206 protein-coding genes and 1 pseudogene (1 of these 207 cut by a window edge) are annotated in these 230,686 nt (G+C 45.4%); 45 read left to right on the forward strand and 162 right to left on the reverse strand.

What is annotated here, in order from left to right; genetic code table 11:
* Window positions 1–88: 88 nt before the first annotated feature.
* The 13 genes from AC3WTJ_RS05595 to AC3WTJ_RS05655 all read right to left on the reverse strand — a co-directional run bounded on the left by AC3WTJ_RS05595 (window position 89) and on the right by AC3WTJ_RS05655 (window position 14,992).
* Window positions 89–436, reverse strand: coding sequence for a VOC family protein (locus AC3WTJ_RS05595; RefSeq protein WP_492520989.1), 348 nt, complete (start codon window positions 434–436; stop codon window positions 89–91).
* 33 nt (window positions 437–469) lie between these two features.
* Window positions 470–1,480 carry an aminoglycoside phosphotransferase family protein gene (locus tag AC3WTJ_RS05600; RefSeq protein ID WP_492520990.1) on the reverse strand — a complete coding sequence of 337 codons (1,011 nt, stop codon included), beginning with the start codon at window positions 1,478–1,480 and terminating at the stop codon, window positions 470–472.
* Window positions 1,481–1,524: 44 nt separating this feature from the next.
* Window positions 1,525–3,309, reverse strand: a complete 1,785-nt coding sequence (locus AC3WTJ_RS05605) for a cache domain-containing sensor histidine kinase (protein WP_492520991.1) — start codon at window positions 3,307–3,309, stop codon at window positions 1,525–1,527.
* A 14-nt stretch (window positions 3,310–3,323) separates the two neighbouring features.
* Window positions 3,324–4,928, reverse strand: a complete 1,605-nt coding sequence (locus AC3WTJ_RS05610) for a response regulator transcription factor (protein ID WP_492520992.1) — start codon at window positions 4,926–4,928, stop codon at window positions 3,324–3,326.
* 108 nt (window positions 4,929–5,036) lie between these two features.
* Window positions 5,037–6,356: an ABC transporter substrate-binding protein gene (locus AC3WTJ_RS05615; protein WP_492520993.1), complete on the reverse strand. Its 1,320-nt coding sequence runs from the start codon at window positions 6,354–6,356 to the stop codon at window positions 5,037–5,039.
* 123 nt (window positions 6,357–6,479) lie between these two features.
* Window positions 6,480–7,328, reverse strand: a complete 849-nt coding sequence (locus AC3WTJ_RS05620) for a carbohydrate ABC transporter permease (RefSeq protein WP_157326371.1) — start codon at window positions 7,326–7,328, stop codon at window positions 6,480–6,482.
* Window positions 7,325–8,266, reverse strand: coding sequence for a carbohydrate ABC transporter permease (locus AC3WTJ_RS05625; protein WP_157326372.1), 942 nt, complete (start codon window positions 8,264–8,266; stop codon window positions 7,325–7,327). The genes AC3WTJ_RS05620 and AC3WTJ_RS05625 overlap by 4 nt, the downstream gene beginning before the upstream one ends.
* A 128-nt stretch (window positions 8,267–8,394) precedes the next feature.
* Window positions 8,395–9,333 (reverse strand): YbjN domain-containing protein, encoded by a 939-nt coding sequence (locus tag AC3WTJ_RS05630; RefSeq protein ID WP_492520994.1) that lies wholly within the window; start codon window positions 9,331–9,333, stop codon window positions 8,395–8,397.
* Between the two features lie 42 nt (window positions 9,334–9,375).
* Window positions 9,376–12,567, reverse strand: coding sequence for a hypothetical protein (locus tag AC3WTJ_RS05635; RefSeq protein ID WP_492520995.1), 3,192 nt, complete (start codon window positions 12,565–12,567; stop codon window positions 9,376–9,378).
* 238 nt (window positions 12,568–12,805) lie between these two features.
* Window positions 12,806–13,510, reverse strand: a complete 705-nt coding sequence (locus tag AC3WTJ_RS05640; RefSeq protein WP_492520996.1) for a metal-dependent hydrolase — start codon at window positions 13,508–13,510, stop codon at window positions 12,806–12,808.
* Between the two features lie 222 nt (window positions 13,511–13,732).
* Window positions 13,733–14,047, reverse strand: a complete 315-nt coding sequence (locus AC3WTJ_RS05645) for a DMT family transporter (protein ID WP_492520997.1) — start codon at window positions 14,045–14,047, stop codon at window positions 13,733–13,735.
* Window positions 14,047–14,388, reverse strand: a complete 342-nt coding sequence (locus AC3WTJ_RS05650; RefSeq protein ID WP_492520998.1) for a DMT family transporter — start codon at window positions 14,386–14,388, stop codon at window positions 14,047–14,049. The genes AC3WTJ_RS05645 and AC3WTJ_RS05650 overlap by 1 nt, the downstream gene beginning before the upstream one ends.
* A gap of 25 nt (window positions 14,389–14,413) precedes the next feature.
* A complete protein-coding gene (locus AC3WTJ_RS05655; protein WP_492520999.1) occupies window positions 14,414–14,992 on the reverse strand; it encodes a TetR/AcrR family transcriptional regulator in 579 nt (192 codons plus the stop codon).
* Between the two features lie 144 nt (window positions 14,993–15,136).
* Here AC3WTJ_RS05655 and AC3WTJ_RS05660 point away from each other — a divergent pair, with 144 nt between their 5' ends.
* The 6 genes from AC3WTJ_RS05660 to AC3WTJ_RS05685 all read left to right on the forward strand — a co-directional run bounded on the left by AC3WTJ_RS05660 (window position 15,137) and on the right by AC3WTJ_RS05685 (window position 22,862).
* Entirely contained in the window at window positions 15,137–15,520 is a 384-nt protein-coding gene (locus AC3WTJ_RS05660; RefSeq protein WP_492521000.1) for a winged helix-turn-helix transcriptional regulator, read from the forward strand.
* Between the two features lie 54 nt (window positions 15,521–15,574).
* Window positions 15,575–16,123 (forward strand): DUF3231 family protein, encoded by a 549-nt coding sequence (locus tag AC3WTJ_RS05665; RefSeq protein ID WP_492521001.1) that lies wholly within the window; start codon window positions 15,575–15,577, stop codon window positions 16,121–16,123.
* 321 nt (window positions 16,124–16,444) lie between these two features.
* Window positions 16,445–16,972, forward strand: coding sequence for a C40 family peptidase (locus tag AC3WTJ_RS05670; RefSeq protein WP_492521002.1), 528 nt, complete (start codon window positions 16,445–16,447; stop codon window positions 16,970–16,972).
* Window positions 16,973–17,097: 125 nt separating this feature from the next.
* On the forward strand, window positions 17,098–17,277 hold the full coding sequence (locus tag AC3WTJ_RS05675; protein WP_492521003.1) for an H-type small acid-soluble spore protein: 180 nt from the start codon (window positions 17,098–17,100) through the stop codon (window positions 17,275–17,277).
* A 287-nt stretch (window positions 17,278–17,564) separates the two neighbouring features.
* Entirely contained in the window at window positions 17,565–22,259 is a 4,695-nt protein-coding gene (locus AC3WTJ_RS05680; RefSeq protein WP_492521004.1) for a X2-like carbohydrate binding domain-containing protein, read from the forward strand.
* Between the two features lie 189 nt (window positions 22,260–22,448).
* Window positions 22,449–22,862 (forward strand): DoxX family protein, encoded by a 414-nt coding sequence (locus AC3WTJ_RS05685; RefSeq protein ID WP_492521005.1) that lies wholly within the window; start codon window positions 22,449–22,451, stop codon window positions 22,860–22,862.
* Window positions 22,863–22,919: 57 nt separating this feature from the next.
* Here AC3WTJ_RS05685 and AC3WTJ_RS05690 read toward each other — a convergent pair whose 3' ends face one another.
* From AC3WTJ_RS05690 to AC3WTJ_RS05725, 8 genes are all read right to left on the reverse strand, one after another.
* A complete protein-coding gene (locus AC3WTJ_RS05690) occupies window positions 22,920–23,687 on the reverse strand; it encodes a sugar phosphate isomerase/epimerase family protein (RefSeq protein ID WP_492521006.1) in 768 nt (255 codons plus the stop codon).
* A 154-nt stretch (window positions 23,688–23,841) separates the two neighbouring features.
* Window positions 23,842–25,320 (reverse strand): Lsa family ABC-F type ribosomal protection protein, encoded by a 1,479-nt coding sequence (locus AC3WTJ_RS05695; RefSeq protein ID WP_492521007.1) that lies wholly within the window; start codon window positions 25,318–25,320, stop codon window positions 23,842–23,844.
* Window positions 25,321–25,716: 396 nt separating this feature from the next.
* Window positions 25,717–26,523, reverse strand: a complete 807-nt coding sequence (locus tag AC3WTJ_RS05700; protein ID WP_492521008.1) for a response regulator transcription factor — start codon at window positions 26,521–26,523, stop codon at window positions 25,717–25,719.
* The gene (locus tag AC3WTJ_RS05705) at window positions 26,516–28,375 is read right to left on the reverse strand and encodes a cache domain-containing sensor histidine kinase (RefSeq protein ID WP_492521009.1); all 1,860 of its coding nucleotides are present in this window, start codon (window positions 28,373–28,375) and stop codon (window positions 26,516–26,518) included. Before AC3WTJ_RS05705 ends, AC3WTJ_RS05700 begins: the two co-directional genes overlap by 8 nt.
* A gap of 150 nt (window positions 28,376–28,525) precedes the next feature.
* On the reverse strand, window positions 28,526–30,160 hold the full coding sequence (locus AC3WTJ_RS05710) for an extracellular solute-binding protein (protein ID WP_492521010.1): 1,635 nt from the start codon (window positions 30,158–30,160) through the stop codon (window positions 28,526–28,528).
* A gap of 39 nt (window positions 30,161–30,199) precedes the next feature.
* Window positions 30,200–31,075, reverse strand: a complete 876-nt coding sequence (locus AC3WTJ_RS05715; RefSeq protein ID WP_492521011.1) for a carbohydrate ABC transporter permease — start codon at window positions 31,073–31,075, stop codon at window positions 30,200–30,202.
* Window positions 31,076–31,094: 19 nt separating this feature from the next.
* The gene (locus AC3WTJ_RS05720; protein WP_492521012.1) at window positions 31,095–32,045 is read right to left on the reverse strand and encodes an ABC transporter permease; all 951 of its coding nucleotides are present in this window, start codon (window positions 32,043–32,045) and stop codon (window positions 31,095–31,097) included.
* 193 nt (window positions 32,046–32,238) lie between these two features.
* On the reverse strand, window positions 32,239–32,442 hold the full coding sequence (locus AC3WTJ_RS05725) for a DUF1801 domain-containing protein (protein WP_492521647.1): 204 nt from the start codon (window positions 32,440–32,442) through the stop codon (window positions 32,239–32,241).
* 362 nt (window positions 32,443–32,804) lie between these two features.
* Between AC3WTJ_RS05725 and hflX the strand changes: the two genes are divergently transcribed.
* The gene (gene hflX, locus AC3WTJ_RS05730; RefSeq protein ID WP_492521013.1) at window positions 32,805–34,079 is read left to right on the forward strand and encodes a GTPase HflX; all 1,275 of its coding nucleotides are present in this window, start codon (window positions 32,805–32,807) and stop codon (window positions 34,077–34,079) included.
* A gap of 77 nt (window positions 34,080–34,156) precedes the next feature.
* On the opposite strand, the gene AC3WTJ_RS05735 is transcribed toward hflX, so the two are convergent.
* From AC3WTJ_RS05735 to cdaS, 8 genes are all read right to left on the reverse strand, one after another.
* The gene (locus AC3WTJ_RS05735; protein WP_157326390.1) at window positions 34,157–34,792 is read right to left on the reverse strand and encodes an FMN-dependent NADH-azoreductase; all 636 of its coding nucleotides are present in this window, start codon (window positions 34,790–34,792) and stop codon (window positions 34,157–34,159) included.
* A 167-nt stretch (window positions 34,793–34,959) separates the two neighbouring features.
* Window positions 34,960–35,598 (reverse strand): cell wall hydrolase, encoded by a 639-nt coding sequence (locus AC3WTJ_RS05740; protein ID WP_492521014.1) that lies wholly within the window; start codon window positions 35,596–35,598, stop codon window positions 34,960–34,962.
* A 244-nt stretch (window positions 35,599–35,842) separates the two neighbouring features.
* The gene (locus AC3WTJ_RS05745; RefSeq protein WP_492521015.1) at window positions 35,843–37,123 is read right to left on the reverse strand and encodes an L-cysteine desulfidase family protein; all 1,281 of its coding nucleotides are present in this window, start codon (window positions 37,121–37,123) and stop codon (window positions 35,843–35,845) included.
* 113 nt (window positions 37,124–37,236) lie between these two features.
* Window positions 37,237–38,463, reverse strand: coding sequence for an MFS transporter (locus tag AC3WTJ_RS05750; RefSeq protein WP_492521016.1), 1,227 nt, complete (start codon window positions 38,461–38,463; stop codon window positions 37,237–37,239).
* Between the two features lie 18 nt (window positions 38,464–38,481).
* The gene (locus AC3WTJ_RS05755; protein WP_492521017.1) at window positions 38,482–38,946 is read right to left on the reverse strand and encodes a GNAT family N-acetyltransferase; all 465 of its coding nucleotides are present in this window, start codon (window positions 38,944–38,946) and stop codon (window positions 38,482–38,484) included.
* A 12-nt stretch (window positions 38,947–38,958) separates the two neighbouring features.
* Complete coding sequence (locus AC3WTJ_RS05760) at window positions 38,959–40,068, reverse strand: DNA alkylation repair protein (RefSeq protein WP_492521018.1); 1,110 nt, start codon at window positions 40,066–40,068, stop codon at window positions 38,959–38,961.
* Window positions 40,069–40,354: 286 nt separating this feature from the next.
* Window positions 40,355–42,097: a methyl-accepting chemotaxis protein gene (locus tag AC3WTJ_RS05765; protein WP_492521019.1), complete on the reverse strand. Its 1,743-nt coding sequence runs from the start codon at window positions 42,095–42,097 to the stop codon at window positions 40,355–40,357.
* A gap of 226 nt (window positions 42,098–42,323) precedes the next feature.
* Window positions 42,324–42,947, reverse strand: a complete 624-nt coding sequence (gene cdaS / locus AC3WTJ_RS05770; RefSeq protein WP_492521020.1) for a sporulation-specific diadenylate cyclase CdaS — start codon at window positions 42,945–42,947, stop codon at window positions 42,324–42,326.
* 164 nt (window positions 42,948–43,111) lie between these two features.
* Between cdaS and AC3WTJ_RS05775 the strand changes: the two genes are divergently transcribed.
* Window positions 43,112–44,368 carry a glycosyl hydrolase family 18 protein gene (locus AC3WTJ_RS05775; protein WP_492521021.1) on the forward strand — a complete coding sequence of 419 codons (1,257 nt, stop codon included), beginning with the start codon at window positions 43,112–43,114 and terminating at the stop codon, window positions 44,366–44,368.
* Here the strand turns inward: AC3WTJ_RS05775 and AC3WTJ_RS05780 are convergent.
* The 5 genes from AC3WTJ_RS05780 to AC3WTJ_RS05800 form a co-directional block, all read right to left on the reverse strand.
* On the reverse strand, window positions 44,365–44,565 hold the full coding sequence (locus tag AC3WTJ_RS05780; protein ID WP_492521022.1) for a zinc-binding dehydrogenase: 201 nt from the start codon (window positions 44,563–44,565) through the stop codon (window positions 44,365–44,367). The genes AC3WTJ_RS05775 and AC3WTJ_RS05780 overlap by 4 nt on opposite strands.
* A gap of 135 nt (window positions 44,566–44,700) precedes the next feature.
* Window positions 44,701–44,961 (reverse strand): alcohol dehydrogenase catalytic domain-containing protein, encoded by a 261-nt coding sequence (locus AC3WTJ_RS05785; protein ID WP_492521023.1) that lies wholly within the window; start codon window positions 44,959–44,961, stop codon window positions 44,701–44,703.
* A 129-nt stretch (window positions 44,962–45,090) separates the two neighbouring features.
* On the reverse strand, window positions 45,091–45,933 hold the full coding sequence (locus AC3WTJ_RS05790; RefSeq protein WP_492521024.1) for an RMD1 family protein: 843 nt from the start codon (window positions 45,931–45,933) through the stop codon (window positions 45,091–45,093).
* Between the two features lie 93 nt (window positions 45,934–46,026).
* Window positions 46,027–47,115, reverse strand: coding sequence for an AbrB family transcriptional regulator (locus AC3WTJ_RS05795; protein ID WP_492521025.1), 1,089 nt, complete (start codon window positions 47,113–47,115; stop codon window positions 46,027–46,029).
* Window positions 47,112–47,840: an MBL fold metallo-hydrolase gene (locus AC3WTJ_RS05800; RefSeq protein WP_492521026.1), complete on the reverse strand. Its 729-nt coding sequence runs from the start codon at window positions 47,838–47,840 to the stop codon at window positions 47,112–47,114. Before AC3WTJ_RS05800 ends, AC3WTJ_RS05795 begins: the two co-directional genes overlap by 4 nt.
* Window positions 47,841–48,010: 170 nt before the next feature.
* On the opposite strand from AC3WTJ_RS05800, the gene AC3WTJ_RS05805 reads away from it, so the two are divergent.
* From AC3WTJ_RS05805 to AC3WTJ_RS05820, 4 genes are all read left to right on the forward strand, one after another.
* A complete protein-coding gene (locus tag AC3WTJ_RS05805) occupies window positions 48,011–48,895 on the forward strand; it encodes a TetR/AcrR family transcriptional regulator (protein ID WP_492521027.1) in 885 nt (294 codons plus the stop codon).
* A gap of 209 nt (window positions 48,896–49,104) precedes the next feature.
* On the forward strand, window positions 49,105–49,326 hold the full coding sequence (locus tag AC3WTJ_RS05810; RefSeq protein ID WP_492521028.1) for a PspC domain-containing protein: 222 nt from the start codon (window positions 49,105–49,107) through the stop codon (window positions 49,324–49,326).
* A 173-nt stretch (window positions 49,327–49,499) separates the two neighbouring features.
* Complete coding sequence (shc, locus tag AC3WTJ_RS05815; RefSeq protein WP_492521029.1) at window positions 49,500–51,383, forward strand: squalene--hopene cyclase; 1,884 nt, start codon at window positions 49,500–49,502, stop codon at window positions 51,381–51,383.
* A gap of 66 nt (window positions 51,384–51,449) precedes the next feature.
* Window positions 51,450–51,920, forward strand: coding sequence for a hypothetical protein (locus tag AC3WTJ_RS05820; RefSeq protein ID WP_492521030.1), 471 nt, complete (start codon window positions 51,450–51,452; stop codon window positions 51,918–51,920).
* Here AC3WTJ_RS05820 and AC3WTJ_RS05825 read toward each other — a convergent pair.
* Window positions 51,917–52,414: a hypothetical protein gene (locus AC3WTJ_RS05825; protein ID WP_492521031.1), complete on the reverse strand. Its 498-nt coding sequence runs from the start codon at window positions 52,412–52,414 to the stop codon at window positions 51,917–51,919. The two genes, AC3WTJ_RS05820 and AC3WTJ_RS05825, sit on opposite strands and share 4 nt — an antisense overlap.
* Before the next feature lie 58 nt (window positions 52,415–52,472).
* Here AC3WTJ_RS05825 and AC3WTJ_RS05830 point away from each other — a divergent pair, with 58 nt between their 5' ends.
* Window positions 52,473–53,099 (forward strand): hypothetical protein, encoded by a 627-nt coding sequence (locus AC3WTJ_RS05830; protein WP_492521032.1) that lies wholly within the window; start codon window positions 52,473–52,475, stop codon window positions 53,097–53,099.
* Between the two features lie 39 nt (window positions 53,100–53,138).
* On the opposite strand, the gene AC3WTJ_RS05835 is transcribed toward AC3WTJ_RS05830, so the two are convergent.
* The 8 genes from AC3WTJ_RS05835 to AC3WTJ_RS05870 all read right to left on the reverse strand — a co-directional run bounded on the left by AC3WTJ_RS05835 (window position 53,139) and on the right by AC3WTJ_RS05870 (window position 62,458).
* Window positions 53,139–53,909, reverse strand: coding sequence for a sugar phosphate isomerase/epimerase family protein (locus AC3WTJ_RS05835; protein ID WP_492521033.1), 771 nt, complete (start codon window positions 53,907–53,909; stop codon window positions 53,139–53,141).
* Window positions 53,910–54,032: 123 nt separating this feature from the next.
* Window positions 54,033–55,046, reverse strand: a complete 1,014-nt coding sequence (locus AC3WTJ_RS05840; RefSeq protein ID WP_492521034.1) for an alpha/beta hydrolase family protein — start codon at window positions 55,044–55,046, stop codon at window positions 54,033–54,035.
* A gap of 51 nt (window positions 55,047–55,097) precedes the next feature.
* The gene (locus AC3WTJ_RS05845) at window positions 55,098–55,910 is read right to left on the reverse strand and encodes an aminoglycoside phosphotransferase family protein (RefSeq protein ID WP_492521035.1); all 813 of its coding nucleotides are present in this window, start codon (window positions 55,908–55,910) and stop codon (window positions 55,098–55,100) included.
* Window positions 55,911–56,033: 123 nt separating this feature from the next.
* Window positions 56,034–59,075: a family 43 glycosylhydrolase gene (locus tag AC3WTJ_RS05850; RefSeq protein ID WP_492521036.1), complete on the reverse strand. Its 3,042-nt coding sequence runs from the start codon at window positions 59,073–59,075 to the stop codon at window positions 56,034–56,036.
* Between the two features lie 305 nt (window positions 59,076–59,380).
* Entirely contained in the window at window positions 59,381–60,034 is a 654-nt protein-coding gene (locus AC3WTJ_RS05855) for a M48 family metallopeptidase (RefSeq protein WP_492521648.1), read from the reverse strand.
* A gap of 98 nt (window positions 60,035–60,132) precedes the next feature.
* Window positions 60,133–60,312 carry a twin-arginine translocase TatA/TatE family subunit gene (locus AC3WTJ_RS05860; protein ID WP_157326409.1) on the reverse strand — a complete coding sequence of 60 codons (180 nt, stop codon included), beginning with the start codon at window positions 60,310–60,312 and terminating at the stop codon, window positions 60,133–60,135.
* 30 nt (window positions 60,313–60,342) lie between these two features.
* A complete protein-coding gene (locus tag AC3WTJ_RS05865; RefSeq protein WP_492521037.1) occupies window positions 60,343–61,551 on the reverse strand; it encodes a ZIP family metal transporter in 1,209 nt (402 codons plus the stop codon).
* 19 nt (window positions 61,552–61,570) lie between these two features.
* Window positions 61,571–62,458, reverse strand: a complete 888-nt coding sequence (locus AC3WTJ_RS05870; protein WP_492521649.1) for a multicopper oxidase domain-containing protein — start codon at window positions 62,456–62,458, stop codon at window positions 61,571–61,573.
* 451 nt (window positions 62,459–62,909) lie between these two features.
* On the opposite strand from AC3WTJ_RS05870, the gene AC3WTJ_RS05875 reads away from it, so the two are divergent.
* A complete protein-coding gene (locus AC3WTJ_RS05875) occupies window positions 62,910–63,557 on the forward strand; it encodes a DUF1796 family putative cysteine peptidase (protein WP_492521038.1) in 648 nt (215 codons plus the stop codon).
* Between the two features lie 60 nt (window positions 63,558–63,617).
* Here AC3WTJ_RS05875 and AC3WTJ_RS05880 read toward each other — a convergent pair whose 3' ends face one another.
* From AC3WTJ_RS05880 to AC3WTJ_RS05890, 3 genes are all read right to left on the reverse strand, one after another.
* Window positions 63,618–65,321, reverse strand: a complete 1,704-nt coding sequence (locus tag AC3WTJ_RS05880; RefSeq protein ID WP_492521039.1) for an ABC transporter substrate-binding protein — start codon at window positions 65,319–65,321, stop codon at window positions 63,618–63,620.
* Between the two features lie 99 nt (window positions 65,322–65,420).
* Complete coding sequence (locus AC3WTJ_RS05885) at window positions 65,421–66,356, reverse strand: carbohydrate ABC transporter permease (RefSeq protein ID WP_492521040.1); 936 nt, start codon at window positions 66,354–66,356, stop codon at window positions 65,421–65,423.
* Between the two features lie 12 nt (window positions 66,357–66,368).
* Window positions 66,369–67,274 carry an ABC transporter permease gene (locus AC3WTJ_RS05890; RefSeq protein ID WP_127454217.1) on the reverse strand — a complete coding sequence of 302 codons (906 nt, stop codon included), beginning with the start codon at window positions 67,272–67,274 and terminating at the stop codon, window positions 66,369–66,371.
* 205 nt (window positions 67,275–67,479) lie between these two features.
* On the opposite strand from AC3WTJ_RS05890, the gene AC3WTJ_RS05895 reads away from it, so the two are divergent.
* Window positions 67,480–69,189, forward strand: coding sequence for a sensor histidine kinase (locus AC3WTJ_RS05895; RefSeq protein WP_492521041.1), 1,710 nt, complete (start codon window positions 67,480–67,482; stop codon window positions 69,187–69,189).
* On the forward strand, window positions 69,186–70,628 hold the full coding sequence (locus AC3WTJ_RS05900) for a response regulator (RefSeq protein WP_492521042.1): 1,443 nt from the start codon (window positions 69,186–69,188) through the stop codon (window positions 70,626–70,628). Before AC3WTJ_RS05895 ends, AC3WTJ_RS05900 begins: the two co-directional genes overlap by 4 nt.
* Before the next feature lie 49 nt (window positions 70,629–70,677).
* On the opposite strand, the gene AC3WTJ_RS05905 is transcribed toward AC3WTJ_RS05900, so the two are convergent.
* From AC3WTJ_RS05905 to AC3WTJ_RS05915, 3 genes are all read right to left on the reverse strand, one after another.
* A complete protein-coding gene (locus AC3WTJ_RS05905; protein ID WP_492521043.1) occupies window positions 70,678–71,754 on the reverse strand; it encodes an NAD(P)H-dependent flavin oxidoreductase in 1,077 nt (358 codons plus the stop codon).
* 25 nt (window positions 71,755–71,779) lie between these two features.
* Window positions 71,780–72,697 (reverse strand): phosphotransferase, encoded by a 918-nt coding sequence (locus AC3WTJ_RS05910; RefSeq protein ID WP_492521044.1) that lies wholly within the window; start codon window positions 72,695–72,697, stop codon window positions 71,780–71,782.
* A gap of 108 nt (window positions 72,698–72,805) precedes the next feature.
* Window positions 72,806–73,369 carry a TetR/AcrR family transcriptional regulator gene (locus AC3WTJ_RS05915; RefSeq protein WP_492521045.1) on the reverse strand — a complete coding sequence of 188 codons (564 nt, stop codon included), beginning with the start codon at window positions 73,367–73,369 and terminating at the stop codon, window positions 72,806–72,808.
* 236 nt (window positions 73,370–73,605) lie between these two features.
* On the opposite strand from AC3WTJ_RS05915, the gene AC3WTJ_RS05920 reads away from it, so the two are divergent.
* Complete coding sequence (locus AC3WTJ_RS05920; protein ID WP_492521046.1) at window positions 73,606–75,093, forward strand: MFS transporter; 1,488 nt, start codon at window positions 73,606–73,608, stop codon at window positions 75,091–75,093.
* 65 nt (window positions 75,094–75,158) lie between these two features.
* Here AC3WTJ_RS05920 and AC3WTJ_RS05925 read toward each other — a convergent pair whose 3' ends face one another.
* Window positions 75,159–75,668, reverse strand: coding sequence for a DUF402 domain-containing protein (locus AC3WTJ_RS05925; RefSeq protein WP_492521047.1), 510 nt, complete (start codon window positions 75,666–75,668; stop codon window positions 75,159–75,161).
* 30 nt (window positions 75,669–75,698) lie between these two features.
* On the reverse strand, window positions 75,699–77,492 hold the full coding sequence (locus AC3WTJ_RS05930; protein ID WP_492521048.1) for a protein adenylyltransferase SelO family protein: 1,794 nt from the start codon (window positions 77,490–77,492) through the stop codon (window positions 75,699–75,701).
* A gap of 164 nt (window positions 77,493–77,656) precedes the next feature.
* Between AC3WTJ_RS05930 and AC3WTJ_RS05935 the strand changes: the two genes are divergently transcribed.
* A complete protein-coding gene (locus AC3WTJ_RS05935; RefSeq protein ID WP_492521049.1) occupies window positions 77,657–78,142 on the forward strand; it encodes a hypothetical protein in 486 nt (161 codons plus the stop codon).
* 58 nt (window positions 78,143–78,200) lie between these two features.
* Here AC3WTJ_RS05935 and AC3WTJ_RS05940 read toward each other — a convergent pair whose 3' ends face one another.
* Window positions 78,201–80,657, reverse strand: a complete 2,457-nt coding sequence (locus AC3WTJ_RS05940) for a S9 family peptidase (protein WP_492521050.1) — start codon at window positions 80,655–80,657, stop codon at window positions 78,201–78,203.
* Between the two features lie 220 nt (window positions 80,658–80,877).
* Between AC3WTJ_RS05940 and AC3WTJ_RS05945 the strand changes: the two genes are divergently transcribed.
* Complete coding sequence (locus AC3WTJ_RS05945) at window positions 80,878–82,104, forward strand: MFS transporter (RefSeq protein ID WP_492521051.1); 1,227 nt, start codon at window positions 80,878–80,880, stop codon at window positions 82,102–82,104.
* Between the two features lie 12 nt (window positions 82,105–82,116).
* On the opposite strand, the pseudogene AC3WTJ_RS05950 reads toward AC3WTJ_RS05945, so the two are convergent.
* The 5 genes and pseudogenes from AC3WTJ_RS05950 to AC3WTJ_RS05970 form a co-directional block, all read right to left on the reverse strand.
* A pseudogene (locus AC3WTJ_RS05950) lies at window positions 82,117–82,572 on the reverse strand (VanZ family protein); the annotation flags it as partial.
* A 34-nt stretch (window positions 82,573–82,606) separates the two neighbouring features.
* Entirely contained in the window at window positions 82,607–83,470 is an 864-nt protein-coding gene (locus AC3WTJ_RS05955) for a M15 family metallopeptidase (RefSeq protein ID WP_492521052.1), read from the reverse strand.
* 97 nt (window positions 83,471–83,567) lie between these two features.
* Entirely contained in the window at window positions 83,568–84,653 is a 1,086-nt protein-coding gene (locus tag AC3WTJ_RS05960) for a sensor histidine kinase (RefSeq protein ID WP_492521053.1), read from the reverse strand.
* Window positions 84,646–85,341: a response regulator transcription factor gene (locus AC3WTJ_RS05965; protein WP_492521054.1), complete on the reverse strand. Its 696-nt coding sequence runs from the start codon at window positions 85,339–85,341 to the stop codon at window positions 84,646–84,648. The genes AC3WTJ_RS05960 and AC3WTJ_RS05965 overlap by 8 nt, the downstream gene beginning before the upstream one ends.
* A gap of 48 nt (window positions 85,342–85,389) precedes the next feature.
* Window positions 85,390–86,562 carry an FAD-dependent oxidoreductase gene (locus AC3WTJ_RS05970; protein ID WP_492521055.1) on the reverse strand — a complete coding sequence of 391 codons (1,173 nt, stop codon included), beginning with the start codon at window positions 86,560–86,562 and terminating at the stop codon, window positions 85,390–85,392.
* Window positions 86,563–86,763: 201 nt separating this feature from the next.
* Here AC3WTJ_RS05970 and AC3WTJ_RS05975 point away from each other — a divergent pair, with 201 nt between their 5' ends.
* Window positions 86,764–86,958: a hypothetical protein gene (locus AC3WTJ_RS05975; protein WP_492521056.1), complete on the forward strand. Its 195-nt coding sequence runs from the start codon at window positions 86,764–86,766 to the stop codon at window positions 86,956–86,958.
* A 101-nt stretch (window positions 86,959–87,059) separates the two neighbouring features.
* Here AC3WTJ_RS05975 and AC3WTJ_RS05980 read toward each other — a convergent pair whose 3' ends face one another.
* The 7 genes from AC3WTJ_RS05980 to AC3WTJ_RS06010 form a co-directional block, all read right to left on the reverse strand.
* Window positions 87,060–87,842, reverse strand: coding sequence for a phytanoyl-CoA dioxygenase family protein (locus tag AC3WTJ_RS05980; protein WP_492521057.1), 783 nt, complete (start codon window positions 87,840–87,842; stop codon window positions 87,060–87,062).
* Window positions 87,843–87,872: 30 nt separating this feature from the next.
* Window positions 87,873–89,075, reverse strand: coding sequence for a GntR family transcriptional regulator (locus tag AC3WTJ_RS05985; protein WP_492521058.1), 1,203 nt, complete (start codon window positions 89,073–89,075; stop codon window positions 87,873–87,875).
* A complete protein-coding gene (locus AC3WTJ_RS05990) occupies window positions 89,041–90,258 on the reverse strand; it encodes a trans-sulfuration enzyme family protein (RefSeq protein ID WP_492521059.1) in 1,218 nt (405 codons plus the stop codon). Before AC3WTJ_RS05990 ends, AC3WTJ_RS05985 begins: the two co-directional genes overlap by 35 nt.
* On the reverse strand, window positions 90,258–91,088 hold the full coding sequence (locus AC3WTJ_RS05995; RefSeq protein ID WP_407872589.1) for a carbohydrate ABC transporter permease: 831 nt from the start codon (window positions 91,086–91,088) through the stop codon (window positions 90,258–90,260). The genes AC3WTJ_RS05990 and AC3WTJ_RS05995 overlap by 1 nt, the downstream gene beginning before the upstream one ends.
* Window positions 91,088–91,969, reverse strand: a complete 882-nt coding sequence (locus tag AC3WTJ_RS06000) for a carbohydrate ABC transporter permease (RefSeq protein WP_492521060.1) — start codon at window positions 91,967–91,969, stop codon at window positions 91,088–91,090. The genes AC3WTJ_RS05995 and AC3WTJ_RS06000 overlap by 1 nt, the downstream gene beginning before the upstream one ends.
* A gap of 67 nt (window positions 91,970–92,036) precedes the next feature.
* Window positions 92,037–93,407 (reverse strand): ABC transporter substrate-binding protein, encoded by a 1,371-nt coding sequence (locus AC3WTJ_RS06005; protein ID WP_492521061.1) that lies wholly within the window; start codon window positions 93,405–93,407, stop codon window positions 92,037–92,039.
* A 138-nt stretch (window positions 93,408–93,545) separates the two neighbouring features.
* Window positions 93,546–94,583, reverse strand: coding sequence for a glycoside hydrolase family protein (locus AC3WTJ_RS06010; RefSeq protein ID WP_492521062.1), 1,038 nt, complete (start codon window positions 94,581–94,583; stop codon window positions 93,546–93,548).
* A 126-nt stretch (window positions 94,584–94,709) separates the two neighbouring features.
* Here AC3WTJ_RS06010 and AC3WTJ_RS06015 point away from each other — a divergent pair, with 126 nt between their 5' ends.
* Entirely contained in the window at window positions 94,710–95,597 is an 888-nt protein-coding gene (locus AC3WTJ_RS06015) for an AraC family transcriptional regulator (protein WP_492521063.1), read from the forward strand.
* A 20-nt stretch (window positions 95,598–95,617) separates the two neighbouring features.
* Here AC3WTJ_RS06015 and AC3WTJ_RS06020 read toward each other — a convergent pair whose 3' ends face one another.
* Window positions 95,618–97,486, reverse strand: a complete 1,869-nt coding sequence (locus AC3WTJ_RS06020) for an alpha-L-fucosidase (protein WP_492521064.1) — start codon at window positions 97,484–97,486, stop codon at window positions 95,618–95,620.
* Between the two features lie 227 nt (window positions 97,487–97,713).
* Here AC3WTJ_RS06020 and AC3WTJ_RS06025 point away from each other — a divergent pair, with 227 nt between their 5' ends.
* Entirely contained in the window at window positions 97,714–98,139 is a 426-nt protein-coding gene (locus AC3WTJ_RS06025; protein ID WP_492521065.1) for a hypothetical protein, read from the forward strand.
* A gap of 92 nt (window positions 98,140–98,231) precedes the next feature.
* On the opposite strand, the gene AC3WTJ_RS06030 is transcribed toward AC3WTJ_RS06025, so the two are convergent.
* From AC3WTJ_RS06030 to AC3WTJ_RS06055, 6 genes are all read right to left on the reverse strand, one after another.
* Window positions 98,232–100,154, reverse strand: coding sequence for a glucosidase family protein (locus AC3WTJ_RS06030; RefSeq protein WP_492521066.1), 1,923 nt, complete (start codon window positions 100,152–100,154; stop codon window positions 98,232–98,234).
* A 207-nt stretch (window positions 100,155–100,361) separates the two neighbouring features.
* Complete coding sequence (locus AC3WTJ_RS06035; RefSeq protein WP_315949964.1) at window positions 100,362–101,072, reverse strand: YebC/PmpR family DNA-binding transcriptional regulator; 711 nt, start codon at window positions 101,070–101,072, stop codon at window positions 100,362–100,364.
* An 81-nt stretch (window positions 101,073–101,153) separates the two neighbouring features.
* The gene (locus tag AC3WTJ_RS06040) at window positions 101,154–103,193 is read right to left on the reverse strand and encodes a Na+/H+ antiporter (protein ID WP_492521067.1); all 2,040 of its coding nucleotides are present in this window, start codon (window positions 103,191–103,193) and stop codon (window positions 101,154–101,156) included.
* A 171-nt stretch (window positions 103,194–103,364) separates the two neighbouring features.
* The gene (locus AC3WTJ_RS06045; RefSeq protein ID WP_492521068.1) at window positions 103,365–104,345 is read right to left on the reverse strand and encodes an ABC transporter substrate-binding protein; all 981 of its coding nucleotides are present in this window, start codon (window positions 104,343–104,345) and stop codon (window positions 103,365–103,367) included.
* Entirely contained in the window at window positions 104,342–104,950 is a 609-nt protein-coding gene (locus AC3WTJ_RS06050) for a nitroreductase family protein (RefSeq protein ID WP_492521069.1), read from the reverse strand. The genes AC3WTJ_RS06045 and AC3WTJ_RS06050 overlap by 4 nt, the downstream gene beginning before the upstream one ends.
* Window positions 104,951–105,154: 204 nt before the next feature.
* Window positions 105,155–106,678, reverse strand: a complete 1,524-nt coding sequence (locus AC3WTJ_RS06055; RefSeq protein WP_492521070.1) for a helix-turn-helix domain-containing protein — start codon at window positions 106,676–106,678, stop codon at window positions 105,155–105,157.
* Between the two features lie 301 nt (window positions 106,679–106,979).
* Between AC3WTJ_RS06055 and AC3WTJ_RS06060 the strand changes: the two genes are divergently transcribed.
* Window positions 106,980–107,411, forward strand: a complete 432-nt coding sequence (locus AC3WTJ_RS06060; RefSeq protein ID WP_127454156.1) for a helical membrane plugin domain-containing protein — start codon at window positions 106,980–106,982, stop codon at window positions 107,409–107,411.
* A 21-nt stretch (window positions 107,412–107,432) separates the two neighbouring features.
* Window positions 107,433–108,614: an NAD(P)/FAD-dependent oxidoreductase gene (locus AC3WTJ_RS06065; RefSeq protein WP_492521071.1), complete on the forward strand. Its 1,182-nt coding sequence runs from the start codon at window positions 107,433–107,435 to the stop codon at window positions 108,612–108,614.
* Between the two features lie 79 nt (window positions 108,615–108,693).
* On the opposite strand, the gene AC3WTJ_RS06070 is transcribed toward AC3WTJ_RS06065, so the two are convergent.
* Window positions 108,694–109,149 carry a CBS domain-containing protein gene (locus tag AC3WTJ_RS06070; protein ID WP_492521072.1) on the reverse strand — a complete coding sequence of 152 codons (456 nt, stop codon included), beginning with the start codon at window positions 109,147–109,149 and terminating at the stop codon, window positions 108,694–108,696.
* Between the two features lie 191 nt (window positions 109,150–109,340).
* Between AC3WTJ_RS06070 and AC3WTJ_RS06075 the strand changes: the two genes are divergently transcribed.
* From AC3WTJ_RS06075 to AC3WTJ_RS06090, 4 genes are all read left to right on the forward strand, one after another.
* Window positions 109,341–109,772: a MarR family winged helix-turn-helix transcriptional regulator gene (locus AC3WTJ_RS06075; protein WP_127454151.1), complete on the forward strand. Its 432-nt coding sequence runs from the start codon at window positions 109,341–109,343 to the stop codon at window positions 109,770–109,772.
* 460 nt (window positions 109,773–110,232) lie between these two features.
* A complete protein-coding gene (locus AC3WTJ_RS06080; RefSeq protein ID WP_492521073.1) occupies window positions 110,233–112,122 on the forward strand; it encodes an S-layer homology domain-containing protein in 1,890 nt (629 codons plus the stop codon).
* A 28-nt stretch (window positions 112,123–112,150) separates the two neighbouring features.
* Window positions 112,151–116,686 (forward strand): Ig-like domain-containing protein, encoded by a 4,536-nt coding sequence (locus tag AC3WTJ_RS06085; RefSeq protein WP_492521074.1) that lies wholly within the window; start codon window positions 112,151–112,153, stop codon window positions 116,684–116,686.
* Between the two features lie 530 nt (window positions 116,687–117,216).
* The gene (locus AC3WTJ_RS06090; RefSeq protein WP_492521075.1) at window positions 117,217–117,858 is read left to right on the forward strand and encodes an FMN-dependent NADH-azoreductase; all 642 of its coding nucleotides are present in this window, start codon (window positions 117,217–117,219) and stop codon (window positions 117,856–117,858) included.
* A gap of 138 nt (window positions 117,859–117,996) precedes the next feature.
* On the opposite strand, the gene AC3WTJ_RS06095 is transcribed toward AC3WTJ_RS06090, so the two are convergent.
* From AC3WTJ_RS06095 to kdgD, 17 genes are all read right to left on the reverse strand, one after another.
* Window positions 117,997–118,911 (reverse strand): NAD(P)/FAD-dependent oxidoreductase, encoded by a 915-nt coding sequence (locus AC3WTJ_RS06095; protein WP_492521076.1) that lies wholly within the window; start codon window positions 118,909–118,911, stop codon window positions 117,997–117,999.
* Between the two features lie 71 nt (window positions 118,912–118,982).
* Window positions 118,983–119,459 carry an RrF2 family transcriptional regulator gene (locus AC3WTJ_RS06100; protein ID WP_407872569.1) on the reverse strand — a complete coding sequence of 159 codons (477 nt, stop codon included), beginning with the start codon at window positions 119,457–119,459 and terminating at the stop codon, window positions 118,983–118,985.
* A gap of 107 nt (window positions 119,460–119,566) precedes the next feature.
* A complete protein-coding gene (locus AC3WTJ_RS06105) occupies window positions 119,567–120,895 on the reverse strand; it encodes an MFS transporter (RefSeq protein ID WP_492521077.1) in 1,329 nt (442 codons plus the stop codon).
* Window positions 120,896–121,047: 152 nt separating this feature from the next.
* The gene (locus AC3WTJ_RS06110; protein WP_492521078.1) at window positions 121,048–122,214 is read right to left on the reverse strand and encodes a hypothetical protein; all 1,167 of its coding nucleotides are present in this window, start codon (window positions 122,212–122,214) and stop codon (window positions 121,048–121,050) included.
* A gap of 152 nt (window positions 122,215–122,366) precedes the next feature.
* Window positions 122,367–123,236 (reverse strand): sugar phosphate isomerase/epimerase family protein, encoded by an 870-nt coding sequence (locus AC3WTJ_RS06115; RefSeq protein WP_492521079.1) that lies wholly within the window; start codon window positions 123,234–123,236, stop codon window positions 122,367–122,369.
* Window positions 123,237–123,265: 29 nt separating this feature from the next.
* Window positions 123,266–124,228, reverse strand: coding sequence for a Gfo/Idh/MocA family protein (locus tag AC3WTJ_RS06120; protein ID WP_492521080.1), 963 nt, complete (start codon window positions 124,226–124,228; stop codon window positions 123,266–123,268).
* Window positions 124,229–124,242: 14 nt separating this feature from the next.
* A complete protein-coding gene (locus tag AC3WTJ_RS06125; RefSeq protein WP_127454137.1) occupies window positions 124,243–125,076 on the reverse strand; it encodes a carbohydrate ABC transporter permease in 834 nt (277 codons plus the stop codon).
* Window positions 125,077–125,091: 15 nt separating this feature from the next.
* A complete protein-coding gene (locus AC3WTJ_RS06130; RefSeq protein WP_492521081.1) occupies window positions 125,092–126,051 on the reverse strand; it encodes a carbohydrate ABC transporter permease in 960 nt (319 codons plus the stop codon).
* 71 nt (window positions 126,052–126,122) lie between these two features.
* Window positions 126,123–127,529 carry an ABC transporter substrate-binding protein gene (locus AC3WTJ_RS06135; RefSeq protein WP_492521082.1) on the reverse strand — a complete coding sequence of 469 codons (1,407 nt, stop codon included), beginning with the start codon at window positions 127,527–127,529 and terminating at the stop codon, window positions 126,123–126,125.
* Window positions 127,530–127,655: 126 nt separating this feature from the next.
* Window positions 127,656–129,437, reverse strand: a complete 1,782-nt coding sequence (locus AC3WTJ_RS06140) for a cache domain-containing sensor histidine kinase (RefSeq protein WP_492521083.1) — start codon at window positions 129,435–129,437, stop codon at window positions 127,656–127,658.
* Between the two features lie 26 nt (window positions 129,438–129,463).
* Window positions 129,464–131,068, reverse strand: a complete 1,605-nt coding sequence (locus AC3WTJ_RS06145) for a response regulator (protein ID WP_492521084.1) — start codon at window positions 131,066–131,068, stop codon at window positions 129,464–129,466.
* A 176-nt stretch (window positions 131,069–131,244) separates the two neighbouring features.
* Entirely contained in the window at window positions 131,245–131,439 is a 195-nt protein-coding gene (locus AC3WTJ_RS06150) for a hypothetical protein (RefSeq protein ID WP_492521085.1), read from the reverse strand.
* An 845-nt stretch (window positions 131,440–132,284) separates the two neighbouring features.
* Window positions 132,285–133,373 carry a toxic anion resistance protein gene (locus AC3WTJ_RS06155; protein ID WP_407872560.1) on the reverse strand — a complete coding sequence of 363 codons (1,089 nt, stop codon included), beginning with the start codon at window positions 133,371–133,373 and terminating at the stop codon, window positions 132,285–132,287.
* Window positions 133,374–133,387: 14 nt separating this feature from the next.
* A complete protein-coding gene (locus AC3WTJ_RS06160; protein WP_492521086.1) occupies window positions 133,388–134,062 on the reverse strand; it encodes a hypothetical protein in 675 nt (224 codons plus the stop codon).
* Between the two features lie 196 nt (window positions 134,063–134,258).
* A complete protein-coding gene (gene gucD / locus AC3WTJ_RS06165; RefSeq protein WP_492521087.1) occupies window positions 134,259–135,716 on the reverse strand; it encodes an alpha-ketoglutaric semialdehyde dehydrogenase GucD in 1,458 nt (485 codons plus the stop codon).
* Between the two features lie 3 nt (window positions 135,717–135,719).
* A complete protein-coding gene (locus tag AC3WTJ_RS06170; protein WP_492521088.1) occupies window positions 135,720–136,721 on the reverse strand; it encodes a mannonate dehydratase in 1,002 nt (333 codons plus the stop codon).
* Between the two features lie 13 nt (window positions 136,722–136,734).
* Window positions 136,735–137,661 carry a 5-dehydro-4-deoxyglucarate dehydratase gene (gene kdgD, locus AC3WTJ_RS06175; RefSeq protein WP_492521089.1) on the reverse strand — a complete coding sequence of 309 codons (927 nt, stop codon included), beginning with the start codon at window positions 137,659–137,661 and terminating at the stop codon, window positions 136,735–136,737.
* Window positions 137,662–137,800: 139 nt separating this feature from the next.
* On the opposite strand from kdgD, the gene AC3WTJ_RS06180 reads away from it, so the two are divergent.
* Together AC3WTJ_RS06180 and AC3WTJ_RS06185 are read left to right on the forward strand one after the other, a co-directional pair.
* Window positions 137,801–138,808, forward strand: coding sequence for an AraC family transcriptional regulator (locus tag AC3WTJ_RS06180; RefSeq protein ID WP_492521090.1), 1,008 nt, complete (start codon window positions 137,801–137,803; stop codon window positions 138,806–138,808).
* A 5-nt stretch (window positions 138,809–138,813) separates the two neighbouring features.
* The gene (locus AC3WTJ_RS06185; RefSeq protein ID WP_492521650.1) at window positions 138,814–139,656 is read left to right on the forward strand and encodes an EcsC family protein; all 843 of its coding nucleotides are present in this window, start codon (window positions 138,814–138,816) and stop codon (window positions 139,654–139,656) included.
* Window positions 139,657–139,966: 310 nt separating this feature from the next.
* Here the strand turns inward: AC3WTJ_RS06185 and AC3WTJ_RS06190 are convergent, their stop codons facing one another.
* From AC3WTJ_RS06190 to AC3WTJ_RS06220, 7 genes are all read right to left on the reverse strand, one after another.
* Complete coding sequence (locus AC3WTJ_RS06190) at window positions 139,967–140,773, reverse strand: serine/threonine protein kinase (RefSeq protein WP_492521091.1); 807 nt, start codon at window positions 140,771–140,773, stop codon at window positions 139,967–139,969.
* Window positions 140,774–140,792: 19 nt separating this feature from the next.
* Window positions 140,793–141,359 (reverse strand): DUF2812 domain-containing protein, encoded by a 567-nt coding sequence (locus AC3WTJ_RS06195; protein ID WP_492521092.1) that lies wholly within the window; start codon window positions 141,357–141,359, stop codon window positions 140,793–140,795.
* A 15-nt stretch (window positions 141,360–141,374) separates the two neighbouring features.
* On the reverse strand, window positions 141,375–141,713 hold the full coding sequence (locus AC3WTJ_RS06200) for a PadR family transcriptional regulator (protein ID WP_492521093.1): 339 nt from the start codon (window positions 141,711–141,713) through the stop codon (window positions 141,375–141,377).
* A 170-nt stretch (window positions 141,714–141,883) separates the two neighbouring features.
* Window positions 141,884–142,993, reverse strand: a complete 1,110-nt coding sequence (locus tag AC3WTJ_RS06205) for a GerAB/ArcD/ProY family transporter (RefSeq protein WP_492521094.1) — start codon at window positions 142,991–142,993, stop codon at window positions 141,884–141,886.
* Window positions 142,986–144,158: a Ger(x)C family spore germination protein gene (locus tag AC3WTJ_RS06210; protein ID WP_492521095.1), complete on the reverse strand. Its 1,173-nt coding sequence runs from the start codon at window positions 144,156–144,158 to the stop codon at window positions 142,986–142,988. Before AC3WTJ_RS06210 ends, AC3WTJ_RS06205 begins: the two co-directional genes overlap by 8 nt.
* A gap of 29 nt (window positions 144,159–144,187) precedes the next feature.
* Complete coding sequence (locus AC3WTJ_RS06215) at window positions 144,188–145,702, reverse strand: spore germination protein (RefSeq protein WP_492521096.1); 1,515 nt, start codon at window positions 145,700–145,702, stop codon at window positions 144,188–144,190.
* A gap of 144 nt (window positions 145,703–145,846) precedes the next feature.
* Complete coding sequence (locus AC3WTJ_RS06220) at window positions 145,847–146,653, reverse strand: class I SAM-dependent methyltransferase (protein WP_492521097.1); 807 nt, start codon at window positions 146,651–146,653, stop codon at window positions 145,847–145,849.
* A gap of 80 nt (window positions 146,654–146,733) precedes the next feature.
* Between AC3WTJ_RS06220 and AC3WTJ_RS06225 the strand changes: the two genes are divergently transcribed.
* Window positions 146,734–147,204 (forward strand): GNAT family N-acetyltransferase, encoded by a 471-nt coding sequence (locus tag AC3WTJ_RS06225; protein ID WP_492521651.1) that lies wholly within the window; start codon window positions 146,734–146,736, stop codon window positions 147,202–147,204.
* Between the two features lie 123 nt (window positions 147,205–147,327).
* Here the strand turns inward: AC3WTJ_RS06225 and AC3WTJ_RS06230 are convergent, their stop codons facing one another.
* Window positions 147,328–147,948, reverse strand: coding sequence for a DUF2238 domain-containing protein (locus AC3WTJ_RS06230; protein WP_492521098.1), 621 nt, complete (start codon window positions 147,946–147,948; stop codon window positions 147,328–147,330).
* A gap of 196 nt (window positions 147,949–148,144) precedes the next feature.
* On the opposite strand from AC3WTJ_RS06230, the gene AC3WTJ_RS06235 reads away from it, so the two are divergent.
* Window positions 148,145–149,017 carry a pentapeptide repeat-containing protein gene (locus AC3WTJ_RS06235; protein ID WP_492521099.1) on the forward strand — a complete coding sequence of 291 codons (873 nt, stop codon included), beginning with the start codon at window positions 148,145–148,147 and terminating at the stop codon, window positions 149,015–149,017.
* Window positions 149,018–149,081: 64 nt separating this feature from the next.
* Here the strand turns inward: AC3WTJ_RS06235 and AC3WTJ_RS06240 are convergent, their stop codons facing one another.
* From AC3WTJ_RS06240 to AC3WTJ_RS06250, 3 genes are all read right to left on the reverse strand, one after another.
* On the reverse strand, window positions 149,082–150,662 hold the full coding sequence (locus AC3WTJ_RS06240; protein ID WP_492521100.1) for an extracellular solute-binding protein: 1,581 nt from the start codon (window positions 150,660–150,662) through the stop codon (window positions 149,082–149,084).
* Window positions 150,663–150,944: 282 nt separating this feature from the next.
* On the reverse strand, window positions 150,945–152,570 hold the full coding sequence (locus tag AC3WTJ_RS06245; protein WP_492521101.1) for a glycosyl hydrolase family 18 protein: 1,626 nt from the start codon (window positions 152,568–152,570) through the stop codon (window positions 150,945–150,947).
* Between the two features lie 64 nt (window positions 152,571–152,634).
* Window positions 152,635–153,036, reverse strand: coding sequence for an NUDIX hydrolase (locus AC3WTJ_RS06250; RefSeq protein ID WP_492521102.1), 402 nt, complete (start codon window positions 153,034–153,036; stop codon window positions 152,635–152,637).
* 106 nt (window positions 153,037–153,142) lie between these two features.
* Between AC3WTJ_RS06250 and AC3WTJ_RS06255 the strand changes: the two genes are divergently transcribed.
* Entirely contained in the window at window positions 153,143–153,580 is a 438-nt protein-coding gene (locus AC3WTJ_RS06255; protein WP_492521103.1) for a DUF6376 family protein, read from the forward strand.
* Window positions 153,581–153,642: 62 nt separating this feature from the next.
* Here the strand turns inward: AC3WTJ_RS06255 and AC3WTJ_RS06260 are convergent, their stop codons facing one another.
* The 11 genes from AC3WTJ_RS06260 to AC3WTJ_RS06310 all read right to left on the reverse strand — a co-directional run bounded on the left by AC3WTJ_RS06260 (window position 153,643) and on the right by AC3WTJ_RS06310 (window position 166,711).
* Window positions 153,643–154,215 (reverse strand): dihydrofolate reductase family protein, encoded by a 573-nt coding sequence (locus AC3WTJ_RS06260; protein WP_492521104.1) that lies wholly within the window; start codon window positions 154,213–154,215, stop codon window positions 153,643–153,645.
* A 101-nt stretch (window positions 154,216–154,316) separates the two neighbouring features.
* Window positions 154,317–155,507, reverse strand: coding sequence for an oxalate decarboxylase family bicupin (locus AC3WTJ_RS06265; RefSeq protein WP_492521105.1), 1,191 nt, complete (start codon window positions 155,505–155,507; stop codon window positions 154,317–154,319).
* A 180-nt stretch (window positions 155,508–155,687) separates the two neighbouring features.
* Window positions 155,688–156,506: a class I SAM-dependent methyltransferase gene (locus tag AC3WTJ_RS06270; protein ID WP_407872537.1), complete on the reverse strand. Its 819-nt coding sequence runs from the start codon at window positions 156,504–156,506 to the stop codon at window positions 155,688–155,690.
* 126 nt (window positions 156,507–156,632) lie between these two features.
* Complete coding sequence (locus AC3WTJ_RS06275) at window positions 156,633–157,136, reverse strand: hypothetical protein (protein WP_492521106.1); 504 nt, start codon at window positions 157,134–157,136, stop codon at window positions 156,633–156,635.
* A gap of 98 nt (window positions 157,137–157,234) precedes the next feature.
* Complete coding sequence (locus AC3WTJ_RS06280; protein WP_492521107.1) at window positions 157,235–157,918, reverse strand: DUF7002 family protein; 684 nt, start codon at window positions 157,916–157,918, stop codon at window positions 157,235–157,237.
* 123 nt (window positions 157,919–158,041) lie between these two features.
* On the reverse strand, window positions 158,042–159,760 hold the full coding sequence (gene cysI / locus AC3WTJ_RS06285; RefSeq protein WP_492521108.1) for an assimilatory sulfite reductase (NADPH) hemoprotein subunit: 1,719 nt from the start codon (window positions 159,758–159,760) through the stop codon (window positions 158,042–158,044).
* A gap of 35 nt (window positions 159,761–159,795) precedes the next feature.
* The gene (locus tag AC3WTJ_RS06290; protein WP_492521109.1) at window positions 159,796–161,634 is read right to left on the reverse strand and encodes an assimilatory sulfite reductase (NADPH) flavoprotein subunit; all 1,839 of its coding nucleotides are present in this window, start codon (window positions 161,632–161,634) and stop codon (window positions 159,796–159,798) included.
* Window positions 161,635–161,832: 198 nt separating this feature from the next.
* Window positions 161,833–162,117: a hypothetical protein gene (locus AC3WTJ_RS06295; RefSeq protein ID WP_492521110.1), complete on the reverse strand. Its 285-nt coding sequence runs from the start codon at window positions 162,115–162,117 to the stop codon at window positions 161,833–161,835.
* Window positions 162,118–162,151: 34 nt separating this feature from the next.
* Window positions 162,152–163,981 (reverse strand): cache domain-containing sensor histidine kinase, encoded by a 1,830-nt coding sequence (locus AC3WTJ_RS06300; protein WP_492521111.1) that lies wholly within the window; start codon window positions 163,979–163,981, stop codon window positions 162,152–162,154.
* Window positions 163,982–164,006: 25 nt separating this feature from the next.
* Window positions 164,007–165,536 (reverse strand): extracellular solute-binding protein, encoded by a 1,530-nt coding sequence (locus AC3WTJ_RS06305; protein ID WP_492521112.1) that lies wholly within the window; start codon window positions 165,534–165,536, stop codon window positions 164,007–164,009.
* 23 nt (window positions 165,537–165,559) lie between these two features.
* Window positions 165,560–166,711, reverse strand: a complete 1,152-nt coding sequence (locus tag AC3WTJ_RS06310) for an SGNH/GDSL hydrolase family protein (protein ID WP_492521113.1) — start codon at window positions 166,709–166,711, stop codon at window positions 165,560–165,562.
* Between the two features lie 162 nt (window positions 166,712–166,873).
* On the opposite strand from AC3WTJ_RS06310, the gene AC3WTJ_RS06315 reads away from it, so the two are divergent.
* A complete protein-coding gene (locus AC3WTJ_RS06315; RefSeq protein WP_492521652.1) occupies window positions 166,874–168,448 on the forward strand; it encodes an FAD-dependent oxidoreductase in 1,575 nt (524 codons plus the stop codon).
* Window positions 168,449–168,486: 38 nt separating this feature from the next.
* Window positions 168,487–169,545, forward strand: coding sequence for a Gfo/Idh/MocA family protein (locus AC3WTJ_RS06320; protein WP_492521114.1), 1,059 nt, complete (start codon window positions 168,487–168,489; stop codon window positions 169,543–169,545).
* A 365-nt stretch (window positions 169,546–169,910) separates the two neighbouring features.
* Here AC3WTJ_RS06320 and AC3WTJ_RS06325 read toward each other — a convergent pair whose 3' ends face one another.
* From AC3WTJ_RS06325 to AC3WTJ_RS06380, 12 genes are all read right to left on the reverse strand, one after another.
* Complete coding sequence (locus AC3WTJ_RS06325) at window positions 169,911–170,750, reverse strand: Gfo/Idh/MocA family oxidoreductase (RefSeq protein ID WP_492521115.1); 840 nt, start codon at window positions 170,748–170,750, stop codon at window positions 169,911–169,913.
* A gap of 61 nt (window positions 170,751–170,811) precedes the next feature.
* Window positions 170,812–172,344 carry an extracellular solute-binding protein gene (locus AC3WTJ_RS06330; protein ID WP_492521116.1) on the reverse strand — a complete coding sequence of 511 codons (1,533 nt, stop codon included), beginning with the start codon at window positions 172,342–172,344 and terminating at the stop codon, window positions 170,812–170,814.
* Between the two features lie 90 nt (window positions 172,345–172,434).
* Entirely contained in the window at window positions 172,435–173,355 is a 921-nt protein-coding gene (locus tag AC3WTJ_RS06335; RefSeq protein WP_492521117.1) for a carbohydrate ABC transporter permease, read from the reverse strand.
* A gap of 21 nt (window positions 173,356–173,376) precedes the next feature.
* A complete protein-coding gene (locus tag AC3WTJ_RS06340) occupies window positions 173,377–174,315 on the reverse strand; it encodes an ABC transporter permease (protein ID WP_492521653.1) in 939 nt (312 codons plus the stop codon).
* A 219-nt stretch (window positions 174,316–174,534) separates the two neighbouring features.
* Window positions 174,535–176,133 (reverse strand): response regulator, encoded by a 1,599-nt coding sequence (locus tag AC3WTJ_RS06345; RefSeq protein WP_492521118.1) that lies wholly within the window; start codon window positions 176,131–176,133, stop codon window positions 174,535–174,537.
* 137 nt (window positions 176,134–176,270) lie between these two features.
* Entirely contained in the window at window positions 176,271–176,630 is a 360-nt protein-coding gene (locus AC3WTJ_RS06350) for a Rieske (2Fe-2S) protein (RefSeq protein WP_492521119.1), read from the reverse strand.
* Between the two features lie 15 nt (window positions 176,631–176,645).
* Window positions 176,646–177,701 carry an amidohydrolase family protein gene (locus tag AC3WTJ_RS06355; RefSeq protein WP_492521120.1) on the reverse strand — a complete coding sequence of 352 codons (1,056 nt, stop codon included), beginning with the start codon at window positions 177,699–177,701 and terminating at the stop codon, window positions 176,646–176,648.
* 63 nt (window positions 177,702–177,764) lie between these two features.
* The gene (locus AC3WTJ_RS06360; protein ID WP_492521121.1) at window positions 177,765–179,330 is read right to left on the reverse strand and encodes an extracellular solute-binding protein; all 1,566 of its coding nucleotides are present in this window, start codon (window positions 179,328–179,330) and stop codon (window positions 177,765–177,767) included.
* 77 nt (window positions 179,331–179,407) lie between these two features.
* Entirely contained in the window at window positions 179,408–180,268 is an 861-nt protein-coding gene (locus AC3WTJ_RS06365) for a carbohydrate ABC transporter permease (RefSeq protein ID WP_492521122.1), read from the reverse strand.
* Window positions 180,269–180,281: 13 nt separating this feature from the next.
* A complete protein-coding gene (locus tag AC3WTJ_RS06370) occupies window positions 180,282–181,202 on the reverse strand; it encodes an ABC transporter permease (RefSeq protein ID WP_492521123.1) in 921 nt (306 codons plus the stop codon).
* A gap of 198 nt (window positions 181,203–181,400) precedes the next feature.
* Window positions 181,401–183,578, reverse strand: coding sequence for a helix-turn-helix domain-containing protein (locus tag AC3WTJ_RS06375; protein WP_492521124.1), 2,178 nt, complete (start codon window positions 183,576–183,578; stop codon window positions 181,401–181,403).
* A 210-nt stretch (window positions 183,579–183,788) separates the two neighbouring features.
* Entirely contained in the window at window positions 183,789–184,208 is a 420-nt protein-coding gene (locus AC3WTJ_RS06380) for a GTP pyrophosphokinase (protein WP_492521125.1), read from the reverse strand.
* Window positions 184,209–184,426: 218 nt separating this feature from the next.
* On the opposite strand from AC3WTJ_RS06380, the gene AC3WTJ_RS06385 reads away from it, so the two are divergent.
* A complete protein-coding gene (locus AC3WTJ_RS06385) occupies window positions 184,427–185,407 on the forward strand; it encodes an aldo/keto reductase (protein WP_492521126.1) in 981 nt (326 codons plus the stop codon).
* 65 nt (window positions 185,408–185,472) lie between these two features.
* On the opposite strand, the gene AC3WTJ_RS06390 is transcribed toward AC3WTJ_RS06385, so the two are convergent.
* The 10 genes from AC3WTJ_RS06390 to AC3WTJ_RS06435 all read right to left on the reverse strand — a co-directional run bounded on the left by AC3WTJ_RS06390 (window position 185,473) and on the right by AC3WTJ_RS06435 (window position 196,440).
* The gene (locus tag AC3WTJ_RS06390) at window positions 185,473–186,474 is read right to left on the reverse strand and encodes a phosphotransferase (protein ID WP_492521127.1); all 1,002 of its coding nucleotides are present in this window, start codon (window positions 186,472–186,474) and stop codon (window positions 185,473–185,475) included.
* A gap of 9 nt (window positions 186,475–186,483) precedes the next feature.
* Window positions 186,484–187,335, reverse strand: coding sequence for an AraC family transcriptional regulator (locus AC3WTJ_RS06395; protein WP_492521128.1), 852 nt, complete (start codon window positions 187,333–187,335; stop codon window positions 186,484–186,486).
* A gap of 56 nt (window positions 187,336–187,391) precedes the next feature.
* A complete protein-coding gene (locus tag AC3WTJ_RS06400) occupies window positions 187,392–188,174 on the reverse strand; it encodes a phytanoyl-CoA dioxygenase family protein (protein ID WP_492521129.1) in 783 nt (260 codons plus the stop codon).
* A gap of 107 nt (window positions 188,175–188,281) precedes the next feature.
* Complete coding sequence (locus tag AC3WTJ_RS06405; protein ID WP_492521130.1) at window positions 188,282–189,406, reverse strand: serine hydrolase domain-containing protein; 1,125 nt, start codon at window positions 189,404–189,406, stop codon at window positions 188,282–188,284.
* A 124-nt stretch (window positions 189,407–189,530) separates the two neighbouring features.
* Window positions 189,531–190,025, reverse strand: a complete 495-nt coding sequence (locus tag AC3WTJ_RS06410) for a DinB family protein (RefSeq protein ID WP_492521131.1) — start codon at window positions 190,023–190,025, stop codon at window positions 189,531–189,533.
* A gap of 49 nt (window positions 190,026–190,074) precedes the next feature.
* Entirely contained in the window at window positions 190,075–190,584 is a 510-nt protein-coding gene (locus AC3WTJ_RS06415) for a P-loop nucleotide/nucleoside kinase family protein (protein WP_492521132.1), read from the reverse strand.
* Between the two features lie 380 nt (window positions 190,585–190,964).
* Window positions 190,965–191,438: a (2Fe-2S)-binding protein gene (locus tag AC3WTJ_RS06420; protein WP_492521133.1), complete on the reverse strand. Its 474-nt coding sequence runs from the start codon at window positions 191,436–191,438 to the stop codon at window positions 190,965–190,967.
* A gap of 2 nt (window positions 191,439–191,440) precedes the next feature.
* Window positions 191,441–192,280 carry an FAD binding domain-containing protein gene (locus AC3WTJ_RS06425; RefSeq protein WP_492521134.1) on the reverse strand — a complete coding sequence of 280 codons (840 nt, stop codon included), beginning with the start codon at window positions 192,278–192,280 and terminating at the stop codon, window positions 191,441–191,443.
* Window positions 192,277–194,598: a xanthine dehydrogenase family protein molybdopterin-binding subunit gene (locus tag AC3WTJ_RS06430; RefSeq protein WP_492521135.1), complete on the reverse strand. Its 2,322-nt coding sequence runs from the start codon at window positions 194,596–194,598 to the stop codon at window positions 192,277–192,279. The genes AC3WTJ_RS06425 and AC3WTJ_RS06430 overlap by 4 nt, the downstream gene beginning before the upstream one ends.
* Window positions 194,599–194,802: 204 nt before the next feature.
* Window positions 194,803–196,440 (reverse strand): PAS domain-containing sensor histidine kinase, encoded by a 1,638-nt coding sequence (locus AC3WTJ_RS06435; RefSeq protein WP_492521136.1) that lies wholly within the window; start codon window positions 196,438–196,440, stop codon window positions 194,803–194,805.
* A gap of 183 nt (window positions 196,441–196,623) precedes the next feature.
* Between AC3WTJ_RS06435 and AC3WTJ_RS06440 the strand changes: the two genes are divergently transcribed.
* The gene (locus AC3WTJ_RS06440) at window positions 196,624–196,875 is read left to right on the forward strand and encodes a hypothetical protein (protein WP_326059502.1); all 252 of its coding nucleotides are present in this window, start codon (window positions 196,624–196,626) and stop codon (window positions 196,873–196,875) included.
* A 97-nt stretch (window positions 196,876–196,972) separates the two neighbouring features.
* Window positions 196,973–197,401, forward strand: coding sequence for a cupin domain-containing protein (locus tag AC3WTJ_RS06445; protein WP_492521137.1), 429 nt, complete (start codon window positions 196,973–196,975; stop codon window positions 197,399–197,401).
* 53 nt (window positions 197,402–197,454) lie between these two features.
* On the opposite strand, the gene AC3WTJ_RS06450 is transcribed toward AC3WTJ_RS06445, so the two are convergent.
* Genes AC3WTJ_RS06450 through AC3WTJ_RS06460 form a run of 3 tightly spaced genes read right to left on the reverse strand, consistent with a single transcriptional unit; the run spans window position 197,455 to window position 199,468 of the window.
* On the reverse strand, window positions 197,455–198,624 hold the full coding sequence (locus AC3WTJ_RS06450; RefSeq protein ID WP_492521138.1) for an alanyl-tRNA editing protein: 1,170 nt from the start codon (window positions 198,622–198,624) through the stop codon (window positions 197,455–197,457).
* Entirely contained in the window at window positions 198,617–199,069 is a 453-nt protein-coding gene (locus tag AC3WTJ_RS06455) for a GNAT family N-acetyltransferase (protein ID WP_492521139.1), read from the reverse strand. The genes AC3WTJ_RS06450 and AC3WTJ_RS06455 overlap by 8 nt, the downstream gene beginning before the upstream one ends.
* 21 nt (window positions 199,070–199,090) lie before the next feature.
* On the reverse strand, window positions 199,091–199,468 hold the full coding sequence (locus tag AC3WTJ_RS06460) for a ribosomal maturation YjgA family protein (RefSeq protein WP_492521140.1): 378 nt from the start codon (window positions 199,466–199,468) through the stop codon (window positions 199,091–199,093).
* 123 nt (window positions 199,469–199,591) lie between these two features.
* On the opposite strand from AC3WTJ_RS06460, the gene AC3WTJ_RS06465 reads away from it, so the two are divergent.
* Window positions 199,592–201,088 (forward strand): peptide MFS transporter, encoded by a 1,497-nt coding sequence (locus AC3WTJ_RS06465; RefSeq protein WP_492521141.1) that lies wholly within the window; start codon window positions 199,592–199,594, stop codon window positions 201,086–201,088.
* 218 nt (window positions 201,089–201,306) lie between these two features.
* Here AC3WTJ_RS06465 and AC3WTJ_RS06470 read toward each other — a convergent pair whose 3' ends face one another.
* The gene (locus AC3WTJ_RS06470) at window positions 201,307–201,513 is read right to left on the reverse strand and encodes a hypothetical protein (RefSeq protein WP_492521142.1); all 207 of its coding nucleotides are present in this window, start codon (window positions 201,511–201,513) and stop codon (window positions 201,307–201,309) included.
* Between the two features lie 140 nt (window positions 201,514–201,653).
* Between AC3WTJ_RS06470 and AC3WTJ_RS06475 the strand changes: the two genes are divergently transcribed.
* Window positions 201,654–201,818, forward strand: a complete 165-nt coding sequence (locus tag AC3WTJ_RS06475; protein WP_157326507.1) for a hypothetical protein — start codon at window positions 201,654–201,656, stop codon at window positions 201,816–201,818.
* Between the two features lie 346 nt (window positions 201,819–202,164).
* Here the strand turns inward: AC3WTJ_RS06475 and AC3WTJ_RS06480 are convergent, their stop codons facing one another.
* Both AC3WTJ_RS06480 and AC3WTJ_RS06485 read right to left on the reverse strand, forming a co-directional pair.
* Window positions 202,165–202,644, reverse strand: coding sequence for a GNAT family N-acetyltransferase (locus AC3WTJ_RS06480; RefSeq protein WP_492521143.1), 480 nt, complete (start codon window positions 202,642–202,644; stop codon window positions 202,165–202,167).
* A 22-nt stretch (window positions 202,645–202,666) separates the two neighbouring features.
* Window positions 202,667–203,503 carry a helix-turn-helix transcriptional regulator gene (locus AC3WTJ_RS06485; protein WP_492521144.1) on the reverse strand — a complete coding sequence of 279 codons (837 nt, stop codon included), beginning with the start codon at window positions 203,501–203,503 and terminating at the stop codon, window positions 202,667–202,669.
* Between the two features lie 141 nt (window positions 203,504–203,644).
* Here AC3WTJ_RS06485 and fabF point away from each other — a divergent pair, with 141 nt between their 5' ends.
* Window positions 203,645–204,883: a beta-ketoacyl-ACP synthase II gene (fabF, locus tag AC3WTJ_RS06490; protein WP_492521145.1), complete on the forward strand. Its 1,239-nt coding sequence runs from the start codon at window positions 203,645–203,647 to the stop codon at window positions 204,881–204,883.
* Between the two features lie 60 nt (window positions 204,884–204,943).
* Here the strand turns inward: fabF and AC3WTJ_RS06495 are convergent, their stop codons facing one another.
* On the reverse strand, window positions 204,944–205,186 hold the full coding sequence (locus tag AC3WTJ_RS06495) for a PQQ-dependent sugar dehydrogenase (RefSeq protein WP_492521654.1): 243 nt from the start codon (window positions 205,184–205,186) through the stop codon (window positions 204,944–204,946).
* A 117-nt stretch (window positions 205,187–205,303) separates the two neighbouring features.
* On the opposite strand from AC3WTJ_RS06495, the gene AC3WTJ_RS06500 reads away from it, so the two are divergent.
* The 3 genes from AC3WTJ_RS06500 to AC3WTJ_RS06510 all read left to right on the forward strand — a co-directional run bounded on the left by AC3WTJ_RS06500 (window position 205,304) and on the right by AC3WTJ_RS06510 (window position 207,084).
* A complete protein-coding gene (locus AC3WTJ_RS06500; RefSeq protein ID WP_492521146.1) occupies window positions 205,304–205,468 on the forward strand; it encodes a hypothetical protein in 165 nt (54 codons plus the stop codon).
* A gap of 396 nt (window positions 205,469–205,864) precedes the next feature.
* Window positions 205,865–206,320 carry a hypothetical protein gene (locus AC3WTJ_RS06505; protein WP_492521147.1) on the forward strand — a complete coding sequence of 152 codons (456 nt, stop codon included), beginning with the start codon at window positions 205,865–205,867 and terminating at the stop codon, window positions 206,318–206,320.
* Between the two features lie 74 nt (window positions 206,321–206,394).
* The gene (locus tag AC3WTJ_RS06510; protein ID WP_492521148.1) at window positions 206,395–207,084 is read left to right on the forward strand and encodes a hypothetical protein; all 690 of its coding nucleotides are present in this window, start codon (window positions 206,395–206,397) and stop codon (window positions 207,082–207,084) included.
* Window positions 207,085–207,268: 184 nt separating this feature from the next.
* On the opposite strand, the gene AC3WTJ_RS06515 is transcribed toward AC3WTJ_RS06510, so the two are convergent.
* From AC3WTJ_RS06515 to tdh, 4 genes are all read right to left on the reverse strand, one after another.
* Window positions 207,269–207,577 (reverse strand): hypothetical protein, encoded by a 309-nt coding sequence (locus AC3WTJ_RS06515; RefSeq protein WP_492521149.1) that lies wholly within the window; start codon window positions 207,575–207,577, stop codon window positions 207,269–207,271.
* A gap of 171 nt (window positions 207,578–207,748) precedes the next feature.
* Window positions 207,749–208,306, reverse strand: coding sequence for an Hcp family type VI secretion system effector (locus tag AC3WTJ_RS06520; RefSeq protein WP_492521150.1), 558 nt, complete (start codon window positions 208,304–208,306; stop codon window positions 207,749–207,751).
* 129 nt (window positions 208,307–208,435) lie between these two features.
* Window positions 208,436–209,611, reverse strand: coding sequence for a glycine C-acetyltransferase (locus AC3WTJ_RS06525; RefSeq protein ID WP_492521151.1), 1,176 nt, complete (start codon window positions 209,609–209,611; stop codon window positions 208,436–208,438).
* Between the two features lie 22 nt (window positions 209,612–209,633).
* Window positions 209,634–210,674: an L-threonine 3-dehydrogenase gene (gene tdh, locus AC3WTJ_RS06530; protein ID WP_492521655.1), complete on the reverse strand. Its 1,041-nt coding sequence runs from the start codon at window positions 210,672–210,674 to the stop codon at window positions 209,634–209,636.
* Window positions 210,675–210,816: 142 nt separating this feature from the next.
* Between tdh and AC3WTJ_RS06535 the strand changes: the two genes are divergently transcribed.
* Window positions 210,817–211,377, forward strand: coding sequence for a helix-turn-helix domain-containing protein (locus tag AC3WTJ_RS06535; protein ID WP_492521152.1), 561 nt, complete (start codon window positions 210,817–210,819; stop codon window positions 211,375–211,377).
* Window positions 211,378–211,419: 42 nt separating this feature from the next.
* Here AC3WTJ_RS06535 and AC3WTJ_RS06540 read toward each other — a convergent pair whose 3' ends face one another.
* From AC3WTJ_RS06540 to AC3WTJ_RS06625, 18 genes are all read right to left on the reverse strand, one after another.
* Window positions 211,420–212,682 (reverse strand): Gfo/Idh/MocA family protein, encoded by a 1,263-nt coding sequence (locus AC3WTJ_RS06540; RefSeq protein WP_492521153.1) that lies wholly within the window; start codon window positions 212,680–212,682, stop codon window positions 211,420–211,422.
* A gap of 68 nt (window positions 212,683–212,750) precedes the next feature.
* Entirely contained in the window at window positions 212,751–213,590 is an 840-nt protein-coding gene (locus AC3WTJ_RS06545) for a carbohydrate ABC transporter permease (RefSeq protein WP_492521154.1), read from the reverse strand.
* Between the two features lie 13 nt (window positions 213,591–213,603).
* On the reverse strand, window positions 213,604–214,488 hold the full coding sequence (locus tag AC3WTJ_RS06550; protein WP_157326515.1) for a carbohydrate ABC transporter permease: 885 nt from the start codon (window positions 214,486–214,488) through the stop codon (window positions 213,604–213,606).
* A 75-nt stretch (window positions 214,489–214,563) separates the two neighbouring features.
* A complete protein-coding gene (locus AC3WTJ_RS06555; protein WP_492521155.1) occupies window positions 214,564–215,877 on the reverse strand; it encodes an ABC transporter substrate-binding protein in 1,314 nt (437 codons plus the stop codon).
* 145 nt (window positions 215,878–216,022) lie between these two features.
* Window positions 216,023–217,069: a LacI family DNA-binding transcriptional regulator gene (locus AC3WTJ_RS06560; protein WP_157326517.1), complete on the reverse strand. Its 1,047-nt coding sequence runs from the start codon at window positions 217,067–217,069 to the stop codon at window positions 216,023–216,025.
* Between the two features lie 538 nt (window positions 217,070–217,607).
* Complete coding sequence (locus AC3WTJ_RS06565; RefSeq protein WP_492521156.1) at window positions 217,608–218,486, reverse strand: methyltransferase domain-containing protein; 879 nt, start codon at window positions 218,484–218,486, stop codon at window positions 217,608–217,610.
* Between the two features lie 514 nt (window positions 218,487–219,000).
* Window positions 219,001–219,348 carry a hypothetical protein gene (locus AC3WTJ_RS06570; RefSeq protein ID WP_492521157.1) on the reverse strand — a complete coding sequence of 116 codons (348 nt, stop codon included), beginning with the start codon at window positions 219,346–219,348 and terminating at the stop codon, window positions 219,001–219,003.
* A gap of 99 nt (window positions 219,349–219,447) precedes the next feature.
* Entirely contained in the window at window positions 219,448–220,323 is an 876-nt protein-coding gene (locus AC3WTJ_RS06575) for a GNAT family N-acetyltransferase (protein WP_492521158.1), read from the reverse strand.
* Window positions 220,324–220,347: 24 nt separating this feature from the next.
* Entirely contained in the window at window positions 220,348–220,956 is a 609-nt protein-coding gene (locus tag AC3WTJ_RS06580; RefSeq protein WP_492521159.1) for a TetR/AcrR family transcriptional regulator, read from the reverse strand.
* A gap of 18 nt (window positions 220,957–220,974) precedes the next feature.
* Window positions 220,975–222,207: an aminopeptidase gene (locus tag AC3WTJ_RS06585; protein WP_492521160.1), complete on the reverse strand. Its 1,233-nt coding sequence runs from the start codon at window positions 222,205–222,207 to the stop codon at window positions 220,975–220,977.
* A 101-nt stretch (window positions 222,208–222,308) separates the two neighbouring features.
* A complete protein-coding gene (locus AC3WTJ_RS06590; RefSeq protein WP_492521161.1) occupies window positions 222,309–223,217 on the reverse strand; it encodes an alpha/beta hydrolase fold domain-containing protein in 909 nt (302 codons plus the stop codon).
* A gap of 117 nt (window positions 223,218–223,334) precedes the next feature.
* Complete coding sequence (locus AC3WTJ_RS06595) at window positions 223,335–224,603, reverse strand: ATP-binding protein (protein ID WP_492521162.1); 1,269 nt, start codon at window positions 224,601–224,603, stop codon at window positions 223,335–223,337.
* 14 nt (window positions 224,604–224,617) lie between these two features.
* Window positions 224,618–225,601, reverse strand: a complete 984-nt coding sequence (locus tag AC3WTJ_RS06600; protein ID WP_492521163.1) for an aldo/keto reductase — start codon at window positions 225,599–225,601, stop codon at window positions 224,618–224,620.
* A gap of 116 nt (window positions 225,602–225,717) precedes the next feature.
* On the reverse strand, window positions 225,718–225,918 hold the full coding sequence (locus AC3WTJ_RS06605) for a CLC_0170 family protein (protein WP_492521164.1): 201 nt from the start codon (window positions 225,916–225,918) through the stop codon (window positions 225,718–225,720).
* Window positions 225,919–225,933: 15 nt separating this feature from the next.
* A complete protein-coding gene (locus AC3WTJ_RS06610; RefSeq protein ID WP_492521165.1) occupies window positions 225,934–227,148 on the reverse strand; it encodes a Ger(x)C family spore germination protein in 1,215 nt (404 codons plus the stop codon).
* Entirely contained in the window at window positions 227,129–228,244 is a 1,116-nt protein-coding gene (locus AC3WTJ_RS06615; RefSeq protein WP_492521166.1) for a GerAB/ArcD/ProY family transporter, read from the reverse strand. Before AC3WTJ_RS06615 ends, AC3WTJ_RS06610 begins: the two co-directional genes overlap by 20 nt.
* The gene (locus AC3WTJ_RS06620; protein WP_492521167.1) at window positions 228,192–229,907 is read right to left on the reverse strand and encodes a spore germination protein; all 1,716 of its coding nucleotides are present in this window, start codon (window positions 229,905–229,907) and stop codon (window positions 228,192–228,194) included. Before AC3WTJ_RS06620 ends, AC3WTJ_RS06615 begins: the two co-directional genes overlap by 53 nt.
* Before the next feature lie 162 nt (window positions 229,908–230,069).
* Window positions 230,070–230,686, reverse strand: partial view of a glycoside hydrolase family 43 protein gene (locus AC3WTJ_RS06625; RefSeq protein WP_157326530.1) — the 3' portion only. 364 nt of this gene lie beyond the right edge of the window; only the last 617 of its 981 coding nucleotides appear in the window; its start codon lies off the right edge, out of view; its stop codon occupies window positions 230,070–230,072.

The following is a 230,686-nucleotide window of genomic DNA, read 5'->3' on the forward strand; positions in this document are numbered from 1 at the left end:
GAACGGTTTCTTTTTGTTTTACAGAATTTAAAAGGAGGGTGCCCCTTGCCATTTTCATGGCTTATGGGACACCCTCTTAGTTCAAGCACTACTTGCAAATCATTAAGACATTACCATCAGGGTCCTTAAAATTAAACCAGTGATTATTCTCGATTTCAGTTAATAATTGAACATTTTTAGCTTTCATAAATTCAAAGGCTTGAACGATATCATCGGTGCGAAATTGAAAGGCTGGCACTTTATATACGTGATCTGGGGCATATATCTTGCTGTCCAACACAAGACCAGGCCCTTCCATCGGCAAAACATAAATATGCCCGAACAAAACTTCTCCATCCGTCGGTAAGCCTAAAATATCACAATACCAGTCCCGAGCCTGTTCGATATTGCTGACTGGAAGAAAGACGCCACCGATTTTATTCTGAATAGGATTCATACCCACCCTCCAACGTATTTTATAAGAGAACAATTACTGACCTTTAAGCGGTGATAATTTAGGCGGTTGAGGCAGCCCTAGTAGACTGCATGTCCATCGTAACGCAGGTCCCAGCTGTAACCACTGTATATATCGAAGCCGCGGGAGCTGAGGGATTGGCGGTTTTCCTGTTCTTGTAGCAAAAAATCCTGCTACACAAACAGCAACAGATCGTTCGGCAAATTCGGGGAATGTAATGCCATGAGCAGCCATTTCCTTTTTGTAAATGGGCATTAATCGCTCTGCGGTCGGCCCTCCTTCCCCTTCCAGGCTAGGAAAGAAAAAACCAATATCAAATAGCAAGGGGCCTTTACAAGCCAATGCCCAATCGAATAACACTAACTTCCCATCTCTGAAACGAAGATTATCCGAACGTATGTCTTTATGGATCAAACCCCATGGTTGGTCTTGACGCATAAGATCCGTTTCAAGAGGAATCACAACATCAAGTACCGCATCCAGCCAAGCTTCTGCTTCTTCCCTATTCTCGTGAAACAAGTCAAGAAAATAATTTCGCTCTTCGCGGCTCTGTTTCATGGAAAGCCAGTTCTCCGTTACACCTCGGGCAGACATCGCTTCCACCTTATCAGCCTCGGCGATTCCCTGCACGTGAAATTGGGCTAGATCGCGCATCGCCTGAATCGCTAAGGCTTCGGTCCAAGACGGCACTTTCTTACTGCCCTTTAAATCCTCCAGTAATAATAGATGCCATCCTTGAGTACTGACTGACCCATAATAACGTGGTGAAATCGGCGAAATCGCACGAATCTCACGATACACGGCTTCTTCTAACGGAAGCACCCGCCAATTCTCTGGTAGTGATCCCTGTCCTGCTCCCTTGGCAAACAGCGTTCTACCATCTTCTAAAAAAATACGAAACGTTGCCGTCGGTCCATATCCTCCGAACACACGAGTTGCCCTTCGAATCGAGCTTGCCATCTGCTCTTCCACTTGCTTCCTCAAGTTAAGGGGTACATCACGCCAATAAGGCTTAGGCTCGCGCATCTTCTTTCACCTCTCCTCTGTAGGTTTCGCCAATCCCAAGATGATTATGGGATACTTGCTCCTAGGCTGACGCTCATCTCTTCTTGCTTGTATTTTAGCACTGGGAATTGAACCGTTACCCTCGTACCGCTGGCTTGCGAATTATTTTCAATATCAACTCGATAACGGGTCCCGAAAAAAGCTTCGAAACGCTCTTTTACATTCCGTATCCCATAACCGCCCGTATTTCCTTCCCGATGGGCATTCCAGTTTTTTTTCAGCCCGACTCCGTCATCCGTGATTTGAATAATCACGTCTCCTTGGTCTTCTTTGGCGCTAATGGTAATATTTCCGGTTAATCGTTCATTAAATCCATGCATAATCGCATTTTCAATGAACGGTTGTAACGTCATTTTTGGGATATACCAATCCTGTAAATGCTCTGACAGATCGATGGATACGGTCAACCCCTCCTCCCAGCGCAGCTGCTGGATTTGCACATAACACAGTGCGTGGGTAAACTCTTCGCGAATCGTGATAAGGCTTTCGCCATTGGACAGTCCGATTCGAAACATTTTCCCCATCAGCTCAAGAATCTGACTTAATTTATCATGCCCGGCTGTCAGTGCCATCCAATTTAATTGATCTAACGTGTTGTACAGAAAATGTGGGTTTATCATCGCTTGCAGCGCTTTAATTTCTGCTTTCTTTTGCTCCTTATATTGATTCTCCAATGAATCATATAGCGACTTGATGCGATCCATTAATTTGCGATAACCGGAGAATAACACACCGAATTCATTCTGATAATCTTCCGGCAGATTCACTTTATTTGTGTTAGCTGTGTATCTCCCCATTTCGTGGAGCAGCTGACGTATAGGTGTAATGAATAGATTCGAAAAATATAAGGTAAACAATAAGGCAATCAGAATTGCCGAAACACCTACAAGAGATAAAACAACGGAGATGTGAACACTGCCTTTTGTAATTTGATTCAAAGGTGTGAGCTGAACGAGCATACAACTGGAATTATAATGCATAGCCCATACCATTAAAGTATTCTTCTGGGAGCTGGCCGAGTCGTTGCTTCCAGGAAGCCCGACTTTCATATAACCGCTTTCATTATTCATGTCCAACAGATAGGACTTAATTTTCGTCGGTAAGGAGGGATCACCGATGTACGTTATCACTCTGCCCCCTGAATCTAGCAGGATACGGTTGGAATCCGGGATTTCACCGCTGATCTGATTTTGAATTGATGACGCTTTCAAGTTCAGCATCATGAACCCTTGGTATTTGCCGCTATTCGAATATATTTTTCGAGCGAAGCTGATGACTTCTATTCGACCTTGATTGGAAGTAATGGTATGTTGGCCAATCCATGCGAAGTCTGCATTCTCAACAGCTTCATACCAGACTTGATCTTTGGCTTGATTCATGTCAATAAATGAAACAAGACTTTGTGATTTCGATGGAAACGCATTCCCCGTATATAATTCAATGGACTGAATAATTGGCGTAGAATATGCGATATTACTCAAAAATGTTTCTAGCTCTTCACGTTTCTGATAATTGACGTAGGAATCATTAGTCATGTCCGGATATTCCGTTGTCACAATGTTCCTGGTCGCAGCTAGAGAAATTTGCTCAATTGCGCGCATTTGAATTTCAATTTTGTTATATAATTCATTCAAATTCTCTTTTTGATAATAGGTTGTTACCCGCACAAGTTCTTTTGTTGAAAGTGTGTAGGTTAGCAAAATGACAATCGTGAGCAAGATGAGGACAAAACTTGTTAAGCCTCCAAAAAGCAGATAATCGATCCGGTATCTCTTAAACATCTTTTTCATTCGCCATTCCGCCCTTATGTGAGTAATTCCGCTGGTGTAATTCCAAAGTGCTTTCTGAAAGTGGTACTAAAATAAGGGATATTATTGTAGCCAACTTTATTTGCGACCTCATAGATTCTATATTTTCTTTCTAAAATAAGCCGTTTAGCCTCTTCCATTTTTACACTGATAATATAGTTGTTGATTGTTTCTCCTGTTGCGTTCTTGAAGATTTGACTTAAATAATTACGAGAGATATACACTTTATCGGCAAGTTCCGCAATCGTGATATCGTTGGCATAATTCTCACGGATATATTGTTTAATAAAATCAATGGCAATCTTATGCTTAAAGCTTTCTTGCCAAGGCTGATTCGCACAAATTCGCTGAATAATGCTGTGCAGCCATGTTTCATACTGGTCAAACGTATATATTTTGTTCAATTCGCTTTCCATACTGTAATCCTGAAAAATCTCCGTCAGCCGGATATCCTCGTCCGCTAACGCAAAACTGAAAATAGCCCAAAATTGCGCGCCAAGTAAGCTGAATGGAGGAGGGGTTGCGCTTACCCTTAAGGTAGCCATATAACCTTCAATCATCTTCTCGGCATTCTTGCCTTGTGTTGTTTTGATATCCTCAATAATTTGCTGATAAAATTTAATCGGTTTGGCCGTCGTCTGGATGTGACTGGCAGGGAAACGCTCCGTATTCACATATTCAAACACGCCGGTTGATTGAAGCACTCTGGCATCCGGAACTAGTGGTTGAAAAGCCTCTTCCAACGAATCCGATAGATTGGACCAATTCTCGGTGAATCTGCCGATACCAATCCGAATTGTAATATCGAGATAGGCTTGTACACATTCTATGATTTTCTTCGCAATAGTTCTTATATGATCGATATGCTCCGAATACACCGCGTTCTTTTCAAAATGAAGAATTAAAGCGGCATGATAGCCATGCAATTCTACATAATCATAAGACCTCTTCTCGGCTTGGAGAATTTCTTTCATAATGTTTTTGATGGCAAACCGAAATAACAATCGATCTTGCGTCCGGACATCGGAAATTCTCGATGTTCTTAGAATTTCTAATCCAAGGACGATATGACTTTGGTCCTCTCTCATGTTGCATAAAAGTGTCATTTCATTCCAATTGCTAGCTGTCCCCGTCACGACTGTCTTTAACTGTTCTTTCCGTACGAAAGGTTCATATTCATCAATTTGGTCTCGCAGTTTCTCCTGCTCAATCTTTGATTGATTTTCAAGTTCGATGGACGAAATGGTTCGCAGCAGCACCTCCGTGATTGTGTTTCTAGAGACTGGCTTTGATAAGTAATCCTCAACTTGAAGTCTTAGCGCTTGACGAGCCACTTCAAAATCGGCGTAACCGCTATGAATAAGAATTTTACCTTCAAAACTCTCATTGCGTAATGTTTCTATCATTTTCATTCCACCCATAACAGGCATATAAATGTCCGTTATGACGATATCGGGCTTTTTCTCCCGTATCAGCTCTAATCCGCGCTCTCCATTCAGACCCTCTCCTACTAACTCGGCTCCGATTTCTTCCCAAGGAATCACTTGTTTCATTCCTTTGAGTACTTGCCGATCATCATCAATGATTGCAACCTTCCACATCTCGTTGCCTCCTATAAAAACGGGTGTCATGTCAAAGCACCCCTTAATTATAACATCAGAATAACCTAATTAGGGTTTCTATGTTAACTAAGGGGTGCTTTCAACTACTTATTTTTCATATTCAGCCGATTTTTTCTTCAGCTCGTCAAATCCTTGCTCAATCTTCATTTTTCCGAACATAATCGATTCTGTAATCGCTTTGTAATCCTTCGTATCGAAATTGTTCCAACCTTTGGCACCTGGATTAAATTGTTGAGCTCCTTGTGTTGCCATGTTGATCATATCGATCGTCAATTTATCGGCGCTACTGAATTTCGGTTGTAATTGGGCGAGAATTTTACTTGAAACAGGTACACCGCGTGTTGTTCCCGAAATTTCTCCGGCTTCCGGATTGTTAATGAACCAGTCAATGAACTTTTTGGCTTCTTCTTTATGCTGAGAATCTTGGCTGACGCTGAAGAAGAAGGTTGCCTTCAACCAACTTCCGCCCTGCTTGTCCTTCGGCATCGCATAAACTCCAATGCTGCCAGGTTTCAAGCTATCCCAGGAAGAAGCTTGTGCCGCATGCGCTGCTTTAAAGATAATTTTGCCAGTCAGCATCAAATCTTGCTTCGGATCCAAATCAACATCGCTAACCGATACATCAGCTGGTGGAATAATACCTGCATTGCGGAAATCTTCGGCCATCTTCATCCATTCCAACCATGTGTCCTTATCAAAATTAAACTTTCCATCCGGTGTGACGGGGTATCCTTTTCCTTTACTTAATTGATAGGACGTATACATATCACGATTTCTCGCAAAATCCCCAATGACGTAATGATCCTTGTCCAACTTGGATTTAATGTCTTTTGCTAGGCTGAAAAATGCATCCCAGGTAATCCCTTCTGCCGGAAGCTTAATCCCGAGTTTATCTAATGAACCTTTATCATAAATGAGACCCCAAGCATTTCCCCCAAGTGGAACTGCCGTTTGCTTGTCTTTGTATTTCCCGGCTTCAACCAGTTTTGGATCTACATCCTTTTCATTGATACTGCTGATATCCGCCAACTGGCCTCTAGCGTTCCAATCTGCCAGCCACGCTGCGTCCATCTGGATAATATCCGGAGCATTCTTCGCTGCGGCTTGTGTAGTCAGTTTATCGATATATCCGTCAAACCCTGAGTACTCCGGCTCGAACGTGACATTCGGATTATTTTTCGTATAAAGCTCCAACATTTTTAATGTCGCATCATGACGTGGCTGAGATCCCCACCACATAATGCGCAGCTTAACTGGTTTATTGCTTGTTGTAGCATTCGTTGTACTTCCTGGGCTCTTGCTTTCAGCTGCTTTAGGCGACGATTCTGCCGCACCGCATCCTACTAACGATAATCCGATTGCTGTTGTTAACATGGCGATTGTCAGTCTTTTTCTCATTGTAGCCATTCGTCATAACCCCTTCGTCATATAGTAGTTTGAATTTTCTATCTTTACTAACTATAGCTCTATCAAATCATCATGCCTATGATAGTACCCAACGATTTGTTTCAAAATTCTCCTAAGATTCGCTCAACCTTTAATCCCTGTTGTGGCGATTCCTTCCACGAAATATTTTTGTGCAAATGTAAAAATGATCACCGACGGGATGATGGAAACAAGCCCCATCGCCAATAGTTGTCCCCACTGCTGAGCGGACTGCGAATCATTGAGCATTCTTAAGGCCAATCCTACGGTATACTTATCGACCGAATTGATGTAGAGCAGATGACCAAAAAAGTCGTCCCAATTCCATAAAAAACAATAGATAATAACGGTTAGAAGAGCAGGTTTCGTAAGTGGCATTACGATGCGCCAATAGATTCCGAACCAGCTGCAGCCATCCATTTTCGCCGATTCATCCAGTTCTCTAGGAATCCCGCGAATGAATTGGACAAGCAAGAATACGAAGAAGGTTCCTCCTGCTCCCCCAGCCAAAGAGTGAGGTACAATGAACGGTAAATAGGTATTGACCCAGCCGAGATGATGGAACAACGAATATTGTGGAATGATCGTTACTTGACCTGGCAGCATCAAGGTAAGCATTAAGATTGCAAACCAGAAATTTCGCAGCCGAAACTGCAATCTAGCAAACCCAAAAGCAACCAAGCTGCAAGAAATGACCGTCGTAAACAGAAGTCCAATGATGAGTTCAAAGTTATTGATGTAAAAATCAGTAAACGAATGGCCGGGAATGGCGTTCCAACCTTTCGAGAAATTGCTCCATAGCGGATGTGCCGGGAACAGACCGGGCATACTCAGCTCTTGATTGGATTTTAAGGAAGCTCCGACCCACCACAGGACTGGATAGATCATGGCTACGCTCAAGCATATTAGAATGACGTGAGTGAATATATGTCTACGTTGTAAAGAAGTACTCATTTCTGTTCCTCCTTTTCAGATTCATAGAAAACCCAATACTTGGATGAAAGAAAGATGACGGAAGTCGAAAGTGCAATAATGATCAACATAATCCAAGCAAGGCTGGAGGCATATCCCATTTGCAGTTGACTGAAAGCGCGCTCATATAAGTATAGAGCGTATACATACGTAGAATTCATAGGTCCACCCTGTGTGATGATCATGGCAGGCGTGAACATTTGGAAGGCGCCGATGATACCCATAATGATATTGAAATAGATCGTTGGGGAAAGCATCGGTAAGGTGATGTTAAAAAACTGTCTAACCTTCCCTGCCCCATCCGCAGAGGAAGCTTCATACAGGTCTTGTGGGATTTGTTTCAATCCCGCCAGAAAGATAACCATCGCGGAACCGAATTGCCAAACGACGAGCAGAACCAATGTGCTCAAAGCGGTGTCTGGATTGTTGATCCAGCCTATTCCTTGGATACCGAATAAACCAAGAACTTCGTTGATATACCCGTCTCTGCCAAAAATATTTTTCCATAATAACGATACGGCAATGCTTCCTCCAATTAACGAAGGGAAGTAAATCATTGTACGATAAGCCGATATTCCTCTAAGGCTCTTGGCAAGGAGCATAGCAATGAATAAGGCGGCAATCAGTCTCAAAGGAACGGAACCAAGTACATAGAGGAAAGTTACTTTGACAGATTGATAGAATCTAGTGTCTACCGTGAATATTTTCTCGTAATTCCTGACCCCTACCCAATTCGCCTCTTCAAGTAACGAAAAATCGGTAAATGAATAATAAAGGGATTGAATCATCGGATAAAGCGTTAACAATAAGAATCCGATTAACCAAGGCGAGATAAACAAATGCCCGGTAATAAAGGAATCCCATCGTTTTACTTTTGTAGACCGACGTTTGGTTGTTGAGGTTACAATTGTTGTTTCCATCTAGCTCACCTCGTTGTGTTTTTAATTTATTATAGAAACAAACGATAGGCATTACTATAATAGTAAACTCCAATTTCTTTCAATTTACTCAGAAAAAAAAGCCCGCTTATTAGCGGACTTTGTTGAAACTATTCGTTCTGAATGATGTCATCAATCACATGGTAGTAATGATCCATAATCACGACATTGGTAGTAAAAAGCTGGTTGAAAAGCTCCATCGTCAATCGGTCGTTCTCTACATCGATGCTTGTTCGATACCGCAGCTCCCCATCGGTTGCATCCATCTCGAAGTTGCCGATCACCAAATCATAATTTTCTTCGAAAAGGAATTTCGCCACTTCCGTCCGCTGTTCTTCGGGGACCAAAGTCGGGTAAATGGAAAATACAATACAAATTTGCTTCACTTCATCTGTACGAACCAACACGATCCATTCGCCATTCTCCCCTGAGAAAGATAAGCGGGCAATGGTTTCATCCACCCATTCAAATGGCAATTCCATCCGTTTCAGATAGTCGTCCACGACCTCATTTAAAGTAGATTTAACGATAGTGGACGCTGCCTTTGAGACCGCAGGCTCGGCCCATTGGGTACGGTAGCCAACCCTCAAAGTACCCCCATCTAGTCCATCCGGCAAACTCATTTGCTGCTTCACTTCTGTGATCAGCCAGCTTTCGCTTTGGCGCAGAGGTCGCGATTCTTCGGAGTCCTCGACGAAGGATTGCAGAACATTTTCGATCTCTGAACCTTTGCGAAGTGCAGTTTTCATAAGGCTTTGTTTTAAAATGACTTGAAGTTCGACAGGCCGATTCTCATCAAATTTTACTTCTAAATCTCGATTGCTTCCTTGTGCGTACAGCCCCATCCATTCGCCAGCTAACAATTGCTGGTATACACTCCATTCCACTTCAAGATTAAGCGTACAATGCGACTTCTCCTCAGATTCAGTAAGGGTTAATCGCTTCGTATTAGCCTTCAATGCGTCACCCACGAGGGTCTGAAATGCGATGTCCATGTCAAAATCCAAAATTGACTTCTCTTCGTCGCCATTAGCTCTCAGATCAACCATCTACAAACCTCCTTTACATCTTATTATTTCTACGCATCTATGTTATGGCGTGACCACCGGCACTTGACTAGCTGTAGTCGTTGTACTAGGCGCTGGAGTTTGAACCGGTGCTGATTGCGTACTCGACGTACTTGCTGTACTTCCCGTATTTGTCGCTCCTGTCGATCCCGTTGCACCTGTCGTTCCTGCCGTGGCGGTGCTTGCAGATGGCGCCGGCGCCGGACGGTCTTGGCCGCCGCCCTCAAAACCGATAAACTCATACTTCATCGTTTTATCATTCCGGAATTCTAATTGCCCTAATCGCTTGGACTTCTCTACAGCAACCTTAACAATTTCTGCGTCAACTTCCAGCGATTTTACTTGAGAAGCTGAAATTGTGATGACCCAAGGTGAGGTTGGTACGCTTCTTCCATCATATTCCCTTTGGAAACCGATTTCCAGTTTAAGCGCATTGGATAATCCAATTTTATCAACCGTTTCAATATCGGATGCCTCTGAATCTTGGCCAGGCAGCCAAGATCGCATGGTATCGTTAACCGTTTCATCGCCTCGGATTTTACTTGCAAAGCTTGCTCCAATATCATCGAAGTAATTTCCCGTGTATAACGCATCGGTTCCAGCATCAACTAAAGAACCAGTCACTTGTTTTGCTTTATCTGCCTTGGAAGCCATCCCTTTCCTGAACAGTGCAGTAAGGTTTTTACCTCCGCCAATCGCAGCAGTGACAATTTTGGATGCATACTTGGTGAAATCTCCACCCTCTTCTCCGAATTGCGAAGGGATACTTGCCGATAGCTGCAGATTCAATTCTTTGAGCTTGGTTTCGTCCCCATTTAAGAAGGTAGCAGCGCCTTCAAGACCAAAAGCAACCTTATCTTTACCGAATTCGATTTCTATTTCAGTTCCCGCTTCTACGGTAGTATTGACTTCGCCTTTGCCAATGCCATTACCGGTCTTCTCAGCCGTTAAGCGTTCTGCCGCAGACATCACATTACCAGCTGCATCCTTGCCCTTCGCTTCAATAATCTCTTTGTTATATTTACTGAGGCGTTTAAATGCCAGCTCAGCAGAAAATGATGCGACACCTACATTAGCTTCCATTGCCAATTTCGTAAGGAAACCAACATTAACCTCGGCTTCGTCATCACCCATATGCATTTCCTCGATCATCATGGCCCACTTCTCAGCCTCAATCAAGCTTGACTCGCCGGATTTACCGCCTTTGCCCCAGAAGTAAGCTTGTGCGCTTTCCGGCATCTGTCTGTATAACCCATAGGAAAGTAAATTCATGACCGTATCTGTATCTTTACCTTTTCCTTCAAGGAATAGCCCAAAACGTGCGTTTGCATCAAAACCAAAGGTCGTAAATCCTGCACCAAAAGTCAGTTGGGAATTCACACTTAATTCATCCGCTTCACGTTCCGCCTCCCCAGCGAATCCGAAAAGGAAGTAGGCATTACCGCCGCCTGCTGCGGAGGCAACTGGAATTTTCAGCTCTAATTCCAATGAACTTGAATCCCCTGGATTAGGTGTTGAAATATCGATTAAATGGCCGACTTTCGTTAAACCGGAAGATAAATCGCTTGCTTCTACGGACCTGACAATCGTTTTGGCAAGTTTCTTCGTTTTTTCATCATTTTGAACCGCATCTTTAATTTGCGTGGTTTTAGCTGCATCCGGCAATGTCGCTGCCGTAGTGCCTTCCGCTTTTGTTCCTTTTGTGAGCTTTCTAGCTTCAAGTACAGCTTTATCTTTGTTCAGCTTCAGTAATTTAGCTGCATGTTCTTCTGCTGCCTTGACGCTTGCGGCACGAATCTTATCCGCCTGTGCTGCAGGCAATCTAGCCACTTCATAAGCTGAGCTTTTTGCTACTTTTGTCATTTCTTCAATGGTAAGGGCTTTAGGAATGACCCTTTCCAGAATGAGATTAGCTTCATCCCTCATCACATCGTCTACTAGGACTTTGGATTCCTTGTAGGCAACAGCCTTCGTAGCCGTTTTCAGATATTCTTTTTGCATTGGCCCCGGCGTCGGAGTACTTGTTGAAGACTGGGTTGCGCCAGTCGGTGTCCCACTTGTCGGAGTAGTTCCTGTAGGAGCAGAGTTTGTTGGGGTTGAAGAACTTGATGGATTATCAATCTCGTTATTAATCTGCGCGTTAACTTTGGTTCGCGCTGCTTTTTTAAGATCTTCACGATACGCATTCAACTCCGCCGATCTTCTGAACGCCCTTCGGCCTACACCTAATTTGGATAAAACCGCTGATTTCATAGGAGCGAAAAGGATGTTTAGATAAATTTCTTCCATATCTTTAATGTCTCTAGTCGTCCCGTCAACAGTTTCTTGCCTCACAACGTCTAAGTCGACCAATTGACTTTCAAGACCAATTCGCTTGGTTAACTCATCCGTTCCAGCCCTTCCAACACTGATGGAATCAAAACCAGAGGTACCTCCGGCTGCAGTTGGGGGCGCGAACTTCAAAGCAATAGCTCTTTTGGAAGCCGCAACCGAATTAGTGAATAAGGTTTTGGAATATGTATCCAGCTTTTTCTTTGCATCCCCAGCTGCTTTTGTTTTCTGTTTTTCAAATGTTGCATTGTTTAGATTTGGCGTAATCAGATAGGCTTTGTTCGCTTCATCTTTCATGGCTGTTTTTTTGCTGACGGCAAACTCGCTATCCGCTACTTCAATGGCATATTCTTTAAGTTTGGTTATCATAATGCCATCTGCTTTTGCTTGTGCGAACTTATAGGCATCTTCTCTCTGTTCTGCTGTACCCGTTGACCCCATGCTTGCTCGAATTTCTGATTTCACTTTTTCTTTCACATTTTTTCGAATCGGATCTGCTTGGGAATCCGAAGTCAAGTATGTATCGATCGTTCGCTTCAGTTTCTCGCTAATTTCCGTATAAGAACTATCTACAAGTGTCGTAACTTTCGCGTCACGCGCCGTTACCAGATCAGCATTTCGCTGCTGCTGCTCTTGAGATATGGCAGGAGCTGGGGTTGCACTCGCACCTCCCGCTCTTTGAATAACGGGATGCGTATTCCCCATCCTTTGAACCATACCCTGAACCGCCCTGTTCCCCAGCGTTCTCTGCATTTGCATAATACTTGCAGGTGTCATTTGACGAGTATCCAATGTGCTTGGAACTTCCGTCTCGGACCTGACCGGCTGAGCTTGAGCCGTTGTTTGGCTGCTAGTTGTCCGACTTGCGGATGTATGTTCACTCACAACTAAGCCCCCCCTTTAGCTACAATAAATCCACGCCATTCTCATTTTTGAAAAAATACGCTCATGTTGTCGAATAATAGTTCGATTATACCATGACTACCACTACAAATTGTGAAATATTTTATCAATAAAAAAACGAAAAACCGCGGAGCATATGACCCTCGCGGTTTTTCAAAATATTAGAAGTCTCACTTATGCTTTCGACAAAATCATCAACATATCCTACCTTAGACCCATCTTAGCGACTCGCTATCTCAATCTCATCGCCAGGGGCCATGACCTTGCCTTTCAACCCTCGTGCTTCAAGCTGTTTCACGAAATTCTCCGCGTCTTGCTTGATACCTGGGAATGTACTGTGGTGAATCGGCACGGTCAGTTTCGCGTTGTACCATTCCGCGGCTTGAAGGGCATCTTCCGGTCCCATGGTGTAGAAGTCTCCAATCGGCAAGAAAACGACGTCGAGCGGATGGCGCTCGCCAATCATTTTCATATCGCTGAATAAGGAGGTGTCTCCCGCGTGCAAGATCGTCAAGCCTTCTGCAAACACAAGGAACCCAGCAGGCATGCCCGCGTACAGTATTTGTTTCGTTTCTTCAATCACGATGCCTGAACTATGGAACGCTTGAACCATTTTCGCTTTAGCGAAGCCCAAATCGCATGTGCCTCCCATGTTCATGCCGACGGTATTTTTTACACCCTGCCAAGACATATAAGACGCAAGCTCGACAATAGAAACAACCGGTGCGTCGTTATTAGCGCTCGCAATAGGCGCTGCGTCGAGAATATGGTCCATATGAGCATGCGTTAGCAGCACGGCATCCACCTTAATGTCCTCTGGCTTAATTATGGCCGTAGGATTACCGCTTAAGAAAGGATCGATAATGAGAGATTTATCCCCCGTTTGAATTTGAATACAGGCATGACCATGATAATTGATTTTCATTGAAGATGTACTCCTTTACCTCTTACTTTTTTAGTGGATAAGAAAGTATAATTTTTTTTACTTTTGCTTCGCTCTACCTTGACAAACACGTTCGTCCTAAAGGACGACGAAGTCGTTTATCCTTGTGTTTATTATTACATAGGATTAATTTTTAGGAAACGGTTCTTCACGAACGATAGCGTCTTATTCATGCAATTTTTTTGTAAATTGATATCTATGTGGTTATGCAATTAATTTCAAACCAACGGCCGCAGCCAATACCATCGCAATGAACATCAAACGTTTCCAATCCCTGGACTCACCATAAAAAAGCATACCGACGATGGCGCCGCCAACTGTACCGATCCCTGTCCAGACGGCATAAGAAGTGCCCATCGGCAAACTTTTCATTGCCAAGCTTAAAAGCGAGAAGCTCATAACAATACCAACGATGAAAAGACTAAACGAGCGAATATTTTTCGCCTTATTAATTTGGTTCATGCCCACAACGCCTACGACCTCGAAAATACCGGCAAACATCAGATAAATCCAACCCATTAGACGGCAGCTCCTTTCTTATCATTCTCCTTCGTGACAAATTTCAGTCCGAATACCCCGGATAAAAGCAGGAGAATGAGAAATACTTTGAGAAACCTGAACGGTTCTCCAAACACCAGCATTTCTACCAAAACTGTGCCTGCAGTCCCCATTCCCGTAAAGACCGCATAGACGGTACCCACCGGCAGTTTCGTAGATGCGTTAATAACCAGATGAAACGAGATATACATCGCAATGATTGTGCCTATCCACATCATCGTTGTATGCGAATGTTTTAAACCTGTGACCCATAAAACTTCAAAAAAGGCCCCTATAAAAATATAAATCCAATTACGGTTCATGGTGTGTGAACCTCCTCTTGTTGATTTACTTCTTGATGCCGCGCCAATAGACAAACCAAGAAGCTTCTATTCTTTTCATTGATCTTTCGACTCCGCCAAACAGCAATTCTACGAACATGCCATCCAGCACAGCTAAAAAAGCAACGGTCGCCGCGCTACTGCTGACCTCTCTGCTAATGGTTCCATTTGCAATTGCCTGCTCAAATAGCGGGATTAACATCGTGTCCAAGGTATCTAAATAGTGATAACCCTTTTTGACAATGACCTCATAGAGATGAGTCGGCGGGAAAAAGGCTACACGCAAAAAAAACTTCGTATTATCATCCTTTTCATAGCAATCCTGATATTGAATAAGGAAACCATAAAGCAGTTGATCAACGGCAAGATCTTTATGTCTTTCTAGATAATCAAGAACAAACGCCAATTCCCGGGCCAGCACATCGTCTAGCAGCGAAAGGAAAAGTTCATCCTTCCCTTTGAAGTGTGTGTATATCGATTGTTTCTTGATCCCTACATCCGTTGCAATATCCGCGAGTGAGGCACCTTCATATCCGTTACTGGCAAAATGTTTGAGGGCAATCTCTTTAATTCGATCAGCAGTCATCGTACCGCTCCCTTCCGAACGTTCGTCAGGACATTGTATCACGTTGTTACACTTATGGCAACTCACAACGCTGCAGCACAAAAAAAGCCACCTTATTCGGCCGCCTTGTTCTGGTTTTTAATTTAGAATCATCTATTAACATATATGGCAAATGAAATTGGCGTTATAAAAGGAGGACATCAATTGCCTGATGGTTCTAGTGTCGAAGCTGCTTTTGAAATTCTGGTCGGCAAGTGGAAACCCGTAATTCTCTTACAGCTTTTCAAGCATGAAACGATGAGATTTGGTGAACTTCATAAAGCAATCCCGGATATAACGAAAAAAATGCTGACCGCGCAATTAAGAGAGTTAGCATTTCATGATATCGTGCACCGTGAAATCATTCTTCACATCCCTCCAAAAGTTGAATACTCCTTAACCGAATATGGCAAAAAAATGATACTTCTTTTACAAGCAATAAACGATTGGGGAATGTCTCATGCAGCGCATATAAATGAGTTATATGGAATAGAAAAAAAGCAAATTTGAATAATTGTTGAAATTGTAAACAAACTAACGAATAAAACAAAGGATGGTGCAAGCTTGACAAGTATACTTGAAGCCGTAGTTGATGTGATGAAAACACTCGTTGATGACGAACCAAAACCACCTTTACATATAGGAGAAGCCATGACTTGTTGGACGTACTTAACCATGCTGGAAGAAGAAATAGCAAGTGTACAAATTGGACTGAATACGACAACAGATAGTGAATTATTAGATGCGCTTCATGCTTCTATGGAAATTGCAATTGAACAATCAAGTATAATTAGGGACTTTATGCTCCGAGAAGGCGTAATGCTCCCTCCGGTATCCGAGAAAAAACCACAGTCAGACCCACTAACCGTGCCCATGGGTGTTAAATTGACGGATGATGAGATTGCCAATGCACTCTCCATTAAAGTTGTCGCCAATTACATGATGTGTGCGACCGGTGCCGTTCAATCCGTGCGTAATGACGTAGGGTTCATGTTTGCCGGTTTTCAGGCAGAGAAATTGAAGTTCGGTGCTTCCTTAAAAATTTTAATGCGGAAGCGCGGCTGGATCAAAATTCCTCCGTATTATGTTCCAAATGGCTTGCCTACACAATGATTAAACTCATAACAAAGAGCAATTTAAACTAGAACATAGTTTAAACTGCTCTTTGTTTTTTTATGAACAAAAGGACCGATTCTGAGTAGAAAATTCATTGTTTTGTATGGAAAAACTGTTGATCTATCAGGCTTTCTTGATGAATCAAGCTCGTCAAGAATAATTTTTTTAGAAGATTCTCATGGTTTTCTAATAAAGTAGGCTTGACCCTTGCCAGCCCACGGTTTTCCCCTCTCCTAGCAAATTATAGGAGACTTCCAGTCTGCTATACTAGGCTCAGCTAAGAAATTAGCGCTCACAACAAAGAGGAGGACAACAACTATGAAATTACATCATAAATGGAGCAAGCGATTGGCTATTTTGACAATTGGAGCGACCGTTGCTATCTCAGGAGGGGTAATTAGTAGTCCACAGCCTACTCAAGCTGCTACGAATAATGATACTGCTACTATTGACGCTACAATTACAGGAACGTCGAAAGCAGATAGCATTATTTCACTAGGTAAAAGATATCTGGGAACACCTTATAAGTTCGGTGCAGCAGTTGGACAAACGCGTAACTTTGACTGCTCGACATTGACGAAATACATTTTCGGTAAATACGGCATCACGTTGCCGCGGACGGCTGCTCAGCAATCCAAAGTAGGTAGTTACGTGTCAAAAAGCAATTGGAAAAAAGGCGACCTGCTATTCTTCTCCGTCCCTGGCAGATCAGGAGTCGGTCATGTAGGCGTTTACCTTGGAAACAACAAAATGCTTAACACTTACGGTGCGGGCGGCGTGAAAATCAGTACGATTAACTCCTATTGGAATTCTCACTACATGACAGCACGACGTGTAATTAAATAGTCGATTGAATGAGGAGTTAAGCAGCTTACAGGTGCTTAGCTTCTTTTTATATGCTCTCAAATAATTAGGCGCTAGAGAGGAAACAATATGTTCGTGTTTATCCTACCTGAAGGAGATTAATTGACGTGAACAAACTACGTGCCTCACAAATCGCTGCTTCTCCGGTTATGGCTAACGTTTCTTGCAACGGCGTTCCTATCTATATTCAAAATGTCGATGAAGCGAATGAAACGGCAAGAATTTATCCGTTAGATCAACCTGATCAGGAACAAGAAGTACCTCTTCACAGTTTGATCGAACATTAAAATTTAATGCAACACATCCAAGAGGCTGCCTCTGTAGTTAAAGCTACTAGGGGGACAGCTTCTTTTTTTATTTCCTCTCCGAGAGGTTCCGTGGTATGGTCTGCCCAACGGTTCGTAGAGTGCAATAAGGAATGGCGCGTTTTATATATAAAAAGGGCAATTGGTACGGTTTCGGGCAGAAGTGTACCTATCCGCATTCAGAAATGATCTTATATAATCGGACATGTGCAAGTGCGGTAGCGCTTACATAAATGAAGTTATTTCAACGACAAAGGAGACAAGTGAAGATGAAAAGCAGATTGCAACGCCGAAGGAAGGTATGGCTGGGATTGCTGCTCGCTATCGTTGTTATTGCGCAGATCGGCTACATCCCTTCCGGAGAAGGCACGGTCAAAGCCGCAGACAATGGCTTGGCACAGAAGCCGTATATGGGCTGGAGCAGCTACAGCATGCAGGTCTACGATGGTCCGTCCGGCAACTGGATTTCCGAAGCCAAGATCAAGAAGATGTCGGACGCCATGCATAAGAAATTGCAGGCTCATGGATACAACTACATCAATATCGATGCAGGCTGGAACGGCAGCATGGACGAATACGGCAGACCGGTGCCAAGTACTGTGCTTTATCCGGGAGGTTTTCAAAATCTCGTTGATTACATCCACGGTAACGGCCAAAAAGTCGGCCTTTATTTAATTCCCGGTGTTTCGCCTGAAGCGGTCACTCAGAACTTACCTATTTATAATGCTCCTGGCTGTAACATCGGTGATATCGTCGTAAAACCTTACAAATACGCGGATTATTGGAACATCGGATATAAAATTGATTTCAACAACCCTTGCGCGCAAAAATATATCGATTCCGTCGCGGATGCCATCGCTTCTTGGGGCGTGGATTTCGTCAAATTTGATAGCGTTACGCCAGGTTCCGGGCATAATGATGTCAGCATCGATGCACGTGACGATGTTAAAGCCTGGTCGACGGCGCTTAGCAGACACAATATTTGGTTTGAGTTATCTTGGGCTCTCGACCACAATTACGTGGACTATTGGAAAAAATACGCGAACGGTTGGCGGGTCGATTGGGACGTGGAGTCCTATGACCGCGAGGTCGGCATGACGCAATGGGCTAACATTGCGCGTTTGTTCCCTGACGCAGCCCTTTGGTGGCGGGATGCCGGACCGGGAGGTTGGAATGATTTCGACTCCTTGAATGTCGGCAATGGCGCAACCTCCGGTTTGACCAAAGACGAAAGGCAAACTGCAGCTACGCTGTGGGCCGCCTCGGCCGCGCAGTTATATACAGGCGACGACCTGTCCAACCTCGACGCTTATGGTCTTGACTTGCTGACGAATGACGAAGTTATCGCGGTTAATCAGGCTGGACGGCCCGTTCATCCGGTTTCAACATCAACCAATCAGCAAGTTTGGTATGCGAATAACGGTGACGGTACGTACACGGTTGCGCTTTTCAATCTGGGCAACAAAGCAGCGCCTGTCACTGTTAACTGGAACGACATCGGCCTGAATGGTCCTGCTTCCGTTCGCGACCTGTGGAGCCACACCGAACTTGGCACTTACACTTCAAGCTATGGCCCAGTTTCCTTGGAACCTCACGCTTCCCGTCTATTTAAAGTAACGGCGCAAAGCGGTACTTCTTTCGTCAATGACGACGACACAGGCGTGCGATACACCGGCACTTGGACACGTAACGGCGGCAAAGAATTGGCTCGCGATGCACAGGATTTGTCCATTGCGATTACGGACTCCTCTCCCTCTCCTGCTAGTCAAATCGAAACTCATGCATTGCAGCCATTAAATTCATTGGGCTCTACAGTCTCTCATTCGGTCTATATTAACGATACGGATCCACTCATTCAGTATTCGAACAAGTGGGGTCACAGCGGCGGAAGACCTTTCGGGGACTATCTGGATGATGTTCATTACGGTGAGCCGGACAACGGGACGCAGCCGGAATTCAGCTACACGTTCACGGGCACTGGCATTGAACTGTTCTCTGAGCAGGGCGCATCCAATGGACGGATGGACGTTTATATCGATGGACAACTGAAAGGCACTGTCGATGCCGAAGGTCCTCAACAATCCGGCTTATACTCGGTCTATCGTATCGCCGATCTTCCGCAAGGTCAGCACACGCTTAGAGCGCTAAGAAACGGCACCGGCCAATACTATTTCATCCTGGATGCTTTAAAGGTAACGGCTGAAACGCTGCTTGGCCAACCTTCTACAAACAGTTTTGACAAAGATCAACCAACAGACATCACGACGAATCTCCTCCTTGGCGCAAACTCGCTGACAGGCATCAATAATGGCGCAGTTTCCCTGCAGCCAAATACGGACTACACGATAAGCGGAGGCAATCTTGTAACGATCAAGAAAGAATTCCTCCTTCAGCAGCCATCGGGGCAACCTGTCCAACTAGCGTTCACTTTTGCCGGTGGTGACTCACAATCCCTGTCTATCGCGATCACTGGAACGTCCCTCAATCCTGTAACTGCTGCTTTTGACAAAAAAACATCCGCACAAGCGGACGTGTTTACAACGCTTACACTCGGAAGCACTAACAGCCTGACAGGCATTATGAATGGCACAGACAGCTTAACCCTTGGACAGGACTACACCGTTACGAACGATGTTGTGAAAATCTCAAAATCCTACTTGAATCAACAGCCTGTTGGTCTTACGAATTTGACCTTCACTTTCCAGTCAGGCAGTCCAAGAACGTTCGCCATTACCATTAGCAACTCTGCTGCTCCCGGAAGGTTCACCTACATCAATGACGACAACTCGGAAATCCACTACACCGGGGCTTGGAACCGCAGCACGAACCGGCCTTTTAACGACTATGGCAAGGACGTTCATTATGTCGAGCAAAACAACGATTTTTTCACCTACACCTTTAATGGCACAGGCATTACTTATATAACAGAAGTCGATCAAGGCCAAGGCGATGTGGACATCTATATCGACGGTCAACTACATGGAACAGCTCATACGTTCGGAGCGAATTCGCATAACGTAGCTCAGCAAGAAGTCTATACAGTCAGTCATTTGACACCTGGAGTTCATACATTGAAAGCAGTCAAAAAGTCAGGACAGTTCATGCTGATCGATGCGCTTAAAGTCCAGCAGCCCGACCTAATGGATATCTCTGCCGCTGATTTTAATAAAACGACGGCTGCAGATGTGAGCGTTAACCTTCTGGGCAACCCGGACAGCCTGCAAAGTATTTCGAACGGCGCAAGCAAGCTCGTGAATCCTGCCGATTATGTCATGAATGGCCAGCAAGTGACCATTAAAAAAGAATATCTCTCTGCTCAACCTGTCGGCAGTTTGAAGCTTACTTTTTCTTTCGCAGGTGACTATGCAGACGATATCCATGCAACTTCCATGAATGGCGACTCCTACCTCTACTCTTTCACAGGAACCGGAATCGAGCTCCTCGCACCAACCGGTCCGGAGCTGGGTGAAATGGACATCTATATCGACGGGGAGTTGAAGACAACGATTAATGCCTATTCAGCCATTCGAAATGCTGGTCAAAGTCTTTACCACATCTCGTCACTTTCGAAAGGCACTCATACATTGAAAGCCGTCAAAAAATCAGGCAACTACATGCTTGTAGACGCGATCAAATATGAAATTGCGGCGAATAGCGGCACGCCTTCCACTCCTCAGACGGGTGGCGGCGGCTATGGAGGCCCGATTGTGAACACTAACGCATGGAATGTCGTGCGTACTACTCAAACTGACGGAACAAGCAAAGAGGAGGTCAAAATCACAGGTGATAATGCGAAAACGTTGATTCAGAAGTCCAAGACTGCTGACGTCAATTCGGTTATTATCTCCTTGCCGGATGCCAAAGATGACGTATCCATGACAACTGTGCAATTGAGTAAAGAGTCGCTCAGCTTGCTTGGCGACAGCGGTCTTGATCTTATTCTCGATACGGCTAACATTAAAGTCCTGATTGCTAACCATTCACTTAAAAACTTGAAAGATGAAAGTTATTTCAATCTTGTTCCGGTGAAAGCTTCGGCTGCAGGCCAGGACTTGGAACGTCGCGCGAACACGGCGACAGTTGTACTAGGCGTTACCGGAGGCGCAAAAACCTCGTTGATTGGCCGTCCAGTAGACATTACGACGAACCTGCATGATCAAGAGGTTACCCTGGTTCTTCCGCTTCCCGATGATTTGAGTGATACGGAGTTGCAACAAATCGGTGTCTATATCGAGCACAGCGACGGGACTACGGAGTTTAAAAAAGGCACTGTGACCACGCTCCAAGGCGGCCGCGGGATTCAATTCACGACGAACAAATTTAGTGCATTCGCCCTTTTGAAAGCTGAGGGCCGGACATTGTCCTTCTCGCATGAGCCGTACATACAAGGCTACGAGAACAACTTGTTCCGTCCGGACAATCGCATTACCCGCGCAGAAATGGCAATGATTCTCTCGCGTATTGCGGCCAAACCGGCACTAGCCAGCGGCAGTGAATACATTGACGTGAAGCCGGTTCTTTGGTCTTATGATGCGATAGCCCAAGTGTCACGCATGGGTCTGATGCAAGGTTACGCAGACGGCACCTTCAGACCGGACCAGCCGATCACCAGGGCGGAAATGGCAGCTCTTGCCGCCCGGTTTGCGGTGGGTACCGCAGAATCCGGAGCAGGCTTTTCGGATACGTCCGGCCTATGGGCTGAAGATGCAATCAAAGTTGCTCAAGCTGCGGGCTACTTGAACGGTTATACAGATGGCTCCTTCGGACCAGCTAATCCGCTCACTCGCGCAGAAGCCGTTACCGTAATCAATCGGGTACTCGGCCGTGGACCACTTCATGGCATCGTCCACTCGCCATGGACTGATGTTCCGAACAATCATTGGGCTGTTCATGACATTGAAGAAGCTTCCGTCCACCACGCGTTTGAGCCGTTCGCTGCCGGTGGAGAACAGATTGTGGAATGATTCTGACACCCCTATCACACTCTAAGAAAAAGGGCATTTCAACTTCGTTGAGATGCCCTTTTCTATCTTAGAGATAAGTCTTTTCCACTATGCCTGTCTATGTATATTATATTCCTTGACAGGAATATTCCTTATAAGGTATATTCATAACATAAATCAAATGGATGCGATCCTAGGAGGCTGAAAGCAATGAAAAAAATAACGATTCCTTACTGGATTTTTACTGCTTTAGTGGTGTTATTTATGGGGATGGGCGCAATCGGTGATACGGTAAAAGCAGCGTCTGCGGTAGAACTTTTCAAGCATTTGGGATACCCGGATTATCTTCTTCCCTTTCTTGGAATTGCCAAGATATTAGGTGTCATAGCTATCCTTATTCCCGGTTTTCCTCGAATCAAAGAATGGGCATATGCCGGTTTGATCTTTGATTTGACCGGAGCTGTGTATTCAACCATCGCTGTGGATGGCTTTATGGCCGGATTGGGTTTTCTTCCAGGCTATATTATTATCGCGGGTTCCTACGTGTATTATCACAAAAGGCAAAAAGCTGGCATGCTGAGTCAAACGAATCAAGTAAAGCATCTAGAAGGACGTACCGTTTAAGCGTTTAAATAAAAAAGAACGGCTGTTTAAAGCAGCCGTTCTTTTTGTAGTTAACTACTAAGCTTTTGTCCCTAGTTTAGCTAAATTAGCAAAACTAATCTCTAAGCTTTCAAATGGATTCCGGTCATAGCAATCGTCCTGCTCAACCGCTGCCCATTCCACGCCAATGTCTTCACAGGCTTGAATAATTCCTTTGAAATTCATATTGCCTTCACCGACCTCGGAGAAACGCTGTTTCCGATCCGGAGTCACAATCATATCTTTAAAATGTACGACCTTCATACGTCCATCCATTTTGCGAATCCACTCTACGGGATCTGCTCCACCTGCTTGTACCCAGTAAACATCCAACTCGAAATCGACGCTATCAGGATCCGACATTTCAAACAAAATGTCCATGCCTGTCTTCCCATCATATTTGGCGAACTCAAAATCATGATTGTGATAAATAAACTGCAACCCGGCATCTTTCAACTGTTTGCCAAATTCCGAAGCTTGTTTGGCGAATGTGGCATAACCTTGGCTGTTCTCCCGAAACTCCGGAGGCAATCCGCCTAAACCGACATATTTACAATCCCATGCTTGATGCTTCTTAATGACGCCGTCCATATCATTCAACAAGTCGTTATATCCGATATGAGTGGCACAGATTTTCAACCCTTCTTGGTCTGCAAGCGCTTTAAATTCTTGAATGTCGATTGGTCCAATACCGGAAGCTTGTACAGCGTTATAACCCAATTGCTTGACTTTTTTCAAGCTTTCGCTAATATCAGCGGGTGTTTTCAAAAAGTTGCGAAGCGTATACAGTTGCGCGGCGATTCTCATTCCTATCACTCCATTCGTCAAATTTGAGTCATTTCATATATAACATAGAATGATGGGTTTGAGCCACACAAAAATTCGCTGGCATCCCATTTTTCAAACGAGAACTGCATTAGAACTAATAAAACTGCCGTTTCTATACACGGCAGCTTAAGACCTAGAGCTCTACAATTTTAGTTGCAACGTTATGGCAAAATTCCCGGTCATGCTCCACGAACAGAATCGTCGGTGAATATTCGAGCAGCAAGTCTTCAATTTGCATCCGAGAAATGACATCTATAAAATTAAGCGGTTCATCCCAAATATGCAAATGTACTTGCTCACTCAGACTTTTTGCAATTAATACTTTTTTCTTTTGTCCGCCGCTATACGATGAAATATCCTTGTCAAACTGAATTCTGGAAAAATCCAGCTTTCTTAGAATGGATTTAAAAAGACTTTCATCAATCCCGCATTCGGCAGCATAGTCAGATAGATTTCCATGAAGGTGCGATGTGTCTTGCGACACGTAGGATATTTTTAACTGGCTGTCCTTTCGAATATTGCCTGTATAATTCATATCCTCACCGCAAATTAACTTGATGATACTTGATTTTCCAGAGCCATTTTGACCTGAAAGCGCAATACGCTCACCTTGATCAATCGTGAAACTTAGATCTGAGCATACGGTCTTCTCGCCGTAATAAATGGAAACATGATCAAGCTCAACCAGCTGGTTTTTGTGAAAAGCAAGCTGCGAAATCTCTAAGCTTTCTGAGCTCTCGATATTTTTGAGGAGTTTCGACTTCTCTTGGATAGCCGAGTGCTGTCTTTGCTCAATGGCTTTAGATCGTTTCATCATTTTTGCAGCTTTATGGCCAATATAACCTTTATCTACCTTGGAACCGGAATTTCTTGTTCCGTTCTTTGTTTTTTCCACTTCGTGCGACCAGTTCCCCGTCCTTTTGGCGGAATCTGACAAGCGTTTGATGTCTTTTCGAAGTTTTTCGTTCTCTGCCAGTTCGAAGTGATCTTGCCGCGACTTATTTTCCCACCAACTTGAAAAATTACCTTTTTGAATTTCAATGTTGGTCTTATTGATGGATAAAATGTGATCTACACAGTTATCGAGAAAGGATCTGTCATGGGAAACCAAGATAATTCCACTTTTCGATTTGAGATAATCGCTAACGAGTTTTCTTGCTTTCATATCGAGATGGTTGGTCGGCTCATCGATTAAAAGAAAACTGTTCTCTTTGATGAACAACGTAGCCAGCAGCACTTTCGTTTGCTCCCCGTTGGATAAGGAGTCAAATGGCCGGTACAAAACATCCTCGGAAACCTTTAAAAGTGAAAGCTCGCGCATTAACTGCCAATGAATATAGTCGGGATAAATGTCATTGATGACATCTATCGTATTATTGCTTTTGTTCTCAACGGGAAACGGGAAATATTCGAAGCTTACATTAGCTGAAATGTATCCACTGTATTCAAGTTTACCCAGCAGCAGGTTGAGAAACGTTGTTTTCCCTCTTCCGTTTCTTCCTGTAAAGCCTAATTTCCAATCGGTATCGATTTGGAAATTGACGTTTTCAAATATGTTATCGTAACTTCCTTCGTATGCGAACGTCAAGTTTGTAACGTTTATTAATGACATAGATAGATCCTCCTGTATAAAAAAAATAAAAGCTACAAGAAAGTTACATTCTTGTAGCTCAAATAAATACAGTTAATTAACCCCTGGACGGAGTTAAAAAAGGATATCTTGTATCGTTTGAGTGAAAGATAATGTAACTTTCTTGCATACGAAATAAAACATGCGAAAAATCGCTTTAATGTTTTACCGTTAGCAAGAAAACCTACATTATGCCTTCAACTCCACTCCTGAAAATTTAAATAAAGTATAACAAACTCATTTTTAAAAATCAATACAATTAAGCCTGACGATTTCACCCAAGCGATTCATTGGGATTCTTGGCGCTATCGCGGCTTCTACTTTTGACAATCCTTCTGGTTGCTCCCAATTTTTTGGGAAAGCAACTACTAGGCACCTTTATAAAAATTTGTTCCGATATTCAGAAGGCGTGGCTCCATACTGTTTCTTAAAACTCTCTCTGAAATGATCCTGATCTGTATACCCGATTCTGTCGCAGACTTCATAGATTTTAATGGCTGGATCCTTCAAAAGCCTTGCCGCCTCTTCCATACGAAGACGAATAATGGCATGGTTCATTGTATCCCCTGTTACTTCTTTAACCAGCAGGTTTAAATATTTTTCGCTTAACCCTACGGCATCCGCTACATCCGATAGTGACAACTCCTTGCGCATATAACCTTCTTTCATATACTGGATCGCCTGTTCAACCAGCTTCTTCTTTTTTAAATTCCCGCTCCATTCCCTATGAAGCATGGTTTCAGTCAAATTGGGAAGCGATTCCTTGGCTGCTTTCTCCGCGATCTTTAGCGCGAGACGTTCTTCCCTCTCCTTGCGCAGCACGTCAACCGCATTTGCAAGTACTTTCGCAATGGCATCCGGATCGATTGGTTTCAGCACATAATCCAGCACTTGCAGCTTAATGGCCTGTCTGGCATGCTCAAATTCGTTTAGTCCTGATAAAATGATACAGCGAATATCCGAGTTACGGCATTTGATAATCTCAATCAATTCCAATCCATTCATCTTGGGCATGCCGATATCTGTCAAGAGAAGATCCGGCTTCTCGCGTTCTAACCAGTCAAGCGCCTCTTGCCCATTCTCTACAGCTCCTAGTAGCTGTATATCTAGTGCCTCCCAATGAATCGCACGAACCAAAGTCTCTCGCACGATTTTCACATCTTCCGCGATCAGCAGCTTAAACATTCGAAGCATCCTTTCTGGCTACAGCATGTTCTGAACGATAAGGCATAACAACTTCGACGCAAGTGCCCATACCCTCCGCAGCTTTTAGATACCGCAAACCATATTCGTCTCCGACAAACAATTGAATTCTCCTGTGTACATTCATGGTGCCGTACCCGGTTCCTGCTTCGGGTGAAAATTGTTCGTCTCGTACAAAATGCTGCCCAAGCATACGATTCATCTTATCCGCATCACAGCCACGGCCATTATCTTCGACTTTGATTGCAAGCTCTCCCTGCTCTACTCTTGCAGAAATGACAATTCGGCAGCCTGTCTTGCGTTCAGCAAATCCATGAATGATAGCGTTTTCTGCTAGCGGTTGCAAAATTAGATGAACGACAGATGCGGACCGAAGTTCACTCGGTAAATGGATATCAAAGGTCAAATCGTCGATCATCATTTGCTGTATATGCAGATAAGCTTCAACTTGCTTAATCTCATCTTCCAAGGAAATCAAGGTTTGCCCCCGATTCAAGCCATAGCGAAATACGTTGGCAAGCGAACGTACAACCTGACTTGTCTCCCGATCTCCTGTCATAATGGCCCTGCAGTTAATTAAATCCAAAGTGTTGTATAGGAAATGGGGATTGATTTGGGCATGCAACAGCTCCAATTGAAGCTGACGGCGTTCTATTTCTTCGGTAAAAGACTTTTCGATCAGTCGATGAATCGTTACGAGCATAGATGTGAACTTCTGGTTCAGCTCGTCAACTTCATAAATCCCTGTTCTTTGTGACGGAAGCGGCACTTTGAACTCCACAACTTCCGGGCGCTGTATAGCTGTTACCAGTTTCGTGATAGGGACAGTGACCCTCACAACGATTCTTCGGAGCCATATCCCCGCAATGAGTAAAGCCGCTGCTGCGGTGGCTGCGCCAATTACCGAAATGGCGAAAGTATACCTGCTGAAATGACTGTTGGGAGCTACCGCGAGAAGCTTCCATCCATTCTTCAGCGTCTCGAACATGATCCTGTAGGTTTCTCCATCTATTTTCGTTTCGAGGGTGCCTTCGGCTCCTTTTAATTGAGAAACATAGGGCAGTTCTCCGGCATTCGTGAGAAAGTCGTGGCGCTCGCCGTAAATGACACGATTGTTTTCGTCAAGCAGCAGATGAAAGCCCTGATCTAGAGGAGCATTATCGATCACGCCTTTTATGCTGCGGGTATCCGCACCAACAATCACAGTACCGATGCTTCGGCCATCTTTGAGGCTTGCTTTTTTCCTTGCGGAATAAATCATGGCTAGGTTTGGATCCGTTTTTTGACCCCACCAAGCATTCTGTTGTTTCCCGCTGCTCAGAATTTGGAACCATTCTTGATTTTGCAAATCGCTATTTTTATAAATCCCTGTAGTCGGATAAAAATGATCCGGAGCCATCGCATATAGCCCGCTCTCCGGTTCCAATATAACGGATACGACGTATGATTGCTGTGCGATATTTCCTGAGCCAAAATCATTAAGGAGAGACAATAAAGACAGATTTTGCAAATTCGTCTGCAAGGTGTAGTAATCGTCTGCCGCTTCGTAAGGCTGTAGATAGGTATTCATGAGCAAATTTTCAATGGATTGATTGCTTAAAACAAAAGCCGCTACATTATTCATCGTATCAAATTGATATTCGATATTTCTATAAACGAATTTCATGGATTGCTCCGCCAGCTTGACGGAATGGTCGTTCTGCACGCGGATAAGGATGTAACTGGCAGCTGCCGCAAACAGTGCTATGAATGTGACAATTAATGCAAATATCGGAAGGCTGAGCCTGGACAATAACCCTGAGCTGCCTCTTTGTTTTCGTATCCGAATAGCCATTCATACCAACCTACCCTTTTTCACCGGTGTTAACGCAGAAGCCCCTGCTGTTCATATCTCCAGAGGGGCTCCAGCCATTCAGCTGCGGCCGACTATAGCTTAATCATACACCAAATGATCAGCACCGTCCTGCACATGTTGGTTGTCGTGCTACTTGCCTGATTTTTTCTTAAAAGAAGCTTCTAATTCACTAAGGATTTGTGTGCCGCCTTGTGATTTCCATTTTTCCACAAATTCATCGAACTTCTTCCCGTCCGCACCCATAATAATTTGTGTAAAGACGGAATCCCGCATCGTATTCAGTTCCACAAGTTTCGCAATTTTCGTAGGTGAATCCAGATAGTTGGAGGCATCCGTAATTTGAAATTTGTTGTTGATGGCTATATCCAAAGCCTGCGATTGTCTAAGCGGCAGCGACTCCAAATAACGAGGCCAGCCTTTCAAACCTGGCGCGAACAAATAGCTTTGAACACCACGGAAATTTCCGTTCTTATCTTGTTGTGTCTTGGGATCAAGCAAATCGGTAACCAGCTTCATCTTGCCGTTATCAATTTTGTAGTCTTCCCCTTCTATGCCCCATACGGTTAGCATTTGGTTCTCCAGTGACAAGGAATTTTCGATGAAGGACAGAACCTTTTTAGGATCTTTCGTTTTCGCACTGATGGCGTGCATTTGTCCGAATGGCGCTCCAGCTGGCGCTACGGCTTTACCATCCGATCCGACAATGGAGTCCGTCAAAGTCAAATATTTAAGAGGTTGAAAGGACTGGTCCGGCAACTTCCCGTCGGAAGCGAGCTTCCCGCTTTTCTTAAGCTCATTGGTTTCCACTTGGGTGTCGTAATCGTTGGGTGTTGACCACCACCCCATCCACGAAAATAGTTTTCCACTGAACAGCTTCGCGCGCAGCTGCTCTTCTTTAATGGTCGCGAATTCTTTATCGATGAGCCCTTCCGCATACATTTTCTGCAAATAAAGCAGGGCTTCTTTCATTTTCGGATCGATATCATAATTGCTGAATGTACCGTTCTTCTCAGTAAAATAACCTGGAGTTACACCAAAAGCGCCAAAAATATGGTCAAAAGAGTTATTGGCATATTTCTGCTGGCCGATTTGCGCCGTATAGCCGCCTAACGGGATGACATCAGGCTTAGCCGCCTTTATTTTTTTGAGCAGGTCATTATACTCATCTAGTGTTTTAGGTACCTGGGTGCCCGTACTCTCCAAATAATCCTTACGCAGTACTAGATTCCAGCGGTATCCTGCTCCCGGCCCCCCTTGGTAAGGAATGCCATAAATTTTGCCGTTTACTTTGGCCTGCTCGAAAACTTCTTTGGGTACCTCCTTGAGAATATTCGGAGTATCCTTTTCATTAATGAGATTCGTAAGATCGTAAAAAGCGCCCTGCTGGGCATACTTTTGGAAATCATCGGCAAAATCAATCCGCACCACATCGGGAATGTCTCCGCTTGACATCTTCAGATTCAACTTCGTTTTATATTGTTGAATATCGACCATTTCCGGAACGATTTTAATGTTCAGTTTCTTCTCTATAGTGTGCATGATGAGATCTTTCGAAGGGTCATAAGGTTTGGATATATCCTGCCCTTTTAGCCATTTCAGTTCATAAGGCGCATCACTTATTGGCACCGCTGAACCAGTGATTCCAGTGGGCGAAGACGTCGCAGCAACCGGATCGACAGCTTTGCTGCATCCTGCAAGCGTCACGCTCCCTGCCAATATGGCGGCAATTGCGCTGTACGACCAAACTTTACCTTGATTTGACATGTTGACATGACCTCCTAGACTTGTCTTAATCGTATATTACTACCCCTTTACAGAACCAATCAGCATCCCTTGTTCAAAGTGCTTTTGAATAAAAGGGTAAACCAGCATCATTGGTAGCGCAACAATCACAATTGCAGCCATTTGGATGCCTATGGTAGGCGGCGGTGTAGACCCTGCTGCTTCAAGCAGCTCAGGCGGAAGACTGGAACTGGCAATAATGGTACGTAATACGAGCTGTACAGGCGCTTTGTGCCAATCCGTAACATACAACATAGCATTGAAGAAATCGTTCCAGTAAACCACCAAATAGAGCAGCCCTATCGTTGCGATAACCGGCTTGGATAACGGCAGAACAATCTGCCATAGGACTCGAAGTTCGGATGCCCCGTCCATGGAAGCGGATTCACGCAAGCTTTCGGGGATACCTTCAAAGAAAGATTTCATGATGATCATATTGAAAGCACTATAAGCCATGACCAAAATTAGCACATAATTTGTGTTCAACAATCCTAACTGTTTGATCGTAATATAGGTGGGAATCATTCCCCCTTTAAACAACATGGTAAAGATGAAATAAAGCATAAGGATTCTGCGCCCGGGCAATTTCTTCTCCGCAAGTGCGTAAGCAGCTGTGGTCGTAAGGAACAAGGCAATCAGAACGCCTCCTGCCGTATTGCGGATCGTATTGCCATAAGCCGCAAAAATTAGCGATCCTTCCTTCAGCAAATACGCATAGTACTCCAAACTGAACGATGTTGGGAATAAAATCAAACCATCCTTTTCACTGAAAATGTGATAAGGCGTCACAGATACGGATATCACATACCAGAAAGGGATGATAATGATGAAGGTAATGATCGTAAGTATCAAATAATTCGTGGCGACAAAAACGTTCTCGCCTTTCGTTTGCTTCATCGGTACTCTTCCCCTTTTATCAGAAAATACCGGAATCATTGAACCGTTTGGCCATCTGATTGGCGGCAACCATCAATACAAGGCCAATTACTCCTTTGATAACGTCTGCTGCAGCGGCAAGGCTAAGGTTAAACTGCTCAATTCCAACACGGTAAATGTACGTATCCAGTATATCTCCGACTTCAAAAACCATCGGATTGTATAAGTTAATGACTTGATCAAGCCCTGCGCTCATGATGTATCCAACTCTAAGGATGAAAATGACGATGATTGTTCCTGTAATTCCTGGCAAGGTAACATGAACAATACGCTGAAAGCGTGTCGCACCGTCCATAATAGCCGCTTCATACACTTCCGGGTTGAGTCCGGCAATTGCCGCTATATAGATGATAGCCGCCCATCCCATTTCCTTCATGGCATCCGTTATAACCAGGATCGTTCGAAAATACGCGGGTTCAACAAGCAGATAAGCCGGATCGCCTCCGAAAAACGCAATGATTTTATTAATAACCCCAGTTTCCGGTGATAGGAGCAGGGTGATAATCCCTCCATAAACGACCCAGGAAACGAACCTTGGCAAATAGACAGCGGTTTGGAGCGATTTTTTGAACCAGGCAGCTCGAACTTCATTTAATGCAAGCGCTAGCAAAATAGGGCATAAAAAACCGCTTATCATTTTGTACAAGCTAATGAGCAGCGTGTTCTTGAACGCGTTCAGAAACATCTCCGATTCAAATAACATCTGAAAATATTTGACACCTGCCCAGTGGCTGCCCGAAAAACCCTGTATGGCGTTGTAATCCATAAAAGCAATGCTAACCCCGTAAAGCGGAAGATAATCAAAAATAAGAACCCATAAAAATGCTGGGACTAACAGAACATACAACAGCTTATATTTCCAAATCCTCCTTATCTGTTTGTGTAGCGGCTTTTCTTTTGTGTCTGTGATTCTGGCGGTCACCAGATCCATTACTATCCCCTCCAGTCCGACTTCTATAGCTAACCTTTCTGAGTTAGATTGTTTACAAGACTAAGCTTATCGGAAATTGACAGGGTGGAAAACCCGAGCGAAGGACAAAAAAGCAGGGGAAAAGTCTTATTTCGGCCGGGAGTTTCCAATAAATAAGGGATGAAGCATCGCTAGAACGTGCTCCATCCCCCTATTAATCCGGATAAGTCGCTTTCAGGAACTTTATCGATTGCTTGATTAACGACCTTAAAACATCTAGATGGATGTCATCCACTTTATTAATATAAACGCAGGCTTTCCCAGTCGTATGTTTTCCTAGATCCTGCAGGAGTGATTCCCGCTGCGAGTCACAACGACTACTTTTTATTGTCCGCCAATAAAAAATAACTATAATGATTCCTTCATAATGCTAAGTTGGTTGATCTTGTGGTAATCTGATAATAATGAAAACGAACGGAGGGGTTACGTGTGATAGATTTTATCCGAGTTAGATCTTTGCGCCGCTAATTGAATAGCGCTCAAGATTCTGTCTGTGTACAGAGGACTCAGGATAAGTCTGTCCATTTATAACCCTGATTTGTTGCACCTATCTGTGAATCAAGAAGCTCAGTTGTAGGAAGGTGAAGTATCCTTCTCGGCTAACTGTTGTTTGTTTTCTTGTATTCACTCTGATAGTCAACGTCCTCTCAACCACTGACAACACAAGCCTGCTGCTTGTGTTGTTTCTTTTTATTTCCCAAATTGAAAGGATGATGACCTATGGAACAACAGAAAGAGAAAGCGATTATAATCGGTGTCCATCTATGGAACCGATCGGATTTTGCTTATTCGATGGAGGAATTAAGCAACCTGGCTGAAGCCTGTCATATTGAAGTGGTTGGCGAGTTATCACAGAAAGTTACGCGTGTGAATCCTTCCCACTACATCGGAACGGGAAAAATTCAAGAGTTAGCCGCACTAATCAGCGACAAGGACGCCTCAGTGGTCATATGTAACGATGAATTAACTCCTTCTCAGATTCGAAATCTGGAATCCTCCCTTGACTGCAAAGTCATTGACAGAACGATCTTGATTCTGGATATTTTCGGGGAGCGCGCTCAAACACGGGAAGCTCAGCTGCAAGTTGAGGTCGCGCAGCTCCACTATATGCTTCCCAGACTCGTCGGATTGCGTGAGTCTTTAGGACGCCAAGGTGGCGGAGCCGGCTTGAAGAATCGGGGTTCAGGTGAAACGAAGCTCGAACTTGACCGCCGTAAAATCGAGGATCGTATCGCAGCTTTACAATCCGAGCTAGAGAAGCTCGTTGGCCGGCGCCAAACACAACGGAAGCAGCGGCGTAAAAATGAGGTGCCGGTTATTTGTGTCGTAGGCTATACGAATGCCGGGAAATCAAGTTTAATGAATGCGATGATCGAACAGTACAATCCGCGAGCAGATAAGAAACATAAACAAGTCTTTACCAAAGACATGTTGTTCGCCACACTGGAGACTTCTGTTCGCAGCATCACCTTGCCCGACCGCAAAACATTTCTGTTAACGGACACGGTAGGGTTTGTTAGCCAACTTCCCCACCATTTAATTAAAGCATTTCGCTCTACTTTGGAGGAAGTTTCAGAAGCTGATCTGTTAATTCAAGTCGTAGACATCTCTAATCCCGATTACGAGAAACATATTCAAGTGACCAATGACACGTTGAAAGAGCTTGGCGCAGATCATATTCCCATGATTTTTGCCTACAACAAATCTGATTTGACGGAGCATGCCTATCCTCGAGTAGAAAAAGATCTCGTCTACCTTTCTGCCAGACAGCAAAGCGGCATGGAAGAGCTCACTCAGCTGATTCGCGATTGCATCTTCCAAAATTACATGGCATGCGAAATATTAATCCCCTATGAGCAGGGTCGATTGGTCGCCTATTTCAATGAACATGCCCATATTCAGTCAACGAACTATGAACCGGACGGGACCCGTCTGAAACTGGAATGCCGCGTCTCCGATTATCATCAGTTTCGCGATGATTTCCAGCAACTTTAAGGTGTGAGAACCCTCAACTGAAAATAGAAAAACAGCGCATCTGAAAAGATGCGCTGTTTCGATATAAGGTATAAATCTTAGAATTGCTTTGCAACTTCTTTCGCTTTAACGATTGCATTAGCTTTGATTTCTGCAGCTTTATCAGGTGCAGCAGCCATACCTTCAACGAAGATACCTTCGAAGCTAGGTACGCCAGTGAACATCATGATTTTTTTCAAGTAGCTGTGACCAGTTTCGAACCCAACTGCTGGACCTTCGGAGTATACGCCGCCAGAAGCTTGGATGTGAAGTGCTTTTTTGTTGTTCAGCAAACCAACAGGACCTTCAGCTGTGTATTTGAACGTTTTACCAGCAGCACAGATCGCATCGATGTAAGCTTTCATAACTGGAGGGAAAGAGAAGTTCCACATTGGTGAAACGTACACGTATTTGTCAGCGGATATGTATTGATCCACGATTTCACCAAGACGCGCGATTTTAGCTTGCTCATCTGCCGTTAGTGCACTGAATTCAGTTCCAGAGCCAAGTTTACCCCAACCGCTCAATACATCGCCATCGATTTGAGGAATGTTAGTTTTGAACAAATCAATATGGATAACTTCGTCACCAGGATTTGCTTCACGGTATGTTTCGATAAATTCTTTACCCACCGCCATGCTATAGGAAGCTTGGTGATCGTTAGGGTTTGCCGTAATATAAAGTACAGTTGCCATGGTTTCACTCTCACATTCTGTAATTTTATTTGTTACAATTTCTATTATAACTTATTTTTAATAAGTTGCAAGCAAAATGTTATTTATCTACTTTCACTGTATAACACAATATAAGTAAGCGTTTTATTCATACTGAAAAAAGACTGCACAAGGCAGCCTTTCAAGGTCTAAATGGTAAACGTGTGATGACCAATCGCAATCTTCTTGATTCTGCTTTTACTCCAAGATGCTTTGGCAGTGACCGGATTATAAAAATAAAGAGCTCCTGTTGTTGGATCCACCCCATTCAAAGCGGCTGCTGCCGCACGGTAAGCTGTGTCGTTAGGTTTGAGAGCAAATTGACCATCATCAACGGATGAAAATTGGCCAGGTTGATGAATGACTTCCGTGATGGAATCTGGAAATTGTTCGGATTGAACACGATTCAGAATGACAGCTCCCACGGCAACTTGACCCAAGAAGGATTCACCGCGAGCTTCGGAATGAATGATTCGTGCCAGCTCATCCAGCACCGACTGTTTGGGTGAAATCGATTTTTTCAACTTCGACAATGTCAGTGAGTCGGCTTCACCATCAACCGTCAAGCCGTAGCTGGCTTGAAATTTCTTAACAGCACTCTTCGTTTGGCTGCCATAGTAACCTGTAATTCCAGCATGAAAGTAGCCAAGTGCACTTAATCTCTCTTGCAGATCCAATACTTGGTCACTTTGCGTGCCTTGGGATAATGATTGTGCACTAACCGGAACCGCCATCCCCATGATACCTAAGGAACAAATGCAAATTAGAGCTTGTACTTTTTTCTTCATGTTTCAAGATAACCTCCTCTTCCTTTTACGCGCTGTATGTGGAAACAACATACAGCCTTACAAATTTAGGGGTGTTGATCCGACTCAAGTTGTCGCCATACACGCTCTACGGATAAAGACCAGCTTCTAGCTGTACCTATACACTTCGGGAGATCATCCCGGTAAAGGTCGCAAAAAAAGGACTTGAGGCTTAATCCCCAAGTCCTTGCCGTTCTAAACAGATGAAATAACGGCTGCTAATCGCTTATAATTCCTTATTTAACATCATTTCGAGAACAAGTTTATCCATCTCGGACGTTGCCTCATTCCCGATCCGACAGAAGTTCTCGATAGTTTTCTCGGCGTCATTTTCAATGAATCCATTCGTTGAGGAGATGGACTTCCCTTTTGACGCCAGAAGCGCAGATTGTACCGCAGCGCTTGTACAAGTCGCAACTTTCATGGCGCATCCGCCTTTGGCCCCATCGCACATCATCCCGGTCACATTGCCAAGCATGTTCTGGATTGCAGCCCGGATCTCGGGTTTCCCTCCGCCCAGCAAATAGGTAATCCCGCAGCTGGCGCCTGTACCCGATACGGTCACTCCGCATAACGCCGATAATCGCCCAAACTTCGATTTGATATGAATCGTGACCAAATGGCTTAGAGCAACCGCGCGAATGAGTTGCTCCTCGGAGGCGCCGAGCCTCTCTGCTGCCGCGATGACAGGATTCGTCGCGGCAATCCCTTGATTGCCGCTTCCTGAATTCGCCATGACAGGCATCGTGGAGCCGGCCATACGGGCATCCGAACCTGCTGCTGCGAGCGCCATCGCATGGGAAATGAGATCATCGGATAAAATTCCGCGCTGCACGTTTTCTTTTATCGTCTTCCCGACCTCAAGTCCGTATGAATGTGTTAGGCCGTCTAACCCTGCCTTGCGATTCAGTTCTATACTTTGTTTGACCAAACTGAGCTCTCCAAGATCAACGGCATTCACGAAGTCAACAATTGAATCGATCGTTAGTGAGTTCCGGTCCTCCTTAGAGCTCTTAAAGCTCGCGTTTGCACAGCCTCCGGTATCCACGATCTTCCCATCGACTTCTATCAACGTAATATTCGTATGGTTATCTGTAATGACAACCTTTGCGTACCTTTGCTCAGCTTCAATCATGACTTCAATGTATAGTTTGGTTGGTGTATCAGCGAGATGGACCACAGAAATCCCCTCATCCACCATTGTCCGAGCCTCGGAAATAGACGCTGGGTCAATATCCGCAAGTACTTCCAATTGTTTCTCCGCATTGCCGGCAATCGCCCCTAGCGCAGCTACAAAGTCGATCCCTGTCTGACCTGTGCCGGGTATGCCGACGGCTAATGCGTTCTTAATGATGCCTGCGCTAGCGTGCACCGTAATTTTGTCTATTTTACCGTTAACATAAGTCCTTGCCTTGGCTGCTGCTAACGCTATCGCAACTGGCTCTGTACACCCAAGCGCAACAACTAGCTCATTTCTAAGTATCTGAATGAATATTTCCGACTTCAAGATGTACCCCCCTAGCCCCGAAAGGTACAATGACCTTTTGATGATGACTAAAATATACTATAATTGCTTCATTTCGTACAACTCTCTAATATTGGGTGCAGCCGCAATTTCACTTAACCTTTAACCGTTTCTCGAATGGCGGGCTGCCGCACATCCACAGACTTTTGTTTGGCCAAGATCAAGGTCAAGATACCACTTGCAATGGTAAGGACGGCCAATGTTAATAAATAGGTTGAGATCCCGAACCAATCCAGACATGCCCCCGTCGCAAGCAGCGCAACCTGGAACATGACGCGGTCAAGCATTCCTCGAAATGAGAAAAAACGGCCTTGTACGTCTTGCGGGACTTTGATTTGGAAAAGGGTCGAAACCATCGGAAAGAAAAAAGCGACGGCACAGCCGAATAAAACAAAAGAACCTAGTACGGCAGAGGTGTTCTCGCTAAAGGACATGCCAGTAAATGAAATCGCAAATAGTAACATAAATAGCGTAGAACTGGTTACCAGATTTCGCTTGCCGATCACCCGTTTGGCAAATAAACCTACGATTAAGATGCTCATTCCTTCAATGGAATAGATCCATCCCATCAGTTCCGGTTTATGTTGGACTTGGCTAAATTTAAGTACAAGCAAATTGAAACCACCCAAGAACAAAGTGATAATGCCGCTATTAATAAGCGCTATGAGGACAGCCGGCTCTTGCCGAATGAACGGAAACAGCTCGGAGAAACGGATTTTCTCCTTCTTTTTAACTAGTGTAGAATCGGTAATATTTGTAATCTTCAACTGAGTAATGAGGAAGACAAGAATCACGTAAAATACAAGCGATAATGCATACACCGTGTATAAATTCATGACGGCGACCAAAATGCCTGCGACAGCGGTACCGCCAATCCTTGCAATAGTAGTCACGTTGAAATTTACGGTATTCGCCTTCAGCAGATCGGATGCTGAAACGACTGCCGGCAGTGCAGCTTGCACAGTAGGCATATAGACTGTCGCGGCTAACTGCATAATAACCACAGACAATAACATGATTGCAACAGATTGGTAATACAAAGCAGCGAACATACAAATCGGAGCAAGACAACGAAAGAACCCTGATATGAGCAGGATTTTTTTCTTATCATAACGGTCGGCCCACACACCGGCTTGCGGTGAAATAAGCACACCAAGAAATAACCCGCACATCAGGATTAAACTTTTGCCTAAATCAGACGGAACATGGCTTTGCATGAATTGCAAATTGGCAATAATGCTGGTCCAGATGCCTCCGCCTTGGATGGCTTCACCAATCATCAAAATGATAAACGCACGATTTCGAAACAAAGAAGAATTCATTCCTAATCTCCAGTCCATTCAATATTCGTTAGTTACATTCAACACAAGGAAGTGCGTATGATTATTCGAATCCGTGTTAAAGGAAAAACCGATTGAGCGATAAAAAATATCAGCCTGAGGGTTATCCGTTTTAAGCACAAGCAGGTGATAACTTTTTCTCGCTTCCGCAATAACAGATGCCATTAACATTCGCCCAATTCCTAGTCTGCGTGCGCTTGGCCGAACATAAAGCCGTCGAACTCGTCCGACATCTACCCCATCGGCGTAGGGATCCCGGTTCAGTCCGCAGACCCCTACAACATCGTTGTCCAGCTTGGCAATGAAAAGAGCTTCGCCAACTTGATCAAACTGATTGCTCCCATCCGCATACCCGCAGATCAATCGGCCTAGGTGACGAAAGCCTTCACTTTCACTCTTTTCTGCCAAAGGCAGCAATAAATTAGTATCCAGATTCTCTACTTTCTGGACGTTAATAGGACTCATGGAATCAGCTCCCTAGTTTCCAGTCGTTAAATTTAAAGAGGTCTCTGCGACTTCCTTTCCGTTCACGAGTAAAACAATTCGATGCTCGCCAGGGTAATGCCGGCGGGTCGTCAGGTCCGCCCATCGATGGGTTCTAGCAGCGGATAGTCGTGAGCCTCCTGGTACGGTTTTATCAGAGAGCAGAAACAACTTCCGGGAATGTTTTCCTCCTGCTTTCACAAAATCAATCCCGTATTCGATACGCAGATGCACAGGGTCACCCTGCCGAACATGAACTTCGTACCGAAGTTCACAGTTCTCGCCAATCATCAGTTCGTACGGCTCGGCTATAAGTACCGCATGATCCGCAATTGGATCGTTATCCCGCGATACCGCATACCCAAACAGGGCAAGCACCTCCGGAGTCGCTTGGCGAATCAGCGTCCTGCAGCCGTGTCTCACGATCCAATCCGTATCCGGATTGGCCCCCTTCCAACGCGCGGCTGTCTCCAGAACGATCGCTGGATGATCCTTGGCAATATCGTTCAGATTATTAGCGACACTTTTGCGGACATAAAGTGACGGATCGGCCTTCAGCTTCTCCAAAATGGCCAGTACCGGCGCAGGGTCCTGCTTAAACACCGCCAACGCTTGCCCCCATGGAAGACGCGGACGGCATCCTTCGCTAGAGAGCCTGCGTACATGCTCATTCGGATGATCGGCCCAAATGGACATCTGCCCCATCATTCGTTCGGGATCATGCAAAATAAATGGCCGAACAGCAAACTCAGCGGAAGATTTTGATGTGAATCTTTCCAGTGCTTGTATGGACATCTCCCAATGCTCGCTGCCCTGACCGTATACTTCCACAAAATCAGGAAAGAACAAATAAGGAAAACCAATACAAGTATCTTCAATTGCATATAAAATGGCCAACGCCTCGCTATAAGAAGGCGGCAGATGCTCGCCGAGCGTTAGCGTAATTTTCCTCATCCTTTGTTTCAACGCTAAATCGGCCCAGTCATCATTCATAACCTTCTCCACGAACGAATCCTCGTCGAAAGATTGGTAAGCGCTATGAACTTTTTTTGCGAATTCCTGGAGAAATGCTTGATTGTACATATCTTTTAATGCGTCTGCCATCTCTGAAAGGTCCTCCGTCTCCGTATCAACTACCATGAACTTATCTAGCATAGCATAGTAAAGCTGACAACAGTACGTCATATTTACCGAAGGTTGAATAATTTATTACAGAGATACAAGGATAAACGACTTCGTCGTCCTTTAGGACGAGCGCATTAGTCAAGGTAGAGCGAAGCAAATGTAAAAAACTTATACTTTCTTATCTACGCAAAAAAACGCACTAGGCGTCCTTCCGAATAAAACCCCACAAACCGCAAGGGTTTGTGGGGTTTCCATGTGTATTGGACTAAGCAATACGGAATCGAGCCAGGATCTGCTGCAGTTCTTCAGCCATCTCCGATAAGGATTGTGCTGCGACTCTCACTTCACCTGTTGTCTCAAGCTGATTCACAGCGGAGGATGACACGTCCTGGGAAGAGTCCGCCGTTTTCTTGGCGATGGAAGCAACCTGTTGCACAGATGCCGTAATCTCTTGCGCGCCAGCCGACATCTGTTCGGAAGTTGCGGCCATTTCCTGGATTTGTGATGCCACTAGTGTAGTGGACTGCAAAATTTCACCAAAGTTTTGCTCGGTTTTTTGCACGAGCTCAATGCCCGTTTGAACTTCATTTTTGACTTGGCTGAGCGCATCGCCCGAGTCATGTACAGTTGCTTGAATTTCACTCAACAAAGCGGAAATTTCACCCGAAAATTGCCCAGATTGTTCAGCTAGCTTGCGTACTTCAGAAGCTACGACGGCAAAGCCGCGTCCCTGCTCACCTGCTCTAGCTGCTTCAATCGCTGCATTAAGAGCCAGCAGATTCGTTTGCTGTGCAATATCTTGAATAGCTTGTAGAATATGCCCGATCTCTTGCGATTTTTTCTCCAACATAGACATTACTTGATCTGTCTGATGAACAGAGTCATGAATGGATTCCATCTGCTGTACAGTGTTCTGTACATAGGTGCCACCCGCTTCTGCCTGCTGTTTGGTCCACTCGATCGACTCCGCAATTGTTGAAGCACTTTCAGCCATCCGGTATATCCCGCTGCCCACTTCTTCCATGGAGCGCGAAGTTTCTTCCATCGTAAGCGTCTGTTGATCCGCCCCTGTAGCCACGTCTTTTACCGTCTGCGTGATATGATTGGATACTTCCTGCATATCAATAGAGCTGATGCGAAGTTGTTCCGCCGAAGAAGCGACGCTTTGCGCATGCCCATTCACCGTTTCGATCATACTTCTCATATGCTCCGTCATTTGTGCAAACGAAGCACTGAGATCACCGATTTCATCCTTCTGCTTCAATGCTATATAGCTCCCAGAAAGATCCCCATCCGATATGCGTCTTGCCGCTGCACTCATCGTCGTAATCGGTTTGGAGACGTGACGAGCAATCAGGAACGAGATAACTAATCCTAATACGATTGCAAAGATACTAAGAATCGTATTCCACTTAATGCCATCCTGATAGGAATGCTCCACTTCTGCGGCCCATCCTTCCGCATTTTCCTGAATGCGTTTGGTGAACATTTCAATCAGCAACGAGCAGCTTCCCAAATTACTATCCGATACCTGGATAAGCGCCAGACCTTCAGCACCGTGTTTTTGCGCAGCTTCCAGCGTTGAAGGAAAAACAGTAGCATACTGCGTCCACTGCTCTTTAAACACTTTGAGCATCTGAATATCTTTCTCATCCTGGAAAGTCCCATCCAGCTGATTGATTTTCTTTTGGATATCATTAAATAAAGTTTGAGCTCTCTCTGCTGGAGACGTCGTGGCCTCTTCCTCTAACATGCCCGTTCCACTTAAGTTTTGCTTCGTCTTATCCTCCATGTTAAATTGAATACGCAGGATTTGATCGTCTAGGCTTTTTAAATCATAGTTCAAATTGCCCAGTAAGATAACGGAAGGAAGTCCTTTATCCGTCGTTAGTTTGGCGGTGTCACCCATCGATTTCATCCGCATTTGAGACGTGATACTAATTGCCGTGAGAAGCACTAAAACAATGACAAAGCTAAAAAGAAGTTTCTTGTACAGCGTGAGTTTCATTCTGCTAGCCTCCGAAGTTTCTCTTTTTGTTGTAAGGGGTCATGTTTTCCCTTTAATTTACAGGATAATTTATCCTATGTTTAATTTCGGCGAAACACGTCGAATTTTTTATAGCTAATTTAAATTTGTATGTAAATCGTTGATATAATACGTATCAGAGCTGTGAAAAAAGGCTGCCGAGAATTCAATTCTCGGCAGCCTTTTTAGGTCTATTATCCTATGAGATCTATACAATAATATCCGACATGATGATCGGATGCAGTTGGCCCTTGTAAGCAAATGAAGTTTGACCGGTTTCTTCTGATACAACCAGAGCCAAAGCATCTGTTCGTTCCGTAATCCCAATAGCCGCCCGATGCCGCGTACCTAACTTTTTATTTTCTACAATCGTGGCTGATAGGGGAAGGACATTCGCTGCTGAAACGATTTGATCGTAACTAATGAACACAGCGCCATCATGCAAGGGATTCCCAGGGTAGAAGATCGATTCCAGCAAGGAATACGATACTTTGGCACCTACTGGAATGCCATTATGAAGATGTTCCCCAATAGGATCGTTGCGTTGGATGACAATCAATGCACCATGGCGGCGTTTCGACATGTGATCAACGGCAATGGACAGATCGGAATATTGGATAGAGAAAGCTGATAAATAACATTGCATGTAAAAGGAAGCGGCAATCGATTCAACTCTCCTGAACCTTTCTTGAATCGCCTCTAAATCGCTTAACATGCAGTGATTCTCATTATCTATGATTTGTAAGCTATGATGCAGCGCATCAGAAATTTCTTGGATATGTAGTTTGAGCTGTTCTTTCATTGGGGATTCATCGCATCGGATCTGATTCAACTCGTACACCTCTGGATACCGTATTGCTTATTAGCATTCCCAGTTTTAAAAAGATCATCAATTAAGGATAAGATCATTTTGAAAGCCAGCCGTTGTTCTTAAACATGCCGAAGACGGAATAACTATTATATAATTCCCATTTCTCGGTCAGGGGGCTGATCCCTTTGTTTATCTATACGGTTAAATCAGGCGATTCTATATATGCAATCTCCAGAAGATTTCAAGTCTCACCTGAAACAATACGCTCCGTGAATGGGTTAATTGAGTCTGACCTCGTGCCAGGTCAAGCGCTTATCATCTCAACAACGAGCTACATCGTTCAACCGGGTGACACACTTTCCTATATTGCAAGCATCAGCTATATTCCCTTAGAGCTGTTGAGAACCGCTAACGGTCTCCAAAGCGATAACTTTACTGTCGGTATGAAGCTAACGTTGCCGAATCGACCCAAATATTTGGAGGAAGGGCTAAGCTATATTTTGCCTAGTACACCGGATCAGATTCAGAAAACCGTTCAAAACTTCGCAAACTTGAATACCTATTATGGTGTTTTTGAATATCATATTACGCCTGACGGCAGTTTGAGTGATCTCCCCCTCGATGATGTCGCTGTCAAAGCCGCACGTGCTCACCTTGTAGCTCCTCTTGCCACAGTAACAAATTTAACGCCAGGAGGGTTCAGTTCCGACATGACGAAACAATTGCTACAGTCACCGGAACTTCGAAACCGTTTAATCAATAACATCTATGCCTTACTGCAAACGAAAAATTACGCCGGTGTCAATGTGGATTTCGAGCGAATTCGGCCAGATGAACGGGACTTGTATTCCGGTTTCTTGAGAGCATTGAAAGAAAAGTTACAACCTGACGGTTATTATACGTCAGTTGCGGTACCGGTTAAAAGGTCCGAACTTGACCATCCGGGATATGATTACGGCGGAATTGCTAGCGCTGTCAACTTCGTGTTTATCATGGCCTATGATTTCCATGAAGCACATTCAGGTCCTGGACCTGTAGGTCCAATCGATGAAATTAGAAAAACGGTTGATTATGCACTTCAACACATGCCCCGTCATAAAATCATTCTTGGTGTCCCGCGGTATGGTTTCGATTGGACTATGGAGGGGAATGTACCGCTGACAGCCAAAGCGGTTTCCGTAAAATCAGCAACAGATACCGCAATTAAATATGAAGTGAATATTCAATACTCCGAGCAGCATCAGCAGCCGTATTTTGGTTATTGGGATGAGCAAGGACGCAGACATATCGTCTGGTTTGAGGACGCGAGGGCACGTGCAGCGAAATGTCAACTGGTTATTGACTATCAGCTGCTCGGAATTGGTGCGTGGCAGCTTGGCTTGAATTTCCCTCAATCCGCCTATCTTATCATGCACTTTTTCAGGAACAGAAGAGTCATTTAGTCCAAGATGCGAATCATCACTTTCCCTTTGGCGTGGCCTTCTCCCAAATACTGAATAGCTTCAGCAACCTCACTTAATGGATAGTATTTATCTATAATGGGTGTTACGACTCCAGCTTCAACAAGATTACCCAATTCCTTTTGATCATGTTGATTTGGCTTATGGATCAAGATGCCCATTTTCTTCTTCTCCGTCATTGAATCCAAGTCCCTAAGCACATCACTTGGAAAATACGAGCCATAGAACCTCCAACCATCACATAAGAACCTGATGGACTGAGTGCGCGCTTGTAATCGAAAATCGATCGATTTCCTACAACATCAAGAATCAAGTCATATTTGTGACCGTTCTTGGTAAAATCTTTCGTCAACGATCCCTTCAATATCAGCTCCGAGAACACTATATTTTGGCTTTATCATCCCCCCAAGGCGTACGAAATAAGGTTTTCCTCGCAAAAGATCCCAATCCCATGAATTGACGGATGCGGCATGAACGCGAACCAGGACTTCATTGTCTTTGAGTGTGGGTTTTTCTACCTCGACAAGATTAAGAACGTCTTTGGTTCCGTATTTCGTATAGACCATTGCTTTCATATCATACCTCCAACGATAACCCTATAATGCTTGATGTTATCATTTTTCGGGTCACTTTATGCCACATTGGATCTAAAAAATTAAAAAGCCTGAAGGAATTTTCCCTCAAGCTTTTGATATTCCATTCTCCTAATGAGAAGGAAGCCAGCCTACAATTTGCAATACCGTTAACGCCACTTCTATAACAATTAGAATCACGACAATCCACTCAACGAACAACCCTCGAATAGAATGGCTGATATTGGAAAATCCCTCAAGAATGTGATACAAAATGTCTGTTTTGCTTTTCAAAATTTTATAGCGATCATTCAGTTCAAAGAAATCCATCATCCCGTCATAAAATTCACTGGCCGTGCTATTCGTCCAAGTTAGATCAGGTTTATCCAAAATCATGATGTAGGCAAGCGTGTTGTACTCATGGCGTACGATTTTGGCTGTGGTTCTCGCCAATTCTTTGTTGCCCACGCGAAGCTTCCCTTTCTCTAATCGATCAATCATTCCTTCAAGTCCATCATGAATATCGCCAAGTTGTTCCTCAATCTTCTCTAACGCTACGGATTTGGCAAGCACTGTGGAGATGAGTTCAGGGTAAAAGAATTGATACTCGGCAACAATGACATACTTGTCTGTCAACTCCATGCTCTCGATTTCCTCGATATGCAGACTGTAATCATCCATATATCTATCCACATGCTGGAGCTCCAGATCAGGCTCAAAGGTTTGGATAAACTTCAAGAAAACTGTAATTTCATCCTTGTTTTTGTGATTCACAAATACAATACTTCCAAACGAAAACACCAGCACTTGCTGCAAGGAATCCGTTTCTTTTTGAAGGATTGAAGATAAAATATCCCCCCTCAGAATTAGCGGTTGCTCCCACGTGTACTTTTTTGGAATATGACAATGAATTGCTATTTTGTTTAAATCAATTTCATTCGTGACCGCCAGAGCTCTGAAAGTAATATCTTTCATGTTCACCACTCATCTGCTAAAAAAAGTTATGCTAACTAGTCTTGACAGAATAAGATGGCTTCAATCCTCTGCAGAACCTGTAATTTCCACTTTTTAACTTCTGGGGACCGGCTCATTCCCTACTTTTTCCCTGGGCAGCAAATATTTAAAGGCAAGCCTCAGAAGCGGCGGAACCGCGAAGAAAATGAACCATGTTCGAAATATTTGATAGCAGGTGACAATCGCAATATCCGCATGAACCTCTTTGGCCATGATTCCCATTTGATCCATACCTCCAGGTGCCATTGCCAAAAAGGCAGTCGCTCCTGAAACGTTATGCATGTTAGAAAGCATAAGGCTTAAACCTAACGAGCCCAAGATGAGAACGCAGCCGCTTACGATCGAGAGCCCAATGATTCGTACTTTATGCGTTAAACTCTCTGGACGAAGGAGTAAACCCACGTACGTGCCTATCAATAGTTGCGAAACGTCTAGAAGACCAGACGGCAGAGATGGCCCTGACACACCTGACAGATGAAGCGCGGCTGTGGCAATCATTGGCCCCAGCAAAAAAGCCGATGGAAAACGAATCTTTTTCGCCATCACAGCACAAATCACACAAACTATAGCGAATAAGAAAATATTAGGGAAAAGATCACTCCAACGCGCACTTACTCCCGCTATCTGCTCTATGCCCGACCGTTCACCGCCAAATAATGGACTAAAGATAAGAAGCGGTACGCAGAAAATAATGATCATCAACCGAGACACTTGGAGAAACGTCATCACAGTAAGATCAATGCCTTCCGTATCTTCAGCAAGGATGATCATCTGCGACAACCCGCCGGGAATACTCCCCATCAACACCGTTGGCAGCGGCAAGCCCGATACCTTGGAAATGCAGTAGGCGATGAGTGCGCTGAAAAGCAGCAGCAATACGGTCATTAGAATCATGCTGGGCAGTTGCTTTCCCATTTCTTGCAACGTGTTCACCGTGAATGTTAATCCAATGGAATAACCAATAATAATCAGTGCCGCATCACGTAAATAACTAGGCCACAGCGGCTTTACCTTTTTCAAGAAACGAGCTCCCAAGAAAGCAAACAGCATCGGTCCCAAGAGCCAAGGTAAGGGAGAATGAATGAGCGTAAATAACGTTCCTCCTACAAGCGACAAAGCAAGTGTGACGATGAAACGAATCACGGCTGCTCAGTCAATTCCGCAATACGTTTATTCACTTCACCTTGGTAGTACCCGCCATGATAACAGATAACGGTCTCGATATCGAAGGCTAGCAGCTGCTTAAGCGATCTTAGTGCTTCTTCCATATCAGGTGTAACAGCTGCCCGCGGCCCCATTAACTCGCCATTGTCGACGACCATGGCATCTCCGGCAATCAGCGTTTTGCTCGCATGGTGGTACAAACAGACATGCCCGGGCGTATGTCCCGGCGTATGAATGACGATTAGGCCGCCTGCAATTGGCAGCGTTTCTCCATCTGCGATCGTGCTCTCCACGTTGGGGTGCGACGGATATAGAAAAGTCTGCTCGAATTGGTTACGGATCACTTCCGGCAGCTGAGCCAGGAGCCCAGTCAGCCTCTCCGGGCTTACCTTGATCATCGGTTTCGCCCCATTAATGACGTCTTTATCGTCTTCATGGGCATAGACGATGGGAGACTCGTCTTCAGCCGCGAGAAACTCAGGCAGTCCGCCAACGTGATCGATGTCCTGATGTGTCAAAATAATAGAGCGCAGCGGGACATTCACGACCCCTGCTTGCTTTGCTAGCTCCCGAATCGCAGGAGCAGAACCCGGCATGCCCGTATCGATTAACACCCAGGACTCTTTGTCAAAAAGTATCGTAGGATGAATCGTCATAGGTCCCAAATTTAATGACAACATTTCAATGCCTTCAGCTATTCTCATGTGATTGCCGATACCTTAACCTCTATCCTTCTTAAGGCAAGATCTCGGCCACCTCCTTTTATTCAAGTCTAAAACCAATGAGTTCATTATAGAACTCGATAGTTTTATCGTCAATGAGAAACATTGACGTTCCCCCTGACTCATGTCAAGATAGGGGTGGAGGGATCGCGATGGTAGACTCGAAAAAAGATAAAATTCTGAATACAGCCATCGAGCTGTTCCGATCGAAAGGTTACAGCGCCGCATCCATGCAGGATATCGCCGAGGCTTGCGGGATGGCCAAAGCCAGCATCTATAAATTTTTTGCGACCAAAGAAGAACTATTTACAGCCGCATTCGTCGCATGCCATCAGACATTGCTAGATCAGGCTGCAGCACTTGACCGCGGAGCTGAAAGGCTGAGCCTGACTCCCAAAGAAAAGTTGCGGCGAAAGATCGAATTCCAGCTGCAATATACGGTTGAGAATCACCTGTTCATGATTGACTTCCGAGAATTGCCCATTACAACCAATGAACAATTCATCGCGGCATGGAAGCGCAAGAAAAACGCGCTGCACACCTGGCGCCGCGAACTGTTAATCGAAACATACGGCAAACTGATTGAGCCCTACATATGGGATATAGTTGCCATTTTCCGCGGCATTCATATTGAATACTTAGCTTATGTTCAGCAGAAAGTGATTGCCTTACCAATGTCCGAGTTAGCTGCGTTCATCGTGGATCGCTTGGATGCCTTAATCGACGACTTCATTCGGACAGCACCGAAGCCCATCATTGATGAAAGCAACACACATTTCAACTATTTGAATCCCAGTGATTCTCCCGCCCGTCAGACGACAATTGAGCAGTTGATTTCGCAAATGACCGTCAAGATCAGCGAGCTGTCAAAGCCGGATGATGTGCGCGAGGAGCTTCGCAAGGTTACGGTCATGCTACAAGAGGAATGCCTTCGCCAAACTTCCAATCCAACACTCATCAAAGTGTTTACCTCTTATCTTGATGTCGTTCCGGAACTAAGGCCCCATCTTCGCCAGCTTAACTATCTCCTGTCTTAATCTGCACAGCTCATCAAAAAAGAACCCCGCGATTACGAACTTAATTGTGGGGTTCTTGGCTTTCGTAGTGGCTCTTCCCCGCCTTAAGTCCGGCTTCAATAACCGTCATAGGTCCGTTTTCGCAGCACCTTGCAAGAGCTACAATAAAGACATGAAAACGAAACAATGACATGCCATAGATTGCAAAATGGAGAGGAGCCATATACACCATGAACAAATTATTCCGTTCTAGAACAGACAGCAAATTAACAGGCCTTTGCGGAGGACTAGCAGAATGGCTAGGTATAAATGCAACGATGATTCGCTTGTTGGTCGTCATCGCCGCTTTGTGCAGCTTCGGTACCGTAGTCCTTATTTATATGATCGGTTGCCTGCTTGTCCCTAAAGCGCCGCAAAATCAATACGATTTTACACCTCCATATCACAGCTAATGGGCTAGACAAGTAAAACGTCAGTGAAAACTGGCGTTTTTTCTTGTTTCACGAGACTAGAGGTAACGATACAGCCATAGATGAGCATTTGATTTTTTAGATTAAAATGTTGCGTTGTTCATATCATGTAAAGATCCATCTAATCTTGACTTGAAGCGGCAGGAGGACTGCATATGCCTGTATGGAATGAAGTGGATGAGGAAATTCGCCGCATGCGCGCCAGCCTCGAACAATGGCAGCAGCAAGACGGTTCTTGGCGATTTTGCTTTGAAAATAGTCTGTTAACCGACGCTTACCTGATTATCGTCCTTCGGACATTGGAAGTTCCTCAGGAGGCGCTAATCAAACAATTGCATGATCGCATCGCTGCTGAACAAGAACTGAGTGGCGCTTGGAAAGTGTATCAGGATGAAGCGGATGGTCATCTGGATACGACCGTAAATGCCTACTTTGCGCTTTTGTATTCAGGCTATAGCAAAAAAACAGACGAAGCGATGAAGAAAGCTGCGCGTTACATCATTGCTAAAGGCGGGATCAAGCAAGTGAAAACCTTTCTGACGAAGGTATTCCTGGCAACCGCAGGACAATATCCATGGCCATCCTCGATCATGATTCCGCTTGAATTTCTGTTACTGCCGTTGACTTCTCCCGTCAACTTTTTTGACTTCTCCGGCTTTGCTCGCGTTCACTTTGCTCCGGTCTTGATCATGGCCGACCTTAAATTTGTCAGAAAAAATGCGGCCACTCCGGACTTATCGGACTTGACTCTGCCCGTCCGTCAAAATCATGAGTCACCCCGCGGGTTCCAGGAGCTGCTGAATGAAGTGCATACCGGCATTAAACAGCTGACGAGTCTTCCCCAGCAGCTGCATAAACGAGCTATTCGATATGCAGAAACTTATATGCTTGACCGTATTGAAGCGGATGGCACGTTATATAGTTACGCAACGTGTACGCTGCTGATGATTTTGTCCTTGTTAGCGTTAGGCTATGACAAGAATCACCCTACGATTACCGCGGCGCTGAACGGGCTCTACTCCATGCTGTGGAACATAAACGGAAAGGTTCATCTCCAAAACTCACCGTCGACAGTCTGGGATACAGCACTGCTTGCCGCGGCGCTGCAGCAAGCGGGAACTTCACCCGATCATCCTTCGATCGCAAAAGCAGTCCATTATTTGCACGGTTTGCAGCAATCCAAATTAGGAGATTGGAGACTTCATGTCGCTCATCCAATACCCGGCGGTTGGGGCTTCTCCGAATCGAATACGATTAACCCCGACGTGGATGATACCACAGCAGCTCTGCGGGCCATACATGCAACCGCGCAGCGGAATCCTGAATACCAAGATGTATGGAACCGCGGGTTGAACTGGGTTCTGTCCATGCAGAATAAAGATGGCGGTTGGCCTGCTTTCGAAAGAGGCGTTACCAACAAGCTGCTGACGCTGGTCCCGATTGACGGCGCCTCCGCAGCTGCGATTGATCCGTCCACTGCGGATCTAACCGGAAGGACATTAGAATTCCTTGGCGCAACTGCAGGTCTGGACATCCGTCAAACCTTTGTGCAGAGAGGTGCGGATTGGTTGTTCTCGAATCAAGAGGCAGATGGTTCGTGGTACGGCCGTTGGGGAGTTTGCTACATCTATGGCACATGGGCAGCATTGACAGGGCTGATGGCGATCGGAACGAAACCCGATCACCCTGCAGTGCGAAAAGCCGTCGATTGGCTGCTAAGCATCCAAAACGAAGACGGCGGCTGGGGCGAATCCTGCAGCAGCGATAGCCTCAAACACTACGTACCGCTCGGCGCCAGCACGCCCTCCCAAACCGCTTGGGCGCTTGATGCGCTTATCGCGGTATGCGATGAACCTCTGCCTGCCATTCGCAAGGGCATGCGGCAATTGCTCCTGCTGCTGCACAAGGATGACTGGACAACGCGGTATCCAACCGGAGCCGGACTGCCCGGCAGCTTTTATTCCGACTATCACAGTTATCGATATATTTGGCCCCTATTCACCCTAAGCAACTACAAGAAGAAATATGAGCCTTTGTAAAATGAACAATACACGCCACGCTTACGTCAAATCCAAGGCAACTTTGCTATACGAAGGAGAATAATCATGAGGAAATTTATCAAATCCCTATTTCATAAGCGGTCATTTGCTGATCAGCTGGAGACTTATCTCGAAGCAACGGTGTTAAAGTGGAAAAAACGCATCAACCCTATAACGAACAGAATCGGTTTTGGCATTTATTTTTACAAGAACATCACCATTAATTTAAATCGCTTGAACAAGGAAATATTGGAAATTGCCCAAGATAGCGCGAAACTTTCGCACTTCAACGAAACCACATTTCCGAGTTTTATATCCGTCGTCGACGGCATCCATACAAGGATGTTCACGCATCTGCCGAATCACGTCATTCAACAAATTACAACTTTAGTTAAAAGGCTCCCAGGTTTCAAAGAACTGCAATCGATCTCACGAACTTATGGGTACATATGTGAACTTCAATACAATCAAGGAAGAGTATTTTTCGGATCTTTACAGATACACTTTATTAAAATAGAAAGATTGGCCGCTCCTTAATGGGAAGCATGGCTGGCGTCCTGCCTTTTTTGAATCGCATGCATGCCCATAATGACAGCCACAAGTTCGTAACTATCTAATTCCGCAGATTGATTTCGCAGTGTAAATGCTCCTGAAGAAAACCATCCGTTTATTTTCTCGAAATGAGCGACAAGCACGCCTGAGGAATCGGAGATTTCATATTCTTTTGAAAATGCCGGGGAGGTGATGTCATAACTGCCTCTCCCTTGCGTTTCGTACGTGAACTTTTTGGAAAACATCGCAAATCGGCTTCGCAGAACACCGGCCAAACTCCCACCCGGATGCGAAACCTCCCATTTTCCTGACAAGAACGGAAAGGCTCCTTTGTAAAGCAGTCGGTCATTAACGCCATACACATCGATGGCCGAGCCAAAGGAACTCTTTAAATCCAGATGCCCCATGTTTTTTTCCTCGCTGTCCAAAATCTCTGTAAAACCTGCATTAAAAAAATTATCGCGAAAAAATAAATTCATTTTCTCTCCTCCTTCAGTTAAAATCATCTAACAGGATGCAGAAAGGAAGTTTGTGAATATGAGACACACGACTTCAACAGTCCCAAGAGCAGCTGTTCGCGGATCATCGCTGGGTGTTATTTTCATGGCGTTATTCGGCACACTTTGGGCAGGGATCGGGATTGGCGGGCTTCAGGGCTGGGGTTCCACTTGGCTGATCATCACGGCTGTACTCGTTGGTGTAACGCTGCTCTCAGGCGGCATTTCGCTGCTTGTTGCCTCCAAGCAATTATCACAACCAGCCGATTCCGATACACGCCGCTGGAGACGTGTGTGGATGTGGTTTGGTATCATTTTCACCATAGAGGGTGCGGCAATTGGAGCCGCAAGCGCCATATGCACCGCTGCAAAACATTTTAATCTGCTTTTTCCCGTAATGGCCATTATCGTGGGTATTCATTTCATTCCGCTCGCACCGTTGTTTCGGATCAAAGCTCACTATGTAACAGGAGCACTTCTTACCTTGCTTGCGATTGTTACCCTTCTGTTTGTTCCTGAACATGCAGTGATTGGCGGTCATCCCGTCATTACATGGTGGCTCGTTGTCGGTTTTGGATCCTCATTAATTCTTTGGAGCACAGGATTAAAGATCTGGCTTGTAGGCAAGAGATGGGTAGCTGGTTCGTTAATTAACAAGGAACAATAGCGTTCACCTCATAAATGAGTGAACGCTATTGGTTTATTACTAAGCAAATACTCGTTTCATAAAAGCTAAACTGTCACGTTGATCTGTTTCCGGATCTCGGACTGTGCATTCCGCAGAAATCATCCCCTCATATCCCGAAGCCTTCAGCGCTGAAACGAATTGTTCATAAGGATACTGACCTGTTCCCGGTGAGAATCGCCCTGTATCCGCTAAATGGATATGCTGCAGCCAAGCTTTGTTGTCGATTAGCGTCTGAAGCGATTCTTTCTCTTCATCCATATGATAAAAATCCGCCAATACCCGAACAGACGGGTGATTTACTTGTTTCGCGAAACGAACAGCTTCGGAGACACTGTTAATAAGGTTAGTCTCTTTTTTATTTAACGGTTCAATCACTAACGTTACGCCAGTCCCGGCAAACTCTTCACCGATACGGGACAACAGATGCGTGAACTGCTCCTCTGAGCGGTTCTGTTCCCATCCATCGGGAATATTACGCGATCTCCCGCTTCCCAGAACGACATTTTTGGCTCCGACTTGATTTAGCGCCTTAGCCGCTTTATGTATATATCGCTGGAGACGCTCCTCATCAACCTCAGGCCCAACAACTTTTAAATCGCCAGGAAAAAAAATATTAAATGCCCTGACTGGGAGCGGGCTATTCATAAATAACGGCAATCTTGCCGCATATTCCGTTTCATTTTCCAAATTTAAAGAAACTAGCGCACATTCTATGTAATCAAATCCCAAATCCTTCAATTTCTCAGCCTGCTGAATCTCACTGCACCAACCAAAGGTATACATAGTCATCCATCCTTCTTATGTTCAATTTTTATGAAAAAGAACTAATGATAGCGCATACAAACCCATGTTAATTAAGACTCTATGGAGTGGAAAAAGTTGCTTGTCTTCTCTCTTAGATTCCCGGGAAACTCAAGCCCAAACTCGTTGAAACCAATCGTAAGCCATTTTACCTGAAATCTCATGAGTGCCCTCAAAAAGATCTAATGCCAATTTCTCTTCTGCTTCTAAAATCTGATAAATGCATCGAATCTGCTCATAAGCCTGCTTGGTTGCGTGTTCAGGAAAAATAGGATCACCTTTCCCTGCTTCAATGAGAAGTGGCCTAGGGGCAATCAAGCCAATCAGATCCGGCATCTCAGCTACAAGCGACAGACCTGGCACATAATTGTCTATACAGTGATGGATGGATAGAATGCTAGCTTGAAAAGTGTTCGTATACCCACTTACGACAGCTGCTGTTATGCGATGATCAATAGCCGCAGCGAATGAGCAGACAAGTCCGCCTCCGGAAATCCCCATACATCCAATCCTCGCGGCATCTACATCATCACGTGTGAGTAGATAATCTACGCAGCGCAAAGTTTCAAACACACGATAGCCAGCCATCGTTTGGCCCATGGCCAAGAGAAACGTAGATAGACTGTGACAAGAGTTTGCATCTTGTTTTTCACTGCTCAACTTACGATCACCAAAGCCTAAAAGTTCTGGTGCAACAACGATATAGCCTTTATTGACAAGCTCTACAGCGAAATCTTTCTGATAGCCCTTGTCTCCTGTTTTTTCCTCACCTTCTATCGTTAGACCTACAATATCCTTACTGCCATATCCGTGACCATGGCAGGCTATAATGGCCCCCACTAGCTCTTCGCGTTCCTTCGGAATAAGTATGTAAACGGGCATGTAGAGGCTGGGGTATGTTTGAATTTGAATTCTTTCTCTCGTATACGTGCCGCAATCCACAGATTCCAGAAGATCAGGACCAAGTTCGGGAATCTTCGCTGGAAACCCGCCTAACAACTCAACAAAACGCGAACGTAACCGCTCACTCCAGTTAAACCATTCCTCTTCTGAACTTGCTTGAAATTTTCCGGAAGGCGTTACACGATCGTACAGATGTTTAACATAGTGATCCGGGTTCCACATGACAGTCAGCACCTCGTTTTCGATTTAAAATGAACACCGATGGACTGCTTTTTATTTCAGCTTCAAACGTTCTCTTATCACAGATCTCAACTGTTCTTTCTCTTCTTCGGGAATCCACTCTGTTAATCTGGCTGCAGCAACTGGCAACATCCATGGATCAATCTCGTCCAATTGTAAATTGGAGTGGGCAAGATAATAATTGAAGTACACATGCCCCATCCTCTCTCTCATGGCTTGAAGTTGATCCTTCACATGGCTCGGAGCAGCTTCAGGAAGCGTACCGTAGCGGAACAAAATCAATGTGCGGGCAATGTCCCCGGCAGGATGGCCAACCATGCCTGTCATCCAATCAATGATCCACCTCTTCTCCCCAACCATCGCGTTATCCGGATGAAAATCGCCATGACAGACACGGTTGCCGTTTGGCAGGTCTTCAAGGATTTGAAGAATTGCATGTTTTTCATCCGTTGAAAGCTGAGGAGCTTGATGAATGTTATGCGCTAGCACTTCCTTTTGTTTACGAAAAGATTTGCCCCTCTCATCGGCAGGGACTTCACAACGATGAAGTGTGACATGCATGTCAGAGAGCATTTCTGCAAAATCATCCAGTTCTTGCGGATGCTCTGTCATTTTCTGAAGGAGTGGCTTGCCTTCTATGTATTCAAAGTTAATGCCGATTCTTCCCTCCATCTCTACTAGCTCATTAACTCTCGGGACAGAAATACCAAGCGATGCAACTTGTTTGGTCATCTCATATTCATAGATAATTGCCTCTTTTGGAAATCCGCTGCGGTATAACTTGATTACGCTTTCATCATTTTCTTGGAAAATCTCGGCTGTTCTTCCCTCTGCTATTCGCTTCATTCAGTGTTCCTCTCTTTTTGACTTGTTTCCTTATTTTAACATAGGATCCATACTTGTATCGATATAAAAAAGTTCGTCAAACCAAAAAAGACCGTCAGGCACCCTGACGGTCTTACTTCTCCTTTATTCGAACATAGCCCTCGCGATTACCGCAAGATCGTTAATATCAATGACACCGTCTTTGACTAAATCAAACTTCTTGACCAAGTTCCAATCTGGGCTTGACTCTGTTTTGCCATAGTTCGCAGCGGCAATTGCGATATCACCGACCGTTACTTTGCCATCTCCATTGACATCTCCTGAAGGGCTAGTATTTACGGAGCTCGTAAATGCTTGCAAAGCTTGAGTCAAGCTGCTTGTTGCTTGATCGATTTCTGCCTGCGTAACCGCGTTTGCGGCAACCGCAATAGCTGTATTAATTGCTGCTTGCAAAGTAGCTTTGGAACCTGTTGGGTATTGACCTGGTGCACTGCCTTCAACAGCCGCTTGTAGAGTTGCTTGCGCTTGAGCAATTAATGTATTCAAACCTTCTTTGTTCAGATCATCAGTGCCAGTAACCTTTACGTTATACGTAACAGCATTAAGTGTACTCTCTACACCTGCTGAGTTAGCAATTTGCACGGAAGAAAGCCGAATACTTGCATTAGCCGACTGTTTAAGAGCCTTCCATGTTAATTTAAGCAATCCTCCATCCGTGGAAACCGCATGATCAGTGCCTAGGCTTGCCAGCAAAATACGTACTTTGCCAGGCACATCCTTATTCACTGAAACGACTTCAAGACCGGTTTTCAGTGATAATGCTGAATCAAATAGGAAGGTATCCGCATCATAGCTGAACGTTAAATCCTGTGCGAAGATAGCATCCGACGCGTTCGTCGAAACATGAGCCAATCCATAGTTCACATCTAGGTTATTGCCGACTGCAACTTGAGACACACCTGTCAGCGTTCCTGTTAATTCAGTCGGTTCAGTCGGCACGGTCACATTAGGCACATCAGCCTTATACATCGTTAAATAATCCAAATTCACATTACCGATACTGCTTTCATCAATTCGATAGCTAATGACATTTTTACCCGCTTGTAAAGCCAAACGTTCAGAGCCTGTAAACCATTCATCCCAGCTAATCGCTGTTTTGTCCGGAGCAATCGTCTTTGCATGTGTACCGTTGACATAGACATTGATTTTCGCTCTTGCAGGCAACTGAACGGTAGGATTCGAAGTCGATTCCCCGTTTACTTGTTCTCCATAGGCGTATCTAACACCTACAATATAATCGCCGGCTTCTGCCGCATTGACAACAAAATTCGCTTCAGCGCCTGATTTCTTAGGCAAATGGATATATCCCGTTCCTTGGAAGTTCAAATGGCTGTTTTCTTTCGTGATATCACCTAACAGCACAGCATCTTCGGCTTGATACATATCTCCTTGTCCCAAATCGCCTGAAGGCAGGTCTTGCCACTCATTCGGAGCAACAGGTGTACCAAAATTAGGCGTACCATCTGCATTCCAACCGAATTTTTTAATATTGACCTGACGCCACCAGTTACGCCCTGTATCTTGATACACCCGTGAATGATAAACCATCCAATCTTCCGTACCATCTACGGATTTTACAAAACTTGCCCGGGCTGGTCCTGATACATCGCTTGTCGATACGAAAACATCATTTTTGCGCGTCCAAGAACTAGGATTTAAAAAGTTCCCGTCGGTATTCATAAAATAAGACAATCGGTAACCGTCGGATTGATAATCACCCTCGGACATCGTGATGAATACTTTGCCGTCACGCTGCAAGACACGAGGACCTTCCCCGCCTCCGCCCGGCAAGAATGAACGGTCAACCGTAATGGTATAAGGATTATCCATTGGAGCAATGGCCGGACCGATTGGTTCTCCGGAGCCCAAAGTGCCCCATACGGCGTAAAGCTTCCCTTTATTTTCAAAAACCGTAAAATCGTTCGCTTGCTTATAGACACCATTTTCACCCGCATATAAAGCACCTTTGTCAACATAAGCCCCTTGCGGATCATCGGTAACGGATTGCAGAACTGTCGCCATATGCTTGTAATCATAAGCTTTCAAGTCGGCACAGTAGTAGATATACCATTTCCCGTCAAAGAAGAAGATTTCCGGAGCAAAAATCCGGGTTTGCGTTCCTTGCGAATCAAAAACCAGCTTCTTCTCCCCTTGGTCTGTCAGGGTACGGGATTTGGATACATACACTTTATTCTCAGAGTCCAGGTTACTGGAAGAAACGAAGTAATAATAGCCGTCTTTGTAAGTTACAAATGGGTCCTGCCCTTGATAGAGCGGATTGTTGAATTTGTTATGTAGCGTAGAACTGGTGACACCCATCTCTTTCATAAAGGCGGAACGAGCAATGGATACGTTTTCAATTCCTTGAATTAATGCTTCAACCTTATCTCGGTCATTCATTTGTGCAGCATCAATCGTATTCAGCAGCTCTTCAGCCGTTTGTTTAGCAGCTTGGAGTTGGGTTCGATCATTCGCTGTTACTTTATCTCCAAAATTGTCGGCTAAATAATCCAACTTTTGAATTTCTGCGGTTAACTCGCTTTTTTTCGTTACCAACGTACGATCTGCCGGCAAGTAAAGGGCAGATTCAGGAACGATTTGCCGCTGCTGGCTTGCACTCTCCCATTCCATCTTGAGCCAAGTACCGCCCCAACCTTGTAAATATTCAACTTTGATGTCATAGTGTTTGCCAGCTTCCAAAGAGATAGGAACGCTATCTTGCGGTTTTTCCCAAGTTTGCTGCCAGAAGTCAATGATCAGCTGCCCATTAACCCATAGTCGAAACCCATCATCACCAACCATATGGAAGGTATAATCTTCCGTGTAGGCAGGAACTATTGTACCTGTAAAACGTGCCGTATTATAATCAGGTGTTCCCGAAAATTGATTAAAAATACTGCTAAATGAATCCCCATTTAGATTGCCAATAGCACGTGATCCACGCAGATCATCGAATTTGAATACGGTAATATCTGTTCGATTATCAGGATTCGGCACACATTTAAAGAAATCCCCCATCAATCCATGTCCATCCGAAATTGGATCTGCCGCACGAGCATTCATAGGCATATTGATCGTACATGCAAATAAGATAATAGCCATAAGTATCCCTATTACTTTTTTCATCGGTAATCTCCTATTCTCATATTCGTTTCTACTCCGTGGATATTGTGCTAACGTTCCGAGTTCATGCAAGAAACAAAGCCGGCAGCCTCGTCGCCTAGTGACACACCGCGTAACCTCCTTCCCCTATCTTGCTGCGTGATTTTAACTTAACATATTTTCAAACATATAGATTTGTAATATCCCGAGCTTTTTTACAATTATCTTTCCTTTTTATGTAAGCAGATGATAAGGAGCTAAAATCGTGCACAAAAACAAAAAAACTGACGCCAATTTTGTCCGGACGACAGTTCTATTCTGTGTAACTTTTAAAGTGTCATAGCTTGTCCATACCTGGCCAGGAACTCTTCCTTCTCCTTATAATCGGGCATTATGCTTCCCACGCGTCTCCAGAAAGAACGATCATGATTCATATGGGTGAGATGACATAATTCATGAATGATGACATAATCAATCACGTCGATTGGCGCCATGGCTAAACGATAATTAAAGGTTAATTTTTTAGATGAGCTGCAGCTTCCCCATTTGGTTATGGACTCTTCGATTTCAATCTCCTTTGGCTTAACCTTTAATTGTGCCTGATAGATCTTGATGCGTTCGGCAATGATTTTCTTGCAGCTTGAGAAATAGAACTTCTTAAGATTTATTTTCAACTCTTCCTCAGTAAGCCCGGAGGTCTCAATCAATTCATGGAGAAAATAATACTTCCCAAGATGAAGGAATTTCCCCTCCTCTTGATATTCTTTTATTCCAACGGTTTCTTTCGATTTCTCTATAAGCTGTAATTTCTCTACGATTTGTTTGCCATGATGTTTTACAAGGCTTATTATAGTCTCCTGGCTTGTATCGTTAGGAGCTTTAATGGTCATGTAGCCTGTGTTATCGATTTGAATCGATACTTTCTTTCTAACGCCATAGGAAACATGAAATTCAATCGTCCTATTTTCTAACTCCATTTTCATACTAGTCATCGGTCCTTTACTTTCACTACGGTACCTTCTCATTTTACCTTTCTCAAGAAAAAAAGACCAATCCCAATGTTGGGGACTGGCCTTCCTGCTTACTCGCTTTTTTGTTTCTCAACGGTGTCTTCTTCCAATAATCCCTTCGTTCCTTGTCTAAACTCCTTGATTGTCGTACCGAAAGCACGGCCCAATTGAGGCAGTTTCGTAGGTCCGAACAACAATAACGCCACTACTGCAATGATGATAACACCTGAAACACCAATACCTGAAAGCATGAAAAGCACCTACCTTCTGACCTGCATTTATTAAAATTTCACCATAAGCGCTGTGATGTACATAATGAGAATCCCTGCCGATAACCCACCGAAATTCAACCAGGAAACAGGCGACAAACTGCGTTTTTCGGATTCTTTGATGATCATTTTGGAAATCACATAAATGACTTGAAGAATAGCGCCAGCACCGATTCCAAAGAATAAAGCCGCCAAAGTATCGTTGAAAATGAATCCACCGGCCCAAGTTCCGATGATGGCTGGCCCCCCTGCGATTAAAGCTAATGTAACAAAAGTCTTCCAGCTAGGACGCTCTTTAAGCAATGGAGCAGCGATCCCCACGCCTTCTGTAATATTGTGCAGGGTAAAACCAATGATCAAAAAAGTTCCCAGCGCTGCCTCTCCGACAGCAAATGCGGATCCAATGGCAAGGCCTTCACCGAAATTATGCAAACCGATGCCTGTAGCGATTTTCCGGGACACTCTGCTTCCCTGAGGCGTTCTGCTGCTTAATTTTCGGTCATTCGATTGGTCAACGGCGATCAAGAATAAACAGCTGAGAAGTGCGCCAAACCACACTAAGCCAGTTCCCTGGAATACACCAGGAGCTTCAGCCGCTATTTCAAACCCTTCCTCGAACGTATCAATGACAAGAAAAACTAAGAGTCCGATCGTCAAAGAAAGAATCACATGCATGCCTTTCACCGAAAACCGGCGCAAGAAAGGATACCATAGAAGACCTAACCCCACAGGAATGACACCGACATAAAATCCAATTAAGGCATATTGAGCAAAAAGCTTTCCTGTCGGAGTCGGCGTAGCTGCTGCTGCTGCAACCTCACCTGTGAAAATTAATCCATTGGATGTGATTAATTTAATTTCATGCGGGTCCCCTTGTACCCACGGGTAGGGAATATGGATCGTTCCTCTCTCGAATCGTTGCAAGGTGTCGCTCGGTGAAAACTCTGCGTTCCAGAACGCTCCGTCCACAACGACTTGTGCAATTGTTATTTCCTCAGGGCCTGAGTTCAGAACCTTCACTTGAATACCATCATCATTCAGCGTGATTTTCTCAACGTTCACAACTTCAATAGGCGCAGCAGGCTCACTTTCTATACCAGTACCTACTTTGGCAATCGTACCGATGATTCCAATTAACAAAATGAGCGGGAGAATTCCCCATAAGATAGCTTTTAATGGCGGGGATGACGTCTTGGTTTCCCTTTGATCTGCGTAACTCATTGAGCAATTACCTCCTTTCTTATTCAGCTATGAAGAAGCCCATCCATCCAAGCTCCGCAAATTCACTTTGATGGGCATGAAACATATATTTCCCGGCGGATGGAAACACGATTTCCAGAATACCGCGTTCCCCTTGGCATTGCATGATCGTATCCGTAAATTGAGGACGAGCCTCAGGGTCCGCGCCGGTTGCATAATAGTTGAAAAAGTTCGCATGAAGGTGAAAAGAATTGATCAGATCGAATTCCGTCAAATTACTGAGATAAATGCGTACAAGTTCTCCGACCTTAACTTTAATTGGTTCTTGTTGATAGGCAAAAGCATACCCGTTCACTGTGTAAATTTCGTTTTCTCCATCGAGATCCAAATCAAACCCGTTCATGACCATACTGAATTCTAGGGCTGTAGCTCTTGGTTTCTTGGGATCAATGATGAAATTCCCATAGAGTCCCTTATGAATATGTCTGGCTAATGGAGCAACATGGCAATGATATACATGCATCCCGGCTGGTTTGGCTTCAAATTCGTAAGTAAACGTATCTCCGGCATTGACAGCTTCCAACCCATCCATATTCGTCGGGTGCATCCCATGAAAGTGGATGGAATGCGGATGGCTCGTTGCATTGCCGAAATGAATACGCAGCACATCGCCTTCAGTACAACGTATGGTCGGGCCAGGAATGGTGCCGTTAAACGTCCATCCAGGGAACTTAATGCCCTTGGCAATCTGAACTTCATTCTCATAGGCAGTAATTTCATACTCACGCAATGTTCTTCCATCCGGAAGTTTGCTTACCTTGCCATAATCAAATGCTGTCAATGCTTTCTGTGCGGCTTTAAATCCTTCGGTAACGTCATTACTAGGCACATAGCCATGCTTCATGCCTTCATGCAGCTGCCCTTTCATCGCCTTATGAATGTCATGTTTATCCGCTACCAAGGTCGACTTTCCAAATAAAGTGGATGGATGTAATAAAGCAGCTCCAATTACAGCAAAAGCCCCAGCACCTCCCATCTTCAAAAGTTTACGTCTTGAGATCTTATCACTCGAATCACGCAGCATCGTTGGACCCTCCCCCATTAATATTGCTTGTTTACAATTATTTTGCATTAAGGAAACATTTTGCGTAAAAATTTTGTTTCCATTGGGACAAAAAGTTTGCCCAAGGAAACACTTTGACTTAAATATATGCTTTAACCTGGTTTTTGTAAACCATTTTTTTGTTAAGAATACAATATATTTATCATGCTGCTGCCATCTGTGCGCCTCTACATTGCCCTATCTATGAAGATGTCCAATCAAATTTAAATGATAGAACATCTAGTATATTAAGAGCACTCTAGGGGAGGGAATGGCATTGAGATTGTACGAAATAAAAGGTTTCTATGACGCAATCGTTAGTTTAGGCAGTGCTTGTAATCCTTCGCTGCAATTAAAACGCCACCGCTTAAGAACATTCTCAGGTCCGCTGGATTGGCATGTATCCCTTTCACTTTCTGATGTAAACCGCTTGTTGAAGAATAACTTCCATAACTTCATGGATTTGAGCCATATGAGATTAATAGACGGGGATGCTCATTTATTAGAGGACGGAGTCCCCATTCAATCTGTAAAGTCGCATTTTGTAAAAGACACTTTGTATAATATTCTTTCCGTTCATGATTTTCCGATAGACCCTAATCAACACTGGACGATGACATACCCCTCTTATCGGGAGAAAATGAATCGTCGAATAGACAGATTGATGGATAAGATGCAAACCAGTCGAACAATACTGTTTGTTCGATGGGCCGCCAATTATGACCAGGCCGTTGAGTTGCAAACGGTTTTATCCGAAATGGTAAAGGGTCAGTTTAGCGTCCTGATCCTCTGTCCAGTTGAGAGCACCAATTTGGTATCATTATTGGATTGGGGCATTGAAAGAGTATGTGCCGTGGAGGTTCCTTCTGACCCTAATCGGAATGCAACATGGGATTATGTCTTCCAAGGGGTAAAGATCAACTAGAAAAAAGAGTTAAGCAGTAAGCTGCTTAACTCCTTTTTCTAATCTGCGCTACTGTTTAGGTTACTTTTTATACACCTTATCGTAAGCGTCCTGATAAATTTTGATGAATTGATCCATACCGGAATCTTTAAGACCTTTCAAGTAGGCGTCCCAATCCTTATCAATACTCTTAGCGCCCATAATGAACTGCAACATGGATTGTTTCACGTAATCCGTAATAATCGGCTTTAATTGCTTAACTTGATTCGCTTGTTCATTGGTCAAGAAAATATCCGTCGGGAACTCTTCCTTCGGCTGATGCCCTTCATACAATTCCTTCGTGGCCTTGTACAAACGTGTTTCCAATCCATCCATCGTATAGATGTCTTGGCTCGCAGCATAGGATGTTTCACGATATTCAGCTGAACGAAGGTTCGGCCCCATTTGGTTCCAGTGGTCGTTCTGTACCTGGCCAACGCCGTAAGATGTTTCTTTTACCTTGAACTTAGCGGCAGTTCCACGCGTGTTTTTATCATTCGCATCCGCTTTCACCCAGTTGCGATTTTCCTCTCCGAAGTTGGACAACGTCGTGCCTTCATCCGAATAGAGATAATCCGCCAAACGAATGGCTGCTTCCGGATTTTTGTTTTTGTTCGTAATGGCAAATACGGAATTCCCAATCCCGATATAGTGCGCAGTGAACGAGGCTCCATCCGGACCCGTCAGCGGAGCAATCGGATCATAGTCCTTGTGGCGAGTCGCCGCCGGCGATGCATCGGTGAATTCACCAAACCAACCTGCCGGGATTGCACCTGCAATGGCCGTGTCAGGGCTGTTTCCTTTTTGTGAAAGCGCATCCGATTTCTGTGTAAAAGCTTCCTTATCGATCAAACCTTCCGCATACAATTTATTCAAATATTGCAATCCTTTTTTGAAGCCTGGCTGGTCTACAGCTGTTCCCAGCTTACCGCCATTTAGCACGAAATAGTTATTGTCGGCATTAAAATAAACGAACGCGTTCATAACGAAGGTTTCAATATCCGTATGCCAACCCGTTGGTGAACCGGTGAACGCAATTTCATCGGCTTTGCCGTTGCCATTCGGATCTTTCTCCTTAAAAGCTTTCAACATGTTGTAGAAATCGTCCGTCGTCTTCGGCGCACTCAGTCCAAGCTTCTGCAGCCATTTCGAGTTCACCCACATTTTGGCGGAGAATTGGCAGTGATAACACTCATTAACCGAAGGAATCGCGTAAATATTGCCATCCGGCGCTGTAATCGCTTTTTCCAGATAAGAAATATCTTTGAACGCCTTTTTAATATTTGGCGCATATTGATCGATCAGCTTATTAAGCGGCAGCAAAACGCCTTGTTGACCGTATAACAACTGCTCTTCTTTCGTGAGATCCCCTGACATGAAAATATCAGGATAGTCGCCACTTGCCAGCAGTAACTGTTTTTTCTCTTTCAAGGCCGCTGCTTCACCAGGTACAAGCTGCCAGTTCAAATGAATATTCGTCTTATCTTCCAAATATTTGGTAAACCAGTTTATATTCAAATCCGCAATATTCGCCGATTGCGGCGCGAAAGCACTCATGTTGATTTTATTTTTGGCGATTGGAAACCCCGTTACATTCACGTTGCTTCCTCCATCTGAACTTCCGCCTCCATTCGGAGTAGCGCTGTTCGGCTCGCCGCTGCCTGATGTGCAGCCGACCACAAACGTAGTAATGAATACGATTAGGGCTATCGATTTCCATGTTCTATTGGTTCTTTTCATCCCCATACTCAAACCCTCCTTGTTTGTCTTCGCCAATCCATCTTCGTGGGGGCAAACCGGAGTTATCCGCTGCCTCGCATCCCGCCTTTCATCCCTTACCAGGAATCAGCCTTTTAAAGAACCAATCAGTAGACCCTTCACAAAATGCTTTTGCACAAAAGGATAAAGAATAAGAACAGGCGCACTCGCAACGACAATGAGTGAATATTTAAGCAGCTCCTTCAAGCCCTGTCTCTCCGCTAGTTCCCTGACGTCTTTAATCATTGTAGGATCAATGGAGTTCAGGATTAGAATGTTGCGTAAAATTAGCTGCAGCGGATATAAGTTAGCGCTCTTCAAGAAGATTAGAGCTTCGAAATAAGAATTCCAGTACCCAATTGCATACATGAGAACTAGTACGGCAATGATCGGTTTAGATAACGGGATGACGATTCGCGTTAAAAATTTGAAGTCGCTGCATCCGTCCAAATGTGCGGCCTCCGTTAGCTCGGAAGGAATCGATGTTTGGAAAAACGTCCTCGCCAGAATAACCTGCCAGACGGATATCGCGCCTGGGATAATCATGGCCCATCTCGTATCGAGCATCCCCAGTCCTTTTACCGTCAAATAATAGGGAATTAAACCTCCGCTGAAAAGCATCGTGAAAACAAACAAAGCCGTGATCACATTGCGTCCATAAAAGTTTTTACGAGAAAGCGGATAAGCAGCCGTAATTGTCAACGATACGCTAATTAGGGTCCCTACGACCAGATAGAACAAAGAGTTGCCGTACCCTTTCAAAATTTGCGGATTCTGAAAGACGGCTTGATAACCTCGCAGTGTCGGCTCAACAGGGAGAAGCCACACTTTGCCTGAAATTACAGCAGATGATGAACTGAATGAGGAGCTGACGATATAAATTAAGGGATACGCTACGATGACTAAACAAATGATCAAAAACAGATAGACGAAGAACAGATAAACACGATCTATACTGCTTTCAACGATGCGGGTCGTTGATTTTCGTGATTTTAACGATAAGGCTTGCTCGGGATTCATCATCTTCTCAGCCTCCTACCACAGACTTGTTTCGGAATTTTTCCTTGCCACATAATTTACAACGATGAGCAGCAGCAAGTTCACGACGGCATTAAATAGTCCGACCGCTGCGGAGAAACTAAAGTTCGCTCCGACTAATCCCATTTTGTATACATAAGTCGAAATAACTTCGGAAGCCCCAACGTTGATGGCATTTTGCATCAGATACACTTTCTCAAACCCTACGTTCATGATTTGCCCTGCATTCAAAATAAGCAAGATTACAGCCGTTGGCATAAGACTTGGCAAATCGATATGGATCATCCGCTGAAAGCGAGATGCGCCGTCCACTTTCGCAGCCTCATATAAGTGCGGATCTACCCCGGCCAAAGCCGCAATATAGATGACCGAAGCGTAGCCGGTAAACTGCCAGACGTCGGAGAGCACATAGACGGTTTTGAAATACTCCGGCTTTGACATAATATTTTCTGCTGGAAAACCGAATTTATCGGCAAGTAGATGGACAAATCCAAGTTGTGGAGAAAGGAATAGCATAATGATCGAAACCATGATAACGGTGGAAATGAAATAAGGCGCGAAGGTGACTAGCTGTACGGCTCGCTTAAACACGCCATTTTTCAACTCGTTTAAAGCTAAAGCAAGAATGATAGGCGCAGGAAAACCTACAATTAGTGAATACAGGCTTAGGAGAGCCGTATTTTTAATAATTCGCCAGAAAATCGGCAGCCGGAAAAATTCAATGAAATGTTTGAAACCAATCCAATCGCTCCCCCAGATCCCTTTGGTTACGACATAATTCTTAAACGCAATTTGCACGCCAGCCATCGGTACATATTTAAAAATAAGCAAATATAGAAGTGACGGCAGGATAATCAGATAGAGCTGCCAGTTTTTCCTTACCATTCTCAATGCAATACTCATGGAAACTCTCCCTCCAAAATGCATGTAAATTATCCATTTGTTTAAGCGCTTACAAGGACTATCATAATGGACTGTCGAACAAATTTATAGGGATCATTTTTAAGATGAACTGTCCATTCATAAGGTGGTGTGTCGCATTTCAAAGAAGTTTGCTTTCAACTATCAGAACTTGTCTATTGTTAAAAAAATGGCGATAGGCTATATCGTGATCATCTTTATTCCGATCATCTCTTTCGGATTATTCCTGTATAATCAGAACTATAACAGCTTCCTGGAAGAATACGCACAAGGCAGACAAAAAATCGTGAATCAAGTGTTAAATAATATAAGCATCAGCACAGTGCAGATCGAGTCCGCCTATCAGCTATTCCAAAATAATTCCAATACGATCGCTTATCTAAGCGGGAATTATCGAACGGATTTTGAACAAGTTTCCAACTTCTTGACCTATATTCGACCCTTATTTTCCTATATCCTGTCGTCCAATCGAATGATTGATGGTATGACAATCTACATGGAACAGCAAAATGGGATGATTTTTCGACCGGAAATGGCCAGAATGGACGAGTTCAAATTAGGAGAAGGCATCCGAAAGCTCCAACTAGGTGTTGGGAAATGGGTAACGTCAAGCAATGGATCCGATCCAAACATCGACCTTCATTATGTTCACAAGATAGGGAATCGAAATTTTGAGCAGGACATTGGTCTACTCGATATTAAAGTTACCTCCAAGCTGATTAAACCGCTGTTTGAATCGTTAAATTTAAATAGCAAAAGCAATCTGTATGTGCTTGATCAGGATCGCCAAGTCATCTCGCGTATTGAGAAAATTCCTTTAAATAAAGTTTCAGAAAAGGCCCTATTGGACAATTCCTTCCAAACCAACATGAAGTACTACTATCAAACTGTAGGCGGAGATAAGATGTTGATTGAATCCTTTTATGCTGACAGTTTGAAGCTGCATTTTGTTATGATGGAGCAAGTAGATGATGTCTTTAGCGGGATTAAGAAAAACAAATATGTCCTTGTGATGATCGTAACGATCCTACTATTGACGTTATCCGGTATGTATTATCTGATCGCAAGTTCCATTACGAAACGGATTTTGAAGCTTTCCAAGCATATGCGGCGGGTCGATGAAAACCACTTTCCCTTATACGTAGGAGAAATTAATAAAGATGAAGTTGGGCATCTGACCTTGTCTTACAATGCCATGATCCGGCGAATGGACGAGCTGGTCAATACTGTGCACCGCTCTGAAATGCTGAGGAAAGAGTCCGCGTATCAGATGATGCAAGCGCAGATCAAACCTCATTTCCTCTACAATACGCTTGAGTCCATACGCATGATCGCAGAAGCAAACGATGATTCGGAAGCGGCCGAAATGTCCTATACGTTAGGCAAGTTGTTCCGCTACAGTTTATCGGGATCAAAAAGTGAAACGACCTTGAAAGAAGAAGTTGAAAATGTCAAAGACTATATCAAAATTCAACAAATCAGGCTCGGCGACCGGCTGCAAGTAAGTTTCATGATTGACGCAGCGATCGATCATTTTATTTGTCCCCACTATATTTTGCAGCCAATCATTGAAAATAGTATCGTCCATGGGATTGCAACCGTAAGAAAACAAGTTACCCTCTCTATTCGTATTTGGGAAGATGCCACATTCATGTTCATTTCTGTTAGCGATACGGGAGCGGGTATTGGGGAGGATCAGCTCGTGCGGGTTCAAGGTGTTTTGAATGGTAAAATAGATGCTTCTCAGTTACAGAGCGGCGGCGGCGGACTCGGCATTGTGAATGTCAGTGAACGCATCAAAATGTTTTTTGGCGAAGGTTCAGGTACCCAGATCACGAGTAAACTTAACGAGGGAACGACTTGTTTACTCAAATTAGGCAAGGGGGCGGCACAATGAAGCTTATGGTTGTCGATGACGAACCTATCCTATTGAATGGCATTATCCGTATGATAGAGAAAGCGAACACTTCTTTTACCGAAATTGTCGGAGCAAGCGATGGGATTGACGCGCTGCACAAACTGGCAACCTTTCAACCCGATTTGATCCTAACGGATATTCATATGCCTGAAATGGACGGACTCGCGCTTATTAAAGAAGTGCAAGCGCAGCATTATGGCAACCGCTTTGTTATTATTACCGGTTATGACGACTTTGCGTATGCTAGACAAGCGCTGCGTTACCAAGTCGTTGACTATTTATTAAAACCAATTAATAAGGTTGAACTCGTAGGCGTGCTCGAGAAAGTTGAACAGACGATTCGAATCGAACAACGTCAAATGAGAGAACATGACCTCCTGATGCTGAAGGAGCATCTCCTTCATGATATGCCCTTTGAGGACATGCCGCTCAAGCCGGAGCAGCTGCACACGCTTCTACCAGATCCGTTTATGACAATCCTCGTTTTTCAACCTAATGAAGATACGCCGATGTTAACGATTGAACGCATGAAACAGATGTGTAACGTGCTATCCGAGATGCAGTTTAGGGCTTACACTTTTCAATCCCGGTTTTTAAGGCAAACTGTGCTGATCCTGAACGGGATGCATGTGCCATCAGAGGCAGAGCTGCAGCAAGCTTGTGGTGATTTGGTAGAGAGCAAAAACACGCAATACAGCGGACTTGCCATTGGCGGTAGTGGCAGAATAATGGATATAGATCACTTGCAGGAGCTGTACATGGAAGCGGTGGCTGCCATGCTATTTAACCGGCACTTCGCCAACTGCAGCTTCAGCGTATATCGAAAAGATGCTGAACCTATCGGCCATGAATTGGCTCCAGTCCAAGCGAACAATTATTTGATTGCTTTCGAGCAAATCGAAAAAGAGATGCATTCCCTGCACCTTCATTTCCCTGACTGTGATCACAAGATCAGACTTCGTGAATTGTTTCTCAGTCTTGTTAGCGATCACAACCAAAGAGTCGGCACAATGCCTGATGTCGCTACTCATTCTAAAACCACAGGACAGCTCCTCCCCTTTGAGCGGCGTCCTGAGCACAGTCAGCCACACACGCAGGCTATCGATAAAATCGTTTCCTTTGTCGAACAAAACTATAAGTTGGATTTATCTCTCGATGTGGTTGCCGACCATGTGCAAATGCATCCGAATTACATCAGCATGCTGTTTCGCAAAGAGATGGACCTCACCTTCCTTCATTACTTACATACGTTTCGGCTCGCCAAAGCCAAGCAGTTCATGCAAGATCACCCTGACTGGCCGATCAATACCATTGCTGAACTCGTCGGCTATGAAAATCCGCGGCATTTTTTCAAAGTGTTTAAAAAATTTGAAAACACAACGCCCGGACAATACCGGCTCGGAAGTTCATCGATTTAAAAGCAAAAAGAAGCAATCGGCAGCTTCCCCGCCAATTGCCTCTTTTCTTTTACTTGAGAATCGAACTCGCCTGCTGCATGATCTCCTCGATCAGATTCCCGGCTTTCTCTCCGTCCGTCAGCATCCTTGTCCCTTGCCCTGCCCATAAAGACATATATTCCGCATTACGCTGCTCAGCCGAAGCATTTCGAATATCTCTTGTAATCGTATTCTGGGTTGGAAACGGCAGCGGTTCAACGCCTCGCTCGTCCCATTGCCGAATAAACGAGTTTACAATGCCTCTCGCCGGGCGGCCTGAGAATGCCTTCGTGATAACGGTGCTTTCCTCCGTACTTTTCAAAAGAGCTTCTTTGTACGCCACATTCGCACCTGATTCATAAGCGGTCAGAAACCTGGTTCCCATCTGAACGCCTTGGGCTCCAAGGGCAAGCGCAGCAACGAGACCACGTCCGTCCATGATCCCTCCAGCGGCAATAACAGGAATCCGAACTTGATCCACGATTTGCGGTACCAAGGCCATGGTGCCAATATTGGCTCCCATCGGATGGCTCGAAATGTCAAAGGTTCCACGATGCCCTCCTGCTTCGCTGCCTTGTGCCACAATCGCATCGCAACCGGCCTGTTCAGCCAAGATAGCTTCTTGCACAGTCGTGACCATCGTCACGATTCGTAAGCCGGCTGCTTTTGCCTTCTGCCTATAAGACTCCGAAAGAACACCGAAAGCCGTGCTAATGACAGGCACCTTCTCTTCCAGTAATACAGCGATTTGCTCATCGAAATAATCAGGAGTGCTGACGTTTTCCCCAGTGGCTTCCGCTATCCCCAGCTGGCCGCGCACCTTGTTAAGTTCCTGTTGCACAACTTGTGTTCTCGTGTTGTTGTCAGGCACATGAATAGCAAACAGATTGACTCCGAAGGGAGCATCCGTCAACTCCCTTAACTCCCGGATAGCCACTCGAATCGCGTCCGGTGTCATATAAGCGGCACCTATCGTGCCGAGACCACCCGCATTGGAAACGGCCGCCGCCAGATTCGCAGTGCCTGGACCCCCGGCCATTCCGGCCAAAAATAAGGGATATTTGATTTTAAAAATTCGACAAATATCCGTTGTAAGTTGAAGGCTCATGTTCTTATGTCTCCTTTGAAACGCGCTAAGCATCAGCGAGCGCACGCGCAATAATTGTTTTTGCCTCTTCGGCAACTGCAGCCTCTTGGTCTTCAATGGCCTGCATCCAGATCAACATGGGTATGTACACGGCGATTAAACGAGCTAAGCGGTTCGTCTCTTCATCCACTTCTCCATACTCGGCAAAAAAACTCGCACGAGCACTTGGAGGTAAAAAGCTATAAACAACATTCAAGTCACAAGCAGGGTGGCCGATATTCATATCCCCCCAGTCTATGATACCGGAAATGGCTCCTTGCTCATCTACCAACATATTTTTAAAATGCAAATCACCATGCAAAAAGATTTGTCTTGGTTCTACTGGTTCTGTGTTCAGTTGGTGCAAATATTCGGCCATTGCCTGATAATCTTCATCACTGATATGAGCTCTGAGATCAGCTAGGAAACCTAGCATTTTCTCTTTTCGTAATGCAATATCGGTTAGATTCCTATGGTCAAATTGAATTCCGCTCTCTATGGCAAGTTGAATAGGAAATGAATGAAGCCTTTTTAAAAATTGGGCAAGAATTGGTGTTGATAAGGTTCGTTGCTCATCCGTCAATCCAATAGGGAAATTGCCTGTTAAATAAGCATATCCAAGAAAAGGTGCCGGATATTCAAAGTCGCCTTCGCCAAAATATAGCGGTTTAGCATAGGGAATGGGTATGTACGCCTCAAGCATCGGTAAAATTTTGCCCTCCATTTGCAATGGAGCAATCGCCACTTTCCTTCTTGGAAAGCGGAAAACAAAATCATCACCTACGCGGTATACGGTATTATCCCAACCATAACCAAGTTTATGTATCGTTAAATGCGCTAGCTGGGGAAACTGGCTTGTGATTAATTTCTGAGCTAAATCCTCTGAAACCTCCCACTCTGCATCCCAAAGATTCGAACCTCCCAATTGCCTCTACCGCCTCTTCATCAAAATCAACTCGAAAAAAGAAAACCGCGCAATGCGCGGGTGATGAAAGGTTGCTTATCCTTGTTTATTTGGAATATACGATCCGATTCAAACTAAAATAGCTTTCCAAGAAGCTTCTATCGTCTGTTGGATTTTGCTATCGGTTAACTCAAATTTTTTCACGTAGTAGCCTTTGACAATGGACGTAACAATCCCATATGTGATGGAATTGCAAAAATTCACATCCAATTCCCGTATGACGCCATTTCTCTGCCCTTCTCTAATCAGAGCCAGGATCGCTTCGCGAGAAACGCTGTCATCTTCCAATTTGCGCAATTCAGGTTTAATACATGGCGAATAGGAATAGGCATCGATGAAACGGAAGTGCTTGGGGAATTCCACCGCGAAACGAATCCTGTTCGTATGAAGGCATTTAAAGCGCTCATACAAGCTTAACTCAACATCGTACCCCATCATCAGGTGATCACCGAGAAGAATTCGACATTCCCGATACAGCTCATTGATAAGCTCTTCCTTATTGCTGAAATAGTTAAAAACTGTACCCGATCCTACATTCGCTCTTTTCATAATTTTGGCGAAAGTAACGGCCTGCAGCCCTTCTTCATCTATTAAATCCAATGTAGCATTCAAGATATCTTCTCGTTTACTCATTCTACACACCTCGTTAACCTCAACTTTAGTATGTACAACTGGGAACGTCAAGTATTCGGAATGTATATTCTGTAATTTCATGGTTTTTTCAAAGAAAATGCGGCGAAGTGACGCTATTTCTGATGAACTTTTCATACATTTGGAATGTTCACTCCAAAAATGTGTTGACTTCTTCTTTCTCAGGCCTTATGATGTGTTGGAACAAACACTCCAAAGACGAAAGGGAGATCACACACATGTCTTCATCCGCTTCTGCTTTAAATGGACGATCAAGTACGTCACCGATCGTTCTGGCCATTATACTTGCATGCCAACTTATGATTATTTTGGACGGCTCGATTGTTATTACTTCCCTGCCGGAGATTGGACGCAACTTGCACCTGTCTGCAACAGATTTATCCTGGGTGCAAAATGCTTACTCGTTAACCTTCGGCGGACTTCTGCTGCTCGGAGCAAGAGCGGGCGATCTCTTAGGACGCAGACGCGTCTTCATGGCCGGCATCGCCGTATTCACGCTGGCATCGTTAATCGCTGGTTTCGCCAATTCCGCTGAGAGCTTGCTAATCGCTCGTTCGATTCAAGGCTTAGCCGCTGCTTTTGCCGCACCATCAACCCTTGCGCTGCTTATGGTTAGCTTTCCGGAAGGCAAAGAGCGGACGCGCGCCATCTCCCTCTATAGCGCCGTGTCCGGTGCCGGCGGAAGCGTCGGGCTTGTGCTCGGAGGCGTTCTAACAGATTTGATATCTTGGCGCTTAGGCATGTTCATCAATGTACCTATTGGTATCGCACTTATTCTTTTAGCTCCACGTTATCTCAAAGAAACGCCGCGGTTAAACGGCCGATTCGATTTCTCAGGCGCCGCCACTTCAACAGTCGGAATGACTTCCATTGTATACGGCTTTGTCCGCGCAGCCTCTAACGGCTGGAGCAATGTTGGGACGATCGCATCCTTCCTTATCGGGATCGTACTGTTAGCCCTCTTTATCCGTATCGAAAAGAAAGCCGAACAGCCGATTACGCCGCTCCGCTTGTTCGCAAGCCGTGAACGCACTGGCGCTTACTTAGCGCGACTTCTGTTTGTAGGCGGCATGTCTGCCATGTTCTTTTTTCTAACGCAATTCCTGCAAGGTGTAACGAACTTTAATGCGCTCGTTGCTGGGATCGCTTTTCTACCAATGACTGGCGTAATGTTTAGTATGGTTTATGCCGTTCCTCGTTTGCTATCACGCTTTGGAGGCACAAGATTGATGATCGGCGGCGTATTCCTTGCTCTTATCGGGATGTTCTGGTTAAGCCGGATTACCGTAGATACTTCCTATTTTCCAAATATCGCGATTCCGTTAGTAATTTTGGGTATTGGCGCCGGTGTCGTCTTTATCCCCCTTACATCATCAGGAATCGCCGGTGTTGAACGCAGTGACGCAGGTGCAGCTTCCGGTCTTGTGAATGTCGCTCATCAAACTGGCGCTTCCTTGGGGCTTGCTATCTTGATTACCGTGTTTGGTTCAGCGAGCCGCGATGCCGTTGCTCACCCTCTTGCAGAAGCAGCACAACAAGACCAAGCTCGGTATGTGCTCGCCCACGCCTCCGCAGCTTCCATCACAGGATCTGTCGTCTTTATGGCGCTGTCTCTTATAGCCATTATTGTGCTCATTCAGAAGAAACGCACGCGCAAAGAATTCCAGTCTTCTCAAGTTGAAATTAGTGAAGTCAGCGTGCATTAAACTTGACATTATGCAAAAAGAGGCTCTCCCATGGTCATGACATGACCTCCGGGAGAGCCTCTTCGCTATTCGCTCGGAACAAGCGCTATATGCTTGGCAAGTGAGCCGTCAAAAGGGAACAGGTTATTGCGAACCCGCTCCTTTAACCCTTCTAATTCCAGTCGTGCTTGCTGAATCAAATCGGTTGGATAAGCAAACTTGACGGCATTGCTCGCAAATTCGTCTTCATCAACAACCATCCATTCGCCGCCTAACTGAATATAATCCAGATCTAAATCTACAAAGGAAACTGTATCCCCTTCCAACTTGGCAGGTTGGTTAATATTGCAATAATACTGGCGGACCTTGCCGCCGACAATGTCAGCACTTACCGTAAACCAGGAATCAAATGAAAAAAATTCAATCGTCCACGTCTCCATCGTAAACACTTTTTGCTTCGTATAATGATGTAACTGTCTTCCCTTTTGGCCCAAGACAAAAATATGAGAATCCGTCTTTTCCAATAGCGTTGTGTTCCATTGGTAATGAGGCACATTTCCGTATTTCAAGGCTTGAATGGTAATTTGATTATCCATGCTGTTATCCTCACGTTATCCAATTCGATTCTAGGTTCCGCAATAAGTCCGGTAAGGACGAGCAGTTTGAGCCGGCAGTGCGGAATATTCCGATTGCTCGGTTGTATGCGCGAAGGGATTGGAGAGCACCTGAAGAAGCCGCTCCATGACACTATAGTCTCCATGTTTCACTGCTGCTTCTAATGCTTCTTCTACCCGATGATTGCGTGGAATAATGGCAGGATTGCTGGTGCGCATTAACTTCTGTGACAAGTCTTTCGTCTCCTGCTGCCTGCCTAATCTTGCCTGCCATTGCTCATACCACTGAGCGAATTCCGCGGTCCCGAACAGGAATGTCTCCTCAGGTTTATCTAAGGTTAACGCACGGAACGTGTTCGTAAAATCTTCCCCGTATTTGTGCATCATATTGAGCAGTTCTTCGATTAACGTAACGTCTTGAACCTCTTCGTTAAAAATCCCCAATTTCGCTCTCATTCCAGACAGCCAATTCCGATGATACCGTTCTGAAAAATGAGCAAGCGCATTTTCAGCCATTTTTATCGCTTCTTCCTCTTTCTCACTCAATAAAGGCAATAAAGTTTCAGCAAATCTTGCAAGATTCCAAGCCGCAATGCGCGGCTGGTTGCCATAAGCATAGCGCCCTTGAGAGTCAATGGAACTGAACACAGTAGCTGGGTCATACACATCCATAAAAGCGCAAGGACCATAATCGATCGTTTCACCGCTAAGCGCCATGTTATCTGTGTTCATCACGCCATGAATAAACCCAACAAGCTGCCATTTGGCGATAAGATTCGCCTGCCGTTTGATCACTTCATTTAGCAGCGACAGGTAGCGGTTCTCATCTGCTTCAACTTCTGGAAAATGCCTCTGCAACGTGTAGTCAGCCATAGCAAGAAGATCCTCAGGAGTGCCGAATTTTGCAGCAAATTGAAAAGTACCGACACGGATATGACTAGCAGCTATACGAGTGACAATTGCTCCTTGCTGCTCGGTTTCACGATACACGGTTTCCCCCGTCGTAACCACCGCTAAACTGCGGGTTGTGGGGATCCCAAGTGCGCTCATGGCTTCACTTATGATATATTCACGCAGCATCGGACCAAGCGCCGCACGACCATCTCCACCGCGGGAGTAAATCGTAGGGCCTGCCCCCTTCAGTTGAATATCGACACGGACGACTTGAGGCGTAATATGTTCACCGAGCAGATTCGTGCGACCGTCCCCCAGCATATTAAAATGCCCGAATTGATGTCCGGCATAGGCTTGGGCAAGTGGAGAAGCACCTTCAGGGATTTGGTTGCCTGCAAAAATCTCCGCTCCGTCAGCACCTTGAAGCTTTTGAATATCAAGACCTAGTGATGCAGCCAACCTATCGTTGAAAACAACGATTTCTGGTGAAGGAACAGGCGTCGGGTTGAGCCTACTATAAAATAGTTTAGGCAGGCGAGCATAACTGTTATCAAAATTCCAACCGAGCTTCTTTTCGTCCTCATCTTTTGCCAATTCAGCCTGCCAAGCACGCATTCCGCCATCGACGGTGACCGCGTCAAATCCCTTCTCGCGCAGCAAAATGGCACAATTCGTCCCTGAGTTGCCTCCTGAACAAGTGACGTACAGCGTCTTGCCATCGGCAATTTTTTGAAGTTCAACTGCAGTATTTTCTGACCAGTTGTTAATTTCACCTTTTTCAATGTGAATGCGATGAAGATTATTATGCTCTGGTGTATATTCAGAAGCGGTTTCCTTGCTACGGACATCCAGCAACAGGACTTCTTCTGTTTCTAGTTTTTTAAACAAATCAGGGATTGATATTCTGTCCATGGTAGCCTCCTATTACAAATAAACGAGTTGAACTCATTCACTAATCATATCACCCGCCTACTTCTCCAGCAAATCGGACAGTTGAAAATCACCTAAACTTGATCTTGAAACTTTTGAAACATTTCCCAATTTCCATACGTTCTATAATTATGGAGGTGATATGTATGAGGAGGAAGTTCGGATTTTTACTATTATTATTTTCATTCTTAGTCTTTATAGCTTGCAATCCATCCTTACCACCTACGGAGACAATGGAACTGAATGTTCCTATCTCTCCAGCAAAGATAGAACCTTATTCTGTAAGTATTGATGTACCTAAACAAGTAAAGATGAATGAAGTGTTCACGATTAAAGCTAGTTTACTGAACTTAGGTGATAATCAGATTATGCTTCGACATGCAGCACGTATTTTTTACTTTTCAATTAAAAATAGTGATGGAAAGCAAGTAAACACCTTTGCAATGAAGGATATCGGTGAAATAAGTGCTTTAAATAAACAAGAATCAGCCACAGAGGATTATAATGATAAGCTAAACACTTCCGGCTACTACGAGGTTTCAGCAATTGCAAAGTTCACACTTGGTGAAGGGGAAAATTTAAAGGAATACGAGCTTGAGACAAACAGATCAGTCATTGAAGTTATTCCTTAAAAAAAGTGCCAAGCACCCATAAAATCAAGGTGCTTGGCACTAAGAAATGTACATATGATTATGCGGATTTTTTCTTGTTTTTCACGTTTTTATTTAAGAAATGAATAAGTGCTTCATAAAAGTCGTGTACGTTTTCCTGTTTTTGATACCCATGACCCTCATTTTTCTTGAGCATGTAAGGGACATCTACATCCAATTTACGCAGCGCGGCGACCATTTGATCCGATTCGGCTTTATTCACTCTAGGATCATTGACACCTTGTGCGATCATTAACGGCGCTTTTATTTGGTCGACATGCAGGACAGGCGATGCCGCTTCAAGCAGCTTCTTATCCTTGACAGGGTCGCCAACCTGCTGATACATCATCGAACGGTCCATGGACCAGTATGGCGGAATCGTATTCAAGAAGGTAATCAGATTGGAAGGCCCTACAAAATCCACACCCGCTGCATACAAATCGGGCGTAAACGTCATCCCTGCCAATGTCGCGTATCCCCCATAGGATGCTCCATAGATGGCAACGCGCTCAGGATCAGCAGTTCCCCTTTTAATCAGCCAATTCACACCGTCCGTGATGTCGTTTTGCATATTTTTGCCCCACTGCTTATCTCCCGCGTTCATGAACGCTTTCCCGTAGCCTGATGACCCACGGAAATTCAGCTGCAACACGGCATACCCTTGACTCGCCAGCAGCTGGGCTTCCATATTGAACCCCCAGGAATCGCGGGCCCAAGGTCCACCGTGCGGATTGACAACAACGGGCAATTGGGTCGATGCTCCACCTTTGGGAAGCGTTAAGTACCCGTGAATCGTTAGTCCGTCTCTGCTTTTAAAAGAAATCGGCTGCATCTCCGCCATCTTTTTCGTATCTAACTTTGGTTGTACATCTGCTACTTTGTCAATTTTATTTGTTTTACGATCGTACAGATAATAGCTGCCATAAGATGTATCGCTATATGTGTATAGCAGCAAGATGTCCCTGTCTGGCGATCCGATCAGCCCCCAATGAGAAGTTTGAAGTTTTTCCTCGATATTGTGGAACAACGATTCAAATTCTTGATTCAAGGCATGCAATTTCATATCTTCTGTCTCATAGGATACGGCCGCAATCGATTTGTTCTTATATGACACAATAAAATTAGTGAGATCAGCCTCATCATTGACATAGATGACTTCCGTCTCTTTTTTGATAGTCGGGTCATATTTCACGAGCGCCTGCTTATCGCGCCCTACATTGGAAACAGCGTAGATTTGCGCGTCATTGAACGTAAACATAGCCGGAATAAAGGTATCTTTGCGATCAAACGTATCGATTTTTTCAAAATCTTTGTTTTCATTATCACGATATAGAAGGTTAGTGGCTTCACCGTCTACAGCTACGGCGGCACGAATCTTCCCCCAATTATCCGTTACCCAAAATTTGACGTTTCCAGGATTCTGCACTTTTAAATTTGTATCACCTGAGCTGAGCTTAACCCGATAAACGTCCATCACTTTAGGATCTCGCTTATTCATGGTTAGCAATAACTCAATGTCACTTTCACTCTCGTAAGGAAGCACATCCAGAAGATCAGCTTTGACATTCGTATATGGCGTTAAATCTTTATCACCTGACCCGTCAACGTTCACAACATGAATATGCGTGTTTTCCGTTCCGCCTTCATCCATCTTGTAAATCAACACTTTGTCGGTAATCCAATATAGGCCATCAATATTCTCGTCTTTGGAGCTCGTGATTCTCGTACTTTCCGACTCTCCAACCTTTTGGATATATAGGTTCATGCGGTTTTCCCATGGTTGCAAATAAGCCAACGATTTACTATCAGGCGATAACCGCATCTGGGCTTTATTCGGAAGTTGCAAAAAGTCATCCAGTGAAACAGGACCTTGCCCTGTTTCTTCTTTTTGAGAAATCGTTCGGAATAAAAATAAGACTAGCTGAGCGCGAGTTACCTGATCCTGAGGCATAAACGTTATTTGCTCAGTAATAAAATTTTGCTTTAACTTCAAAACATCGTCATGATGCGCTTTGCCGATCGTTGCTTCATCCTTAAGCCATGCTTGGATGCCGTTATCCTTCAATTGGAAAGCACGCACCAGCAAGCTTGCCATCTGTTCGCGCGTCAGGAGCGCATCCGGTTGGTACATGCCATCGCTGCCTTGCACGATGTTTTGTTCTTTCAATGCATTGACTGCTTCAGCATAAGGGCTGTCTACTGCAACGTCCGTAAAGCCAATCAACGATGTCGGCTTTTTGAGTTTAAGCGCTTTGCTCAGCCATTTAGCGGCATCTCCGCGTGTAACGGCATCGTCCGGATGAAAACCTCCGTCTTCTTCCGCATCCACGATACCTTTCTCTTTAAGCTGAGCAATCTCTTGACTTGCATAATAATCTGCCGGCACATCCGGATAAGCGACTGTATCGCTGCTTGCCTGTGCCCCGATTGGCAGCGAAATCGCCGCTATCCATACCGCTGCCAACAGGGAAGCTACCCCTTTTCGAAATGAAACCATCCTGACCATCCTCCTGTAAAATACATGCGACATCAAAAATACGGAACGTGTCCCATTATATCCCAACAAATGAGAAATTGATAGACTTGTAGAGTAGAAAAGTAATAGGTAGAATTACCCCTAACAATTCATATCGTTCCTTTAGCCTTTCTCATGTATGAAAACAGAATATAGGTGGAAGATAGAGGTAACAGTTTGAGGATGGGAGTAGCATACGAACATGAGTAAATCAACATTGCTGCAAGACCCGGCAAAACGGAAATTACTTTTCAGCGCGGGAATAAGCTGGTTATTCGATGCCATGGATGTAGGGATTATTTCCTTTATCGTCGCAGCTCTGGCTGTTGATTGGAAATTAGGAGCACAGCAAATCGGCTTGTTGGCAGCCATCAATTCAATAGGAATGGCTGTTGGTGCAGCCGTTGCCGGAGCAAGTGCAGATCGTTATGGCCGTAGATCCGTGCTTCTGGTAACACTGCTGATTTTTTCTATCGCAAGCGGGCTTTCCGCTATAGCAACAGGTTTCATCATGTTATGCATCTTGCGCTTTATCACTGGATTCGGTCTTGGCGGGGAGCTGCCCGTAGCTTCTACACTTGTTTCTGAATCGTTTTCCGCTACAGAAAGAGGACGGGCTGTCGTCCTGCTCGAAAGCTTTTGGGCATGCGGATGGATTATCGCGGCTTTGATTTCCTATTTTGTTATTCCTACATATGGTTGGAGAGCGGCATTTCTCATTGGTGCGCTGCCGGCCTTATATGCCTTATACCTAAGAAGAGCGATTCAAGATTCGCCGCGCTTTAATGAGCAACGAAGTCGCCGTTTAACGCTCAAAGAACGTGCCTCCTCCGTCTGGTCAACAAATTTCCGGAAATCAACGATTACGCTCTGGATTCTCTGGTTTGTCGTCGTTTTCTCCTATTACGGCATATTCCTGTGGCTTCCATCCGTCATGGTGCTAAAGGGATTTAGTCTTGTAAAAAGTTTTCAATATGTGCTGATCATGACGCTAGCGCAGCTTCCCGGTTATTTCACAGCGGCTTATTTTATTGAAAAATTCGGCCGTAAGTTTGTTCTCGTCACTTACTTGCTGTTAACAGCTTTTAGCGCGATTTGGTTCAGTACGGCCGGTACAGAAGCTATGCTGATCGCTGCTGGGATTAGCTTATCCTTTTTCAATCTTGGCGCTTGGGGAGCTATGTATGCATATACCCCCGAGCTATACCCTACTCGTATCCGCTCGACAGGCGTTGGATTTGCCGCATCCTTTGGGCGTGTTGGAGGGATCATAGGCCCTTATCTTGTTGGGTTATTGGTGTCTCGACATCACAGCATTACCTCGATATTTACCATTTTCTTCATTGCTATCGTATTCGGAGCGTTGGTTCTTCTGTTCTTCGGCAAAGAAACGAAAGGAACCGATCCGGATCAAGCCGCTAGCAGCTGACAATAATTTGAATACGAAGAAGCCCAACAATCCGCCGAACGTATTTAGAAGGAGATCATCCACATCGAAGCTGCCGATAGCAAATAAAACTTGTGAGCATTCCAAGCTCAAACTTAAGGCAAAGGATCGAAAAATGACCCCGATCACTGACATCTTTGATTTTTTGAACAGAAGCATCAGAAAAATGCCATAAGGAACAAATATCAAAATATTTCCGTACAAATTGATCACGTCATGGCTGGATAAACTTTGAATATTGTGTGAGATGGACTCGAATGGACGGAAGTTAGCCGTTTGCAAGCGATGCCGGATATAGATCGGATTCGCAAGATTTCTCTGAAGTTGATGCCAGAGGAAAGGAATGTCAACCGCAGCGAACTTAAATAAGATCACTTTAAACACCATGTAGATATAAAGCGCAAATAGCCCGGACATCACAGTGTCATACATGAATTTCATCTGTTTCATTTACATCCTCACCTTTCCTGAGTTTTGATGCTATTTATAGAAACACAGTGACAATCACGCCATCCATGTTGTTGCCTGACAGCTCATATTTAAGCTTGCTTGGCACTTGGATGGTTGTATTCTTCGAAATCGGATGATACGAAATTTCATATTTTACACCTTGAATCGTTGTTGTTATCGTGTTTTGCTCCTTCAAAAATTCTAAATACTGTTCCAGCGTTAAATTCTTTTGCTGCATAATCAGGCTATGGGGCACTCCAACATATCGGAAATGCCAAGGTTCATACTGGATGCCGGTTATCGCCGTTTTATCTTTGGGATAACGTAAAATAAACCCGTAGGTCGCCGCATTCTTCTTCAGCCAATTCCCTTCAGGAGCTTGACTCATTTCCGATTGCGTCGAACCAATATCAAGAGCTATACCTAAGTTATGCTCGCTATTTCCAGCCGGCAAAGCATAATCCGGACCCATATCTTTATAGAGCTTACTTTGTTCTTTGTTATCCCGGTAGCCGCTGTTAATGATAAAATGATGAATTCCCTCTTTATCAGCAGCTTGGATCATGGTGGTAAAATTTTTCACGATGCTCTGTGACAAGCGAATTGTGTTATCTAGCAAACCATAGCCATTGACCAATTCTTTATGTTGAAAAAGATTAACCACATCCGTGAGAATTCCCACTTGGTGGATCGGGTAATCCTTATTGATTAAGACTAAATTCCCTTGGTATATTTGATCTTTCATAATCTTAATCGTTTGTTCGCCCTTTTGGGGAATCGACTCATGCATGTCAACTTCTGCTCCCCCTTGTGCTTCATTTACACGCTCCGTATTCTGGTGAATGGCTTCATAACCAAGCAGTGCCAGTATGACAAGCCAAAAAACCCACTTCTTCATTCTTTGTTTCCTCCTTCTTCTTACTAGACATAAGAATAGGGCAAACTTTTTAAGAAAGAAGTGGGTTAAAATTAAAGTTTTTCTTAAATTTCTTTCATTAAAGAGGTAAACGCACCTCAAAGAGCGTGCGAACCAAGCTGCTTTGGGCAGATATCGTTCCTTGATGCTGCTCCACGATATTTTTGGCAATGAAAAGCCCGAGTCCGGTACTTCCTCCTTGATGCGTGCGAGCCCGGTCACCGGTGTAAAACATGTCAAAAATATGCGGCAGCTCTTCCGGAGGAATACTATCGCCATAATTAACAACTTGAACGACAGCTTCGCCTTCATCAAGATGGCAGTTGATATCCACAAACTGGCCGTCTTTTCCGTACCGATTCGCATTCGTTAATAAATTTTCAAAAACACGTGCCAGCAGCTCGCCATCACCCCGAATTTGCAAATGCGGTTCAATATGTAGTCTAACCAACAGGTGACTTTTCTCGAAAACAGGATACAATTCCTCATTAAGCTGAATGAGAAGATCACTCAGATCGATTTGCTTTTTCTCAATGGAAAGCATGCCGTAATTCATTCTAGTGAGTTCAAACAGTTCGTCAATAAGCTTCTCCAGCCGTTTGGACTTCGTAAAAGCAATCGTCGTATAATGCCTGATTTGTTCCGCCGTCAATTGATTGTCCTGAAGCAGAAAATCTAAATAACCTAAGACCGAGGTTAGTGGTGTCCGCAAATCATGAGCTAAATTCAAAACCAGCTGATCTTTGCTGCTTTCCGCGAAATCGCCCCGCTCCACGGCTTTTTGCAGCTTCTCACTTGCCATATTGATATCTTCTGCAATTTCTCTGAACTCATCGTTCGATGAAATATGAACTCGACTTTGGAAATCCCCGTTAGCGAGGCGATGAATCCCTGTAGAAATCTCGTGAAAATAGGTCGCGTAAGGTTTGGTAAGGAAAAAGAAACAAACAATCGCCAGAGGTATGAAAAAGATGAGAAAGAAATTAAAATCCCCAATATCCGAGATAAAATGGCGTAATTTCGCCAAAGGATCTTCAGCCCGAACACCGCTGTAGTAAAGTTGAAGGACCTTATAAAGGATGAAGGTGAAAGCACCCGACAAAAGCATGCTCATTCCTAATAGAACGATCATTTGGAAGCGGAAACTTCGTATCATTTTAGCCATTGAATGTATATCCCACACCCCAAACGGTTTTGATCCATTTGTTTTTATTGTTCTCATCTTCACCCAGTTTTTTGCGCAGGGTACGGATGTGCACCATGACGGTGTTGCCACTTTCATAAAAGGCTTCGCCCCATACGTGTTGAAAAATATTTTCCACACTGAACACTTTTTTGGAATGAGCCGCCAAAAGGTAGAGGATATCAAATTCTTTCGGTGTTAATTCAATCATTTCACCATATAGATTCACTGTCCGTTTGTCAGGATCAATCGTCAGTCCGCCTGCTTCCAGCAGGTTGTGATCGACTTTGGGTTGACTTAACTGCATGGACCGTCGCAAATGAGCGTTCACTCGAGCGACCAGTTCCATTGGATTGAAAGGCTTGGTCATGTAATCGTCGGCTCCAATTACCAATCCCGTTATCTTATCCAAGTCAGATGATTTGGCGCTAAGAAAAATAATCGGCATTTGATGCTTTTCACGAATTTGCCGCGTTACCTCATGCCCATCCAACTTCGGCATCATGATATCCAGAATAGCCAAATCAATCGAATGCGTTTGAATCGCCTGGACAGCTTCTTTGCCATCCTCCGCTTTAATGATTTGGTAACCTTCTCTTTCTAAATGCAGCGCAATCAGATCGGCAATTTCCGCTTCGTCATCCGCGACCAAAATCGTAATTCGTTTCATTGGTATCCCTCTTCTATTTAAAATGCGTCTTTCTTATTCTATCCGAATTCAGCGCATTTGCCCATTCTCCCTGTCATGGTATTGGTTCATCAGGTCCGCTAGCTTGCGCGCAGCATCATCGGAAAAGCAAAGCTTGAGATTAGCATCGGATATCTCTGCTGAAATAGACGAGTAAGCATACATCTTCTCTTCGTAAGCTTGAACAGCCGTGTTCAAGTCATCGTGCTGAACGATGGACAACGCCAGCTCAGCGGCATCTAACATCGCTAAATTCACGCCTTCACCAGCAAAAGGGGACATCAGATGCGCGGCATCTCCAATCAGGGTGACACCTGGTTTATGCGTCCATTGGAGTCCAACCGGCAGGCTATAGATACGTCTAGGCACAATTGGCCCATCAGCTGAGCGGATATAATTGGTTAGTGAAGTATCCCAATCGCTAAAATACTCAAGCAGCTGCTTTTTCGCTTCTTCAGGCTGATCAAACGGGATACCGCATGTATCCAGCCATTCGCGTTCAGCTTCAAATGCCGCATATACACAGATTCGGCCATCTCCATTCAACTGGCCCAATATGCCTTTATGATCCGCAAGGGCAAACATTTTGCCGCGTCGATTAAAAGCAGCCAGTTCCGGATGTGCGACAGCGGCATTGTCGACATATAGTTCAACCATACTTAGTCCGCTGTAGGCAGGAACTGATTCTGTAAGCAGCGGACGAATACGGGAGAATGCGCCGTCTGCAGCTACGACAAGGTGAACGGTATCCACATGCCCATTCTGGAAGTGCAGTTCGTGCATCCCATTTTCCATAGGAATGGCCTGAACTAATTCGTGTCCCCACTGAATAGTGCCCGGGGCGATAGCGTCTAACAACAGATCCCGCAGCGTCCCGCGATCGATTTCAGGTCTATCCCCTTCACCGCCCTCCGCCACTTCATCCATATACAGCTTACCGAATTTATCGAGAAGCTTGAAATCTTCCCCTTCATATCGGGCGAGCGCCTCAAATTGTTCGATTAAGCCAGCTTCTCTGAGTGCTCTCTGGCCAGAATCGGAATGGATATCTAACGAACCGCCTTGTTTGCGGCTTGACGGTGATGCTTCCCGTTCATAAACGGTCGTTTTGATCCCATGCTGCTGTAAAATCCGGGCCAACGTCAGTCCTCCAGGACCTGCACCTACGATAGCAATACGTTGCGGTTGTTTTGTTGTGTTCATACGAATCGTCCCCTCGTCGTTAGATTTTGTTTATCAACTGACCAAAGTATACGACTGCTTTTTAAACTGAAAATAAACGAGGTAGCTTGTCTTAATCAGCGCCACGTTTCTACAACTTTTACGTCCATTATGGTTTACAATAAAACAACCACCATCAAGCAAATCCTGCAGCCGATGTAGAATGTACCAGGGAGAGCTCTCATGAAAAAGAATCATATTGTCGTCGCAATCACATGTCTTTTCTTTGCAGGAGCTATTGTTGGATTGGGTTTAATTGAAGGTACTAACGTGATAGAACCGATCGTCAAGACCAAAACGAATGATTTGCCGAACAAAAAACTTTATGGATTTATATTTTATGAGGAACCTGCCTCTTACATTTCATATCAAAAGTAACCGTAGACAAGAAACAAGCCCAAGGGAAAGCATCCCTGGGCTTTTGTTTTTTATTAACTAGCGAGTTTCGGGCATACTAAGTGTAATCGGCTACAGCGCAATCATTCATTCGTAAATTGCACGGGATAGCCGGCGCCAAAAGGCGCGTCCGGTCTTTCGAATTCTCCCATGAGGTAACGCCGTGTCGGTGTTGTGCGCGCTAGAAACTCTGGATTGTTGGCGAAGCGATCGGAGCAACGTACCCACGGCGGGCTATAAATATAATGCATCGTGTAACGGTCATAATCACCGTCATGCGCATATGTGCGGTGCCAAACTGCATTGTGAAAAAATAAGACTGACCCTGCCGGCGCACAGATAACATGGCCAATTGGCACGTCTTCCCTGTTCGCTCGAATCGAATCCGGCAGCTGAACCTGGCTTCGATGGCTTCCCGGGATAAGCTCCATATTTCCGGTTCGCGGGATCGTCTGATCCGTCAGTAAAAAGGAAGCGCGCAGCTGAAGCAGGGGAATCGGATAACCAAGCTTACGAAAGTCGTAAGCACCCGATCCGTCTTGATGCCATCCGCCTACCCCACCAAAAGCCGGTTGTTTCGTACACCAGCCGGACTGCATAATAAACCGATCACCATAAAGCGCTCTGACTTTGGGCAGGATAGCCGGATGATCGATCAGTCGCTCTAAGGATATCTCCGTTTCATATCCTCTGCCCACTTGTGCCCAGCCGGTGGTGCCGGCTGATTGGTGTAAGCGAATGGAAGCCTCCAGACATTCATTAACTTCTTCTTGCGAGAGGACATTTGGAATCAAGAGATAGCCCCAAGATTCAAATGTGAACCGATCTAACTCCGTAAACTCTCCTGGACTAGAAATGGGATTCATGAGATAACTCCTCCTTATCATTCTCCGCACTTAGACATTCGCTGTTAACCGGCCTGTGGATTCCCCTTTTACTAAAGCTGATTTTACGATCCATTTCATAGGCTCATTCATCTTATCTTTGTTACCTAACTGTTGAAGCAGTAATTCAACCGATTTCGAACCGATTTCCTGCTCGTGCTGGTCAATATGAGTGAACATACGGTCATCCGTTAGCTCAGAATATGGATTGTCATAGGTAATAAGAGATAAATCATTCGGGACTTTCATCCCGAAATGTTTGACAAGTCCAGCCATAAATAAGCCCAACTTCATGTTCAATGTAATGTATGCGGTTGCCGTGCGATTTTTCATGAACAGATATAGCGGATGCTTTTCATTCGAATTTGTATCGTTTACCTGAAAATCAGTAAGAATCAGCGCTGGATTAATCATCGAGCCTTTTTGTTTCAACGCTTCCATATACCCCCGTATCCGTTCGTCAACGGTCATAGTGCCAAGCGAAATATCAGAGCATATGGCAATATCTCGATGCCCCAGCTCCCATAGATGATTGACGGCCAACTGTGCGCTCACCATATTATCCGAGCAGACACAATGCGTTTCAAAGCCTGGCAGGAAACGATCCACGAGTACGAACGGGAATCTGTTCATTTTCAAGATCAAAATTTCTTCATTATACGTTTCTGCATCAATCGGAAAAATGATAAGCCCCGCCGCCCCATGATGAATCAACTCCTGAATCGCTTCCTTCTCCCGCTCCTGACGATTATGCGAAAGGACGATGGATAAGTAGTAACCGGTGTTTTCCAGAGCGGTCTGGATTCCCCTGATCAGTCGAATGGCAAAGAAATCTTCCAAAAAAGGAAGAACTAACCCGATCATTTTGCAAGTAGAAGCATGTCGGCCTAACTCTGAATGCTTGCCATTAGCTGATGGATGGAACTTGGAGTTGTCGTCTGAAATTTTACCCAACGAATTCCCTTCATACTCCGAACTAACAAAGCTGCCTCTCCCCGGTATGCGGTAGATCCATCCATCTTTCGCGAGCTGCGTTAGCGCATTGGATACCGTCATTCGGCTAACCTTGAATTGCTCCATCAGTTCCTTTTCCGTCGGGAATTTGCTATTTACCTCCAGTTCTCCGGAGAGGATTACCTGTTTAAAATGCTCTTGAATTTGCAAATAAAGCGGCTGTCGCTCATCCCTTTTGGTTGATTCCCGGATTCTGCTCATATAGCTCCTCCTCAGAAGGGCTCTGTTCGACACATCGCCAGGCTTGATCCAAATCTTGAATTAAATCTTCAGGGTCCTCAGTACCGATGTACAATCGAACAAGGGTGCCTACTTGCGGATCCTTAGCATTCAATGCATGTAAGGGATTCACATTGATTAAACTTTCGAATCCACCCCAGCTGGCTCCAATCCGGAAAAAGTGCATATGATCCGCCCAGGCTCTGAGCTTGTCGACGGATTCCCGAGATTCGAATGAAAATAAGCTGCCGGTGCCAGTCATCTGTGTTTTTGCCAGTTCATACTGAGGATGATTCGGCAATCCGGGATGATTGATTTTCGCGACATAACGCTGTCTGCTCATGTATTCAGCAACTTTAAGCCCGCTTGATTCATGACGCTGCATCCTTAATGGCAGTGTTCGGAGCCCACGGGTTACCAATCCCGCTGTTTGTGGGGTCATGACGCCGCCGAATAACATGTATTCGGTAGACATTAACGGGTCCATCAACCGTTTGGAACCAACGACGACGCCCCCTAAGCAATCGCTATGACCGGAAATATACTTCGTTATGGAATGGACGACGAGACCGACCCCCAGTGTGAGCGGATTTTGGAAACAAGGCGTCGCCCAGGAGTTGTCGAGAATCGTTTCCGCTCCAATGGAGGCCGCCAAGTCCGTACAACCGCGGATGTCCTGCAGCTGAAAAAACATACTCGTCGGACTCTCCAAATACAGCAATTTTGTATTTGGCCTTACGGCGTTTTTCCAATCATCCAGGGCGCTGCCATCGACAAAAGTGGTTTCAACGCCGAATTTTTGCAGATAATTGCCTAGAAATTCTCTTGTCGGACCGTAGGCTTGATGCGAACAAATCACATGATCGCCCGACCCTACGATCGACATAATCGCTGCCGAAATGGCCGCCATTCCGGATGCAAAGCATTTTGCCCTTTCCCCCTGCTCCAACTGGGCAAGCTTGTCTTCCAGGAATCGCACAGTTGGATTATTCCCTCTTGAATACACGAAATTTTCTTGCTCATTCACTCTTGCCAAATTAAATTGTTCATACGTATCGAACGAAAATAAACTTGTCTGGTAAATCGGAACATTAATGGAGCCGTGATGGTGGTCATCATGTTCGTCATGCGCAACGATCGAGAATTTTTTTTCATTAATTGTCATCAGCCTTTCACCGCCCCTTGGGTCAGTCCCTCCACGATAAATCGCTGTGCGAGAGCGAACAACAGAATAGTAGGAAGTACAGATAACACGGTTCCAGCGGACATGGAACCCCAATCGACATTAAATTTCAGAATAAACGAATTCATTGCTACCGGCAGTGTTTTCAGCGATTCATTATCAATGAACATAACAGCCAAGAAAAGCTCATTCCAATTCTGCACGAAAGCGAAGATGAACATGGAGGAGATTCCCGGCATCATAATCGGAATAATGACTCGCATTAACGCAGACAGTTGGGAACAACCATCAATCATCGCCGCTTCCTCCAAATTAGAAGGAATCCGTTGAAAGAACCCCCGCAGCATAATCGTGGAAAAAGGAATGAGAATGACCGTGTACATTAAAACCAGTGAGATGCGTTGATTCAGCAAATGCATATTTGACATCATCATATAAAGTGGAGCCAATGAAATGAAACCTGGCAGCATCTGCGTAATGAAGAAACCGAGCATAATTTGCCTATGCCCCCGAAACCGGAATCGCGCCAACACATAAGCGCTGCATATCGCAATCACGATAACAATAAGTGCAGAAGTAATGGAGACAAGCAAGCTATTGGCGATATACACGTTGAACTTGGACACTTTGAAAATGTTAATGTAATTTTGGAAGGTGAATTGCTCAGGCCAATAATGGATCGGATAACTGAAGATTTCCTTCTGTGGTTTCAAGGAAGTTATGACGATCCAATATAAGGGAAACACCATCAAGACGAAGTAAAAAGAGAGAAAGACAACTTTCATGAGCCGATACCAGAATTTACGTTTCATCAAAAGTCACCTACCTTCTCAGACTTCGTGACCATCAGGTAAAATACAGTGTACAAAAACAGCATCACAATCATGATGACGCCAACAGCCGAAGCTGCGCCATAGTCTCCGTCATAGATGATTTTGTTAAGCATTAAGGAAGACAGAATGTGTGTGGCGCCTCCCGGCCCCCCATTCGTCATGCCATAAATAAGCGTTGGATCGTTAAATATCCAGATAACCCGCAGCAGCGTCGTAGCGATTATAGTTGGCATAATATACGGAATCGTCACATCAAGCAGCTTGCGGTAGCTGTTGGCACCGTCAATACTCGCCGCCTCGTAGAGCTCCGAAGGAATAGATTGCAGCGCAGCTAACAACATGATCGTGAAGAAGGCGATGCCGTACCATACATTGGCAATAATCACAGAGGACATCGCCCACTTGGGATCCGACAAGAAACCAATTCGGTCTTCAATAAGGCCTAGCCGCAGCAAGAGGTCATTAACGACGCCGATTTGCGAGTTAAATAACCATTTCCAAATAAGACCAATGAGAAAGCCGGATAATGCCCATGGATAAAAAATAAATCCCTGATAGACGCCTCGTCCCCAAAATTTCTTATTTAAAAACAGCGCCAGGATGAACCCCAGAAGGAATTGAAAAATTAACGAAAAGAACACCCAATACAAGCTATTTTTCAGCGCTGCAAGAAATTGATGATCGCGGAACGCATCAACAAAGTTTTGCATGCCGACAAAATGCACCTGCTTCAGATTGAATAGCTTGTAATCCTGAAAGGCCATAACAACCCCCTTGAGAAAGGGGTAATAGGTAAAAATAGCGACTAGCAGCAGTGCGGGCAGCAAGCTGGAGAGTATGAATTTTTGCCGAGCACTCACGTCGAACACCTCCCCGGTAAGACAGCAGCGGCAGGCGATGAGCGCCCGCCGCTTGCTGCTTTATTTCTTATTTTTTCATACCTGCCTGCTGATCCAGCCAAAATTTATCCCATTCCTTCAAAAGATCGTCAGCGGATTTTTTATCCAGCAAATAGGATTGCTGCCCTTTCATGCTCAGCTCTCCCCAGCTGCCATTGCCCGGATATTTGAAAGGCGGCGTATAGCTAATAAAAGTATCCGCTTTTGCGGTCATATCCAGGAGCGTTTTATACGGCCCAGTTTGGAAGAACGTATCCGCCGTCGCTGACGTATGGATCGGAATCGTGCCGATTTGTTTGGAGAATTCCGTATTTTCTTTCGGACTTGAGAGGTAGGAGATCAGTTTCCATGCTTCATTCTTATATTTGGAATTTGCGGTTATCCCCCATCCTGCTGCTCCTGTGCTAACCAATGATTTGCCGTTAGGTCCCAGAGGCATAGCTGCCGTCTCAAGGGTTTTGGGGTCCATTTTGTCCTGAAGAACTTTAATAACGTCAGGATCCTGCAGCAAAATACCGGTTACGCCTGACGTAAACGCTTGCACCTGGTCTTGGAAGCCCCAGTTGATGGAGTCCGGCGGCGATGCCTCTTTGTAAAGCTTTTTATACAATTCTAGCGCTTGTTTGGCTTCAGGAGTCCCATAGATCGTCTTGCCATCCTTCGTAAATGGCGCATTGTCAAGATTCATGACTTTGTCATTGTAATCATAAATCATATGGTCAAAATTACCATTTGCTCCCGGTCCACCCCGGAAGGAGAAGCCGTACCGATTTTGCTTCGGATCAGTCAATTTTTTAGCCGCATCCACCAGCTCATCCCACGTTTTCGGCACCGCTAAACCTTTGGTTTCAAACCAGTCTTTGCGGTAAAACATTTGTCTTTGATACAGCGCATTGGCGATAAAGTAAAGTTTGCCGCTTGTGGAGCCTACAACCTTGGACGTACCGGAAAGTGTTTTACTATCCGCCCAGCTTGATGCATAGGAATCCAAGGGCTCAAGGTAGCCATTATTAACATATTCGGCTATGTTCAAGTCCCTGACCTCTAGAATATCAAGGTCTTGCTTAGCAGCCAGCATCGTCCTGATCTTATTGTCTGCCTGGTCGAAAGGCGGCGAAATAAGCTCAACCTTGATATTCGGATTGTCCTTCTGAAACCGTCCAATCGCATCTTGAAGCAGCTTCGTGCGCTCCGGGCTCGTTAAACTTTCGATCATCTGGAGCGTCACTTGTTTAGCAGCAGGCTCCGTACTTTTCGGAGCGTCAGAAGAAGCCGGCGTATTTCCGCCAGGCGCAGGCGTAGTGCTCGTATTTCCGCTTCCGCTGCACCCCGCTAAGCCCCCCAATAACATGACTCCGGCTAGCATAGTTGTCCATCCTTTTATTGCAGCTGCCCCCATATCTCACGGCCTCCCCAAATTTGTTATATTCAACTATATTGTCTTAATGCAATAGATATGTCTTAGCCGTTTATGAAAATAAAGAAGCCAGCCTCTGATGATCAGAGACCGGCTAGTTCATTCATGATAGCTTGATCGTTATTCCGAGGCAATCGGCACCACCATGTTCCATGTATGAGAAGCTTTGGTGAATCCGCCTGTTCCATCGGCTGTTGCTGCAAACAAATGCGTTGGTTTTCCATCTTGGAAAAGAATGAAAGGTCGCTCGAAACTGCCCATGACCGATTCCGTACCGTCATCCCATCGAACCTTCCTGGAATAGGCTTTAGGATTGTCAGCTACATGCCAGGTTAATCCGTCTATGGAGTGAGCCTGAATTCCTGCATGCATCTCCCCGCATATGCGACCGTCCATATCTTTGGCGATAAGCTCATATCGCTCACCCGTGTGCCAAATAAACGGATCTTCGAGATGGAATTTTGCTGGCGGAAATACGGGATCTTCACTGATTACGCGATAGGGACCCTCGAAATGGTCAGCGCGCGCCGCACCGATCATCATGTTCCCATGTACATTTCCTTCGTATTGACGTGCTTTATAAATAAGCATGACGGAACCGTCCTCATGAATACATGGTGCAGGATTGGAAGTCAGGAAGGAGTCAAAATGCCCCGGTCTTGTCGGTAATATCGGCGCGTCCCTCCGCTCCCAAGGACCGAACACACTCTTAGAAGACGCAATGCCTATACGCTTATTTGCACGAGCAACAATACATCGTGGGTCTGTAAGCCCAAATTCTTCGCCTGGTAGTACATCAGCCAGAGGGTTTGTTGAGCCCATATAATACAGCACATAGGTATCCCCGTGTTTTGTAATATGTGGGTTGTGCGTGCTGCGCCCATCCCAATATTCAGCTCCGCGTGCGGGAAGCACAATCTCCTCGAACGCATAAGGCCCTTCCGGCGTGTCGGAGACCGCTCGAACAACCTCCGAGTGAACAAGCCAGCCTGGATGCATCGGCAGATGTTTGGGCCACCTTGATGCAAACATATGAAAGCGTCCATCCTCGCCTTTTATCACGGACCCGCACCACACCCAATATCCTTCCATCCGAAATCCTCCGTTCTTCGGTGCTGGTTGCAATCTGTCGTACAAGCTTTTAGTTTGAATAGACATATAAATCCTCCTATAATTTTAAAAGTGATAGACGTAATTGACAGCGTATAGTAAGCGGTTTATCCTAAGAAAAATGCGTAAAATGGCAGCATACATGCGTTTTTCGCAGACTAGAGGTGTTAACCAATGGCAGAATTAACTTCTATCGTCTCGATTGAGCCATCCATTCGGGCAGCTCATTATCATGCTTATTCCGGCAGAGTCAAAGAGAAAAACAGATTTGGTTACTGCTTTGCTTTTCATTTGATTTATAAAGGGTCTGGCTCCGTGCAGATGAACGGCAGAAGTTATCCTTTAAAGAAGGGCACGCTCGTCTTCATTCCTCCCGGCCTTAAGCATACTTTCCACATGAATGAATCTCAGCCGATTTCTTCTTATGATATGTATTGCGATTTTTTCACGATAAAAAAAACGATTCAGCATCTGTATTTCGATCCTCAGCTCGATTTCGAACCCGGTCTTATGACAGAAAGCAGACCATGCCAAGAGTTGGAGCAATTAACAGGTATTACACAGCTCACCCGGTATCCAGAACTCATTCAAACCTTTATTCAGATCGTTCGCATGAATCGATTGGACATTCAATTTAAAGCTGAGATCGTAAACAGCCTGCTTTACAGTTGGATTTTGCAGCTCGTCAATTTAAATCTGTCGGACAACATCCCTGATTACCGGATTCAAAAGATCATCGATCTCATGGAACAGTACCCCGGGATGAATCCGCCCTATGAGCAGTGGCTTGAGCTTTGCCAATTAAAGAAATCCCAATTCTACAGCATGTTTAAGAAAATGACCGGATTGACGCCAAAAGAGTGCTTCTTTCGGATTAAAATGCAGCGAGCCTACGCGACGATCCATGAAAGTAAACGCTCGATCACATCGATTGCGGAAGATCTGGGATTCTCCTCGGTTCATTATTTTTCGCTGCAGTTTTCCAAATACTTCGGCCTTCCTCCCTCCGAATTAAGGAAGCAGACGAAGGTGGTGAACGTACCTATGCCAAAAAGAAATTAAACTAGCTAGCTGAGGCAGTGCTAATTCCCAACATCCGTTGTATCAACCTCAACATAGGATTCTTTCTGTTCTTGCTTCGTCGACAACGGAATGAATGTAATGGCATGAAGCCTCATGAGCTCATTCCCTTCGATGGAGACTGGCATCATCAGGATGTCATGCTCTCCTGCAGTAATTGTCACTTCGTGCTCAATCTGCAATGAAGCAGCTGTCTCCAGCGGTGCAATCTGACCAGGAATCCGCTGCTCACCAAGGCATAACACATAGCTCCCCCCGTAGGCAGGTCCAGGTGCGCTCATGCGGATCACCAGTTTATAGACACCTGGATGATTGAATCTCACACGCCACTTGACGAATTGGTGGATACTTGTCCATTTGTAGATATAATCGTTGCCCTTCTTGCCATCCCCGTAACCAATACCTTTGCTGGTTTCCGCATCAAAAGCTCTTAGCGTCGTTGTCTGACTGCTGCTTATCAACCGTCCGGGATGTACAGCGGGTTCCCCATCCACTTCGATCACCACAACTCGGTGATACTTGCTGTGTGCCTGCACTGGTACATGGATCTCCCAGTCGTAGTAATTCATTCTGTGGGCAACCAGATCATTAGCCGCTTCTTCAGCCAGCAGCCAAGCTTTCTTGATATGGCTTTTCAAACCGCCTAGTACCAATTTCCCGTCCTGTGGCCAATCAAAGACGTGAAGATATAGCTGATTGCCTCTCCTCGTAGACTCTCCCCAACTCTGGACGGCAAGCGGCGTTTTCTGGGTACCATAGATGCTCACCCCGTTCACTGCCAACCAAGATCCGATTCCTTGCAGAATCGAACGATCCTTTTCATCGATGAGACCGTCGCCCATTGGCCCCAGATTCATGAGTACATTGCCGCCTCGCGCAGCTGACTTCGCCAACAATTGAAGGAAGACATCTGCTGTCTTGTGTGAATGATCATCAGCTGAATAGCCATAAGATTCATTGGTCGTGGGAATCGTTTCCCAGTCACCTTCACACGGAAAAATCTCCAATGCGCGATCTGCCGTATTCACATAATCAGAGAAAGTGTCAAAACCGTATCCATGAGCAAGACGCCCATTAACGACAATGCGGTCGTCGGCCTCACGAATCGCTTTCAGAATTCTTAAATTTTCCGAAAGCGGCAATTTATGAGGGGTATCGAACCACAAAATATCCGGCTCATAGTTGTTAATTAACTCGACAATTTGCGGGATCGATTTCTGGGTCACATAATGGTCCGCTACTTTGGGTACAAGCTCCGGGTGTTCGTTGAACCACAGCTTGCCCTTTCCTTCGAATAGACGGAGGTCGCCTCCCGGATTCGCATATTCCCAATCGTTGCCCGGGGCGTCCGGGTGCTCCCAATCGAAGGCATGCGAATAATAAAATCCAAACCGCAGGCCATGCCGTTTGCAAGCATCCTTAAGCTCTTGCAGCGGATCTCGCTGGAATGGGGTCATCCGTATATCGAATGGATAGGCATCCGACGGATAGATCGCAAAGCCGTCATGATGCTTAGCCGTTATGACGACATACCGCATGCCAGCTGCTTTAAACAGCTGTACCCAAGCTTCCGCATCAAATTGTTGCGGATTAAACTTCTCGATGCACTCCTTTTTGTATTCATCAAGGCTGATCTTCTGAGCTCTCATGAGGTGTTCCGCATAACCTCGCGAGGGCTGGCCTTTCCATCTTCCCCCGGTTACCGAATATGCCCCCCAATGGATGAAACAGCCATACCGAGCTTCGCGCCACCAGGAAATCCGCTCTTCTTTGTTAACTAACGAAGCAGGCCACCAACTCGCTACCGCTTGTTCAACCGCCAATCGATCTCGCTCTTCTGGATCAAGGATCGTTCTACTAAATTTTGTCATCTTGATGCAGGTCCTCCAAGTAGTTTTCCTACATTATGCCGTCCGATGGCGGATTTGTATTTAGATGAAATTCCGTTTATTTAGATAAATTTCCAGTATTTTGACTCATTCTTTCGGAAACATTGTTCATCATTAATGCCTACAATCCGACAACGAGTTTCGAGCGACATTTTATCTGCCCTCTATTAATCTATAATTAATACTATGAATAATAAGGAGGACCACTCGTGGCACATAAAGTGATCAGTGATGAAGAACTATTGTTGCTGCTGTCTCCTATTTGCGATAATCAAGAAACGAACGTGTCTGAGAAGCCGAAACTATCCATGAAACTGCTCTATGAACTTATTAAAAAGTTAAAACAAGAAAATGTGATCCTCTCGAATCGGATTGCTGAATATGAGCGCAGATTGGATATCCTGATGGAAAGCAAAGCCCAAATCGCAAGCAGCGCGGAGATGACCGTTCTCATCGAACCCGTGCGAACAACGGAAGTCAAGCATGAGCTTAGCTTGGTACTCTCCCCTACTGATTTAACGCCGCGTTCCATGCGGCACCCCTCACCAAAGAAAAAGTCAATATCCCTTTTATTCTTAAAAGCTTTAACAAAATTGTTCGTTCGGCGCCGCCGATTCCATCCTTTAAGACACTAAAAAGCCGTCTCCAACGTCGTCTGTGCGACTTTGGAGACGGTTTTTTAATCCTTGAACGAAAGGAGCGGAACTGTGATCCTTCCTCATACATCCTATTTTTTAACTTCAAATGCTGTCCCTACCGCCCCTTCAAATTTAACGAAGCCATCCTGATCCGAGACAATCAGCTCTATCCCTCCACCCTGTCGAGTCACAATCAAATCCATCTCTCGCCCACATAGATGAACAGACCGAAGCGCCATTTGGTCCCAAGCATCGGGCAATCTGGGCTTACAAATAAAGCTGCTTAAACCTGTAGGCTGAAGCCCAAACATGCCCTCGGTAATAATGCGGCCAAATAACGCGCTTTCCGCGGATAGATGCCTCTGATTGCCTTCCGGATAAGCCTCAACCGCATAAGGAACATGATTTCCTAATAGTCTCCGCCGCGAATAGGAAAGCAAATAGGAGATCGCCTCCTCCGTTGCCCCTACGACAAATAACCCCCGTAAGGCATATAGCGTGGATCGGTCCCAAAATGTGGTGTCTCCCGCTTGTGTGACCAAACCGTCTTCTGACCATAGCCGTGGGGATAACAAAGCCTGAATCGTTCCGGATTTACGCTCCTCTATGCCCATAACTAACGGCGAACAAATCCATGAACGTAAGAGATCATTCCCGTCGTAATATCGGTACGTGTCATAACCTTCCACTACAGCACCGAAATATCTTTCAATAGCCTCATACAGCGCTTGAGCGCTGGAAACGTATTGTTTGGCAATTGCCCCATCGCCAAGTTCTAGAGCTAAACGCGAAGCGTAAACAAACGCGGCATATACCAAACAAGAGGTCGATAGATTCGCCGAACCACTTGGAAAGCGCCCCTCCAACTCGTCGGAGTCCGATGCAATAACGCCATCCTTATTTCTTTGCTTTTCAGAATAGGTTAAACACCAAATAATAGCTGGCCATAGTTCAGCTGCGACAGCCCGATCTCCTGAACTAAGCGCAAAAAGCGCCGCTCCGTAAGCATACATCGCCGCATCGCCACGGTCTCCCGCTCCTTCCCAAATATCACTGCCTTCCGCAATGATGGAGCTTGGAATCGGTTGATAGTCCGGTCCCATGAAAGCCGTATATAACCGCAGCGCATTACGTGTTGCTTCATTTCCAAGTGCATATCCCAAATAGGGGAAAAAGGGACCGGCATATTCCACTTGGTCATTGGTCCAGATCGCCGCATAATAACGTCCGCCGCCTGGTCCATGCATGGGCCCATTTTTCGTCTCAAAAATGCTTTCCGCGGCTCTTAATTTCGCAAATGCAAACATTTGATTGAGAACCGGATCCGGCGTTTCTAAGCGTAAATGTTGATTCATTTGCCTGATCAAATTGAATCTCAGTTCCTTTTCCTGACGAACATCTATCCTTATATCCTTTTCTTGCAAATGCCTTGCGCTTATGCGAAAACTGAATTGACAAGATTCCTGCGGGCCAAGCCGGTACTCACTGGCAGCATCGTGCGAAACTTCAATCAAATAAATGCCGGATACGCCTTTTACGGATTTTCGCGACAAAGAGGAACTTATGTTAATAGAAACAGCTTGATCTGATGAATTCGTCATCACGATTTTTTCATACACACTTTTCATACTCGTTGAAGGAAAAAGAGTTCTCTCTATCCATATCCCCTCATCCGCTTTACTTCGCATATACAGCAAGCCATTGAATTGAAAGCATATCGGCCTCTCATTCCTATTCGGCTTCCCATTTATCCATATAGCCGGCATCGATTCCAGCTCAAAATCATGGATCAAGCTGCCGTGCGTATCGTTAGGAATCGTCCTAAGAGTAGGCCAGACTACTTTGCGGGACAGCTTCAGCTTTCCTTCTTGGTTCACACCGTAGCTGACAATAACGGACACTTTCTTGCCGCTCATTTCAAAATGATCTTCGTGAGCATCTGCATGGTCTTGCGGTATGTTCCATTGGATACCATCTTCTAGCAAACGCCATCTTTCCGGATGTTTAGACACTTTTTCCCCTCCTGGCAGAACCGTTGATATGGATGTCCATAATCTAAGCGTATTCTATAGGGCTAAGCATATGTCTAGTTTGCGAGTCATGCATACGTCACCCATGTTGCACCAAACACCCAAATATGAAGAACATCGCAATATGATAAAAATAGCCTGCAAAAAAAGACCCGCGCTAGTCGCGCGGATCTTAAGTCACTATATGAATTATTCCACGTTATGATAAACTTGCTGAACATCTTCTAGATCTTCTAAAGCTTCGATCAATTTATCGAATTGGACTTGTCCTTCATCCGACAACGTGACATTGTTTTGAGCCAGCATCGTCAACTCTGCAATAGCAAACTCGCTGATGCCAGCCTGTTTGAAAGCTTCTTGAACAGCGTGGAACTGCTCCGGGTCTGCATAGACCATGACCATTTCATCTTCTTCCACGATGTCGCGAACGTCAACATCCGCCTCAAGCAAAACTTCCATGACTTCATCCATGCTTTTGCCTTCCAGGCCGATAACCGCTGTCGCGTCAAACATGTAAGCGACAGAACCGCTTACGCCCATATTCCCGCCATTTTTATTAAAAGCCGAACGAACCGCTGGCGCCGTACGGTTTACGTTATTCGTGAGCGCGTCCACAATGATCATCGACCCATTTGGCCCAAAACCTTCATAGCGAAGCTCTTCATAAATTTCATCCGAGCTGCCTTTTGCTTTATCAATAGCGCGATCGATAATCGCTTTCGGTACATTGTACGTTTTGGCCCGCTCGAGAACAACTTTCAATGCGCGATTCGCTTCAGGATCCGGTTCTCCCTTGCGTGCAGCTACATAAATTTCAAGTCCGAATTTCGCATAAATTCTACTTGTGTTAGCGTCTTTTGAGGCTTTCTTTTCTTTAATGTTATTCCACTTACGGCCCACGTTTGTTCCCACTTTCTATTTTTATCTCATTTAACATAATAACCTATTTTCATTCAAAAAGTAAAAATAAAATCACGGAATTTAGCCAATTCCTTCGAGCTCATACAGCGATGCTTCTCTGTTCCGAATGATTCGCCGCAGCAAGGAGGCCATATCGCGTGTGATATCTCCCCGCTCATAGTACCATTGCACGGCATCGCGCTCGGCCTGTATAGCGATCCAATGCAGTTCACGACGGCTATCAATGAAGGAAGTATCTTTGCGCCTTGAGCCGAATGCGAACCTGCGGAGTCTGTCCACCATCTGCTGATAATAGTCCAGCACGCCCTCTGTTGCATCATCGCTTTGATAAGCGCAGCGCTTGGAGAATTCCTCGACGACAGCTTGGCTGCATTGCATTTTCAATGTCCGAATCTCTGACATATCAGGCTCTACGATATTAGAAGCAAGGCGCGGCCGCGCGAAGAACGTAAATAGAAGTTTCAAGCGGCGCCAGATGTTCTTAACCAGCACTTTGCCTAAATCGAGTTTATTGGCTAAAATCATTTCTATTTGTTCCAGCATGTTCAAATAATAATTAGCCTGTTCACGGCTCACTTGTCCGCTTTCCAGACGCTCATTCACAACCTTGCGTTCAATATCCAGTGCCAGCAGCCGCATCTCGGCTTCTTCTTGTTGGAATCGCGGCAGACGTTTCAAGTTACCGTCCTTTTGACCAAGCTGCTGCATCATTAATTTGTAATCGCCAATTACGGTACCTACTGCAACCTCATTCTTCTCGTTGCTAGTATTCTGCAGCGCTCGAATGGCCGCAGCCATAACCTCCAGCTGCCACTCACGCTCCAATCTTTCCTGTTCCGCATTGCCATCCGTATTTTTCTTCTTCGCGATTAGCGGCAGCACAATGCTTGCGGTCAGAAGAGAGAACAAAATGATCGAAGAGGCAAGGAAGAGGATAAGGTCCCTTTCCGGAAACGGATCGCCATTTTGCAGAATAAGCGGTATGGAGAAAGCACCTGCCAATGTGATCGCCCCACGTACACCCGAAATCGCCGTTAACGTCAGCATCCGCAAGCTTGGCACCTCTTGATTCTTATTCCCGAACCAGCGCCCTCCTCTTGCAAAAATAAACGTCCAAACAAAACGCAAGACCAACAGTAAAACAAAGATGAGTAAGGCATAACCAATCACTTTGAAATTATCGAAATGAGGATCTTTGAGAATCGTCCTGGATACACCTGGGATTTGCAAGCCCAGAAGAACGAAAACCAAGCCGTTCAGCACAAACAAAATAACAGACCATGTTGAGTTAGAAACAGTTCGAAGATTCGGCATCGTAAACGCCAATCGCTCATTTTCGATCGCATGCACCAATCCGCCTGCTACCGCTGCCAGAATGCCCGATACGCCTAACTCCTCGGCAATTAAATAGAGCATAAAAGGCGTCAATATTTGCAGCAGCATATGCATCGTCTCATCCTCAAGACCTGCACGGCGCAGCAGTTGGCGAAGTCCGATAATTAAAAAGGCGACTAGCGCTCCAACCACTAAACCTCCAATGGAGATAACGATAAAGCTAAAACTTGCTTTGGGGAACGAAAACACACCGGTAACTGCCGCGGCGATAGCGAACTTGAAGGCGACGAGGCCGGATGCATCGTTCATCAAGGCTTCTCCCTCAAGGAGCCGCATCAAGCTTCTCGGCAAATGAATGCGGCCGGCTAAAGCACTGACGGCTACGGCATCCGTAGGCGAGAGAATCGCCGCTAATCCGAACGCCGCCGCCAGAGGAATGGAAGGAATCAGCCAGTGAACAACATAACCTACGACACATACCGTTATGAAAACGAGGCCCACCGCGAGAAGCAGGATCGGCGCGCGCAATTTCCACAACTCGTCTCTGGGCGTATGCTTGCCATCGTGATACAACAACGGGGCAATGAACAACAGAAAAAACAATTCCGGTTCCAGCTCCAAGTGAACACCTATCGGTAAGATCACCAGAACGGCTCCCAAGGCAATTTGAATCAAGGGAACCGGAATAAATGGAACAAAGCGGTTCACGACATTGGATACGCCGATTAGAACCAGTAAGCTCAGAATGATAATAAAAACGTGCAAGTTTATGTCTCCTTCCCCGCTAAGTGCTATGTACATACGAATACCACTGCTGTTACTTTGTGGTGTACTTGTGTAGTATTTCAATATTTTTCTTAAAGAATCCTTCCCAAGATGAGCAAAAAACGACATCAGATCCAAAGGACCGAATGCCGTTTTTATACAGGTATGCCATTATTGTTTCGTTGTCAGCATTTTCACAGTTTCATCAATCATAAGGGAATAGGCCGTCGGTCCAAAGCCTTGGAACCATAAGTCGTAATCGACGGGATGCACTTGGTTTTTCTGTACGGCTTTTAACTGGCTCCATATAGCCGTTTTCTTCAGTTCATCGAGCTTCTCATTGCTCTCGTTGAGGATCAGAATGTGGTCTGGATTAATTTCAGGCAGCTTTTCCATGGAAAGCGGGGCGAAAGTCGCCTTGTTATCCGGGAACAACGGCGGCGCTTTCAGACCGAGATCCTTGTACAGGATATCATAATTTTTTGCCCCGTAATAGCGAAGTTCCTTTGAAGTTACACGGAGGAACATAACGGACTCGTTTCCAATGACGGAGGCAATCTTCTCTTTGGCTTGTTTCGCTTTTTCATCATAAGCGGCTATCGCCTTTTTCGCTTCTTCGTCTTTTTCGAGCACCCCGGCTAAGACGGTAAACGTTTTACGCCAATCCTTGGCTCCGTCTGTTTCCTCAGGCTTCAAAACAACGGTAGGCGCAATTTTGCTTAATTGATCGAATCCTTTTCCCATCCCGTCATTCGCAAGAATAAGATCAGGAGCAGCTGATAGAATCGACTCAAAATTCGTTTCCGATTGCCAGCCGATATTCGTTACGCCCGCCATCTTATCTTTCAAATACCACGAGAAATCTTTCGTATCCGGACCAGCAGGAACGGCGGAGCTCGGCTTCACGCCAAGAGCCAACAAGAGATCGATCAACCATGGGTTAAGAGCAGCTATTTTTTGAGGCTTTCCAGTAATCACGGTCTCGCCGGCAAAATGTTTGATCGTACGCGATTTTACAGGTTCTTGTGCCGGAGTGGCAGCAGGACTGCCAGATGTTGATGATTGCGGCTTGCCGCAAGCGGTCATAAGTAAAGTAGCAGTAAGCATCAAAGCCAATATAGGCGTGGATTTGCGCACCAGTTGATTCATCATTTCACGCTTCCCTCTCTAGTTGTCTTTCCAAATATTCGCGTTTTCTGTTCGGCAAGCGTACGCGGTTTCTTAGGTTCAGGAATCTGATCTTCCTCAAAAAATCCAAGGTGCAGCATGCCCGTTATTTTCTCACCCGGTTGCACGCCTAACAGGTTCCTAACGGCTGGATTCCAGTTATGGTCATTCGTTTTCCAAACGACATCAAGATTGCGTTCCCAAGCAAGCAGTTGGAAATTTTGAATGAGCGCCGCTGACGCCATCAGATCTTCTTCCCATTGTTTCGGACGCGGATCTTCCGGCATGATAACGATTAAGAAAGCTGACCCTTGCGCATGGAGATACTTTCGCATTTTCTCATGCTGGTCTACGGCAAACCCTGGCATCAAATGCTCGATGAAGGCTTCTTTCTGCTCCGATGGGACAAAAAGAAATCGCCATGGCTCCCGGAGACCGTGATTTGGAGCCCAAACGGCATCGTTCAAAAGAGCCATAACCAACTCTTCGGTGACGCGTTCATCTGTAAAAGCCCGTATCGTCCTGCGCGAACGAACCGTCCATGCAACAGCGCCTGGACCTGCCTCTTCTTTTATATACGGCTGTTTCATTACTGACCACCTCAAAATCATGAAATTGATAATCATTATCATCAAGGTAATCGTAAGCGAAACCACCATCCCGTTCAATGGACAAAATCTTTTAAACGTATGGACAAATTTCATTTACCACGAATTGCTTCACTAAGACGGCAGCAAAGAATTAACCGCCATATCGATTGCTAAACTATGCTGGATCGGAGCATGACTATTGAATCAGCTTGGCAGCTCAAGCAATCGGCCATTTTTGACAGCATCCAGGGCTTTCCATGTTGAGCCGCTCCTTAACTGCTCCGTTAATTGAGCATCGGAATTCGAGTTACAAGTGGTAAGGAAAATATGATCGGGATTCATTCGTTCCAAGTCAGCCTCTGAGATTACCGTGTAGTGACTGAGTGGCTTGATGCCTGTAGGCGGATTCAGCTTCAAATCTTTGTACAAAATATCTCCAAGCTGCCGTTTCCCCCCATACACGCGCCATTCCTTGCCTGCATCAACTAACACCATAACTGTTTGTTCCTGGCCAAATGAGGCTCTTAAACGTGACCTGGCTTCCGCAGCTTTAAGGTCATATTGTTTCAACCATCCCGCATATTGCTCTTTTTTCCCGAAAAGGTTTGCCAATTCAAGCAAGGTATCACGCCAATTATCCTTATTAAAGAGCGTAATCGTCGGAGCGACATTGCGGTAGCTGTCTGTGGTCAAGCTTGCCCAATTGACGCCAAGAATCAGCTCTGGATCGGCACGAAGCACAGATTCCCGATCGGGTCGATCCCATCGGCCGACGATCTTCGTCTCCACTAGCTCATCTGCGATATGCGGCAGCAGCCCGCGGATTTGATCGTTGCCTGCATACGAGAGCGTTGCGAAGGGCTTAAGCTCGAGCGCTAGCAAATAATCATTTAACAGCGGAAACACCGTCATAATTCTTGCATTCACATGATTCTTCATATAGATGGTCGGTGAAACGCCTATAACTTTTTTAAATGTCCGGCTAAAATAGAGCTCATCATGAAATCCTACTTTAGAAGCTGCCATTTTGAGGCTTTGTTGTGATCTCAACCATGTTTTGGCGTGTTCCATGCGCAGTCGTGTCAAATATTCGATCGGACGTACACCGATATGCTTTTTAAAAATACCAGCAAAATTGCTCGGACTGATACCATGGCGCTGGGCCAATAGGCTAAGTGAAATGTCCTCGTGATAGTAGGCATCCATGAAGTCTTTCGCCTTCTCAATGGCAAATCGGGTACCGCCCTGCTGCTTGTCCCTTTGTTGATCCGCAACGATCGTGTATAACAGCTCTTGAAAAACGATTTGCCTCTTCCAAGGCAGCAATGGATTTGACCCTCTACTTAGCTCGTGGAGCTGTTCAAATCCACGCGATACCATAGCTGAGTCGTTAAAGGCAATTAAACCTTCATCCGCAAAAATCTCGGTACCCGCAGCGTTTTTCCATTTGTATGTAAATGATTGCATCATAAATTGAAGGGGCTGCTTCTCGCCAACAACGGCTTCCACCAGACTCATGGGATGCAGCAAGAATAACGAGCCGGGAACAGCCTCAGATTCCGTGCCATTTATCCATAAAGTACCGCGGCCCTCCTCAATCTGCAAGAGGTGATAGTGCGTAGTGAACCTGCGTCTAACATGTTTACCCACTGGATATCGTTTACGCAGAAGTTGATGCAGATTGAAGCTGATATCTCCCATTTGATTCCATAAATTATCATTAATCATCGTGAATTGAACTTCCCTTCCGTCCTTCTCATTCCAATCTCAATGATAATCATTCTCATCAAATACGTCCAGTCGTTTTGTGCGTCATTTTCATCCAATGTTCACAAATTTGAAATATTTTCAATTATAATTTTGTGTCCATTAGGTGTACAATACCTAAATACGGTTTATATCCAATTGTGCGATGTTGCTTGACATTTTCTTATGTGAAAAATGTTACAACCATGTGGGAAACGATTGTTTCACCCGTACACATTGTGACAGTACCCGATTTTTTTTCATCGCAAAGGAGGATTTTCATATGTCACAGACATCTGCTGTTCAAGAAGTAGCAGCAACGGCTGCTGCGGAACCAAAATCGTTAGACGTACTCGACCAATTGCTTAAGCCTGAGGTGCAACAATCTCTGACTGTTCTGGTCGATAATCTGCCTAAATTGGCAGAAATGGTGACTGTGTTAACCAAAGCTTATGATTTTGCGCAAAGTGTAGCTACAGACAAAGTATTAATCAACGATTTTGCCCATGGTATTGGCGAGTTTGTTAAACCGGTACAAGAAAAGGCAAAAGACATTGCATCCGCGGCTATTGAAGCTGGCGAACGCTCACAAGCTGATGCAGGAGCAACGATCGGTCTATTTGGAATACTAAAAATGCTGAAAGACCCGGAAGTGCAAAAAACACTTCGCTTTGCACAAGCATTCTTGAACGTACTTGCTGAACGTAAAAACTAATACGGACTAGGGATGATAACGATGGCTAAACAAATACTTATTCTTGGCGGCGGTTATGGCGGCCTTTTGACCGCATTAACAGCGCGTAAACATCTGACAGCTTCAGAAGCAAACATAACAATCATCAACCGTTTTCCTACGCATCAAATTATTACGGAATTACACCGTCTTGCTGGCGGAACGATTAAAGAGCAAGCCGTTGCCCTTCCTTTGCAAAGACTACTCGGCAACAAACAAGTAAACGTCGTGGTTGATACGATTAAAGAAATCAAACCAGATGATAAAAAAGTCATTACAACTAGTGGCGCAGTACATACTTACGATGCGCTGGTCGTTGCTCTTGGAAGCGAAACGAACTACTTCGGCATTCCTGGACTAGAAGAGAACAGCATGGTTCTCAAATCAGCTTCCGATGCTAACCGTATTCGTGAGCACGTCGAAGCGCGTCTGGATGCTTACAAAGCATCCGGCAACAAAGCTGACGCAACAATCGTTGTTGGCGGCGGCGGTCTGACAGGCGTTGAGCTTGTTGGCGAATTCGCTGATAAACTGCCTGAAGTTTGCCGCAGCAAAGGCATCGATTTCAGCGATGTCTCCATCTATTGCGTAGAAGCAGGTCCTGCTATTCTGCCAGTATTCCCTAAAGTGCTGATCGAGCGCGCGGTGACAAGCCTTGAGAAACGTGGCGTCACATTCTTGACTGGCGTTGCAATTACTGAAGCTACCAAAAACACGGTATCACTGAAAAGTGGACAAACCATTGAGTCGAACACGATTATTTGGACCGGTGGTGTGAAAGGTAACCCGGTTGTCGGCAGCTGCGGAATCGCAGAAGACCGCGGTCGTGCGACTGTCACTTCGACGCTTCAATCCACTTCCCACTCGGACATCTTCCTTGCAGGCGACTGCGCGGTTGTATTCCCTGAAGGTGGCGAAAGACCATACCCTCCAACTGCACAACTTGCATGGCAAATGGGCGAAACGGTTGGTTACAACCTTTCCGTTCAAGTCAAAGGTGGAGCAATGGACAAATTCGTTCCAGTATTCTCCGGAACACTTGGCAGCTTAGGCCGCAAAGACGGGATCGGAACAATCGGCGGAAACAACACACAGCTGAAAGGCTTACCGGCTTCCTTGATGAAAGAAGCAAGTAATATCCGTTACTTGTCCCATATCAATGGTCTGTCCGCTCTAGCTTATTAATATCGTAAAAAAAGGATGCCCCCAACCTCTCGAGGCTGCCAGGACATCCTTTTTTTCTTTTTTCCAATTACGTATACGCTTACAATAAGGTTTGAAATGAATGCCGGATAACGTCTCCCCTGCTAATGATGCCTACTAATACGCCGCGATGGACCACCGGCAGTTTTTTAATTCGTTTTTTACCCAAAATAGCTGCGATTTGCTCGATATCTTCTTCCGCATCTACGGCAATCACTTTCTTTTGAGCAATTCTCATGACACACATTGGAAGCAAGCTGCGAACTCTTTCATCAAACTCTTCGTCATCCCCTTTGATCACAGCTGTGTACATATAAGATCCGAATACATGATCATCATGCTTGCCGATGTAGCGCATAATATCTCCATCACTAATATACGCAACCACTTCATTCCGTTCGTTGACAACAGGAAGCCCGCTTATTCTGTATTTGATAAACTTCTCAATCACATCGCTAACAGGGTCGTTTTCTTTGACTTTGTAAACTTGGCGAACCATGATCTCTTTTGCTTTCATGACGATCCCCCCCTATCATTTGCCTTCTGATGTATCTAGATGTATAATGCAACTATATATTTGTATTATACAACTATATACACGGAACTTCAATTGTAATTCGTACCCTATTCTGAAACATATTCAAAATGAACCTTGTATGTTACGATGAATTCATAGTCATATCTACTAAATTATAAACGAGGTACTCCATGTCCGAAAAGATCGATCATCCCGCTGAAACGATTGAGCTCGAACTCGCCATCCTCATGCGTCGATTCCTTGCTGCGACGACCAATAAAAAAATTGGCACGTTAGACCGTTCCGCTTATCTATTGCTCCATCAGATCTCTTCGAACGGCTCGTCGGGCGTGAAAGCTTTGGCGGAGGAGTTCCAGCTGGATATCTCGACAATCAGCCGACAGACCGCTTCACTGGAGCAAAAAGGCTACGTCTACCGAATTCCCGATCCTCAAGATGGACGCGCCTACTCGCTGCAAATCACGGAAAGCGGCGCCGCGGAACTGGCCTCCAACAAGCAGGCTCGCTATGAACGCGTTGCGGAACTGCTGCGAGATTGGCCTGCGGAAGATCAGCAAAAGTTCGGTGAGCTTCTGAGTAAATTTAACAGGATCTTTGCTTGACACAAAAAGGCTTGCCCTGCTGGGCAATGTTATTAAGTTATGTTTAGAGTTAGGAATAGAAATAGAAGTGGAATCTGAAACGGCATGGGGTAAGCCCTATGCCGTTTATTTTTATGTGCAACAAAGGAACACGTGTACAGCAAACATAGTGGATGGAATACCGCTTTAAAAATCTTCATGCGAACCCAATTATGCTGCTGTTTGCCGATCGCTTTTTTTGTTATCTGACTCGCTCTGACTTCACTCACTTTCCTCGTAAATGCTTTCATATGCTCCGTTTTTCGCTGATTATATAGTCTTATAAACCTATCCACCAGAAGAATAATTAGTTCAAAAGAACTACTTGTCATCAATTTCCCAGTGATTCTATGTCGATATTTGAAGGAATTAATTGCACAAGTGTGTAAATTAACGCAAAGGATTTCCCTTTTTAACAACATAGATAGACGGAGGTATGATGATGCAAAAACATTTACAACAAATTCGTTTGAAAGGAACTATGGCTGTTCTTCTGGCAGTAGGGAGCGTGTCGGCATTTCCAGCTTGGGCTTTAGCCACTCCAGTTGAAGCAGCAACGGTGCAATTAACTATTGGGAATGCAAGTGCGGAAACCAACAGCGCCTTTACAATCCCCGTAACAGCGACGCCTAATAATGGAGAAATTGCTTCCTACAACATGCAAATCGATTTTGATCCAACAGCGTTTCAAATTCAAGCAGTAACCCCGAAATATGGGAGCTCCGATTTGACAACGTGTTCAGAGAACACAGAAGGCTGCTTCCAAGCTTCTTTCGATAATGAGAATGGTTGGATTCGCGCCATTTGGATCGATCAGACTACTGGCAGTACAGACCCGCATCCTATCAAGGGTAAGCAAGTACTTTTTGAAATCTCCGGAACTACAAAAGCTTCAACCGGCACTAAGACATTCGCCATCGATACCAAGAGCACAGAGAACTTTTCATTCACTGACGGCCATTTTATTGACAAGGAGCCCCAACAACTTAAGCCCGAAGCTCAGATAATCGAAAATACATTTAGTGTAAGTGATCCCCCTTCGAGTTCCGGCTCTGGCACAGCTCCACCGATTGACGTGAAGGTCTATATAGACGGTAAACTGCAAGAAAAATCAGCTACAGCCACTACAACCACAATTAACGGCCGTGTAACGACATCGATTACGGTCGACAACGACAAAGTCATTCAACAACTTGAAAATAATACGGTTAAAACGTTGATGCTGCCGATCCGCGACAACACATCGCAAGTAGTCATCGGCGAATTAAACGGTAAGCTTGTCAAAGCCATGGAAGGAAAGGACACTTCTGTTCAAATTCAGACAGATCGCGCCACCTACACCTTGCCTGCGGCTCAGATTCGAATCGATAACATTTCACATGAAATCGGTTCCAATGTTTCGCTGGAGGATATTAAAATTCGAGTCATAATCGCAGACGGCTCTGCCGAGCAATCCGATAAGCTCAAGCTTCTCGCCCAAACAGAGCAATTCAACAATGTAACATCGCCTGTCAATTTCGAAGTTGAAGCGACCTTTGGTGATAAGCAGGTTCAAGTCCACCAATTTAATAATTATGTGGAACGTTCCTTAGCGCTTCCGGATGGCGTAGACCCTAAGAAAATGACAACGGGTATTGTATTGCATAACGACGGTACTGTGACACATGTTCCGACAAGAATTCACAAGGAAGACAATAAATACTATGCCGATATCAAAAGCTTAACAAACAGTACATATTCCATAATCTGGAATCCAAAAACCTTTACAGACGTTACTTCACACTGGAGTCGTACCGATGTAAGCGATCTGGCCTCAAGATTGATTGTCCAAGGTACGTCAAAGGACGCCTTCAGCCCCGATCGTGCCATTACACGGGCTGAATTCACATCCATTCTGCTTCGCGCGCTCGGTCTCTCCTCGCCTAAAGAGGCTCAAGCTGTCTCTTTCAGCGACGTGACCTCTTCCGATTGGTTCGAGCCTCAGGTGACGACTGCGGTTTCCTATAAACTAGTCAGCGGCTATGAAGATGGTACCTTTCAACCAAATGGACTCATTACGCGAGCAGAAGCAATGAAAATGCTCGAACAGGCGCTCGCTCTCGTTCAATTGGACGTAATTAAGGACGCTCAAGCCATCAATGCACTTCTCGCCGCTTTCACCGATCAAGCCGAGATTCAGCCTTGGGCTCGTCAAGCCATTGCTGCGTCTGTGAGTCAAGGAATTGCCGAAGGCGCGGACAACAAGCTCTCACCGAACGCGAATATCACTCGCGCTCAGACGGCTGCCATGGTTCGACGTTTGTTGATTAAAGCCCATCTCATAAATGACTAGATTTCTACGAACAACAGGAGGAACTGCCATGAAGAAAAACTTATGGGAACGTGTACTTCCCCTTCCACATCGAAAGCATATCTCTTTAACTTTGACTTCTGTCTTAGCACTTAGCCCTATCATTGCAGCACTTCCTGCTTACGCTGCCAATACAGCTACAATTGCAGCATCTGTCGGCAATAAAGATATCAATTGGATTCCAACCGACAGCAAATCCATTCTCATAAATCCAACCGTTACCGGAGATACCCTCTCACTGGATATTAGTGCGCATACAAATTGGGCAAATGAAAATGGGATGACACTCACAGCCACATCTCAAAGTACAGCCGTTGCATCCGCTGCCATCAGCGGCCAATCCTTGACTATTACTGCCATTAGCGGAGGCACTGCACTCATTACGCTGAAAGCTGAAAAAAGCGGCCGTAACTCTGTCATTGACACGATACAGGTTTCATTGACTCGTATTGGGGATACTAACGGAGATGGCAATGTAACCTCTGCTGATGCGTTATATATTACCAAACTAGTCAATACTACGCCTCCGATCACAGATCCCGAAGAAATTAACCGACTGGATATCAATCGCGACGGCAAGCTCACCAAAGAAGATGCGACGGCTTTGCTTAGCAATTACGTCGGTAAAAGCGGCGCAGTTGCAAGTACATACATCGTGAACTTAAAAGAGGTTAATGATGCGCCGACCGTTCCTCAAGCTGCCATACAAGGGCAGCTTAAAATCAACGAAACTTTGCAAGCAAATGCGCAATACCAAGATGTTGAAGGCGATGCAATGGCTTCACTTTCCTATCAATGGTATCGTGGCAAGAATGTAGACGGTACGGATAAATCAGCCATCTCCTCTGCGACCGCGAATCAATACACTATCGGAGCAGATGATGTCGGACAGTTCCTTTTTGTTGAAATAACGCCTAAAGCACAATCTGGCACCCTAACCGGTCAGCCAACTTTGTTTAATACGACCACTCCGGTTCCGGATACAACACCGCCTGTTCTGGATGAATCCCTTCAACCATTGGGTAGCATGAGCAAATCTGCTATGACGTCGGATTTCATTCTGGACTTCAATGAAGCTGTAAAAGCAGGCGCCGGTTCCATTCACCTTCGTAAAAAATCGGATAACTCGGTTGTTTCAAGCTACCTAGCTAGTGATACAACGACTGTTACGTTTAACGGGGATAAAGTTACGTTGAAGAATCCCGGTCTTGCAGATGTCACAGAATACTACATGGAAGTAGATTCAACCGCTGTATTGGATACGGCAAATAATGCATTTGCGGGCTTCAACGGTTCCTCGACATGGCATTTTACAACACCGGATACGACCGCACCTACGCTCTCTTCGAGGCTTCCCGCTAATCAGGCGAATGATGTCATGAAAAGCGCAGATTTGAAAATCACTTTCAATGAAGCAGTCAAAGCGGCTTCCGGCAAAAATATCACCATCTATAAAACAGGAAATACTCAACCCCTTGCTGTGATTGCAGCAGATGACACTGCGCATGTAACGATTACCGGTTCAACTGTACTGATAAAGCATGCCGATCTACCAGAATCGGAGAATTATTATGTACTCGTCGAAAGCGGAGCCTTCACAGATTTATCCGATAACGTCTTCGAAGGTGTTTCTTCGGATTCGGAATGGACGTTCTATGTGCCGGATATTACATCACCTGTAACAAGCATTTTAACTCCTTTGAATGGAGCAAAAAATGTGTCGGTGAGCGACGACTTCAAGCTTACCTTCAATGAAAATGTTCAAGCTGTTACAGGAAAGCAGCTATCGATTAAGAATGCAGCTACGAATAATGAAGTAGCGGCGATTGACGTTGATGATACTTCAAAAGTTACGATTTCCGGAGCTGAAGTCCTCATTAAAAACCCTGGGCTAGCTACAGATACTTCTTTCTATATCGAAGTTCCAGATGGGTCCTTCAAAGACAGCGTGGGTAATGTTTTAAAAAGCGCAGACGTACCCACTTGGGCGTTCACCACATTGGATACGATTGCGCCAACGTTGACGGCAACTAGCCCTGTTGCGAACGGTAAAACGGCGACTGCGGATGCCGATCTAACAATGACGTTTAGCGAGCCTATCACGCTTGAAAGCAATAAAGAAATTAAAATTTGGAAGGCTGCCGACCAGCAAATCTTCCAAGTAGTCCAAACAAATGATGCTTCACATGTCAGCATTTCCAGCAACATTGTGACTTTAAAAGATCTAGATCTTGAAGAAAACGTTAGCTATTACATCACAATAGAAACAGGCGCCTTCAAGGATGAAGCTGAGAATCGGTTTGCTGGCTTGGATGAAACATCAGCCTGGCACTTTGCAACGCCGGATGTGACGCCGCCGACAGCAACAACAGTCACACCGGCTAATCTGGCCATTCATGTTGATCCAAACTCGGCAATATCCGTTACTTTTGACGAAGCCGTGAAAGCAGGTAATGGCAAATATGTAACAATCCGCAAATTAAGTGATAACTCCGAAGTTGCGAAATATGCTTCGAGTGATACAGCCAAAGTAACCATAAGCGGTGCCCAAGTCACGTTCGTGAACCCAGGGCTTGCGGATGAAACAGGCTACTATATTGACATTGAAAACGGCGCTTTTGCCGACTTATCAGATAACGCATTTGCTGGCATGTCAGGTTCGTCGAATTGGAGCTTCACAACGCCGGATACGACCCCTCCTGTTGTGTCTGCTTCACTCCCAGCGAATCATGCAACAGAAGTTAGTAAATCAGACGACTTCACCATAACTTTTAACGAAAACATACAAGCAGACACAGGAAATATTAAACTGTTCAAATCAACTGATACAAGCACACCAATCGCAAGCTATGTAAGTACAGATATGAACTATATCACCATTTCCGGAAAAACAATCACGATAAAAAACCCTGGACTTGGCGATTTCACGAACTATTACATTTCTATTGATCCAAATGCTATAGCCGATCTGTCAGGAAATAAATTCACAGGACTAGACGGCTCGCTCAATTGGAGCTTCTGGTCACCGGACTCACGTACATTTAGTGTCACAAATTATGAAGACTTTAAAGAAAATGTCATGAGATCAACAGGCGGTGCCATCCTTGACCTGGTTATCTCTGGAGATACATTCAAAGATCAAACGATCTCTCCTTTATCGAGTACCGACATTACGTTGCATAACGCTCCCGCAGGGCTGTCAGTTCTTAGCGCTGACTGGGTAGGTGAGAACGAGGCTTATCTGAGCTTGGATTATGACGGAACCGACTTTGATACCGACATTACAAACTTTGGAGTGACGATTAAAGGGAATGCTCTTGTTTCAGGCAGAGACATCAAATCGCAAGAAATGACGATTACTGCTATTGTTGAGCCCGAAATCAGCTCAGTGAGCCCAATAAACGGTCAAACGGGTATTGGCAAATCGGACAATTTGACGATGGCGTTCAGCAAAGCAGTTACTGCCGTCGCAGGCAAGAACATAGCTATCCTCAAAAAGAGCGATAACACGATTGCTGAAACCATTAATGCAGGCGACTCTTCGAAAGTTACCATTAGCGGAATGACCGTAACTGTTCAACACGCAGACTTAAGCGTAAATACGGATTACTACGTTACCATTGAAGAAGGCGCATTTATAGATTCAGATTCAAACCCTTTCGCAGGCATTCAAACGAACAGCACTTGGGCTTTTAAAACGATTAGCAATATGGCGGCGCCTATGCTTTCGCCTGCAACGAATTCGACGGAAGCCGATCCTAACGGAGATTTGACCTTGACGCTTGAAGCAGCGGTTACAGCTGTCGGAGGCAAAACCATCAAGATTTATAAGAAAACCGATAACGGGCTAATCGAAACAATCGATGCAGGGAATGCCTCTAAAGTTACTGTTAATGGAAACACAGTCACCATCAAACACGTCCCGCTTGTCGATAAAACCGAATATTATGTAACTGTAGATGCCGGTGCATTTCAAGATAGCATTGGTCGGATTAACCCTGCGATTAGCTCCCCGACTGATTGGGCGTTTAGAACAGTGGAGTTCAATGTTGCCCCTTTCTTCACTGATTTCGTGGATGCTGGCGATGGCCGCATTGCCTTTCAGATTGCCGTTCCTACTGCTGGAAGCGGGTATGGGGGTTACTCTGTTTGGTTGAATAAATACGTAAAAGCAACAAATACTACGCAGTCTGTTAAGCAGTATGACCTTAGATCAGATTATGATAGAAATATGCTTCACATTGCGATTAACAACATCTTTTACGATGCAATGGACGTTATGCCAATTTGGTATTATAACGAAGAATTCAATGCATACGATCCAACGAAATCCAGCGTAACAGCTTATACGATCAGGGATTCAACTAACAAAATCGTTGATGTCCTCGGCGATCCGACCGCGTCTATGGATAAACCCTTTTTATCAGCTGGCGGTACACTCGTTCGCAAAACAGGTATGCTCGGCGGCGTCAGCTTCTATCATCCTTTTCAATGGACGACTTATCCAAAAGGCACTTTTCAATATATGGGACAACATACAAACTAACAAAAAGACCTGGCCGCAGCCCAATGTCATGAAGTTACGTTTAGAGTTAGGACTGGAAATAGAAGTGGATTCTGAAACGGCATGGGGTAGGCCCTATGCCGTTTATAACAGCTGATTTATAACGGATTTAGCGCGCATTCTGCTGTCCTGGTCGAATCGAGCTCATAGGCTTCGTTCAAATGCAAAAGATTGCAGCCTTTTGTGTTCGGTTGTCTTTGAAAATAGGTGTCTTTATCCGTGGGTTCCGCTGCGATATGTAAATCTGAGCCGTTGACCGCAAGCAACCGATACCCGCGGTAGTCTTTGATATCCGTATGCGATTGCGTAAATTCGTGAACCTGCTCTTTTTCTTGATTAGTAACCCTGGGCCTTAACTTAATGACAGTGCCCTGCTGGGCAACCTTTTTTGTGTTTGCATGTTCTACCACTATATGTAAATGGACATAGACTACATTTTTGTAGTAACATACTAAATGTTAGTCAATGAGAATAAGTTACTATTCAATATTCATAGAAAGAAGGAAATTATAATGTCAACTGTACTTTATATCTCTGCTCACCCTATGCAAGGTGAAGCATCTTATAGCACAACTGTCGGGAACCAATTTATTCAAGCTTACCGCGAGGCTAACCCGAATGATGAAGTTATTTATCTTGACCTCTTTCAAATGGACATCCCTCGTATTGACGCCGAAGTACTCACGGCTTGGGGAAAATTAGGTACTGGCACTGCATTTGATCAATTAACTGCTTCCGAGCAAAAGAAAGTTAGCCGTCTATCCGAGCTTGTTGATCAATTCGTTGCAGCTGACAAGTATGTATTTGTCAATCCGGTGTGGAATTTCTCCTATCCACCAGTGCTCAAAGATTATATCGACGCGATCTGTGTCGCAGGCAAAACCTTCAAGTACGTAGCTGGTGTAGGTCCTGTTGGGCAATTAACCGATAAAAAAGCCCTTCATATTCAAGCTAGCGGCAGCGTCCTCTCTCCTGGATCAGCTTACGCTGATTTCGAAATGAGCCATCGCCACTTAGACACCATCATGAAATTTTTAGGCGTGCCAAGCTTTGACGCTATTTTTGTAGAAGGCATGGCCGCTGCTGCGGATCAAGCTCAAGCCATTAAAGAAAAGGCCGTTCAAGAAGCTCGCACACTAGCATTAACTTTCTGATTTATGTCTTGCAAAAATAAAAACCAGCTCCTCGTGAAATTGACGAGAAGCTGGTTTTTTTTACAACCCATACTGCATTATCATTTATTGCATGATAATAAGAAGACGAATTTGCTAAAGTTTACTCTCAGCTTTCATCTAGCCCTGACGATCCCATGCTTCTATAAGCAGCTCATTATTAATTCCAGCGCCCGTTAAAGCACCTGAAGAGGCGGCTGCAATCGCTTGATACATTTCTGTAGAGGCGTCACCAGCACCATAAATACCCGGAACGTTCGTTTTTCCGAAAGCATCTACGACAATAGCCCCTGCTTCCGTCATCTGGCAACCCAAGGTTGGCGGGAGATCAGATCCGGCAGCCAGCTTCGGTGCGAAGAATATACCCGTGCAAGGAACACTCGTGCCGTCTTCCAGTAGCACCTGCTGCACCATGCCATTGTCTGATTCAATACGCAGGATCGGTGAATCATATACGGATACATGATGCTGTTTGAGTTCTGCGCGTTGTTCATCCGTTAACTCATCGGGTCCATTTGTGCAAATAACATAGTCCGAGGTCCACCCGGCCAGCAATTTGGCCATATGCATCGCTTTCGCGCCTTTTGTAATGACGACAAGCGGTTGGTCTCTCAGCTCCCATCCGTCGCAGTAGGGACAAACGAATGCGCTTTTGCCATACACTTCAGCCAACCCCTCAATATCGACCGGAAGGTCTTTCATGCCTACCGCGAACAGCAATTTTTTCGCCCGATACGTTCTGCCTTGTGCGGTCGTGATCTGAAAGTCACCGTCCTCGCCTGTTATCGTTGCCACAGTCTCATCAGCAAACTGAACGGTTGGATACGTTTGAATCTCTTCTCTCGCTATCCGCCGAAATTCCGCCGGGGTAATGCCATCCCGCGTGAGAAAACCATGCGTGTGCCCTGTTACTCGATTTCGAGGCCGTCCTTCGTCGATGATCACGACGCTTTTTCTGGCCCTCCCAAGCACAAGCGCTGCGTTCAATCCTGCCGGTCCGCCGCCAATAATCCCTACATCCATAAGTTGTTCCATCTTCATCATCCTCCTGGATCTCTAATGTCCATAATATAGCTAGAAGAAGCTAATAGCTCCTCGTTTACGGCTTACTTTGTACTTGTAGTTGCCGCTGAATCAAGTACACCTTGAATCGTGTGCTGCTGTAAATAATGAACCATTTGCTGTTCAGCGCCGTCCATCACTTTTTTAACCAAACAGCCGTTGCCTTCATGATGACCGGAATGCTGCTGTGAATCCTGAGCTTCTGATTCAAAAAATAATTGATGCTGCTGTGAATCCAGATTGAAGCATTCATACATCTTCTGGCGGCCTTCCACAACCTGAATGACATCAAGAAATGTAATCAGTTCGGCTGATTTAGCCAGCTCGTAACCTCCACTTGCACCTGTCATTGCACGTACGATGCCATCTTGCCGCAGCTTCGACATGATCTTGGACAGATAGCTCTCGGAGACTCCCAGAAGCGCAGCTAATTCCTTAATGCCTACATGCTGGCCTCTTTCAGCGCGAGCTAAATGAAGGATGGCGTGAAGAGCGTGGCCAGTGCTTTTGGAGAATTGCATGAGTAACACCTTCCAGCGATTAAAATTCGGTCAACATCTTTATGGACCTGCAATATCCATAATAGCTGACCTTCACTTTTTTTACAAGTCATTGATTTATGCAACCATCAATTTTCAGCCTGTCGTACTCTTTTTCCCGAAGACTGGTACCACAATAACATCCCGATTGAGACCAATCCAATTAGCAGCAATAAACCATACACATGCTGATAGGACAGAGCAAGGCTCGTATGAGTTTGAACCTCAAGCAAAATGCCGCACACAGCAACGGAAATCGATCCGCCGCAGAACTGGATCAACTGCATCAGTCCCATGCCTGAACCGATGAGCGTTTTCGGTAGAATGCGCGAAGTCTCGTTGTTTAGAGAGGACAGCGTTGCTGAGAATGCGGGCGAAAAGCAAATATACCCGACAAGCACAACGATGGAAGAAGTCCCTACGACAGCGTAAAAAAGAAGCATAACCATAGAAAGCACGATGTGCCCGATCAGCAGAAAACGCAGATTCCCATAGGTGTCAATCCAGCGACCGACGAAACGAGTCAAGAATGCCGACAAGATGGCGCCTGGCGCAATCGTCAAGCCGATTTCCATCGCTGAGCGATGAAACAGGTTTGCCAGTACTAGCGGCATCAGAAACAGATTTCCGAGATTTAAAACTAACACACAAAACCCAATGACGACCAATTTGCGAAAATCAGGATTCCTCAATAAATCCGGGTTGATGAACGTTTCTTTCCCCCGCCTCAAATGCCACGCATGCAGCAAGAAGGATACAACGCTGACCAAAATCCAAATCATAGATAATTGCGTTACTGCTAATAGGATGGTAGCAGCATTGATAACCGTTAAGATGGCTCCGATGAGATCGAAGCGGAAAGGCTGAGGGTCCTCTTTCGGAAGCAAACGAAGCAATACTGGCAGGATGACCAAGACGAGGCAAGTGATCGCAAACAACCCGTTCCAGCCAAAATATTCACTGATAAGCCCTCCGACAATCGGGCCTAATCCAAATGCCATAGCACTTCCAGCTGAAATCATGGCGATGGCAGAGCCGCGTCTTTCCATGGGCACGTATCGGCTCGCCAGCACCAAACCTAGTCCAGCCATGACGCCGGCACCTGCGGATTGAAGGATGCGAGCAGTTAGTAAAGCACCAAAACTGTGTGCAAAGATCCCGTATACGGAAGAGAGGCCAAGCACAAGCAGCCCTATTGTCAGCAACTTTCTTAACGGCACAATGTCCGTTAACCTGCTGTAAATAACCGTGGATAACGCATATCCGATGGAATAGCTAGAGATGACCCACGCCCCGAGATCCGCAGATATTTGGAGATCACCAATAATACTGGGGATAGAAACATTAAACATCGTCGTATTCATGATAACGATAAATAAGCCGACCGTCCAAACCGGCAGCACAACTTTGTCATTCAAATCCTTTCACCTCAACACATGTTTGTTGTATGTAGCATGCCATCTTCTGTCAAATTCTAAACTCATTGTATCATACAAGTAATAGAGAAGTAACGTTTTATCGAAAAAACCGCGCTAAGCGCGGTTCGCTAATGCTTTTTTTCAGCATCATCTTACTTCTCAGTGCCCCGTAAACCCACGTGCATAACCGTACGGCTTCCACCCCACGTCGAGATGAAATCTACTTGGCTGGAGCAGGAGCGGCTCTCGTAATTGGCATGGCCTGTTTTATCCTGTGCCGTCCCATTCCCCGGACTATGGATATTATCCAGAAAATCGACTTTGCCGACCGAGCTGTTATATGCAATGCCAAAATCACGCCATTCATCATGCGCGGTCTGCAATTCCTGGGCCGAATATGATCCGCCAATCTCCAAATAACCTGTTGCCCCGGCATTTGCTTTCGTGCTGGCCCATATCGCTTGTGTCAATTGACTACTGCCGGTAATTGCATACGACTGCTCTGCCGCTAAGATAGCACCGTCGATCTTCGCTTTCTTTTTGGCCGTTTCTTTCTCCTCAGCGATCCTAATCTCATGGGCATGAACCAAAGATGTTAGTGCGACCTGTATCTTCTCTTTGGCCGCTTTGATTCTTTGGCTCAAGGTCACCGATTTTTCTCTTTCGAGGTCTGCATTGTTCTCTTTCTCCCATAACGCAGCATGCCGTTCCTTGTCCGCCTCTACGAGATCAAAAGCAAATGATTTATCCAATTCAATAATACGATCAAGGTTGAAGGTTCCTTGAGTTTGCTTGCTTGCGATATCATTAGCTAACAGTTCGTTCGTTTCCACATAAGTTCCCCTGTCATAACTTTTGAAGGGAACCACTTTCTTCGCTGTAAGGTAGGTAAAAATAGACCTTACATTCCCCTTACTAGGATCACCTGAGAAACCTTGTTCATCCATCTGTGCCCCTGTGCATTTATCCTTTAGCGTTTTCCATTCCGAGTGGCTAAGTTCTTGGGGAATAATCTCAAATTGTTTATCCGAGGTACACCATTCATAGAATTCCTTAACATCCCCTTTATCCAAGTCGCTCCAATGTTCATTGATTTGGCTGATTAGTTTGGGTTGCTGCTTAGTAGCTGGCCATCTCATAGCTTGTATCAGCGGCGTTCCGACTAACATCTGCTGAACAGCCTTATTGCCGATCGTTCGTTGTAATTGTAAGAGGGACGAATAAGGATGATTCAACACATTCTGCTGTGTACTTGGTCTTCTTGAATTCCCTCCTTGTGACGGATGTTTGGCTGCTTGACTCCAGTTACGTGCGTGCATTGGGCTCCCCCTTGCAAATATACATCTAATTTCGCAGGACACGAATTCGACATTATCTTATCATATTCGCCACACCTTGGATATATTTTCCTAGTCAAAAAACCTTATCTACACAGCAATATGCTGAATAGATAAGGTTTTTGAATCCTTCATTAAAAATAATTCCTTAAATACGCCGCCGCTTTCACGATACCTTCCCGTTCCTTCTCCAGTGTGCCCCAGAATCGGTGATCCTCCAGTTCAATGGAAATCGCGCCCTTGTAGCCGAGTCGGTCTAATCTCACAGCAACCTTGCTCCACTCAACATCCCCTTGACCTGGTATCGTGTACCGCCAAGAGCCTTCCGAGAAGCCATATTTTGCACCAAAAGTTGCCGGCAAGATGCCGCATTCATACAACTCATCTTGCAAAATCTCGGTATCTTTGCCATGGCAATGGTTGATTCTTTCACCGAACTCTGTCAATGCGCGCAAATAATCGATACCCAGCCGCACCATATGAGACGGATCATAATTCAAGCCAAAATGCTTGGACGGGAGAGCTTCAAACATCGCGCGCCACATTTCCGGCGTACAACCGATCGTCGGATAATGAGGGGCAGGCCCTGGCCAACCCTCAATGGCGATGTAGACGCCTTCGCGTTCTGCATGGCCCACAATCTCCGGAAATGTATCCTTCCATATGGCGAAGCTCTCCTGACGCGATTGCGAATGATCTTCCGGCACGAGACACATGAACATGACCTTCGCACCTAGCGCAGCCACTTCCGTTATCTGCTTCTTGACGGCTTCGGCCGCATTATCTCTGCGAGCATCCTCTTTGCTTAGAAGTGTTCCACCCATTTGCACCGCATCTACGGAGCCAATGCCGATTCCCGCTGCGTCACATATTTGTTTGACTTCAGGATTTAAATGAGGCACATCAAGGACATCCAAACCTGCTTGAACGGCCCATGCTGCCGTTAACTCCAAGCCTTCAGCGCCGATTCTAGGCGGGATACGCATTCCTATTTGTAATTTCATAACATTACTCTCCTTATGCCAACTTAGCCTTAATAAGGTTTATAGCCACCTGCTTGATAAATCATCTCCGTAAACTTAACGACTTTCAGCGCAAATGTGCCTGGCACCTTAACCTCATGCCTCCCTAGAATGGCGTCGATAAAGCTTTTATCCTGATTCGTCGTTTGTTTAGGCAGTTCAGGAACAACCGGCTTTTCACCAAATCGCTGAATCGTAATTTTACCATTATCGTAAAAAATGCCTCCGTCTTCTCCGCAAAACACATAGGTTTCATGCCAGCATGGCGCAAAACCGATAATGTTTAGCCCAGCCACAGCACCTTCCTCGAACCGGATGGAGGTAAAAGAATCGATCTCCACAGGTGCTCCTTGAGTGTGCAGGTTCGTCTTCACTTCAGCCGGTGTAAGCCCCGTCGTCCATAGGAGCACATCGACGATGTGACTGCCGGAATCCATCAGCATACCGCCACCAGACAGCTCAGGAACTTGTCTCCACAAGCCAGTCGTGAACTGTTTCCATTCCTGATACAAAGATGCCGTAATCGACGTCAGCTTCCCTATCTCACCTTTTGCAATTGCTTCACGAATGAACAGGAATTCCGGCTGGAAATGCCGTTGGTAGGAGACCTGCATGACTTTCCCAGCCTTCTCTGCTGTTGCAATCAAGAGCTCCGCTTCCTCAGATGAACAAGTCATAGGCTTCTCAATGAGGACATGCAGCCCTCTGCTCAGCGCATCGGTCGCTTGCTGGAAATGCAGCGTATGCGGTGAGCAGATCACGACAGCATCCAATTCGATCTCATCCAGCATCACTTTATAGTCTGTATAATGCTTTACACCTTCAAGCGCAAACTTGGCTGCAAACTTTTCTCGGTTCTCCGTGCTCGTATCACAAAGCGCTACAATGTCTGCTTCCTCTAATTCCAGCAGTTGACGGCCATGAACTTGGGAGATTCCTCCCGTTCCAATCATACCAATACGAATTGTGCTCATTGGGTTGCAGCCTCCTATTTAATACCTGAGAAAGTAATGCCTCGAATAAATGCCCTTTGCACAAAAAAGTAAAGCAAAATAATAGGCAGCGTAATCATAACCAGCGTAGCCATCATCATCTGCCACTCGGCGCCGTGCTGCGATTTGAACGACTGCATCCCGAGCATCAACGTGTACTGGCTATCGTCGGACAAATAAATGAGCGGCCCCTGGTAATCCGTCCAGCTGCCCATGAACTGGAACAATGCAATTGTCAGCAAAGCAGGACGGCACAATGGAAGAATGATTTGCCAATAAATGCGGAGTTCTGAAGCGCCGTCAATGCGCGCAGCATCTTCCAGTTCTTTGGGCAAACCCATAAAGAATTGGCGCAGCAAGAAAATGAAGAACGGTGCTCCGAAAAAAGCGGGAAGCCAAAGCGGGATGCTAGTCCCGACCCAGCCGAAATTTTTGAAGGCGATAAAAATGGGAATCATCGTGACCTGATAAGGCAGCATCATCACGATAAGCGTCACGGCAAAAAGCGGCTTCGCCCCCCTCCAAGGAATTCTAGCCAAGCTATACGCAACAAGCGGGCAGGATAACAGCACCGCGAATGTTGCTAGACCTGCAATTGTAAGCGTGTTCTTCAAGTATTTGAAAAAAGGAATATAATCTAATGCTGCAGGATAGTTGCTCCACTCCATGACATGTGGAATCCATACTGGAGGCCATATGAACAATTCGTCATTTGCTTTGAGTGAAGTAGACACCATCCATAGAAATGGCGAAAGGAAAAAGGCGCCAACGAGAATTAACAAGAGATGTGAAAATATTTTTCGAACCGTTCCAAGTTCTGTGCTTCCCATAATGATCTCTCCTCCCTATTCTTTTCCTTGATAGTGGACCCAGCGCTTCTGTGACGCGAAGATCAACGCCGTTAAACCGACCACAATCAAGAACAGAATCCAGGCCATCGCGGAAGCATAACCCATTTTCAAATAACCGAAACCGTTCGTGTACAAATACATGACATAGAACATCATGGAATTAGCCGGCGTTCCCTGCCCATTTGTGAGGGTATAGGGGAGAACGAAATTTTGTAAAGCTCCGATGGTGCCCATAATTAGATTGAAAAAGATAACAGGTGTCAAAAGCGGTAACGTAATCGTTTTCGTTCGCTGCCAAGCACTGGCTCCATCCACGCTGGCGGCATCGTAATAATCTTGGGGAATATCTTGCAAGCCTGCCAAGTAAATCACGACCGCTTGCCCTGTGCCCCACAAGCTCATGAGAATTAAGGACGGCTTGGACCAGGCCTCACTTCCGATCCACGGCGGGCCGGATATCCCGATTTTTTCCAACCAAAAATTCACGAGACCGAATTGCGGATTGAGCAGCCACAACCAGATGATTGTCGTCGCGACTGGAGGGACTAAGCTAGGAATGAAAAACAACGTTCGGTAAAAACCTTGACCGCGTATTTTCAAATTCAACAGCAGCGCCAGACACACGCCAAACGCAATGCTTAGCGGGACGAAAATCACCGTATAGTACAAGGTATTATAAATACTGATCCAGAATACCTGGTCTTTAAAAAGATTTGCATAATTATCGAAACCTACGAATTCTCCGGGTTCAAGAATGCTGTAGGTGGTTAGGCTGTAGTAAGCTGACATAATAAGCGGATAGGCGTGAAAGAGAAGCAAACCGATAATCCAAGGCAATGCGAAGATCAATCCGAATAAGGAAATCTTTCTTTCGAAGCGCGTTTTCTTCGTCTTTACAGCACTCGCGGAAGCTGATAATTTATTGATCGAAGTTTCAGTTTCAGCCAATTTCAATCCGTTCCCCTCCTTTTCTAAGTAAAAGAGGCAGGGCCATGCAGAATGCCCTGCCTCCTATTTTCTAGAATCTAATTACCAACTTTAGCTAATTCCGTGTCCACATTCTTCTTCACTTCATCAAGCAGCGTTTTGGCATCGCCTTTGCCATGAATCGCCAAATCCTGCACCCGGATGGATTCATTCCACAAGAAGGCGCCTACCGGGGATACCGGTCTTGTGTAAGCATTTGGCATTAAGTCCAAGAAGACCTTTAAGTTCGGGTTCTCAGAGAGCTTCAACTCTTCATTAACTTGCGGCATTGCCGTAATATCATTTCCGGCTTTCGGACGTTTGGCGTAGAGCAGCGTACCTTCCTTATGCGCGACGAACTTGACGAATTCCCATGCTTCCTTCTCATGCTTGGAGCCCTTCGGAATAACGTAGGACCAACCGCCAGCCCAAGTCGTCGGTTTAGCGCCATCTGCTACAGGCATAGGGGCAACGCCCCAATCGAAGTTCAATTTGTATTTCGCCAAATCATTCAAAATCCAGTTGCCATCAAATTCGAAACCAACCTTACCCGTCCAGAATGGATTCATACCGGTTTGCCCCATGGCATCGGAGAAACTGGTCAAGTTCCCGATGTCATACTTTTTCGCATAGTCAGCCATCCATGCAAGCGCTTTAACGTTCTGCGGATCGTTCGGCGTCAAGTTATGGCTGCTATCTTCCCACTTCCCTCCAAAGTTCCATGCATGCGTGAATAAGTAGCCTTGATTCATCCAGGGGATGAATCCGATTTGCGAATATTTCCCGTTGCCGCCCTTTTTGAAAATCTTCTCCGCCATTTGATCTAACTCTGCGATCGTTGTAGGCGGCTTATTCGGATCTAACCCCGCTTCTTTCATCAACGTCTTGTTGTAGAACATCCCGCGATTATCCGTACCCCATGGTAACGCATAAACTTTGTCTTTATAAACCGTTTCGGCCCATAGCCCTTTATAATAGTCATCTGGAGATATTCCGCTGCTCTTCACATAACCCGATAAGTCTGTCAGCGAGCCTTTGGCCGCCCAAGAACCGATCAAGAATCGGTCGAACAAAGCAACGTCTGGCGGATTTCCGCCGGCAATAGCCGTCAGCAGTTTATCAGAGGCTTGTGTTTGGCCTGTTGTCTCCACGAAGGTCATTTTCACTTTTATGTTAGGATGCTGCTTCTCAAATACGTCTACTACCGTAGCTTTAAAATCCTTTTGATAGTCTCCGCCCCACGGAAACCAAAAATCAATGGTAACCGGATCTCCTGAACTTGTAGCCGCTTTAGGCGTGCTAGCGTCTGTGCTCTTTGTTTCTGTTCCTTTGGTACTTGGACTGCTCGATGCGGTGTTCGTGGAACTGCAGCCGGCCGCTGTCAGAGTAATTGCCAGTGCTGCTGAGAGGGGGAGTGCAATCAACTTTTTGCTTTGCCAATCGATACGTTTTTTTCTATTATTCATATTGATCCTCCTTTAAGTTTCTCACTCGCTGATGAGCTCACCTTTATTGTAGGCGCTTTCAAGGTCTCCTTTAAACGTGGGGATTTTTGTTTTTAGTGTATTATTTTTGTTCGTTCACGGATTTCGTCATAATCGAAGTGGCAGTACGAGCTTCACAGTTGTTCCTGACCCCGGCGTACTTTGAATCGATAGACCATATTCTTTGCCATAAGTTAGCTGAATTTGTGAATGAATGTTTCTTAGAGCAAAATTATGCTCTCCCTCCCATTCATCACTTGCCATCATAGCCGTGAGCTCCGCCATTTTATCCGGTTGAATTCCGATTCCGTCGTCCTCTACCTCAAAGTGTAAAATCTGACCGTCCATTTTCCAACGGATATCCAGCCGGCCTTTGCCTCGCTTATTCTCAAGACCATGATAAATCGCATTCTCAACAAGAGGCTGAAAAACGAATTTCAGCACTTTATGGCTCAGCATGGCGGAATCTGTGTACATATTCACCGTAAATTTGTCCTGATACCTTACTTTTTGAATTGATAAATAACTTTCTAGCAGTTCAACGCTTTCTTTGACGGTTACAAAATCATTTCCTTCACTTAAGCTGATCCGCAGATATTTTGATAAACCGAAAATCATCGTACTAATCTCATCGACCTTATAAATGCGGGAGATCCAATGAATGGAATCCAATGTGTTATACAAAAAGTGGGCATTAATTTGCGAAGCCATCATTTTCAATTGCGTTTCTTTTTTAAGCAATTTTTGAATATACACTTCATCAATTAAATCCTTGATGCGTGTCACCATCGTGTTAAAACCGTGATACAGCATGCCGAATTCATCCTTGCGTTCATCCATAATTTGCACATCGAAATCGCCTTCTCTTGCTCTGCGCATAGACCACAGCAGCATTCTAACGGGTTTATGCATTTGCTTGGCAAATAGAAACGCTAAAGCGATTGCCACGACGCTAAAACCAATGACGAGATAGACCGTGTAGTAGGCGATTTTTCTTGAATCGCTGACCAAATTTTGAATCGGGGCCATGCCGACAAGCTTCCAATCATTAATTTTCAATTGATCATAAACGACCATGAGATCTTTGCCTTCGACCCTGTCGGTTAAATACCCGCTTGGATTCGGGGGAAGGTTCAAGCCTGCTGGACGCATACTTAATGAGCCGTCCGAATCAGCAACAACCGTGTCATTCTGATTAACAATGTACGTCGTACCTTGCGCTTGGAAATCAACCTCGGACAAAAATTGTTGGATCAACTCCGGATTAAACTCCATGATGAGCACGCCAAGCGTTTGATCCAGATTATCGAAGTTTTTGAGCGAGCGCCCCATCACAAAGACGGGTTTATTGTCTTGATCAATCGTTGATTTAACAAGGGGGGATCGGATACCGTACCAGACCACCTGACCGTTAGCCGCTTTAATCTGCTTGTACCAATCCTGCTCTTTCTCTACCTTGCTTACCATCGGCAGTTCTGTGAAACCCGTGTTCGTGAACCGGTAGGAAGCACTGCGCTCTCCCAAAATATAAATGTTCAACGTATCATTTTTGACATTTACCAAATTGGATAAAAATTTGCCGATCTGTTGGTTGTTATAGCTTTGATCGTAGCTATCCCGATATTCACCGAGAATGCCTTTCTGAATTTCCTTATTGCCAAATATCAATAAAGACCTATTATCATATTCGTTCATAATAAGCTCAAGCCGTCTATTCGCTTGCTGAATCGTTTGCCAAGCTACTTGCGAGACTTTGGAACTGATAATTTCATTTGCTTTATGATAGGATAAATACCCCATGAGCATGATGGAGATCGTGATGCTTGCAAAAAATAAAATGAATAATTTATAGCCTACGGAACGCCATTTGAGATGCGCTAGAAGCTTCAAGCTATTGTCCCCTCCAAATTGGGCATTTAGACGCCAATATCGCGATACTGAGCTGGTGTCATGCCCTCCTGCTCTTTAAACAGTTTCACAAAATGCCTGAAATCCTGGTAACCCACCTGCTCCGCCACCTCATAAATTTTAAGCGTCGAAACCTTGAGCAGCTCCTTAGCTCTGTTGACCCGAAGACGAATTAAGTATTTACTGAATGTCTCCCCCGTTTTTTCATGAAATATTTTGCTAAAATAAGAAGGGTTCAAAAACAAATGCTCAGCAACCCGGTTCATCGTAAGTGGTTCTGTATAATGTTTTTCCATATAGTCGACAGCAAGCTCGATAAATCTTTTTCGATTTCCCGAGGCGTTATCGCCCGGCTGAAACTGGAGCAGAATCGTAAGGAGCACATCCTTGAGATCCGACAAAGCAAAGTAGGGAAGGACAAAGCTCTTGGTTGTCTCTTTCAAATCTGGAGCATAATTGATTTCCAATTTCATCTCCACTTCTGTGAAGAGTGAGGTTAAGCCCTTTCTCAATACAAACGGCGAACATTTCTGTTTATGCATTTGCAAATGTCCGAACAATTCATCAATTAAAGCGCGAAGCGCAGCATCATCGCTAAGCTTCACAGCATGCACAAACCTGGTTACCCAGCCATTAGGCGGCGTATATTTAGGGAGTGAATGGGACTGAGGCACGTCCATCTGATCCGCATCATAAACCTTCCCGTATCCTTCGTAGAACGCATAGGCGGAAATCTGTACGGCTTCTTGGAAGGAGGCATGAATGTCTGTGATCTGACTATTTTTACTGATTCCAATGTTAATGCCGATCCCCAAGTACCGCCAGCAAGCGGAGATGAGCGTCTCCCATATCCCCTGCTCATGGGCAAGATCAGCTTCCTTGTTGGGCGAAACTAGAATGGCTAAATCGGTATCGGGGTCGTCATGCAAAGGACAAGCGATCATCTTCATGGCATGTTTCCCGGTTTCTTTGGCGAGATTGCCAATGGCATGGCGCAGCAAGTAATGCTCCTTCGGGTTGTGCTCATGTACGCCCCAGTCATAAATCTTGATCATGATAACTTTGATCTGGTCGGGATCGAGTGGAATGTTCAGACGATCCCACACCGTTCGCGAGAATTGTTGTGAAGCGCTTCCATTTGTAAGAAGTGTTTCAACATACCGCTGCCGCGCCAGCGGCAAACTTTCTCGAACGCGTTCTGACATCTGCACGAATTCGTTATGATCTTCTCTCTCACGTTTGATTTGCTCTATGCACTTTCGCACAACCTCCAGCATGAGGGTTTCCTCGATTGGCTTCAGTACATAATCAACGGCTCCAAGACGCATCGCTTTTTGCGCATAGCTAAACTCGCTGTATCCGCTAATAATAATAATTTTCGAGGGCATATTAGCGTTTTTGACGGCTTCAATGAAAGCAAGACCATCCATACGTGGCATTTTGATATCTGTGATGATGATATCCGGCATCTGGTTTTGAATGAAGGTTAATGCATCTTCTCCATCCTCAACATCTCCTATGACTTTAATGCCTTCTGCTTCCCAATCAATCGTTGTAGCTAATCCTTGACGAACCCACCTTTCATCATCCACGATTAATAAAGAGTACATCATTCATTCTCCTCTCGTATAAAAAGGTCTGTTACCCTTCAAAAACGCTTATTACTTAGATGTCTTTTCCATACTTTACATGAATTTGATAGATCTGAAAAGTGGGTGCTAAAAAGATGTCCATGTCCATAGAAAGGAAATAACTGGAGGGAAACTCCAGCTATTTCGACGTTTGTACCTTAAACCTCATTTCTGTTGCCCGATTTCCGCCGCTTCATGACGTTGTTCACCAAATTTTGGGTTGCGTCTTGTGTGGAATCAAACACATTCTCAATAGCGTTTTGGACATAATTTGTCGCTGACTGCCCCATATTATTAAACATGCTCGTTTTGTTCTCAACGACATTCTTCTGGCCTTTCGGCGTATCAGGCATTGTATATACCTCCCATTTCGATTGGTTTGACATTCGGTCTAATTTCCCAATTATGGACAAAAGTTATTCATAAAAAAAGGTTGAGATTTCGCACATCCCAAAACATAATTCTTATCTTTTGAAAAAGGGTCTACTTCAATAAAAAAGTGCCCTGTAGTTCCTCATTGAGGAGAAAGGATCGTTGGAGGAGTTAATTTCCTTCCATAGTTTAGCTTGTTAAGAGCCCAATGGGAGCGAATTTGGGCGGTGGAGAACACCCAACACCGCTAAAAATCCAGCGTTACTGAGACATCTGGCGGAGGGGCCATCCTCATAGGAGAGCCAAACTGGCTGGCAGGCCACTTGGAGGAAGTACAGGGCGCTATTCTAACAAATTAAGCCCGTTTCCGCGTCAATCGGAACTGCAGGGCCCTATTTGACAGCCTGACCCCGATTTCTTCAAGAATATGGACAAATAGAGGACGTCAGTTCCCTTCCGCGTGAGGAGGAGCCTATTTCGATGAAATAGGGCCCTGTAGTTCCCCTCAGGGAGAAACCGCTGGAGCGATCGCAGCGACTGTGACAGCTATGTTGTATTTTACGCAACCATTTGGTCGTAAAGGGGCCTCACTTCGCCTCTATATTGCACTTCATACAACGATTGTTGCATTTAAACCGCTTTCAATTCACCTTTTGCAACAAATGGTTGTATGATGTGCAACGAAAGACCGCAATCGCGGTCTGATCACACCATTACGTTGTATGTAATGCAACGTAGCCCTTCAACTTTGCTGTACAGCCATCTTTACAAAATTATCTTTTAATAAAACGAGGCTGCCCCATATGAAAGGCAGCCTCGTTCTCTTTTATTCTAAAAGTCCGCTAAGCTCAGCGTCTTTTTCTGCAATTGTTTTATTGCCAGGCATTAAGCCGAGTCGCTGGGTCATCTGCTGGCTAATGTTCCCGAGCCGTTTCGTGTGCTCCGTAGCCGATTGAATGATTGTCCGATTGGACTGTTCGAATAGATCCAGTGCACTAAAGAGATCATTCATTCCACGCTCAATGGAATCCATCTGTAAGCCCGAGTTCCCAAGCAGCTCGTTCGTTTTCTGCGTCGTTTCTTTCAATAACCGTGAGTTGTCCTCAAACATTTTATTAAGTGTAGCATTCGCAGAATTGACTGCATCAATGGTTTGCACTTGATCCTCGATCGCCATTGAAATCATCGCGGATACAGTAAGCAGATTCTGCGTTTTGTCGATTGTCGCATCAACGGCATCGATGAGTTTATCATTATTGTCATTGATGATATCCGTACCCGCAATCGCTTGCTGATAGAGAATGACCATTTCCTGAAATGACTGTATGCGCGTCACTACTTTACGAAGGCCTCTTTCGAGATGAACCTTACGGCCTTCATTTTCCGGCTTGCTAATCTCCGTTTCAAACAACTGCTTTAAGTTCTCGCCCATGGCAATCCGCATTTGAAGGTTATAAACTGATTCTAAAGAGTTTTTCTTCAATGTTTTCATGTAAGCCATATTTTCTTCCAGCGTTTCCTTGCCATTGCGAAGCGATTGGACGATTGCATTCACGTTCGTTTTTACGGACTGATATTTATAAATATAGTTTTTCAGCGGTGTCTTTTTCATGATTTTTTCGAAAAAACCTAACTGCTTGCTTTTGCTCAAAGAATCGATTTCATGACGAAGTTTCAAAATGTTGTTTTGAACTTCCGATCGTTTGCCAGACATCAATTCATTCACGGGGCGCTCTAACATGGCTAAGGATTGACCCGCTTGCTCCATGGTTTTGGAACCCATACGACCGATGGAGTCCATCAAGACTTCTAATTCCATGTCATCCGTGGTCGATACTTTTTGGAGCATTTGTTTCGCTTCCTGCTCTACTCTCTGCAAATCTGCCGATTTTAATTGTACTAATTGGGTTGTCATCGTTAGTTCCTCCTTTAGTCTTCAGAACGATAGCGTTGTTGGATGAGTTCCATTCGCGTTTGCAATTCCATGAGATCTTTTTGTTCAATTGTCTCGACATAGGCGGAGAGTTTGGAGTTAATATCCTTAATCCCCGTAAGCAGAAGTCGACGATTCAGCCGTTTCGCTTCTCCGCCCAACTTCAGAAAGGGGTTAATCGCGCCATTCAGATCCTTGAAGATCAACCGTTGTATGTTATGATTCATGTTTGCATCATTTAGTTCTTTCAGCTGCGGAATTAACCTGCCGACTCTTGATAGTAAACTAAGCGTCTTCTCTACGATTTCATTATCCAGCGTGTTCTTCTGGCCTTCGGATATCATCGTCTCTTCGATGACATGAATGTACTCGGCTATCGGACCCCAAAATGGATCGTTTTCACTTTCACTTTTACCCTGCGGCTCCATTACTCTGCCCGGATTCGTGCTGCTTGTGCTCCCTGTATTCGGTAAAGAATCGCTGGCAGTATTTGAACTTTGCAGCCTTTTCATTTCCATTGAATGATTGCGACTAATCAGCATAAGACTGCCTAATGAGAAAGTAGTTGGCACTAATAAGTTAACTGCGCCAGGCAGAAAGCGGGCAGTTATGAGACTTACAACATACCCCAAAACGGATATGCCTATAGCAACTTTAAACTTCGATTGCACCGTACATCCCCCTTTATTCACCCAGTTGTTAATTCATCTATAGATCTATTATACATTCAAACACCAAATTCACACAAAGATTGCTGCCATTTCTTGTCGATTTCTCTCCTTTTTCGATATAAAACACTAATTTAGCAGAAAAAAATAGTTGAGCAGGATGCTGATCCCCGCCCAACTATTCACTTTAAACTACTTATCAAGCTTTAACAAAGACCGTTTTAATATCCGTATAAAAATCTATCGCAGCTTGCCCCTGCTCCCTAGAGCCGGAACTGGACTGCTTAACGCCGCCGAACGGTGCTTGCAATTCCACACCAGCGCTCTCCGCATTGATTCGAACCATACCGGCATCCATATCCTGCATGAATGTCAACATAGTCGAAATATCCCGCGTAAAAATGGAAGCGCTGAGTCCAAATTTCACGTCATTCGCGATTTCGATCGCCTCTTCCAGCGAATCCACCTTCATAAGAGCAAGCACAGGGCCGAAAATCTCTTCCTGCGCGATGGTCATTGAGCTGGAGATGTTTTCAAAAACGGTAGGTTCAACAAAGTAACCGTCATTCAAATCCTGTCCTTGCCCTTTTCCGCCTCCACATAGTAAAGTGCCGCCTTCTTCTACACCTTTTGTGATATAGGAAAGGACGGTGCGGTACTGGTTTTCACTTGCAAGAGGGCCCATCCACGTTGCAGCTTCAAGGCCGGATCCTAAACGGATGTTCTGAACTTTGTCCAGCAGCTTCGCCTTAAAAGCTTCGTAAATGTCGGTATGGACAATTACTCGGCTCGTCGCTGTGCATTTCTGCCCCGTGGATTTTAAGCCTCCGCTAATGGTAGCATCAACGGCCAGGTCTAGATCCGCATCCCGTGCCACGATAACGGGGTTCTTACCGCCCATCTCGAGCTGGTACTTGGCTCCTCTTGCCAGAGCGCTTTGCCCGACTTTTTTCCCCACTGCGTTCGAGCCTGTAAATGTGATGCCCTGGATGTCCGGATGGTCGGCCATTGCTTGTCCGATGAGGCCACCGTCGCCTGTGACCATATTGATGACACCGGCAGGAAGTCCCGCTGCATGGAAACATTCCATGATCAAAACCGCGGTTACGGCTGTCTCTTGCGCTGGCTTGAACACAACGGTATTCCCGTAGATCAGTGCAGGAGCCATCTTCCAGATCGGAATCGCAACCGGAAAATTCCAAGGCGTGATGACGCCGACGACACCAAGCGGCGCACGGGACGTGAACATCAACGCTGCGCTATCCGTCGAAGGGATTACTTCACCGATACTCCGCATGCCTTCGCCGGCGTAATACCGCAAAATTGCAACCCCGCGCGCGGTTTCCCCTTTCGCCTCCGGGAGCGTTTTCCCCATTTCACGGGTCATCGTTTCCGCAATTTCATCCAAGCGCTGCTCTACTTGATTGGCAGCTTTGAACAAGAACTCGCCGCGTGCCGGACCCGATAATTTGCGCCATCCTTGCTTGGCGTCTTTTGCCACGCCAACAGCTTCCTCCAGATCATCCAGCGTTGATTGCTGGATATAGCCCACTGTTTCATGGCGGTTAGCCGGATTCATGCTAGCTTCAACCATATTGCTGGATGCAGTTTTCCACTCCCCGCCGATATAATTGAGAAATGTTTGAGGTTCAAACATCGTTTAATCCCTCCCGCCTCTAAATTCGGTTAATGCCGCGAGCAGCGCTTTCACATAGCCGATGGAATACGCCCAACCGACCCAACCCATGCCGGATTTCGAAGGATTATGCGGTGCACGGTCCATTTCAAGGGAAGTAATGTGATCCGGGTTAATACAGCCGTTATAGCCAACCTGATGCAAGGCTAATAAGATTTTCGCCATATTCATATGACCATCGTCCAAAAGCGCCTCTTCAAATGCCCCGGCCGTCGCCAGGCTGCCCCGAATATTACGGAAGTGAACGAGAAAAATCCGATCTTTACGCCCGTATTGATAAATTTCATCAAGAACCAGCGGTGTGCCGCCTGCTTCTCCGCGAGTACCGACGCAATAAACCAAGCCAACATTTCTGCTCGGATAAGAATCAATAACGCGATGAAAACCAAGCCCGCCGAATGGCGTATTATGATGCGGTGTATCGGAGGGATGAACAGCCAGATTGACATTGTACTCTTCTGCCAACGGAACCAGCTTGTCAAAGACGAGATCGAAACGCTTCCACCAAGCGTTCAATTGTTCCACGGTAGGAGGCTGCTTGTCTGGATTCCGGTGAATAGATTCCCCGCGTACCAGCGCCCCTCCTCGGTGCACAGCTGTGTATTCCTCTGACAAATAAGGAAAGACATCGCCCGCAAACCGCTGACGAACAAGCGTGATCCCCGCTTCGCCAAAAGCTTTGATGGCATTGCTGACATGATCCAATTGGATCTCAGATCCAGGTTCCTCCAACATGAAACTGCTTGAAATATCTGGCAGCGTCACACGGTTAATGTCCATCCCATGTGATCGGATTCTTCGTCTTAACTTGATCAGTTGATCGAGATCCGGATAACCAAGTTCCTTCACGCCGAGAAAGGAAGATCCTCGCGTAAAATCAATACAATCAACGCCTAGTTGGCACATTTGTTTTAAATCGCTATCAGACAGATCGCAAGTTGGAACTTGAATCGATACCTTCATCATTGTTCATTACCTCCTATAGGTTATTGGCAGCTGCGATCAAGTCCACGCTCTTTTTGATAATCGATTCCAACTGTATATAATGCTCACGCTCAACTTGCACTAGAGGTGACCGAACTTGCAAACCAACGGGTAGACCGACGATATCCATCCCTGCTTTGATTAGGGAAACCGCATAACCTTTGCGTTGCTGCCGGATGCGGTGAATCGGCAAAATCACTTCGCGATAGATCACTTGCAGCAACTCCTGATCGCCTCCGATCAGGCTCTCATGAAATTTCCTTGAAACTTGAGGGATATAATTGGATATAGCCGATGAATAGGAATGAAAGCCAAGTGCATGATAGGCAGGCATCGTCAGTTCCGCCAGCGGCATTCCGTTCATCCATTGCAGCTTATTTCCAAGTGATTGCACAAATTCAATATTAAGCTCGAAGTTGCCTAACCCGTCCTTGAACCCAATGACGTTTGGCAGATTAGCCAATCTTTCAAGCGTCTTTAATGTAAACACCGCATTATCGCGCTGATAAATAATAACTGGCAATGCCGTGCTCTCAGCGATCGTCCGGTAATAGTTGTACAGCCCTTCCTGTTCAGGGATGATCAGGTAAGGCGGCAGCAGCAATAATCCGTCTGCTCCAATTCTTTCCGCCAATTGGACGCGTTCGACCGCTTCCTTCAGGTTGCCCCCTGCGCCTGCAAAGACAGGCACTTTGCCAGCGGATACTGCGACTCCGATTGTAACAAGCTGCTCATATTCTTTGATATCCAACGATTGAAACTCTCCGGAACCCGCACAAACAAATACGGAATCTAACCCACCCGCCAACAAAAATTGCACATTCGCTTCAAACGCTTTTTCATTCACATTCTCGTTATGATCAAACGGTGTTACCGGAAAACCCATAATCCCAGCCAGTGATAGATGTTTTTCGCTTCCCATATCGAACAACCCCTTCGTGTGATCTTCCATTTCATTATAGGAAAGGAACACGAAGTCAGTCTTTGTAAAAACTCGCCGCTTTTTTAAAAAATTCCGTGATATAATAGATGTCAGCTTACTAGAGGGGAGATACGCTTTCATGCTGAGCCATACTGTTTATTCTCGAAGTAACTTATACCTCAACCAACATGTGGATCAGCTGCATGGTGCCTCCGCATCCATTTTTGTTCACTACTGGGGTGCAAAACCTCAGCATATGGGGAATAGCCCCCATGCGCATTCCTTTTTTGAGATTTGTTATGTCGTCCAAGGGGAAGGCGTTTACTTTTCAGATGGTGTAACCTATCCGCTGCGCGCTGGAACGCTTTATTGTTCCAAGCCTGAAAGCAGACACTATATACAAAGCGATGAGGGCATGCTGCTGCTGTTTTTTGCCATTGAGCCCATAGCGTCCGAATCCAGCGAAGCTTTTATTCACGATTTTCACCAATTAAGCGCTTATCCGCATTTATTCATCCCAAATGCCGAGCAAACTTCGCCTGCACTCATTTGGCAAGCACTGCTCCTGCATGCGGCTGAGTCCGAAATTCGCTATAAAGAATCCATTGAACATCTAGCCTATACGTTGGTCATGAGTTGTATCAGCTTATTTCTGCAGCACTGCGTTTCTGGCGATACGGCTTTATCCACAACGCGAACAGAACTTCAGGGCACTCTCAAGCGGGCAAAAGAATATATCCAAACTCACCTCACGAATAAAATAGCGCTTTCAGAGGTAGCCCAAAGCCTGCATCTGTCCGAGCGGCAGCTTTCCCGCCTCATGGCGGAAGAATTAGGGCAATCCTTCCCTTCGGTCGTCAAAACCGAAAGGGTCAAAAGGGCTGCCTATCTGCTAGGTTACACAGACATTCCGCTTAAACAAATTGCCGAAGATACCGGCTTTGAAAGCATCCACTATTTCACGCAAGTGTTCACCAAGGAAATGGGTACTCCGCCAAGCTCCTTTCGCAAAAATAGTCTTAACGCCGAAACGGTCGATACCTGGATTCACAAATATTTAGAACAAGTAGCAACCCGTTATCAAAAAAATCTGCCTTTGCATCCAAATACAGCTCTCAAACGTATACAAGATGCAAAGGAGTTGTAATCATGATGGAATCAAGGGAACAATTGCTGAAAGAGTTGAACATCGTTAAAGCTTGGGAGTCTGAACAGAAGGATTTATGGTTTTGGGAGAAAATCGGGCGTCTGCCTTTTCAATTGTTGGACCGGTTGACACCTAAAATATTGAACAAGAAGATTAGCGAGGCTTTAAATGAACTAGGGAATTATTTGCAAGCGGGTGGCCGGTATCTCATCTCTGAAGCCGGGACATTGCGCCATATCGAAGAAGTGCGTCACCGAAGTGAAGGTCATCATCGGGTCCATACACAGATAACTGCTATAGAAGACGTGGAGACACTTCCCCTTCCCATCTTGGATCAAGCAGCAGATGAGATCATTCACAATCGGACGAAGTTAGCAACGCTCCAAGGAGCAACGACAGGAATTGGCGGCATTCTGACACTCGCCATCGATGTTCCGGCCGTTCTCGGCCTGTCTTTGAAAACCATTCAAGAGCTGGCCATCTGTTACGGCTATGATCCCAAAATCAAGCAGGAACGCATCTTCACGATTAAATGCATGCAATTCTCTTCTGCGGATATCGTCGGCAAGAAAGCGATTCTTGATGAACTCAGCGACTATGCGGCAAATGATCAAGCAGACGCGCAGATGATTTCACAGCTGCAAGGGTGGCGGGAAGTTTTTGCAACCTATCGCGACAATTGGGGTTGGAAGAAACTATTCCAGTTGATTCCTGTTGCCGGCATCCTCTTCGGTGCATGGATCAACCGCGGCACGCTTAAAGATGTAGGCGAATCCGCAAAAATGCTGTACCGTAAGCGTAGAATTCTTGAGCGGTTAAGCGAATTAGACAAACAAAACATTGAGTAGCTCCCGAGCCGATTGAAACTAATGGAGTCTCCATTCGTATTAAAAATTAAAACGATTGGAGGCTTCCTGACAAATGATAAAATATTTGCTAAAAAAGCTATTAGGCTCCATCTTCCACTCCAAACACCGAGGTTATCGTCACAATAGCAGTCATCGAGTCCACTATGGTCGTCGTCATTCTTCATCTGATCGGTATTACGGTAACGGACACAGTCAGCAAGGTCATGGGTATTACCGAAACAGACAACATAGTTCAAGTTAACCATAAGCCGCGAAAGTGGCTTTTTTGTTTGCTTTACGGATGAACGAATTATGGCTGCTGCAGGATTGTATTCAGTTCATCAATGAGTGCTTGCGTACTCGTATAAGAAGGCTCTATCTGAAGCAGCTTGCGAATCATACGTTTCGTCGCCGGTGTGAGATCAAGCTCCTCCTCCCACCCGTTGGCGCTTTCCTTATGCACTTCCGATGTCTCAAAGTTTGAATACAACATGAAAAGCAAAAAGTGTCCGATTGCATACAGATCGGACGTCACTTCATTAGCCCGCCGCCTCTTCAGCGTTTCCTCCTCTGTATACTCTGCTGGCTCCCCGATTCGCGAAGCTAAACCAAAATCAATTAAATAGATGCGATCCCCCTGCAGAATAACATTAGGAATCCGGATATCGCGATGGACAAAACCTTGCATGTGCAGGTAGGACACCACTGGCATTAGCTTATGAATTAGGCTTAACGCTTCTTTTTCTGAAAATTTCGCGCCTCTTTCAAAAATTAAATCCTCAACCGTTTGCCCTTTCACATAATCCATGAGCATGAACATCTGTTTATTTTCCTCGAAGAATGCCAGACATCTTGGTATGGACGGATGTTGCAGCTGCTGCATGATTTCAATCTCCTTTTGCAACAGGTCCCGCCCCAACTTCCCTTTACTTGGCTTCGCTTGCTTAATGACGAGTTCTCCACCAGTCCTGATGTCTTGGCACAAGTAGGTTACCCCATAACTTCCCATGCCGAGAAATCGCAGGATCTGATACTGAGCTTGAAGCAATTTCCCTTCTTGCAACGGATAATCGATCCAAGCGGCATACACTTTTTTCACATAGGCAAGCAATGCCATAATTGCTCCTTATTGTCCATTAGTTTTCATCAAGTTTCTTGATTTTTTGTTGAAATCGCAAACAGCCGTAGGCTAGCAAACATACACATAAGAATTCAAGGGGAACCAAAAAGTTAAGTGTGTTTCCGATGAGTTGTGTGCGTGACCCGGAGAACATTTTAGGCACATTGATGAATAACAGCGCCAAGTTGGCTAGCGCTACAACGCTTAATGTGAGTTGCACTCTTTTGAATAACAGCTTTAGCGACAAGCGGTCGGTGTAAATCTCATACGATTCGCCTTCACGAAACGGCTTTCTGAAATAATGCCAGCCGAAAAGAGAATCTACGTGCTCCCAACCTGAATCTTCAAAAAGAGCCTTATATTCATCGAGATTATCTTTGCCGCTGATTTTTTGGTAATCCATGCGATAAACATAGCGAACCGCGCTATTTTTCTCAAAACGATTGCGGAATACCCCCGGTTTGACCAGGTGTAGGCCTTGTGCAGATAAAGAAGTGAACCACGACTCATCCTTCTCATAATTCCATACAAATGAAAATCTAGTCCGGTTTTCGAATTGGTTACTTAACGTATTGGTCATCATTAGCCGCCCTCTCTCCTACTCTACATTTGCGATGGCTGATCTAGCATTCGACAGCAGTTCTTCCATACGTTCCATCTCAGCTTGTAATACATTCCTGCCCAGCTCGGTTATTGCGTACAGCTTGCGACGTGAATCAGCACCAACATCTGCCTCAGGCGCATGCTCAATTAACCCTTTTTTCTGCAGCGTATTTAATGCTGTATATAAGGTGCCTGCACCTATGCGTACCCTACCGGCGCTCATCTTTTCCACATCCTGCATCATCGCGTAACCATGTGCCGCACGGGGATATAAAGTCACTAAAATATAGTAAAATGCTTCCGTCAATGGCAGCAGATCTTTGGAAAGCTCCATGTGGTTTCTCACCTCCATTCAAACTAAACTTATATCGCCTTCTATTATATCGAAACACAATGTATCGTATATCGATATAATAAACCATGATATATCGAGTGTCAATATAGTTAGGGATAAAAAAACCGTCAGAGACTCACGATCCTTCTGACGGTCCAAATGATGTTCAGTTAAGCGTTCGGCTGCATGCGGAGCTTCTTCCGTTTTACAAGTGCCAGTAAAAGCAGCAGAAGCGGACCTGCCACCATGAAAATCGGGAAAATAAATGGAGCTGCCACTTTTAAGGGGAAAATGACGGAAATCTCCTCATAGTTAACGGGTATAAATGTGGCTAACATGACGATCGCCGATATCACCCATGTCATTTTTCTCCAGTCTCTCAAACCAAAAAGCTGTGAGGTGCCGTAGCTTGAAACAAATAAATAGAGCGATAATTTAGTAAACACACTCATGATCCAAATCGTTATAACGATGGCATCCAGGTTTTCGATGATACCGCCGATGGAAATCGATCGAACGATCATGAGCATGGGATACGTGTAATTCGCGGAAACGTTGTGTCCAAACATTAAGATGCTAAAAATAACGGATATCAATGTTACAACGCCGGAAAGCATGACGCCTCCTACCGCATGGCGGACAATCTGCTTCTTCTGCACAACAAAGGCAATCAACATGAGCAGCATGATGCAATCGCCCAAGAAAGCAGCCGCTGGTAGCGAACCTTTCATTAATGCCAGCAAACCGTTATCGATGTAAATCGGCAGCAGTCGATCCCAGTCCAGTTGATTAATGGCCAAAAACATAGGTCCTATAACGCCAATTAATATGATAGGGCCTGTTAGTTCACAAATTCGGGCAATCACGCCAACACCATGCACTGTCGGATAAATCACAACGAGAAACATGGGAATTTGGATTAAAAAAACCGGCGTTCTGGGCATGATGGTCCCTGTAATAAACAAACTGAATTGTTTTAATATGACGGTAAGAATGACGATCCATACCAGCAAATACATCACCGAAATCACACCGCCAAACCATTTTCCAAGCAAAACCCGGTTAAATTCAATCAGTGTTTTATCAGGAAAAAGGGAAGCCAGCTTCCCGCAAATATAGGCGATTCCTACCGCCACTGCCGTAGAAACAATCAAGGACATCCAGGCATCCTGATTAGCCACTTGAATAGCTGGTGCGGTTGTCAACAGAATGGTCATGATGACTTGCGTGCTTACCATCATCCAGAATATTTGGCGGGTCGTTAAAACCATGTCACTCATCGTTAACCTCACCCCTTCTTTGATACACAGGAATATTGGCTACTCCTGGCCCTTGTATAGAGCTATCAACTTCCACTTCCATTTCCATGGTTTGGAAGATGGAAATCCACTCGCCCTTCTTGTCTCTCCATATACGTGGATATTTTTTGTGAAAGGCTCTCCCAAATCCTACAACATCCGCTTTTTGCTCCGTTTGCAAACGATGCAGGGTATGTTCCATAATTTCCTTCATTGCTTGATTAAAAGGTTCCTCAATACGTCTCATGGCATCGGTGCCTTTTGTTATATTAATTGAGCTTGAATTTTGAATGACATTTCCATCCAACGATAATTTCACTCTCATTTTCCAAACGTCATTTTCAATCGTAGGGTAGAGTTTAATTTGGGTATGCATGATCTTGATGACAATGTTACCGCCGTCCAATTTCTGAGTCATGGTTATATTTCGTCCAAGGTCTTTGGGTCTCAATAAACGAACTCCCATGATGTCTTCAGGACTTAGAAAACCTTTCAGCTTCTGCTTTTGGATGACGGACATGCCTTCGACTGTTAGAATCTGCTTTTTAGCCTTATTTGTGATTAGGGTGGCAGGCGCAACTACCGGTAAAAGAAAGGACTGCGATTCAGCGCTTAACAGTTCCTCTACTTCGTGCATGGTAGAAGAATGGTTGACTGGCTTCTGAGAAAGTTTAATTAAGGTTTCATAGGTATTGGGATCCACTTGCGACTCCAACAGCTGCCTGGCGCTTCCTTTGCAGATAAAGAAGTTGGATTGCTCCCGCGTCTGGATATCTCTGAATAAGAAATCAAATTCGTCACTCAAGCCTTGTCTTGCCAATTCTTCCCCAAAAAAGAAGGCTTTCGCATGCCCCCAAGAAAAAAAACGAGGCAGTTTCTTTTGCAGCTCACTTAAAGCATCCGCCATGGATTTGCCCACCGATGACATGGTGTATACATTTCCCTGCCCCCCGCCATTGCCCTCACTACCTCCTGAGGCTGGATTCGGAATAAAGACTTGAACGGTCATTTCGATTTCATCTTCATCTTTCGAGTCTACTCCTGCGGAGATAATCAAGGCCATGTCGTTGACCTCCACACGATCCCAGCAGCCTGTAGTCATAAGCAGCACTAGTATAAGTACTGGGAAGCCAATCCGATGCCTCAATTCTCTTCCCCTCCATCAATCCTGCATCATTACTTCCTATCCGGCTTATCGCCTTGCCTTTTAATATTGCCTTCACTATAGAACAACGGTCGCGTCTTCAATTTATTGATAGGGGCCCTAAATAGCACATCTTTAATACCGCTTAGGGAAATTGGAGCCAGAGGAGCCATGTAGGGAACTCCAAATGAACGAAGAATACAAAGATGGCTTATGACTAACAACAGCCCGAGAATTAGGCCAAATAACCCCATAATTCCTGATAAAATCATAATGGGGAATCGCAGAATTCGGAGTGCAATGCTTGCCGAGTACTGAGGCATCATAAAGGAGGATATCCCGGTAATGGCAACGACCATGACCATTGGCGCCGAGACAAGGCCGGCTTGTATAGCCGCCTGGCCAATGACAAGCGCGCCAACGATACTGACGGCTGAACCGACTTGTCTTGGAAGTCGAATACCCGCTTCACGCAGCGCTTCAAACGTGATTTCCATGATGAGCGCTTCCACCAAGGCCGGGAACGGAATCTCTTCCCGCGATTTGGCCACGCGCAGAAGCAGTGTCGTCGGAACCATCTCCTGGTGGAAGGTTAGAACCGCCACATAAACAGCAGGAGCGAGCATCGCGATGAGGAAAAATGTGTAGCGGAGCCAGCGAATCAACGTCCCGATTAAATATCGCTGATAATAATCCTCAGGTGATTGCATCATGGACCAGAATGTTGCTGGGACGATCAGCACGATAGGCGTATTTTCGGTCAAAATAAGAATACGTCCTTCCAACAAGCTGGCTGCGGCCACATCGGGGCGTTCTGTTGCTTGGATTTGTGGAAAAGGCGAATATGTATTCCCCTCGATCAGTTCCTCGATGTATCCGCTCTCAAGCACACCGTCAATGTCGATCTGCTCTATTCGCTCTGTAACTTTGCTGATAATATCAGGCTTCGCGATCCCATGAATATAAGCCATGGTGACTTCCGTTTTAGAATAAGTCCCCACAGTGAACGTGATGAATTTTAACGCAGGCGTCTTTAATCTTTTCCGAATTAATGAGGTATTGACCGTTGTCGATTCGATAAAACCTTCTCTTGAGCCACGGACAACAGATTCGGCTAGCGGTTCCTCAACTGCACGTGTATCGTACTTCATGAGTCCAATGGTTAGAGCGCCCTGTACGGTATCAATGAAGACAACGGATCTGCCCCCCAGGACATCGTGGAGGACTTCACCAATGGTTTGGAGCTCATAGACATCAGACACATTGACATATGCTCTATAAGTTACGATCGAACTTGCAGAGTCCGCCTTCGAGTTCTTTAGCGGGGTAAGCACGTTTCCATCCAGGAGCTCCACATCCACAGCGCCGCGGAGATACAGCATACACGCGTTCAACCCGTTGTGAGTGTGAAACTGAGTGAACATTACATCCGCACAGTCTGTTAAGTAGGATCGCAATATTTGCAAGTTCCCTGAAAGCTCGGCCGAGACAGCGGTTTGATAGGCTTCTTTCTCGACACTTAGCTCCCTCGGAATCTTCTTCTTCATGCCAATCTCTCCTTAATCACACACTTTTTACTTATTGTTATGCGCTTAATTTTGATGGAATATTCAGGTTGATGTGGAAGGAAAATCGAATTCTCCAAATGGGCAAAATAAAAAAACCTCCCTATTCAATAGGAAGGTCTCGCTTTAAACTCTTTTCATTTGCATCGCTTTCTCCAAAATGACCGTGTCATACAGCAGTGATACCGTACTTACACGACCTTGTGTCCACCCCGGCAAATGATTCCCCTCGGGCCACGAATAATTAAACAGCGATTTTAACCCATTGCCGTATCGCATCAAAATTTTCACGCGACTGCTTGCTATTTGTCTCAAATCCTCAAGAACCTCCTGCTTATCGGCCACATGTGAGGCCACAATAATATGCGTAACCTCTTGGGCAAAGGCTAACTCTTTCAATGGTTGGTGGGTGAAAGTTACACAGTTTACACAGTCGCTCATTGCCGCTGCTTGCTTAGCAAGCTCTACCGCTTCCTCGTCTAAATCTTGTCCTACCATTTCTGCTCCGGACATTTGGGCAATGGTTAGCACAGAAACGGGGAAAGCTCCTGAGCCGATAAACAACACTTTGCAATGTTGATCAATCTGTAAACATGCCAATTCGGAACGAACGGAAGCTGATAATAGATCCATATACTTGCTTTGCCGGATTTCATCCTTTTCCCCATGTCCTGCTTGATATTTCTCCAAAACACGCAAAGCACGAATGGACGTTTCCCTCACATTTCGCGATAGTTCCTGCACTTCAGTATTCGACTGCCATAAAGGCCAGTTTTGAACATTCTCCTCTTTATATATAAAATCACACAAATCATCTAATTTATTTTTCAACATCGCGTAACACTTCGGAAAAGCGCTGGTATACGCTGTTATTTGCCTAATTTCAAACTCCAGCAATTTCAAACTTAAAATAAACTCGTATTCCTCTAGCATGGATCCCCCTCCTTTTTACCTACTGATAATACATATCTGACTCTTCTAGTGAAAAGTACAGAAACCGTAGGAGGGAGTGCATTTTATTTTCAAAAGAAAAAGGGGACTTTGTCAGGCTACATCTTTCACTGGAGGATAAACACCGTTTTCCTGTTGTTATCGTTTCGAATGAAACGCCCGTTGGATTTTTTATTCTGTATGACGGAGAAGAACGATTTGACTTTACGGATCATTCAAATTCCCTTGTGTTTCGTGCTTTTTCAATTAATCATGCAGATCAAGGGAATGGTCATGCCAAAGCAGCGCTCCTGCAGTTGAAAGAATTTACCCAGCATCATTTCCCGGAAGCAGAAGAAATTGTACTAGCTGTAAATTTGAACAATCTTCCCGCACGACAAGCTTACTTAAAAGCAGGCTTTAAAGATGATGGCCGCACGAAAATGGCCGAAACGGTCTTCAGCATATCTTGGTTCTACCGATTGAAAAAAAGAGGAGCTGCCCTTAAGCAAGCAGACTCCTCTTTCTATGTTGTCTTCTTCTACTTCTCGTAATGAAGTAAAACGTTTTCTGAGCTAAAGCTCCTCGTTTCCTTCAATTTCAAGGTTTTGTCTTCCACTCGCATCATGAAGTATTACTTTTCTCATGCGTGCCTCCCTATTCCTGGCCTGTCACCTTTATCGCTGTATAGTAACTTCGTCAATTAAGGGCATTTTCCTCCGTTTTGCCTGAATGACTAAATAAAGGCTGGTCAGCACCGCGCCAATCGCTCCGCAAATAATATCTGTCATCGTATCCACCAAGCTGCCGTTTTGTGAATTTAATCCAAACCAATGATCCGTCGTGAACTCATAAATTTCCCAAACCCCTGCCATCGCTACGGAAAAAAAGAGGCTTAGCCATATCGCGACTTTTGCGCTTGGCGTGACGGATTTGTTCTCTAAATCGCTTGCTTTCCCATAAATAAGTAAACCCACGAAACAAAGGATGACACCTGAAAAGAGATGCTCAACTTTATCCAAGTAAGGAATGACACTATAAAATCCGAATTCATTTGCCAAAAACATCGTTATGAAAATGAACAGCAGCACACAGAACCTAAGCGCCGGAAACATCGTGCTCTTGGTCAGCTTGACAACCCCTCTGATCAACAGCAGTACCGCTGCGATCAAGACGGCCTGCCACATTTTCGGCGGAATCCCTTTTATCAGAAAATATACAAAACACACGGCCGCAAGCACATACAGCGCCAGTTCAAAAAGATCGTTTCCTCTGTCTTTTCGCATAAGCTTATGCATCGCCATCTCCCATTTCACTATGGTAATAATTACTATCTATCCTTTTAAGAAGTATATTATTCCCAGATTGCAGGTAGTGATACGGAATCGGAGTAAGTTTAGTTATAACCATCTTATACCGTTGACGAACTAAAACCTTAAATTTATATTTGAAATATCTGATTGTCATAGAAAGCTTGCAAAAGGAGGACAACCTTTGCCGGAACTTCACGAATCTACAGCTGTTTCCAACGATGATTATCTCCGTCTTAGGGCAGATTGCGATAACTGCTTTGGACTATGCTGTGTAGCGCTGCCCTTCTCTGCCTCCGTCGACTTCGCGGTTGACAAACAGGCCGGCATGCGCTGCCATAACCTGGGAGATAACTTTCGCTGTAGCGTACACCAGGATCTAAGGGAAATCGGTTATCGCGGATGCACCGTATATGATTGCTTTGGCGCTGGCCAACAAGTCGCTCAAGTGACTTACAGTGGTAAAGACTGGGTGAAAGCCCCGGAAACGGCGAAACAAATGTTTGAGGTGTTTCCTATCATGCGGCAGCTGCATGAGCTGCTCTGGTATTTGACCGAAGCGCTTGTGCTTGAGCAGACGCAATCGATCCATGAAGCGCTTCGCTCAGTACGGGATGAGACGGACCGACTCACCTCCCTTAGTGCTGAAGCGCTCTTGAAGCTTGACATTGCGGCACATCGTGCCAATGTGAATGTCTTGCTCCTGCAGACGAGCGAGCTCGTAAGAGCAAGCGTTCAGCGTCAGCAGAAAGGTTCCCGTGGGCGTCAAAAGAGCTATGGACGTGGTGCGGATCTCATTGGCGCCAATCTCCGAGGCGCTGATCTTAGAGGCGCGCACTTACGTGGCGCTTATCTGATCGCTGCCGACCTGAGAGAGGCAGATTTGCGATCAGCGGATCTCATTGGGGCTGATTTCCGGGACGCCGACTTAAGTGGCTCTGACTTGACGGGAAGCCTCTTCCTCACGCAGTTCCAGATTAATGCTGCCAAGGGTGATACGTATACCAAGCTTCCGAAATCGCTCAGCCGCCCGCCACACTGGACCGCCTCCGCCTAGACGAAACAAAAGGCTGGATTAGAATGTCTTCGCAGACTTCTAGCCCAGCCTTTATTCAGTTAACCTACTTCCACTTCTGAGCTTCCGGACCTCTGAGTTTAATGCCGCTTCTCTTCTGATAGAGCTCATTTGCAGCCTTCAATGCATCGTTCCCGCCTTTGGACTTCCACTCTTCGATAACCTTCGGCCAATCGCTGATAGGCTCCTTGCCATACACCATTTTAACCATATGTGTGAGCAGTACAGCAGGCGCCGTATCGGATAAAGGCGCTATGTCCGGATTTTTCTGCATAGCTTCCAAAATCGGATCAAATTCCAAGCCGCCACGTCCTTCATTCGGCAAGACGGTCTCGAACGTTTTGAGCAGATCCTTCCCATCCTGCGAAGTGCTCAAAATTTGTTTGCGGAACGCATCGTCCTTGACCATATGAAGGAAACCGCTCAGATAACGCTGTTCGGATACCTCTGCATCCGTCTTCGGTTCTGTCGGCAGTGTCAAATCGAACCACTTATCAGCCTCTTCCGATGTTTGCCATTCAAAGAACTTAAGAATGCCCGGAATTTTATCCTTTGCTGTCTTCGCATTGATTAAATAGGAACGTGCACCGGATGAGTATAAATATCCGCCGCCTTTACCATCCGGGCCAACCGGAGAAGGAATAATTTTAATTTTCGCATCAGGCACGGCTTGCTTTAATTGCGTTTGCCACTGCAGCAGCTCCTGCGCGTTCATTTCCCACATACCGGCTTTCCCTGATAAAATGATGTTTTTGAAATTAGTCGGATTGATCGTTGCAAATTCTTTATGAATCAACCCTTCGTCAAACATCGTTTTGTACGTTTGCAATGCCTTTTGCATATTTTCTGAATCAAAAAATTTCGGCTGTACTTTCCCGTCAACGACTTCGAATTGGCTGAGGTACGGGTAAACATCGTAAGCGCCAAAGAAAATATCGGCATATTTAAAATCTTGGCGTCCCATGAACGGATGCTCCACACCTATTTTCTTAAAAGCGCGCAGCATGTCCAGGTACTCTTCAACCGTTTTCGGATCCTTCGTAATCCCGGCTTTCTGCATCAAATCTTCGCGCACCCAAGTCGCTCTGCGGGAAGGCTGGGAAATATATTCCGGAATCGCATATATTTTTCCGTTCAGCGTAACTTCGTCCCATGCCGCTTGCGGAATCGTCTTCAACAAGTTCGGCGCGTACTGTTTGATAAGGTCATTCAATTCAAGGAATACGCCGGCTTGAACAGAACCTGCAAGCTCTTTGCCACTCGTACTGGCTCCCGCCTGAACGACGTCTGGAATGTCTCCTGTTGCAAACATCTGAACCATCTTCTTCTCAAAATCTGCATGCGGCACTAAACGGATATCCAGGTCTGTATTCGTTTTCTTCTCCAGCTCTTTCACCCATTTGTCCTCATTCAAATTCGCTGCTTTTTCTACATAATCAAAATTCAATGTACGCAAGGAAATGCTGAATTTCGTAGGTCCTTGCGGCACCACAGGTGCTGCGCTCGCCGTTGCAGGTGAACCTGCAGATGCCGCAGGAGTCGGCTTATCTACATTCGAGCTGCAGCCAACTAGTCCAGTCGTTAGTGCAAAAGCCATCGTACATGCCATCCATTTTGACCTTCTCATCGTACCCCTCATTCCTTTACATGTTATGATAAAACGAAAGCGCCAAGCGCTTTCTGTTCAACCCAGAATCGTAGATCATCCGGATCATAAATGTTGGCATGCATCCTGTTGTAACCGCTTCCATCGGTTTCTGCTTTCATCGTATACGAATCTGCTCAAACCTCATATAGGGTTCCTTTAGGGGAAGTCGGGTTTTTTTTAGGTTTTCCTTGGCTCCCGTGCGAAAATTAAAAAGACTGTCTTAGAAGATCATTCCTGACCTTTCCAGACAGTCTTTATTTTTTATTTTGAATCAAATAACGCCCAATCCGACTCGGTATAATTGCCCATGTACCATAATGAAATACCTTTTAACCCATAATACTTCGCAAGCCATACCTTTTTATCCACACTGGCCGTATCTTCATAGTAAATATCGTGGCTGCCGCGATCATCTTGGAAAGAGATCTCCCTCAGAAAATAAGGCAGGCTCATCGATTGATTAACTCCTGGTGATGCAAGCCTTTTCTCCACAGCTTCAATCTCCGGATTGTACAGTTCAGCAACTCCGTTTGCTGTGATCCATTGATTAGCTTGCTTAGATATCCCCAGAACCAGCTTTTCTTTTGGAACAAACGCTAATGTGCGTTTCACCGCATCGTTCACCAGTGGCAGTGGAGCAGAAGGAAGTTTACTGTCGTTATGCGTAAAATCATAGGCCATGAGAACGACAGTATCTGCCAAAGCATTAATTTCTTTTAGATCGTAACCTTTATAGTAATAATCAGGTTGAACCGTCACCGTTAGTGGGTAGGTGGGGATTGCCGCTTTCAACGATTTCAGAAATTGGCTATAGTCAGGTGCGCTAGTTGCATCCATTAGCCCCTCAAAATCCATGGTTACTCCGGTAAATCCATATCTGGCATCCGTAAGAGCCCCTTTTAAAGATTGGATAAACGCTTTTTGCGCGGGATCGTCCCTCAAGAAATCCTTCAGATTCTTCTCTCCGTAATAAACCATCAAATTTTTCTGAATGTTGGCTGCATTTGCTGTCTGAACAACCTCCTCCCAGCCGGAAGGAATGCGATATTCGGTCGTTGTTGTCTCCAACTGGGCGTTGCCTGGTGTTTCGTATTTCAAATGCGACCATCCGAACGTAACTTGATCGAGCAGCGGCATGTGGTTGATGGCAGGGTATGAATTAATCGCATAAAAACCTACCGTATCTAATTCGCGAGTGTCTACTTCTGTCTGAATCACACGATAAATGATGGCAGCCGCCTCTTTGCGTGTCAGGGATTGCTTGGGGCGAAAACCAAGGTGATCGCCTTCCATGATTCCTTGATTGACCGCATAGTAGGCATATGGCAGCAGATTTTGATTCAAGGCATCGCTATCGGCAAAGTTTCTCTTGTTCTTCTCGTTTTGCCAGCCTTGAAGTATCCAACTGTTGCGGGCTTCGGCAGTCTGAGCATCGAGCAACGCTTTCCCGACAATGCTAGCCACCTCTTCTCGGGTTATCGATTGATCCGGGTGAAACTTACCCTGCGAATCCAGCATAAAATCAAGCCATTTCCGCTCATATGCCGCAGATACGAATGGGTATGACCATCGGCCTTGTTCAACATCTACTGGAGCACCCGCCACACCGGAGCCAGAAGCAGCCTCCTCCCGGTTGGCGTTCATCAGTAATTTAATGAACGCCTCCCGCGTGAGCGTTCCTTCCGGTTTGTACGTCAAATCCGAATAGCCGTCAATAATACCGATCGCCGATAACGAATAAACCTCATTTTGAAACCAATCCTCATTGGTAACATCCGTGAACGGTTTTAAGGAAACGTCGTACGCATAGGCGGCGGTTCCTGCCGAAGTCAGTACGAACAGCGCAGCAGTTTGAACAACTGCTTTTCTTAACATAGACAATAGCATTCTCTCCCCTCTGTCCTAATTTGACGTCAAGAGAGAGAATTAGTTGCACAAATTGTCCAAAGCCTTACGGCAGCAGATTTTTTTCATGTAAGTGATCAAAAATAATTTGAACCACGCGTGAGGCTCGATCCCTGTCCTTATAAGACAACCATTCCAATTCATCGATTTCGGAAGTTGGACTGGGTTCGCCGTCGTATTCTGCCGTATAACAAGCCATTTTCACCACAATTCCCTCAGCTTTACCATCTGCTTGTGCTTCGAAATTCCCGAAATGCGCCACTGTCTCCGGCTTAATATTTACGGAAAGCTCCTCCTCAATTTCCCGGATCAACGTCTCGATATCCGTCTCTCCAGGGTCTCTTTTACCTCCAGGCAAGTAGTAGAGTTCTTTTCCTTTCGAGCGTGTCCCCAAAATTTGTCCGTCAACGATCCGTATCAACGCAATCTTATCAATAAATGTGGTCATATCATTTTCTCCTTATCATGAAACTCTATTTTCTATTGAAGCGTATTAAAACAATACCAAACCAAATCAGATTCTTCAAATTACACGAAAAAGGAAGTGATGATTAATGAGAAAATCCATGCTGCTTTTCGTCGTTCTTTCGTCCATGATGATAGGAGCGTGTTCGTTCCTGGACGGAGCCAATCAATCATTGGATTATGTGAATCAAGCAACGGCGCACATTAACAAGCTGAGTACTTTCGCTGAACAAGCCCCACAGCTAATCAAAGACGCCGCTACGAATCCTGAAACAAAGATGAAGCTTGAAGAACAGTTACTCGCCTTAAAAACGGAAATTGAACAATTCAACTTGAAAAGTGTACCTGCTTTCGCAAAAGATATTCACGGGCAATTAGTTGAGAAAAATAAAGTTTTGTTAGATGAAATTAATCAAGTGGTAGTAAATGGACACCTGGCGCTCGACAAACTGCAAACCTCTCAAATCCTTGCAACAATTACGGACATCACGGGGTTAATCAATCGGATTTCTAATCTAGGCAGCTAACAAAAAAGAGTTAAGCGATTTATTCTCGCTTAGCTCCTTTTAACTTTTTATAATCGAATGTATTACTCCTTCTTAGCTTCGTAATGAAGCACCAGCACACCTGAAGGAAGTACTTTGGATGATAGGAGATTCAACCGTTTGGTCGCCTTATCCTCTTGAAATAAGCGCGTTCCGGTCCCTAGCACAATGGGACTAACCGTTAATCGATACTCATCGATTAAATCCAAATCCATAAACGTGTGCGCGATGCTCGGGCTGCCGAAGATGACAAGGTCTTTTCCCGGTTGCTGCTTGAGCTTTCCGATTTCCTCTGCAATATTCTCGTTAATGAGCGTTGTGCGGTTCCACTGAACTTCCTTTAGGCTTCTGGAAATCACAACTTTCTCTATGTCCTCGATCCAATTCGCATGATCGATATCATGTTGTGTACTTTCAGGATCTTTCAGAACAGTAGGCCAATAGCTCTCCATCATCTGATACGTTACGCGGCCATAGATGGGAGACCCCACTGTCTTTACGATTTCATCCGCAGCGTCCATCAAATCTTGGTCATAGGAGATCCAATTCAATTCTCCATTCGGTCCAGCTACAAAACCATCCAGCGATACGTGCACAAATAATACAACTTTTCTCATTGTCATTCTCCTCTAGTTTGATAGTCTCACTTCATTTTAGTGGATTCAAACTATAGGACACAACCTCTCATGAATTTCTATCACAATTTCAAAAAATATTTTTATCGCGGATAGTAAGAAAATCCCGGATAGTTGACGACCGGCCATTTTTCTTTGCGCAGCGCATGGGTAACCTCAGGTCCTACATGCAAATTACCGTTCACAAGGTTTTGCGGCGAAAGTGCCATCATCTGGTTTAGTGAGACATCCTCAAACAGGTTGCTTTTAAACAATTCAAGAAACCATAGGGATTCGGTTCCTGTATTTTGAATATAATGCCCCGAAGCGAATGGCACATAACCGACGTCACCTGCCCGGTAGTCAAACGTCCTGGCGTTGCCATTGCCAAGAACCACCGTCATGCGTCCCTGACCTGCGAGGTAGTACTGCCACTCATCGGCATTTGGATGCCAATGCAGTTCACGCATAGCACCTGGTTCTACTTCGACGAGGGCCGCCGCGATTTTTTGTGAAATCGGAAAATTTCTTGAGTCTACAATTCGTACGCTTCCGCCGGGAGTTTTGATCGGTGTTTGAGCCAACAGTTGATATTTGAAACTTAAGGGGACTGTGCCGTAAGGAGATTGCACGTTCTCGCTTTCGAGCGGACCGGGAACGTTGTCTTGATAAATGTAGACCTGCTTCGTCGGAATATTGTCAAATGAACTTATGGGAACACCGAAATTCGCAGACAATACCTCTTTGGGCGTATGAGCAAACCAATCGGAAATCGACAACGTATTAAGGTCTGAGAAGTTGCCGTCATCGAAAACAAGCAGGAATTCGCAATGCTCCAATCCTTGAATCGAATGTGGAAGCCCTGGCGGAAAATACCAAAGATCACCTGGACCGACATCGGCAATAAAATTCCGCCCGTTTTGATCCATTGCCGTTATACGCGCACGTCCGAGCAGCATATAGGACCACTCCGCTTGTTGGTGCCAATGAAGCTCTCGGACACCGCCAGGTGTTAGACTCATATTCACACCGGCCAACGTCGTCGCGATCGGTAATTCTCTCGCTGTAATTTTCCGCGACCACCCGCCGTGATTCAACGTCATAGGAGTGTCAGAAAATGAAAACTTCAAATTAGGCACCAATCCGGCATCGGTGATAGGCGGTACCAGCATATTGGGGTTTTCCTTATCCCGCATGATATCCCTTGGACCCGTGTCGATCCCACCGGCGCCGTCATAACGGATGGGCTGCGGTACTATGCCGTTCATGCCTTGATTCCGTTTGATAGAATCCATGATACACTCCTTTCTTCCGTACCGATTTTGATATCTCATTCTAAAAAATATATGTATCGTGCTGGCTGTACATGCACCTATCTCGATCAATAAGAGTCCTCTTAAGTTGCTATTTGCTGGCAACAGCTCGAAAAAAAAAGGCTATGATGAACTTCTTCATCATAGCCGACCCTTTGAAACCTAAACCACACCCATACGCAACCGGTATCCGAACATAATCTCCCGTTCCACGCCACCAAAAACCTCAGCTACCAGCTCGCGGAAAGCTGAGAACTCTGCGCGCAGTTCCTCTGCGCCCAGCTTCAGCGCCGTTTGCAAGCCACCCTGGCTGAATGCCAGATTCGCATAACGCTCAGCATCGCACGTTTCCCAGTTATGGAAAACGATCTCCCTCGCATATCGGAATAAGCCGGAGTCGCGAATCTGCTGCAAATGTCCCTCTTTGTCCCATTTGTGGGCTTGTTGTTCGCTCGGAGCCAGTTCTAACGCTCTAGCATCGCCTAAAGCGAGAAGCCGCTTGTACTGTTCCTCAATCCTCCAGTCAACCGCCGGCGGCCAATCACAGTCGTAAGCGGCGAAAATCCCGCCGGGGCGGAGTACGCGAGCGAACTCCCGCAGTGTGCTTTGCGGCTCCATCCAATGGAAAGACTGCGAGCAAGTGATAACGTCAGCGGACGCAGAAGGCAGTTCCAGCTCATGCGAAAGCCTTTTGACAAACTGCATATTCTCAGGTTTATGTATCGCTTCCCACTTACTAACGGCAACAGCGCGCATATCGTCACTCGGCTCAACGCCAATGATTTGATCCGCTTCATCAAGCCATATAAACGTTGAAAGACCCGTGCCGCAGCCTACGTCAACAACGGTTTGCGGTTTATGCTGCAAGTACGTTGTTATCAGCTTAACGACCTCCTGCGGAGCCGTGGGACGATTCTGATCGTACAACGCGCCGAATCCGGCAAAACGCTGTACATTACTCGTGCGTACGTTCTCTATCATGGGCACAATCACTCCTTTATTCATCTACATCCCTAATTATACCTCATCCCACATTAACAAAAGATGAAATTGTTTTAAAGATAAACGAAAGAGCTGCCGCAGCAGCCCCTGAAGAAGCATGGTATGTTAATGCGTGACCATTTTTTTAAACAATTCATCGACCTTCTCCTGCATACTGCGAACCGTTGTTTTCTTATATTGCATTCCTAGCCGAAGCACCTTCAATTGCTGCCTGCGCGAAAGTTTACGAAACCGCGGTTCACGTTTCAGAAATGTACGGATGATCGACCAGCTGCTGACCGTTACCCGATCCGATTTGATGGCTGGAAGATCGTAAGGCAGCGGCCGCTTGCGAAAACGATCCATAAATTTCCCAACACTCGCGGATAGTTTGCTTTCATCAACTAGGCACACCGCTGATTGTTTATGCGTATGTTTTTTGAGGAAATTCAAATGCTGATGTCCGTCTACAACGACGTATCCTTTGTCTCTCTTGCTTTTTTGCACAACCAATAAATGCATTAGATCTTGCGCTACTTTTTTTAATTCTTTTTTCCGCTGTGAGGTTTTGGTTGTGGTACTTTCCGGTTTAATTTTACTCAGCGATATATATTGCACGGTATATCTCACCTGTACCCCTCCTCGTCAGGCCACTGTTTCATGTCATGAATTCCTTGATGTAACAGTGTATGTGGGATAGTGTCAGGTAGATGCTTGTTTGCTCGAAATTAGTCGGTTAACAACGACCAGGGACGCGCCAAATCACTCCAACCAGCAGGAATTTCTCCCCCATTGCTGACATAAACCGCTGATAGAAGCTCAGTCACACCATTCATCTGGCTATCGATTAATATCTCTTTGATCTGCGAAGGGGTACTTGGCACTAAGTCATTTTTGACAAGGCCAAACTGGTCCAATGGCAGAAACATAGCCAAGCTTTTCTTATAAGAACAATGATTGGGGAAACGAGGCGAACTGCCAGAGTCATATTTCGAAAGCGTAATTTCAACGCCGTGTTTCATCAACAAAGATGACGCATCAAATTCGAGAACGGCAAAAGCTTCCTCCGGCTCTCTTCTGGCATACGTTGCCATCATTTTTTGACAATCTTTCAGGGTTGGCCATAAAAAAACATGCCGGTCCAAAAACGCCCGAAACTCCTCTTGTGTCGTAGAGGCATCAATCATGCTATCAGCGATTCTCAAATGAGAATTGATCGTAACCTGTTGATCTTGATAGCTCAAATGCCTTGGCGCTAACCGACGCGGGCCATCCTGTGAAGGATCGATTTGATAACTTGAAAACAGGGTGTCAAAATGCGCAATTGCCGCTAAATTTGTGGCGCGCGTAAAATGGTATAGCTTTTTTCTGTTTGGTGTTTTAGTGATCGCTGAGATGTTGGTGTCATTCATCATTTTGCTCCTTATACGTCAAACCTCGCCATATTTTACCACAAGATCCACATGAACATTCAAAAAGGGACCATCCATTCAGATCTATGACAGATCTTCAGGACAGCCCCACAAGATGAAATATTATGCGTGAAAATCTTGGCCGGAACGAACTTCTTTCACATAACCCGCACGAATAACGAAGTCACCGAAGTGCTCGCCATCCCAACGCTCTTTGGCATATTGATTAAAAATCGGACCAAGCGATTGTAAAATCTCAGCTTCGCCAATATTTTCTTTGTAAAGCTTATTCAGTCGGTTACCCGAGTGGCCGCCACCCAAATACATGTTGTATTTGCCAGGTGCTTTCCCGATAAACGCAAGCTCAGCCAGCATCGGACGTGCGCAGCCGTTCGGGCAGCCTGTCATACGAATCGTAATTTCTTTCTCGCTAAGACCTGCTTCTTCTAGCAGCGGATCGATTTTATCCATCAACTCCGGTAAATAACGCTCAGCTTCCGCCATCGCCATGCCGCATGTTGGAAGTGCGACACAAGCCATGGAGCTTCTGCGCAGTGCAGAGTAATGGAGACCATCTGTCAACCCGTATTCCTTGATTAATTCCTCGATTTTTTTCTTCTTCTGAGCGCTAACATTCCCGATAATCAGGTTCTGGTTCGCCGTAAGTCGGAAATCGCCGGAATGTACTTTGGCAATTTCACGAAGTCCAGTTAACAACTGATAGCTGCCTTCATCTTTGACGCGTCCATTTTGGATAAATAGGGTGAAATGCCATTTGCCATTGCTTCCTTTTACCCAGCCATAACGATCTCCGTTATCGTCAAACTGATACGGACGCGGAGCTTCCAGTTTCCAGCCCAAACGAGCAGTCAGTTCTTCCACGAACCATTCGATGCCGCGGTCATCAATTGTATATTTAAAACGTGCATGTTTACGCACGGAACGATCACCATAATCACGTTGAATCGTGACGGTTTTTTCTGCCAAATCCACAACTTGATCCGGTGTAACGAATCCAATCACTTGAGCAACCTGCGGGTACGTCAGCGTATCGCCATGCGTCATCCCCATGCCGCCGCCAACGGAAACGTTAAAGCCTTTCAGCTTCCCGTCTTCCACAATGGCAATGAAACCTAGATCTTGTGAGAATACGTCTACATCGTTAGATGGTGGAACGGCAATACCGATTTTGAACTTACGCGGCAAGTACACTTTTCCATAAATCGGTTCTTGCTCCGCGTCTTGGCTGTCGATGACTTTCTCTCCGTCCAACCAAATTTCGTGGTAGGCGCGAGTTTGTGGATCCAGGTGGTTACTAATGCGGCAAGCCCATTCGTAAACTTCACCATGCACATCCGAAAGGTAAGGATTAGGATTGCACATCACGTTACGGTTAACGTCACCGCAAGCTGCGAGCGTGCTGAGCAGCGAAGCATTGACTTCTTGGATCGTTTTCTTCATGTTCCATTTCAGAACCCCATGAAGTTGGAAAGATTGGCGAGTCGTTAGGCGAATGGTTCCATTCGCGTATTTCTGTGCTACACGGTCCATCATCAGCCATTGGTCCGCTGTTACGACACCACCGGCTGCACGTACGCGCAGCATGAATTGATAGGCCGGCTCCAGTTTTTGCTTTTGGCGCTCATTACGCAGATCTCTGTCATCCTGCATATAGCTGCCGTGAAACTTCATCAAGCGGTTATCATCTTCAGGAATTGAACCTGTGATTGTATCTAGAAGCGTATCAGCGAGGCTCCCCCGCAAATAATTCGTTCTAAGTTTAATGTGTTCAACGTCGCTATGCGGTGCGCTGTTCTTCGACAATAAATTGTTTTCTGACATATCGGCTCTCTCCTCTAGCAATCAACGGCTTCGTCTTAGTAGACGTCCCGCTGATAGCGTTTCTGCTGTTGCATCCGGGACAAGTATTCAGCCGCTTCTTCCGAGCTGAAACCGCCCTCTTGTTCAATAATTTTTGCCAATGTTTCATGAACATCATGAGCCATGCGTTTTTCGTCCCCGCAGACATACACGCTAGCCCCTTCTTGCAGCCATTGATACAATTCTTTGCTTTTCTCGAGCATGCGATGCTGAACATACACTTTTTGATCCGTATCACGCGAGAAAGCGACGTCCATGCGCGTTAGAACGCCATCTTTCAACCAACGCTGCCATTCGATTTGATACAAGAAGTCTGTTGAGAAGTGCTGATCGCCGTAGAACAACCATGATTTGCCTTCCGCACCTGTTTCTTCGCGTTCGCCAAGGAATGCACGGAAAGGAGCGACCCCGGTTCCAGGTCCGATCATAATGATAGGTGTATCTGAACTTTCCGGCAATTTGAAATTCGGATTGTTCTGAATGTAAACCGACAGCGAATCGCCTGCTTTCACTCTTTCCGCCAATTGCACGGAGCACACGCCGTAACGTTCACGACCTCGCGCTTCATAGCGTACCGTACGAACCGTTACATGAACTTCATCCGGGAATGCTTTTGAGCTGCTGGCGATGGAATATAAGCGAGCAGGCATTTTGCGCAGAACCGCGATGAATTCAGCTGCTGCAAGCCCTTTTAGCGAATGATCCTGAACCAGATCAAGCAGATCTTTGCCGTGGATGTAGGATTTAAGCTCTTGCTCATTTCCTGCAGCTACAAGCCCGTTCAGGTCTGTATTTACCGTCAATTTCGCAACTTGCTCTACTAAAGGTTTTGTAAGAACTGTAATTTCAAAATTATGTGTTAAGGCTTCACGTACGGAACGTTTGTCGCCGTTTTTATTAATCGTAACAAGTTCTTCCGCATTCCAGCCCATAGCTTCAATTAATTCCTCGACAAGTTGAGGATGATTTTCCGGATAAATGCCTAAGCAATCGCCTGGCTCATATTGAAGGTTCGATCCCTCCAGGGAAATCTCCACATGTCGCGTTTCGCGGTCCGACCCGCGTCCATTCAGGTTCAGGTTCTCAAGGACTTCAGCCTGGAATGGATTCGTTCTGGAAAACTCAGATTCAGCTGCGCTCGTAGAGCTAACTGCTGCACCTGCTGCTGCCGCGGATGATGCACCTGAAGATGCGCTCAGTGAGCTTAATACGCTGCTCATCCATTCTGCTGCCGGTTCGTCGAAATCAACATCGCAATCTACGCGCGGAGCAAGCTGTTTCCCGCCAAGTTCACCCAAACGCTTGTCGAAATCTTTCCCCGTCTGACAGAAGAACTCATAGGATGTATCCCCGAGCGAAAGCACGGAATACTGTAATCCGTCTAATTGAGGAGCTCTTTTACTATGAAGGAAGTCGTGGAAGGAAATCGCATTATCCGGTGGAACCCCTTCGCCATGCGTGCTGACAACAACCAACAAAGTTTGCACCTTTTTCAAAGCATTCGGCTTGAAATCGGACATTGAAGAAAGCGTTACCTGAAATCCTTGCTCTTCAAGCTTTTTGCTAAACTTTTTGGACAAACCTTGCGCTTTCCCGGACTGTGATCCGAAAAGGACTGTTACTTCTTTCGAAATAGCCGCTACGCTTGGCGCTGCATTAACTGCTGGTACTGCTGCAGGTACTGCGACATTGCCAGCTGAAGCCGCCACACCATTCATGGCTGTGAAATAACCGCTTAACCAAACTCGTTGTGATTCTGTTAAAGTAGGCAGTAGACGATTAAGCAGTTCTACTTGTTCCTGGTTAAAAGGACTGTTTGTTACTTGAAGTTCCAACAAAATCCACCTCTCATATGCTGCAGTAATAAGAATTTCCCCAAATAATTTGTCGCATAAAATTTCACTCTCTTGAACCTATCACAGGTTTAGTGGAAGGTCAATTATAATGAATTTATAAGTTCTATCAGATTATCTGATATGCCAAATAAAAGAGCCTTAGCGGCATTCCCGCTAAGGCCTATGTAACTTCCCCAATCACAGCCGCATCAACGCCCGGCGTTCTGCTTGCGGCCTGCAATCGGAGCAAACCCCAACGACCCGACCCTCCTCATCCGAATAGAAAGCCAGCTTTTTTTGCTTCTTCCGGCAGAAGGAGCAAGGCTGCGTATTCGTATTCGTAGGAGTTTTCTTTTTGGACTGATACGACGACATTTGAATGACTTTCGAAGTTTCGACCTTGCCCTTTGCTTTTCGCGTCATTTTGACGACGCCATAAATCATCAGTGCGAGCACGGGAATTAGAACAATAACATAGAGCATAGCTCACCCTCCCTATTTCATATAAAAAACCTATTCAGCCCACTTGATCCTCCAATGTCGTTACACACTTATCAAGCGGAAGGCACAACGTCATTCGGGTACCACGACCGGTGCTGCTCTCGAAGCGAAAATAAGCATTATCGCCATAGTACATTTTCATACGGGCGACTACATTGCGCAGGCCGAACAGATCTTTCTCTTTTTTTCGATCGGTAGAAATGCCTTCAATTGCTTGTTTGGATGCTTCCTCCAGTTTACCACAAATGTAAGTTAGTCTTTCCTGATTTACACCTACCCCATTATCACTAACTTCCAACACGAGATTAGATCCCCGCAAATAGGAGGAAATGACGAGTTCTCCGCCTTCACTCTGTTTCTCAAGTCCGTGTATAACGGCGTTTTCCACTAACGGCTGCAAAAGGAGTTTCAAAACATGATAAGGCTTGCTTTCCTCCGCAATTTCGTACCTGACGGTAAAGTGATCCATAAACCGCAGCTGCTGGACTTTAATATAATATGTCAAATGAACGATTGTCTCTGCAACTGAAAAAGTCTCATTTCCTTTATTCAAGCTTAACCGGAAAAACTTCGACAGATTCAAGACCATTTCGCTGATTTCATCTGCCTCATAATTTTTGGCCGTCCAATAGATCGAGTCCAGCGTATTATATAGGAAATGCGGATTAATCTGCGACTGCAAAAATTTCAGTTCCATTTTGGACAGTAATAATTGCTTTTCATAATGGTCGCGAATCAACGACTTCTGATTTTCCGCCATTCGGTTGAAGGACTCAATCACGTACCCCAGTTCGTCAATACGTTTATCTTCCAATTGAATGGTAAAATTGCCGGTACGCAGCTGCTTCATCCCATAGGCCAGTTTCCGCAGAGGAGCTGAAATGCCGCGGTAAACGATCCAGGAAATAATAATCGCGAGCATCAAACTGACGACTACAATGCCATAAGTAAACACTTTTAATGAATCGGTATGGCTTCGAATCTCCCACAGTGGCTGCTCCATCATTATGGACCAACCGGACAGCTTTGACTTAACGCTAATCGTGACCATTTCTTGCCCGGTCTGAGGAGACTTGCGGATCGATCTCACTTCATCTTTTTTATCCCAAACTTGCGCATTGATGCTTGCACCCGTTCCGGTAATCAGATGGCCATTGCTTCCAAATAAGTAAATGTTCGCATTTTTGGAAGGCAAGAGCGGTTTGGCCTGCTCAATCAATGCGCTCTTTTTAATAGATATGATAAGTAAATTGGGATTAATCAACGTTCGATTATAAGGATCCATAGTCCGGATCAAATGAACGCTGTCCGCATCGAAATACGACTCCCCATCTTGGGGGGTATAAAAATACGTCCCGCCTCCCGCTTCCATAAGTCGCACATACCAATCCTGTTTCTCAGCACCTTCAGGCAGCTTACTGCCCCCCAATTTCGTAGAAATCACGGTACGCGACGGCATGTGGATAATCGTAATTTGATCAACCATGAGATTAACATTCGTCATACTCGTGATTTGGTCCATCACCTGAGCGAATTGAACAAACGATTGCTTCCTCGGCTCTTGGCCCACAGACTGCAGGGTTGCATTCATATTCATATCAAAAGCAATCAAGGAGGAAAGCTGCTCGATGTTTTGAAGCGAGAGGTCAATGTAGTCCGCCATCGTGTGCAAGGCCCCTTGGGTTCTCTCTCCCGTCTGCACTTCTACGATCATCTGTGATTTGGCAATAGCAAAAAGACTGAATCCGCAAAGCGGCAGCAGTATCAGTAAAAAATACCACGTTAATCTAACCTGAATGAACCCGGTTAACACTTTTCGCAATTTTGGCGCGATGTCTCTGGCCATGTTGGTTCCCTCCATGGGTACCGGATCATTGTCCCGGCTGCTTTCCGTTATCCCGCCACCATTCGTTCACTTCCCCGGTAATCTCATCTCCGCCGGATTCCTTCCATTTTTTCACAAAATCATCGAAATCCTCGATCGGACTCATGCCGGCGATGATGCGCGTGAAGGTTTCTTCCTGCAGCTTGGAAAGCTTCACTTGATGCTTGCCCATTGCAGGCGTAGGCGGTCCGCTAAAACGATTCTCCATGAGATTGGCCTCAATCTGCTTCAAGTTTTCATACAGCTTGAACGGCTCGCCCAGCGCTTTTAAACGATCTCGCGTTATGTCCGGTTCAACCGTATCTGCTAGAGCTCCATAAATCCCTCTATAGCCTTGCTTGATATGCTCATCGAATCGAATGGAAAGTTTACCGCCGACCTTCGTCCAAACCTCATTTTCAAACCCAAGCTTCAAATTCTGCTGACCTGGACCCGCGATGAAATCAAGAAACTTGACCACGGATTCTGCCTTCTGGCTCTTAAGAGGCACGACATTGTAGGATCGGACGTTGGACGTGCTGTATACCCCGTGTCTACCACTGCGCCCAATTGGAAAATCAAGTGGAATCCATTCCGCTTTCGGATCATTCTTCCGGTTTGCTGCAATAAGCGAACGAGTATCTGACCATGCCGCTGAATAGAGGCCGACTCTGCCAGATGCAACCTTTTCACCAAGCACATCGATTTTGTTCAAAGGAAATTCCGGGTCTAGTATATCCTGTTCATACAAACTATGCAGGTAGGCGAGCGCTTCTTTCATTTCAGGCAATACCCCTGAGTAAACTAACTTGCCGTCTCTTTCGTACCAAGCGTTCATTTGAACCCCAAAGGCCCCCAGGAATGGTGACGTTCTCCCTAATCGCTCCAAGATTGAAAGTCCGTACGTGTCCTTCTTACCGTTGCCGTCCGGGTCTTTCTCTGCAAAAGCTTTCATCACAGCCGTGTACTCCTGCAGGGTCCGCGGTGGACGAAGGCCGAGATTGTCCAGCCAATCTTTCCTGGCGTAAATCAGCTCCGTCCCTTTCACCTCATTCAGGCTGGGAATCGCATAAATTTTGCCGTCAACGGTTACGTTATCCCATGCTTCTTTAGGGATTTTCGCTTTCAGATTCGCGCCGTACTTATCGATATAGTCGTTCAAGGGTGTGAGCGCTTTTTGATTAACAAAATTAATAAACCAAGAAGGACTGCTTGTATTAAGCAAATCCGGCGGCTCCCCCGACGTCATCATAACGTTCAACTTCTCATCATACCCATTCAGCGGAGGCAATGTGACCCCCACTTGAACACCCGTATTTTTCTCGATGTAGGATAGGTACGGATTGTTATTTTCATCCATGCCTTCCGGGAAAATCACACCCAGACTGTTTACGACAATTCGGATGGCGGAAGTTGTATCCTTTTGACCAGCTTCCGTACCTTCCTTATTATCTGCTTGAACGCTGCAGCCAGAGGCGGTGAAACAAGTAACGAACGCGAGAGCAACGAGACTGTACGATTTCGATCTTAGTTTCATTCAACCACCCCTTCAAGCAACCGTTATCCTAAAATCTGTCTCAAAATAGGCGTCAACCCGTCAGCCATCCGAAGAAAGCCAAGATCAGTCGGATGAGAACCGTCTACTGTACATTCATGGGCGTGTTCTCCTAAAAGCAGTGAACCATCGCAGAAATAAATGTTTGTGTCATTTCTCTCTCGCCGCTCCTCTACGGCCTGTATGGAAATATGTTTGCGGTCCGCTCGATCCTTCGCCATCTGAACATCAAAATACTCTTTCGCATGCGTAATCCGGGATATCACCAAGATGGGTGTTAAGGGGTGCGTTTCTCGATAGATCGAAATGAAACTCGGTAGTGTTTCCTGCAGCAGCTCCGTGGATACACAGTTAGCCTCGTAGTCCAAAATCAGACAAGCCGGATCTTGGATTTCAGCCAAGAGATGGGCCAACTCAGGTTCGCCTTTCCCGTTTCCAGAAAACCCTAGATTGAGGAACTCCATATTGAAACGGCGCGATAAAATATTCGTATAAGACATCCCCGGGCGGGAGGCACAGCCGCCTTGGGTAATTGAGGTTCCATACACAATGATTTTATGATTATGGTCATAAGCCGGAGGCTCTGTGATTTGTGCTTCCGGGTCCAAACCGATTAGCACCTCATCTACCCCTTGGTACAATGGAAAATTCAGTGTAATAACCCGTTGTTCCCTGCTCATATCTGTGAATAATACGCTTTCATATTCCGTCAGTTGATGATTGTATGTTGTCGTTCCGTAATAGATTTGTTCGCCAGGACCGCCGATGTAGCAATCAAATCCGCATTGCCCGGTAGCCGGCATATGATACATATCCGCAGCCCCGGTCAGGCGTACCTTGACGGAAAGTGAAACTGCGTCTGTTGTAAATCGAATTTGGCCGCCGGTCGTGCAGTTGGCCAGCAAATCAACCGCTAGCGGCAGCTCCCAAGCTGGTTCTGCTGGAAGCCGGCGATACCGTCTCTCTTCTTCCAACCAGCCGAAGCCGGCTACTTGAAAAGGTTTCTCCATCGGAGAGTGCCATTGAAGACTATTGTCACTAGTCTCAATCTGCATATTCGCATCTAGTTGTACAGCGTTAACGGTTTTTTTATCGCTCATCCGGATCACGACCTCTTTTCGTTCACTAATAAGTACTTCTGTAAAAATTTTCGTCACATGGACGTTGAATCCTTTTTTTCTTTACTTCAAAGGTTATTAAAGTACCAAAAGAAGTCATAGTCCTCTGCTGTGGCTATTTTCCTGCTGTAATACAATGAGAATAGCCTGGCAATCACTGCGCAAACAGAAGATGAGGAGGGATCTTTGTTGACAAACAAGATCAATAAATCATACACCGCCGATATTGTCATTATCGGCGGCGGTACCGGCGGGTGCGCCGCTGCGCTTGCCGCAGCCAAATCCGGGAAATCGGTAATTTTAACCGAAGAGACCGATTGGATCGGGGGGCAATTGACAAGCCAAGCCGTCCCCCCCGATGAACATCGATGGATTGAGCAATTTGGCTGTACGCGTACATACCGCGAATTTCGCAATGAAGTGCGCGACTATTATCGACGCCATTTCCCGCTTACCGAAGAGGCACGATCCCGCATTCATCTGAACCCGGGTAACGGCGGCGTTTCCCGGCTGTGCCACGAGCCGCGAGCTGCGTTAGCCGTCCTGCAAGCGATGTTAGCTCCTTATGTTCACAGCGGCAAATTGCAGATCCTTTATCGTTATCAAATACAGGCGGTTTCTGTTGATGGGGATGACATTCAATCTGTAAGGATGAGACAATTGCAGACAAAGGAACTTGTTGAACTAACGGCTTCTTACTATCTAGATGCTACAGAATGTGGGGATGTTCTGCCGCTTGCCGGAGCGGAGTATGTGACTGGAGCGGAATCGTTCAGCCAAACGGGCGAGCCCCATGCCGTTAAGGGCGATACGCTTCCCCAGGATATGCAGGGCTTTACCTACTGTTTTGCCATGGACTATATCGAAGGCGAAAATCATACGATTGAGCGACCTGAACGATATGATTTTTGGCGTACGTACAAAGCCGATTTCTGGCCGGATCGTTTGCTCAGTTGGACCGGTGTCCGTCCGCATACGCTTGAAGCTGTCGACTACGAACTATTCGAGGGTACGGAGCGTTACTCGCTTTTCTACTATCGCCGAATCATCGACGCTGCTCAGTTTGAGGAAGGGACTTATCCCGGGAGCATCACGCTGGTAAACTGGCCGCAAAACGATTACTGGCTGGGCTCCGTCATTGATGTGAACGAAAGCGAACGGCAGCTCCACCTGTGGGATGCCAAGCAGCTCAGTCTCTCCCTTCTCTACTGGCTGCAAACGGAGGCTCCGCGGCCAGACGGCGGAACAGGCTATCCGGGGCTGCGGCTGCGCAAAGACGTGGTCGGCACGGACGACGGGCTAGCCATGTATCCCTATATACGGGAATCCCGCCGAATTAAAGCCGAGTTTACCGTGCTGGAACAGCATGTGAGTACGGATTGCCGCGCAGATGGCAAAGCAGAGCAGTTCCATGACTCCGTCGGGATCGGCTGCTATCGCATCGACCTGCATCCAAGCACGGGCAATCGGCATTACATCGATATTTCATCCCTTCCGTTCCAGATTCCGCTGGGCAGCCTCATTCCTATTCGGATGAATAATCTGTTGCCCGCCTGCAAAAATCTTGGCGTTACCCATATCACGAACGGCTGCTACCGCCTCCATCCCGTCGAATGGAATATCGGGGAAGCCGCCGGTTTCTTGGCTAGCCGTTGTATCGATCGCAAGCTGAAGCCACGGGACATTCGAAACCAAGAATCCGAGCTTCGGGATTTTCAACGTATGTTGGTCAGCTTCGGAATTGAGCTGGAGTGGCCGACTATGCATGCTGTTTAGCCTTACCAAATACAATCAATGATGAGGTGCTTTTTACGATGAGCAAAATACAAGTTGCCGTAATCGGAGCCGGCTCCATTTCTGAAATGCATTTAAGATCCTATCAGGGCAATCCGGATGTTGAGCTATACGCGATCTGTGACTTGAATGAGGAGCGCGCAAAAGCGAAGGCTGAGAAATATGGCATTAACCGTGTGTTCACGGATTATAAAGAGCTTCTTGCAGACTCGGCGATTGATGCGGTAAGCATCTGCACGTGGAACAACAGCCATGCGCCTATTTCCATCGCTGCGCTTGAAGCAGGCAAACATGTGCTCACGGAGAAGCCGCTCTGCAAAACGGTGGAAGAAGCGTTGGCTGTTGAAAAAGCGGTTCATCGCTCCGGCAAAACGCTGCAGGTGGGTTTTGTCCGCAGATATGCTTCGAATACCGGTATCGTCAAAGCTTTTTTGGATCATGGCGAATTAGGTGAGATTTATTATGCCAAAGCTTCCTGTATACGCCGTCTGGGCAACCCGGGCGGTTGGTTCTCCGACGTGGAACGTTCAGGCGGCGGGCCGCTGATTGATGTCGGCGTCCACGTGATTGATCTTTGCTGGTATCTGATGGGACGGCCGAAGGTCAAATCCGTTTCCGGCAACACGTATAACAAGCTGGGCAATCGTGCCAACGTGAAGAACCTCGCTTTTTATAAAGCGGCCGATTACGACGCCACCCACAATACCGTGGAGGATATGGCTAATGCGTTGATTCGTTTTGAAAATGGAGCTTCCATTCTTGTCGATGTCAGCTTCACGCTTCACGCCAAGGAAGATGAGCTTACGGTTAAGCTTTACGGCGATAAAGGCGGCGCAGAATTGGAGCCTGAGCTGTCTATCGTGACTGAGAAATACGATACGATTTTAAACCTGACACCGCAGATCAATAATCTCTCCTTTGATTTTGTGGCCGGTTTTCAGCAAGAAATCAATTACTTCGTTGAAGTGTGCCAAGGTAAGAAGGAGACTCTTTCCCCTGTGCAGGACGGCGTTGAGATGATGAAAATCCTTTGCGGCATCTATGAATCCAGTAAATTAGGAAAAGAGATAAGCTTCTAGGCTAAGGAAAAAGTAATGAGAAGGTCAACCTCGAATTAGAGAGAGAATTGGATGAAATCCCATCCGGAGAGCTTGAATAAAGGTTGAATAAACGTGAAAAAGCATCCGTATCCTCCTGCCGGGAGATGGATGCTTTTTTGACGTGAAAACCCACTATGCGTTCATTAAGGGAACTGGAGGCCTCTATTTCGAGGAAAACGAGCTTTTTCCTCACGGAGGGGAACTATAGGGTCTTATCCTACCTCCGGGACACGTTTTTCCTGTAAAACCGGGGAAATAGCGAACCGTAGTTCCTCACACACGTGGAGAATATGCTTTTTCGCCGAAATTGCAGCCTGTAGTTCCCACTGGACGAGTCTTTTCGGTCACGACGGCAAATCCACCCACTGAAACGGCGCAGTCGCAGCCTTTTTACCAACTTCCAAAATAGCAGCAATCGCAATCGTTTCCTCCCGGGGAACGGCAGGAACCCCCGTGTCAAAAAAACGAACAAGATTCGCAATAAAGGCCCCGAAAAAATTGGAATCAATTTTCAGAAATTGCGACTCCCCCTGCGCGGAACGCAAGGCCATGCTGAACGGACAGTTAGGGCCATAATGGTTGATTGTGGCCTGGCGTCCATCTGCGAATCCAATAACAAGAGACGGTGCGTTCGGCGTGCCCGTCCACATCACGCGTTTCACATCCGTTCCCATGAGCGCAACGATTGGCTCAACCTGGTGAATCGCATACGTTTCAAAGCTCCCAGGACCCAAAGCGCAAATGGACTCGATTCCCTCCATCTTGAGCTCCGTATACTCCGCAGCAAACCGCAACGCGGAAGTTGAATACATCGGCGTCCCATGCTGCTCTGCGAGCTCAAACATCCGGACGGCGGCAGCCCGGTCCGGCGCAAAGGTTTTGTCGACGTAGGTCGGCTTGCCTGATCGAAGAGGAAGCTGCGACAGCTCCTCATGGAACTCAGCATGATCCGGCGACAAAACGATCAAATAATCACTTTGCTGGACAACGGATTCAATGGAATCGAGCAGCTGAATGCCTTTTTTCTCACACCAAGCTAAGTTGCTCAGTTTACCTTCGAGATTTGTCTTCCCGTAGGCATAAGTGACTTTCATTCTGCCTTCGGATGCGGTTTCTATCCACTCCGGATATTTCTCCGCATGCCATTCATCCAAATAATAATCAATAAATCCTATTTTCTTCATCCTCTGATCACTCCCTCCAGTAATAAAACCCCCGTGGAAAAACCACAGGGGATGCCGCTTCTTACTTCTTGTTGGCTGCGTACCATTCATTGGCCGCTTTCGTCATATCGTCGCCGCCATCGGCTTTCCACTGAGCCAAAAATTTATCATAATTTTCAAGCGGTTCAGCACCTGTGATGTACTTCAAGAAGGTGTCTTCCATTAGCTTTTGCAGCTTCTGGCTGTTTTTGCCGATAGCCTCAAGCGGTGGTGCGAAGGCAAGGGGGTCAACGACCATGTTCCCTTTGGCAGCTTCTTGATTTTTATTAAACGCATCCGTCAAAATAGGATCTTTGCGCACCCGTGCTTGCCAATAGATCGGATAGTTTTTCTCATCCACACCTGTCAGGAACGAAGAAGCGTTATTGTATTGATCATTAAAAATCGGAAGAATCGGGAAATAATTTCCGTTTTCCACTTTATAATGAACGCCTTCTTTACCAATCGATGCTTCTTTATGAATATCTTTGTCCAGCTTCAAATCCAGATATTTGATGATCTCTTCTTTCTTCTCCGCCCACTTCGGAATTCCTACGTAAAAGCTGATTCCAGCACTCGCCATGACTAGAACTTTGCCATCGTCCCCTTTGAGGTAAGGCAGGCTGGCAATTTTGGCGTTCGGCGAATTTTTAAGCAGGGCGTTTTGAACCGTTGGGGCATTAAAATAACCGTTTGATATAATGGCTGTTTTACCGCTTGTAAAGTTTTCAATCACTTTATTCGCTTGGTTAAGCGACCATTCTTGGTCAATCAATTTCTCGGAGTAAAGTTTTTTCATGAACTCCAAATATTTTTTCATATTCGGATTTTCAACGGTATTCACGAGTTTTCCATTTATATCCTGCCAACCCGTCGTTAAGGTTGATTGTATCATGGTTAGTCCGAAAGTCGGTAGTATTTCAGGAAGCAGCGGGCTTTTACCACCTGACATGGCCATGACATTCTTCTTTTCTTTAATCGTTTTCATCACATTGTATAGTTCATCACGCGTGGTTGGTGGCTTCAGTCCCAGCTCATCCATCCAGTCTTGACGGATGATTAGCGCCGAATTAACGACCGTTCCTGAACCCGTTTGCGGGATGCCGTAAATTTTACCGTTTAGCTTAGCCCCGTTCCAGGAATTTTGCGAGATCACGTTTTTCATATTGGTCCCGTATTTGTTAACCAGCTCGTCGATTGGCTCCAAAGCGCCAGAAGAAGCAAGTTTCGAATATTGAGGACCCGTGAGCAGCATGAAGGCATATTGTTCTTTATTCGCCATAAGTAAATTCAGTTTATCGTCTGGATTTTCAACCGGCAGCATGTCATACGTGACTTTGTAGCCTGTTTTCTCGTTCAGAAACTTCGCCACAACTTCCGCGTTTGGATCAAATCGAGCGTACTGTAGAAGCGCCTTGAATTCCGGTTTGGGTGCATTCGCGCTTGCGGTTGTGGCAGGAGCCCCGGATGAAGATGGTGCCGCCGTACCGGACGAAGCCCCTCCTTCACTTCCACATGCGGCCAAAGACGCCGCCAAAGTTGTGATCGACAATGCAGCTAAACATTTTTTAAACATGCAGATGCCTCCCTTTTATTCGTATCTCAAAAAGTGCCCTCGACTTGCCCACCACCACCCTTCGAATAGTTCTAGCCGACCTCGCAACAATTAACCTTTAACTGAACCAACCAGCACGCCTTTGACAAAATATTTCTGTAAAAAAGGATAAACGATAACGATGGGAAGCGTAGCCAGAATGATCGAAGCTGCTTGAATCGATTGCGGTGATACATTCAGCGAGGCATCCACATTTGTACGCAGAAACGCATCTGTGGAAGAGACGAAAAGTTCTTTTAAATACAGCTGGAGTGGCTTCATATCGGCTGAATTGATATAAATTAAGGAAGTAAAATAATCGTTCCAGTAAGTAACCGCATAGAACAAACCAATGGTCGCAAGCACGGGCAGCGATAGCGGCAAAATAATGCGCCAAAGAATCGTCATATTGCTGGCACCGTCAATTTTCGCGGATTCCTCAAGGCTGTCGGGCAGGCCTTCGAAATAATTTTTAATAATCAGCATGTTATACACGTTAATCATATATGGCAGAAAGAGCACCGGTAGTTTATCGATCAAATGCAGGGTGTGCATGAGCAAATAGGTTGGGATCAAACCGCCACTGAACAGCATCGTGAATAAATAGAGGAGGATAAAAAACTTACGTCCCCGCAGCCTCGGCTTCGAGAGCGGATATGCGGCTAGCGTTGTCATAAATAAAGAAAGCAGCGATCCAATCAACGTCACCGTGATCGAAATCGTGAATGCGTTCAGAAACATCGCGTTGCTGGCCACATATTGGTAAGTCCCTATTTGAAAATCGATGGGATATAGGGATACCATGCCCGAAACAACGGCTGCCTCACTGCTGAGCGATTTGGCAATCAGATTAACAAATGGAAATATCGTCGAAAGTCCTACTATGATGAAGAACACATAGTTGAGCACGGTAAACACTTTTTCACTGAGAGAAGTGCGAATAACGCTTGTAGCTTTTGCGACTGGAGATTTCACAGTTTGATTAACTTGCATGACATGCCTCCTTTCTCCCGTTTACCAAATACCGCGTCCAAAAAACTTTCGCGCCAATTGGTTTCCCGTAAGTATTAAAATAAAGGCAACCACCGATTCAAACACGCCGACAGCGGTTGAAAAGCTGTAATCCTGCTCGCCTAAACCGACCCGGTATACATAGGTGCCAATTACGTCAGCTACGTTATATACGCTCGGATTGTACATAACGAGAACTTGTTCCGTCCCCGCTTCCAAAACGTAACCAAGCCGGAGAATAAACATCAGCAAGATGATCGGGAGCAAGCCGGGAAGCGTAATATGGAGGATTTGTTTCCATCTATTGGCGCCATCGATTTTCGCTGATTCATAGAGCCCCGGGTCGATGCCGGCCAGAGCAGCCAAGTAGATAATCGTATTCCAGCCCGTCTCCTTCCAGCCTGCGGATGATACCAGAACCGATCGGAAGATATGGCTGTCCAGAAAAAAGCGAACGGGTTCGCCGCCCATAGCGACGATCATTTTATTGACGATACCGCCGTTGGTGGAAAGCAAATCGATGAACAAGCCGCTGACGATAACCCAAGAGAGGAAATGCGGCAAATAAATAACCGTTTGGACACTTCGTTTGAACGCCATGTTTTTCAATTCATTCAGCAGGATGGCGATTACGATTGGAAGCGGAAAAAGAAAGACGATTTTATAAATCGAGATGGCTAACGTATTCTGAAATACCTGCAAGAAGCTGTCGGAGGACAATAATTTCTCGAAATGCTTCCATCCTACCCAAGGACTTGCGGACATGCCATCAAAAATATTGAAATCCTTGAAAGCAATAATAATCCCGTACATCGGCGTGTATTTAAAAATCAGCAGAAATGCGATACCGGGGATGAGAGCCAAATATAGATCCCAATCCTTTCGGATATCGATCCACAATCGCCGGGTATAGCTCTTTTTTGCGTTATTTGGCGTAAGCATAACAGTTTCCTCCGTTGCGGTAGATTCTCTCAAGCTGCCCGCTCCTTCTTGTCTGTCAGTTCTAGATTTAGTGTATCATCAGTCGATTTAATGCGAATTAGAGTAATATTACTTGTTTTGGTACTTTCAGTACTTCTCTATTGAGTTACGGCTTCACAAGTGGAACAAAAAAACCTCCTCCAATAAGGGAGAAGGTTCTATTCAGAAAAGAAGAGGAAATCAAGATCGAACTTCCCCGGGGGTTACCCCCCAATATTTACGGAATACTCTTGTAAAATAACTCACATCCCGGTACCCGACGGCCGCAGCAGCATCATAAACGCGAACGCCTTCTTGCAGCGTAGCCTTTGCCCGCTCCATTTTTCTTTCCATCACATAGGTCGAGAACGCTTTCCCGGTTTCCTGCTTGAACAAACGGCTTAAGTAAGAGGAATTGACATACAGCCGATCAGCTACGGCATGCAGCGTCATCTCCTGGTCGATTTCATTTTCAACGAGGCTTAGAATCGTTTTGATCATATCGTGGCTAGTTGATTTTCGACGTTCTCTCGCATGGGTTAAATAAGCTTTGACCATCCTTTGCAGCCAAATGAAAATTTGCTCTTTGACCATCAGCTCCCGGTGATTATGGAAATAAACATAGTCTTCTCCTGCGACCTCCCGCACGGACCATCCCTGTTTTTGAATCATACGTACAAAAAGACTTTCGAAATATAATATATGCTCATGAATTTCCTCGATGGTTTCCGCTTTGGCCATGCCTCCCTCCCAGAGTGCGGAAAGAATATCAGCCGCCTTATTCTCTTCTCCCGTTTCAAGAGCGATCTCCAGCGCTTTCTCCAAATTCGGCTGCAGCACGAACTCCGGCTCTCTTCCTTGTACTTCTTGATAGGGTATAGCGAGATCGTGACCCAGCATAATCCTGTTCTGCAGCGCCCTGACAGCCTGCACGTACAGCTTGTTCAGATCCTCGCAACCGCCTATCGTTCCGCTAATTCCCGCGCTCGCCGTAAGTCTGAGGCAGCTTAGAACGGTAAAAAGCAGCTTCTCCGTCAGCACATTAATCCTTTGCAGGGCTTCCTTTGGAGCCTCATCCCCCGAGAGCTTATACACGACAACTGTATAACCCGCATAATCTGAAACAACCCAACAGGAAGTGGATTGCAAATATTCTTGCACGATGCTTCCCAGTGAAAATTGGAGCAAGGACATATCTTTCCTGCTGAATCGGGTTTCCGTATCCGGCAGCGGGTCCATATCGACAACAGCCACCGCAAATTGCGCGCCTTTCGGCATGTTCATTTGAAGATACTTGCTTCGCTGTTCAATCTCCCACAACTCGAATTTACCTTTCAGCCACCCTTGCAAAAAGTCGTTCACCAAATAAGGAAGATGCTGCTCCCATCTCTGTTTCAGCTCATCCTCGTTATGGCGCTGTTCCAGTTCTGATCTCAGCTTCTCGGCCGCTTCGAGTACCGTCTCCAGAATTTCCTCGTCGCCAGCCGGCTTCAGCAAGTATTTCATGACTCCTATTGATAGCGCCTCCTGCGCATAAACGAAATCATCATGCCCGCTTAGCACGATGATCTTCAACAAAGGATCGCTCTGACGAAGCTGCTTGGCCAAAGTTAACCCATCCATCTCCGGCATCTGCAGATCGAGCAGAATGATTTCCGGCTTATTGCGGTCGATGAACCGCAGCGCTTCCATTCCGTTCCCTGCTTGTCCGACGACTTCAATCCCGTGTTTGTCCCATGGAATGTTGTTAGCCAGCGCATTTCTAAGGCGAACTTCGTCTTCCACAATTAATAAATTCATGAGATGGACTCCTTTATGGATACGATTTGTATGGAACTTCATTCGCTTTGGATGCTTGCTTTTCCTGCGAAAATCTTCGGATAAAAAAAGGACCGAAAAGGCTGCTTTGCCTCTCCGATCCCTTATCTTCACCCTCATTACGTTCTTTGCAATTGAACGCCGATTCTGCCGTCAAGTACGCTGACTTCAAACGTCTTCAACCAAATCTTCTCGCTGAACAGCGACTTGCCGGTTCGGATATCGAATTCCCAGCCATGCCACGGGCAGCGCAAGATCTCCCCTTTTTTACCATACTCATATTCGTAGACGTCTGAAGGGAGCGTCGTTCCAGAGACGAGTCCGGCACACATAGGCGCACCTTGATGCGGACAATAGTTGTTGATTGCGTAATAGGCACCGTCAATTCGGTAGACGCCGATACTCTTTCCCTCGATTGTGACGACGGCGTGCCCGCCTTCGGGAACTTCGTCTACATCAAGCACATAATGTACCGTCATATGCTCCTCCATCACTTAAAGGTTGTATAAGCTTTTGGCGTTGTCATAAAAGATTTTCCGCTTGGCTTCGGGCTTTAATCTTCGCAGTATCATATCCGGAGAATCGAAATCCCAATGCGGATAATCGCTTGAATAGAGAATCATATTCTCTGCATCGATCATATTGAATAAATCAATCAAGTGCTGCGGATTGTCCGGCTCCTCGATGGGCTGCGTCGTCAAATAGCAATGCTCGCGAATGTATTGACTTGGCATCTTCTTGAGCCATGGGACTGTGGAACGCAGCGCTTTATAGTTCTTATCCAGCCTCCACATCAGATGCGGCAGCCAGGCAATTCCACCCTCGGTCAGCACGACTTTCAGTCGAGGGAATTTCTCGAAAACCCCTTCGCAGACCATCGATACGAGATGAGCCATGAACATTTGAGACAGACAGGTATGCCACTCAATGTAACGGGACGGATATCCAGCCGCCGTAGGCGCTGTTGAACCGCCCCCGCCCTCCGCTCCGGGATGGAGCGCGATAGGAAGACCATTGCGTTCCGCCGCCTCATAAATCGGATGGAATTGGCGTTGGCCGAGAGGCGCGCGCGCCGCACTGGAAATCATCACCTCGACGAAGTCGGGATGCCCTCCCATCCGGTCAATCTCTCTTGCAGCGAGATAGGGATCCTGCGTGGCAACAGCCAAAGCGCCCTTAAACGCCTTATGCTTGCCAAGCCACTCAGCGGCCAAAAAGTCGTTATACGCTGAGCAAATCACCGCTGCATAATCCGCATCATGCGTCGTAGAGATGTTATACACAACTCCAGTGAGTATGCAGTATTCGACGTTATAGCCCTCCAGCAGTTGTTTAATCATCAGATCCGGGTCAGAACCCGCTTTGCCCCCGCCCGGCGGAATGGCGTCTTTCTTCATGACGCCAACCGGCGAGTAGTAACCTGAACCGGAATATCCGATTCCTGTAGCCGCAACGCGTGAACGCCAAGGCTCAGCCAGGTAAGGCAGCAAATCGGAATCGTTCTGCTCATTGTGGACATCCACATCAATGACCTTCATCTTTTCGGCCATCTCTATCCCTCCATTTCGGAGGCCCCTTCTGAGTGAAAGGGCCTCCTTACAGTACCAGTATGATTATTTTTTGCCATATGTGCGCGTGTATGCGGCATTGTACATATTCAGCAGGTCATCTGCTCCCAGCTTTTTCGTCTGATCAATAAATTCCTGCCATGTTTTATCGTTAATCGGTGTTTTACCGGAGACGAATTCAGTCAGCTTTTGCTCCAAATACTTGTTCAAATTGTTCAGCTTCGATTTTTCCAGCTCTAACTCTTCGCTGGTTTTAACGATCTGCTTCGGTGCCGGGATAATAACCGATTCATAGAGCTTGTTAATCGCTTTGCTCTTATCGCTTAAGCCGCTTTCCCATACTGCGCGGGATTTGGCATTGTCCAGCGTAATCATGTCATACCAGACGCCCCAATCTTTCCGTAGTGTTGTAAATGGCGACGCCCCGAAATCCTTGTTGTACACAGGCACACCGTTTGACTTTGTATACGTTTTGCCCTCGATTCCCAGGGATAGATAATTCGAACCTTCTTCACTGAGCAGGTAGTCAAGGAATTGAACGGCTCTGTCTTTATCTTTGACCTTGGCGGAAATCGCGCGCCCCGTAGCGCCTACAACAGAACGCGAGAACTGATAGTTCTTGATGCCGTCAGCAGCGAACTGCGGAATCGCATCCAGCGTGTAATCGGCAATTCCTGCTTTACGTCCTTTATCCATAAGCGTCTCTAGATCGGCCTTCCAGAAGAAGGTAACCAACGATTTGCCCTTAAGAATCCGTTCTTCCCACTGCGCTTGCGTGATCATCGAGAATTCAGGATCCAGCAACTTCTCGTTATACAGTTTATTGAGGAAGATCAGAGAGTCCTTATACCCTTTGTGGTAAGGTGCAAAAGCATATTTACCCGTAGCCGGATCAACGTTATAGAAGCCGTGAATGCCAGTGAAGGCTCTGCCGAATGTCGTGAATAGCCCTGTATCGCCTGTAATGGCGTTGTTGATCAATGGATATGTATCCGGCTGTTTTTCTTTCAGCGTTTTCAGGAACTGGTAAAATTCTTCCACCGAGGTCGGCGCTTTCAATCCGTATTTATCCATAATGTCCTTACGCGTATACCAAATAAAGTTGAACCCTTTGCCTTCGGCGTCGCCCTCGATAACCGGCACGGTGTATATCCCTCCATCGGCTCCCGTTGCAACAGCCTTGGCTTCCGGATATTTATCGAAAAACGCCTTCATATTCGGGGCTTTATCCATGTAATCCTTCAGATTCAGAAACACTTTGTCCGGTCCATGCTGTCTGCCTTCCAGTGTATCTACCTGAATGAAGTCAGTAACCGCATTGGTCGCAATCATGATCTGTTTCTTTTCTTTCAGGCCTTCCTGACTGACCACTTGAAACTCCACCTTTACGCCGGTTTTTGCTTCGATTTCCTTGAAAATTTCCCAGTCTTGACGCACTTTCCCTTCCGGACGGTCATAAGCCAGCCAGGAAAAAGTGATCGGCTTCTTGGACTCTTCTCCTTTTTTGCCATCTCCGGATACGGGCGTATCCTTTGACCCACTCGTACAACCTGCGACCAAGCTGGAAAGCATAACGGCGAATACTGCTGCTGCTACTGTTCTTTTTTTCATGGAAAAACCTCCCCAATGTGTTTAGAAGACTGTTTTAAAACGTCGTTACTAGCTATAGCCGCAATCGCAATCCGATCTTACCCTTTAATACCGCCGATCATCGTACCCTGAACGAAATATTTCTGAATGAACGGGTACACACACAGAATCGGGAGCGTAGCCATCATAATGATCGCGTATTTCATGGTTTGCAGCAGGCTCATATCGCCTTCTCCTTGAATCGTAGTACCGGCTACAAGGATGTTGCGCAGCATAATTTGCAAGGGATACATTGAGCGGTCGTTCAAGTAAATGAGGGCGTCGAAGAAAGCGTTCCACTGGTTCACAGCCGTGAATAGTCCGATTGTGGCCATTACAGGCATCGAGAGCGGCATAACAACTCGCAGAAGCACCTGCAGGGAAGAACAACCGTCTATCGTTGCTGCATCTTCCAGCTCTTCCGGCAAAGCTTCAAAAAACGTCCGCATGATGAATAAATACCAGGTGCTGATCATCGAAGGCAGAACGATGGCCCAGATGGAGTTTAACATGCCCAGCTTTTGCACAACGAGAAACGTTGGGATCATCCCTCCGCTGAACAGCAGTGTGAATGCCGCCATCATCAAGATCAATTTGCGGCCGGGCAGCCATTTTTTCGCTAACGGGTAGGCCATCGCTGCCGTTGTAATCAACGTCAGAATGACATGAACGACCGTGTAACGGATCGTATTCCAGTAGCTGATCCATAGATCTGAATTTGCTGCCAACTGCTTATAAGCGACCAGCGTTACTTTCTTGGGTAAAAGCAGAACATCACCGCTTGAAACCAGAGCGTTATCGCTTATCGAAGCACTAAACACATAGACAAGCGGATAAATCATGACAAGCATAAGAAGGATCATAACGGCGTAATTCAATGTGTCAAAAATGACGGAGGCTGCTGACTGTTTGATTTTCAATAGAGTTCCTCCTTTACCACAAGCTTGTCTCTGCGTGTTTTCTAGCAATGCGGTTTGCACCAATGACGAGAATGAGACCTATGACGGACTGAAATAATCCGACTGCTGTTGCGAAGCTGAAGTCTGCATCTAAAATCCCGCGCCGATAGACGAACGTGTTTATCACATCAGAGGTTTCGTAGTTCATGGAGTTGTAGAGCAGCAAGATTTTCTGAAACCCTGTTTCCATAAAATGGCCTAATGTCAGAACGAACAAAATAATCATCACGGGAATCATACCGATGAAAGTGATGTGGCGCATCTGGTGATAACGGTTCGCTCCGTCCATTTTCGCCGCCTCATACAAGGTCGGATCGATCCCGGCAATCGCTGCCAAATAAAGAATCGTCCCCCACCCGATTTTTTGCCATATTTCCGAGGAGACATAGATCGCTCTGAACCATTCAGGCAGCCCAAGGAAAAGAATCGGCTCCATGCCAAATACTTTCACCAGTAAGAAATTAATGATGCCGGTTTGCGGCGATAGAAACGTAACAAGAATTCCTGCTATAACGACCGTTGATAAAAAGTGCGGCATATAACTGATGCTTTGTGCGATGCGTTTAAACATTTTGTTCTTCAGCTCGTGAAACAAGATGGCGAGAATGATCGGCGCCGGAAAATGGAACAACAGGTCATACACATTTAACATGACCGTATTGCGAATCAATTTCCAAGAATCCGGATTGACATAAAAGAATTCAATAAAGTGCTTAAATCCTACAAATTTACTGCCCAAAATTCCTCTGCCGATCGAATAATCCTGAAAGGCAATGACGACCCCGTACATAGGCACATACTTGAAAATGATGTAGTATAAAATCCCCGGCAGCATTAACAAATATAGCGCTTTATGTTTTTTCAATACGTACCAAATCCCATTACGCTGCTGCATACTGCCTCCCCCCTCCTCCTTTCGGAAGTTGATGGCTTTACTATACCGAGAGCATGGCATTAGCGTAAAGATCGCATAATTACCTCGTGTCTCTTTTTTTACAAGCCCGATTTTATGCGGTTTTTCAGCGTTTTCTCGGCGGTTGTCCGGTGCTGGAAGAAAAAATAGAGACTTCGGAAAAAATGAAGTCTCTATCCTTTAATGATGCATCGTGCGGTATTTCGCGGGCGTGATACCTTCATATTTGCGAAAAGTTCGAATAAACGAATTTCGGCCCCAATAGCCCACTTTCTCCGCGATGTCATCGATTTTCATGTCGGTCTCCAGCAAAAATTGCTTCGCTTTCATAAGCCTGTATTTGGCAATGTACTCCACATACTTCTCGCCCACCGCCTCTTTAAACGTTCGGCTGAAATGCCCGTTCGACATGTTGAGCAGCCCGGCAAAATATTCAATCGAAAGCTCCTCGTTGTAATGCTCATGAATATAATTCAGAATCTCCGAAAACTGCTGCGTGCGCTGATCGGGTTCCTCCGTTCGGAATAAAACACGATGGATGTCAAAGAAACATTGATCCAATTCATCCCACGTCATACAACTGTGCAGCCGATCGTACAAACTAGAAAAAAATGGCACATTAAAATCGTTGTGCTCGGTTTCAACCGCACGAATCCATGTATTCAGCACGTCTGTGCTTAAATATTTGACCTGCATGGCCGTTGCTTTTTTGAGTTTACCGTCCTCCAGCTTCTCACGCACAGACTCCAGCAACCGCTCATATTCCTTGGTTTTGTGCTGATTGAAGATACGGTTCACTTCCTGGACGGATAGAAAACTTTCCCACAACGTGCGTTCACCTACAAGCGGTCCGCGGCATATTTCCACATCGGCATCCAATCCGCGATTCTGCAGGACAGCTAAGGCTTGCTCATATGATTCATGCAGCTCTTCTGCGGCGTTCACAGTTTTCCCGATGCCAATCGTTGCTTTGAAATATTGGCTGTACGACTCCAGCACCAATTTCGTAATGTCCGCAGCCTCTTCCGCGCCTAGATGCAGGAACGTATCGTGGGTAACCACGCAGGCTAACACATCCGGTTTCGTTTGACATAGCCAGACCATGGATGGGGTGGATTTGCGTATCAATTCTTTGATCTCCACGAACATGAAAGACTTGGTCGTCTCCGACAGCCGGTCATACACCTCCGAGTTATAGTGAAAAGCAATACACAGCACTGTGCGCATGGCCATCTTGTCATAGGTAAAATCAATTTCCTTCGCATAATAAGCGATGGACAGCTCGTCTTGATATTCCCCCTGCAATATTTTGGTGATAAAAAGCTCCTGCATCAAGGGGAACATGCCGTTCATTCGCTGTGACAGCTCTTTATTTTCATTGGAGATTTCTTGAATCGGCCGATACAAACGACGGCTTAAATAATACGACACCACGCTGCCCACCACGAGAAAAAAGACCAGAAATCCCCAACTAATCAATCTTGTCATATAAGCGGGCTTCATCAAGGTACGAAGGTCTGCGATGGTCACATAATACCAAGCATCGTTGAACCGGGATTTCACCAGTGACATGGCAATTTCATCTGTGACCAGGAATTGAGATTCAATAACCTTCGAACGCGTATGCTCCAGCACCGCTTTGACTTCTTTATCCGTCAAACTATGCTGATTCAAAATTTCACCTTGGCTAGTAGCAATCGCCGTACCTGTGACCCACTTCTCAGGGATTGAGATTTGTTCTTTCAATTTGTCCTGATCAAAATGCACGACCAGATAAACTTCAGGAGTTTCCGTATTGAACGGATAACTCATAACTGCAGACATGCCGAGCGTACGCGAGTCTATGATATCCATCATTTTTTTACCTGTAAAATGGGCGAGATATTCCGCCTTCTGCTGCTCATCAAGCGGATAAGTCATGTTAAAGTAGTACGCTTTATCCGTATAAATATCGACATCCGCAATCAGGTCATGATTGGCAAAATATAAAAATACCTTTGAGACCAATTTATCCGACTGAAGCTTCATCAATTGTTCTCTGAGGGCATGAAACTGATCCGATCGCTGCTGATTTTCCCGTGAATCGTCAACAACCCTGAGCAGACCTGTTACATTCGAAGAACTGAGCATGTTGATCATATTGGTTTTGAGCGAATCCAGGGCCGTATCGGTTTGCTTGGAAAAATGGCTGATCACGACATCATTCAGCTTTTCGGCATCTTTCTCAATCGTCCGGACGGCAAGCACATGTGCAAGGATACTGGCGACAATAACGGGAATCAAAATCACAATAAAATAGTTGGTAAAAAGCCGCCAAAAAAGGGCAATTCGGAACTTATGTACCTTAGAAATGGCCATCTCGATCGCCCCCTCCCTGTTAAGTTGTCATCCTTTCCAATTAGTAGAATGACTATTGTTTTTATACTATTGAAAAAGAATTGGAGGGTCAATAGATTTTGAAACTTTATTTTATTGCACAAATAACAGAGTGAATTTTTATTTCTTTTTACGACAAAATGAGACAAAAAAACACTCGTATTCCTAACTGGAATGGAGTGTTCTGCGCGTCTAGAACTTGAGCTCTGCGATCGCTTTTTTGTATCTATCAATTCTTGCATAGTCAGCTTCGGTGGGCTGCGGAATTCGGTTGATATCGCAGTTATCCTCCAGATCCAGAAGCTTCACCTTCGAGGCAAGCGGGTTAAGTTTAATGCGTTTAATGAACCCTTCATAACTTTCATCCGCTCTCCTCGTCAAGCAGTCCAGAGCTGCAATGACGTTTGGACTAAATCCTTCATTTTTCAGATCGAATAAGGTCATATTTGAATCCTCAACGACATCGTGTAAGACGGCCACAATGGATTCTTCCGTCGTTTTGGCTTTGCTTGCTAATCGAATCGGATGCAAGATGTAGGGATTTCCGCCCTTGTCGGTTTGACCGTCGTGCGCTTTGGCTGCTAGCAGAATTGCTTTAGTTAATGTACTCATTTCTACACCTTCATTCCGTAATAAGTAACTTTCCCATCATAGCATTATTGCTAAATTACGGCTACAAATAAGCGCTTACCTATAAGTGAGTAGGTATCCCAATGTCTACTAAATAAAAGAAAAGTGCGTACTTCTGCCCCGTCTGTGAATCTAGTAAGATAGAAGTGATGGATACGAACAAGCTTTGCCCAACCTTAACGTTTATGGAGGAGATTACGATGAAATACAGTTATTTGGGGCGTTCTGGTTTGAAAGTGAGCCAATTGTGCCTCGGAACGATGAACTTTGGTGTAGATACCGATGAACAAGAAGCTTTTCGCATCATGGATGCTGCTTTAGATGCCGGAATCAACTTTTTTGATACAGCCAACATTTATGGATGGGGCGAAAATTCAGGCCGCACCGAGGAGATTATCGGCCGATGGTTCGCTCAAGGCGGCAATCGCCGTGAGAAGACCGTTATCGCCACGAAATTCTATGGTGATATGCATGACGCTAACGATGGACCGAACCGCGAAGGCGGTTTATCCGCTTATAAATTGCGCCGTCACTTGGACGCTTCTTTGCGCCGCCTCCAAACCGACCATATCGAGCTGTACCAGATGCATCACGTAGATCGAAACGTATCTTGGGACGAGCTGTGGGAAGCTTTTCAAGTTCCTGTGTACCAAGGCAAAATTGGTTACGTCGGCTCCAGTAACTTCGCCGGGCGTGATCTGGTGAAAGCGCAATATGAAGCCAAATCCCGTCATCTCCTTGGCCTTGTGTCGGAGCAGCATAAATACAGCTTACTCTGCAGATTGCCTGAGCTGGAAGTCCTTCCGGCTGCAGAAGAGCTAGGCATTGGCGTTATCGCTTGGAGTCCTCTCGATGGCGGTCTGCTCGGTGGCAACGCATTAAATCCAATCGCCGGCTCGAAGCGCGCGAGCAACCCTGAGCGTGTCGAAAAACATCGCGCCAAGCTGGAAGCTTTCTCCGCATTATGCAAGGAACTCGGCGAGAGTGAAGCAAATGTAGCCTTGGCTTGGACCCTCGTTCATCCGGCCATGACGGCACCGATTATCGGACCTCGTACGTTGGAGCAATTCGAAAATACGTTACGAGTGGTTGATATCCAACTCGATGCATCCACATTAAGCAAGTTAGATGAAATCTTCCCGGGTCCCGGCGGAGATGCTCCACGAGCGTACGCCTGGTAATAAATAAGGGCTGTCCCGACGTCACGGATGACGGAGGGATAGCCTTTTTTTTGAATCTATGACCTTCACCCAACCAAATGAGCTATCAGCATCTGCTCAATTGTTTTGCCATGCTCCATTAACCATGCATCTCTATGTATAAATTGATTCAAAATGTAGTTGAAGTTATGTTGAATGTCAATGCCCGCATAATGCTGGCCGATATAGATGTGCAGCACTGCGAGATGATACAGCTGAGTTAAATTCCGCAGTTGTACAATCTCTTGCAAGCTGTGCGTTCTGTAAACGGAATAACTTTTTACAAAAGCCTCTGCCATCTCTATTGAACCACTCGACATCTGTAAAATATGATTCAAACAAATCGCAAACTCCATAAAGCTTGCATCCGCCGATATAAAATCAAAATCCAATACGCCGCAAATACGGTTGTTTTGAGCTAACAAATTAAAGATTAACAAATCATGATGAACAAGCTGAACAGGAAGTTTTTGTATCTCACTAAGGCTGTTTCCAACGGATTCGACCTTGGTTCTATAAAAATTCAAACTCGCTTCTGGAATATGAAACGATGGACTTTCAATAAAAGCGGCAACAGCGTTTTGATCAGCAAGCGGATGAAGATTGTAATAATCCCCAAATGATATGCCTTGATAATCGAGCCCACTTTTATCGAATCGCTGGAGTACCTGGCTCATTTCACCAACAACACGCCCGAATTCAGCGGCATCATGGACATTTGCAAGCACGTGATTCGTGCCTTCAAGATAGACGACAAGCGCGCCTAAGCTTCCGCCAGACAATCGAACATAATCGTCCCCGCTTAAAGTTGGAAGAAATTCCGGCACTTGAAAAGACAGCTCTCTGTTCGCTAAAAATGACGTCACTTTTGATTCAAACTCGATACCCTCTGCATGCTTCGTATGCCGGTTATAAACACGGAGAACATACCTTTGGTCGTTTAGCGTAACTATTTTTGTTAAATTGGTAAGTCCAAACGGAACGGCCTCCGTCTCATAATCCTTTTCCTCAAAATAATAACGAATCAGCTCATCTAGTTGTTCCTGCATGACTTCACCCTAACCATACACATTTTCGGATTGTTTATATCGGACAGACTCGCGAAATTCCCCAGGAAGTACGCCATACTCTTTCTTAAATTGTTTACATAAATAGGACGCATCCGTGAATCCACATCGTGCGGCAATGGTTTCCAGCGTCTCTTCGCTCATTTCGAGCAGCTGTTTGGCACGCTTAAGGCGCATATCTCGCAGCATTTGCATAGGTGTTAGTCCAAACTGCTGCTGAAACGCTCTATCCATATAGTTTGCACTCAGACAAACGAGCGACGCGAGTTCCTCTCTGGTCAACTTCTCTTCCAGCCGCATGGACATCTGTCCAATTAACCGGGCGAAGCGGTCACCAGATGAACTGTATGCGCTTGAACGCTCCGGATTTCCTGCTTTTTCCCAACCGGTTAGAATCATTTCCGTTAGCTGCAGCATTGCGGTTGTGAGTTTCAAATCACGAAAAGACAGCTCTCGATTTCCCCAATCGGCAAGCAATTTGGTGAATACAGCCTCATAACGGCCAGGTTCATGCAGGGTAATAACCGGTGAGACGCGATAGAGCATCAGGAGGTCGAATTGATGGGAACACAGAAGGCTCACCTGCATCCATAAATGAACACCGCCAACATCCGCATGCTCCGAAAAAGGCAGCCCAGGCGGATGAAGCATCACATCACCCGCTTTCGCCGTATGGTTTTCGCCTCCTGTGCCTGTCGTGACATGGCCGGTTTTCACATAACTAATGATCCAATTCGGAAAACTGCGATTTTCCATGTGAAGCTTGGCATACGGCGATCGATTCACACTGTGCAGCTGAACGGACCATGGCCCTTCTACCCAATCTGGCGGTTTCGTTGACATTGACATTCACCTCATACGTTCAACTTAACCGATTTCCCGGGTATTGCCTATAATCACTAAGAACAATTCTCTCTTGTTACAAAAGCTTCATACGCAGACTTCCCATCTTTTGCAATCAGCGGTCCATTCTTGAATAATTGACCGGTATTCGGATTAAAAGACCCGTCCACCGAGTACTGCACCACATAACCTTTGCGTGTCTGCGTTTTGCTCAAGTTTGGCGTACTGCGATGGAAGAGCAAGGAATGGAAGGCAACCAAGCTGCCTTTTTTCAGTTCAACCGGGATGCCTTTTTCTTCTCCAAAATAACAAACCCAGCCGAGATCTGTTTTCACATGCTCCACGAAACCATCCAAGTGCGTACCTGGCTGAACCCAGATACAACCGTTATCTACTGTAGCATCTTCAAGCGCTAGCCAGCATGTAACATAGTAGATCGGCTCCGTCGGCACATATCCGTTATCCTGATGCCATGGAAAGTCTTTGCTTGCTTCCGGACGTTTGTACACCGACTGATCCCAGTACAGCTTAATGTCTGGACCCAAGATCGTTGTCGTGATATCAACAAAACGCTGATCTGCAATAAATTGCTGCAGCTCTGCGCTTAGGAAATTCAAATTTGCAGTAAAATTAATTTGACCTGATCTGCTAATGAATTCCTTCCCTTTCGCGCGCAAGGCTTTCTCTGAAGCCTCGTCGAAGCCGTCAATGATACCCCGAATACGATCCATCTCTTCCCCTGAAAAAAGGTTTTCAAAAATGATATAGCCTTGCTCCTGATAATGCTTCATCTGCTCGGATGTGATGTGGACTTGGTTACCTGTGTGGACGTTACTCATGGCGATTCGCTCCCCCAACAATGAGATTTACTTCTATCCTCATTATCAAGCAGCGCTAAACCCTTATCAATGAAGCGATTCCACCTCATCTGGTACTTTTTCCACCTTTAGGATTCAATCGATGCGGCAATGGCATTATGAAAGCAATCCCTCAGCCGTACGACAGACTTCTCACGTCCAAAATGCACACGGTTGGTTAATAATACGGCGAAAACGCTGCTTTGGGGATCCATCCAAATGCTGGTCCCTGTGAACCCCGTGTGCCCGTAGCTTTGCGAGGAAAACAAATCCCCCGAACCGTCCCAGACATCTCCCTTCAGCACCCAACCAAGGCCACGATTAGCATTCACCTTGTCTTCCGTGTAGCTTCGCGTAGCTGCTGCAACGGATGCACTTGACAGCACATGGCCATGGCCGTCAGTAGCAAGCTTTCCATGGTTCAGCCACATGGCGGCATATTTCGCAACATCCATCGCCGTTGAGAAAACACCGGCATGCCCGCTGACGCCTCCCATTGCCCATGCGTTCTCGTCATGCACTTCGCCCCATCGATAGGCGCCGTCCATGTATTCGGTTGCCGCTATGCGCGACTGCAATTCTTTCGCTGGACAATAACCCGTATCGTGCATTCCCAGCGGTTCAAACACATATCGGGTAGCGGCCTCATCTAGCGGCATGCTAAACAGCTTCGCAGCCAATTCGCCAAGAATGATATAGTTAAAATCACTGTACGCATAACTGCTGCCGCAAGCATGACTCAGACTCTCTCCAAGCACAGCAGCCTTAATTTGCTCTGGCGTCCAGCCATGAGAATGCAAATCCTTGAAAGCCTGCAGCCCGGACGTGTGTGACAATAAATGTTTCACCGTCACCTCATCCTTCCCATTCCCTGAGAATTCAGGGAAAAAGCGGGTGATGGAGTCTCTGAGCCGCAGCTCGCCACGATCGACTAACTGCATAATCAAGGGGAGAGTGGCCATCACCTTGGTTAAAGAAGCACAGTCGTATATCGTATCTTCCGTTACCTTCAGCTTCGTATCGTCCGAAATAATGGAGTGACCCACGGCATACGTTCCTGCGATAGTCCCTTTTCGCCCAACAATGGCCACACCACCTGGTATTTCACCGATTTCCTCTTCACGATCTAACAGCTGGAAAGCAAGTTGTAATTTATCACCATTTATCCCCAGTTGCTCAGGGGCTGCTTGGGGCAATGCCATGTTCATATTCATGTCTCTACGAGACCTCCTTACATTCAGTTATTTTCTTTATTCGAACTAAAACGGCAAATCCCTTTATAAACAATGCAAAAAGCTTGACAAGTCAATCTCCGTCAAGCCCCACATGTACCATTTTTTATTCAAATGAACGACGGGATGGCCAGGATCCCTGCAGCTTCCGGATAAACATAATTTGTCCTGTGTGATACGCATCGTGCATGATCAGACTGTTCACCCAACGACCAACGGATTGCGAACGATTCGGATACACATGTTCAAAATCATGCTCCTCCCACTGCGCGATCCGATCTCGTATACCTTGGTGAACAGCTTGCAAACGAGTTAAAGTTGTCTGCCATGTCTCATTTGAAGTTGATGCCACAACAAACGTATCATCATTCGTCATATCCGGATACTCGGACTCTTGTCCAGTCATTCTATACAACAATCGTTCTTTATAAAAAATTAAATGATTTAAATTCTCTGCAATCGTATTCACATACTCGCCTTCCGGCCGCCAATTGGCCTGCTCGGCAGTCAAACCTTGGAGAGCATCCGTAAGCGGCGGATACCAATCCTCTTTCTCGTAGCAGGTATCCCATCCATGAAGCAAAAGCTCGATTTTATTCATTCCATTGCCTCCTAAATTTGTTATATCTACATGAATTATAGTATCTCATTCAAAGAGACTTGAAAACCTGATCCATTAATGAATCGACCGGCTGAACCGTGTCCAAAACAAGTTCACCATCCAAAAATTCCAATCTAACCTGGTTATAATGTTCCTTCAATTTAGCTAAATCGGTTATTAATTGATTGGCCTTTGGCGCTTGGCTCCTCTCAGCAAGCCGCTGCGCCCAAGTAGACTCATCGCTGCATATGCAATAAAACGTCTTTAATCTCCCTCCTCTTTCCTCGACCCACTTCATAAATCTAAGCACATCCTCAGAATGATTAAACCCATAATCTAGAATGATATTAGCATCCGTAGCAATGATCGTTTCAAGAAAACGATATAGAAAATCAAAACAAATTTGATTTCTCGCCTCATGTGCGAAAACTTCCTTTGCGACAGTATCATAAATATCATCTTTATGAAGCACAGTTGTCTTCAATCTTTTACCAAGTTCATTGGATAACGTTGTTTTGCCGGTCCCAGCTTTCCCGCGAAATAAGATAATAGTTGACATGTTTGTACTTACCCTGATCCGTCTATCTTCCCAGGATCCTCCTTTTTATTTGGCATACTAATGAATTCTAACTGCACCCTTTCATTTCCTTTCATAAAAACAAACCGAGCTCCCGTACCCAATTTTCACAAAAGCTGTATATACTTCTAGAATCTTAGCAGGACTCCGACTCTTGGGAGCATGAAGGGAACTGTGATCCTCTATCTGGAGAAAAACGAGCTATTTTGACTGTTAAGCGGAACTACAGGCACTTATTTGTCCTCCACAACGCGATTATCGGCTGAAAATGACAAAATAACGAACTGTAGTTCCCCTTCTTTGTGGATGATGTAGGTTTCAGAAAAATAGAGGATCGTAGTTCCCTTCAATCTCTCCTTTACCTATTTCTGCGAAGTCGAGATCACAGACCTGACAGCCTTCCCAATCTCCTCATAACTTGTGCAGCGGCAAATATTGGATTGCAGCCATCTACGCATCACGTCTTCACTCGCATTGGGGCATTGCTGGCTCAAAGCATGTGCGACCATAATGTAACCCGGTGTGCAGAATCCGCACTGAAAAGCAAAATGTTCGACGAAAGCCCTTTGCATAGGCGTATCTCCGCCTAACCCTTCAATCGTCGTAATGTTGCATCCCGGAGCTTCAATGGCCAACATCAAGCACGATTTGATAGGTACCCCATCCACATTCACCGTACACGCACCGCAATCGCCATTTTCGCAGCCCTCTTTTGCTCCAGTTAGCCCCAGTTGCTCCCGCAGCACTCGCAGTAGCGTATCCGCGGATCGAATAACAGCGTGATGCCGCTTATCGTTGACAACGAATTCAACTTCACTTTTGAACGTTCCGCTCATTCTCATCGCCTCCCCTGTTCCAGAGCTGCCATAGCATCCAATAGTGTGTTTCGAAGCACAAATGTCCGATAAGCAGATGTGCTGAGAATGTCATTCAGAATCGGCACAGGCCACCATTGAATGGCGTTATCTACGCGAGTTTCCAAAGAAAGTGAGGAATCGTTTAAAATTTCTTCGATTTTCTTTGATCGAAAAGGTATCGAGCTGGCTCCACTGAAAGCAATACGAATCCTTTCTCCTGTATGAAGTGCAGCTATGCGGACGATTGGATAATCGATTCGTTCCAATTTGGTCTTCTTTATCGTCACATAAGGCATTTCCAAATAGTTTGCATCGGTTATGATTTGGACGAGAAGTTCACCCGGCTCCAATCGCGGCTCTCCATTCAAAATTTGGCGAATTGGGATTTGACGCATGCCGCTAGGGCCTACCAGAATAACCTCGCTGTCCGCTAGGAGAAAAGGCAGCAGCCCCTCCCGATAAATGAACTTTCCACATAAGAGGCCGCCGATTGTAATTTTATTGCGAATCGTATGATCGGCGATGTCTTGAACCGTGTCCGCAAGCAATGGAAACAAAGGCGATTCCACAAGCGCATTAAGTGGAAGTGCTGCGCCAATAACAAGCTGATTATGTTGAAAATGAAATACGCGGCATTCGGGAATCCCTTTGATGTCGATCACTGCACCCGTATGTATCTGATGCATTCTGGCCATGGAGATGATTTCTGTCCCACCGGCATAGTACAATGGCGATTTACCGCTCTCCACCATGTTCTGATAGATCGATACTGCTTCATCAAAGGTAGCCGGCTTATAATAGTCAAAGTCAAATGAAATCATTGGCTCCTCCCCATCGATTGCCAGATTACCTCTGGTGTCAAAGGCAGTACGTTCAATTCAATACCGGCTGCAAGCGATAAGGCATTGGCCAGAGCAGGAGCCATCCCGATTGTTCCATGCTCTCCAATACCTCGGGCACCATAAGGACCTTCCGTGAACGGTGTCTCCACAAACTCCACCAGATAATCCGGATTATCCCCGAACCGTGACAATTTATAGGACCGCAGCTGCGGATTTAGCACCTGCCCCGCTTGATTGAACAGAAATCCTTCCCGCGTAGCAAAGCTTAACCCCATGTTCATCCCGCCTACCACCTGTCCGCGCGCAGTCGCCTCGTTAATCACTTTGCCCGCGTCAAATACAGAGGCCGCTCGAAGAACACGGTACGTACAGTCGCGAGTATCAAACTCAACTTCAACGGCTTGTGCGCCAACGGTCCACTGCTGGGCTGCGACGCCTTTCCCTGTTTCGGGATCAAGCCGCGTAGTCTCATGGACGCGATACCTGCCGCGGCCAATGACCGGTTTGCCTGAAGCACTGCCATTCGGATATTGGTAACCGCTGACTACCTCGCTGACTCGAAGACTGATGATCGGATCGTCTTTGACATAAATCATGCCACGGCCGACAGCCAAATCTTGCGGCAGCACTTGCAGGACGATCGAAGCATTATCTTTCAATTGGGCTATGACATCTTCAGCCGCATCTTGAACAGCACGACCGACCATCATCGTAGTGCTGCTTGACACCGTTTTCCAATGCTCAGGTGTGATTTGTGTATCTACGCCCATTTTGACGTGAACATCGCTGACTTCCATATTCAGCTGCTCGGCAAGGATTTGCGCCATAACGGTTCGATTCCCTTGACCAAGTTCAATCGATCCTACGCTGAGATTCGCGCTGCCGTCGTGATTGAATGTGATCGTAGCCCCGCTGCCGGTATCGATATCTGAACCCGAGGCTTTCCACACACAAACCATTCCTTTTGTCCTGATTTTATTACTGCCCACCTCAACCCGCTGGCCCTGTTCCCACTGGATCAGATCCTTCAACTTATGGATACATAAGGTTAAATCTCCCAATGAGCTTCTCGTAAGCAATGTTTGCGTTGGTGTAGTGTCGCCCGGTTGGATCGCATTGCGAAGCCGCAAATCCAAAGGGTTTATCCCCAGCTTTTTCGCAAGCATATCCATCGTACGCTCCATACAAAAATGCGCTTCCGTACGTCCAAATCCCCGAAAAGCAGTTGCATAAGGATGATTGGTATAGACGCATAGAGAGTCACACCACACGTTATCCACGCGATATGGTCCCGTGCAGTCTATTGCTCCCGCTTGCGTCACCGTGGCTCCCTCGTCCGTATAGCCACCCGTATCAAATAAAAACGTAATTTCAGCTGCTGTTAATCTGCCATCTCGGGTAGCGCCGAGCTTCACTTTCGCTTCCAGGCCAATGTGGCAAGGGGAACTGACCATATCCGTTTCACGGGAATTATTGATTTTGACGGGACGGCCACCGCAAGCTTTGGATGCCAGATAAGCCAAGTATTCTAATTGGATGGAACCCTTGCCGCCAAATCCGCCGCCTACAAACGGAACATGCACGATCACTTTGGACTGCTCAACTTGAAAAAAGCGCTCGAAAGCTCTTTTTATCATAAAAGGATCCTGCGTCGACGTTTGAATGTCAATTAAACCGCTCGGCATTATTTCGACGATGGCACAACGCGGCTCCATCGCGCAATGATCCGAAGTGTTGAACGCATAGGTCCCTTCCACCGTCGTTTCACTTGCTGCCCAACCTGTGGCCATGTCGCCTTTGCGGATTTTTACAAAGTTGCCGATGTTTGTTCTTGGAACGGGATACACATCCCCGAATTTCTGATAGCTGCCCAAATCTTCATGAATCAACGAAGCGTTCGGCTGTAAAGCGCTGCTAGGCGAATGAACAACAGGAAGCTGTTCATATCCTACTCGTATACATGCCGCCGCACGTTTGGCAATTTGTTCCGTCTCTGCAACGACGACAGCGATTGGCTCGCCGAAATACCGTACTTTCTTCCAGGCAAGTGGCGGACGGTCTGCAAGAATCGTACCCGTTAAGATTGGGAAATCTTCTCCCCTAAGAATGGCGTGAACTCCGCTCACTGCAAGCGCATCGGTTATATCAATCGATGTTAGTAAAGCATGCGCATATTGGCTTGTAACGGTCCAGCCGTGCAGATGACCTGGAGATTGTGTATCATTCGTATATGTAGCGAAACCGGTTACCTTATCCCGGGATTCAAGTCTTAGGATGCCCTTTCCTATTACGCTCAACTTCAACCACTCCTACTCTATTACGACATACATGATGGATGACAAAGTTGGTGTTTTCTATCATCTTATCAAGATTCAACTTGTCCTATTCCGGTCCCGGGAAGTCGTACGGGAACGCGTGAAAAAATAATCATTCAGTCATTATAAAAAGGACTGCTCCTAGTAGAAAACCTACTGTTGAGCAGTCCTTTTTTTGTTTTAAGCTCATCGAACCGAACTTTCTTCATCAATTGGCAAATAGACATGTACGGTGGTTCCATGATCGATTTCACTCTCGATCTTAAGGCATCCACGATGAGCTTCGATGATTTTATGACAAACCATTAAACCTAAGCCCGTCCCTTTCTCTTTGGTTGTGTAGAAAGGTTCGCCTAGTATCGCCAATCTCTCCTCCGAGATGCCGCAGCCATCGTCAATAAAACGAATCAGAACCTTGTCGTCATCCGACTTCAACTCGATAATGACATTTCCTCCGTCTGGCATGGCTTCAATCGCATTTTTAAGAATATTAATGAAGACCTGTTTCAATTGATTTTCCTCGCATTTGATGAAAGGAATTTCAGTCAAGATCTCTGTATGAATTTGCACATTATTAAGAATAGCTTGGGTTTGCAGCAGGGAGATGACATCTTGCAAGATCTTCCGGATATCTCTCATTTCAAAATTAATCACCTGCGGTTTCGCAATCACCATGAACTCGCTCACGATATCGTTAATTCGGTCCAACTCCGATAACATGATTTGAAAATAATATTGATAATTTTCTACTTTTGACTGTAGAAGCTGTACAAAACCTCTCAATGAAGTCAGTGGATTTCGAATCTCATGGGCGACCCCTGCCGCGAGCTGTCCAACGATGGAGAGCTTTTCTGATTTGAGCAGCAGCTCTTCCGTCCGTTTACGCTCTGTAATATCTTTGGCTATGCCGTAGACGCCGTCAACTTTATCATTAATATAGATGGGAACCATTTTCAAATTTAATTCGATTTGATTTCCTTCTTTATGCATAAGCGATATTTCCGTATTGTTGGATTCGCCCTGCATCGCTTTCACAAATAGCTCGCATGCCATCTCGTGATCATTGGAACCATGAAAGGGCAGAAATGTCTGCTGCGTGCACTCTTCTTCCGTATAGCCGGTAATTTTCTCAGTAGCCGCATTAACGGACAGCACATTCCCCTTTAAATCCATCGTGAAAATCGCATCCGGATTGTGATCAACAAGCGATTTATAGCTCTGTTCCCGCATTTCCAGCATACATTGCGCCCGTTTATGCTCTGTGATGTCTCGGCATAACAACTGCACCGCAGGCTCGCCAAGAAAGACGATCGGCACCTCTCTTACATCAACATCAATAACTTGCTGATCGACTCGCAAAAACTTTTGATCCATCGGTTCCGTTGGCTGCTTGTCTTCGGTAATTTGGCGGATCCGTTTCTTTGTTATATCTACAAAATCGGGGTGCACAAATGTCATGACGGATTGTCCGATGAGCTCTTCAGGCGAATGGGCACCCAACACTCTGGCACCGGCAGGGTTAATGAAAATGATGATCCCATCGCTATGAACAACGATTGGCTCCGGCGAATGCTCTACCAGGACACGGTACCGCTCCTCGCTCTCCAACAATGCCTTTTTCAACCGTTTTAAACAAAAATACAAAATAAATGCGGTAATCACGACATAAAAAAGACCTTTTGATGAATTTACGGAAATGGCATCGGTCAAGTTCACACGATCAATGAATCGATCTGATAGAATAACCCACAAACTTCCAAACAAGACATAAAGCAAGGTCACTTTCAAAGAGCTTTTTACCCTTACTACTGACTTCTTGTGCATATCGATCTACTCTTCCTTAACCCTGCAATTTTATGGGATAGCGGTGTAATTTGCTTATTGATTATATCATTTATTCTTCAAAATGCTCATTGGATCTTTCTCCCATTCCTTCCTATTTCCACGCACTAGTTCTATTGGACGAACATATACTAGAATAAGACAGCTAGAGAGGAGGTATTCACGATGAAAAAAGCGGATTCCTATCGAATTTGTAAGAAGTACCTCAATCGCGAAGTGATGATCAAAACAACACACGGCACTTACAAGGGCACCATTGTCAAAGTGGACAATAATAAAGTCTATCTGAAACCGTCTCGAAACGGGAACAAGGCGCAAATCTCATTTCTACCGTTTATTTTACCGCTCGTCCTGTTTGATCTTTTGGCTATTGCCTTACTGGATACTAGACCTTTTTTCCCTTTCCGTCCTTGCTAATGATCAATCGAAAACCCTCATCTCCTTAGATGAGGGTTTTTCTGCATGAATGTTCATCCTTCTTAATAGTTTGAATCATAAGGAGGTGTGTTTGAACATGGAGCCAACACAAACTTGTCGACTCATTCGTTCATCTCGCACATACCATGGCAAACAAGGCTTCGACTATGCGGAAGCCATATCCAAGGAAAGCGTTGACTCGCAAGGAATATGCATGCATCTGCTGACGATTCCCCCCGGCAAGAGAGCAAAAGCCCACCTGCATGAACAACATGAAACAGCCATTTACATGCTGCAAGGGAACTCAGCCATGTGGTATGGCGAGAAGCTCGACCAGCATATGGAGGTGGAGGAAGGCGATTTTCTGTACATCCCAGCTGGAATGCCCCATATGCCCTATAATCCTAGTGAAAGCGAGTCCTGCACCGCCCTGCTGGCAAGAACGGATCCGAATGAACAGGAAAGCGTTCGTTTACTCCCCGAGCTCGAATCGATATGGGAGAAACGACACACATCCGCTGACTAACTTTCAAACAGGCGGCTGTTCCAATAAAGAGAGCTGCCTGTTCTTCTTACTCATTAAGCATTAAGCTTTTCTTTCGCGTGCTCCAAGAATGCTGCGGCGTCATCCCATGACGGAAATCCCGCTTGGGCGATTTTGTCACTCCCGCCGCCTTTGCCTTGGTAGGCAGCCAAATTCGCTTTGAAGAATGCGCCGCAGGATAACGATGCGCTATTATTCGCCAATACAACTTTGTTCTCCCCAAGGGTGGCAAGCAGCACAGGGCAATCACTCTGAACGGCCAGCTTGCCAGCGAGGTTTTGCAAATCTTTTAGGGACTTATTTTCGAACACGCGGGCAATCAAGTTCCCTTCTCGTTGGGAGAGAAGCTCACCTGCAACATAAGTGTCGTTCTCTTCTTTTAACTGGGCTAATTCCGTTTGCAGTTGTTTCGTCTCGAATTCCCATTTCTCTAATCGATCGATAATTTCGTCTTTACCTGTGTTGAATTTGATGGATAGAGCGCCTAAAATCTTCAGGTTATCATTAAACTCCTGGAGGGCACGATATCCGCATTTAAAATAAATCCGCGTATTCCCCTTCTGCTTCTCCGCTTTCAGCAGTTTGATCATCCCGATTTCGCCCGTTGACGAAACATGTGTGCCTCCGCATGCGTTATATTCCACACCTTGAATTTCAACAATGCGGATATTTTCCGTCACCTTGGGTTGTTTCACCAGCGGCAGTTTGGCCAATTCCTCTTCCGTAACGAAATAACTGATGACTGTTCGGTTTTTATAGATCTGCTCATTCACTTCTTTTTCAATAGCCGCCAACTGTTCAGATGAAAGTTCCGGCTGTTCCACATCAACGGTGGCATAATCCGTTCCCAAGTGAAAAGAGACGGTCATTGCCTGGTAGAGATCACGGCATACCGCCGATAATAAATGTTGGCCGCTATGCTGCTGCATATGATCAAACCTTCGCTGCCAATTCACCTCGCAGGACACAGTGCCCTCTCCAGGGAGACTCGCCACTTTATGCAGCACGTTCTCCTCTTCACTGATGACATCCAATACAGGCACACCATTGATATGCCCTTCATCGCAAGGTTGTCCGCCCCCATGTGGATAAAAGGCTGTCTCCTCCAGAAGGACATAAACCCCATCTTCTCTCTCTATAACGCGGCTGATCGTTGTTTGCCATTCTCGGATATAGGCAGAATCGTAATACAGCTTATTAGACATGTGAATCTTCCTTTCTTGTTTCGGCTAGATCAAGTTCCGGGAAGACATGGTGTTCCATGACAACATAATCTTTTCCGCCTTTTATAAATTGCTTATCTGTTACGGCCAACCCGAATTTTTCATAAAAAGAGACCTTGTTACTCCTGGCATTGCAAAAAATGCGCTTCACACCTGCCTGCTTAGCTTCCGTAAGCATGTGGCGAAGCAGATGGCTGCCGTAGCCTTTGCCTTGATCAGATACCTTGGTGGCAAATTTTCGAAATTGAGCCTCATCTCCCTGGATAAATAGCGATACGACAGAAAGAAGCGCCTCCGCTTCAAAAAGTCCGTAGTGTACGCCTTTATCGTCATCCGAAAGTTGAACATAAGCCAGCTCCCGCTCCGGCCACATTACTTCATGCCGCAGCTGCCAGGCCTGCTCTTTTTGAATGCGTCTAATTTCCATTTCATCATCTCCACAGCCGAATTAACGCTTACTGCGCTGGAAGGCAATCTTGTCAACGATCCATGCAGCAGCAATGCCTATCACATATCTAGCTAAATCAATTGCCAAAAATCCTCTGCCAAGGATCAGCGAGCCAATGACTGTGCTTCTAACCGCTACAATCCATTCCGCTTGGTATAACTGACTGAATTCAATGCCAAAGCAGAAGATGGCGCTCCATCCTGCTGCCCAAGCTAACGATCTTTTTGTACAAATAAACCGAAACCCGAAGTAAATCATGCTTGCCCAAAGGATGTCTCCCGCGTTTACAGCGATTATATCAGGAAGTACATTTGAGAACCTTCTTGAACTTAACCCTAAGACGATCGTCACGACGATGGCTGCAGCATATTTTAGCATGATTTCCCCTTTCCTTCGAATATGAACTTAATAAAAAGTGTAGAACTTTATCTACATGGGAAATCTACCTTGTGGGGATACAGCAGAAAGCTCACAACTAGGTTAACTAAAGGAGATTACTTCATGACCGACATAAATGAAAAACAAAAGATTGTCTCAAGTGTTCCACAACACGGTTTCCTCGGTCACCCGAAAGGGTTATTCACACTCTTTTTCACAGAATTTTGGGAACGTTTTTCTTATTACGGCATGCGGGCAATTCTTGTTTTTTATATGTATTATGAAGTTTCCAAAGGCGGATTGGGCATTGCCGAAAGTACCGCTCTTGCCATTATGTCGATTTACGGCTCACTTGTCTATATGTCCGGCATTATTGGCGGGTGGCTGTCTGACCGGATTTTTGGAAATTCAAAAGCTGTGCTATATGGCGGCATATTCATTATGTTAGGCCATATTGTACTAGCCATACCAGGAAGCGTCGCGTTATTTTTTGTTTCTATGGTGCTGATTGTGTTAGGGACGGGCATGCTAAAACCAAACGTATCCAGCATTGTAGGCGAAATTTATAGTGAAGAGGACGCCCGCCGCGATGCAGGATTCAGCATTTTCTACATGGGTATCAATCTCGGAGGCTTCATTGCCCCGCTGATCGTCGGTACGATAGGGATGAATGTTAATTTCCACTTGGGGTTCGGATTAGCGGCAATCGGCATGTTTCTTGGGTTGGCTGTGTTCTTGTTTACGAAGAAAAAAAGCTTGGGACTCGCAGGTACATTTGTCGTAAACCCGCTTTCACCATCGGAAAAAACAAAGGTCATGACATGGATTGGGTTAGGTGCCGTAATCATCATCCTCTTACTTGTCATAACGATCCCTGCGGGGTACCTCACTTTTCAAACTTTTAGCGCTATCGTTGGCCTGCTGGGGATCTTGATTCCAACCATTTACTTCATTGTCATGTATAGAAGCCCTAAAACCACAAGCATCGAGCGCTCCAGAGTTCTCGCCTATATCCCGCTTTTTATTGCGTCTGTCATGTTCTGGGCCATTGAGGAGCAGGGATCAACGATTCTCGCCAATTATGCGGACCGGCGGACACAGCTAGATTTTGCAGGTATACATATCTCTCCAGCATGGTTCCAATCCTTGAATCCGTTATTTATTATCGTATTCGCGCCGATCTTTGCGTGGATTTGGGTCAAGCTCGGAGACCGGCAGCCGTCCATTCCCACCAAATTTTCAATAGGTTTGCTGCTCGCCGGCGTATCCTTTCTCGTCATCCTGCTGCCCGCTTATTTCGGCGGCAATGAATCGCTCGTTAATCCGTTATGGCTTGTGCTCAGCTATTTCATCGTCGTGCTCGGGGAATTATGCTTGTCTCCAGTCGGGCTCTCGGCAACGACCAAGTTAGCTCCTGCGGCCTTTTTAGCACAGACCATGAGTTTGTGGTTCTTGTCAAACGCTGCAGCCCAAGCCATCAACGCGCAGATCGTGAAATTTTACTCACCCGACTCGGAAATGCTGTATTTCGGTGTTATCGGCGCGATTGCTTTGGTCCTGAGTATCATCCTCTTTCTGATGACTCCAAAAATTCAAGGCTTTATGAAAGGCGTCCGCTGAAAACAAAAGAACCTCCACTCCCACGTATTTAGTGGAATGTGGAGGCTTTTTTGCATAAACTAATTTATGGTTTCTAACCATGATTATGAACATTAACGCGCTTTTCTTTTTCTGCGATGAAAAACAAACCAAGCGATTCCAATGATGCCAGCAAGCAGCACAGCGCTGAAAAAAAGAATGTAGCTCAAATGAAATAAACGAATGGGAATCCCTCCTGTTTAAATGATGGCTTGTTCAGGAAAGCCGTGCGACGCGATGGAAATGATGCGCCAAGAGTCCTCACCGCTCACGAAATCGAATTCGTTATACGCAGAATCTTCGTGACGATCACAAGCATGCAGCGCGTACTCTTCGTTCCCGATCCGAAATGTTGCTGATTCCTCACAATACGAACATAATGCTGATTGACTTTTTTCTACTTTCAACCTTTTCACCCACCGTACACTCATGTCATTACTAACCAGAATGCCACTTTTTTAGCATTTCCATACCTCAGGCATGAAACTTGTCCCAGGCACATAAGATGAAGTAAAGAATAAAGCGTTTTCAAAAGGAGTTGATGTTCATGTTCGATCCGCGAGAATGGACTAAACAACTGAAATCGATCCATGGCATTGTTAGAATCATTTATGTCAACGAACATACCGGATTAGCCAAACTTCGTTGTACCTTCACCAAAGAGCAGCAGAAAGCACTGGAACGTGAGGACAAAAAACTATCTCATACGTAAATAGAGCCGTTTAAAAGGAACGCTGAATAGCGTTCCTTTTTTTGTGTGCTATAAACGAAAGTCCTGACTAGGCGAGGCGAGCACCTTCATGTTTTGCGAATAACGCCGATTACTCCAGCTAATTCCCTCCTCTGAGCCACGTTTGAGCTATTTACATGGATGAACTCCATTTAATCAGAAGAGATTTAGGCTAATTCCGGAAGTGTGTGACGATTTAACAGGAGCTTCTCCAGTTATTGCGTTGCCCGGACCGGCATTGAGCAGATTAACGGTAGTTTTTCCTGCTGCTGCATCTCTATTAATGATCGCCCTATAAGCTATCCGAAGCACTTGCTTTCCCAGAAATTCAAACTAACTTCATCGTCCAAGAGGTCCCCACTACGCCGCAAAACACAAACCCAAGCTTCTCATACATGCGCACAGCGGCATGATTACTCGGATCAACACTTAAAGATAAAGATGGAAAGCCATCTTTCTGTGCTTGTTTGATCAACTCTTGCATCAGCTTAACGCCTATTCCCTGACCTCGATACGCCGGTAAAACAGCTATTCCTAATTCCGGAGTCTTATGATCAACAAATCCATATCCTCGATTGGTTTCATCAAATAACCTGTACCAACTTGCGCCTACCGGCACATTGTTCATCAAACCAAGCACAGCCCTATCCCCGTGTCTTCCCCAATCCTCGTGATATATCTTTAGATGAGGATCGTTCAACAATTCCAGTTTAGGCGGCTTGTTCTCCAAAATGTAAATCGATTCATACTGCATATCCATCAAAAAGTCGTAGTCTTTCTGGTAGTCCATTTTTCTAAAAGACAGCATCCTATCCCCACATCCTCATACCCTAAATTCTACTCATCAACTGCTTTACTTTAGAATCCGAGTCCGAACCAGGTGACGACGTATACACGCTGCATCTTAAATCCGCTCGGCCCTGCACCTGCAATGTCGTCAAATCAAATAAAAGCTTCCCTGCCTTCGCATGACGAAACTCGATGAACACTTCCGGAGCGCTGCTCACATCGCTCTGATTCCAAAATGTCCGAAAATCCTGATTCTCTCCGCTAATGCGCTCAATAAACTCGCTATACCAATTATCGCCCAGATATTGCCCATAATAGGAGCGGAACATAGCCAAAAAACCCATCGCAAACTCACGCCAGTTCACAGCCAATGCTTTTAATTCTTTCCTCGTAAAAAGCAGCCAAATCAGATTCCGCTCTTCCAACGGAACCAGTGCAAAATCCAGGAATACTGCCGCCGCCGCTTGATTCCAACCGACGATATTACATCGGCGATCCGAAATAATGGTGGGACAATCATGAAGCTCCTCCAAAATTCGATTCAAAGCAGGCGATATGGTCGGTGCCTGATCAACAATGGTCGTTGGCGCTGGCTGCTCAAGAGCCAGCATGAACAAATATTGACGCTCATCCTGGTTGAGCTGTAAAGCAAAGGCGATTCGGTCCAGCACCTGCACCGACATTTTGATTTCTCTTCCCTGCTCTAACCAGGTATACCAGGTTGTGCTCACGCCAGCGATTGTCGCTACTTCTTCCCTGCGGAGGCCAGGCGTGCGTCTCCGGCTACCGCCAAGAAGCCCCGCATCACCGGGTTTAAGCCTTGCCCGGTGAGTGGTTAAGAACGCAGAAAGGGCTTGGAGCCGTTCCTTCGTATTCACTTCATTTACCCCCTTCACATCTCATCATAGAAGTCATTATACCAGTATAAACGATAACTTGTAATAGGATAACAAGTGTGACATTCTATTGATATCAGGTACTAAGAGCAAGTTATGAAAAATACCAAGGAGGCGTTATCTATGAAGCGTGTAGTTGTGACAGGGATGGGCGTAATTACGCCAATTGGCAATCAAGTCGACCGTTTTTGGCAAAATCTCATCAATGGAACTTCAGGTATTTCTACAATCGATCACATGGATGTATCCGAATATAAAACCACTATCGCAGGGGTCGTGCGAGATTTCGATGCGGAAGCAGCCGTCGGTCGACGAGAGGTCCGCCGTATGGATCGCTATACACAATTTGCTATTGCCGCAGCCAAGCAAGCCATGGAGGATGCTAACCTTACTATTGATGCAACGAATGAGGAACGGGTCGGCGTCTATATTGGTTCTGGTATTGGAGGAATTCATACCATACTGGACAATTACCGGACTCTGCTGTCCCGCGGACCAGGCCGCGTCAGCCCGACCGTCGTGCCGATGATGATCGCCAACATGGCAGCGGCGCAAGTCAGCATCTTGTTCGGCGCCAAAGGCCCTACCCTTGCGCCGGTAACAGCTTGCGCCACGGGCAACAATGCCATTGGCGAAGCCTTTAAGCTGATCCAGCGCGGAGGTGCAGACGCCGTCATTGCCGGAGGCGCCGAAGCGACGATCACCGATCTCGCGCTGGCGGGCTTCGGCAACGCGACAGCCTTGTCGACGCGTAACGACGCGCCGACACAGGCGAGCCGCCCGTTCGATGCGCAGCGCGACGGATTCGTCGCCGCCGAAGGTGCCGGCGTGCTCGTGCTGGAGTCGCTCGAGCATGCCGAGCGCCGGGGTGCCCGCATCCATGCCGAGATCATCGGCTATGGCTCAACTTCGGACGCCTACCACATCGTGGCGACCGATCCTGAAGGCGCGGGTGCCTACCGGGCCATGCGCGATGCGCTGGCCGATGCCGGCCTGGCGCCCGAGGAGCTCGACACCATCAACGCGCACGCGACAAGCACGCCTGCCGGTGATTTGTCGGAGACACGCGCCATCAAGCGGCTTCTTGGCAGCCGCGCGTACGATGTTCCCATCAGCGCGAACAAGTCCATGATTGGGCACATGCTCGGTGCAGCCGGTGGTGTAGAAGCTGTCGCGCTGATCAAAACCTTACAAGACGGCGTAATCCCTCCTACCATTAACTTGGAGAATCCAGATCCAGAGTGCGATCTTGATTACGTTCCACTCGTAGCCAGAAAAGCAGAGCTTAATTACGGTTTGTCCAGTTCTTTTGGTTTCGGCGGTCATAATGCCGTGCTCGTTTTCAAGAAAACGACTATCTAACTGTTTCCATAAAAAAACCTAATCCATTCAACCACTGCTGCGTGGGTTAGGTTCTTTCTTTTACTTCTTCAGCATCAAAAGACGGTCATCGCTCGCCGAAAGACTTCCTCTACCGTCCGTGTTGTTGTCCGCTTCAATCCCAATCCCTGACCGCGCATCAAGGGTCATACGCAATATTTTGGCCGATGTACTTTTCACATCTTGTGCCAGCTTGTCTTCGCCTGAGTCACCGGTTGTCACGTATAACATATGATCCGGACCGATCGCAAGTCTGCCCCCATTGTGGATATGACCGCCAGGAATGCCTTGTTACTATATATTACACTTAAATATGTTATATGTTCCGCATGGCGCGACAAATATTTACAATTCTTATCTTATGGTGGAATATATAAGTAGAATAACTAAGGAGGATAGAATATGGTAATAAGTATGCCGTTATTTACTATTTTAAGTGTTGCATTTTATTTATGGTTAGGTATTGGGATTCCAATCTTGATCATTTGGTTTGCGACAACTTATATTAAGGGAATGCAAGAAAGAAACAGGCTACTTAGTGAATTAATTAAGAAGATTGATAAATAGCTTACTATAGATTATATGCGTTACCTGGGCGTTTTGCATAAATAACAATGCATAACGCTTTTTATTTTTTTAAAAGTATAGAATGGGATTGCTAGAATCTTTGTTCGCATAGTGTTTCTTTCATTCTTCTAAATTTACTTTTCCTGAAAAGTTTTAATATTCACAACAATTTAATGAATAAAAAATTACATTATATGTCAATGTACTACATTATTCACCAATTTATCTATTTAAAAAAGTAAAAATATAGGACTATTATATCATTGGTTTTTTACTAATTAGGTTAAATTTGTAATTACCAACGTACTATTATCAATTATTTCACTATTACAATTTTAATAGATTTGAGCAGCTGGCCAGCTTTCAAATAATAAACTTATTAAAGGAGTGAACTAAATGAAAAAAATAATATTAGTTTGGTTTTCTTTATTAACAATTATTCTTAGCATACCGCTTACGGCTTCCGCTGATTCAGCTGTTTCTTGGTTAGACCCTGAGTGTTTTTCTGAAGGAACAAACCATACCTTCTTAAAATGTAATATTGATGCTGGAATTAGTAATGTTTTTTTGCAGCCTGAAGATAAAGTAAAATCAATTAATCTAACAGTAGAGATACAAAGGTATGATGATTCGGAAGGATGGTATACAGTTGATATTACTCCTCTTCAAAAATCTTATTTCACAGCAGTAGATGAAGTTCATGAACAAATACAAAAACAATACCCATCTGCGAATCATCAGGATTACCGAATAAAGGTAACAGGAACTGTAACAGGTCTTGAACTTGGGACATTCCCTTCGGCTACAGCGTATTCTAACTCAGTCGAATTAGGTTATATTATTACCAGATAAACAGTTTCTTTCAAGGAGCGTAGAGCATTACAATATCTACGCTCCTTATATCATAATTTAAGGAGATAATTTCCATGGATTACTTTGATGACATCGATAAGAATTTTTTTAAAGAATTGACTAGTACGAATTATCCACGACTAGAAGATGTTAATTTCAAATCTTTTTCAAGCGACATTACAAACAATGATATATCTCCTTTTGCAGAATTTTATATTGCACCATTTATATTTTTAACACAGCAGATGTGCATTAATATTCCTCTAACTTGTATAGATCTAAATGATGAAGCATTGAGGCAATTGATATGTCATTTTCAAAATGTTACTGTTATAACTTCAAAGGGAATTCCCGTAGAAATAAGATTATCAAATCTTGAAAATAAATCTAAGTTAATGTTTAATTCACGCATGGATCAAAAAAAAATAAATCCATTCATTCTTGATTTATACCATTTTCATGGCGAACATGATGCGTCAGGTAATTACAAGTATGTAAAATTTAATAATGAGTCTGTAAATCCTTCTTATGAAGGTTTGATAAATTCAATTCACATTAAAGCATTTGACCAAATATGGCATAAAATAAAACAAATTTACTCTGACAAAACTTATGTACATCTTTATCCAAGTTGGCAATTTTCAGACCTGTTAACAAACTCAATTGCATTTAATTATTTTACATTCGCCTGTAAAGAAGTTTATCTATGTGTAGATAATACAACGTCACGCATTATTGAACTAACTCTTTCAAATGATAAATAATATTAACCTTCCTCTCGTTTATCAATTAGTAAACAGTCCCAAGGAATTCGTTTGTAATGTGATAAGTTACTTGTTATTATGTTCTGACAAGTACCTTATCACATCAAATGAAAAATCTGCGACTACGCGGTATCTAATCTAATAATGTTCTTGTCACCCACAATCCCTAATCCCACAGATCTAATCACACCCGCGCCCCCTTATTAAGTAGCGAAAATAAACCTTTGACGAAAAAGATCATACTTATCAGCCACAGCACACCAATCATCGCGATCATGAGAGAATTATAAATAGAACTGGTAAAAGCTCTAGTTTCAAGCAACCGAATCCACCAAAGAGCTCCAATCGAGAACAGCACCAGATGAATCAAAAACCACCCGTACCCCATCCTTTTGAATTTCAGCATTAAGAAAAGGACGGCCGCCATCACCGGCAGCATCACGATCAGAAATCCCGCTCTCAAGTACACGATGACCTCCTCTTCCATGAACATAACGCTCTTCCCTCCTCAATATCTGAGAAATAATTCCAATTATATCGACATCGAGAAGAGAAGTACAATTTACATAATCTCCTTGCTGTTATGAAAATAGGGCTACCCAAAGGGACTTTTCAGTCCTCTCGAGTAAGCCCTATCGCTTCCAAAAGATCTTATCCGGTTATACTATTTTTTCTGATTTTTTGTGAAATCCCAACCGCCTGTCACCGTGCTTGACGTCTTTCCATCAGGACCAACAACATTGTATTTAAAAGTAATGGCTCCGTACGTGAGTTCAATGCTCTCATGCGTATCGTATAGGCTAAAATTGCTGACGAGGACTTTTTCCAAATCAATAACGAGGCCAACTTGCCTTTCATTGCCCGTGTTTTTTACGAAAACAATTTGGCCCTTCTCAATTACTTTCCCTGTTGTTGTATTTAAAAATAAGGGAATCGAGGCGGAATCAAAGTTTTTGTTGATCGATATCGGCTGAGCGGCAGCTTTGCCTGCGGCAGATCCGCTTCCGGCAGCCACCGTCGCCTTATTTGTCACTTCGAACGAGAAATCATTAAGCTGAATCCACTTCTCATACCCTCTTGTGATCGAATCCCCGTTAATGCCATCCAGTTTCAAAAAAATGTCATAATCATCGCTTGCAGCCGCCGCCGGAACTACGCTGAACGCGAGCACCAACACGCTAAGAATAAAGAAGATAAAAGCCTGTTTACGGAACTTGCTCAATCCCATCACTCCTCATCGGTTATGTTACAAAATGTAACTATCGACCTAATTATATAGGAGCAACTGACTTTCTATTCCGCAAATCTTTGTCCACTTAAGAAAAATACCGCGGTGTCGCCTACACTGGCTTTACACCAATCCAAATTCCTTGCCAACCTTCTGAAGGCTGTTCAACGCAAACGCTAAATCCTCTTTCGTATGTTGTGCCGTCACAATCAAGCGTACACGCCCTTTGTCCATGGCAACGGTCGGGTAAACGATCCCTTGCGCGAATACGCCTTCTTCCAGCAAGCGGTCCGAGAAACGCATCGTTTGTGCAGGATCGCCGATAATAATTGGAATGATCGGCGTTTCACTTGCTCCGGTGTCGAAGCCCAAACGCTGCAATTCACTGCGGAATCCATTGGCGTTCGCCCATAATTGGGTTACCAAGTCCTCGCTCTCGCGCAGCACCTGAATCGCCGCCAAGCACGTAGCTGCTACCGCTGGCGTCTGCGAGGTGCTGAACAGGAACGGTCTTGCCGTATGAATCAAATGTTCCTTCAACAATTGCGCACCGGCTACATACCCGCCAACAGCTCCGATCGCTTTGGACAATGTCCCGATCTGAATATGAACTCGGCCATGAAGCCCAAAATGATCGGTTGATCCTTTGCCATTCTTCCCTAAGACGCCGCTCGCATGGGCATCATCGACATACACAATGGCATCATAGGCTTCCGCCAATTGTACAATTTCCGGCAGCGGCGCGATATCGCCGTCCATACTAAATACGCCGTCCGTTACTACAACACGCTTGCGGTGCTTTTGCGTTTCTTTCAGCAAAGCTTCGAGCTGATTCATATCTTTATGGGCGAAAATTTTACGGCTTGCCTTCGTCAAACGAATGCCATCAATAATGCTGGCATGGTTCAATTCATCGCTAATGACAACGTCGTCTGCGCCAAGAATCGAAGACAAAGCGCCTTGATTCGTTGTAAAACCCGATTGAAACACGAGCGCCGCTTCCGTGCCCTTAAAAGCAGCCAGCTCCTGCTCCAGCTGTTCGTGGATATCCAGCGTCCCAGTAATGGTACGCACGGATCCGCTGCCGACGCCGTATTTCTCTATGGCGGCAATCGCGGCTTGCTTCAATTTGGGATGATGGGTCAATCCCAAATAATTGTTGGAGGACATTTGGAGAATTTTGCGTCCGTTCAAATTCATCCATGTATCCGAACCGCTTTCCCATATTTTTATCGTGCGGTAACGTCCATCGCGCTTCCAGCCCTCAATATCTGCCGCCAAATCGTTTAAGTAGTTCATCTTTGCCCTCCCAAGCCTTGTTTTAGTGAGTAAACACGATTTTTCCGCATTGTCCTTCATGCATCAAACGGAACGCTTCTTCGTACTGATCCAGCGTGAATCTGTGGGTGATGACGGATGCGAGATCAACCCGGTGCTGGTTCAATAATCCTTTCATTTGATACCAGGTTTGGTACATTTTACGGCCCGTGATGCCTTCTACCTTGAGTCCTTTGAAAATAATTTGATTCGTTACGTCCAAACTTACTTCTTTCGTCGGAATTCCGAGCAAGGACACCCTGCCTGCATTGGCCGCAGCTTCAAACGCATCCGCAATCGCCACGGGGTTTCCGGACATTTCAAGTACAACTTCAACGCCTTCGCCGTCTGTCAGTCTGCGCAGCTCTTCAGATGTACGCGCTTCCAACGCGTTTATCGTTACATCCGCCCCCATTTGCAAAGCCATCTTTAATCGGTTTGGATTAATATCTACCGCATAAATCGCTCCTGCTCCGCAAGCTTTGGCTACTTTAATGGCAAGCAAGCCAATCGGTCCTACACCGATAATCGCCACTGTTTTACCCACGATGTCTCCGGACAAAACGGTTTGCACCGCATTCCCTAGCGGATCTTGCAAACAAGCGATTTCATAAGGCAGCTCAGGCGCATTATGAATAATATTACTTGCTTTCACAACCGCATATTCGGCAAAACATCCCGGCGCGGTAATCCCAAAGCTTTTCGTATTCGGACAAACATGCCCGTTTCCGGTTCGACAAGCCTTGCAAGTGCCGCATATCATATGCCCTTCTGCTGAAACATGATCTCCGATCTTAACGCCTCGTACGCGGTCCCCGATGTCAACGACGATGCCCGCAAACTCATGCCCGAAGACATTAGGTGTCAGCACCGTTTTATCAGCCCAAGCATCCCAATTGTAAATGTGCAAATCCGTTCCGCAGATGGAAGTTGCCTTAATGTGAACGAGCACTTCATCGTCACCAATCGTGGGAACGGGAACTTCCTTCAGTGTAGCACCGGGTCCTCGGTGTTCTTTAACCAACCCTATCATTGTTGCGCCCATCATTTTTCCTCCTAGGACAAATATGCAATATAGTACACATACGTGCGTTTTACTGTCTATATATACCATAGTACACGAATGTATGTTATATTGTAAATAGGCGATTTTTACGGACACAAATTAAATAAAAGGAGCCACATTGATGCAGGAACCGATACACAAAATGGTGGGCAGAAAGCTGCTGAACATAAGGAAAACAAGAGGTTTAAGCTTAGATCAAGTTGCCGAATTGACGGGTGTCAGCAAAGCTATGCTGGGGCAGATTGAGCGAGGAGATTCGAACCCCACCATCTCCGTTTTATGGAAAATTGTGAGCGGATTACAAATCTCTTTCACGAGCTTGATTGAGGATGACGAACCGAAGATTACGGTTGTTCGTTCCGAAGATCTTTCTTCCTTTGATGAGGAGGACGGCCAATATCGCGCCTATCCCCTTTTCCCTTTTCACCCGCAAAAAAGCTTTGAAATCTACACCGTCGAAATGGAGCAAGGCTGTACCCATGCTTCTGAGCCGCACAACGAGGGTGTCGAAGAGTACATTCTAATGGTCGAAGGCAAGCTGCAAATTTCAATCGCTCAGGAAAGCTACATTCTTCAACCTGGAGACGCAATCCATTTCACAGCAGATCGTCCGCATACGTATACGAATTTGTCTGATCACAAAGCGGTATACAAGACTCTTATTTACTACCCATCTTCTTAAAAAAACGCAAGCAGCCAGCCTCTCTGGTTGCTTGCGTTTTGTTTATACCGTAACGAGTCGCTTATAGAACTCTTCAATCGCAATGGGCTTGCCGCCATTCAAGCGGGATTCCTCCGCTGCGAACGACATCAGATGGCTGCGCACGGAAACGGAAGCGGAAGAACTGCTTTCTCCCCCGTTATACGTTCTGACTTCGCTCAAGAAGCTGCGCACAATGCCCGCATCTCCGCCGTTATGCCCCTCTTCCGAGGCGTGCACACGCACGGTCGTTTTCTCATTCGTCACAAAATCATGAATGGTGAATTCGTTCTCTTCCATGTTGCCGCGAAGATCGCCTTTCGTGCCCATGATTTGCAGAATACGCGTGTTATCACGGGTAAATCCGCACATGCTGAACATTGCAGTCGCACCGCTCGCGAACTCCATATTAACAACTTGATGATCAACGACATTATTATCGCTGCGATACACACACTTCCCGTAAGGCGTCGTGCTCAATGCTTCAATGATACCTTCATTGCTCGTATCCGTTGTGAATTTACGCGCCCAACGGCGTCCAGCTCCCAAATAATATTTAGGTGCATAGTATTGACAGCTCATTTCTGCCGGGCAGCCGTCCAAACATCGCGCAGGCGCACCTGCAGGCGCATTCTCTTCGTTGAAGTGCATCAACGAACCAAAGGAGCTGACACGCTCGCATGGCTCGCCCATGATGTAAGAGAGAATGTCCATGTCATGGCATGATTTGGCTAAAATCATAGGGGAAGACTTATCGGAATTATTCCAATTGCCGCGTACAAAACTGTGTGCCATATGCATATTGCCGACATTTTCATTCAACTGAATATTGACGATTTGTCCGATTTTACCTTCTGTAATCACGCGTTTCATTGCCGTCCAGAAAGCTGTATACCGCAAAACATGGCAAATGGTTAGCAGCCTGTTATGCTTCTTCGCCATGAGTTCCATCTCCACGCACTCTTCCGGACTAGGAGACATCGGTTTCTCCAGCAAAACATGATAGCCAAGCTCCAACGCTTTCAATGTGGGATGATAGTGCATTTGATCCTGCGTACAAATGATGGCGATATCCGCCAGCTTGGGCTGTGCAAGCAGCTGCTCCCAATTCTCAACAGCGTGTTCCGGCGCAATCCCATGTGCGGAAGCAAAGACAGCGCGACGCTCCTCATTCGGTTCAGCGACTGCTATAATTTGTAATTCATGCGGGTAATTCAGTGCGTATGGCGCGTAAGCTTGCGCCCCTCGATCACCTGCGCCGAGCAGGATTGCCGTTACTTTTTGCATCAAATACTCATCTCCTGTGACTTCGTCTATAACGATAATGATAACGATAGGCTAATATATGCCAATGATTAAGACTTGCTTCCTGTGAATGCGATCCCTTGAATAAAAGAACGTTGGAAAACGAAGAAAATGATGATCATTGGCAAAATCGCCATCATGGAGCCTGCCATAATGATCGTATAATTCGTTTTGTGCTCCCCTTCCAGGAAGGCGATTCCTGCGGACAATACCATTTTATCCGGCGATGAGTTGACAATGAGCGGCCACATCAGATCGTTCCACGACCACAACATGGTGAAAATAGCTAACGCAATCATCCCGGATTTTGCAAGCGGCATCATGATTTGCCAATAGATTCGGAACTGATTGCAACCATCCAGCTTCGCGGCTTCTTCCAATTCATTAGGCAGCGTCATAAAAAATTGGCGCAGCAAAAAGGTCCCGAAAGCACTGAATAGACCCGGTACAATTAGTGCTGTCAATGAATTCAACCAGCCGAGATCCTTCATAATCATATACTGCGGAATGAGAAATACTTGCCCAGGAACCATGAGGACCGACAACATCAGGATGAAAAAGAAGTGGCGCCCCGGAAAAGCTATCCTTGCAAAAGCATATGCCGCTAACGAACAGATAATCAACTGGCCAATCACTTTAACCAAAGTTGTTATGAATGTATTCCAATAGAAAGTAAAGAATGGCAAGTTTACAAAAACCTTCGCATAATTGCTCCATTGAAAAGCTTTTGGCAGCAAAACGGGAGGAATGGCCGTTGACTCTGCTAATGTTTTTACCGATGTAAGAAACATCCAGATAAATGGCGTAACCATGATAATTGCACCCAATATGAGGATAAGATGGATTCCGCCGATTCGAAGCGATTTCTGATTGAATGGTTTCGTATTCATACACTCGCCCCTCTCATTCGTAGTGAACCCATTTCTTCTGAATTTTCATCTGAATATACGTAATGATCATGATAATGACGAACAGCATGACGGCAATGGAAGAGGCGTACCCCTTGGCATTTTTGAGAAACCCGTATTTGTAGTATAAAAATACAATCGACTGCGTAGATTCCATAACAATTTCGCCAACCATCATATAAATGTAATCAAATACCTGGAACGCACCAATGAGAGACGTTACCATGACGAAAAAAATCGTCGGCGTTAAAAGAGGCATCGTAATTCGCGTGAATTTGGTAAAAGAACCTGCCCCATCGATCGATGCGGCTTCATAATAAGACTCCGAGATGCCTTGTAGGCCGGATAAAAAGATAATCATGTGCGAGCCAATGGAACTCCAAATGGCTACGATAATGATAGATAATAATGCCGTTCGATTGTCCGTCAGCCAGTGCGGCCCTGTAATGGACAATTTGCTGAGTACATAGTTAATGAGTCCAAAGTCGGAATTGTACAACCACTTCCACACCATGGCTACCGCTGCAGGCATTGTAACGACAGGGAGAAAATACAGGGTTCTATATACCGATAACCCCTTTACCTTTTGATTCAGCAGAACAGCTAAGATAATGGATAAAATAATGCCGACCGGGACAGCCGTTATAATGTAGATTCCCGTATTTCGAAAGGCGTATAGCAAATCTTTATCTGTAAAAAGCTGCTTATAATTCGCCAATCCTGACCATGTATACTTGCCGAATGAACCCCAATCCGTGAATGAAAAATAAAACGTTTGAAACACGGGCCAAATGTAGAAAACGAGCAAACCGAGCATTAAAGGTGTGATCATGATGTACGCCCACATCCAATCGGACCGGCGTTTCGAGCTGATTCGCATGAGTACTCACGCTCCCATGAGTGTAGTTAGGAGGGAGATTCGCTCCACTTGCAAACGAACCTCCGCACCGAAAGCTTATTTTTCTGCAGCTAGCGCTTGATTCATTTTGGCGCCGAGCTCTTTGGCTGCGTCAGCTACCGGTTTATCTCCTGTCCATGCATTTTTCAAAATCTCAGTTTCATAAGTTGTCCATACGGATGTATTCTTGGAAACCGGATAAGGGGAAGCATACTCCGTCATATCGATGAACGCTTTGGCGTGGTATTGCGGGAATGCTGCTAACCAAGCTGTTTCAGAGCCTTTGAAAGCCGGAATCGCTCCGCCTTGCTTAGCGGCAACTTCTGCCGCCTCTTTCGAGCCAAGGAATTTCACAAATTCCCATGCTTCTTTCGGATGCTTGGAATTCGCGGAGATGACATGGCCTAAGCCGTGAATAACAACGCCTTGTTTTTTCCCTTTTGGAAGTGGTGCCACATCGGCATTGTTCTTCATATCGGCATTCTGATTAATCATGAAAGCTGCCCATGAACCGTCAAAATACATCGCCAGCTTGCCGGAGGTAAACAAATCCGAAGGTGCCGTTTCTGTCATTTGCGCCAATGTAGGCGATACTTTATGAACTTGAATGAGATCCGTCAAGAATTTCAAACCTTCAATCGCTTCCGGCTGATCATAACCCGATTTCTTGTGATCATCGGAAATAATGTTGCCTCCGGCTTGAAGAATCGTGTTGTAGTAATCCTCTTGATTCATCATTGGTGCTGCGAAGCCGTAGATGCCTTTGCCAGGATCGGTAAGCTTTTTCGCAGCTTCCGTTAGCTTATTCCAATCCCAAGTTGCGTCTGGATAGGCAACTCCTTTTTCATCGAACAGCTTCTTGTTGTACCATAGTCCAATCGTGTCATAATCCTTAGGAATTCCATAGTTTTTACCACTAAGGCTGTAAAGGGAAACCAGTGATGTCGGATAATTTTTGAGATCAACTTGGTCCTTTTTAATGTTTTCGGTCAAATCCAACAACATTTTATTTTCCGCGTATTTAATGAAATTCGGACCGTTCATCCATAGCACGTCAGGCATCGTTCCGCCTTGTGCCGCTGTTTCCAATTTGGTGAAATATTGCTTATACGGTGTATTCTCTGCTTTAATTTCAATGTTCGGATGACTGGCTTGAAAGGCTTTGATAACCTCCGTCATCGTATCCAGGCCCCAACCGCCATAAGTAATGGTTACTTTCTCACCGCTGGCGGCGGCTGTTGCTTTTGCATCATTTGCAGGCGCACCGGATGAGACGGGATTAGAGGAAGAGGAATTACCGCAAGCACTTGCAACAACCATTGAAGACATCAACATAGTTAAGCAGACGATTTTTTTTGTATTCTTTACCATTTCGCAATCACCCTTTTTTAATTTTTGTGAAAGAAACATGACCTTGCTAAAAATGGAACCCGTAAAAGCTGATTTCACCTCCTTGACGTAATAAAATAGTTTGGCGCCAAATTCAGGATAACGTTATCCTGAGTAATAAAAAAAATTAGCTTCTAGCAAATGTGGACGATTCTCTCACAATAATTTTATGTGGCAGCAGTACTTTGGATAGCGCCAGCTGCTCTCCTTTTAACATATCCAACAAGGTTGCAGCCGCTGTCAAACCGATTTCCACTTTCGGCACATGCACCGAAGATAACGGTGGCGTCGTGTATTGCGCAAAATCAATATTATCCATCGAGATGAAGGCGATATCCTCCGGAATTCGCAGCTGACTTTCGATCACAGCGCGCATAGCCGGAATCGCCAACTGATCGCTTGCTGAGAAGATTGCCGTTGGGCGCTCCACGTCGGTCCGTTTCAATTGCTCTTTCACGTATTCGTAACTGCGGTCAATTTCCCAACGGGTGTCTATCACCCAGTCTTTATGTAAGGGAATGCCGGCGTCATACATCGCGAATTTGTAGCCTTGGAACCTTTCTTCACTGTTGAGCTCTCCCGTATGTCCTGGCCCGCCGATAAATCCGATAGAACGGTGGCCCTGCGCAATGAGGTGATCAACAGCGGATTTGGCAGCGTGGATACGATCGTAGTCCACCATCGTAATCTCAGTCCCAATCGTACAAATGCCAATTAAGGCTAGGTCCTCTACCTTTTGCAAATAATCCAGAATGGCCGGCCCGACTTCGCCAACGATGATGATGCCGTCCACTTGAATATCATGGATGCAGCGGTGAAGCAAAGCATCGTCCGCGAGCTCGTCCGAAGTATGAATGAAGGCTAATGAATAGCCTGACTCCAAAATCTTTTTCGTAAAAGCCGTAATAATCGGCGAATAGTAAGGATGATCGTCATTGAGTCGTGCCGCTTGAATAATGCAGCCGATTTGTTTAGTCTGTCTCTTCTCGGTCTTCTGCTTATTCACAAGATGGCGTGCTGACTCGTTCGGTGTGTAATCGAGCTGGCGAACGGCCTCCCAAACTTTGGCCCTCGTCTCCGGATTTATATGCCTGCTTGTATCATTTCTAACCACTCGCGAGGCTGTTGAAATGGAGACGCCCACTAAATCAGCGATATCCTTAAGTGTAGGCATAGTGACAGCTCCTTTTTATCCAAAACCGTGATCCAAATTCTTGCCCAAACGTTTTCCTGAGCATGCTTACATATTAATGTATCCCCTTACATAGTGTCAATATAGTTACGATGAGAATTCTTATTTTTGTTTTTCGGCACAATTCTGACATGGTTGGTTGGTATTCTCTTTTACGGAAAAACCTTTTGCCATAGTTTGTATAGGCAGAAAATTAACATGCTGTTGCACAGAATTAATAATAAATTTGCGAGAAGTCCCAAAACAAACAGTTTTTTCCACTTGTTCATTTCGGCTGGATGGAGATAAGGTTTCAAAAAATTTAATTCTTTGAAATCCAATAAACTCTGTATTATACCAAAAATAGAAACTATCGACCAAACCACAAGGAAAATTGCAAATAAAAATGCGCAGAAGTAGAGGATCGCATATTGGCCAAATAACCAAATAAGATAGCAAGTAGAAATTGACAAAAGTATGACAGCCCATCCGATTGCCCCAACGATCACAGGTTTTTTAAAAAGCTTTTTGCTTTCTGTGCTCATCGTTTCACTAAACCGAATGAAATCTTCATGTTAGGAGCGTAGGTTAGTACCGAATCCTCGTTGAACATTTTTGAAAATAAGTACTCCGCCTCGTATTGACTCTGCGCTTCGCTCTCTGTCAGCCCTCGGTTCATCAAATTGCGTATAAACTTGCTTTCTTCCCCTGGAAAACCGCCAATCCCTTCCTCTCTCAAGGAGTTGTACAGCCGTTGTCTCTTTTGTGGCTCCGCACTCGGATCTAGAAAATTAACTTTATCGCTTAGTCTGCACTGCACGTTTGTTAAACCTAATTCGCTTAGATATTCGGGTATTTTTATCCCGATATTTCCGTCTTTTCCGTTACTTTTGGTATCCTGCTCAAATAGTTTTTGCAATATTCCCAAGCGGATCACTTGGCTTTGATCGTAACCTTGCAAACTGTAGTTAGACATGTTGGCAATCCAATGCGGCTCGAAGCAGATGACCATCCCTTCATCCTTCACGCAATCGATCATCTTGTCGAGTAACTTCTTCGCGTCTGACAGATGCAATAATAACGCATGGCAGACCGCCAGATTATATTTTCTGTCGATCGCTAACGTTTCAACATCTGCTACGATAAAATTTGTTGTAAAAGGCAGCCTTGCAAAGATTTCCCTTGCTGTGTTAATTAGCTCTTTTCCTTTGTCAATCCCCGTATAGGTGGACCCTTCGGGCAAAAGCGGTAACAGCTTCAGCCCCAAAAATCCGTAGCCGCAACCATAGTCAACGACGTTCACTGGCTGAGTGATCTTCCAGACTGACTTCACTAAAAACTCCAAATAGTCATCGTTGTAGTACAAATCTCTTGTATTTCTTAAATATTCAATTTTGTTATCCCATTCATAATCGGACATTTAGGACTCCTTTGCTTTTATTTGTCGCTTGCTTGGCATTCCACTTACATTAATTCCCTATGACCCAGCATATCCCTGCATGTCATGGGAACTACAGTCCGCTAATCCTCTGAAAAAATACTTCTTCCATCTGCCAGGGGAACTACGATCCCCTATTCTGCTGATTTCATCCGAAAACCGTGACTCTGAGGCCAAATAAGAGCCTGCAGTTCCCGCTCACCAAGGAATAAGCTGATTCACCTGCAAATAGTGGACCACAGTTCCTCTAAAATCTCCTTAGCGGAATTCTCGCTAGGTTCATGAAATTTGTCGTGTGCTACTGAGGAGGAAGTTGATTGTATCGTGAATTTATGTGACTGGAAGGTGGAAGCTGGCTATATCGTGCATTTATGTGACTGGAAGGAAGAAGGGTGGTGAAGTAGCTAGCTTATAAACCCTGACGGGGTTGTTCCGTCAGGGTTAATGTTGCACCCGCAACAAAAAAGACAGTCTCAACAGACTGTCTCCACTTTCCTCAAAACTGATGGCCGCAAGATGAACAAAACTTCGTGTCGGCCACAACGACTTTTCCACAAACGCATTCTTTTTCATTGCGAAGTTCAATGATTTTTTGATCCAATACGGCAATTTCTTGCTTAACCGCGTCGATGCCAAGGCTGAATCTCTCGACGATCTCGCCGGCACTGGCAATATCTCCCGACATATAAGCGGCATACACGGACTCTCCAATGAGATTATAAAATTTCTCTATCTCCTTCTCCTTGGAAGAGACTTGCGCTTTAAGCTTCGTCAGCTCAACGGTTTGCTGAGCTTTCTTCGCGGCATCCGTTGCACCTTGTTTGACTTTGTCAAAAAAAGACATGGGGTACCCCCTCCATTCATCGTTTTCTGCCCATAACGATTCATATGCGCCCCATGCCCAACTCATACGTCACGTTCACATGTTCCAAGCCGGCAGATTTCAAATATGATGCAGCATATGTACTTGATCGACAAAAGAGGTAAAGCCTAATCCAGCTAACAGTTCATTTAACCCTTCATTGGAATGTCTGATATTCAACGTCAATCGCGTACATGAAGAGGCAAGTGGTGCGTATACTTCCCTTAAAGCCGCTTTCAGAATCTCCGTTTCATCCTCGCGTCCCGGACGTGCTTCACATTGATAAAGGACGATCGATGCCAAACTGCCATTCTCCGCATAAACTCGCTTGAAAAGTGCATAACCTACCACTTCCTCAGAGGCCGTTACAATTACGCTTTCGCCGCCTTTCATACTAGGCCATTGTGTCTGCCAGGCAGACACCGGCCTATTGAATGGCACCGCATTAACTTCAACGGGATGTCCCCTACGTAACGTATATCTTTCTGGGAGATTTGATTCCAGCAGGTTAACATTAATCTCGCCCGTATGCTGCAAACAGACAAGCTGTTCAGTAATCTCGTAGCCGACCTTCTGGTAAAGTTTAATCGCAGCTTCATTTTGAACAAGCGCTTCAAGCAAGGCGCTATCCACACTCTGCTCTTGATATAATTGCAAATTTCTAAGCATTAAGTGTTTTCCGTATCCCTTACCTCTGTAATCAGGGACAATTCCGGTACCACCGTTCCACGCCACCTTTTTCCCTTCAATGGCGCGAAATCCGTTCATGACGAAACCAATCGGCTCTTCATTTTCAAACAATACCAACGAATGCTCCAAGGAGAGACCTTCATGAACGGTTCTTGCCATGAATTTGCTCATGTCCAGCGAACTGTTGAGATAATACCCTTCGAAGCCTTTATTCCATAGCGCTACCATATCTTCGGCGGACATTTCGCTCATTCTTCTGAAAAACATTGCCTACCTCTTCCCTTCAAAGGATTACCCCGTGATATAGCGGAACATCATACTCTCCATATCATCAATTGTGCGCTTGTAGTCGGCTTCCTCGCCACTTAACATGTAATGCAGAGCGAGGCCATCCCGAATGGACCAGAATAACCGGGAAGCTGCCGCGCTATCCAAATCCGAGCGAAATTCGCCTGTAAGCTTGCCGCCATCCATGATTTCCTTAATGAACACTAAGGCTTTGTCCGCATACTCATTCCATCGCTGTGTTAATTCGGGTTGGCGTGCTGCATACAGCATAAATTCCAAATGAAAGGCTATCCATTTGCGAAGTTCTGCCAGCGATTGGCTGCGAAATCGGTTGTACATGTAACGGATTTGATCCGCTGCGCTAGGCATGCTCTTGAAGGTTTCTGTAGAGTTCTCCAGCATGGCATTCATTTTATCATCAGCCATCTGAATATACATTTCTTCTTTACTGGCAAAATAGCTGTAAATAGCGCCTTTGCTAATGCCCAAATGCCGTACGATATCATCCATCGTCGTAGCCTGGAAGCCTTTCTCCGTAAAACAGTGGAGCGCTCCCTCAAGAATGACGGCCTTCTTCTCTTCCTTGTAGGCTTGCGTGACTTTCGGTGACATGCTGCTCCTCCTTTTCTATTAAATGACCCAGTCCCCTTTGCGGAATACCGGTTCAACTTCGCCATTCATCTTAATCCCGTCGATGTCCATATCGGCCGAACCCATCATAAAATCTACATGCGTCAAGCTTTCGTTCAAGCCGCGTTTCAGCAGCTCCTCTCCACTCATGGTCACGCCGTCTTTCAAGCAAAACGGGAATCCCCGACCGATGGCAAAATGGCAAGAGGCGTTCTCATCATACAAGGTATTGTAGAAAATGAGATTCATATCCGAGATCGGCGAGCGATGCGGAACAAGTGCAATCTCCCCCAAATAATGAGATCCTTCATCCATCTCAACGAGAGTGCGCAGCATTTCTTCGCCTTTTTCCGCTGCAAAATCAACGATCCTTCCCTCTTCAAAAGTCAGAGAGAAATTTTCGATAAGAACACCGTTGTAGCTTAGCGGCTTCGTGCTTCTTACGGTACCCTTTACACCAGTGCGTAAGGGAGATGTAAACACTTCTTCTGTCGGCATATTTGCGATAAAGCGATCTCCCTGCTGATTATTGCTGCCGGCCGATACCCATAAGTGGTCCTGAGGCAATTCAACCGTAATGTCCGTACCTTCCGCGCGGTAATGAAGCGCCTTATATTGCTTCTCATTCAGCAAATCGGATTTGGTTAGTAATGTACGGGCATGATTCCTCCATTCCTCGATCGGATCATCTTTCTGGACCCGCGTTGCTTGGAAGATGGCACTCCATAACGCATCTACCCGCTCCTCTTCCGGGAGGAGCGGGAAAACTTTATCCGCCCAAGCTGGAGTTGGCACAGCGACGATCGTCCAGCTGACTTTGTTTGTCAATCTTGCCATCGTTAGCCCTTGGGTTGCCGTGCTTGATGTTTTGCTGGCGGTTTGAAGCCGTTTGGGATCAATACCGTTCATCAGATCCGGGTTATTGGCAGAAACATATAGGAAAGCGGCATTTTGGCTTGCTAGTTCTTCATAACCATTGGCTTGCCACATCGGGTATTCAAGTAGCGCTTCAAATGGCGCCAATTCATATTTCAAGCGTGTAATTTCACTGTCAGCCCATTCCACATAGACAAGCTTTGCCCCTATTTCGTAGGCGCGTTTGACTAATAAGCGTACAAAATCCACCGATACTAGAGGTGCGAAAATGACTAGTGTTTGTCCCGGCTGCACATTAACTCCCAGTTGTATAGCCAAAGACGCATATTTAACTAATTGATCATGGCGTTTAGTCATTGAAATCCTCCTCATCTATTCTCTCTTTAAAATGACTACACAGTCGTTTTTATTATCAATCCAAATCGTTTTAACTGTCAAGCGAATTTGTTAAAAAATTGTTAAGTCGATCGAATCGTATGCATCATCTGTTCCCGTGCTTGCTTGGCTTCCGGACAAGGAAATAACGGCCAGACATGAAGCATAGACGGGTATTCATAATAATTTATGGGAATACCCTGCATGCCAGCGAGTTTACTGAATTTATTCGCATCAGGATATAAGATATCATGCGTTCCGATATACACGCTGATCCTTCCCAAGTCATGGAAATTCCCGTAAATTGGGCTAACCAAATAGTGCTTCACACTTTCTTCGCCCGCATACCACTTGGCAATATCGTGCAGCGCCGGCGTAGCTGAGATCGGATCTTGTTTCTCGATCATTTTTATCATGGGATGGCTGAAGGTCATATCCAGCAAAGGGGAGATCAAAATGATATTCCCTGGTTGTTTAAGCCCCTTCTCCCGCAGGAATTGTGCCAAAGCCAAGCTCATCCCGCCACCGGCCGAATCTCCCATCATAACGATATCTCGTTCCTCAACATCCGCGTACACTTGGCGATACAGAGGGACGAGCATCTCAAAAACATCCTTGTGGCTATGCGCTGGCGCAAGAGGATACATCGGAACCGTGACCGTACAGTGTAACGAATCAATTAAATACCCTATAAACTCCCAGTGCAGCGAGGTGATTTTGAGCACATGGCCACCGCCGTGCAGATAGAAGATATGCTTGTTTCCTGCCACTGATTCCAAAGGTTTCACGACATAATAAGCATGACCGTTTGCTTCATAGTTGTGGCAATCATACTTTTTAAGCATATTCTTAGGCGGTTCATAACTTTCTTTATGCTGCCTATTTCCTACTTCGCTTCGAAGGGCTTCCCCTGTCTTTTTCCATATGGCATTGACTTGTATGAATCGTAATCCAGCTTTAATGAACCGGCTTTGTATGCTTTCTTTTGCCATTGTGTCCGCCTCCTATGTTGTCTTGCGATCAACTATACGGGACAATTTTTAAGTGAATATAAACAAAAAAAGAGCTGCCAATGGCGAGCCCCTTAAGTAACTGTTATTCGACTTTTGTCACAATCCTCGCGGAACCGCTGGGAATGATATTTCAAATTCCGTCCCCTTGCCTACTTCGCTGGTAATATGTATTTTCCCCTTCATCGCTCGAATAAGACTGAATGAGACCATTGTACCCAAGCCAGTGCCTTTCTCTTTGGTGGAAAAATACGGCGTACCCAATCGGCTAATTTGTTCCTTCGTCATGCCAATCCCGTTATCACGTATTGTAATCATAATCTTATCGGTCTGCTCTTTTAGCCCAATTTCCAAAACACCACCGCTTTTCGACATCGCCTCAATGGCATTTTTCCCAATATTGATCAGCGACTGCCTAAGCTTATTCCGATCCCCTTGAATATACATTTGTTCATCCTGCAAGATCACTTCAATTTTGACATCGTTATAATTGGCAATCGTTAATAACACCTGAGAAATATATTGCACTTCATCCTTCATCAGGATCAGCTCGTCTTTCTCAGGTTCAGGCTTTGCGATGGCCAAGTAGTCGCTAATAATGATTTGTGCCCGCTCTAATTCATCCAGTGAGATTTGCTGATAAAATTGGAGCTTCGATGGGGCCAAATGAGGTACCCCCATAAGTTGAATAAACCCTCTAACGGCCGTGAGCGGATTTCTGATTTCATGGGCAACCGACGCCGCCATCTCGCTGACAATCCTCATTTTCTCACCATGGACTGCGTCTTCCTGCATATGAATGTACTTCTTTTGAAACTCGATTAGATAAATATAGACGGCGATTACCACACTCTGCAGAATGTAGGTTTGGGAGGAGGAGATGAGATTGGCAGTAAAAAGCTCCATCTTACCAATACTCGTTAAATAAATGAGAAAACTAACAATTTTAACCGCTACGCAAACAATGACGGCAGAAATCATTTTATGGACTAAACGCATTTGTCGATATCTTTTTAGCAGCAAGACGATAAAAATAATGGTTGGAATAAACGAAACGCAATAAATCAAATTATTTGGATTTCCGAGAAGATAACGGACTAGGATAATTGCCGCATACAGAAACATCGACACATAAATTCCGCCATACAGGGATCCGACAATCAGTGGAATGGATCGAAAATCATAGACCAAACCATTCAAATTAACCGGAATGGACATCGCGAACCCAATGGCTGCTGTGAAAAAAAAGCAAAGCCACAGCCGATACTTCATGCTATGACTTTGAAATTTGTACAAATAGGGATAAACAACAAGCGGAGAGAAAATCAAGAAGATATTTAATATAAAGTCTTTAAAAAAATCAATCATAGAAACATCATCTTCTAATAAGGCCCCCGAATGTAGTCTCTCACCCTGTCCTCATAAAAAGTTTGAAGTCGCGCCATTTCTTCCTCGGAAAAAGATGTTGTCTTCGCCGTGCCGAGGTTATCAGCAACTTGGCGTTCGTTTTTGAATCCCGGAATCACGCAGGTAATATTCGGATTGTCCAAAATCCAGCGCATAGAAGCTTGCGCCATGTTGCCGCGGCCTTCCGCGATCCATGCCAGTTCCCTTGCCAGCTCCACTCCCTTAGTAAATGGAAGCCCGGCAAACGTCTCGCCAACGTTGAACTGTGCGCCATCCGCATTGAAATTCCGGTGATCATCGGCAGCAAATGTGCTCGTTTCTGTGAACTTCCCGGTCAGCAGGCCACTGGCTAACGGAAGTCTGACCAGAATCCCTACCCCCGCAGCTTGCGCTTGCGGAAATAAAGTTTCCGCCGGTTTTTGCCGGAACAGGTTATAAATCACTTGCAGCGCCTTGACTCCTGGCTTACTCAGCGCGAACAAACCTTCTTCCACCGTCTCGACGCTAACGCCGTAATGACGAATTTTGCCTTCCGCTTTGAGCTTGTCCAGCACTTCGAAAACGTGACCATCCTTCAAAATGGCTAACGGTGGACAGTGAATTTGATAGAGATCGATTCTTTCCCGATTCAATCTTCTCAAGCTGTCTTCACAATACGCTCGAACCGTTTCCTCTGAATACGTTTTTGCATCATAGATATCTCCAGCGCGGCAAAACTTTGTTGCTATGTAAATGTCATCTTCTTTTCCTCTAGTTGCTTTGGCCAGCAGTTCTTCCGCATGCCCCGATCCATAAACATCGGCTGTATCAAAAAAGTTAACCCCATCTTCCATAGCCAAGTGCAAGCCTTTAATGGCTTCATCATCGTTAGATAGTCCCCAGCTCCCACCGATGGCCCATGTGCCAAAGCTAACCTCACTAATGCTAAGTTCCGTATCACCTAGTTGACGGTATTTCATTGCTAATTCCCCCTCCTCGTAATTGTGGCTTTGGTACAAAGTGCAGCATGTCTATATTCTCCATATATCTCCTATTTCCCTCTTTTGAAGAATAACACCGAGACGGCTGTGCGCGCTTATTTCCAGAACCATTTTTCATAAACAAAGTAGCCCAAATAGGAAAGAACCCCTAAGGATATATTCAACCATCCGGTAAAAAGAGCGCTTTTTTTTTCCCTCTGCAAGTTTGCTTTCTTATAAATTCTCACATCGAAAACTAAGACAAGCAGTCCGGAGACCAGCAGCAGCAAAACTGTGTAATTATTAAAGGTGATCATAGGCCGAATCCTTCCTTACTTCGTTTTCGTGCCAATTCGTCTAATCTTGACGCGCATCGAGACTTCCACGTTCATCTCTTTATATTGGCTCTCCCACTTTTCTTTGGTTTTAATTTCCTTGTTCCAATAGCTTGGTTGCGTCGCACGTACAAATTCTCCAAAGCCGAAAATGTCGCTGCCATCTTCTTGTGTCTGCTGGATGAAATCTTTAAATCCCTCCGCGGCGTCTTTTTGAATCTTCTCTTCCAATTTGATCAAATTATTTTTCGTCACGAGTACCTTCTCATCCGATTTTTCCGTTAAATCCCCTTCGACTTGGCATCTAATCGTCGCAAACACTTTCCCATTTTTGATTGTTGTTGTTATTTTCGATTTCCGATGTGTGGTTTTGAAAATAACGTTTGTATGAGAATTCGGCATTTCCTGAAGGATGCTGTAACCGCCGGGGTTTAATTGCTTAATAGCCATATAGTGGCCTATTTGGAGAGCTGTTGAGGTGCCCACCATTTTATCATTTTTAAAATAAGCCATTCCAGCAAGTTCGATATTCGATTCCTTCTTAAGCTCCAAGTATGGCATCGTCCCTTCTTGACCTTTAGCCGAACTGGCACTGAAAAAAACACCTAAGAAAATGTTAGGCAGCTTGCCCATTTCTCTGGCATGCTCCAAGGTGGCAAGCAAATATAAGGACGGTACGCGTTCCAATTGCGGAGTAGCATTCATAATGTCTGCTGCGGCTCCTTTGGAAACAACCATCCACACTGTTCTCCGAACTTGAGGCTGACGGCGAAAGAAATCATTCTCATTCTGAATCCCTTTTTTGGCAACCGCTTCCGACAGAACAATGACCCTTAAATGGCCAAAGAACAACCGATCCGCGAGCTGCTGCTGCAAGTTCATTAAACCATCTTCAATCGTGTTTCCTACGCTGGTCAATACCCAAACTGGTTTTTGAGCAGCTGGCCCTCCTGTGTCGCCCCCTGTTCCGAGTGGAATGCGACCCGGTACCGCAATTTGAACGGTGATACGAATAAGTCCCTTTTTTGAGGTTCCCTGATTAAGAAGATGTGTCGCATTGCTGGTTTCTATCTCATCTCCCGGCTTTGCTTCATCGATGCCAATGGCTAATACCACCGCACGATCTTCGATTTCAAGGCGGTCCCAGCAGCCTGTAAGCAAAGGGGTCATCAACACGACAACAAGAATCTGTTTAATCAGATTTTGCCACAAGTTGATCACCCCGACTTTTTTTCTTACGAATCAATGCCACTACAAATAAGACAAGTGGATATACCACTGTGATGATTAATCCCCAGCGGCCAACAACTTGAATGATTTCATACATCTGCAGCAAATTTTGAGGAAACATAGCCATCACATAAATAAAAGGAACTAAAAAGAAGGTGAACATTTTGTGATCCTTGAGTCGCAAGAGCTGAGTGATAAAATAAATGGCTAAGTAATACGATGACAGCAAGGTTGTAAACACCGCCGTAACCCATACAGCAAGAAACGCCCCATCCAAACGCTCAAGTATGTTCGCAGGCAGTGAAGTTGTTTTGGCTAATTCCAAGGTTGGCCATACCAATTTTTTTATTTCCTCCGATCCAAAGACGCCAACCGTCGCAATGACAATAAGTACGTATAAAGCCCCTGAAATTCCCATCCCGACATAGCCGGCAATCATAGCCTTCTCCGGTCTGCGCATCGCAGGTATGACAATGGTCATGACGAAAGAGCCTTGAAATAAGGCTGCCATCGTGAGGATGCCGCCAGACATCCCGCTTGGTTCATTCCCCCATATCGGGAGCAAATTGACTAAATGCGCGTTCTTAAGCGATAACACAACAATTAATAATCCAGGAAATACAATGACCGGGAAATAAAAATGATGGAAATAGGTAAACGTGGTGATATCCGCGCGTGAGGAAACAGCGGCTAGCAGCAGCATGACGATCACTGTCACCTCAAGCGGAGTTTTCATCAAAACGGACGTTACGACGACTTCGCCGAATTCCCGGGCTGCCAGTGCAGTAATTAAAGCAAAGAAGGCAATGATTAGTATACTGAATACGCCAGCCGTCCATTTGCCGATTAAATCCTTGCTGTAATCAATAATCGTTTGATCAGGAAATCGCATTCCGAGCTTTGTTAGAAGCCAAAGACCAGCTATACCAAGCATTAAACCGAGAAAAGTAACTAATGGTGCCCCGGAATCAGCTGCTCGGACAGCAAAGAGTGAGAGAGCTAGCACCCCCACTCCAATAATCGTGCTAATCAGTATGATCGCGGCTTGAATCACTGTTATCTGGCGAGGATGCTCCATAGGTTACGTTCCTCCTATCTCCAACCTTCAATGGATCTAACGTATTATTTGGTGCTTTGCCACTCATTTCTTTCGTTAATTTGCTTAGACGAGTGTCATTAGGAGTATGTAAAAGCCCAGGTCTTTTGGGCATCGACCATAGTGGCAAACGTGCCAGCGTATCCTTCATCCCCTGGAAATTTCCAGGTACAATCGGGCTCAGGTAGGGAACGCCGAATGAACGCAAGGAGAGCATATGGTTCGCGATCAAAATTAATCCGATCATCACGCCATACAGACCGAAAATTCCTGACAAAATGACAAGCGGGAATCGTAACAATCTAAGCGCTAAAGCTGCATTATAGGCCGGTGTTGCAAAAGAACCGATCGTCGTTAAGGCAATGATAACAACCGTAATCGGTGAGATAAATCCTGCCGCTACTGCCGCTTGTCCAACAACAAGCACGCCAACGATAGAAAGGGCTCCGCCAACTTGTTGCGGTAACCGCAGCGTCGCTTCCCTCAGAACTTCCATGGAGATTTCCATGATTAACACTTCAATGACCGACGGGAATGGTACCCCTGCTCTTCCCCCTGCCACCGCAACGGCGAATTCCGTTGGAATAAGTTCCGGATTAAACGAGATTAGAGCTACATACAACGATGGAAAAATCAGTGAAAATACCAGCGCAACGAGGCGGGATAGGCGTATGAAACTGACCAAGAGATACCGTTCCGAGTAATCCTCCACTGTTTGGTAAAATTGACTGAAAACCGTTGGCAAAATAAGAGCAAACGGTGAACCGTCTACCAGCAGAATGACCCTGCCTTCCAGCAAATTGGCGACAGCCTTGTCTGGCCGTTCTGTATTTTGAATCTGAGGAAACGGCGAGACATGATTATCCTCGATAAATTGCTCCAAATAACCTGCATCTAAAACGCCATCAATATCAATAAGTGATAGACGTCTGAACACCTCTTCCACGAGTTCAGGGTTCACAATGCCATTAATATAACAAAGGGCTACTTTGGATTTCGTAACTCGCCCAATGCGTATGGTTTTTATTCGCAAATCCGGTGTCGGGAGCCGATAGCGGAGAAGTGCCAAGTTCGTCCCCAATATTTCGATAAAACCTTCCCGGGCTCCCCTGATCACCTGCTCTGTTTCCGGCTGCGAGATCGCACGCTTGTCAATTTGGCGGGTGCTGAAAACAAAACCATCCGCCAGACCGTCAACCAGGATGACGGTTTTCCCTTCTACAATGGCTTGGATGATCTCATCCAGCTCGGTTTCCGTTCTGCCTTCACATGAATACAAGGTATCGTTCAACAGATAATCTCTCATTGAACGGTTATCATCCCTCGGATATTCCTTCGAGGTCGTATGCATCAAGGGCTTTAATATATGATCGTTCAAATGTTGTTTGTCAATTAAATCAGCGAAATATAAAGCAGCTGCCGGATGCTCGTCACATATGCAAAAACGGCGCATGATAAAATCGTCATTGTCGCCAAGTATGCCCTGAACGAAGTCCAAGCTGTCATCGAGTTTATGGCTAATGGTAGCTTCAGCATATTTCTCCAAAGTCTGATGTGCGGGTGTTTCGACATGCGAATTCTTGGAAGTCTGTTGACTTTGGGAGCCTGGTCTTGTTCGACGCCTATACCATTGCCAAATCGTCATCCGAATACGCCCCCTGTACATCTCATTAGATGATTGCAGCTTTCTTCGCACCATTGATTTCCTTCCATGTATTTTTATCCAAAATCGGGATTCTATGCATGAAAAAAACTGCCCCCTCTAGTCTTACAAGACCGTAGGAAGCAGTTTTATAGGAATACTTGTTTATTTATAAGGGTCTATCGTTTGGATAGTTCCATCCGCGTTATACGTTAATTCCGTATATTTGACGCAGCGTTTATGGTTAACACCATCTGACAGGGAGCAATCATGATAAAATAAGTACCATTTATCCTCGAATTGAACAATGGAATGATGTGTTGTCCACCCGATTACCGGCGTAAGGATCGTACCTTTAAACACATACGGCCCTTGAGGATGTTCGCTCATAGCATAAACAAGACAATGTGTAGTCCCGGTTGAATAGGAAAGATAGTAATATCCATTGTATTTATGAACCCACGGACCTTCGAAATATCGTCTGTCCTCGTCGCCTGCTAGAATTGGATTGCCTTCTTCGTCCACAATCTTGATTTCTTGCGGCTCGTCCGTGAACGTGAGCATATCCTCACTTAAAACAGCCACCCTCGGCCCCAAGGCTGGTTCATTTTCTGCCGGCCCTTTAGCATCAGGAAGGAATGTTCCTGTCTGCCATTTCTCCAGCTGACCACCCCATAGTCCGCCAAAATAAATATAAGCTTTGTTATCCTCGTCGATGAACACGGCAGGATCAATACTGTAACTGCCTGGGATATAATTTTCCTGAGCCGTAAAAGGACCAG

Source organism: Paenibacillus sp. FW101-FHT12H11, assembly GCF_058790355.1.

Bases quoted from the DNA above. Each gene is read 5' to 3' on its own strand.
- AC3WTJ_RS05595 (WP_492520989.1), bottom strand. From the start codon at position 436: ATGAATCCTATTCAGAATAAAATCGGTGGCGTCTTTCTTCCAGTCAGC.
- AC3WTJ_RS05600 (WP_492520990.1), bottom strand. From the start codon at position 1,480: ATGCGCGAGCCTAAGCCTTATTGGCGTGATGTACCCCTTAACTTGAGG.
- AC3WTJ_RS05605 (WP_492520991.1), bottom strand. From the start codon at position 3,309: ATGAAAAAGATGTTTAAGAGATACCGGATCGATTATCTGCTTTTTGGA.
- AC3WTJ_RS05610 (WP_492520992.1), bottom strand. From the start codon at position 4,928: ATGTGGAAGGTTGCAATCATTGATGATGATCGGCAAGTACTCAAAGGA.
- AC3WTJ_RS05615 (WP_492520993.1), bottom strand. From the start codon at position 6,356: ATGGCTACAATGAGAAAAAGACTGACAATCGCCATGTTAACAACAGCA.
- AC3WTJ_RS05620 (WP_157326371.1), bottom strand. From the start codon at position 7,328: ATGAGTACTTCTTTACAACGTAGACATATATTCACTCACGTCATTCTA.
- AC3WTJ_RS05625 (WP_157326372.1), bottom strand. From the start codon at position 8,266: ATGGAAACAACAATTGTAACCTCAACAACCAAACGTCGGTCTACAAAA.
- AC3WTJ_RS05630 (WP_492520994.1), bottom strand. From the start codon at position 9,333: ATGGTTGATCTGAGAGCTAATGGCGACGAAGAGAAGTCAATTTTGGAT.
- AC3WTJ_RS05640 (WP_492520996.1), bottom strand. From the start codon at position 13,510: ATGAAAATCAATTATCATGGTCATGCCTGTATTCAAATTCAAACGGGG.
- AC3WTJ_RS05645 (WP_492520997.1), bottom strand. From the start codon at position 14,047: ATGGGTTGGATTTATCTGATGTTTGCCGGTATTTTCGAGGTCGTAGGC.
- AC3WTJ_RS05650 (WP_492520998.1), bottom strand. From the start codon at position 14,388: ATGAACCGTAATTGGATTTATATTTTTATAGGGGCCTTTTTTGAAGTT.
- AC3WTJ_RS05655 (WP_492520999.1), bottom strand. From the start codon at position 14,992: ATGACTGCTGATCGAATTAAAGAGATTGCCCTCAAACATTTTGCCAGT.
- AC3WTJ_RS05660 (WP_492521000.1), top strand. From the start codon at position 15,137: ATGGCAAATGAAATTGGCGTTATAAAAGGAGGACATCAATTGCCTGAT.
- AC3WTJ_RS05670 (WP_492521002.1), top strand. From the start codon at position 16,445: ATGAAATTACATCATAAATGGAGCAAGCGATTGGCTATTTTGACAATT.
- AC3WTJ_RS05680 (WP_492521004.1), top strand. From the start codon at position 17,565: ATGAAAAGCAGATTGCAACGCCGAAGGAAGGTATGGCTGGGATTGCTG.
- AC3WTJ_RS05685 (WP_492521005.1), top strand. From the start codon at position 22,449: ATGAAAAAAATAACGATTCCTTACTGGATTTTTACTGCTTTAGTGGTG.
- AC3WTJ_RS05690 (WP_492521006.1), bottom strand. From the start codon at position 23,687: ATGAGAATCGCCGCGCAACTGTATACGCTTCGCAACTTTTTGAAAACA.
- AC3WTJ_RS05695 (WP_492521007.1), bottom strand. From the start codon at position 25,320: ATGTCATTAATAAACGTTACAAACTTGACGTTCGCATACGAAGGAAGT.
- AC3WTJ_RS05700 (WP_492521008.1), bottom strand. From the start codon at position 26,523: ATGTTTAAGCTGCTGATCGCGGAAGATGTGAAAATCGTGCGAGAGACT.
- AC3WTJ_RS05705 (WP_492521009.1), bottom strand. From the start codon at position 28,375: ATGGCTATTCGGATACGAAAACAAAGAGGCAGCTCAGGGTTATTGTCC.
- AC3WTJ_RS05710 (WP_492521010.1), bottom strand. From the start codon at position 30,160: ATGTCAAATCAAGGTAAAGTTTGGTCGTACAGCGCAATTGCCGCCATA.
- AC3WTJ_RS05715 (WP_492521011.1), bottom strand. From the start codon at position 31,075: ATGAAGCAAACGAAAGGCGAGAACGTTTTTGTCGCCACGAATTATTTG.
- AC3WTJ_RS05720 (WP_492521012.1), bottom strand. From the start codon at position 32,045: ATGGATCTGGTGACCGCCAGAATCACAGACACAAAAGAAAAGCCGCTA.
- hflX (WP_492521013.1), top strand. From the start codon at position 32,805: ATGGAACAACAGAAAGAGAAAGCGATTATAATCGGTGTCCATCTATGG.
- AC3WTJ_RS05735 (WP_157326390.1), bottom strand. From the start codon at position 34,792: ATGGCAACTGTACTTTATATTACGGCAAACCCTAACGATCACCAAGCT.
- AC3WTJ_RS05740 (WP_492521014.1), bottom strand. From the start codon at position 35,598: ATGAAGAAAAAAGTACAAGCTCTAATTTGCATTTGTTCCTTAGGTATC.
- AC3WTJ_RS05750 (WP_492521016.1), bottom strand. From the start codon at position 38,463: ATGAATTCTTCTTTGTTTCGAAATCGTGCGTTTATCATTTTGATGATT.
- AC3WTJ_RS05755 (WP_492521017.1), bottom strand. From the start codon at position 38,946: ATGAGTCCTATTAACGTCCAGAAAGTAGAGAATCTGGATACTAATTTA.
- AC3WTJ_RS05760 (WP_492521018.1), bottom strand. From the start codon at position 40,068: ATGGCAGACGCATTAAAAGATATGTACAATCAAGCATTTCTCCAGGAA.
- AC3WTJ_RS05765 (WP_492521019.1), bottom strand. From the start codon at position 42,097: ATGAAACTCACGCTGTACAAGAAACTTCTTTTTAGCTTTGTCATTGTT.
- AC3WTJ_RS05780 (WP_492521022.1), bottom strand. From the start codon at position 44,565: ATGACGGAGAAGAAGAAAATGGGCATCTTGATCCATAAGCCAAATCAA.
- AC3WTJ_RS05785 (WP_492521023.1), bottom strand. From the start codon at position 44,961: ATGAAAGCAATGGTCTATACGAAATACGGAACCAAAGACGTTCTTAAT.
- AC3WTJ_RS05790 (WP_492521024.1), bottom strand. From the start codon at position 45,933: ATGAAAGATATTACTTTCAGAGCTCTGGCGGTCACGAATGAAATTGAT.
- AC3WTJ_RS05800 (WP_492521026.1), bottom strand. From the start codon at position 47,840: ATGAGAATAGCTGAAGGCATTGAAATGTTGTCATTAAATTTGGGACCT.
- AC3WTJ_RS05805 (WP_492521027.1), top strand. From the start codon at position 48,011: ATGGTAGACTCGAAAAAAGATAAAATTCTGAATACAGCCATCGAGCTG.
- AC3WTJ_RS05810 (WP_492521028.1), top strand. From the start codon at position 49,105: ATGAACAAATTATTCCGTTCTAGAACAGACAGCAAATTAACAGGCCTT.
- shc (WP_492521029.1), top strand. From the start codon at position 49,500: ATGCCTGTATGGAATGAAGTGGATGAGGAAATTCGCCGCATGCGCGCC.
- AC3WTJ_RS05820 (WP_492521030.1), top strand. From the start codon at position 51,450: ATGAGGAAATTTATCAAATCCCTATTTCATAAGCGGTCATTTGCTGAT.
- AC3WTJ_RS05825 (WP_492521031.1), bottom strand. From the start codon at position 52,414: ATGAATTTATTTTTTCGCGATAATTTTTTTAATGCAGGTTTTACAGAG.
- AC3WTJ_RS05830 (WP_492521032.1), top strand. From the start codon at position 52,473: ATGAGACACACGACTTCAACAGTCCCAAGAGCAGCTGTTCGCGGATCA.
- AC3WTJ_RS05835 (WP_492521033.1), bottom strand. From the start codon at position 53,909: ATGACTATGTATACCTTTGGTTGGTGCAGTGAGATTCAGCAGGCTGAG.
- AC3WTJ_RS05840 (WP_492521034.1), bottom strand. From the start codon at position 55,046: ATGTGGAACCCGGATCACTATGTTAAACATCTGTACGATCGTGTAACG.
- AC3WTJ_RS05845 (WP_492521035.1), bottom strand. From the start codon at position 55,910: ATGAAGCGAATAGCAGAGGGAAGAACAGCCGAGATTTTCCAAGAAAAT.
- AC3WTJ_RS05850 (WP_492521036.1), bottom strand. From the start codon at position 59,075: ATGAAAAAAGTAATAGGGATACTTATGGCTATTATCTTATTTGCATGT.
- AC3WTJ_RS05855 (WP_492521648.1), bottom strand. From the start codon at position 60,034: ATGAAAATGGAGTTAGAAAATAGGACGATTGAATTTCATGTTTCCTAT.
- AC3WTJ_RS05860 (WP_157326409.1), bottom strand. From the start codon at position 60,312: ATGCTTTCAGGTATTGGTGTTTCAGGTGTTATCATCATTGCAGTAGTG.
- AC3WTJ_RS05865 (WP_492521037.1), bottom strand. From the start codon at position 61,551: ATGAGTTACGCAGATCAAAGGGAAACCAAGACGTCATCCCCGCCATTA.
- AC3WTJ_RS05870 (WP_492521649.1), bottom strand. From the start codon at position 62,458: ATGAAAGGGCAGCTGCATGAAGGCATGAAGCATGGCTATGTGCCTAGT.
- AC3WTJ_RS05880 (WP_492521039.1), bottom strand. From the start codon at position 65,321: ATGGGGATGAAAAGAACCAATAGAACATGGAAATCGATAGCCCTAATC.
- AC3WTJ_RS05885 (WP_492521040.1), bottom strand. From the start codon at position 66,356: ATGATGAATCCCGAGCAAGCCTTATCGTTAAAATCACGAAAATCAACG.
- AC3WTJ_RS05890 (WP_127454217.1), bottom strand. From the start codon at position 67,274: ATGAGTATTGCATTGAGAATGGTAAGGAAAAACTGGCAGCTCTATCTG.
- AC3WTJ_RS05900 (WP_492521042.1), top strand. From the start codon at position 69,186: ATGAAGCTTATGGTTGTCGATGACGAACCTATCCTATTGAATGGCATT.
- AC3WTJ_RS05905 (WP_492521043.1), bottom strand. From the start codon at position 71,754: ATGAGCCTTCAACTTACAACGGATATTTGTCGAATTTTTAAAATCAAA.
- AC3WTJ_RS05915 (WP_492521045.1), bottom strand. From the start codon at position 73,369: ATGAGTAAACGAGAAGATATCTTGAATGCTACATTGGATTTAATAGAT.
- AC3WTJ_RS05920 (WP_492521046.1), top strand. From the start codon at position 73,606: ATGTCTTCATCCGCTTCTGCTTTAAATGGACGATCAAGTACGTCACCG.
- AC3WTJ_RS05925 (WP_492521047.1), bottom strand. From the start codon at position 75,668: ATGGATAATCAAATTACCATTCAAGCCTTGAAATACGGAAATGTGCCT.
- AC3WTJ_RS05930 (WP_492521048.1), bottom strand. From the start codon at position 77,492: ATGGACAGAATATCAATCCCTGATTTGTTTAAAAAACTAGAAACAGAA.
- AC3WTJ_RS05935 (WP_492521049.1), top strand. From the start codon at position 77,657: ATGAGGAGGAAGTTCGGATTTTTACTATTATTATTTTCATTCTTAGTC.
- AC3WTJ_RS05940 (WP_492521050.1), bottom strand. From the start codon at position 80,657: ATGGTTTCATTTCGAAAAGGGGTAGCTTCCCTGTTGGCAGCGGTATGG.
- AC3WTJ_RS05945 (WP_492521051.1), top strand. From the start codon at position 80,878: ATGAGTAAATCAACATTGCTGCAAGACCCGGCAAAACGGAAATTACTT.
- AC3WTJ_RS05955 (WP_492521052.1), bottom strand. From the start codon at position 83,470: ATGAAGAAGTGGGTTTTTTGGCTTGTCATACTGGCACTGCTTGGTTAT.
- AC3WTJ_RS05960 (WP_492521053.1), bottom strand. From the start codon at position 84,653: ATGGCTAAAATGATACGAAGTTTCCGCTTCCAAATGATCGTTCTATTA.
- AC3WTJ_RS05965 (WP_492521054.1), bottom strand. From the start codon at position 85,341: ATGAAACGAATTACGATTTTGGTCGCGGATGACGAAGCGGAAATTGCC.
- AC3WTJ_RS05970 (WP_492521055.1), bottom strand. From the start codon at position 86,562: ATGAACACAACAAAACAACCGCAACGTATTGCTATCGTAGGTGCAGGT.
- AC3WTJ_RS05975 (WP_492521056.1), top strand. From the start codon at position 86,764: ATGAAAAAGAATCATATTGTCGTCGCAATCACATGTCTTTTCTTTGCA.
- AC3WTJ_RS05980 (WP_492521057.1), bottom strand. From the start codon at position 87,842: ATGAATCCCATTTCTAGTCCAGGAGAGTTTACGGAGTTAGATCGGTTC.
- AC3WTJ_RS05985 (WP_492521058.1), bottom strand. From the start codon at position 89,075: ATGAGCAGAATCCGGGAATCAACCAAAAGGGATGAGCGACAGCCGCTT.
- AC3WTJ_RS05990 (WP_492521059.1), bottom strand. From the start codon at position 90,258: ATGACAATTAATGAAAAAAAATTCTCGATCGTTGCGCATGACGAACAT.
- AC3WTJ_RS05995 (WP_407872589.1), bottom strand. From the start codon at position 91,088: ATGAAACGTAAATTCTGGTATCGGCTCATGAAAGTTGTCTTTCTCTCT.
- AC3WTJ_RS06005 (WP_492521061.1), bottom strand. From the start codon at position 93,407: ATGGGGGCAGCTGCAATAAAAGGATGGACAACTATGCTAGCCGGAGTC.
- AC3WTJ_RS06010 (WP_492521062.1), bottom strand. From the start codon at position 94,583: ATGTCTATTCAAACTAAAAGCTTGTACGACAGATTGCAACCAGCACCG.
- AC3WTJ_RS06015 (WP_492521063.1), top strand. From the start codon at position 94,710: ATGGCAGAATTAACTTCTATCGTCTCGATTGAGCCATCCATTCGGGCA.
- AC3WTJ_RS06020 (WP_492521064.1), bottom strand. From the start codon at position 97,486: ATGACAAAATTTAGTAGAACGATCCTTGATCCAGAAGAGCGAGATCGA.
- AC3WTJ_RS06045 (WP_492521068.1), bottom strand. From the start codon at position 104,345: ATGATGAATCAACTGGTGCGCAAATCCACGCCTATATTGGCTTTGATG.
- AC3WTJ_RS06050 (WP_492521069.1), bottom strand. From the start codon at position 104,950: ATGAAACAGCCGTATATAAAAGAAGAGGCAGGTCCAGGCGCTGTTGCA.
- AC3WTJ_RS06055 (WP_492521070.1), bottom strand. From the start codon at position 106,678: ATGATTAATGATAATTTATGGAATCAAATGGGAGATATCAGCTTCAAT.
- AC3WTJ_RS06060 (WP_127454156.1), top strand. From the start codon at position 106,980: ATGTCACAGACATCTGCTGTTCAAGAAGTAGCAGCAACGGCTGCTGCG.
- AC3WTJ_RS06065 (WP_492521071.1), top strand. From the start codon at position 107,433: ATGGCTAAACAAATACTTATTCTTGGCGGCGGTTATGGCGGCCTTTTG.
- AC3WTJ_RS06070 (WP_492521072.1), bottom strand. From the start codon at position 109,149: ATGAAAGCAAAAGAGATCATGGTTCGCCAAGTTTACAAAGTCAAAGAA.
- AC3WTJ_RS06075 (WP_127454151.1), top strand. From the start codon at position 109,341: ATGTCCGAAAAGATCGATCATCCCGCTGAAACGATTGAGCTCGAACTC.
- AC3WTJ_RS06080 (WP_492521073.1), top strand. From the start codon at position 110,233: ATGCAAAAACATTTACAACAAATTCGTTTGAAAGGAACTATGGCTGTT.
- AC3WTJ_RS06085 (WP_492521074.1), top strand. From the start codon at position 112,151: ATGAAGAAAAACTTATGGGAACGTGTACTTCCCCTTCCACATCGAAAG.
- AC3WTJ_RS06090 (WP_492521075.1), top strand. From the start codon at position 117,217: ATGTCAACTGTACTTTATATCTCTGCTCACCCTATGCAAGGTGAAGCA.
- AC3WTJ_RS06095 (WP_492521076.1), bottom strand. From the start codon at position 118,911: ATGGAACAACTTATGGATGTAGGGATTATTGGCGGCGGACCGGCAGGA.
- AC3WTJ_RS06100 (WP_407872569.1), bottom strand. From the start codon at position 119,459: ATGCAATTCTCCAAAAGCACTGGCCACGCTCTTCACGCCATCCTTCAT.
- AC3WTJ_RS06110 (WP_492521078.1), bottom strand. From the start codon at position 122,214: ATGCACGCACGTAACTGGAGTCAAGCAGCCAAACATCCGTCACAAGGA.
- AC3WTJ_RS06115 (WP_492521079.1), bottom strand. From the start codon at position 123,236: ATGAAATTACAAATAGGAATGCGTATCCCGCCTAGAATCGGCGCTGAA.
- AC3WTJ_RS06120 (WP_492521080.1), bottom strand. From the start codon at position 124,228: ATGAGCACAATTCGTATTGGTATGATTGGAACGGGAGGAATCTCCCAA.
- AC3WTJ_RS06125 (WP_127454137.1), bottom strand. From the start codon at position 125,076: ATGGGAAGCACAGAACTTGGAACGGTTCGAAAAATATTTTCACATCTC.
- AC3WTJ_RS06135 (WP_492521082.1), bottom strand. From the start codon at position 127,529: ATGAATAATAGAAAAAAACGTATCGATTGGCAAAGCAAAAAGTTGATT.
- AC3WTJ_RS06145 (WP_492521084.1), bottom strand. From the start codon at position 131,068: ATGATGTACTCTTTATTAATCGTGGATGATGAAAGGTGGGTTCGTCAA.
- AC3WTJ_RS06150 (WP_492521085.1), bottom strand. From the start codon at position 131,439: ATGCCTGATACGCCGAAAGGCCAGAAGAATGTCGTTGAGAACAAAACG.
- AC3WTJ_RS06155 (WP_407872560.1), bottom strand. From the start codon at position 133,373: ATGACAACCCAATTAGTACAATTAAAATCGGCAGATTTGCAGAGAGTA.
- gucD (WP_492521087.1), bottom strand. From the start codon at position 135,716: ATGTTTGAACCTCAAACATTTCTCAATTATATCGGCGGGGAGTGGAAA.
- AC3WTJ_RS06170 (WP_492521088.1), bottom strand. From the start codon at position 136,721: ATGATGAAGGTATCGATTCAAGTTCCAACTTGCGATCTGTCTGATAGC.
- kdgD (WP_492521089.1), bottom strand. From the start codon at position 137,661: ATGGGAAGCGAAAAACATCTATCACTGGCTGGGATTATGGGTTTTCCG.
- AC3WTJ_RS06180 (WP_492521090.1), top strand. From the start codon at position 137,801: ATGCTGAGCCATACTGTTTATTCTCGAAGTAACTTATACCTCAACCAA.
- AC3WTJ_RS06185 (WP_492521650.1), top strand. From the start codon at position 138,814: ATGGAATCAAGGGAACAATTGCTGAAAGAGTTGAACATCGTTAAAGCT.
- AC3WTJ_RS06190 (WP_492521091.1), bottom strand. From the start codon at position 140,773: ATGGCATTGCTTGCCTATGTGAAAAAAGTGTATGCCGCTTGGATCGAT.
- AC3WTJ_RS06195 (WP_492521092.1), bottom strand. From the start codon at position 141,359: ATGATGACCAATACGTTAAGTAACCAATTCGAAAACCGGACTAGATTT.
- AC3WTJ_RS06200 (WP_492521093.1), bottom strand. From the start codon at position 141,713: ATGGAGCTTTCCAAAGATCTGCTGCCATTGACGGAAGCATTTTACTAT.
- AC3WTJ_RS06205 (WP_492521094.1), bottom strand. From the start codon at position 142,993: ATGAGTGACATGGTTTTAACGACCCGCCAAATATTCTGGATGATGGTA.
- AC3WTJ_RS06215 (WP_492521096.1), bottom strand. From the start codon at position 145,702: ATGAAGAAGAAGATTCCGAGGGAGCTAAGTGTCGAGAAAGAAGCCTAT.
- AC3WTJ_RS06220 (WP_492521097.1), bottom strand. From the start codon at position 146,653: ATGCTAGAGGAATACGAGTTTATTTTAAGTTTGAAATTGCTGGAGTTT.
- AC3WTJ_RS06230 (WP_492521098.1), bottom strand. From the start codon at position 147,948: ATGCATAAGCTTATGCGAAAAGACAGAGGAAACGATCTTTTTGAACTG.
- AC3WTJ_RS06240 (WP_492521100.1), bottom strand. From the start codon at position 150,662: ATGAGAAGGTCAAAATGGATGGCATGTACGATGGCTTTTGCACTAACG.
- AC3WTJ_RS06245 (WP_492521101.1), bottom strand. From the start codon at position 152,570: ATGCTATTGTCTATGTTAAGAAAAGCAGTTGTTCAAACTGCTGCGCTG.
- AC3WTJ_RS06250 (WP_492521102.1), bottom strand. From the start codon at position 153,036: ATGACCACATTTATTGATAAGATTGCGTTGATACGGATCGTTGACGGA.
- AC3WTJ_RS06255 (WP_492521103.1), top strand. From the start codon at position 153,143: ATGAGAAAATCCATGCTGCTTTTCGTCGTTCTTTCGTCCATGATGATA.
- AC3WTJ_RS06260 (WP_492521104.1), bottom strand. From the start codon at position 154,215: ATGAGAAAAGTTGTATTATTTGTGCACGTATCGCTGGATGGTTTTGTA.
- AC3WTJ_RS06265 (WP_492521105.1), bottom strand. From the start codon at position 155,507: ATGGATTCTATCAAACGGAATCAAGGCATGAACGGCATAGTACCGCAG.
- AC3WTJ_RS06270 (WP_407872537.1), bottom strand. From the start codon at position 156,506: ATGATAGAGAACGTACGCACGAGTAATGTACAGCGTTTTGCCGGATTC.
- AC3WTJ_RS06280 (WP_492521107.1), bottom strand. From the start codon at position 157,918: ATGAATGACACCAACATCTCAGCGATCACTAAAACACCAAACAGAAAA.
- cysI (WP_492521108.1), bottom strand. From the start codon at position 159,760: ATGTCAGAAAACAATTTATTGTCGAAGAACAGCGCACCGCATAGCGAC.
- AC3WTJ_RS06295 (WP_492521110.1), bottom strand. From the start codon at position 162,117: ATGCTCTATGTTATTGTTCTAATTCCCGTGCTCGCACTGATGATTTAT.
- AC3WTJ_RS06300 (WP_492521111.1), bottom strand. From the start codon at position 163,981: ATGGCCAGAGACATCGCGCCAAAATTGCGAAAAGTGTTAACCGGGTTC.
- AC3WTJ_RS06305 (WP_492521112.1), bottom strand. From the start codon at position 165,536: ATGAAACTAAGATCGAAATCGTACAGTCTCGTTGCTCTCGCGTTCGTT.
- AC3WTJ_RS06320 (WP_492521114.1), top strand. From the start codon at position 168,487: ATGAGCAAAATACAAGTTGCCGTAATCGGAGCCGGCTCCATTTCTGAA.
- AC3WTJ_RS06325 (WP_492521115.1), bottom strand. From the start codon at position 170,750: ATGAAGAAAATAGGATTTATTGATTATTATTTGGATGAATGGCATGCG.
- AC3WTJ_RS06330 (WP_492521116.1), bottom strand. From the start codon at position 172,344: ATGTTTAAAAAATGTTTAGCTGCATTGTCGATCACAACTTTGGCGGCG.
- AC3WTJ_RS06335 (WP_492521117.1), bottom strand. From the start codon at position 173,355: ATGCAAGTTAATCAAACTGTGAAATCTCCAGTCGCAAAAGCTACAAGC.
- AC3WTJ_RS06340 (WP_492521653.1), bottom strand. From the start codon at position 174,315: ATGCTTACGCCAAATAACGCAAAAAAGAGCTATACCCGGCGATTGTGG.
- AC3WTJ_RS06345 (WP_492521118.1), bottom strand. From the start codon at position 176,133: ATGAATTTATTAATTGTGGAAGACGAAGTTCGCCTTAGAAATGCGCTG.
- AC3WTJ_RS06350 (WP_492521119.1), bottom strand. From the start codon at position 176,630: ATGACGGTACATTATGTGCTTGATGTAGACGAAGTTCCCGAAGGCGGG.
- AC3WTJ_RS06355 (WP_492521120.1), bottom strand. From the start codon at position 177,701: ATGGCCGAAAAGATGAAGGTCATTGATGTGGATGTCCACAATGAGCAG.
- AC3WTJ_RS06360 (WP_492521121.1), bottom strand. From the start codon at position 179,330: ATGAAAAAAAGAACAGTAGCAGCAGCAGTATTCGCCGTTATGCTTTCC.
- AC3WTJ_RS06370 (WP_492521123.1), bottom strand. From the start codon at position 181,202: ATGCAGCAGCGTAATGGGATTTGGTACGTATTGAAAAAACATAAAGCG.
- AC3WTJ_RS06375 (WP_492521124.1), bottom strand. From the start codon at position 183,578: ATGGCCATTTCTAAGGTACATAAGTTCCGAATTGCCCTTTTTTGGCGG.
- AC3WTJ_RS06380 (WP_492521125.1), bottom strand. From the start codon at position 184,208: ATGAGTACATTAACTAAAGCAATTCTGCTAGCAGCCAAAGCGCACGAC.
- AC3WTJ_RS06385 (WP_492521126.1), top strand. From the start codon at position 184,427: ATGAAATACAGTTATTTGGGGCGTTCTGGTTTGAAAGTGAGCCAATTG.
- AC3WTJ_RS06390 (WP_492521127.1), bottom strand. From the start codon at position 186,474: ATGCAGGAACAACTAGATGAGCTGATTCGTTATTATTTTGAGGAAAAG.
- AC3WTJ_RS06395 (WP_492521128.1), bottom strand. From the start codon at position 187,335: ATGTCAACGAAACCGCCAGATTGGGTAGAAGGGCCATGGTCCGTTCAG.
- AC3WTJ_RS06400 (WP_492521129.1), bottom strand. From the start codon at position 188,174: ATGAGTAACGTCCACACAGGTAACCAAGTCCACATCACATCCGAGCAG.
- AC3WTJ_RS06405 (WP_492521130.1), bottom strand. From the start codon at position 189,406: ATGAATATGAACATGGCATTGCCCCAAGCAGCCCCTGAGCAACTGGGG.
- AC3WTJ_RS06410 (WP_492521131.1), bottom strand. From the start codon at position 190,025: ATGAATAAAATCGAGCTTTTGCTTCATGGATGGGATACCTGCTACGAG.
- AC3WTJ_RS06415 (WP_492521132.1), bottom strand. From the start codon at position 190,584: ATGTCAACTATTATCTTATTTCGCGGGAAAGCTGGGACCGGCAAAACA.
- AC3WTJ_RS06420 (WP_492521133.1), bottom strand. From the start codon at position 191,438: ATGAGCGGAACGTTCAAAAGTGAAGTTGAATTCGTTGTCAACGATAAG.
- AC3WTJ_RS06425 (WP_492521134.1), bottom strand. From the start codon at position 192,280: ATGATTTCATTTGACTTTGACTATTATAAGCCGGCTACCTTTGATGAA.
- AC3WTJ_RS06435 (WP_492521136.1), bottom strand. From the start codon at position 196,440: ATGCACAAGAAGTCAGTAGTAAGGGTAAAAAGCTCTTTGAAAGTGACC.
- AC3WTJ_RS06440 (WP_326059502.1), top strand. From the start codon at position 196,624: ATGAAAAAAGCGGATTCCTATCGAATTTGTAAGAAGTACCTCAATCGC.
- AC3WTJ_RS06445 (WP_492521137.1), top strand. From the start codon at position 196,973: ATGGAGCCAACACAAACTTGTCGACTCATTCGTTCATCTCGCACATAC.
- AC3WTJ_RS06450 (WP_492521138.1), bottom strand. From the start codon at position 198,624: ATGTCTAATAAGCTGTATTACGATTCTGCCTATATCCGAGAATGGCAA.
- AC3WTJ_RS06455 (WP_492521139.1), bottom strand. From the start codon at position 199,069: ATGGAAATTAGACGCATTCAAAAAGAGCAGGCCTGGCAGCTGCGGCAT.
- AC3WTJ_RS06460 (WP_492521140.1), bottom strand. From the start codon at position 199,468: ATGCTAAAATATGCTGCAGCCATCGTCGTGACGATCGTCTTAGGGTTA.
- AC3WTJ_RS06465 (WP_492521141.1), top strand. From the start codon at position 199,592: ATGACCGACATAAATGAAAAACAAAAGATTGTCTCAAGTGTTCCACAA.
- AC3WTJ_RS06475 (WP_157326507.1), top strand. From the start codon at position 201,654: ATGTTCGATCCGCGAGAATGGACTAAACAACTGAAATCGATCCATGGC.
- AC3WTJ_RS06480 (WP_492521143.1), bottom strand. From the start codon at position 202,644: ATGCTGTCTTTTAGAAAAATGGACTACCAGAAAGACTACGACTTTTTG.
- fabF (WP_492521145.1), top strand. From the start codon at position 203,645: ATGAAGCGTGTAGTTGTGACAGGGATGGGCGTAATTACGCCAATTGGC.
- AC3WTJ_RS06500 (WP_492521146.1), top strand. From the start codon at position 205,304: ATGGTAATAAGTATGCCGTTATTTACTATTTTAAGTGTTGCATTTTAT.
- AC3WTJ_RS06505 (WP_492521147.1), top strand. From the start codon at position 205,865: ATGAAAAAAATAATATTAGTTTGGTTTTCTTTATTAACAATTATTCTT.
- AC3WTJ_RS06510 (WP_492521148.1), top strand. From the start codon at position 206,395: ATGGATTACTTTGATGACATCGATAAGAATTTTTTTAAAGAATTGACT.
- AC3WTJ_RS06515 (WP_492521149.1), bottom strand. From the start codon at position 207,577: ATGTTCATGGAAGAGGAGGTCATCGTGTACTTGAGAGCGGGATTTCTG.
- AC3WTJ_RS06525 (WP_492521151.1), bottom strand. From the start codon at position 209,611: ATGAACTACTTAAACGATTTGGCGGCAGATATTGAGGGCTGGAAGCGC.
- tdh (WP_492521655.1), bottom strand. From the start codon at position 210,674: ATGGGCGCAACAATGATAGGGTTGGTTAAAGAACACCGAGGACCCGGT.
- AC3WTJ_RS06535 (WP_492521152.1), top strand. From the start codon at position 210,817: ATGCAGGAACCGATACACAAAATGGTGGGCAGAAAGCTGCTGAACATA.
- AC3WTJ_RS06540 (WP_492521153.1), bottom strand. From the start codon at position 212,682: ATGCAAAAAGTAACGGCAATCCTGCTCGGCGCAGGTGATCGAGGGGCG.
- AC3WTJ_RS06545 (WP_492521154.1), bottom strand. From the start codon at position 213,590: ATGAATACGAAACCATTCAATCAGAAATCGCTTCGAATCGGCGGAATC.
- AC3WTJ_RS06550 (WP_157326515.1), bottom strand. From the start codon at position 214,488: ATGCGAATCAGCTCGAAACGCCGGTCCGATTGGATGTGGGCGTACATC.
- AC3WTJ_RS06555 (WP_492521155.1), bottom strand. From the start codon at position 215,877: ATGGTAAAGAATACAAAAAAAATCGTCTGCTTAACTATGTTGATGTCT.
- AC3WTJ_RS06560 (WP_157326517.1), bottom strand. From the start codon at position 217,069: ATGCCTACACTTAAGGATATCGCTGATTTAGTGGGCGTCTCCATTTCA.
- AC3WTJ_RS06565 (WP_492521156.1), bottom strand. From the start codon at position 218,486: ATGTCCGATTATGAATGGGATAACAAAATTGAATATTTAAGAAATACA.
- AC3WTJ_RS06570 (WP_492521157.1), bottom strand. From the start codon at position 219,348: ATGTCTTTTTTTGACAAAGTCAAACAAGGTGCAACGGATGCCGCGAAG.
- AC3WTJ_RS06575 (WP_492521158.1), bottom strand. From the start codon at position 220,323: ATGTTTTTCAGAAGAATGAGCGAAATGTCCGCCGAAGATATGGTAGCG.
- AC3WTJ_RS06580 (WP_492521159.1), bottom strand. From the start codon at position 220,956: ATGTCACCGAAAGTCACGCAAGCCTACAAGGAAGAGAAGAAGGCCGTC.
- AC3WTJ_RS06585 (WP_492521160.1), bottom strand. From the start codon at position 222,207: ATGACTAAACGCCATGATCAATTAGTTAAATATGCGTCTTTGGCTATA.
- AC3WTJ_RS06590 (WP_492521161.1), bottom strand. From the start codon at position 223,217: ATGGCAAAAGAAAGCATACAAAGCCGGTTCATTAAAGCTGGATTACGA.
- AC3WTJ_RS06595 (WP_492521162.1), bottom strand. From the start codon at position 224,603: ATGATTGATTTTTTTAAAGACTTTATATTAAATATCTTCTTGATTTTC.
- AC3WTJ_RS06600 (WP_492521163.1), bottom strand. From the start codon at position 225,601: ATGAAATACCGTCAACTAGGTGATACGGAACTTAGCATTAGTGAGGTT.
- AC3WTJ_RS06605 (WP_492521164.1), bottom strand. From the start codon at position 225,918: ATGATCACCTTTAATAATTACACAGTTTTGCTGCTGCTGGTCTCCGGA.
- AC3WTJ_RS06615 (WP_492521166.1), bottom strand. From the start codon at position 228,244: ATGGAGCATCCTCGCCAGATAACAGTGATTCAAGCCGCGATCATACTG.
- AC3WTJ_RS06620 (WP_492521167.1), bottom strand. From the start codon at position 229,907: ATGACGATTTGGCAATGGTATAGGCGTCGAACAAGACCAGGCTCCCAA.